Consider the following 230,686-nt stretch of genomic DNA (forward strand, 5'->3'; position numbering starts at 1 on the left):
AAAAATGTTATGGGATGATACTCATGTATACTTTTTTGCAGAAATGGAAGAGCCTCATGTATGGGGAAACTTAAAGCAAAAAGACACTATTATTTTCCATAATAATGATTTTGAAATTTTTATAGATCCAGATAATGACACACATAATTATTATGAGTTTGAGATAAATGCATTAAATACACTTTGGGATTTGTTTATAACAAAACCATATAGAGAGGGTAGTCCTGTACTTAATGATTGGGATGCCAATGGATTTAAATCCTCAGTAAAAGTTCATGGTACGATCAATAATGCTAATGATACTGATAAAGGTTGGTCTATTGAAATAGCAATTCCTTTTGATGCATTTAAAACATCATATTTTCATAAAAATGTTCCTAAGGATCAATTCTGGAGAGTGAATTTTTCAAGAGTAAATTGGAATTTTCAACTTCAGAATAATAAATATTCTCGAAAAGAGAATGATAAAGGAAAAATCGAACATGAATATAACTGGGTATGGTCACCTATGGGAGTGATTAATATGCATCGTCCAGAAGATTGGGGATATGTATATTTTTCTTCAAAAAAAGCAGGAGAAGAAGATAAGTTTAAAATACCTGAAGATGAAAAAGTAAAACAAATCTTATATCGCTTGTATAGAAAACAAAAAGAGTATCATAAAAAAAATAATCGCTGGGCAACTAAATTTTCAGAATTATCTGATGATGATTCTAAAATAGAAGGGAATAGAGTTATCCGAACAATAGAAAACCATCAAACTGGTTTTAATATTACTGTGATTAGTCCTTTTACAAAGCGCTTGTTTATTATAAGAGAAGATGGTGAAATTGTTCAAAAATTAGATTGATATGCGAATGATCAAAAATATTTCAATGTGTATTGCACTTATTCTTTTAAGCTGTGTGTCAGAAGAGAAAAAAGAAGAAACTGTTAATGAATTAGAAACTAAGGTTGATATAACACCTTTTAAATATTGGACTTGGATTACTGCTAATGCTGAAAAATCTGAAGAAGAGTATAAGACTGAATTTAAAAAGTATAAAGAAAATGGAATAGACGCAGTTCTGATTAATACCGAGACCGATGCAGAAGTGTTGAGAAAGATCACTCCATTGGCCACAAAAGAAGGATTAGAAGTTCATGCCTGGATGTTTACAATGAATAGACCTGGAGATAAAATAGCACTTCAACACCCCGAATGGTATGCAGTAAGTAGAGAAGGAAAATCGTGTTATGATACACGGCCTTATGTCGATTATTATCAGTGGTTATGTCCTACCAGAAAAGAATCCAGAGATCATGTTTTAAGTCTTGTAGAAGGTTTGGCTAAAGTAGAGGGAGTTACAAGTGTACATATAGATTATATTAGGTATCCAGATATATTTTTACCTATAGGGTTACTGCCAAAATATGATTTAGTTCAAGATGAAGAATTACCAGAATTTGACTTTTGCTATTGTGATGTGTGTATTGATACATTCCAGAAAGAGCATCATAAAAACCCTAAAGATGCTAGTAATATAGCTATAGATATTGAATGGAAACAGTTTAGACTTAATCAAGTAAAAAGAGTAGTTGATGAGGCATATGAAATTGCTCATAAATACAATAAAAAATTAACCTCAGCTGTATTTCCATATCCAGAAATGGCAGACCATATGGTAAGGCAACGTTGGGATAAATGGCATGTAGATGAAGTGTTACCCATGATATATCATAATTTTTATAATGAAGAAGTAGATTGGATTGGTTTTGCAACAAGACAAGGTGTAAAGGATCTTGAAGGAAAAGAAACTAAACTACATACTGGGATATATTTACCTCCGATGAGTGCAGAAGATGTTGCCAAAGCAATTCAATTAGCTAAAGATAATGGAGCTTCAGGAATATCATTTTTTGATGGAAATGCAATTACCGAAGAACAATTCGAAGTGATAAAAGCTTCTAAGCAATAATTTTACATAGACTAAGTATGGTCTAATTCATTGTCAGAATGAGAAAAATGGATTTTACATATATCGTTTTAATACTGCTCCTTTGGTCCTGTAAAGAAGAGGCTAAAGAAAAGATTGATTTCCCTGAAGAATCATCAGTAGTCGATTATGTAAATCCATTTATCGGTACAGACGGACCAGGGAATACGTATCCTGGTGCAACACTTCCATTTGGGATGGTACAATTGAGTCCAGATATTGGAATCCCTGGCTGGGATAGAATAGCAGGATATTATTATAAAGATGCTATTATTAGTGGTTTTTCTCACACACATCTCACTGGTACAGGAGCAGGAGATTTATATGATATCCTGGTAATGCCTACGAATAGTAGATTTTCAGAACGAATAAAAGAGAATAACTACAAACCATTTTCCAAATACAATCATAATAAAGAAGATGCATCCCCAGGGTATTACACCGTAGATTTATTAGATTATGATATCAAAGCAGAATTGACTGCAACAAATAGGGTAGGGATACATCGATATACATTTCCAGAAGATGCAGCTACTGCAATACATGTAGATCTTGAGTATGCGATAAATTGGGACGATCCTACAGATACCTATATTGAAAAAGTAAATGATTCGACCTTACAAGGATATCGTATGTCGACAGGTTGGGCAAAAGATCAGAGAATATACTTTGTAATACAGTTTTCAAAACCATTTAGGAGATATTCTGTATTTAAGGATGATAATCCCACAACCCTTCCTGTACGAGGCAAAAAAACTAGAATAGTATTGCAATATACTACTACAGAAGGAGAGCAAATAGTTCTAAAAACAGGAATCTCCACGGCAAGTTTTGAAGGAGCACAACAATCAATATCAAAAGAGACCTCCAATTTTGATTTTGATACTTATAAGAAAAAAGCAAAAGCAATTTGGGAAAACGAGTTAAATAAAATAAAGATTACGACATCTGATAAAGACAAGAAAAGTATTTTTTATACGATGATGTATCAATCTATGCTGGCACCAACATTGTTGAGCGACCCTAATGGAGATTATAAAGGTGCAAACGATACCATTGTGAATGCAAAAGGGTTTGATCGTTATGACACCTTTTCTTTATGGGACACATTTAGAGCGGCACACCCATTATATACAATTATTCAGCCAAAACGTGTGCCAGATATGATACGATCTTTATTAGCACATTATAAAGAAACAGGAATCTTGCCTGTATGGTCTATGCAAGGTAATGAAACCAATATGATGATTGGATATCATGCAGTTCCTGTGATTGTAGATGCATATTTTAAAGGATTTACATTTGATATTGAACAAGCATATAATGCATGTAAAGAAAGTGCGATGGTCAATGATAGGCAAATTGATATATACAAGGATTTAGGATATATTCCGGTTGATGAACACCATGAAAACTGGTCAGTTTCAAAGACCATGGAATATGCTTATGATGATTGGTGTATCGCAATGTTTGCAAAAGATCTTGGAAAAGAAGAGGATTATAAATATTTCATGAATCGCTCAGAAAATTGGAAAAACCTATACAATGATAAAAGATCCTGGTTACAACCAAAAAATATTGAAGGAAATTTTATAGAACCTTTTGTCCCTAAAGAATATACACCTTATTTCTGCGAGAGTAATGCTTGGCAATATTATTGGTTTGTTCCTCAGGATATAGATGGATTAATTAAAAAAACAGGTGGTGCTGTAAGATTTACCCAAAAATTGGATTCTATGTTTTCTTATTATCCAGAATCAACCGATAAACTACCAATATTTAGTACAGGAATGATAGGTCAATATGCACATGGAAATGAACCAAGTCATCATGTAGCGTATTTATATAATTATGTGAATCGTCCTTCAAAAACACAAGAGCTTACTCGTAAAATTTTGGAAGAGCAATATAAGAATGAACCCAATGGACATTGTGGAAATGAAGATTGTGGACAAATGTCATCCTGGTATATTTTTAGCGCTCTGGGATTATATCCTGTAAATCCAGCTCAAGGAGTATATCTTTTTTCTTCACCGCTTTTTGAAAGTACAGAAATAGAATTACCAGAACAAAAAGTTTTTAAAATTAAGGCCAAAAATCTTTCAGATAAAAATAAATATATAAATAGAATTATACTTAATGGAGAACCCTATGAAAAACTATTCATTAGGCATAAGACTATTATGAATGGTGGACTTTTAGAATTTGAAATGAGTGATATCCCAAATGACTCAGTATTTATGAATTTTAAATTACCTGAATTAAATAAAATATATTAATTATGATGAGAACCTTCATATATCAATACTTGATTCTGTTTTTAGTAATAACCCTATGGAGTTGTAATACCAAAAACAATATTAAGGAACAGCAAAGCAATGAGAAAAGTGAGATTGTTATAGAGGTGATAAAACCTGTTGTAATTTCTACCTGGAATCATGGAGTTCCTGCTAATGAAGAAGCTTGGAAGATATTAAGTGTAGGTGGTAAAGCCCTTGATGCTGTGGAGCAAGGCGTACGCACAGCAGAAGCAAACCCAGAAATACAAACTGTAGGCTTAGGAGGTTTTCCTGATAGAGAAGGTAATGTTACTCTAGATGCTTGTATTATGGATTATAATAGTAATTGTGGTGCTGTTTCTTTCTTACAGCATATTAAACACCCAATTTCTGTAGCTCGTAAAGTAATGGAGGAAACTCCGCATATCATGTTAACAGGAGATGGGGCATTACAATTTGCCTTAGAACAAGGATTTGAAAAAGAAGAATTACTTACGCCAGAATCAAAAAAAGCATATGAAGAATGGTTACAAAAAACCAATTATAAACCAATAATTAATATTGAGAATCACGATACAATTAGTATGCTGGCGTTGGATGAAGACGGTAATTTATCAGGAGCATGTACCACGAGTGGAGCGGCCTGGAAAATGCATGGTAGAGTGGGAGATTCTCCCATTATTGGTGCAGGATTGTTTCTTGATAATGAAGTAGGAGCAGCTGCGGCAACGGGCTTAGGAGAAGCTGTAATAAGAACAGCCGGAAGTGCCATGGTGGTTGAGTTAATGCGTCAAGGAAAATCTCCTTACGACGCTTGTAAAGAAGTTGTAGAACGAATTTATAAAGTGCATAAAAACCATGCAGATCTAGAATATTTACAAGTAGGGTTTATAGCATTAAACAAAAATGGAGAATATGGCTCTTATTGCCTACGTCCAGGGTTTAATTTTGCAATTAAAAATGCTACAGTAAATAATGAATTAAGGGATGCTGAATTTAAAATGAAATAGAATTTAGTATCCATAATATGATATAAGTCTTAATTTAAAAGTTGAACAGATGAAAAAGAAACATGTTGTATTATATTTTTTGATTTCTTTTATAATAGCGGTTTTTATAAAATGGATGATTTCAAGTCAAAAAGAAGAATACGTATTATTATCAGAGGATAAAAGTAATACTACTAATTCAAAGCAGAAAGATTCTGATAAGGAGACAAAACAAAAATTACCAGAGACAATTAGCTATAGTTTTCATGTAAAACCTATATTATCAGATAAGTGTTATGCTTGTCACGGTCCTGATGAAGGTTCTCGAGAAGCAGGACTTCGTTTTGATACAAAAGATGGTGCGTATATACCACTTGGAGAAAACAAAGATAGATTTGCAGCTAAACCAGGAGATCTTGAGAATAGTGAAATGATTAAAAGAATATATGCTGAGGATACTCATAAATTAATGCCTCCAGCTGATTCTAATTTATTGTTAAGCGAATATGAAAAAGAAATTCTAAAAAAATGGATAGAGGATGGGGCACAATGGGATTCTCACTGGTCATTTAAAATTCCTCAAAAACCATCATTACCAAAAGTCGTTAATACAAAATGGGGCAATAATGAAATAGATAGATTTATTCTTAAACGATTAGAGATAGAAGATCTTACCCCTTCTAAGATAGCTACTAAAGAAAGATTAATAAGACGAGTCTCTTTTGACCTTACAGGTTTACCTCCTACCACGGCAGAAATTGATCATTTTATAAATGATACTTCATCCAATGCATTCGAGAAAGTAATAGACAGATTACTAAATTCTAAAGCTTATGGAGAGCGCATGGCTTTAGATTGGATGGAAGTTTCCAGATATGCAGATACACATGGATATCAGGATGATTTAGAACGTGTAATGTGGCCCTGGAGAGATTGGGTAATTCATGCCTTTAATGAAAATTTACCTTATGATCAATTTGTAAAATGGCAATTAGCAGGAGATCAGATAGATAATGCAACCTTAGAACAAATTGTAGCATCAGGATTTAATAGAAATCATAAGATTACTCAAGAAGGAGGAGTGATTGATGAAGAATATCGTGTAGAGTATGTAATGGATAGGACCAATACTACCGCCAAAGCCTTTATGGGACTTACTATGGAATGTGCCCGTTGTCATGATCATAAATATGATCCTCTGTCTCAAAAAGAATTTTATGGAATGTATAGTTTTTTTAATCAGTTAAAGGAGAAGGGACAAATAGATTATGGAGAAATTCCGGAACCTTATGTTACTTTAGATCAAAAGATTATTAAAACAAAGTTACCTTTTGTTAATATTCCTGATTCAATAAGTGAAGTAAAATTAATGGTAATGAAAGATGAGAAAGGAATACGTAAAAATAGAGTATTAAATCGAGGTCTTTATGATGCACCGGGAGAAGAGGTGCCTTATACACTCCCAGAACAAGTACTGCCTTTTTCTGATCAATATTCTCAAGATAGACTTGGACTGGCAGAATGGTTTTTTGATGATAATAATCCATTAACTGCTAGAGTGATGGTTAATCGCTTATGGCAACAAATGTTTGGTACTGGTATTGTTGCGACTGCCGATGATTTTGGAAACCAGGGAGCCCTTCCAACACATCCTGAGTTATTAGATTGGTTATCTGTCACATTTAAAGAAGAAGGTTGGGATATAAAAAGTATGCTTAAAAAAATGGCATTATCAGCGACCTATCAACAAAATTCTAAAATTACACCAGAGTTATTAGAAAAAGATCCTGAAAATAAACTATTAGCTAGAGGATCAAGGTATAAGTTGCCAGCAGAAGCAATTAGAGATAATGCTTTGGCAGTAAGTGGATTGTTGGTAAAAAAGATTGGCGGACCTAGTGTAAAACCATATCAGCCTCCAGGGTTATGGGCAGAAACTACATCTGGAGTTGGTCTTACAGAATATATTGCAGATAAAGGAGAAGGATTATACAGAAGAAGCTTATATACGTTCTGGAAACGTACTGTTCCTCCTCCGTCTATGCTTACTTTTGATGCGGCTTCCAGAGACTTCTGCACCGTACAAAGGCAAAAGACAAGCACACCTCTCCAAGCATTAGTGTTAATGAACGATCCTCAGTTTATCGAAGCAGCAACAGTTATGGCTATTGGGGTACTAGAGAATGATGCATCTGATGAAAAACAAAAAATTGGAGCTCTTTTCAAAAAAATTACATCTAGAAGCCCTGATGAGGTAGAACTAGATAAATTATCAGAATATCTTAATGAACAAAGACAAGGATATGTTAAACAGGAAACAGAAAATATTGATCCTACGGTAACAAACACATTAGATGTTCCTGAAAATATTCAACCTAGAGAACTTAAAGCATATACTGCTTTGGCTAGTTTGTTATTCAATTTGGATGAAACTATCACTAAAAGTTAAAGATCATGAACGAGTTATTCAAACATTTTAATAATAATAACAGGAGACATTTTTTAAAGAAAGTAGGATTAGGAATTGGCGGAGTCGCTCTGGGTTCTCTAATTGATCCGATAGGTATGTTTAGTCAACCAAATACAGCAAAAGGGCTTAATTTGGGAACTAGTTCATTACAACTACCTCACTTTGCCCCTAAGGCTAAAAAAGTTATTTATCTTTTTCAAAGTGGAGGACCTTCACAATTAGATTTATTTGATTATAAGCCTAAATTAACAGATATGAGAGGGCAAGACTTGCCTGAATCGGTGAGAAAAGGGCAACGATTAACAGGGATGACTTCTGGGCAATCTAATTTTCCATTAGCCGATAGTAATTTTACATTTAAGCAATATGGTGAATCCAGAGCTTGGGTAAGTAGTTTAATGCCTTATGTATCCAAAGTGGTGGATGAATTGTGTTTTGTAAAATCGATGCAGACAGATGCAATAAATCATGATCCTGCGATTACATTTTTTCAGACAGGATCTCAACAATCCGGAAGACCTAGTATTGGTTCCTGGATGAGTTATGGTTTAGGAAGCCTTAATAATAATTTACCAGCTTTCTCTGTGCTATTAAGTAGAGGAACTGGTAGACCTAATGCTCAACCATTATATTCAAAACTTTGGGGAAATGGATTTTTAAGTTCTTTACATCAAGGAGTACAATTTCGTTCGGGTAAAGATCCTGTTTTGTTTTTAAAGGATCCCGAAGGAATGTCAAGAGCAGATAGAAGAAAAATGTTGGATTATTTAAACGAATTAAATCATAAACAGGAAACAGAATTCGGAGATCCCGAAATAAATAGTAGAATTTCTCAGTATGAAATGGCATACAGAATGCAGACTTCAGTTCCCGAAACTATGAATATTGATGATGAACCAGAACATGTTTTTAGAATGTATGGTCCCGATTCTCAGGTCCCTGGGACATATGCAGCGAATTGTATTTTGGCGAGAAGGTTGATAGAAAAGGATGTTCGATTTGTACAATTGTATCATATGGGTTGGGATCAACATGACAACCTTCCTACTCAAATAGAAAAGCAAGCCAAAGATGTGGATCAAGCATCGGCAGCTCTTATTATGGATCTAAAACAAAGAGGTTTACTAGAGGATACATTAGTTATCTGGGGAGGAGAGTTTGGTAGGACAAATTATAGTCAAGGTACACTAACCGATACAAATTATGGGCGGGACCATCACCCGAGAAGTTTTACAATTTTTATGGCTGGCGGAGGCGTAAAACCAGGGTTTACTTATGGAGAAACTGATGAGTTAGGATATAATGTAGTAAAAGACCCGGTACATATACACGATTTTCAGGCTACACTAATGCACTTGATGGGAATTGATCATACCAAATTTACTTTTAAACATCAGGGTAGAAGATTTCGATTAACTGATGTTCATGGTAATGTAGTAAAAGATCTTATTGCATGATAAAACCGAAAAGGGATGAATAGAAGAAAATTTCTACATAAATCAGTATGTGCTTCTGCCGGGATACTTACTTTACCGGTATATTCTGGAGCGTATACTTTTGATGATAATAAAGATTTGATTATTGGGCATAATTCTCATCGCTACAAGGTGGATTTGAACTGGGGAAATTTGAATGCAGAAAAAGTTCCGGTAAAGGACTGTCATGAAATTATTCAGGATTCTAAAGGAAGAATTGTTATGCTTACCAATCATATCAAAAATAACATTATTGTATATGATAAATCAGGAAAGTTATTAGAAACTTGGGGAACTACATATCCAGGAGGTCACGGTTTAACGCTTTCTGTTGAAAATGGAGAAGACTTTTTGTTCATTACTGACTATGAACGTCACCAGATTATTAAGACTACAATTGATGGTAAAGAGGTAATGACAATTGATTATCCAGCAGATACAGGAAAGTATAAAAGTAAAGAAGAATTTAAACCCACCGAGACTACAGTTTTAAAAAACGGAGAGTTTTATGTTGCTGATGGCTACGGAAATCAATTCATATTACATTATAATTACAAAGGAGAACTCCTAAATATATTTGGAGGAAAAGGAACAGAAAATGATCAGTTTTTAAATGCTCATGGTATTTGTCTTGATCAAAGAGATGAGGCAAATCCAATACTTTTAATTACAGCAAGAGAACAAAACAAATTAAAGAAGTTTAGTTTAGATGGTAATTACTTATCATCTATAGAAGTTCCAGGGGCTCTCATTTGCCGACCGGTAATTTATGGTAATGAAATCTATTTTGCTGTTTTAAAATCAAGAGGTGCATCACATAATGGTTCAGGATTTCTTTTGATTATGGATGATAAGAACGAAGTAATCTCTTGTCCAGGAGCAACACAACCGATATATCAAAATAATTCATTAAAAGAATTGTATCAAACCATAAAATTATTTCAACATCCTCATGATGTATGCATAGATGAAGAAGGTAATATGTATGTAGCACAATGGAATTCTGGACAAACATACCCTATAAAACTAACCAGAGTATGAAATATATAGTAGTCATAGTATGGATTATATGTGTTTGTTCTTGTAAAAAGAATAATCAAGAAAATGAATTTACAAAAACCTATGTGCAAAAAGAAGAAATACAGTTAGTCAACCCTAAGATTATTGTAAATAATGTGATTATCGACACTTCTTCATCAATTATTGCTTCATTGCCATTAGATCAAACAGTAATTCGTTATACTACAGATGGTAATGAACCAACAGAAACATCAGAAAAGTATACAGATATAATTTCAATTTCAGAACCCGGGACCTATACATTTAAAGCATTTCATCCTGAATTTAAATCCAGTGGGTCAGAACAGGTATCCTTCTTTAAAAAAGGAATTGATGTTGACATTTTTTCCTTGATTACTCCTTTAAATAAACAATACCCAGGACAAGGAGAGAGTACATTAGTGAATCATAAAAAAGGAACCTTAAACTTTAGAGATGGAGAATGGATAGGAGTTACTGAACCATTTATAGCAATAATCGATTTTAAAACTAAGATATTTTTAGATTCTGTAGATATAGGATATTTGGTGAATACAGATGCATGGATTTTTCCTATTCAAAATGTGTCTATTGCTTTTTCAGAAAATGGGGCGAATTTCACAGATATTGAATCTCAGGAAACATTAGAAAAACTAAAGACTGGTAGTACCAAATTAGATAATGTTCATATTCCAGTTGCTAAGAAATTAAAAAAACTAAAGATTAAAATTTCCAATGTGACATCAATCCCCAAATGGCATCAAGGTAAAGGTAATCCTGCCTGGTTGTTTATGGATGAATGGATTTTTAATGCCAAAATCTCTAATTAATGAATCTTATAATATCTCATATATGTTGTATGTTTCTGAGTGTAATACCACTTGTTGAAACAACTGGTACATCAGAATTTGTGTTGTTTTTAGGTCGTTTTCATCCTCTGATATTACATTTACCTATTGGTGGGTTACTATTAGTATTTTATTTTGATATCGTTGGGCGTATTCGCAAGAATTACCCCGAAACCCTTATTGAAAATGGATTAGGATTCAGTGCATTTTTTGCAATTTTGGCTTGTGTATTGGGGTATTTTTTATCCTTAGAAGGTGGTTATGATGAAAATACAACTAATATTCATATGTGGACAGGAATTGCAACTGCAATTTTGATTACTTTCTTATTCTTACTAAAGAGATCTACTCTTGAAAGCCTAAAAAAACTATTCTTCCCTTTATTCGTAAGTACTATAATTTTGATTAGTATAACTGGACATTATGGGAGTACGCTAACTCATGGAGATGATTTTATTACACAATATTCTCCTTTAAAAACAAAAAAAAACAAACCTCAGGTTATTGATAGTCTTCATTATTTTTCTGATGTGATATATCCTATTTTAGAAGCTAAATGTATACAATGTCATAATGCAACAAAGCAAAAAGGAGAATTATCCCTTATTTCTGAAGTCATGATTCTCAAAGGAGGAAAAAATGGTAAGTTGATAGAGAAAGGAAATGCTTTGAATAGCCATATAATTAAACGAATTTTATTGCCTTTAGAAGACGAAAAACATATGCCTCCAACTGGAAAAAATCAAATATCTACAGATGAATTATGGCTGTTAGAACATTGGATAAATAACGGTGCTGATTTTAATGTGAAGGCGTTGGCATATCAAGAAAATGATACATTAATTAATCTTTTAGAAAATTATGTAGAAAAGGATGTTGAAATTATAGCAGAAGCTTCTATAGCGGCATTAAACGATGTGGTGAATTCAGGGTTTTTGGTTTATAGAATTGCGATAGATAAGCCACAATTGAGTGCTAAATTTGTTAGAGACTCTATAACAACAGATGCAATAAAATCATTAAAAGGTATAGCAGAACAATTAGTAGAATTAGAGTTAAATAATACTACTTTAACAGATGATATGACTAAAGGATTAAAGGAACTTAAACGATTGGAGAAATTACGTTTGGATAACACCAAAATTTCAAATACAACTCTTAATCATTTGGTTAACCTAAAAAAACTAAAAGTTTTAAATGTACACCATACAGAAATAGATAATGAGGGAATAACAACCATTGTAGAGGAAATTGCTCCAGATGATATTTATGTATGGAATACACAAGTAGATGAAAAATATGCTAAACAGTTAATGAAAAGTAGTCCGACCATCATTCATCATGGTGTTTTTGAGGGATTTGCAGAAATTAAAGCTTTAAAATCTCCTACCCTTATTACAGAGCAAACTATTTTTTCTGATAGTTTAATGATTACATTTAATAATCCATTGCGTAAAGCAAAATTATATTATACGATAGACGGTACAGATCCGGATAGTACTTCTATCAGGTATACTGCACCTATAAAAATTACTAATTCTATAAAGTTAAAGGCTTTGTTATATCAAGACGAATGGTTACCAAGCCCAATTATGGAAGAAGACTTTTTTAAAATAAAATATAAGATTAAAGATTTTAATATGGTACATCAACCATCTGCGAAATATCCGGGAGCTCAAAAAGTTTTTGATTTTATAAAAGGAAGTTCTGTTTTTTCTGATGGAAACTGGACAGGATATGAGGGTGATAATTTGATCACTACAATTAATTTTGATGAGCCTAAGGTGATTCAAAATGTATCGGTAAGTTGTTTAAGAGATGCCGGATCATGGATTTTATTTCCCAAAAAAATAGAAGTCTATACTAAAAATGAAAATGCGACTTTTCAAAAAATCGGAGAAATGAATTATGACGCAACTAATGAGGAAGAAGCTAAAGAAATCAGTAAAAAGAATTTTAGTTTAAAAATACCACAAACTAATGCCCAATATATTAAGATAGTAGTACACAATGCAGGGAAACTTCCTGATTGGCACCAGGGAGCAGGTAAAGCCCCATGGCTTTTTGTCGATGAGATATTAATACAATAAACCAGAACTAATGAAAGTAAAAAGTACTATATATGCTATAGTTATAATGTTATTAGGATGTAATTCAGACCAGAAAAATGAAGAAGTTGTAAGCCAAAATAATATAGATAAAGAAAGTAAAACAAGCTTGATTGATTATGTAAATCCTTTAATGGGAACAGATTCTGCGTTTGATTTATCAAATGGAAATACATACCCGGCAATTGCAACACCATGGGGAATGAATTTCTGGACACCTATGACTTCAAAAATGGGTGATGGTTGGACATATAAATATGATGAAAATACAATAAGAGGAATTAAACAAACACATCAGCCCAGTCCATGGATTAACGATTATGCAGCATTTTCATTTATGGCAATTACAGGAGATCTTAAATATAAAGAAGAAGAAAGAGCTTCTTGGTTTTCTCATAAAGCAGAAATAGTGAAACCAAATCATTATAAAGTATATTTAGCAGATTATGATATAGTAGCTGAGGTTTCTCCAACAGAACGAGCTGCACATTTTAGATTTACTTTTCCAGAAGCAAAGCAATCTTATATTATGTTGGATGCTTTTTTTAAAGGATCAATGGTGAAAATTATTCCCGAAGAACGAAAAATTATTGGGTATTGTAGAAATAATAGCGGTGGAGTTCCAGATAATTTTCATAACTATTTTGTAGCACAATTTGATAAAGATTTTGAAGTAAATCATACTTGGGGAGATGAATGGAAATTACTAGAGAATTCATTAGAAAATAAAGGAAAACACGTAGGGGCTATTATTGGGTTTAAAACCAAAAAAGGAGAAAAAGTACATATAAAAGTGGCATCTTCTTTTATTAGTCCAGAACAAGCACAATTAAATCTAAATAGAGAGATTGGCACTGATACATTTGAGGAAACTAAAATCAAGGCTAAACAAGCGTGGGAAAAGGAATTGAATAGAATTAAGATCGAAGATGATAATGTAGATAACATCAAAACTTTTTATTCTTGCTTATACAGGGTACTGCTTTTTCCGAGGAAGTTTTATGAGTTTAATGAAAAAAATGAAATACTACATTATAGTCCATACAATGGAAAAGTGTTACCGGGATATATGTTTACAGATAATGGTTTCTGGGACACGTTTAGGGCGGTTTTTCCTTTCTTTAATATGATGTACTCCGAATTAAACGGTAAAATCATGAAAGGCCTTGCAAACACATATAAAGAATCTGGCTGGCTTCCAGAATGGGCAAGTCCAGGGCATAGAGATTGTATGATAGGATCTAATTCGGCACCAATTATTGCCGATGCATTCCTAAAAGGAATACCAGATATAGATACAGAAACTTTATTCGAGGCCATACTCAAAAATGCAACAACTTCAGAAGGGAGGCCTTTGTCTAATGGAAACGAAATACGGTCTGTAGGGAGAGAAGGAATTGACTACTATAACAAATTAGGGTATGTGCCATACGATGTAAAAATCAATGAAAATGCTGCACGTACATTAGAATATGCTTATGCTGATTTTACAATTGCTAAGATGGCAGAAAAATTAGGAAAAAAGGAGGTTGCAAATACATTCTATAAACGATCTCAGAATTATAAGAATTTATTTGATCCATCTACCAAATTGATGCGTGGTAAAAATGTAGATGGTAGTTTTCAAACTCCCTTTAATCCTTTAAAATGGGGAGATGCTTTTACAGAGGGAAATAGCTTACATTATACATGGTCTGTTTTTCATGATATAGAAGGTCTGATTCAGTTAATGGGAGGAAAAACAGAATTCGAAAAGCAATTAGATAGCGTATTTGAAATGCCTCCAGAGTTTGATGCATCATACTATGGATTTACAATTCATGAAATAAGAGAAATGCAAATTGTAAATATGGGGAATTATGCTCACGGTAATCAACCCATTCAGCATATGATTTATTTATACAATTATGCTAATGTTTCTTATAAGACACAGGAGAAAATTCGGGAAGTATTAACCAAATTATACTCTGCAACACCAGATGGATATTGTGGAGACGAAGATAATGGACAAACTTCTGCCTGGTATGTTTTTAGTGCATTAGGGTTTTATCCAGTTACTCCTGGAGTAGATCAATATGTAATAGGAAGCCCCTTGTTTAAAAAAGTGACAATTACCCTAGAAAATGGTAATGAATTTATAATTAGCGCCTCTAATAATTCTAAACAAAATGTATATGTTCAATCAGCTTCACTTAATAATGTAGTCTATAATAATAGCTATTTAAATTTTGATACAATTCAACAAGGAGGGGAATTAAATTTTATGATGGGGAAAGTTCCTAATAAAGATTGGGCAAATACAGATGAAGCTGTACCATATTCGTTAAGTAAAGTGAAGTAAATTTCCAAAATAATCCAAGGTCATGTAAGGTTAATGAATTCAAAAGTTTTTAATTTAATATAAAGAATGATTATTAATATTTTAAAAAAGAATTGTGCACTCAAATTATTAACAATAATTATAATTGTTTTTTCCTCTTGTCAAAAAGAAAATAAACCAAAAACTAAGATAGAACGAACTCAGGAATACTTAAAAAAAGATTTTACTCAATATGTCAATCCATTTATAGGAACATCCAATTTTGGTACCACCAATCCAGGACCTATAGCCGTTCGAGGAATGGCCAGTGTTTCTCCTTTTAATGTTTCAGGAAATCAAAACTTACCATTAGAAAAAGATAATCGTTGGTTGTCAACACCATATATCCATGAGAACACATTTTTAACGGGGTTTAGTCATGTTAATTTAAGCGGTGTAGGATGCCCAGAGTTAGGAGTGATTACTGCCATGCCTACTACAGGAGATATACAGACCGATTATCTTACATATGGATCTACATATTCTAACGAAATTTCAGAAGTAGGATACTATTCAAATATATTAGATAAATATAATATTATCGTAGAAACTACTGCTACGACAAGAGTAGGAGTGAGTATGTATTCTTTCCCTAAAGGCACTGCGAATATTTTACTCAATTTAGGATTAGGACTAACAAATGAACAAGGTGGAAGAATAAAAGTAGTTTCTCCCACTGAAATAGAAGGAACACGCTCTGTAGGATCATTTTGTTACTATAAACCAGAAGAAGCATATCCTGTTTATTTTGTAGCAAAATTTTCTGTACCAGCTGATGAGTTTGGAGTATGGGAAAAGCCAAATACATATCAAGGAGTGGAAGCCGAATGGATGAAAGAGTATAATGGAAAAACAAGAATAAAAAAAGGATTCACAAAAGAAGTAACCGGTGATAGTATAGGTGGATATATGAGATATCATTTTGATACTCCTACAAAAGTAGAAATGAAAATAGGAATATCCTATGTAAGTATAAAAAATGCTCGTGAAAATTTAGAAAAAGAAACTTTAAAAAAAGGATTTAAACAAATTAGAAAAGAAACGAGAACAGAATGGAATCAATATTTATCAAAAATCGAAGTAGAAGGAGGTAAAAAAGAAGATAAAATAAAATTCTATACGGCATTATATCATACAGGAATTCATCCAAATACGCTTAATGATATAAATGGTGAATATCCTAAAATGAGAACCCGAGAGACTTTAAATACAGAGGGGACTCGATATACTGTTTTTTCCCTTTGGGATACGTATAGAAATCTACATCAATTGATGAGTTTGGTTTATCCAAAACAACAATCTGATATGGTAAAAAGTATGTTACAGATTTATGATGAAACAGGATGGCTCCCAAAATGGGAGTTAAATGCTACCGAGACAACAACTATGGTTGGTGATCCAGCAGGGATAATCATTGCTGATACATATCTTAAAGGAATCAAAGATTTTGATATAGAAAAAGCATATGAAGCAATGTTAAAAAGTGCAGATCAATTAATTGATAATCCATTACGCCCGGGAATTAAAGATTATATCGAAAAAGGATACTTAACAACAAAAACAATACATAGTGGATCTGTTTCAACCACACAAGAATATAACATTACAGATTTTGCAATATCAAAATTAGCACAAGAGCTTGGTAAAGAGAAAGATTATCAACGTTTTTTAGATCGCTCAGTATCCTATAGAAAACTTTTTGATGAAGAATTCAATCTATTGCGTCCAAAAAATAATGATGGAAGCTGGTTGTCTCCATATAACCCAGAAACAGGAGCTAATTTTGTGAAAAATCTTGGCTTTATAGAAGGAAATGCATGGCAATATACCTTTATGGTATCCCATGATGTGGAAGGGCTAAAAGACCTTATGGGAGGAGAAAAGTTATTCGAACAACAGTTACAAAAAGTTTTTGATAACAAGCAATATGATATGGCTAACGAACCTGATATTGCTTATCCTTTTTTGTTTAACTATGTAAAAGGAAAGGAATGGAAGACCCAAAAAACCGTAAATGATCTATTAGAAACATATTATAAAAATACTCCAGATGGATTACCAGGGAATGATGATACAGGAACTATGTCTGCTTGGGCAATATTTTCAATGATGGGTATATATCCTATAACACCAGCAAAACCAATATATACATTTTGCGCACCAAAATTTGAAAAAATAACTATTCATCTAAATAAAGAATATTATAAAAATGAAACCTTAGTGATTACTTCTAATACTACTAATAAAGAAAAATTTATAGAGTCTATTAAGATAAATAATGAGAATTTAGATAGTTTTTTTATTTCACATGAACAACTTATAAATTCAAAAAATCTAAGTTTTTATCTAAAATAACGTTTGTTTCTTAATCTAGATTTAACATTAGTTATAATAAAATAGGGCTTTATCTGTTAAAAAAACAAAAAAAAACCAGTATCAAACGTTTTCGTAATAGTGTTCTTTAACTTTTCAGCATCGTCATTGGTCGAAAAACTTTCCAAAAAGTTAATGATATTATAACATTTATACTGGCTTTTATTAAAGTCTGGGAGAATGTAAATCAATTTAATGTAAACTAAAAAATCAAGTATGTATAATAAGTTACTAGTATTTCTAGTGTTTGTGTCCTTTGTTGGTTTTCAAACGATTCTAGCACAAGATTCGACGGTATCGGGTACTATTTCCGATGAAAAAGGAGGCACTCCTATACCCGGGGTGAATGTTATAGTTAAAGGCACGTCAGTAGGAGTTTTATCAGATTTTGATGGGAATTATTCTATTAAATTACCAAAATCAGATGCTATTTTGGTGTTTTCTTCTTTAGGGTTCGAAACAAAAGAAATTGCAGTGAATGGGCAAACTACAATTAATGTATCCCTATCTGTAGGAACAGAGCAGTTGGATGAGGTTGTTGTCACAGCATTAGGAATCGAACGGAATAGAAAAACACTTGGATATTCAGTCACTCAATTACAGGGAGAAGCAATTTCAGAAGTTAAAACTCCTAATGCCCTTAATGCATTACAAGGTAAAGTTGCGGGAGTTAATATAACACCTCCTTCTACAGGAGCAGCTGGATCTAGTAGAGTTGTTATTCGAGGAGCATCTAGTTTGTCCGGAGCAAATCAGCCCTTGTATGTAGTCGATGGCGTAACCATAGATAATACACAGTTAGGAGCAGCAAGTGAGTGGGGAGGAGCTGATTTTGGAGATGGTATTTCTAGCATTAATCCTGATGACATTGAATCGGTTAGTGTTTTAAAAGGAGGAGCAGCTGGAGCTCTTTATGGGTCTAGAGCTTCTGGAGGAGTCATTATAATTACTACTAAGAATGGTCGAAAACAAAAAGGACTTGGTGTAGAATATAGCAGTCAAATAACATTTGAAAAGATTAATCCTAACATAAGGGATTTTCAGGAAACGTATGGTCAAGGTTCTCAAGGAGTAGCTCCTACTACAGCGGATGAAGCTTTAGCTGCAGCTTTTTCATCATGGGGTCCAAGATTAGGAAGTGTTCCAAATTCAGTTCAATTTGATGGTGTATCACGACCATATACGAATGCTGGAGATAACTTAAAAAAGTTTTATGATACAGGATCGACATTTATAAATACCATAGCGCTATCAAATAGTAATGATAAAATTAATTATCGATTTGCAGCTACTAATTTTGATAATAAAGATATCTTACCAAATTCTGAATTAGACAGAAAGTCTTTTTCTTTTAATTTAGGATCTAATGCTTCTGAAAAACTATCAATTGATTTAAGCGCAAGATACATTATAGAAAAAGTGACCAATAGACCACGTGTGTCTGATGCTCCTGGTAATTCAAATTTCTCTGTAGGTTTATTACCTGCCAATGTAAATGTAGAAAGTTTGGCGCCAGGTTTTACCGATACCGGTGTAGAACAACGAATATCTTCAAATCCTTTTGTACAAAACCCATATTGGGCATCAGAACGATTTAGGACATTTGATCGTAGAAATAGAATATTAAGTTCAGCTACCGTAAAATATAAAATATTTGATTGGTTAGATATTACCGCGAGAGCTGGTATTGATCATGCAACAACTCGTACAACACAAATAGAAGGTTTTGGTACTGCATTTACTCCACTGGGGAGTATTGAGGAAAGAGAAAATAATATCACTCAGGTGGATGCAGATTTAATTCTTGGAATTAATAAAAATATAACAGAAGATATTTCAGTAAAAGCCTTTTTTGGAGCGAATAAAAATACACAGAGAAGTGATTTCCTTAGATTAAGAGGAGAACGTTTTGTAATTCCTTTTTTAGAAATTATCGGGAATGTTGAAAATTCTAGCCAGGAAAGAACATTAACAGAAACTGCTCTTTCGGGTGTTTATGGTTCAGTAGAAGTCGGGTATAAGGATTATGCATATCTTACAGTTACAGGACGTAACGATTGGTTTTCTACACTTTCTGCGGTAGGTAAAACGACACCAAATAACGATTTTTATCCATCATTAAGTGGTAGTTTTGTATTCTCTAACGCATTTGAATTGCCTGATTGGGTTACTCTTGGTAGAATTAGAGCTGGATATTCTGAAGTTGCAGGTGGTGCCGAAACACCATATTTATTAAGCCTGTATTATCGTATTTTTGGACAAGGTCATTTAGGACAACCACTAGGAGAAATAGCACCAGCATTGGCACCACTTCCGGGAGGAACAGTGCCAAATTCTTTAGTAACTCCTTTTAGTAAAAAAGAAATAGAATTTGGTTTAGATCTTAGTTTTCTAAATAGTAGATTAGGTCTTGATTTTGCTTATTATAATAATAGAACTGAAAAAGATATTCTTCCCGTTGATATATCTAATACTTCTGGTTTTTCTAATGTGCTGTCAAATATTGGAGAGCTTGAAAATAAAGGAATAGAACTTTTACTTAGAGGTAGACCCATACAATCTACTAATTTTAGTTGGGATGTAAGCTATAACCTCGGGTTTAATGAAAGTGAAATAATAGCTACTGATGATCAGGAAAATATTCTAACGGTAGGTAATGTACGAACGTTTAGAGCAAATATTAGTCAGATTGTAGGAGAACCATTTGGAGTGATATATGGTACTGCATATCTTAGAAATGATGCAGGTCAAATTGTTTATGATGCAGATGGGTTACCTGCAGAGAATCCTGATCGCCAGATTTTGGGAGAAGGCGTACCTCCATGGACAATGGGACTTACAAATACCTTCAGTTATAAGAATATTAATTTAAGCTTTTTGATAGATGCTAAGTTTGGAGGACAAGTATATGCAGGAACAAATGCAATTGCACTTTCAAGTGGATTAGATAAACGTACTTTGGAAGGTAGAGAAGGAGGTCTTACTGTTACAGGTGTAGATGAGGCTGGTAATCCATTTACGTTTACTCATGATAATACCACCCTACAAGCGTATTATGGTAGAATTTCAGGAATAGCAGAGGAAGTTGTAGAGGATGCTGATTTTATTAAATTACGTCAGTTAAGTTTAGGATATACCTTTCCTTCAAAATTGTTAGATAAGACATTTCTTACAGGAGCAAACATCTCTTTAGTAGGAAGAAACTTGTTTTTTATCAAGAGAGATTCTGAGAACATAGACCCAGAGGCTGGATTTAATGGAGGTAACGCGCAAGGACTAGAATATTTTGGATTGCCTTCTATCGCTAGTTACGGACTAACCGTTAATTTAAAGTTTTAAAAAAATCTAAAAGATATTTCAATAATGAAAAAAGTTATCACAGTAATTTTAATAGTCTTTTTCGGAGTGAGTTCTTGTGACAGTGGTTTTGAAGAACTTAACGAAAATCCAAATGCAGCAACAGAGCTCGAACCTGGACCAAAGTTTACGAATGCTATCTTAAGAACAGCAGGAGATCGCTTTGAGAACTGGAGGGGAAATCTAATTTATTCTTCTATGATGATTCAGCATATGGCTGCTACGGGAGGAGTTTGGGCAGGAGATAAATATTTTTATAATGCGCAATGGTCTGGAGCTTGGTTCGAAAGAGGATATAATGATCATGTAAAAATCATAGAAGATATTGTTTTTCAGTTAGAAACAGATCCAGAGAATGAGTATTCTGAAGAAATGCTTGCTATAGCTAGAATACAACGTGTCTTTATTTATCATAAATTAACTGATTTATATGGAGATGTACCTTATAGTGAAGCTGGTAAAGGTTTTATAGATGGTAATTTTAGACCAGTATATGATCCGCAAAGTGAAATCTATGCTGATATGCTTAACGAATTGGCAGAAGCTACAGCCGTTTTGGGTACGGAAACATCTCAATTTGGAGCAGCAGATATATTATTTGGAGGAGATCAGGAAAAATGGAAGCGTTTTGGAAACTCCTTAATGCTACGTTTAGGATTAAGATTAATAAAGGTTGATCCTACAGCATCCCAACAATGGGTACAAAGAGCAATAGATGGCGGAGTCATGCAATCTAATGATGATATTGCTTTTGTCGAACATACAGATGGTCCAGAAGGAATAAATAGAAATGGAAACGGACAAGTTTTTAGTGCTGATGATGATATGAGATTAAGCGATACATTCATCAATGCGTTAACAGGAGATCCAAGACTTCGTATTTATGCAGCATTACCTGATGGGGATGACGATAGAAATACTAGTGGGAGTAACGATCCAGCTATGCAAATGGGACTTCCGAATGGACTTGATGCTACCACTGTTTTAGGGATTCCTGGAGGAGATAATATTAATAATTTTTCAGAACCCAACAGAAACCTTATTACTAAAGAAGATGCGCCTTACTTTTTTCAAACCTATGCAGAAGTAGAGTTTATGCTAGCGGAAGCTGATATACGTTGGGGAATTGCTGGAGGTAATCCTGCAGCTCATTATGAAGCTGGAGTAAGAGCGGCCATGAGACAAATGGATATGTATGATATAGGAACAGAAAGTGTTACCGATATGGAGATTACAGATTTTCTAACAGCAAATCCTTTTGATGCTGCTAATGGCCTAGAACAAGTAAATACGCAATATTGGATTGTTACTTTTTTAAATGACATAGAATCTTTTGCAAATTGGAGAAGAACAGGGTTCCCGGTATTAACTCCGGTTAACTATCCTGGTAACGAAAGTAATGGTCAGATACCAAGAAGACTTCGTTATTTTGAAAGAGAACAAACAACAAATCCACAAAATTACCAAGCTGCAGTAGCAAGGCAAGGAGCCGACCAATTTACTACCAGAGTATGGTGGGATGTTGAGTGATTTCATATTAGCCAATAAATTTGACTTGATTTTATCAAAAAAAGGGAGGGAAATTAATCCCTTCTTTTTATCTTGAAAATCATGAAATGAACCCTTGAAGTAAAGTTGATATCAATTTTACTTCAAGGGTGAATTCCATCTGACAAATAGAAAACAATTAAAAGAGCAGATGAAAGTAATACATATATATTGGATTAGCTTTTTATTTTTTGTGAGTGTAAATGCTCAGGAGAATACACTTTTTACATTACTCCCTCCAAGTACGACTGGAATATCTTTTTCTAACAATGTAACCGATCTTAAGGGAAAAAATATCCTATTATATTCTAATTATTATGGAGGAGGAGGAGTAGGTATAGGAGATTTTAATAATGATGGATTACAAGATCTTTTTTTTGGAGGCAACCTTGTGGGAGATCAATTGTACCTTAATAAAGGAAATTTAACCTTTGAAAATATAACGCAAAGTGCTGGGATTTTTGATAATGGAGGATGGTCTTCAGGAGTTGCATTGGCAGATGTAAATGGAGATGGTCATTTGGATATATATGTTTGTCGTGAGCTATATGACGATGATGATGAATTAAGAAAAAATAAATTATATATCAATAATGGAGACCTTACTTTTTCTGAAGAATCAGCCAAATTTGGGGTTGATAATAGTGAACGAACCCGGCATGCTACTTTTTTTGATTATAACAATGACGGTTATGTAGACCTTTTTCTACTTAATCAACCTCCCAATCCGGGAAGCTACTCTAAGTTTTTTGGTATTGATCTTAAAAAAGATCTCAAATATGCTTCAAAACTCTATAAAAATGTAGGCAATACCCATTATGTAGATGTCAGTGAAGAAGCAGGTGTCTTAAGAACAAGTAATGCAAATAGTGTATCTACGGGAGATTTTAATAATGATGGGTATGTAGATTTGTATATAGCTAATGATTTTTACTTACCAGATTTCTTTTATATTAATAATCAAGATGGGACATTTACGAATGTAGCGAATAAGGCTCTAAACCATATGTCATATTTTAGTATGGGAGTAGACGCTGCTGATATTAATAACGATGGCCTTTTAGATATTATGGTGGCCGATATGGCCGCAGAAGATAACGTGAGATTAAAATCTAATATGAGTGGTATGAATCCAAAAGCATTTTGGAAGGTTGTTCATAATGGGGGACATTACCAATATATGTTTAATACACTTCAACTTAATAATGGCAATGGAACATATAGCGAAATTGCAGAACTGGCCAATATTTCTTCAACCGATTGGAGTTGGTCTAATTTAATTGCAGACTTTGATAATGATGGACTAAAAGATATTTATGTAACCAATGGATTGCTGAGAGATATACGTAATACTGATGCTAATGAAAAAATGGCCAATTATGTAATGAATGTTGCCAATACATTTGTAAAAGATAACCCCAATGCAGGAGATGTTAGTATTTGGGATATTCTTGATTTGAAGGAAACCGTTGAAATTTTACCTTCGGAAAAACTAAAAAATTATGCCTTCAAAAATAATGGGGATTATACCTTTTCTAAGGTTATGGATGATTGGGGGTTAGATCAAAAAACGTTTTCTAATGGATCTGCTTATGCTGATTTGGATAATGACGGAGATTTAGAAATTGTGGTAAATAACATCAATGAAAAAGCATTTATTTATAAGAATAATGCCCGAGAAAACTTTACCTGTAATTTTTTGAGATTCGAACTATTAGATAAAAAACATAGAAATACTCTAGGCGCCAAAGTTACTGTCAATTATGGAAAAGAAAAACAATTTGTTGAAACAACAGCGGTCAGAGGGATTTACTCTACTAGTGAACATATTGTACATTTTGGAGTAAATGATATTGAAAATATTGATGAGGTGATAATAGATTGGCCAAATCATCATCAAACCAGAATGACAGATATAAAAACCAATCAGACGATTACTCTTTTTATGGATGAGGCGATTTCAAAAAACACTAAAGAAAAAGAGCGTCAAACTTTTATTTTTGAAGATGTGACAAGGCTTCAGAAATTAAAGCATACGCATAAAGAAAATGCTTTTAATGATTATAAAGATCAGATTTTGTTACCCCATAAATTGTCTCAGTTCGGTCCGGCATTAGCAATAGCTGATGTTAATAATGATGGATTGTTAGATGTTTATATTGGGGCTGCAAAAGATCATGTTGCTTCATTATATATTCAGAATACTCTAGGATCATTTACAGAAGCAGATCAGAAATCTTTTAAAGAAGATTATAAATTTGAAGACGTGGATGCTATTTTTTTTGATGTAGATAATGATGGGGATAGTGATTTATACGTAGTGAGTGGAGGTAATGAGTACAAGTCATCATCAGAATATTATAAGGATCGATTATATATAAATAATGGAGAAGGAAATTTTGTAAAAAACATTAAAGTTAACTTGCCAGCAGTTAGTGGATCTTCCGTGGTTCCTTCTGATTTTGATAACGACGGGGATCTTGATGTATTTGTAGGAGGTAGATTAACTCCAAAATCATACCCAGAACCTACTTCAAGTTATATTTTAGAAAATAAGAAAGGAAAATTAGTGAATGTCACCCAACAAATAGCACCAGAATTGATAGAAATTGGAATGGTTACTGATGGTGTTTGGGATGACTTTGATACAGATGGAGATCTGGATTTGATTGTTGTGGGAGAATGGATGCCAATAACAATTTTTGAAAATGAAAAAGGCAAATTTAAAAAGTCAAATATTTCTGGCCTTGATCGTTCTTCTGGATGGTGGTTTAGTATAGGGAAAGGAGATTTTGACAATGATGGAGATACAGACTTTATAGCAGGTAATTTAGGACTAAATTATAAGTATAAAACAACCACAGATAAACCTTTTGATGTATACTATGAAGATTTTGATGATAACGGAAGTAAAGATATAGTTTTAGGATATTATAATTATGGAAAACATTATCCATTAAGAGGTTTCTCATGTTCTGCGCAACAAGTTCCCGGTCTTAAGAAAAAAATAGAAAAATATGACCTTTTTGCTTCTTTAGAGATAAATGATGTCTATGGTAATGACCACCTAAAGGAGGCTTTACATTATGAAGCGCATACTTTTGCTAGTTCTTATATAGAAAACCTCGGTGATGGTACTTTTAAAATATCGGTTTTACCAAATAGTACACAGTTTTCTAATATAAATGATATGATTATAAAAGATTTTAATACAGATGGAAATCTAGATGTTTTATTAGCTGGAAATCTATTTGTGTCAGAAATAGAAACTATGCGTAATGATGCAGGTACTGGTGTATTGCTCTATGGGAATGGAAAAGGTAGCTTTACAACACAAACAATTTTAGAAAGTGGTTTTTTTACCAATAAAGATGTTAGAAAAATGAAAATGCTAGAGGATAAAAAACAGAAACTAATTCTAGTGGCTAATAATAATGATAAGATACAGGTTTTTAAATACAATAATTAACATAATACATACTTAAAAGATTAAGATAAAAGTTTGAATACTATGGATAACCAAAAAATGAATTACAGAAAACCTTTTATTACCATTACCTTTTTATTTTTTATGTGGGGATTCATTACTGTAATGAATGATGTTTTAATTCCACATTTGAAGGCAGTATTTGAACTTTCCTATTTTCAGGCAGCATTAATTCAGTTTGCCTTTTTTGGAGCTTTTTTTGTGATTTCACTTATATATTTTATTATCTCTGTTAGTCAGGGAGATCCTATTTCCAAAATAGGATATAAGAATGGAATTATAATTGGCCTTATTCTTTGTGGTATCGGATGTTGTCTTTTTTATCCCGCAGCTAATTATCAACGATATGGAATTTTTCTTGGGGCTTTATTTGTCTTGGCTTCAGGGGTGACTATTTTACAGATAACAGCTAATCCATATGCTGCAATACTAGGAAACCCTGATACGGCATCAAGTAGGCTTAATTTGGCTCAGGGATTTAACTCTTTTGGAACAACTTTAGCACCTATTATTGGGGCTATATTATTATATAAAGTGTTTTCTAATGGTGAAATTACAGTAGATTCCTTAAAAATGCCTTACCTTATATATGGAGGACTTTTTCTAATACTAGCTGTTATTATAAAATTCGTTAAACTACCTTCTTTTGTCAATAATGAGAAAATAGAGAAAGGATTAGGAGTATTAAAATTTAGACATGTTGTTTTAGGAATGTTTGCCATCTTTTTTTATGTAGGAGGAGAAGTGTCTGTTGGGAGTTTTTTAATAAACTTTTTTGGTCTCGAATCAATTATGGGAATGGAGGAAGCAGAAGCGGGAGTATTTTTATCATATTACTGGGGAGGTGCCATGATAGGAAGGTTTTTAGGATCTGTTTCTATGGGGAGCATTACCGATAAGACAAAAAAGTATCTGTTAATGGCTGGGTTATCAATACTTTTCTTTTTTGTCTTGTATTTTATTACTGGAATAAAGGTAGAAGCAGATGAGTTTTCACTACAATTATTACCGTTTTCTAAAATATGGTTATTTATTGTGTTTTTACTTATTAACTATTTGGCCTTCATGATAGGAGGGGTTAAACCTTCAAAGGTATTGACCTTATTTGCAGGAGTTATAATACTATTACTCTTAATCATGATACTTAGTAATGGAGAAATTGCTTTTTGGAGTGCTATAGCGATTGGAGCATTTAATTCAATCTTATGGTCAAATATATTTACATTGGCAATAAAAGATTTAGGAAAATATACTAGTCAGGCATCGTCATTATTAGTTATGATGATTGTTGGTGGAGCATTAATTCCTTTGTTACAAGGAGCGGTTGCAGATATTATAGGAATTCAATTATCCTTTTTTATACCTCTGGTATGTTATATATACTTAGTGTTTTACGGGATAGTGGGATATAAAGTCAAGAATATAATATAAACATATAAAATTTTATTTTTTAAATGGTGTTAGGTGTTGATATTGGAGGTAGTCATATTTCTGTTGCAATTATAGATGAGAAAAAACCAAATCAAATACAGCAAATCTATACGATGAAAGTTGGACATAAGGACGACTTAAATCTTATATTAGAGAGTTGGATGTGTACTATAGATTTGGCAATTGATAATTTGGGAGAGGAAAAACTTAAAGGGATTGGTATAGCTATACCAGGTCCTTTTGATTATAAGAATGGTATTTTTCCCAAAAAAGGAGAAAGTAAATTTGATACCTTATGTAATGTAAATCTTAAAAGTTGTATCATAGAAAAATTGAATCTAGATCCTTCTGTTTTTGTTAGATTTTATAATGATGCAGCATGTTTTGGTATAGGAGAAGCTTGGGTAGGAGAATTAATTCCTTATCAAAAGAGTATTGCAATTACTTTGGGAACAGGTTTAGGAGCAACTTTTCTGAATAAAGGTGTTCCTTTAACTAAAGGTAAGGGGGTTCCGTTATATGGAGAGTTATATCATTTACCTTTTGGAGATGGTATTGCAGACACTCATTTTTCTACACAATGGTTTCAAAGGCGTTATAAAGAAATTACTGGTCAGGATATAGCAGGTGTAAAAGAATTGATAGCATGTAAAGAACATCTAAAAATAACAACGCAAATTTTTAAAGAATTTGCCCAGAATTTGGCGTTTTTTTTATCTTCCTGGATACAGGATTTTGATGCAGAAGGCATTGTCATAGGGGGTAACATTAGTAACGCATGGTCCTTTTTTGAAAAAGAATTGTACACTGCATTTAATGTATTGCGGATAGAGATACCAATTCATAAAAGTAAACTTCAAGAAAATGCGGCTTTAATGGGGGGCGCAAGACTAACAGATAATCATTTTTATAATATACTTTAAATCGCATATTAAGATCTAATCTTTAGTATTTTAAGCTTAATTAAAATTTCTCAACCTTTAAAAATATCCAAATAAGAATCAATATCATTAAAGTTGTCTGCTTAAACATATTAATAGATATTGATTAAGTTTATTTTGATTGGTTATAATGAGTTATTCGTCGAATTTCTTTCAAAAGAAAAGCATAGTTAAATTATCTTTATCATTAGTTAAACAGCTAACAACAAAGAATTATGGTTGCAGAAGTTCGATATAGAAATTTAGAAGATATAAGTTATAAAGAGGCAGGGATTTATGAGAATACTAGATTCGAAAAAATTCATAATGTCGTTTATGACAATTCTAATAATGCTTCTTATAAAGTTGCACATGAGATCGCTGCTTTAATACGACAAAAGGAGAAAGACGAGATGTATTGTGTTTTGGGATTAGCTACAGGTTCTTCTCCGATAAAAGTATATGAAGAATTAATCAGACTTCATAAAGAAAAAGGCTTAAGTTTTAAAAACGTAGTTACTTTTAATTTAGATGAGTATTATCCTATGGAAAAGGATAATGTACAAAGTTATTATGATTTCATGCATGAGTATTTATTTAATCATATCGATATTCCTAAGGATCATATAAATATACCTAGTGGGGATACTCATCCTGATAAAATTCTAGAAACATGTATTGCTTATGAAAATAAAATAAAGAAGTATGGAGGTTTAGATTTTCAATTACTTGGTATAGGTAGGACTGGACATATAGGTTTTAATGAACCTGGGTCGCACTATAATTCAAGAACAAGGCTTATCACTTTAGATCATCTTACAAGAACAGATGCTGCATCTTCATTTTTAGGACTTGAAAATGTCCCTAAAAGAGCAATTACGATGGGAATTGGTACTGTAAAAGAGGCAAAAAGAATTGTTTTATTAGCTTGGGGAGAGAATAAAGCAGAGATCATAAAAAAAACTATAGAAGGAGAAATTACTTCTCAAGTTCCTGCAACATACCTTCAATTACATAAGAATACAACTTTTGTTTTGGATGAAGGAGCAGCTTCTTTACTTACACAATACAAAACTCCATGGCTTGTTGGCCCATGCATGTGGACCGAGGAAACAATAAGTAATGCAATTATATGGTTATGTGAGTTAACTTCAAAATCAATTCTTAGACTCACTGATAAAGATTATAATGATAATGGTATGGAGAGTTTGTTGGCTAAAGAAGGAAATGCATATGATATAAATATTAAGATGTTTAATAAACTTCAACATACGATTACGGGATGGCCTGGAGGAAAACCAAATGCAGATGATACTTCAAGACCAGAAAGAGCAATCCCCGAAAAGAAACGAGTACTTATATTTAGTCCTCATCCTGATGACGATGTGATTTCTATGGGAGGCACTCTGGATAGATTGGTAGAACAGGGGCATGATGTGCATGTAGCGTATCAAACTTCTGGAAATATTGCAGTTTCTAATCATGAAGCACTAAAATTTGTAGAAGTGGTAACCACAATGGATTGTAATAATAACGTCTTTAATACTATAGTAGAAGCCATTCAAACACAAGAAAATTTTGAATTTAATACGCCAGAATTATTATTCTTAAAAGGAGTTATTCGACAAAAAGAATCTCTGGGAGCTACTCGATATCTTAATATTCCTGATGAGAAAGTACATTTTCTAAATATGCCATTTTATGAAACGGGAGCTATAAAAAAGAAACCATTGGGAGAAGAAGATGTAGAAATTATATCAAATTTAATCAAAGAAATAAAGCCTCATCAAATATATGCAGCCGGGGATTTAGCTGATCCTCATGGAACACATAGGGTTTGTTTGGACGCACTATTTTCTGCAATAGAAAAAATAAAGTTAAATGATTTTATGAAAGAATGTTGGGTGTGGTTATATCGAGGTGCATGGCAGGAATGGGGATTACACGAAATTGATATGGCTGTACCCATGAGTCCAGATCAAGTAATTAAAAAAAGAAAAGCTATTTTTTTTCATCAATCTCAGAAGGATAGAGTAATGTTTCAGGGAGATGATTCAAGAGAGTTTTGGGTTAGAGCAGAAGAAAGAAATCAAGATACAGCAATGAAGTATCATCAATTAGGATTGGCAGATTATGCAGCAATGGAAGCCTTTAAAAGATATCATTTTTAATAACATAAATACAATAAAATATTGTACAAAAATGATAAGAAAAAAATGTTTACAAAAGAAGCTTGTGTAGAAAGAATTTCCCAGGCACAACTGGCAGAACAGAAAGGTGCAAATAGAATAGAGTTATGTGGAGACTTAAGTGTTGGTGGGATAACCCCTTCATTAGAGATCATAATAGAAGCAAAAGAAAAAATACATATTCCTATTCATGTAATGATAAGGCCCAGAGGAGGAGATTTTGTCTATTCTGACGATGAATTTGAAGAAATGAAAAACCAAATCCTAGATTGTCATAAGAGTAAAGTAGATGGCGTTGTATTCGGAATTTTAAAAAGAGACAATACTCTTGATATTGACAGAATTACTGTATTAGCTCAAATAGCTATGCCAATGGCAATAGTATTTCATAAAGCGATTGATGAAACACCAAATATCATCAAAGCATTGTATGACCTCATAAAAATAGAAGGTATTACTGGTATATTGACTTCAGGAGGTAAAACCACAGCAAAGGAGGGGAAAGTTATTTTAAAAAAGATGGTAGCTTTAGCAAAAAACAAAGTAGAGATCATTTCTGCAGGATCCATTACAAATGACAATATTCAAAAACTACATCAATTTATTAAAGGGCCATCGTATCACGGAAAACGAATAGTTGGAAATTTAAATGAGGTTAATGATTAAAGAAAACCATAGCTGGAGAAGAAGATTGATATATAATGCCAGAAGAGCTTTCAATAATAGTGTTTATTAAACTTCTATATATTTCTTTCTTTTTACTGATAAAGAGTGATTATATTTAACATTAAATATGAATTCTTTAAGATGTAAATTGAACTTTATGATGAGATTCACGCTTTTATTAAGCATTATTCTTTTACTATGTATTTCCTGTGATCAAAAAAGACAGACAGAAGAGTCAATCAAAACCAAGGAATCAAAAGAAATAAAGGTAGAAACACCTAAAGATGGCCCTCCTGGGATGGTTTGGATTACTGGTGATCAATTTACTATGGGGGCATTAGAAAATGATTCATATGCTCGTACAGATGAAAAACCTGCACATGAGGTAAAAGTTTCCGGTTTTTGGATGGATATTAATGAAGTAACGAATTCAGAATTCAGAAAATTTATTGAGGCTACAGGTTATGTTACTACTGCCGAGAAAAAACCAGATTGGGAAGAACTAAAAAAACAAGTTCCTCCGGGGACTCCTAAACCGCATGATTCTATGTTGGTCGCTGCATCTATGGTATTTACACCTGTAGATACAGATAATTTGTTTGATTGGTCACAATGGTGGTCTTGGGTAAAAGGAGCCAATTGGCAGCACCCTCAAGGACCAGAAAGTTCGATTGAAGGAAAAGAAGATCATCCTGTAGTTCAGGTTTCCTGGGATGATGCTCAGGCATATTTAAATTGGGTAGGAAAACGATTTCCTACAGATGCAGAATGGGAATTTGCCGCTAGAGGTGGATTACAAAATAAACTTTATCCATGGGGTAATGATACTAATATTAGTGCTTTCGGAAATACTTGGCAGGGAACATTCCCGCTATATAATAGTTTAAAAGATGGATACTTTACAACTGCTCCAGTGAGGACCTATCAGCCCAATGGATATGGATTATATGATATGGCTGGTAATGTATGGGAGTGGACTTCAGACTGGTATAATGTAACATATTATAAAGAGAGCGCTGATCAAGGTGTTATCGAAGATCCAAAAGGAGCAGATAAACCTTTTGACCCAAGACAACCTTATACACCCCAGAGAATACAAAGAGGAGGATCTTTTTTGTGTAATAATAGCTATTGTAGTAGTTACAGAGCGAGTGCCAGAATGCACTCTAGTCAGGATACAAGTCAAGACCATGTAGGTTTTAGAGGTGTAATGACTCAAGAACAATGGGAAGTCCTAAAAAATAAACAATAATCAGACAAGTAGTTTGAAATGTATACCATTCTACAAATAAAAAAAATGAATTATGTCCGAAAAATACAAGAAAAGGGGATAATTTTATGAATACATACTTATTATTACGTATTAACTTTGTAAAGTAAAAATGACTAAATAATAAAGATTAAGCCCTATTTCAATAAAAAATAAGGTTGACCTTCATTATAAAAGTGTTTTAATTTTAATGATTTTATTATTTGTTTATTTAGTTTGAAATATATACTAAGGTGTAAAAAATACAATAATAACTAGTACAATATTCACCTTTATCAAATTTCAAATTAATCTAATCGTAACCTATTAAAAAAAAGATTATGAAATTTTTAAAAGGAACTAAGGTATATAGTATTTTAACAGGCAGCTGTCCCGTTTGTCAAAGCGAAAGTATGTATGTAGAACCAAATCCATATAAATTAACAAATGTATTAGCAATGAAAGAACGTTGTGGTCATTGTAGTACAAAATATAAAATAGAGCCCTCTTTCTTTTATGGGGCAATGTATGTAAGCTACCCGGTTGGGATAGCTTTTGCAGTCACTACATTTGTGTTATCATATCTTGTTTTTAATTTGGATTTAATTATTACATATTGCGTAATCGTAGTGGTTATGGTAGTTTCATTACCCATAATATTAAGAACTTCAAGAAATATATGGATTAACTTTTTTATGAGTTATAAAAAATCTAAAGCAAATTTAAAATTATAAGATTAAATACTTGAACAATTTAAATATTTGAGAAAATAAGCTACGTCGTTATGTTTAAAAACTAATTTATAATTTGTTGACCCTAATGATATTATAGTTTATTTATACTATAAAATAACAAGTTATTTCCTTTACAATTCTATTGCACAAATAAATCTTTATCTTTGTTAGATGAAAATACTAACAATCATATTCTCGATGTATTTCTTGGGGATTACATTTGTTCCTTGTCAGGATGGTGTGATTGATAGTGATTCGGATACTACAGAGTTTATTTCAGATTCAAATCAGCATGATCATCATCAACATATGGAATTATGTTCTCCTTTTTGTTCCTGTCAGTGCTGTCATACCAAAATAGATACATATCATTTACATGATTATAGAATAACATCAATAATAATATCATCAGATATATTTACTTATCATAATGATGTGAAGCAAAATGTTGTAATCCCTTTATTGCACCCTCCTCAGGTTTAATTTAGTTTTTTAATAGGATACATACGTCCTTTTTGGTCTTTAATCAAAGACATTTAACTAAATTAAATATACTTAAATGATTAATAAACTTATTGAGTTTTCAATCAATAACAAATTAGTTATTGCATTGTTTACCATTGCATTAATAGTTGCCGGAATCTATAGTATTAAAGAAGTACCTGTAGATGCTGTGCCTGATATTACCAATAATCAGGTACAGGTAATTACTCAAGCACCCAATTTGAGTACCGAAGACATTGAGCAATTTGTTACATACCCCGTAGAAATCGCTGTTGCTAATTTGCCTGGAGTAATAGAAATTCGCTCTATTTCTAGATTTGGACTTTCTGTAGTGACTATAGTTTTCAGTGATGATTTAGATACATATTTACCAAGGCAATTGGTATCAGAAAAATTAAATGAAATAAAAACTCATATTCCAGAGGGATTTGGAGAACCATTTATAGGTCCTATATCAACAGGGTTAGGAGAAATTTATCAATATACATTAGAGGTTACACCAGAATACAAAGATAAATATGATACCATGGCATTGCGTACCATACAAGATTGGATTATTCGCAGACAAATGGCAATGGTTCCTGGTGTGATTGAAGTAAATGCCTTTGGAGGTATCATAAAACAATATGAAGTTGCAATAGACCCTAATGAACTTAATGCTATTGGGATTACAATTAACGATGTATATAAAGCATTAGAAAATAATAATCAAAATACAGGAGGAGCTTATATTGAGAAAAACCATCAAGCAAATTTTATTAGAGGAGAAGGGTTAGCACGAAGTTTAGAAGATATTGAAAATATTGTAGTAGTAAACAAAGTTGGTATTCCTATTACTATAAAAGATATTGGAGTAGTACAATTAGGAAGAGCAACACGTTATGGAGCATTGACCAAAAATGGAGAAGGAGAGGCTGTTGGTGGTATGATCTTAATGTTGAAAGGAGCCAGTAGTGATGATGTTATTAAAAATGTTACTAGTAGGATAGATAAAATTCAAAAATCATTACCCGAAGGAGTTACTATTAAGCCTTTTTTAGATAGAAGTAAATTAATTACAAATACTACTTCAACTGTTAGGAATAACTTGTTAGAAGGTGCACTTATTGTCATTTTTATTTTAGTATTCTTTTTAGGAAATTGGAGAGGGGGTTTGATTGTTGCTTCTACCATTCCTCTTTCTTTACTTTTTGCTTTTATATTAATGAATGTTTTTGATGTTTGGGCAAACCTTATGAGCCTTGGCGCAATCGATTTTGGTATTATCGTAGATGGAGCTGTAATCATAGTTGAAAGCACTATTTTTCTTATTTATCAAAGAATTAAGAAGAAAGGAACTATTTCATCTGAAGATCGGGATGATATAACCTATAAGGCTTCTTCTAAAATGATGAATACTGCTTTTTTTGGGCAATTTATTATTTTAATTGTTTTCTTACCGATTTTAGCGTTAGAAGGAGTTGAAGGAAAAATGTTTATTCCAATGGCTTTAACTTTTGGTTTTGCTATGATTGGAGCCATGATACTTTGTTTAACGTATGTTCCCATGGTTACCTCATTATTTCTAAAAACTCCAGATGTTGAAAAGAAATATTGGGGAGACAAGATTGTTCTTTGGTTAGAGCGTAACTATGAAAAGGGATTGCTAAAAGCTTTAGAAAAGGGAAAAGTCATTGTTGTTTTATCAATCTTATTACTTGGTTTAGCAGTATTTACGTTTACCAAAATGGGAGGAGAATTTATTCCCCAATTAGATGAAGGAGATATAGCATTTCATGCGATCTTAAAACCCGGGAGTTCGTTGTCAGAAACAATTTCTACCACTACAAAAATTGAAAAAATCGTGAAGGAGAATTTCTCTGAAGCGAAAGATATTATTAGTAGAATAGGAGTTGCCGATGTACCCACAGATCCTATGCCAATGGATATTGCAGATGTATTTGTTATTCTGAAGCCAATTTCAGAATGGACAAATGCTACCAGTAAAGAAGAACTCATAAATAAGATGAAGGCAAAAATCGAACAGGTTCCTGGAGTTAATTATGAATTCACTCAACCAATTGAAATGCGTTTTAATGAACTCATCACTGGTGTTCGTGAAGATATCGCTATAAAATTATATGGGGATGATCTTATTGTCCTAGCGCAAAAGGCAGAAGAAATAGGAAAAATAGTAGCTTCTGTAGATGGTGTTGCAGATATGAAAGTAGAGGCGATATCGGGACAACCACAAATTACTATTCGGTATAACAGAAAGAAGATTGCTCAATACGGTTTGCAAATAAAAGAGCTCAATAAACTAATAGAAACTGCTTTTGCAGGGGGTGTAGCTGGAACTATTTTTGAGCAAGAAAAACGTTTTGACTTGGTGGTACGCCTTAAAGAAGAATTACGTCGAGACTTAAGTAATGTAAAAAATTTGTTTGTTCCCCTATCCAATGGGACACAGATTCCGTTAAAAGAAGTAGCCAGTATAAGTTACAAACCGGGGCCAATGCAAATAAGCCGAGATAATACGAATCGAAGGACTTATGTTGGTATTAATGTACGGGGTCGTGACATTAAATCTCTAGTTGAAGAAATTCAACAAAAAATTGAAGCTCAGGTTAAATTTCCAGCGGGATATTATGTTCGTTATGGTGGAGCATTTGAAAACTTCGAACGAGCAACATCCAAACTTAAAACTGTAGTTCCAATAGCTTTAGGTTTGATTTTTCTTCTCATTTTTATGGCTTTAAAATCGTTTAAACAAACGATAATGATTTATGTAGCTATTCCGTTAGCGACTATAGGAGGAGTCTTTTCTTTAATGCTTCGTGATATGCCTTTTAGTATTTCTGCAGGAGTTGGGTTTATTGTGTTATTTGGAGTAGCAGTTCTTAATGGATTGGTACTTATAAGTGGATTTAATGAACTAAAGGATGAAGGCATCACCGATATTAATAAACGAATTAGAATAGGTGCAAAAAGACGTATCCGGCCTATATTATTAACAGCACTTACAGATATGTTAGGGTTTTTGCCAATGGCACTATCCACTTCCTCTGGGGCAGAGGTACAACAACCACTTGCTACAGTAGTAATAGGAGGTCTGCTAACCTCTACATTATTAACATTGTTTATTATCCCCATTTTGTATAAATGGATAGAAAATAGAGAAGAAGATAAAATGAAATCTATAAAACCAAATAGGATTATTGCAACGGTCGTGATACTATTCTTTTTTAGTACAATACATGCACAGCAATCAAAAATTTCTATGGATGAAGCAATTACCATGGCAATAGAAAACTACCCTACATTAAAAGCTGCACAACTTTCTGTTGAAAAAGAAAAAGCTTTGAAAACTACCGCTTGGGACTTTGGAAATACACAAATTTTTACTTCGGGTGAAGAAATACGAAATAATAGTAATGATGGTGTATATACTACCTTTGGTATTGGACAAAATAATATTGATATTTTTGGAATTGCCTCAAAAACCAGATTAACAAAAGAGAATATCAAACTGGCAGAAGCTAATGTAGAATTAAGTATGCTGGACTTAAAACAAAAGGTTCAAATTGCTTGGGCAAAAAGTTATACAGCAAAACGTTTATATGAGTCCTATGCCAAAATAGATACCGTATTTTCTGGGTTAAATAAAGCAATTGACCTACGGTTTGAAACAGAGGCAATTTCTAAACTAGAATACAATGCTACTGTAAATCAAAGAAAGTTAATACAAATTCAAAAAGAGCAAGCTTATGCATCTTATCAAATGGCGTTGCATGAGCTCAATCAATGGGTTTTGGGCGATAAATTATTCGATGTCGCGGATATACCATTGAGTACCTTTGATAATGATATTCTTATTGTAGAAGAGAATTTAGAAAACCACCCTCTTTTCAAATATTGGCAGACACAGTCTAATATTGTAAAAGCGAGGCAAAAAGTAGCAGAGTCACAATTTTTACCGAAACTGTTTGCACGGTACGGATTTCAGAAAATAGATGAACAATCAGGTTTTAATAGCTATCAGTTAGGAGTACAATTTCCATTGATTTTTAATAAAATAAGAGGAAAGGCAAAGGCAGCCAAAATAAATACATCTATTATCGAAGAGCAAAAGAAAGCAAATGAAGAACAACTTAAAAGTAAATATTCGATACTACTAACAAACTTTGAACAATTGCAAAAACAATGGAACTATTATAAAAACAAAGCATTACCACTTGCTATAGAACAACGTAATGGAGCCATTTTATCCTATAAAGAAGGAGCAATGGATTATATCGCTTTCATTCAAAATATAAAAGATGCCGTTCAATTAGAAATAAATACCTGGCAAGTACTTCAATACTATTTAGAAAATAAAATACAATTAGAATATTTCTTAAACCTAAAGTCTTAAAAATGAAAAATAATAATAAATATGTTATACTAATCTTGAGTATTGTAATGTGCATGTCAGGTTGTAAGTATATATCCGAAAAAGACGAAGATTCTAATGTAAACAATAAGGCAATAGAAAATTTAGAAAAAAAAGAAAAACGTAGTCATAATGATAAACATGGAGGAGGAGTATTGTTAAACCAAGAACAGGTCGATATATTGGGTATAAAAATAGATACACTTATCAGGCGTAATATGAATGGTTATGTTCAGGTAAATGGAACACTAGGAGTCCCGCCTCAAAACGAAGCAATCGTAACCAGCGTTTTAGGAGCTAATATTAGTAATATTAAAGTGATAGAAGGGGATAAGGTAAGTAAAGGACAGGTTTTAACGTATATAAGCCATCCAGATATCATAGGAATGCAAACTGATTATTTACAAGCGTATAATAAACTTGTTTTTTTAGAACAAGATTATAATCGTCAAAAAAAGTTGTATGATGAACAAGTAGGTTCAGGACGTGATTATCAACAAGCAAAATCTATATTTTCAAGTACCAAGGGTTTGGTTAAAGGGTATGAAAGTCAATTAAGACTCTTAGGACTTTCTTCAAAAAATATTAGAGAAGGAAATATCTCACAAGTAGCCTTGATAAAAAGTCCAATAGATGGTTTTATTGAAAAAGTAAAGGTGAAATCTGGTCAATATGTAGAGCCACAAACACCTTTGTTTGAAATTGTGAATACAGATCATATTCATGCAGATTTAATGGTGTTTGAAAAAGATATTAGCAAGGTAAAGAATGGACAATTAGTAAAGATTAATATTGAAGCACTGGGTAATACTGAGATGACTGCAAAAATTTATTCTGTAGGAAAATCTTTTGAAGAAGGACCGAAAGCTTTACATGTACATGCAGAGATAGAAAATAAGAACAAAAATTTAATACAAGGAATGTATGTTACTGCACGAATCATTACCGAGAATACTTTAGAGCAAGCTTTACCAGAAGGTGCTATTATTCAGGAAAATGAAACATTTTACGTGTTTGTGGCAGAAAAGAAGGATAACAATTCTTGGAATTTTGTTCCTAAAGAAGTCATTGTAAAATCGACAAGTAATGGATTTACAATTTTTGACTTTAAAGAAAAAACAAGCAAAGGAATACGCTTAGCTCAAAGTGGATCATACTATTTAATGGCAGAGATGAAAAAAAGCGAAGCTGGACACTCACATTAAGCTAGTATAAAAAAGAAAAAGTGTTAGGCTAATATTTTATATGTAAAGATATACATTTCTGAATTTTGCTTAATATGTTAAGTTATATGATCGGTTTTTAACTGGTAGAAAAATGACAATTTCTTAAGAGGTAAAATCAAAAAACTTTAATATTTTCAAATTGTTAAATTTATAGAATATTATGACTCGAGATTTTATACATATTAATGACTTTGTTATTTTGCTTGAAGAAGGTAGTGCAACAAATATTGAAGTAGATGCATGCCGTTTTGAAGAACCACTTATTGCTGTTGCATTTTATGGCTCGGGTAATGTAGACTTAGCTGTAAACTATGGACAGGTAACTAAAAAATTCCAGCATACAAAGGGTCTGGCACTTTCTTTTTATGCTGATGAAAATGTAGCATTTGAACATACTATTTCCCCAGATAAAAACCTGGAGTGTATTGTGGTGGCTACTGCTTTAAGGAATCTCGATAAGTTACCAAATCAGGAAGGAGAGATTTTTAGAGATTTGCTTCAGGAATTGGTTCATCCAAAAGGTAATTATGTCGAAGGTCCTAACTTTTTCATGACTCCTGAAATGGAACGTATAGTAGACGCAATTTTTGCTAACCAGTATTCTGGAAAGACAAAAATGATGTTTTTTCGAAGTCAGATAACGGCGTTACTTTCCCATTTTTTTGGACAATTGGCATTAATGCATAATTCGCGTTCAAAACTCCATTACAGAGATAAACTAAATGAAGTTAGAGAAGTTTTACTGAGAGATTTAGAAAACCCACCTTCTCTTAATGAACTTTCCCAACAAATAGGGTTAAATACTACAAAACTCAAAAAAGAATTTAAAGCTGTTTTTGGGGTGCCTGTATTCAAATACCTTCAAAATGAAAGACTTTCTTCTGCTCACAAACTTATTAGTGAAAATAATGCTACTGTACAAGAAGCTGCCTGGCAGGTAGGTTATGATAGTCTTAGTTCTTTTTCCAATGCTTTCGCAAAAAAATTTGGCTATAGACCCAGTCAACTCAAGTAATGCACTTTTCGAACAAATCATATTTCCGCTCGAATAAATAAATCGAGCTGATAACATGCAATTTTGTGTCATCCTAATTAGTAAAACAAACAGTGATGACCACATTAGTAAAAATTATCCTCGGACTGACACTCTCTTTTCTGGTAGCACAGAGCTCAAAAAGAGAACAAAGACAAAACTTCGTTTACACCAAATCAACTTATAGCGCAGCAGGAGATTCTATTCAGTTAAGAGCATACAAAATCCTTACGAACAAATGTAATGTCTGTCATGTTGAGCGTAATAGAAGGCGGGTGTTCACCAAAGAAAATATGAACCCTTGGGCAGCTGTTGTATATAAGCAAACATTCATAAAAAAGCGAATGCCAAAGGGTAAGAAAATCAAACTCACAAACCAAGAGTACCAAGAATTATTAACCTGGATAACCTCCACAAAAAATCATAACAATGGAATATAAAATCAAACTCATTATATTACTACTTGGTATTTTATTTACAGGGCTTACAGCTGGATTGTGTTTTAACTGGTCAAACACTGTCACTTCTGGCATTGGGAGATTAGATGATCTTACGTTTCTACAATCCTTTCAGGCAATGAACCGTGCGATTATCAACCCGAGTTTCCTAATTGTGTTCTTTTCGCCTGTAATATTTCTTTCAGTAAATGCCTTTTTACATAAGAATGCAAATCCTACCACATTTTGGTCGTTTCTACTTGCAGCCATACTCTTTTTTGCGGGTGTAGGTCTTATTACAATATTTAAAAATGTACCACTCAATGAAATACTAGACAAGACCATACTAGAAAATCTCTCGGCTATAGAATTGGCAGAATTGAGAACCAAGTTTGAACAACCTTGGAACAGATGGCACATCCAACGAACTATCACTTCATTCATTTCATTTGCCTTACTGTTGATAGGAATCATTTTTACAAAATAAAATTAAATCACTCTGCGATTGGGTAGGATCAAAAAACGAACAATTATGAAGTTAGTTAGAACAATAATCATTGGAATAATTATTTGGAGTATTGGAGTAAGCCTTTATACACTCTCCTTTTTCATTTCTATTATAAAAGACACAGAACTACAAGCAAATATATTTCTTTCTTTAGGAGTAGTACCTGTGGTTTGGTTTGGAACAAAACTGTACTATAGAAAAGATAGTACTGTAAAAGGATATTGGATAGGATTAGCTTTCTTTTTAATTGCAACATTGTTGGATGTTATTATTACCGTACCCTTTTTAATACTACCCAACGGAGGAACGTATTATAATTTCTTCACTGCTGCGGGTTTTTGGCTCATAGGAATAGAATTTATCGCAATATCAGTATTGTATTGGTATACCAAAGTTTTATCAAGAGAAATAAAGTAATTTTTTTATAAAAAGTAAAATCAAAAAGTTTCAAGCTTTTAAAAGTATAATCTCAATTAATAATTATAAAAACAATTAAAGATGAAAACAGAAAACATTTTAGTAATCGGTGGAACAGGAAAAACAGGGAAACGTATCGTAAATCTGCTTCAAGAACAAGGACACCAAGTAAGGGTTGGGTCAAGAAATGCCTCACCATCTTTTGACTGGCATCAACCAGAAGAGTGGACAAAGGCTGTTGAAGGGATCGATAAGGTTTATATTACTTATCAACCTGACTTAGCTGTACCAGGTGCATTGCAAGCTATCGAAGAATTAGTTAAAGTATCAAAGAAAGCCCATGTCAAAAAGTTAGTGCTGCTTTCAGGAAAAGGAGAACGAGAAGCAGAACTGTGTGAACAAGTGGTTATTCATTCTGGTTTGGATTATACCATTGTACGTGCCAGTTGGTTTAATCAAAATTTTAGCGAAAACTTTTTGTTAGAACCTATTTTAGATGGTTTTGTTGCGCTTCCACAAGCAGATGTGCAAATTCCATTTGTGGATGCAGATGATATTGCGCAAGTTGCTGTAAAAGCTCTATTGGATGATGCTCATAATGGTCAGATTTATCAGCTTACAGGAGATAAGGCAATTACCTTTAAAGAGGCAATCAATGTCATTGCTCAGGTGAGTAATCGAATTATTACGTTTGTACCAATTTCGATATCAGAATACGGAGACGGAATGAGAAAAGCTAATTTATCTGAAGATTTCGTTTGGCTCATTGAATATTTGTTTAAAGAAGTTCTTGGCAACCCTAATAACTCAGAAATTACTAATGATGTTGAAAAAGTGCTTAAGAGAAAACCAATTTCTTTTAGTGAATACGTAAATAAAACAGCAGCTACAGGTATATGGAATGTAGGAGTAAAGCAAACCATATAGATTATTTTGTTTTTGGATAAATATTCAAAATATCGATCGTTTTATTTTTTACTTTGAGAATAAATATTAATAAGAAACATTAAGTATTTTTCTTCATTAAAAAAGTGTTCTAATCTAATTAGAACACTTTTTTTAAATGATATCAATATTAAGCATATAAAGCTTAAAAGAGTTCTTGAGAGCTTAGCGACATTAATTTAGAAAATCCAATAGTATTTTAAGGAAGTTTGTCAACTCTAATTAAAATCTTTTTTGTTTATAAAGTTTGAGTTTTGCCTCCAAAATCTGTTAAATAAAATTCCTAAAGTGCCTCCTAGTAACGTGAGCCGACTTTGTGAATATAATAATCCCTCTAAATAATCACTCCTTTCTTTATAGCAAAAATTAGCGGTGTAACCGTAAAGTAAAATACTGTCTTTTCTTGCTTGAAAAGAATAACCGTTTCTAATAGATTTCCAAATACTTTCAATTATGGGATTAGCGGTATTTTTATCTTTTAAGAAAGTGTTTTGAAGACCATGATGTAAACAATCTGTATTCGATTTCTTTTCCGAACAACTTAAGAAGAAGTAAATTATCAAAATGTAAAAAATAATCTTCATTATTCCATGTTTTATACACTTCTATTCAAATAAAATATTACTTATGGTTATATGGTATATAATTTGACCACTCCCAAGGTGTGTAGGTGTCAGCTAAAGCTATCTCTAATAATTCTTTATAAATGCTTTCTCCGTTATCACTATTAGTCATGATTAACATTCCTTTACCTGTCTCGGGAAATAAAATTGAATAATGTTGAAATCCATCTCCATGACCACTTTTTGTTACAGCTTTTCCGTAAGGCGTATCAAAATTTAACCAAGCTAAACCACAACTCAAGTTAATAGCGTCGTATTTATTAGTTGATGTTTTAGAATTAGGACCAAAATGTGCCAAGGTTTTTATTCTAATTTGAGGACTAAAAATTTCATTGTAAGAAGCTTTACTAAGAATTTGCTCGTTCAAGACAGCGGTTAAGAATTTTGTATAATCGTTTGCTGTTGTCTCTAAAGTACTAGCAGATCTAGGTTCGTTATCTATATCCTTACCATAGGTTTCACCTTTTATCGTATGCCCGTGAGCGAAATCTTTTTTAAATCTAGGTTGCCATTGATACGATGTGTTGTTCATTTCCAAAGGTTTAAAAATAAGTTCCTGAGCTAATTCTTCAAGAGGTTTTTTAGTGAGTTTTTCTATGACAACTTGTAGATATACTAGGCCTTCACCACTGTAGAAGTATTTCGTGCCTGGTTCAAAATTTACTCTTAATTTTCTGTCGGCTTCAAAAAACCTCCAGTTATTAAAACCCGAAGTATGTGCTAAACACATCCTTGTTGTTATTTTATGATATAAACTATCAGATTTTAAATCAGAATAGTCGTCATGCCAACGTGTTTGTGGTTCATATTCATAGATTTTCTTAGGTAAATAAGATTCAAGAGGTGTATCTAAATCAATAATCTTGTTTTCTACCAATTTCATCACAAGGACACTAAAAACGGCTTTGCTTAGAGAAGCCCCATAGATGTTAGTGGTATCCGTAAGAACTAATTGTTTAGGGACATTTTTATACCCAAAAGTGTTTTGATAAACAGGTTTTTTTTCATTAAAAATAGTAATTGCCATCCCATGAACTTCAGCATTATTCATTAGCTGATTGATTGTATTGGTCAAAGAATCTTTTGAAATTTCAGTACTATCTAGACGAGTTATTTTATTATTGTTTTTAGGAGCACAATTGATAAAAGCTAAAAGAGGAATTAAGAATAAAGTTACTTTAGCTATTCCTCTTGTCCTACCTTTCAAAAAGGGAATAGAGAAAGGGTAATAACATTTGGACTCTTTTATTGCATATATAATGTTGATTATAACTATTAATACGCAAAGTGGAATGATTAAAATGAAGATTAAAAACCCCCATTTCTCTATGGTCAATAAAGCTACAAAAGATAATACGTATAGCAATAGTACTGTAATCTGAAAATTAACAATTTTAGCACCATGTCTATCATAAAGTGTATTGTCTTCCCTTTTGTGAATCCACAAAAATAATGGAAAAAGCACATTACAAAAAGGCAGTATAAAGCCTAACAAGGGGGTCCCGTGTAATAGTAATAACCATTTTTTTTGGATGGCTTCCTCTTTTGGATTTTCAAGTTGCAAAAGGTCATCGACCTCAATTTCAAGTGCAGTTGCTAATAAGTTTATAGTTTGTAGATGTGGATTGACATCTCCTTTCTCTATACGTTGAATAGTACGGACTGTCACTTCTGTTCTGGCTGATAATTCTTGTTGGGTAAAACCTTTCAATTTTCTTTGATAGATTAGGTTTTTAGCTATTGATTGATTGTTCATTGAAATATATTTTTTGTTAGAACAAAACTATCATTATTGGTTTGTAATCAGAACGACATTTAAGTGTCATGTTTATGTCATTTACCTTTTTTTGAACTATATAGTATTAAAAATGAGCGTTAAAAGCTTTGTGAGATTATTATTTAGAAGAAAATTTTAAACTCTGTTTCAATAACCAGAATTATTCGAAAACCAATGTATTGTTATAATAAAATACATGTATTTGAATCTTAGTGAAAGGGAAGTATTTGGTGAAATAAATTTGGGAATTGGAAATGAATTTTGTTCTAACCTTTTTTTAGAAATCGTTGAATTATTTCTATTATAAAATAAAGCGTTCCAATTAGCTTAGAACGCTTTCTGAGCTCATTTTGTGAACTCATTATTATATGTAGTTTACTCTACTCATAATAAATACAATTATAAAAGAGCTTTAACTCTAATTTTTCTTGCAAATACTACTAATGATATTCCTCCAATTATAATTAACAAACTCGTGATTAATAACCCCTCCATCTCGTTATTTAAGGTAGCCATTAATAATATAAAACCACCTAAAAGGTTTAAGCCTCCAGCCACTAGGCGGCTCATTAATATTCCTTTATTTATTTTATAACTTGAAGTCATTACTGCAAAAGCAAATACAATTTCGAATAAACCATACATTAAAATAAAATAAGTTGAAACCATTAAAAAAGATTTTAATGAGTTTACTGATGTTGCTACGATTGCTCCATAAATAATGAGTCCTAGACCTTGAAGGATATGGTATTGATTTGCTATTTTAGGAAGCTTGTCGTACTTAGAAAATATAAAACTACAGATACCTGCAAAAATCATAAATGCTGGAGTTAATATTTTTGAGTTCGGTATTCCTATCTTTTCAGAAAAGAATAATATAAGTCCAGCAGCAATCATCATAAGACCGCTAAATGTTAAATACATTGTTTTGTTCATTTTTACTTTGTTTAGTTAGTGATTTTAATGTAAATCTCCTTTTTCTGCATTTACCCAACGTTGCATCATTACACGTTGTGCAGGTGTTTGTTGCATTCCCCCAGCAAGTATGTCTAAAAATCGGTCCCAAAGATTTTTCTTTTTACTAGCTTCTTTTTTTATATCCTCGTAAGCTTTCATATATTCATCTGTATATTTATGAGCTTCTTCTTTGGAATATTTAAAAGGAATGTAATTAAGGATAGTATTAGATAAGACATCTACTTCTTTTGGGGTGTACGCTTCAATCATTTTTAGTTGAATGCTGCAGGCTTGCGCTTCGTTTTCTATTCTTTTATAACAATCACTGATTTGTGACCAAATGTCGCTCCAAATTGAAATTTTATTTTCTGGTAGTGAAATTCTTCCTATACATTGTAGCTCATTAAGACTCTGTTTTATAGCAGTACTATATTGGTGGTGGTGATTCCAATTTTCAGAAAGTGCTTGAGTGCTTTTCTCTTTAATTTTTGAAATAGCAGACTCCATTATTGACTTTAACTGGTTGAGATTTTCAGTATAAGCTTTGGCTTCTAATTTCCATTTGTCTTTTGTGGTTTCAGAACCATAATTTTCAACTATTTTTGAAGCTTCATATAGATTATTCTGAAGCGAAGCACCAATTTTCCTCATAGCTGTCCAGTTTTCTGATGTTGATACTGCTAATTGTCGTATAGAAACTACGGCTTCTATAACGGGATTAAAGCTTTTATTATCCATTATTTTTTTGATTTTATGTATTACCTAAATGCAAACTCCTCATCGTAAATATCTCTTTGCTTAATACCTTCATTTTTAAGTTGTTTCATCATATTTTTCTTTAAAGTATCTGGACCACAAATGAGATATGCTTTTTTCTTAGGTTCTCTTAAGCTTAAATCATCTACTGTAATGTGACCTTTAGTTTCAGAATCCCAAAGCACAAATTCAAACAATGGGTTTTTAGAGGCAATTTCCTCAAGTTTCTTTTTATAAGGGGCTTCACTTTTATTATGTACACACCAATACAGTGTTACATTATTAGTATAATAATCATTTACAAGTGATAAAAATGGAGTAATACCTATTCCTCCCGCAATCCAAACTTGCTCTTTTTCTTTTGAATAACCGCTGGAGAATTTACCATAAGGGCCTTCTATGTTCACTTTTTCGCCAATAGTTACCTTTGAAGCTAAAGCATTCGTGTAATCTCCTAATCCTTTTATGGTTACTTTTAAATTATCATCGTGAGGATGGCTACTTAACGTAAATGGATGTTGTTCTCTTTTACTGATTGACGGAAATGTAAAGAATGCAAATTGTCCTGCTTTATACTTAAAATTATCACCTAAAGCACTCATTTCTATCTCAGTGATGTCGTTATCCAGCGATGTAATTGTTTTAATTGAATACTCTAATTTCTTGTTGAATAGGTTGAATAAAAAGGCTCTGTATACCCAGGCGGCAATTCCAATAAATGACATTCCGAAAACATATACCCTTGTTATAGGCAATTCTTTTATTAGACTATCTACCAGCATACCATGAATTACCCCCATTAAATAGAACACCCCCATTAGTTTATGAAAGTTTATCCATTTGTGATATGAAATTTTCTTTTTAAAGATTGGTGCTGCAGAAAGTATAACACCTATAATTATTAGTATAAATGCATAAAACCCTAAAGGTTTACCTGCATTAAATGTTACTAAGTCTCTTGGTACTACAATAAAATGAGCTAATAATAGAAATACGGCGATAACGCCAGACCTTCTATGTATGAGATACATTTTATCTAATCCGCCAAAAAGGTTTTCAACCCATCTAGCTCTACTGGCCATTAAAAAATTAAAGGCAAATACTGTCACTACCCAAGAGGAAAAGACTTCTCCTAAAATTCGGTGTGTATTTTTCCAAGATTCGTTAGTGAGCTCCCCAAAAAATAATGTATCAGAATGTACTTCTATAAAATTTCCATTGTAGAAATATAAATCTACAGCCCAAAAAATAAAATGAATACCGATGATGATTGGAAAATATATTTCCTGTTTTAAGATTCGCATAAATAAGTTTTCTTCAAACCTATAGCTTCTTAATGTTTTTCAATTGTATAAATTGGTCATTTAAACCTTGGTGTAAGGTAGTGGGAGTGTGACCAGTATGCTTTTTTACTTCACGAATAAAATGTGCTTGGTCAAAAAAACCTTTTTCAGGAAAAAAATCTCCCTCTCGTATTTCCAAATATGCCCTATAGCATTTTTGTATGTTGAGGTATTTCTTTAGTGAAATTCCCAAGTATCTATTTAGATATCTATTAATTTCTCTTTGTGACCAATAAATTTGATTAGCAACTTCGCTAGCCAATATATCTCCAAATGTATTATAGAGTAGTTGACTTAACCTAAGTCTGTTTCCTCTAATTTCTTTATGTGAAGCAAGACGTTTTAAAAATGTAGTTTCAAGTTGTTCAACTACACCTTCAAAAGATGTGAAGTTCATGTTTTTAATGTCTAAAAAGTCAAAATTTAATGGTACCACTGAGTTAAATGAGGATATTGCATCCTGTTTTAAAATATATTCTGGTGCAATAACCTTTAATCTAATGCCGTAAGAAGTAATACCTGACGGAATTTTAATCTCCACTTCCTTAGTCCATAATCCCGTCATTATATATCTAACAAGCCTTCCTTCTTGTAACTGAAAAATTAATTTCACATATCCATCTGGACAAATAGTTACTTCTTGTATATGATCAGTATCATTAGTACTTTCCCAATAGGATGCCACAAAGTCTTTTAATTCTTTTCTTGGGTTTAATTCAGTATACTTCCTGGTATTATTTGATGACATTTGTTAAAATTTGTGTAAACATATAGTTTGATACTATCAATTGATTGTATAAAGTGGTCATTGTTTTTTCTTTATTACATTTTTGTTTTCAGGACATTTGTCAATCTGTTTATATCTTCATTCACTTTTCTATCAATAACTTTTCATAATGTTGTGTGGTGTTAAATGATTTATAACCTAGTATTTACTTATAGCTTCGATAGCTATAACAATAGCAAATTTAGCTGTTATAACAAACGGATATCCTACCAAGTAAAATGTATGATTTTTATTGTCCTCTCAGATATCTATAATCTATTTTAAAATATGGATTCATTTTTTAATTGATTTTGAAGGCTTTAGATGGTAGTGTGAGAAATTGAAAAAGCCTATAAACATTATGTTTATAGGCTTTTAATAGAATTTAGTAAATTCTAAGCGGAGAATGAGGAACTATCGTGAATTCCATTTTATCAGGTTTTATAGAGCCTAGAGGAGGTTTATAAATTTAGTGACTCCTAATTAGCCCCTTTTTAACAGCATTTTAACCATTATCATAAGATTTGATTGAATTTATGCTGTTTTGAAGGTTAAACCCATTCAGTACATTCCTCTTCATTTCGTGAAAAGAGCTTCATTCATTAAAGTCTTGGACACAATTTCAAAGCTTTAGATTTTCTCTACACTAATCCCAACCGAAAATGAAAGGAACGCTCAGTTCAAAATATAAAACTTCGAGATAAAGTCCGCTTGCTAAGAATTTCTTATTTTTTCTTACTGTACTTTAGCTTCAAAGATGTTTTTTTATTAGTAATTCTTCTTAAAAAACGCTGTTGTTTTTTATGCTTCGAGTTTAAAGAATCTAGTATTAAAAAGTCTATAAAAGCGCTAAAAAAATAACCAATAAAAGTAACAAACTATATGCAAGAACCATTTTTGAATTAGAAATAACATCCTTCGATTGGGTTAAAATTAATGTTATGTAGACTCCAAAAAGTAAAGCAATAATTGGCAACCCTTTTTTTTAATAGATTGTAGCAGGTATGATGTTGTTGGTTTAATGTTATTATTATCTACATCTTCTTCAAGTATTTCTAGTCTATTTATATCTTCTGGATTACCAAATAATACTTTATCCTTAATCAATTTTTTGTAGTATAATTTACCTTCCTTCTTTTGATATTCATTATTGGGAAACATCCAAAAAAGCCCTTTCCTTCTTAACTTCATCTTATATTTCATGCTGATTAATTTATTAATGAGATGGAACAAAACTAGTTGTAAGATTAACATATTAATCCCTTAGATTAGAAATGAGTAAGGAATCTATGAGGTCACTAAAAAAACAAGCATTGGAATGGATGTCAAAAAGAGAATGTATTTTGCATCGGTGCGTGGGTTTTATTCTTTTTAAGAATATAAAAAATATAAATAGGGTTTACGTATAAATCCTTAATTAACAGTTGGTAACATGTGATTCGGTGCGTAAATTACGTTTCAAAAATACGCACCGATTACCGCACTTTTTATTTGATATTATATAATTTCTTTTGATTTTAAAAGAAAATTAAAAAGCTCATAAACATAGTATTTATGGGCTTTTAAAGGAATTTGAATAATTCCTAGTGGAGTCGGAGGGTCTAACTGAAAAACTTTAAACTACTGTAAATCAATGTGTTGATTTAGTATTTTGAAATACGCACACCGAATTACTCACTAGATTTAAAAATGGAAGTATGCCTTGTTCTGAAATAGATTTTATTCTTTACTAAAATTGTAGATATATTTCTTATATAGAATAGGAAATGTAAAGTAAAATATTAATAAATAACTAATACCTTATAAGATAAAAAAACAAATAATTAACTTTACTAAAAAAAAGAAATTTGTTTTTATGAGAATAACAAAAGTTGATAAAATATTGGACTTTAAGCAACTTCAAAAAATACAACTTGTTAATTTATTTACTTTTTTAGCAGTACTAAGTTCATTTTTTTTTACCCTTATTTTTTTTAATGAAAAATACTTTTTAAGTATAGTTACATTTTCTTTTTCAGCATTGTTAGCTTTAACATGGTTATGGATTAACAGAAAATATTATAATTTAACAAGAATTTGGTTATACTTTTTTTCCTACTTGTATTTGTTGTGGTTAGCATTGATTTTAGGAAGAGGTGGGGGAATTCAATTAATATTTTTGATAGTGCTTTTTAGTGGAGTTCTATTATTTGAAATAAAGGAGAAAAAGTACCTGTTTTTAAATGTTTTTTTATGCTGCCTTTGCCTTCTTATATTAGAAATTTTTGACTACCATTTTTTTGAAATAGATTTATTAGAATCAACAGTTAACTACAGTTATTATTGTAGTTTGTTATTATCAATTTTTGCGGCTACTTGTATAGCACTTCTTTATGCTATTCAATATGGAGAGCAACTTAACAGAAAAAAAGAAGCCCTAAACGATGCCAAAGAATTAGAGAAAATTATTCATTATTTTTCAAATTCTCTATACGGCAAAAATACAGTAGACGAGATACTTTGGGATATTACTAAAAATTGTGTAGGACACTTAGGGTTTGTAGATTGCGTAATATATATATTAGATGAGAGATCACAAGTGTTAAAACAAAAAGCGGCTTATGGAAATAAAAATATTAGAGCTCATGAGATATATAACCCAATAGATATACCAGTAGGAAAAGGAATTGTAGGATATGTAGCAAAGGAAGGTAAACCATTACTTGTTGAGGATACCACAAAAGATACTAGATATATAATAGACGATAACTCGAGACTTTCTGAAATAGCGGTTCCCATTATTATAAAGGATAAGCTTATAGGAGTAATTGATTCGGAACATCCAGATAAAAAATTCTATACAAAAAAACATCTTAACGCATTAAAAGTTATTTCAGTTTTGTGCGCAAATAAGATAGCAGGTACTTTAGCAGAAGAAGAAAGAGAAAAAGCATTACGGATTAAATTATTTGCCGATCAATTAAAAGAAATAGATACATTAAGAACAAAACTTTTTGCTAATATTTCTCATGAGTTACGTACACCACTTACCCTTATGAAAGGTACTATAGAAGACCAGATGGAACAAAGTCCAGCTGAGGGATGGAAATTAATGGAATCGCAAACTAATAAGTTATTAAGATTAATTAATCAATTATTAGATTTAACAAAATTAGAGTCGGGTAAATTCCAGTTAAAATTAGAATCTAAATGTATTTATAATTATATAAGAGCCCAAGTAGGTATATACACTTCGTTTGCTACTAAAGGTAGTATAGAAATAATTTCACATATTCCAGAAGGTAAACTATATGTTGAGTTTGATGAAGATGCTATGGATAATATTTTATCTAATCTAATGTCTAACGCCATAAAATATTCTAGTAAAGGAGATAAAATAGAATTTATAGTAAACTATAAAGACAATGTTTTAGAAATACAAGTAAAAGACCAAGGAATAGGTATAAATGAAGAAAGTCTTCCCAAAATTTTTGACCGGTTTTATCAAGCAAGTAATACTGTAGGAATAGGAACAGGGTTAGGATTAACATTAGCCAAGGAATTAGTAGAACTTTATGGAGGGCAAATTTATGCAGAGAGTACTATAGACAAAGGGAGCACTTTTTTTGTTAAACTTCCTTTTAAAAGAATAGCAGAAGATGAGTTAAAACCAGCTGTTGTATATGTATCTGAAAAGAAACAAAAACGACATAATTCTAATGAGACAAAAAACGATGTTAAAGATAAATACATATTGGTTGTAGAGGATAATTTAGCATTAGGAGAGATGATTGTCAATAAACTAAAACAATCTTATAAAGTAGCACATGTACTAGATGGGAAATTAGGAGTAGAAGAAGCTAAGAAAAATTTACCAGACTTAATCATAAGTGATGTAATGATGGAGGGGCTTAATGGGATAGAGTTATGCTCACAATTAAAGTCATACGATTTAACAAGTCACATTCCTATTATATTACTTACTGCAAAAACGGACACAGAAACCAAAATATTAGGTTTAAATACTGGTGCAGATGATTATTTATTAAAGCCGTTTAATACAAAAGAACTCAAAGCTAGAATTGAAAATTTATTACAACAACGTAAACTATTAAAATCACAATATAAAAAAATTATAGATTTAAGCCCTAGTGATATTACAATTACAAATAATGAAGAGATTTTTGTTAAAAAGGTTATTACCATAATAGAACAAAATCTTGATAATAATAATTTCGGAGCAACTGAACTTTGTAAAAGTTTAGGTATGAGTCGTATGCAATTACATCGAAAAATCACTTCGCTAACAGAGTATTCGACTAGTTCATTTATTCGATATATTCGACTTCAAAGAGCCAAAGATTTTCTTAAAATAGGTGAAACTGTTTCCCAAACAGCATATAAAGTAGGGTTCAATAGTTTGTCATATTTCACAACTGCTTTCAAAAAACAATTCGGTAGCTTGCCTTCAGATTTCAATTAGTTTTGAATTTTAATGCTTTGATAATTATTGGATTATGTTTAGTGTTACAATAGAGTAAAAGATTGTTACATAACTAAAAATAATCTTTTAATATGAAATGCATCTTTGTAAGAAAAGAGGCATATGGAATATTTGAACTTTATAGTTGCATTACAAATTGTATTTTTATTTAGTATTCTTTTTTTTAAAAATGATATTATATTAAATAAACTTTTAGCAGTTATTTTTTTAGTCCCTTTGCTAGTTTTTGGATTTAATATTTTGGATATACTAAATATAAATACAATCTTTTATGGGGATTTGTATTTTCTTATTAATGCAATCTCTTATCTTTTTGCCCCATTAATATTTTATTATGTGAATAGGATGTGTGGAAAGAATATAGTTATTACACATCCATTATTTGTCATAAGTATCTTCATTATTTGTGGTGATCTATTTTTCTTTTTTAAATACTTAGCGATGGACGCTATTTCAAAAGAAAGTTATGTGCTAGCTATAAAAAGAGCAGAATTTCCAATAGAAATAGTTGCCTTAAAAGGGTTGTTTATGCTAATGCAATTATTGTATTTTAGTATTGGTGTCTATCAAGTTTGTAAATTCAAAAAAAAGGTATTTAATCTATTTTCTACAAAGAGCAAGGTTAAAGTCAAATTCACACAGCGTTTTATTATTATAGTATTTGGATTTAAGGTTGTTTCAATACTCACGTATCTTTTAATGCCAGCTAGTTTTCTAGATTTGGTGATTTCCCCTTTTTTAATATTTTTCTTAGGAGTTTTTATAGTGTATAGCGCTTTTAAATATCCAGTAATTTTTGATGAAGATACTTACAAGGTATTTTTAAAAGATTTAGAACTTGTTGATAAAATACCATTAGTTTATAATGAAAGTAGTGAAGAAAAATCAAGATCAAAAGTTGTTTTACAAGCAAAAACCATTACCAGTTTTTTAACAAAGAGCGAAGCATATTTAAAACCAGAATATACAATTTACGACCTTTCTAAAGATTTAGGTTTTTCTACTACCGAAGTATCTACTGCTATTAATAAAGAATTATGTAAAAACTTCTCTCAACTAGTCAACGATTTCCGGATAGAAGCATCAAAAACCATCTTACTAGAAAAATATAACTCTTTCACTATAGAATCTATAGCAGAATTGGTAGGTTTTAAAAGTAGAGCTTCATTTTACAGAGCTTTTAAAAGTGTAATGGGTATTACACCTACACAATACCTAAAATTGGTTAAGGCAGCATGAAAATAAGTGAATTATAAAGCTGTAGTAACCAACAAAATTTGTCTCAAAAAAATAAAATTGAGACATATTGCAAGCTTATTATCTGGTTTCTAGAAGGTTGTTTGTCTAGTTTTGAAGTTGCCAATCAAGTATAAATTCTTTCTTAAATAACAACACCTATAATGTTATACATACAATAAAAAGGCAAAGTAGGTATTGTGAAAAAGCATACACTATATAAATATAGTTTATATAGTTGTCTAAGAAATATTTGGTATACCTCAATTAGAAAATAAAAATGAAAACAATTAAAAAAGCAACGAGAGTAATTATAGCCATTATACTAATAATACTAAGTAGTTGTAGTAAAGATGATGATGCCCCTCAAAATAAAGAGCCACAAGTAGCAAACCAAGAATTTACTATTGCAGAAGATGTAAAAGAAAAAGAAGTATTGGCAACCATAGTGGTAGTTAATACAGAAAACGACCCCCTTACTTTTAGCATTACCACTAATGATAATGATTTATTTACCATAACCCAAAAAGGAGAATTAACCCTAGCTATTGGCAAAACGTTAAACTATAATATAGCACAGTCACATACCATTATAATAGAAGTGTCAGACGGTACAAATACTACAGCAGCTAGCATTACTATAACAGTTACCAATGTTGATGATGTTTATGCATTAGGAACAGAAGAAAACAGCGCAGGCATAAGAATACCAATGCTTTGGAAGAATGGCGAAGCCACTGTATTACCATCTAACACTGCTAATCAAACTTTTGCAAAAGCAGTTGCCGTTGCAAATAATGGCGATGTATATGTGGCAGGCTATGAACAAAATGTATTAAATTCTTCTGCTATCCTTTGGAAAAATGGAGAAGTGATACAACTAGCAGATCCTAATAAAATATCAATTGCAAACGATATTTATATTATAAATGATGATATTTATGTGTCTGGTAATGAGGTTGTTGTTTTTTCGAATCCTAATGGAACAACATCATCTGTAAGTACTGCCACTGTTTGGGAAAACGGCGAAGCGACACATTATACAAACGTCGAAAATAGAGCAACTCAAGGAAAATCCATTTATGTATTAGGTAATGATGTGTATGTTGCAGGAACTATAAAGGGACTTGTTGGAAATTTCCCTGTATTTTGGAAAAATGGAGAACTCAATATTCTTTCAAATGGTAACGTTGCAGAAGCCACCGCAATATATGTTACAGAAGATGATGTTTATGTAACAGGTTATGAAATAAGTACTCCTTCTGTACCTATACTTTGGAAAAATGATGAAGATACTGTATTACCTCTAGGTACAAATAGTGGTGCTGAGCCACAAGATATATATGTATCAAATAATGATGTATATGTTGTTGGTTATCATGGGGATACTTCTAATTTTTGGAAAAACAATACGCTTGTAAATGGTTTAAATGATGCTGCCTTTATCTTTTTTAATACAGTACATGTTTCAGGTAACAATACGTATTTAGGTGGTGCAGAGTTCAATACAACTAAGCAAAAAAACATAGCTACTATTTGGAAAAATGAAGAAAAAATACCACTTACAGATGGTAGCAATAACGCTATCGTAAATGATGTGGTTGTAAAATAGGAGACTATAAATACATATAAAATCACTAAAAAATTTAAATAAACAATAAAGTATATGAAAACCTGTAACACCTATATACCACCATTAAGCTTTAATGAAGCACCTACATTTCAACCAGAGAAATGGGATGAGGTGCTTCATTTTTACAACACCAAACAATATAGCCAAATACTACCCACTATATTGGCATATGTAAACCCTGGTTTGGAACATAAAAAAACAAATGAAGGGTATATCATCCCGCACGGTTCGGTAACCGTTTATATAAACCAAACAGATACGACATTAAGTGTAAAATGTCCATTTTTGAATATAGAAGAGGCTAAAAAAACACCACTATTACGCCAGTTGGCAGAAATGCGTATGTATCCTTTAAACCTAACAAATCTGGTTTTAGAAAATAATGAAGTGGTGTTTTATTTTAAAAGCCCCTTGCATCTTTGTGAACCTTATAAAATATACAATGTACTAAGAGAAATATGCACTTTTGCTGATAGTTATGACGATGAGTTTATCGAAAAATTTAATGCCAAAAATTTACAAGAACCTAAAATAGAACCCTACCCAGATACAGTAAAAAATACAGCCTATCAAAATTACCAAGCTATTATAGAAGATGGTTTGGCACGTTACAATTATTATATGGCAAAACGTTACGAAAACGATGCTTGGTATGTATTCAACATTACCTTTAAAAAATTAGACTATTGCATCTCACCAAAAGGCTATTTAAAAACCCAAATAGAGAATGCTATAAACGCATTTTGCAACCGTAACATAGCATTCCACACACGTTTACACCAAGCCAAAGAAGACTTGTTAAAGTTAAAAGCATGCTCATCAGAAAAATTAGGAACCAACTTATACAAAACAGAAACGTTTATACCTACCAAATACAACGGTAAAAAAGAAAATGTTAGAAAGGATTGGGAAGGTTTATATGCAGATGTAAAAGATATGATGAGCAGTTCTAATAACGAAGGTGCTTGCCTTTGTATGTTATCTGGTTTTTACAATATGTATTACTACAATTTAGTAAATGAAGATATAAGTAAACCTCTTGTAGAAGCCTTAAAAAAAGCTAGCAACCTTAAATTTAGTGAAGCAGCGCCCATATTATTTAATGGTATGAAATCGGTAATGGAAGACACCGTAGAAGAGAACGATTATGGTATGGATCTCTCAAAAGCAATGGGGAACAAAATACAACAAGCCATGCAGTCATTTCAAAACATCATGAAATCAACAAACTAAACAACACAAAAAATGAGTATTTCAAAAAAAATACAAGATTCTATATATCGTATTAATACATCTCAAGGTACAGGTACAGGATTTTATAATACCGAGCATAACATTATTATTACCAATTACCATGTTATAGAAGGAAACACCTTGGTAAGTATAGAAGACCAAGAAAAAAATAGATACTTAGCCAATGTAATGTATATAAACTCAGGCAAAGACCTTGCTTTTTTAAAGCCAAAGGATTTACCAACTCCTATAAATACAGTAACTGCATCACAAAATAACGAAACTTTTACAGGTGATAAAGTATTGGTGCTAGGGTATCCGTATGGTATGCCATTTACAGTAACAGAGGGTATTGTATCTAACCCACATCAAATAATGAATGGGAGCAATTTTATACAAACCGATGCTGCTGTAAACCCGGGTAATAGCGGGGGGCCAATTATTAATAGTGCAGGAGATTTGGTAGGGGTAGTAACCTCTAAGTTTACTAATGCCGACAATATGGGCTTTGCCATTCCTATGGGTACACTACATGAAGAATTAAGTATTGTGCCAGAATTGCAAAGTAATACCTTAACAATGGCGTGCCATAGTTGTAATGGTTTAATTGCAGAAAAAACAAACTATTGCCCTAATTGTGGTACAGATATTAATGAGAAAATGTTTGATGATACACCACTATCAGAATTTTCGGTAAAAGTAGAACAAGCCATAGCTAAATTAGGGATATCACCTGTTCTAGCAAGATCTGGTAACGAGTATTGGACCTTTCATCAAGGTAGTGCCCTTATCAAGGTATATGTATGTGAGAGTAATTACTTATTTGCTTCTTCAGCGTTAAACGATTTGCCAAGAACAAACTTAGATAAGTTATACCAATACATTTTAACAGAAGATACAGGTGTATATCAACTATCCATTTCCCAAAATAAAATATACCTCTCTTATAGAATTCATATAAGCGATTTATATACCGAAAACGAATTAGAAATTCTTGAAAACCTTGCCAGATTAGCAAAAAAAGCAGACGAATTAGATGATGTTTTTGTAAACAATTTTGGTGCAAAAATGACACATTTAAGTAAAGTAATATAAAAGAGCATAAAGATGAATGTTAAAACAATTATAGATGAATGGTCAGTAAAAGATTTAGAAGATAATACTTCCCTTAGTATAAAAATATATGGATGCACCCAAATGGGGAATCAATCAAGACCAGGAATTCAAGTTCGTTATATGGGTAAAATGGTAAATTTTGAACCTTTAACTGTAGAACGTTGGTTGTATAAAGCTAGTAAAACCAATCAAACAGAAATGTTGTTAAGTAGACATTCTTGGACAATACATGAAGATAGGTATGTAAAGGTATCTTTACTTACAAATACACCATTAAAAGCTAAAATAGAGGTAAAAACACGTAGTTCACAACCAAAAATAAAAGAATATGAGTTGCCTTTTACTATTGAATAACAAAAATTAGTGATAATGAAACTAGTATTTATAGATAAACGAGAAATTACAGATGTATCACAACTTACAGAGATTCAAAAAAGACAATTAGAAGAAGTTGCAACTAAGTATGATAGGAATTATCTGTCAGCAGAAATTCTTGAAAACCTTGCCGGGTTAGTAAAAAAAGCAGACGAATTAGATGATGTTTTTGTAAACAATTTTAGTGTAAAAAACACACATTTAAGTAAGGCAATATAGAATCTTAAAAATAAAAGACTTTCAAGTTTAACACATTTAAAAGCCTTGGTAACCCTAAAAGCATGATTTTTTTTAAGAAAATAGACAAATGGTATGTTAAAGACCTAGAAGATAATTCAGCTATAGAAGTAAAAGCATATAGCTGCACAGAAATGGGGAATGATGCAAAACCAGGAATTCAACTTACCTATATGGGTAAAATGATAAATTTTGAACCCATAGCTGTAGAACGTTGGTTGTATAAAGCCAGTAAAACCAAACAAACAGAAATGCTGTTAAGTAGTCTTTCTTGGACAGTACATAAAGATAATAGGTATGTGAAAGTGTTTTTACTTACAGAAACACCTTTAAAAGCTAAAATAGAAGTAAAAACACGTAGTTCTCAACCAAAAAAAAGAGTACGAATTGCCTTTTACTGTTGAATAAAAACAATAAAAATGATGAAACTAGTATTTACCCAAAAACAAGAAATAACCAAGGCTTCTCAACTTACCAGTCCACAAAGGCAACAGTTAGAAAAAGCAGGAGAAAAATATGATGGCAAGTCACATGCCGTAAAAATAAGACTTCAAAAACCAGATGATTATAACGTGGAAGACCCAAGTTTTGCAGGTATGTGTTACTATTATAAAATAATGGAAGGTAATATCTATAAATACGATGCATGGATGTATAAACGAGATAGTGGTACTTTCTTTAAAGCAGGTACTACTGAAATAGTTGGCGAAATTATACAGTTTGACCCTAGTATTTATGATGAAGTTTTAAGAAATAAAATAGGTATGGCAATGGTAGAAGCTAACCTGCTACCCAAAAAAAGTTCTACATACAAAAAGTTTAAAGAAATGCTAAATGAGTAAGAAAGACATATAGTTTTAAAATAATAACTCTTCATAATTATGGCTTTAAAATTTACAGATAAACGAGAAATTACAGATGTATCACAACTTACAGAGATTCAAAAAAGACAATTAGAAGAAGTTGCAACTAAGTATGATGGAAATTACCTGTCAGCAGAAATGCGTCTAGAAAAACTGGAGCAAGAATGTTATAACAATAAAGGAGAACTTGGTTTTTCTGGTCATTGTTATCATTGGAGAGTAACCGATTTTAATGACACCTATTTGTATGATGCATGGTTGTATATGGTAGACTTTAGAACATTTTTTAATGCCAATTCAACCGAAAAAGCAGGGTTGTAAGCATTTAACTAAAGTTTTATTTATGACTCTCTAACGGTTGTAAATAAAAAAGAAATGAGTGTATTATAACTAGAACATATGCAACAAAAACAGCTTCAAATAGCAAGGTTTTCACATGATAGAAAAGGATTAGAGAAAACATAACTTATAGAATGTGATGAAGAAGGTGATCCGAGTTTTTTTAGGTAATTGTTGTTTGTGGCAAATAACAAGGAATGATAAATATTTGTATGATAATTGTTTATCCATGGTAGATTACGGTACATTTTTTCAAAGCTAATACCACAGAAATTGTCGGGCAAGTAACTCAGTTTTACCCTTGTGATTTCAGTTGTCAATTATTTAGTATAGTACAAAAACAAGCATGAGAGATGCTAAATTATTATAAGAAATGAAGCAAGACAATATAGCGAATACATTAATTAATTTATCAAATAAAGAGATAAACCTATATCAAAAAGTAAAAAAACTTTATGTAGCCCCCACCTCTTTTAATAATCAATTTATACTAAATAATATTTATATCCAGTACCAAGACATACATGCAGAGTATGTGGTATTAGCCAACAAGTCAATAGAAGCTTTAAAAAGGGCAGTGTTCTTACAATGGTATGCTGTAACAGAGCCGAGTTATTTAACAGGAATATCAAGACTTAATAAAAACGCAAAACAAAAAAGCATCATAGAATTAAAAAAACAAATAAAAACAGTACCAGAGAAAGAATTACGCTATATGTTAAACTATTATTTACTCTGGGATTATGTTTTCACTTCATTAACAAAAAGTGATGTAAATCAGGTAAGTATACCTAATATGAACACCAATAATCGCGGGCAAATGGGAATATATTGGAACTCGATTTTAAAACAAAAAATAATATAGTATTGAAATGATTTTAGATAAAAGACTTGACGAAATAGCATCAAAACTTAAACGCTTAAAAAAATATGATAAGAAATTAAAAGTTTTTGGAACAGATAGCCATAAGTATAAATCGAAAAAAGTAAGCCCCAAAAAGCTAGCAAAACTAGAAAAGAAGTTAGGAATAGAATTACCAGAAGCATTTAAGCTCTTTTTATTAAAAATAGGTACAGGTGCAGGACCAGATTATGGAATATTTAAATTTAAGAGAATGGAGCAAGAATTAGAAATTTGGAAAAAATATTTGCGCGAACAAAATCCTAATAAACCGTTCGATTTATTGAATACAGATGCAGAAGAACTTATAAAAAAGAAAATAGAAGATGAAAAAACGTATCACTATAAAAGGTTAAAAACTGCTAACGGTGTTTTACCAATTGCAACAGAAGGATGTACCTACTATTTCTATCTTGTTTTATCGGGAGAACAAAAAGGTAAAGTTTGGGGTATAGATGTTGACCATTATAATACAATGCCCGCAGGATTAACTAAAGAGTTTAGTTTTTTAGAGTGGTATGAAAACTGGTTAGATATATCATTATCAAAAAGGAAGAAAAAATGATATTCAAAGCAAACAAAATTTTTGAACAAGAAAAGAAAATAAAAACCATGAAAACAATAAAACACACACTATACACTTTTACTTTATTACTTTTAATAACCAGTTGCAGTAAAGACGATGGTCCAGCAGGACCACAAAATCCAGAACCAGAAAACCCTGTAGCACAAAACACAGCACCAGAACTAACAGACCAAAGTTTTACAGTAGCAGAAAATATAACTGATACCACGGTAATAGGTGCCATAACAGCTACCGATGCAGAAGAAGACGCACTTACCTATAGCATAGCCACTAATAGTAACGATGTATTTAGTGTAACCTCAACGGGAGAATTAAGTTTAACGACAGGTAAACTATTAGATTATGATGTTGCTCAATCTCATACTATTATTGTAGAAGTTTCAGATAATATTACTACCACTAAAGCAACTGTAACCATTAATGTAACAAATAGTATAGATGTATATGTTGTGGGGTATGAAACTAGCGGTACACAGTCGGTAGCCACACTTTGGAAAAATGGGGTAGCATCTTCCTTGTCTACCAATAAAAGTAGAGCAAATTCTATCTTTGTTTCAAATGGTAATATTTATGTAGCTGGATGGGAACATATCACAACGACTGAAGTAGCTACCCTTTGGAAAAATGGAATATCTAGCCCTTTAACCAATTTTAAATCAGAAGCAAATGATGTTCATGTCTCAGGAGATGATATATATGTAGCTGGTTATCAGAAACAAGCCACAGATAGAGCTGCTATCTTATGGAAAAATGGAATAGCCACAGCTCTTCAAGACGGCAAAATGGCGAAATCCGTTCATGTTTCTTCTACAGGCAGTGTATATGTAGCAGGGTATGGACTTAATGCGACCTTATGGACTGATTATATACCTTATGAATTAGATCCTTATTTTTCAGAAGCAAATTCAGTTAGTACTAGCGATAATGGTTTAACATACGTAGTTGGTACGGCTCTCTCTCCTCCTCCAGGAGGAGGTTTTAGTGCTACCTTATGGGTAAGTACATCCCCAAAAGTATTAAGCTTAAATAAATCATCAATAACTTCTTCTTATTATTCAAAAGGGAGTTTGTATATGATAGGTGAAGAGAAAAATATTTTAGGACAGGATTTACCCACTCTTTGGATAAATGAAGATGCTACTACATTTTCTAATGATGCTACCTTAAAGTTAAAATCCATTTTTGTTTTTAATGACGATATATATATCGTAGGAAGTAAGAATAATGAGGCTACCTTATGGATAAATGGAGAAGCTACCAAACTTGGAGGTGCAAATAGCGATGCATTATCTGTTTTTGTAAAACTATAAGAGGAAACAAACCAGGTATTAAAATAAGGAATAAAAAAACCATGAAAACAATGAAACACATATTTTATGCTTTTGCACTACTGTTTTTAGTAACCAGTTGCGGTAAAGATGATGAGGCATCGACACCACTAACTCCAGAACCAGAAAATCCTGTACCACAAAACACAGCACCAGAACTAGCAGACCAAAGTTTTACAGTAGCAGAAAATATAACGGATACCACGGTAATAGGTACTATAACAGCTACCGATACAGAAGAGGATGCACTTACCTATAGCCTAACCACAAATAGTAATGATTTATTTGTATTAACAGAAACAGGAGAGCTAAGCTTGGCAACAGGTAAATTATTAAATTATGATGTTGCTCAAACCCATACACTTACCATAGAAGTAACAGACGCTACAAACACTACCACAGCAAATATTACCATAACGATAACCAATAGCCCAGATGTGTATATAGTAGGTTCTGAGTATAATGGAACAGGTACTATGGCAACCCTATGGAAAAATGGGGTAGCCACTATCTTATCTGATATATACAGTAGGGCTTACGATATTGCCATTTCTGGAGAACAAGTATATATAGCAGGAAGTATTGAAAATTCTGGACTTCAAGAAGCTACTTTATGGAAAAATGAAACGGCTATTACGCTATCTAATGCTGGTAATAGAGCAGAAGCAAAGTCGGTATCTATTACCGAAACAGGAAATGTATATATCGCAGGGTATGAACATGTGGAGAATTACTCAGAATCTTATGTTAAAGTATGGAATGAGAATGGGCAATTAGCATTTGCCACACTACCAAGTATAAATGTTACTAGTAACAATTATATAGGGTGGTCAGGCTCTAGTTCATGCCTTTATACAACAGGCAGCGATGTTTATGTTACAGGATTTGAGAGATTCGGAAATGGTATTAATAGAGCGACCCTTTGGAGAAACGGAATACCAGAAGTAATTGAAGAAGTAAACCACCCAAACCCAAACTCAATATATCCAAACTCAGTATATGTTTCTGGTACCAATACATATGTAGCAGGATCTAAAAATGAAGGAATACCTAGCGCTACCCTCTGGAAAAATGGAGAAAAAACCAAATTATCTAATAGTAATAATATAGCAAATGCAAATTCGGTATATGTATCTGGAAATGATGTGTATGTGGTAGGCAAGGAATGGTTTGGGACACACTTCGTAGCTACGTTATGGAAAAACGATGAAGTTATAAGGCTTACAGATATAGCAGATTCTAGTACAGCTAGTGCTGTTTTTGTGTTAGAAAACGATGTGTATATAGTAGGCTCTATAGCAGGTAAAGCTACTTTATGGATAAATGGAGAAGGTAGAGCACTTTCAAACGCAACAAGTTCACACGCTTATGGGCTTTTTGTAAAACCATAAAAAACCACTTATAAATATAAAAATCATGAAAACAATAAAACACACACTATACACTTTTACTTTATTACTTTTAATAACCAGTTGCAGTAAAGACGATGGTCCAGCAGGACCACTAACTCCAGAACCAGAAAATCCTGTAGCACAAAACACAGCGCCAGAACTAGCAGACCAAAGTTTTACAGTAGCAGAAAATATAACGGATACCACGGTAATAGGTACTATAACAGCTACCGATACAGAAGAGGATGCACTTACCTATAGCCTAACCACAAATAGTAATGATTTATTTGTATTAACAGAAACAGGAGAGCTAAGCTTGGCAACAGGTAAATTATTAAATTATGATGTTGCCCAAACCCATACACTTACTGTTGAAGTAACAGACGGCACAAATACTACAACAGCAAATATTAGTATAGCCATAACCAATACTGTAGATGTATATGTAGTTGGAGGTCATTATATTGGAGGGCATATATCAGCAACTTTATGGAAAAATGGAATACCTACACCATTAAGCACCAAAAGTTCTAATGCAAATTCTATCTATGTTTCAGAAGATGGTGATGTCTATGTTACAGGTTGGGAAAATAATGGAACAAATAAAGTAGCGACCTTATGGAAGAATGGAGAGGCTAGTTATTTATCTAGTAAAAGAAGTGCAGGAAATGATGTATATGTTTCCAAAGGTAAAGTGTATGTAGCGGGATATAATTATAATAAAAACACTAAAGAAGCGACTCTTTGGACAAATGGCTCACCTGCTACTCTTGCTGGTACACCACCTGGTAGTACAGAGGCATTTTCTGTATGTGTTTATAATGATAATGTTTATGTATCAGGTAAGGATTATGCTCCAACCTTATGGGTAAATACTTTACCTAGAAAACTAGATAATAATACTGGTAGAGTTAATGAGATTTTTGTAGTATCAAAAAATAAGATAATTGCTGTAGGCGGAAGGGGTACTACAGAAGCAGGTAGTGTTGCTACATTCTGGAGAGGAAATGAATCCTGGAATACCCAAACACAACAAGAAATACAATTAGGTACATCTTATGGAGAAATAAAATCTATATCCTATTCAAAAGGTAATTTTTATATGATAGGTTATGAAAAAAACACGATAGGAGGAAATATACCAATGCTTTGGGAAAACGATATGGCAACTGTATTTTCTAATGATGTAAGTATAAAATTAAGAGCTATCTCTGTTTTTAATGATGATGTATATATAGTAGGAAAGAAAGGGAATAGTGCGACTTTATGGAAAAATAAGGAAGCTATTCCGTTAGGTTATTTAGAAGGAGAGAATCAAAATTCAACCGCTTTTGATGTTTTTGTAAAACTATAAGTTAATGGCAGTTTGTATGTATCCAACTGTATATCTATATCATAAAACAGAAAAAGGGCACCAATTATATTTAGGAGAATATACTACATATAAGGGGGTGACATTGTTAGATAACAATTTAGAAATAGAAAGTATTACAATGGTTACCACTAACAATAAAGATTATGAATATGCCATAGCAAAAGGCTACCCTAATTTTAAAACAGTACAAGAATTAGCTTTTTTTTTACAACAAACAGAAGCAGTAGATTTTTTAAAGTTTAAAGTCACATTTAAAAATTTTTGCCAATTAACTACGCACGATAATGGGGAGTGCCATTTTACATTTGGTAACAAAAAAAATCTAATACAAATTTTAGAAAAAGCCATACCAGAACAATACAAACTTAAGGTAATACATACAGTATTAGAAAACCCCAATCAATACATTACCATTAATAAAAATGGCACATTAAAGCTATTTAAAACATTTAACCAATACCTCAAAGAAAATTAGAACAATATGGGATTTTTTAATAAACTACGTAACGAACTTATAGATATTATAGAATGGTTAGACGATTCTAACAATACTATGGTACACCGTTTTGAACGTTACCAAAACGAAATAAAAAACAATGCCAAATTAGTGGTGCGAGAAGGGCAAGTGGCTGTATTTATTAACGAAGGTAAATTAGCCGATGTATTTACACCAGGTACTTACGCATTATCTACACAAAACCTGCCCATATTAGCTACCTTAAAAGGCTGGAAATATGGTTTTAACAGCCCATTTAAAGTAGAAGTATATTTTGTAAGTACCCGACAAATAACAGACCAAAAATGGGGTACAAAAAATACCATTACTCTAAGCGACCAACGTTTTGGTATTTTAGAAATTAGAGCCTTTGGGACCTATGTAATTAGAGTAAAAGATGCGCCAGTTTTTATAAAAGAAATAGTAGGTACAGATGGGCACTTTACTACAGAAGAAATCGCAGAACAATTAAGAAGTTTAATAGTTACCCGGTTTACAGACGCTATTGCCGAAGCTGAGTTACCTGTAGAAAAATATGCCGCAAATGTAAATGAAATATCAGAATATGTGCATAAAATTATTAAGCCAGAATTTGTAGAGTATGGTATTGAAGTTACTAAGTTTTTGATAGAAAATGTATCCATGCCAGAAGAGGTTAAAAAAGAAATTTTTGAACTTAGTAGATTGAACGTTGTTGATCTAGATAAGCTTACCAAAATAAAAACTGCAAAGGCATTAGAGAAAGCTGCAGAAAATGAAAGCGGTACTGCAGGAGCAGGTATGGGCATGGGCATGGGGTTTGCCATGGCAAACCAAATGGGACAAACATTTGGTAACCAGCAACAGCAAACACAAAACCAACAAAAAAATGAGCAGCAAACACCACCACCTACCCCACAAACACTAGTATTTCATACTGTAATAAATGGAGAGTCTGCAGGACCTTTTACTACAGCGGTTTTAAAACAAATGATAACACAAAACCAGTTTACAAGAGAAACACTGGTTTGGAAAGAAGGCATGAGTAATTGGGTAGCAGCATTACAAATACCAGAAATAAATGCACTTTTTGGTTCAGTACCGCCACAAATACCACCAAGTACCTAATGGAAAAGCTAGAAGATAAAACAATAGTTACCAATACAGCATTTGGATGTACAGATTGTGGTGCCGATTTAAAATACAAACCAGGAACAACCTACCTAAATTGTGAATATTGTGGTGCAGAAAACCAGATACTACATTTAGATACAAAAATTGAAGCATTTGATTTTGAGGAGTATATAGCAAAAGAAGCGCAGTTAAAAACAGCAAACAAAGCATGTTTTATAAAATGCCGTACTTGTGGCGCATCTTCTAACTTACCACCCAATATCGTATCTGCCTCCTGCCCATATTGTACAACACCTTTATTGTTAGAACAAGCGCAGGAAGAAGAAGTATTACAGCCTAATTCATTATTACCTTTTGAAATAGATAGCAAAGAAGCAAAACATAAATTTAAAGAGTGGATAGGTAGTTTATGGTTTGTACCAAATACATTTAAAAAAGCCACACTTAAATTTAAGCATTTTAATGGAGTATACATTCCGTTTTGGATTTATAATGCTTATGCCAATACACAATATATAGGGCAACAAGGAAACTATTATTACAAAACAGAATCCTATAAAGCTTTAGAAGATGGTAAAAAAGTAACCAAAACACGACAAGTAAAGAAAACAAAATGGCACTCTGTAAAAGGAATGGTTACCAATTTTTTTGAAGATAGGTTAAAGGTAGCCACCAACTCAATACCAGAAAAATATATTAACGAATTAGATTTTTGGGACTTAGATGCCTTAATGCCCTATAATAAAAATTATATAAGTGGTTTTATAACAGAAAAATACCAAATAGGTTTAGCAGAAAGTTTTGAGTTGTTACAGGCAGATTTTGAGCCAGAGATAAACAATACGATACGAAAAGACATCGGAGGGGATACTCAACGTGTTGTATCTAAACAAATAAAGTATACCAATGTTAAATTTAAGCACGTGTTACTTCCTGTGTATGTATGTGCCTATCATTATAAAGGAAAAGTGTATCAATTTTTAATAAACGGTAGTACAGGAGATGTGCAAGGTAAAAGACCATACAGCTGGTTAAAAATAACACTAGCCTCTTTTGTAGCATTAATTATAATTACAATAATATCTATTACAGTGTATCATTATACCAAATAACAAAATATGTCTGTAAAAAGTAGTTTACTATATAACACTAAAGCATATAAAGTTGTTTTAACAGCTCCCAATGCACCAAGTATAACTCTAAAAGTTGTAGATAACGAATATTACGAGTATAAAGGCCAGATAGAAACAAAAAAATACATGTGTACAGATGCAGATACAGCACTTATTTTATTAGAGCTAAAAATAGAAAAGCTACAGCATAAAGCATATACTTGTGAAAAACCGTTATACACACCAAATATTGCAATAAATTTAGAGAATACCTTTCCTTTAAATGCCGAAGAGCTATTTAATCAAGAACAATTAGATTTTGAACAAGTAGATTATACAATACTTGGAGATAAGCTATTTATAAAGTTTGAAGATTTAGATATAGTGGCACTTTATGATTGTTTAAAACCCAGTTGTGAGCAATCAAAAATACCAGAATTACAAATAGATTATAAAAAGCTAAACCGTATTTATATCGCTTTACTTCATAAGTTTTTTTATTTACCGATGGCAAAACAACTATCTGGTATTTGGCTTACCTGTGGATTTGATAGTTTACCTTATATAATCGATATTCTTCATAATGCTAATGCGCTTTCAGTGCCTATATTATTAACGATACATCCAGAATATAAAGTTTTATATGCTAACAAATCAATAGAGAAAATAAATATGATGAAACATGTTAACCTTCAAGAATTACAATGTGAGGTGAAATATATAGAAGAATTTTCGTTGTCTTTAAATTTTTTACAATCACTTTGTGTATATGATTCGTTTACAACACCTAAGGCACTAACTAAAAAATCAGAAACAATTTTAGAGGTACTACGAAAACATGAATTTGGTCAACTCACTCATTTAACAATTAATAATACAGAAGTAGAAGATGGTTATTTACAAAAACTACTAAAGCTCCCTCTTATAAGCAAGTTGTCTTATCTATGCTTATCTGGAGGTCACTCAAATTTTCCTTTCAAAATATTGAAAAATAATATTGAAAAATGGGAGCATTTGGAAACATTAATAATTAATAAACATAATGCTCCAAAAGAGATTTTAGAGGAATTCAAACTTTGGCCACAAGTCATTTTTAAAGATTAAAATAAAGTTGCTAATGAAAAATTTTGAAATAGAGAGATATAATTTAATTAAAGCAATAGAATCAGAAACAGAGAAGTTTCCATGGATTGAAACTTTGGAAAAACTAAAAAGTCTAATAACTACTGTACATCCGCTTTCAGAATTTGACGGAGAGCTTTCAAAACTAGTTTTTGAAGAGCAAAATATGTCACCAAAACTTAAAGAAAAGGTAATTGATTTTGAAAATTACTTTAGTGATAGAACCAATTTAATACAATCAAAAACATTACAACGAATAGCAAAAGATTTACAAAATAAAGGCATAAAAATAACCCATTTTGGTAAAGCATGGTCTAATCAGCCAGCCAATTGGGTGTATTTTGATACTGTATTAAATATAGAAGAAATTAAAACCACCTATAATTTAGGTGAAACGATACAACCCTATGAAAACCTAGACCCAAGAACTGGTACTGAAAAAGGTTTTATAGACACACAAACTGGTGAAGGATTAATGGGTAAATTAAATAATTAAGTTATACAATAAACAAAATGGAGAAAAGAACATTGGAAGAGTTTTTATCTGCTTATTCAGAAGGGAAAAGACATTTTATGAATTGGAATTTTGATGAAGAACTGTCTGTAAGAGGAATGGACTTGACTGATGTGTATTTTGAAAACTGTTTTCTTTTTTTAGATTTCAGAGAGTCAAAACTGATGAACTCAAAATTTATAAGATGTAACATAAAAACTGCTGACTTTAGGTTTTCCAATTTAACAAACGCAATGATTAAAAATTGTTCTGTAGAGTCAACAATTTTTGAAGGGGCAAAAACAGATACCCTTATTTTTGAGGAAAATTATTGTTATGGAAATACTGTTAACCAAAATGACTTTGAAAAAATATTCAAAAATTCTGAGGAGTTTTACACAAAAATTAAGCTAGTAAACAAATTTCTAAATGCTAAAGAAATTGGAAATATTCTTACAGGAGTAATAATATCTGGGGAGATAAATGCAAACGACTTATTGATAATAAATAACAAAATTGAAATTCCAATTCTTGAAGTTGAGATGCATAATCTTATTTCCAAACAACGAAGTTTTGCCATCACTATTTCAAGAGAATTCTATGATACTGTAACTTGGCATGAATTATATGGCACTGAATTAAAAATAAAAAACACTATTAAAAACAAGGCATATAGCAAATAAGGTATTGCCTGTTTGCAAAGTCGTCAAATCTTTCGATTTGGCTTTATAAAGAAAAGTAAAACAAGATACAAAAGCTTGGGTTAGTGGAAAATCAAAATTAATCGCTTGTACCCTGCCTTAGCACCATATATATGTAATACTATGTACAAAAGAAAAAGCACCTTACTAAAGTTAGACGAAGTTATAGAAAAACATCAACAATTAATTATAATGCATTGTGCCGATTATGGATTATCAAATGTATTAAATGATAGTCCTTTAATTATTCACACCATTAGTACTATTCAAAAAAGAAAATGGTTTAAAAAAGTAACGCTAACAGTACAGACCATAACACTCTTAACAAATCAGGCATTTTTAAATTTTATTATTGATGAAAAAGGCATAGAAAAAATGATTTCTGTCTTGTTAAGAAATCTTCATTCTATAAAAGAATACAAACCAATAACCATAGGGAATAAAACCGTAGAAGATTCAGGTTTTCATCTACAAGCGGTTTTTAATGGTTTAGGCTGGACGGATGCAAGAACAAAAATGGGTTCCTATTTTTTAGCCATTGAAAAAGGAGAATTGTACGAAATGGTAAAGAATAAAGTTAATGCTAATGCATTTAAAGGCATAGTAGAAAAAACTAACTCTTATACAAAATGAAAATGGTAATATACATATACGTAGCGTTATTGCTTGTAGGCGCATTGTTAGCATACTCTGCATATAAGCAATACAATGAAACACAAAAAATGATAACCACTGGTGGTAAAACCAAAGCCACAGTTATAGATTTTATTACCATAACCAATAGAGACGGTAGTTACGCATTTAAACCCGTTTTTGAATATATCGATAAGCTAAAAAATAAAATCGTTTTTGAAAGTGATATTGCCTCATATCCAAAAGCTTATAAGATTAACGATAAAGTAACCATTATACATACTAGAGATAATACAGAACAAAAAATAGTGTCCTTTTGGGGTTTATATCGCGGTACTATAATTCTTTTGGTATTGGCATCGCCTATGTTAATCATTGGTGGCGGTTATATGCTATATAATTATATGTAAAATGGTATGATAAAATGAAAACTAAAAAAATTAGAGGACATAGACGAATTTGGAGAAACATTGAGCAATGGAAGAAGGCTAACTTAATTCTTGATATAGAGAAGATGACAACACGAGAAACTCATGAAAGACACCATGCTAAAATTAATGTAAAACCCTTTTATGTTCATCCTAATTTTATAAACTCATCTAGTGATATTTTAATAGATGGTTATCAAAACCCACAGCCCAAAGGAAAAACTAAGAAGTACATTTTACAAGCACTTTTTGATATTTATGAAAATTGGAAAATTCAACTGGAAAGAACAGAACAACCTTATTACCTGAAAATATGGCTTTTTAAACCCAATTTTCATCAATCGCAAGTGGTCTGTGCCCTTGGAAAGTCGATAGATTTTTATGAATACCATTTTACGAACCCTAAAAAAATAAAGGAATTTAAGGCCAACTATACCGGAATGTTAAAAACTAGAATAGAAAATTTTAATTGGCAACACAAAATTAATGAGCAGTTTTTAGATAATACAGGCGTTGGGGTAATTGAAGATTTTGAAAGTGAAGAAGATTATCAAGCAGCAAAAAAGTGGTTTAAATCAAGATTAAAAAAAACGCACCGAATAGAAATTCTGGAAAAACCAATAGGAGATGTAATAGAATACTATGTTTTTAACATAGGTAATGTATGGATTGGAGAAAAACAGAAGTAATTGATAAAACCTAATCAACAAAAAACAAAGCTAATGTTAGAAAATGATATCGAAGAAAATCCAGATGTATATGTAGTAGGCACTATACATGATGGCATATCTTATAAAGCCACACTATGGAAAAATGGAGAAGCAACAACACTTTCTATAATGAATATAGTTTCGCCACTTTCAAAAAATCATAGTTCATTTGCTACAGCTGTTTTTGTAATAAATAACGATGTTTATGTGGTAGGAAATGTACAAAGTGATTCAGAGAACACTGTGGCTGCCTTATGGAAAAATGGAGTTGTTACAGCACTTACAGATGGTACATATACGGCAAAAGCAAATGCTGTTTTTGTGATTGAAAATGATGTTTATGTAGCTGGTACAGAAATGGGAGTTACAAATAAATTTATAGCAAAATTATGGAAAAATGGAAAGGCAACAATATTGGTAAATAACTCTGTAGCAACATCAGTAGTTGTATGTAATAATGATGTATATGTAGCAGGTCATATGAGTAATGGTACTAAAAGAACGGCTAAACTTTGGAAAAACAACAAAGAAGTAATTCTTTTAGAAACAGACCATACAGTAGCAAATGATGTATATGTATATGAAAATGACGTGTATGTAATAGGTACCAGGTCTAATGATACAAACATAGCGACGCTATGGAAAAATGGAATTGCTATACCGTTAGCAACAGGAGAGAATACATCATTTGCAAATGCTCTTTTTGTATTGAATGATGATGTATATGTAGTTGGTAAAGAAATAGACTCAAAAAAAAATTACATGGCTAAATTATGGAAAAACGGAGAGGCTTTTCGGTTATTTGGAGGTAACGATGCACAATCTGTCTATGTATTTAAGAATACTATATATGTTGCAGGTTGTGAAATAACACACAATGGCACATTTTCTATGGCCACTTTGTGGGAGGATAATAAGAAAATAACGTTATCGGAAAAAAGGTCTCAAGTATATGATGTTTTTGTAAAGAAAAAATATAATGATACGTTAAATATCAAATTTTAAACTATTGTGACAAAGAAAAAAGAACATAGCATCCAAAATGGTAAATATAAAATAATTATAGAACAACATGAGATGAGAATGTCCCACCTTGTTAACGGTTTTGCTATTGTAAATACAGCTACTAAATCACATGTTATAAATCTGCTGAATTCTATTTGGGATTTAGTAAGTTTTGAAGAAGAAGGAGAAAAAATCATACTACAATGTCGTAAATATCCTTACGGAATACCCTATACATTAAAAATTATTTTTTCGAAAAGAATACTTTATGTAAATGGAGTAAAACATAAAATAGAGTATCATAAAGAGTTATTGAAGTAACGAATTTTAATAAAATCTTAATCACAAATGTTTATACTACTATATATTCAAACACCAATTGTTGAAGAAGCAGAACAAATGCTTTTTATGATTATCAAAATGATGTTTTTATTAGGATTAATAGCCGCATCTATCTTTTTTTTAACAATATGGTTAGGAAGAAACCCATCAGAACGATTATCTGAGGTTTTTCACAAGATAAAAGGAACTAAAAAAGTCAATGTAATAGATGCTTTTATAGTAACTCAAAATATGCAATTTAGAGTAGATTCAAGATTTAATGGAAAGGGAACATTAAGGCATTTTCTGGAGTTTAGGATTTCAAAAAATGAAGAATGGCAAAAAATACAAGCCTATAAAGATATGTTAAAGGCACAAATCAACTTAGAACAACTAGAAAATAAAAGAGAACAATTAGATGAGGCTTTTACAGAGAGTCTTTATAAATAGTAGCAAATATGATATTAATACCACGAGCAACTAGCCATAACACTCAAAAAAGTACTTATGAGTGGAGAATTAGAAGAAGAGTTTCAGTAGCATTAACTTATATTGAAGCTTATGGTTATACCATAATGGCAAAAGTGAAAATAAAAAAGAAATATTTCTGGAATCGTTCATGGAAAACATTTACTGTATACGATATAAGTAATCCGGAAAAAGCCTTAAAAAAAGCAATAGAATTATTAGAAGACTATGGGTTTACAATAGATGCTAAAAACCTTTCTTTTGAAGACTTGATGATACAAAAAAGTTAATATTTGAATAGTATACGAAAAATAGAACTAAACCTAGGACATCCAAAAAACGGATGGCTTCCTGTTGAATTAAAATCTTTAGATTTTGAATTGAATTTTAGGACATCAAATATTCCTGAAACCCCTACAGACAAACTATGTGAATCTCTAATTTTAGCACTTAATGGGATAGCAACAGAGATATGCTGGGATTTAGAGCCTAAATGCTATTTTTTCAGATTAAAACCAAATGGGAATAAAATTCATTTTATCATTTTACGAAGTGATGGGGTAACCAAAAAACATAACTTCATTTTTGAATTTAAAGGAGATTTTAACACTGTGATTTTACCAATGTATCGAAGCTTGAAAAAGTTTAATACAATTGAAATTAATAAAACAGATTGGGAAAAAATCAATCTGGTGAAACTAAACAAGCTAACAAAATTGGTTAACCATATAAAAATGAAAAAATAATGAACTGGCTTCAAGGTGGTCCATTTTATGAACTAAGTTTTTTGATTAAGAATTCAAGGAATAAAGTAAAATTAATTAATGATTTAGTGTTGTTGTTCAATAAGATAGATGTAATAGAATTTGTTGAACCAGAAAAAATAATTAAATCAAAAATAGAAAGTTATATACAGAAGCATGAGACTATTGGATTAATTCGTAGAGTTTTTGATACTAACACAAAAATTAATGTTGCTGGAATGCGAAAGTCAAGACTGCACATTCAAGAACTGTCAGAAGAACTGGTTAAAATAAACTTTTGGTTTTATGGGAGTACATTTGATGCAGATGAATGGAATCAAGTAGGATTAAAATTAAAAGATAAACCAAAATTTAAATTATTATTTAACGTATTAAAAATAAAAATCAATCCAATTCTCGGAACCATAGCTTATGAAGAAGATTGTTCAGGATTATTTAACACTAGTCAATCACCAAAGTCTAGCGACTATTCATTAAATAAACTTAAATTAAATGAGATGAAAGAACTAGTTAGATTAAATGGATTTGAATATTGTTGGATAAATTCTGAGCAATTTGGAAATGAAAAAGAAATAACAATATATAATTTTACCTAATAGTACTATAGAAACTAATAACATTGAATGAATTAAGAAAAATAATAGACCAAATCACAGAATTTGGAATAAATCCCAAAGTGGAATTAACTAATAAAACAGATGTATTGAAAAAGTTATTGATGAGAATATATCTAGAATATTTAAATGTAGAATTTGAATTTGATAAAGCTAATTATAACGAAGAGCCTGATTTTGATTACAATAGAATAAAGCAAAATATTAAATCTAATTTTCCTGATTTCGGGTGGTATAGTAAGGTCATAGATTCAAACCAAATGGAACCAAATGTAGAAATTGTAGTTGGAGATGAGTTAGATGATTTGACAGACATTATAAAAGATTTACTTGCTGTAAAATGGAGAATGGAACATACGAGTGAAAACGATGCACTTTGGTGTTTTAAGTTTTCTATGCAAACTCATTTAGAACAACATTTGGTAGATTTATTAAAGAGACTAAAAGAAAGGAAAGAATAAAAAACATATTACAATATGTATAAGATTATTTCCTAAAACATTAACAATCTAAATATAAGAAAATATTAAAATGAAATTATTTGGTACTACTGCATACCTAACAGATGTCGCAAAATTAATTATGAAAGAAGATGTTGGTGCTTTAGAAAACCTTGTACATCAAGGATTAGATATTAATGAAAAAATGAAAATAACTGAGACCTTAATAGAAACACCAATAAATCTTGTACTTTGTGAAAACAAATATAAAGTTTTAGAATGGTTACTTTCAAAAGGAGTAGAATTGAATGATAAGGATAGCCCTTCTATTTTAATGGCAAGTTCTAATTGTGAACCTAAAACAGTAAAACTTTTAATAGAAAAAGGAGCTAATGTAAATGCAAAACATCGTATTGGTAAAACAGCAATGTCTGAAGCCCTTTATGCGAATAATTACGAAAATATATCATTGCTTCTTAAAAGTGGTTATGAAATAGATAAAGATGGACAATCATTAAGGCAAGCAGTTGCTACAAAACAAATGCAGGCTATTGGAATATTTATTACAAATGGGGTTGATGTTAACTTTTGCAAGCCAAATATGGTTTATCCAAATAATCCAACACCAGTGCATCTTGCGTCGAATTATAATGATTTAAATACTTTTAAATTCCTTGTAGAACACGGCGCAGATATAACCATTAAAGATAAATATGGGGAAAGGCCATATAATTGTGCTGTAAAAAATAAAAATAAGGAGATGATAGAGCTTATTAAATCTCTTGAGCCAGAAGGGTGGCATAATGAAAAGCAGAAACTTTTAGATTTTAAAAAATATCAAATTCCTACAGAATTAGTAGCGTTACTAAAAAATGAAAATAGACGATTAGCATTCCCAAAAAATAAAAATGTAAAGTATATTATTTTTAACTCAATATTAGAATTGAATGAAGTTAGCTGGAACCATCGAAAATTTATAGACTTATTGAATGAAGTGGATATGTATTGTAATAAAGGTTTTTTAGTATGGTACCCTCAAAAAAAGTGTTTTGCTTTTGCAGATTATGAACATGAGGAATTTAAAGAACTTTGTAGTATTAAAGAATTTTTAATGAATCCGGAGAAACAGATTGACAAAATATTTGAATAAATACATGCCATCAACAATAAATAATAATCATAAACCTACCACTAATATAAAATAAGTAAACGCTCTTATAACCAATATTGTTAACAATAATACAATAAATGCAAACTAATATTAAAATAAATATATATGATTTATTAAACCATCTTGAAAAAAGAAGAGCGATGTATTTAGGAAATGAGTATACCTTTCAATCTCTTGATGCTTTTTTAACAGGATTCAGTATATCAGCAGATAAAACTCAATACATTTCAGATATGTATAACGATTTCTCTGATTTTAACATTTGGCTTCTTGGGCATTTGCCTAAACATTTTGGACAAAGCGGCGGCTGGCACTGGCAAATATCAAATAGAAACCAGAATGACGATGAAAATGCTTTTAAAGAGTTTTTTGAATTTGTGAAAGTATTTAAATCTTCCAAGAAAAATGTTGAACAAATAAAAATTAAGCCATTTGAGTTCAAGAAAACGGAATTTAATATTGAAACAAAAACTGAAATTGAAAAACAAGAGATTATAGATTCAATTCATAAAATAACTCTGGAAAACTCTAAAACAATTTGGCTCAAGGGATACCACAAAAAAAAGTTGACTTATAACCAATGGTGTTTATCAAAAGAAGCATTTGCAGATATGTTGGATAATCTTGATAAGGGTATAAATAATACATTTTAAAAAGGAACCATAACATAATTTTTATTTAGATAAATGTTAGAAAATAATCTACCACATAATAGCATATTACTACAAATGTTTATAGGAATATTAATTCCTGTAATCCTCATATTTACATATGCTAAACTGGTAACACCTCTTTTAAAATGTTACGGTGAACGTAAAAAAAAAATCATATTATCAAAAAAAATGAAAGACATTACAATTCATCCTTTAATAGAGTTTAGAATTAAAACAGCGTTAGATAACTATAAAAATCTTATTTTTTATATAGAATACCGCAATGCTGAAAGTGAGTTATGGAAAACAGCTAATTTTTATAGAAATAAGAGCGTTGCAGAGAAAAAGTTAAGTGAACTCACCCATAAAAGAACTCTAGTTTCAGCTTTTATAAAAGACAAACCTGTAATTGCAGAAAATCTTAAAAACAAAATATATCAAAAAATAAATAGCAAAACTATGAGTAATTAACTAAAAATGAATAAAAAACCTCACTTTAGCACTAGGCGAATTGCATTAGGCAAAGACAAGTGGCTCTTGTTTTTAAGAATTTTAAAAGATGAATTGGCTGTCTTTTTAGATTGTAACATCATTGAAACATCAACCTTTTGGGAAGGAGAAAATATTACTCATGGAAGTTTTGGCTGTACTATTGATGTAATAGCAAATAGCTATCCAGAAACCAACCTTTAATACGGAGATGTTATTTGTTATTCTAAAAACTATGAAGAAAATGTTTTTATCGATGCTTTTTTTTAGCATATATAAACGGCAAAAGAATAAAAAGTGATGACAAAGAACATAAGTACTTAAAAATTAATTACGATTTTAAAAAGGGATGGAATTCCCCAGAATGGTTGTATGATGGATATGGAGAGAGGGAGTCTTATACTAACATGAGAAGATGGAAAACCAATAATAATGCATTATAGATTTAGCTAACATTATTTTTTATACATAAAAATATGTAAGATATCTCTTATTAAATTGTTTTCGTTCCAATTAGTAATAACCATTAATGTGAATAAATTAAAATTAAATATTGTTGATAAAGGAAACTCTTTAGAAGAGCCTGAATATTATTTAGATTTAATAATTGACGGAGAAATATTTTTAAAAGAAATAGATGAAGATTTTAATGTTGTTTATTTTGATGCATTAAAAAAGAGTTTGAATAAAGGTGGATTATATTTAATTTTTACCTGTTCGTGTGGAGTTGCAGATTGCGGAGGTTGGGATTATATAAAAGTTGAACATAATAGTTCTAAAATTATTTGGGACTTTAATTATGAAAAAAACTATCATTTTGAGTTTAATTTAGAGAATTATAAATCAGAAATAGAAAAGATAGAATCTCAACTAAAACAAAAAGAATTAAAATTAGAACCTAAATTTGTTGTAAAAAGCACTATCTGAAATTTTTGTATAAATGATAAAGACGGTTTATCTCTTTTTAGAATTACCTCCCTTTTTTCAAATATAATTAAAAATTGATTTAAATAGTTTAAGTCTTTATTCAGACCCATTGATTAATAAAATATTAACTTCATGGGTGTACTTAAAAATTAATACCAAATCTTTATTACAACGTTCAAAATATCCCAATTTAATATGATTACTAGTATAATAATCATCTATTGTATTTAGAAAATTAGGCAAAATATTGTAAGAGGTCCAATTTCCAAAATCATTAAGTACTTTAAAAAAATGATGTACAATACTTTTTGCTTCATCATTACAAAATGGGGTTCCTAAATAACTTTTTGAAAAATACTTTTGTTTACCTGTTAACATATCCATAAGTAGGTCTTCTACCATTTTTTTTGAAATAACTTCAATGTTGAGCATTTCATTGCCATTCCAAACATTCCCTGGTTTTTGTATGAAAACAGGATTTTCAAAACACTTTGGGAATACTATTTCAGAATACTCGTTATACCCTCTGGTTAGGTCTTGTTTTACCAATTCAAAATGAAAGCTTCCAGTTTTTAAATGCTGTAAAACATCATCAATGAATTGATTTTCATTCTCATTAATGGATAAAGTAATCCAATACGAGTTAGAGTTTACAGATTCATCAAGCGCATTTAACAATACATCGACTTCCTTTTTTAGCATAAGAACTTATTTTAATATAAAGGTTTCATTAAGTTAATTACTTTTTCAGGTTTAGGAATTCTTTTGGTAGCATCTTTAAATGGCTCTTGTAGTAATTCGAACTCATCAGATTTGCCTATTAAATGAAAGATATAACAATGTTCTTTATAAATGCGTTCCCCGCCATGTGATAAAGTATGGTCTAGTTTTCCATTGATTTTAATTTCAATAGGGACATTCAATTCAAGATTACAGAGTTTAAAGTTTTCTCTTTTAGGCTTACCTATTTCAAATAAATGATATAAAAGATGTATTTCAATTGCTGAATTATTTTTTTTGAGTTGAAAAATTTGAAACTTTCCAGTGTTGTTTTTAGTAAAACTAAAATATTGAGTGTATTGTAATGCTTTAGTTATTGTTCCATCAGATTTTTCTTTAGAGATAATCAACTCATTTTTCCATCGTTTTTTTTCTTGCAATAAAGCATCTTTTCTATTAAAATCATTAAGAACAACAATATCACAATTAAGAAGGTCTTTAGAATATGCAGTTTTTGAAATTGTAAGTTTATCATCCTTAAAAAAACCAGATTTAGAAACTGTATTTTTTCTCCAAACAGTCTGTTCTTTACGGTCATTAAATGATTTTTGTTCTTTGGTATATTGTATATAGTTGTGATATACTTGCAGAATGATCTTGGGTTTCTTGGTTGTTATGATTTTTTGATTCATTTTTTTATTACTAATGTAATTCATCATATAATTTTGGCCAATATATATTTAATAGATCATCTGCATATTCATTAAGATGTCCCTTATACCATTGACTATAATATGTCGTAAATGTTGTTTTCTGGATATTGCACAATTGTTTTACAATATATGGTTTGGTTTTTTCCTGATGTACCACCACCATTGCGATAGTAGCTGCGTTTTCAACTATACTAGTTGGAGAACTTGAAACTGGCGCTAGAAATTTCTCAATTATACTAGTATCAAGTGCTCCATCAAGTTGACAATGTGCTAGCGCAATAAGTATAGCTGCCAGTTCTTGATTGTTAATATTAGATGATTTTTTGATATGTTTTAACGTACATTGTAACCTCAATCTTAATCTTAACTCTGACCATGCATCTGGAATGAGAGCAAGTAAACGTATAGTAGCAATACGTACCTTAACATCATTATGATCAAGTGCAGATAGATAATTTTGCCACTCTGCTTGTATCAACACCACTACTTCTTTACCTTCTGGATAATTTTGTTCTATAAGATCTGTAGGGGTCCATACACCATAGCAATAGTAAAATGGGTCACAAATTATTGCCAACTCGCAGAGTAGCGATGCAATGTGTTGAACGCCAAATATTTTATGCGAGTGTTTCATTAAAAAACACAGGCAAGGGATTACTTTTGGAGTAATTTCAAAAATCGTATGTTCATCAACTGGAGACAAAATGGTGTTAGTAAGTCTCAAAAAAGCACTGCGTTGTTGTTCTCCTTCTTTATTTTTTAATGTATTGAGTAAATGAGGAACTTCTTTACTAGTAAGAGAGAATGATCCTAGATTATCCCAATCCTGATTGAGTAGTTCATCCCATTCAATTATCGAGTCATCCATTATTTCTTTTCTTGAGAAGCCCACATGATTACATCTCTGAAATCAATTTTTGCACTTGCAGTTAAATCAATGATATGATCCAGATTACCATTGGCTAATTTTAAAATTGAAAGCCTTGTCTTTTCAAGATTCGCGTCTCCATCCATAGTATGATGTAATTCAATTGAAGAAAGAATATGGATAACCGTAGCTCTCTGGTTTTTAGCAAAATCCTGAGATATGATGTCTAATACATTTGTATTCATTTTAGATACTTTTATAAGATTACTCTGTTCTTTTAAAAACCATGATTAACCCCATGTTATCTTTTGTTTCAAACTCATCTTGGTTTAGAACATGTAACATAATAGTCTCAGCAGCTTCTTTTTGATATAAGGTAAGACTACTATCTTTTACTATAAATTGATAGTGACTAGCTTCTGTACTATCCATATACATTGTATCTTTTGTAAATTCAATAACAATTTGATCATCAGGATTCATGAGTAGTGATTCTCCAAACAAAGTGTCGCGATCAATTCCTGTAATATCAGAAGCTTGCCATTTTCCTATTAAAAAACGATGATCTATTTTAGTTTTTGATTGACAACTCAATAGCAGTATCGCCAGCAGTGTGTAGGTGATGATTTTAAATATTTTCATAAGATTAATTTCAATATCGTTTTGATTTTTTATGATTTGGTTGTATTGAAGTGGTTTAAACTTTTTTGATTCTAGTGAAAAATAGTAGTTTTTTGATCAATTGAAGTGTTTTTTGCGCTTCATAGCAGCGCTACGAAGTAAGAAAAAGACAAAAATTGAGTGAAAAAGGGCATTTTTATAGCGAATTGAAAAAAGTTTAAACCACTTCATATAATTGGTATGCTATTTAGAATATCCAAAACGTTTTTTTTGGTCTTTGACCCATTCTTTTTGTTCTTCTGTATCTGGCACGGTAAGAGTTCTTGTTTTACTCAAATGCTCAAATACATATTCTGGATCAATACCATTCTTAATTAGGATTGCTCCAACAACCATAGCAGTTCTTCCGATACCCATTCTGCAATGTACAATTACCTTTTTATGATCTTTTAGTTGGTTATCAATATGAGTGATCAATGCTATAAATGGATCTATCTCTTTGGGGATACCTCTATCGGGTATAGAAAAATTGATGTATTCGATATCATATTTTTTACAAAAAAAAGCCTCTTCTGTAATTTCTAGGGTTATCTCTTCATGTTTTTCTAATAAAGAAACTATTGTATTTACTTCAACATTTTTTAATGCACGTATCTCATCTTCTAACCAGTCATTACCTTTTGGTCGCGCCATCATGCCTAGATTACCTTTTTTGAGGATGTCTGTCCAATAAATTCTCATAGTATATATGTTGGTTTATATGGTACATCTATGTACCAAAGCAATGTATAGATCCAGAAGAAGTAATGTTCTTAAAATTATAGGGTACTACCTATACCTGAAGATATGAATTTTTTAACAAATTCTAGCTTAAATATTTCATGAGCATAGATCACAGAACTTCATTTTAAATCCTATTCTCAACAAAGAAAGAACAACACAATCAAAATGCGTGCTGTCTCAAAAAAAATATGTCTCAAAAAAAAAAAGTGAGACATATCAGGGGCTAATTGCTATAGATTAACAGTGGTCATGATGTAATTTTGATCAAGTTTTAATCCTAAATCTTAATAATTAATATAATGAAAAAAGCAATGAAAGTAAAAAAAGCAATAGTAGTATTAGGAGCTGTATTAGTCCTATTTGGTTGTAGCAAAGATGACGATGCACCAGCAGCAGCACAAAATGTAGCACCACAAATAGAGAATCAAGAGTTTAGTATCTCAGAGGATGCTACAGAAGGCACTGTGATAGGTACCTTGGTCGCTACAGATAGTGATGCACTTACTTATAGTATGACAACCAATGATAATGATTTGTTTGCGTTAACCAATGCAGGAGCATTAAGCCTGGCTACTGGTAAAGCATTAAACTATAACATAGCACAATCCCATACCATTACCGTAGCAGTATCAGACGGTACAGATACAACAGCAGCTACCATTACTGTAATGGTAACCAATGTAGATGATGTTTACGCAGTAGGAACAGAACAAAACAGCACAGATATAAGAATACCAATGCTCTGGAAAAATGGCGAAGCCACGGTATTACCCTCTAACACCGCTAACAATACCTTTGTAACTGGCGTAGATGTTGCAAACAATGGCGATGTATATGTAGTGGGTTACGAACAAAAACCTACCAACACAACAGTAGCTATACTATGGAAGAATGGAGAAGCCACAGAATTATCAAACGACCCTACTAAAAGCTCAAGAGCTAACGGTGTATCTATTGCAGATAATGGCGATGTATATGTTGTGGGATATGACCAAGTACCAGTGGGGAGTAGCTTTATCTCTGCTACTACAGTTTGGAAAAACAATGAAGCTACCTATTATAAAGATAATACACCAGCCGTAGGAAATGCTATCTATGTTTCAGGTACCGATGTGTATGTCGTAGGAGCTATGGAAACATCTGTTGGAACAATCCCCGTACTCTGGGAGAATGAAGAATTCTATAATCTAGCAAATGGTAACACTGCAACCACTACAGCAATAGCTGTTTCAGGAGAAGATGTATATATAACAGGTCATCAAGAATCCCCTAACGTTCCTTTACTTTGGAAAAATGGTGAGGCTACAGTATTGCCTTTAGGTACAAATAGCGGTGGTGGTATCCCACGAGATGTTTATGTGGCAAATAATAACGGTGTAGCCGATGTGTATATAGTAGGTTCTCGAGGAAGTTTTTCTAGGTTCTGGAAAAACAATGTTCCAGAAAGTGGTTTAAATCATATTGTTGCCATACATTTTGATACTGTACATGTTTCAGGTAATAATGTGTATGTAGGTGGTACAGAGTACAATACCACCATACAAAAAAACATAGCTACTATTTGGAAAAACGAAGAAAAAATAGCACTTACAGATGGTAGCAATAATGCTATCGTAAATGATGTGGTTGTAAAATAAACTAATCCCCCAATACCCCAAAATAAAAACATACAGTGTAGTCCTTACTCTCATAATGGGTTGCACTGTATACTCAAGAAAATTTAATAAAACAAAAAAGTGATGAAACATATAAAAAAAACAATAACACTGTTAGGAGTTGTATTGGTGCTGTTTGGTTGTAGCAAAGATGATGATGCACCAGTGCAAAACGTAGCTCCCCAAATCGCAAACCAAGAGTTTAGCATCTCAGAGGATGCTATAGAAGGCACTGTGATAGGTACCTTGGTCGCTACAGATAGTGATGCACTTACCTATAGCATTACGACTAATGATAATGATTTGTTTGCGTTAACCAATGCAGGTGTATTAAGCCTAGCTACTGGTAAAGCATTAAACTATAACATAGCACAAACCCATAGCATTACAGTAGCAGTATCAGACGGTACAAATACCACAGAAGCTACAATAACCATAAAAGTTACTGATTTTATAGATGTATATGTGGCAGGTTTTCAGATAGATGGAGCTATTAATAGAGCTATGTTATGGAAAAATGGTATAGGAACAACTCTTTCAAGTAATGGTAATTATGCAAGAGCCAAAGATGTATATGTTTTAGGAGAAGATGTGTACGTAGTTGGCCATAAAAAGGAAGGAACAACTAATGTTGATATTGCAATGCTTTGGCAAAATGGCATGGCTACCAATTTAACAGAGGGGTCAAATAATGCAAGAGCAAATTCTGTATATGTTTCAGGGGAAGATGTATATGTAGTGGGCTATAAAAAAAGTAGAGCAACAATTTGGAAAAATGGAAACCCTACATCTCTTCCAAGAAGTAGTGCCCAAGTTAATTCAGCTGCTGCATTTTCTGTATATGTATCAGGAAATATGGTATATGTTGCTGGAGAGGAAGTTATTGGAGGGAAATCTCAAGCTGTACTTTGGGAAAACGATAACATAACTGTACTTACAGATGGTACTAGCCAAGAAGCGTATGCCACTTCCGTTTTTGTTTCAGGAAATGATGTATATGCATCAGGAGCGGAATATGATGGTACAAAATTTATACCTAGACTTTGGGGAAATGGAGGACTTATAGACCTTACTAATGGCATTAGTAATAGTGCTTATGCAAACTCTGTATATGCCTTAGGAGAAAATATATATGTAGCTGGTTATGATACTGGAACTGGCTCATCGATTACAGCAACACTTTGGAATAATGGAGAAGCTACAGGTCTCACGACTTCAGGTACTAATTCAATAGCAAATGATGTGTATGTCTTAGGAGAAGATATATATGTTGCAGGTGTAACAGGTGCAGACGTTACCGTTTGGAAAAATGGTGTAGTTGCAGAAGAACTTATTGATGGTGGTAAAGGGCAAGCAACAGCCATTTTTGTAAAATAAACCAAATCCCCAATACCCCAAAATAAAAACATACAGTGTAGTCCTTACTCTCATAATGGGTTGCACTGTATACTCAAGAAAATTTATAAAACAAAAAAGTGATGAAACATATAAAAAAAGCAATAACACTGTTAGGAGTTGTATTAGTACTGTTTGGTTGTAGTAAAGATGATGATGCACCAGTGCAAAACGTAGCTCCCCAAATCGCAAACCAAGAGTTTAGCATCTCAGAGAATGTTGAAGAGGGAGCTTCAATAGGGACTCTGGTAGCTACAGATGTTGATGAAGATCAACTTACCTATAGTATGACAACCAATGATAATGATTTGTTTGCAGTAACCGATGCAGGTGTATTAAGCCTGGCTACAGGTAAAACGGTGAACTACGATATTGCACAAAGCCATATCATCACAGTAGCAGTATCAGATGGTACAGATATATCATCTGCAGCCATTACTATTAATGTAATAGATGAAAAATAATGAAACATATAAAAAAAACAATAACACTGTTAGGAGTTGTATTGGTGCTGTTTGGTTGTAGTAAAGATGATGATGCACCAGTAGTAGTACCGATACCTCAAAATATAGCTCCACAAATAGATAATCAAGAATTTAGTATTTCAGAATCTGCTACAGAAGGCACCGCTATAGGGACCTTGGTAGCCGCAGATGTAAATGAAGATCAACTTACCTATACCATTACTACTAATGATAATGATCTGTTTGCCATAACCGATGCAGGATCATTAAGCCTGGCTACAGGTAAAACGGTAAATTATGATGTAGCACAAACACATAGTATCACGGTAGCCGTATCAGACGGTACAGATACCGCTTCTGCCACCATTACTATTAATGTAACTAATATTGTAGATGTATATGCAGCGGGTTATGAGAATAAAGGAGGTGACGATATCGCAACCTTTTGGAAAAATGGAGAAGCAATATCACTTACTGATGGAAGTAATGAGGCGAAAGCGAACTCTGTTTTTGTTTCAGGTGATGATGTTTATGTTGCTGGTTATGAGGTTGGTAATTCTGGTTTTGAGGTTGCAACGCTTTGGAGAAATGGTGAGACAATCAAACTTACAGATGGAAATAGTGATGCGAGGGCAAATGCCGTGTATGTTTCAGGAAATGACGTATATGTAGTAGGGTATAGATTTATCTCAAGTAGAATTTTTGCTACCCTATGGAAAAATCAAGTACAAAAGGACATTGGAGATATTGGTAGTAGTGCAAATGCTGTGTATGTTTCAGGCGATGATGTGTATATCGTAGGATATCAATATGGTGAATCAAAAAGTGTAGCTACTCTTTGGAGAAACGAAGAAGAAATAGCACTGACCGATGGAGTTAATAATGCATTCGCAAACGATGTTTATATATCGGGGACAGATGTATATATAGCCGGTATTGAAACTAATCTAACAAATGGTATAGCTACCTTATGGAAAAATGGAGCAGCAACTATGCTTACAGATGGTAATGGAAAAACAGCTACTTCTGTTTTTGTATCAGGTAACGATGTATATGTTGTAGGAAGTAATAATTTTTGGCAAAACAATGTCTTAGATAGTTTAAGTCAAATTTCTGCACAATTCAGTTCTGTTTATGTTTTCGAAAATGATGTGTATATATCTGGGACACTATATAGTCTTACCAATCAAAAATACGAAGCATCTATATGGAAAAATTCAGAACAGACTGTGCTTTCTGGAGAGGGGAATATAACAGCAGTCTTTGTAAAATAAAAAATACCAAAGTAATATAAAAAGTAATGTAAGTTCTTCATTATGGTAAAGAATGATATAGGAACACGTAAAAAGCAATAAAATTTAAGAATATGAAAGATGTAAAAAAAGCAATAGCACTATTAGGGATTTTATTGGTTCTGTTTGGTTGTAGCAAAGATGATGATGCACCAGCACAAAATATAGCTCCACAAATAGCAAATCAAGAGTTCAGTATTTCAGAATCTGTTACAGAAGGAACGGCAATAGGTGCGCTTGTAGCCACAGATGCAGAAGAACTTACTTATACAATTACCACTAATGATAATGATTTATTTGCACTAACCGAGGCAGGAGAATTAAGTTTAGCCACAGGAAAAATATTGAATTATGATGTCGCACAAACACACATCATTACGGTAGAAGTATCTGATGGTACGACCACAGTACCAGCAACTATTACCATTAATGTAATTGCAGATCAAGTATATGCAGTAGGGTTTCAAAAAAACACATCAGGTATAGATGTAGCAACCCTTTGGGAAAATGGAGTAGCTACAGCATTATCTGATGGAATACTAGATGCTTATTCAACTTCTGTTTTTGTATCAGGCGATGATGTGTATGTAACAGGTCGTATAATTAATGGAGTTAATAATAGAGCCGTCATATGGAAAAACGGAGTAGTTACTAATCTTACAGATGGGAACACTAATGCAAATGCTGCATCTGTTTTTGTATCGGGAGATGATGTATATGTAGCTGGTTTTATAACTAATGGAACAAGTACTATAGCCACCGTATGGAAAAATGAAATAGTAACTAATCTTACTGATCCAAGTGTCAATGCTGCTGCTAATGGGGTCTATGTTAGCGGTACAGATATATATGCAACGGGATTTATTAATAACGGAGCAGGTCCTGTTGCTACGGTATGGAAAAATGGAGTGCCCACTAATCTTTCTAATGCAAGTGTTGTTGCTTCAGTAGCACGTTCTGTATTTGTTTCTGAAACAGATGAGGTGTATGTTGCAGGATATACTAGAAGTAGTGGGGCAAGTAATACTGCTACAGTTTGGGAAAATGGGGAAGCAATACTACTTACAGACGGAAACGGTAGTGTAGGAGGAGCAAATTCAGTTTTTGTATCTGGAAGTGACGTGTACGTAGTAGGATTTGAGTTGGATACAGCACCAGAATCAAAAGAAGTAGCTAAACTTTGGAAAAATGGAGAAGTTACTGTTCTTACTGATGGGACTTATAATGCAAATGCGCGTTCTGTATATGTTTTAGGAACCAATGTGTATGTTGGTGGATTTGAGTCTACTTCTAATACTCAGAAAACTTTTGCAGCTATAATCTGGAAAAACGGAGTAGCAAAAACCATTACAGATGCAGACGGTCATGCAACTATAACAGACATTTTTGTAAAATAAAAAAGTAAAAAGGGGAGCACTGGCCATAGTGCAATACTTGTATAAGCATAATAATTATAGAGTTTTCTTCCCAAAAATTCTGATAATCTATTAGACTAATATTTGTCATCAGTAATAGAAAAATTGTTATTGCTTTTTGTTTTCTATTACTGATGCTTATACAAAATTATTTAAGAAATAACTAAATACAATTCAACATGAATCAGATAAAGAAAAAAATACTGTTTTTTTTTGGCATACTATTAATAGCTCTAAGTTGTAGTAAAGACGATTCCTCAGTTCCTACACCAACACCACAAGAACCACAAAATACAGCACCACAAATAGAAAACCAAGAGTTTACCGTTGCAGAAGATATAGATGAAATTACAATAATAGGAAATGTAGTCGCTACAGATGCAGATAACGATACACTCACCTATAGCATTACTACTAATGATAATGATTTATTTGAGTTATCTCCAGAAGGCGCATTAAGTTTGGTAGCCACCAAAGAAATAAACTATGATATTGCACAAGCGCATACGATAACTGTATCAGTATCAGATGGCACCACAACTACCTCTGCAACCATTACTATTAATGTAACTAATATAGTAAATGTGTATGTATCGGGATGGAAAAACTTTAAACCTAAAATCTGGAAAGATGGTGAAGATATAACACCATCTATAATGGAAAATGACAATAACCCTATTGTTGATATAGCTGTTCAAGGGAATGATATATATGCTATATCACGTAGCACACTATATAAAAACAATACAGCAACTAAAATTATACCAAGCCAAAATAATAATTCTTTTTTAAGCTCTATGCAGATAGTAGGTAACGATATATATATTACAGGACAGCAAACTATATCGGGGAAGTTAATCCCTAGAATTTGGAAAAACGGAAACCCTATTAATCTTACAAATGGTACTCCTGAAACGTATTCAAAATCAGTTTTTGTTAAGGGAACAGATATATATGCTGCAGGGTTTAATTCAAAGAGCAATAATAAAAATATAGCTGTTGTATGGAAAAATGGAGAAATGATTGAGCTTACAGATGGGGTTAATGAAGCAAGAGCTAATGCAGTATACGTAGCTAACGATATTGTATATGTTGTGGGGTATGAAAGTCCAAGTGCCGTAATGTGGAAAAACAATGTAAAAATAAACTTAGGGACTAATAATTTTTCAAATGGTAATTCTATTCATATAACAGAAGATAATGATGTATATATAGCAGGTTATGAAAATCTTCCTGGTGGCAGACGCATCCCAAAAGTATGGAAAAATACAGCAGAAATAGACTTAGCTCCAAGTGATGCAGGCGAGTTTTTTTGGGCTCAAGATATTTCTGTTTTTGAAAATGATGTATATGTAGTAGGTACAACAATGAATCCTCAAACAAATACAAGAGAAGCAACAGTATGGAAAAACGGTGAACCTACTTATCTCACATCAAATTCGTCTAGTACTTCTGCTGAAGTATATGCTGTTTTTATAAAATAACACAGTATTAAAAATTAATTTATAATTAGAAAAAATGAGAATATTACATAAAACAATACTATTAGGATTAGTTTTATTATTCATAATAAACTGTAGTAAAGATGATGCTCTAGTCCCAACACCAACATCGCAAGAACCACAAAACGTAGCACCGCAAATAGAAAATCAAGAGTTTACTATCTCAGAATCTATAACAGAAGGGACTTCTATAGGTACAATAATCGCTAAAGATACAGATGAGGATGTACTTACCTATAGCATCATTATCAATGATAACGAATTATTTGATTTATCCCCAGAAGGAGCATTAAGTTTGGCAACAACCAAAGAAATAAACTATGATATTGCACAAGCGCATACGATAACTGTATCAGTATCAGATGGCACCACAACTACCTCTGCAACCATCACTATTAATGTAACCAATGTAGCAAATGTGTATCTAGTAGGAAGTCTAAATGGTAAAGGAATAGTATTGAAAGATGGTGAAGATATAACACCATCTATACTAGAAAACGAATCAAATACAATAGTAGATTTATCTGTACAAGGAAACGATATATACGTCATAAGTACCGAAACATTATATAAAAACAATACCGCAATTAATATTATAAATAATATAAGTAATGTTAGTTTCTTAAGCGATATGCATATAATTGGGGAAGATGTATATATATGTGGGAATGAAAAAATATCAGGAACATCTATAGCTAGAGTTTGGAGAAATGGAAACCCAATAAATCTTTCTAATGGAAATAATGAGGCTTATGCATTATCAGTTTTTGTAGAAGGTACAGATGTATATGTAGCGGGATTTGCTGATAGTAGTAGTAGTATGAATAATACGGCTGTAGTATGGAAAAATGGAACAATTACCGAGCTTACAGATGGAAGTAGCTCCTCAATGGCTAATGCAGTATATGTAAGAAATGGAGATGTATATGTAGCAGGTTATGATACTACTGGAGGTGGAGGAGCACAAGTTGCACTATGGAAAAACAATACAAAAATAAATTTGAGTAATGGAAATCATTCCATTGCTAATGATATTTATGTAACAGAAGATAACGATATATATACTTGTGGTTACGAAACTATTGGGCAGGTATTACATCCAAAAGTTTGGAGAAATAATGAAGAAACGAATCTTGCATCTAGTATTGGCGGAGAAATACTTGCAGCTACTAAAGTTTCTGTTTTTGAGGATGATGTATATGTATTAGGAAGAGCAATTAATCCACAAACAAATATGAAAGAATCAACGATATGGAAAAACGGGGAAGCTACTTATATGGGAAATTTAAAAATCAGATCCCTTTTTATAAAGTAAAAAAGGTAAGCGTAGTAGTATCTAAAATTAGAAGCATGAAAATATTAAAAAAAACAATAGTATTTTTTGGAGTTTTACTAATATTAATAGGCTGTAATAAAGATGATGATAGCACTCCTACAGTGCAAAATATAGCTCCAACATTACAAAATCAAAACTTTACTGTTACAGAAGATATAGATGGAGACACAATAATAGGAACTGTAATTGTTACAGATCCAGATAACGATGCGCTTACTTATAGTATAACTGATAATGATTTATTTACGATAAACAATATAGGAGAATTACGTTTAGCTGCAGGCAAAACATTAAATTATGATGTAGCGCAGACTTATGCCATAGCAATAGAGGTATCAGACGGAGCAATAGCTAGAGAGGCAATCATAACCATAAATGTAACCGATATAACCGATGTATATACAACCATAATTGAAGATGGTAAAGGTAAAATTATTAAAAATGGAGAAGTAATATTATCTACCGAATCAACAGGACGATTTAATTCTATTTATGTATCAGGAAAAGATGTATATACAATAGGTTACAAATATGAAGAAGGAACAGGGGTTGTAGCATATGTTTGGAAAAATGGAGACCCCACGTCAATATCCTATAATGGTAATTTTGCAGACCCAAAGTATATTTCGGTTTCGGGTGACGATGTCTATGTGGTTGGTGAGGTAAGTGACCCAACAGTTAATCATCGTATTCTTACTTTATGGAAAAATGGAACTATTATAGAAACTATTGCAAATGGCAGTTTACGAGGAGGAGTAACAGGATTATATGTGTTTGGCAGCAATGTATATGTTACTTTTTGGGAAAGAGATAGTAATGGAATTGACACTGTTAAACTATGGAAAAACGGAAACATTACAACTCTTTCAAATGGTATTACGAGCACCAGTGTAAGTGGTATTTATGGATTAGAAAATAATGTGTACATCGTTTTTAACGAAAAAAACACTAGCAACCCAAATGAGATTTTTAATGAAGTTAAACTATGGCACAATGGAAACACAACAACTATAATGGGAGATTTTTTTAACCCTTTATATGCAAGAGATATATATGTTGCAGAAAACAATGATATATATATAGTAGGGACTAGAAGACAAAGTGATAATAATTATGCTGCCCTCTGGAAAAATGGTACTACAAAAGATATATTATATAATGGTACTCTCGCAACAAACATATATATATTTAAGGAAGATGTGTATGTAGGTGGGTATAATAATTATCCCAATCAAAAAGCTAGATTATGGAAAAATAAAGAAACGATAATATTACCTGTAGACGATAGTAACATCTCCTATGTAACCGATGTTTTTGTAAAGTAAAAAGAAAAAAAATATAATTATTTGTGTTTTTGTAGTATCGCCAGTAATAGGGAAATAACCTTACTCTTTTCTCATTACTGGCGGTTATTAAAAAACTATTCTCGATAGGTTCTGCTGAGTTTGCTGAAGTGCATTTTTTTTTCACTCTATTTCAAAAAAAACTACTCGAATTGACGCTTTTTTATGTTACTAATTTCTAAATGCACAATGAGTTATTTATATGAAAAAACTAAGAAAAATTGGAGAAACTTATTTTAAATAGTTGTGAAAATTTTGATGGGATTATAGAACGAATAATTATCGAAAATGACAAAGAAAGTATCACAATAAAAATGAAACAATGGCACCTAAAAGGAGAGGAAGAGACTAACTGTTTATCAATTTTAAAATTTATGGGAGTAACATTTCAAAGTCTTCCTGATATAAGTTCTTTTAATCTTATTACAGAAATCATAGTAAATAAAAAATTTCATCTTGTAGTAGCTCAATTACATAAATATTTAGATACCAATCCAACACTTATTTTGTCAAATACCAAGAACAATATTTTAGATAAAATAAAAAGAAAAAAACATATTGAATCCTATTTTTTTGAATCAAGATATTGCAAAGATTGGTTAATCATTTGCGAGAGCATGAAATTAACAGAAATAAAAACCATAAAAAATAATTAGTTGTGTTAAAACCCTAAGAGAAAACATGAAAACATTGAAAAAAGTACTCGTATGTATAGTTTCCCTATTACCTCTATTTAACTGTGGTAAAAGTGACGCTCTAGTAGAGGGTCCGATACCACAAAACGCAGCACCACAAATAGAAAACCAGGAGTTTACCACAGCAGAAAATATAGATGAAACCACCCTTATAGGAACCATAGTAATAACAGGAGCAAATACCAATGAGGTTACATACACTATTACAACTAATGATAATGATTTATTTACAATAAACGAAACAGGAGCGTTGTATTTAGCACCCAATAAACATTTAAATTACGATGTCGCCCAGTCTCACACTATTACAGTAGAAGTTTCTAGTGGAGCAAAGATAGCCTCTGCCAACATAACCATAAACGTAACCAATATAGCAGACATATATATTGCTGGTGTCAACAATGATTACAAACCAGTGGTTTGGAAAAATGGAACAATAACAGAATTACCTGTGCCAACAGATTGGAGAGCAAGAAAAGTAGATATTCATGTTTCAAAAAAGGGTGATGTATATGTAATAGGAGAAATATATTCTCAAAATCAAACAAGAATAATACTATGGAAGAATGAAGAAGCAACAACTCTTGTTTACGAATCAAAAAAAGCACGTTTTCCAAGTATATGTACCGATAATGAAAAAGTATATGCGACTTGGCGAGAGGGAATTCCTGGTAATATTGATCCTACAGCTAATATAATACTATATAAAAACGGAGATAGAGTAAATTTAACCCCTGGAACAATAACTATTGCAGATTCTAGAGATATATCAGTTTTTGAAAATGAGGTATATGTAACAGGGTACGATGATGCAATTGATGGACGTAGAGAAGCAGTTCTTTGGAAAAATACAACCAAAATACCTTTAAATAATACAACTATTACACCCACTACCGATTTATCATCAGTAGCTTTTTCAATTTTTATTTCAGATAATGGTAGTAAATATATTCCATTTACAGAAATAGAAAGGGTTGCTCCTCAAAAATTTGAACACACATTAAAACTTTGGCAAGATGGTGTAGTTACAACGTTTTCTGCCCAATCAGAAACGAATGGTGAAGTTTACCCCACCTCAATGTTTGTAGCTAATAACAATACATATATAGTAGGCTATCAATACAATAATTCTTTTGATGAAAACACTAGTTTTCTTTGGAAAATAGAAGAAGGAGAAATAGAAAGAACAATATTTACCAATGTAAAATTAAACGCGGTTTCTGTTTTTGATGATGATGTATACGTATTAGGTTCTGGAAAAAAGTTCTGGAAAAATGGAATTGAGGTATCTGTAGAAGGGCTTAGAATTGCTACGGCCTTATTTATAAAATAACATAATACTAAAAAACATGAAAAAAGTAATATCACTTATAACAATTATAATTTTATTGTTTAGTTGCAGTAAAGATGATACGCCACAAAACACTATACCACAAAACGCAGCACCACAACTAGAAAACCAAGAGTTTACGGTTGTAGAAAATATAGATGAAACTACTGCAATAGGCACCATAGCCATAACAGGAGCAAACAGCAATGAAGTTAGTTATAGTATTACAACTAACGATAATGACTTGTTTACCGTAAATGAAATGGGAGAATTGTATGTAGCACCCAACAAACAGTTAAATTACGATATAGCACAAACACACACTATTACAGTAGAAGTTTCTAGTGGAACAAAAATAGCATCTGCCAACATAACCATAAAGGTAATTAATATAGCAGATGTATATATCGCAGGTCAAAACAATGATGGTAAACCAGCTATTTGGAAAAACGGAATAATAACAGAATTACCTGTACCTGCTACAGACTGGTTCAGTTCTGGAAAAGTAGATATTCAAGTTTCAAAAAAAGGAGATGTATATGCAATAGGGAGTATATTTCAAGGCGAAAGCAGAATAGTACTTTGGAACAATGGAGAACCAACAACGCTTGCTTTTGAATCTAAAAAAGCTAGAGATCCAAGTTTATACATTAATAATGAAAAAGTATATGCAACTTGGCGAGAGTTAATTCCAGGTGGTGGTTCCCCTTACGCTAATATAATACTATATAAAAACGGAGAAAGAACAAACCTTAACCCTGGAACTATAACCATTGCAGAATCTAAGGATATATCCATTTTTGGAGACGATACTTATGTAGTAGGGTATGATGATGCAATCGATGGGCAACCGTCTAGAGAAGCAGTACTTTGGAAAAATACTACCAAACTACCTTTAAATGATACAACAGGTACACTTTCAAACAATTTATCATCTTCAGCGCATTCAATATTTATTTCAGATACTGGTAGTGCATATATACCATTTGTAGAAATAGAAAGAGTTTCTCCTCAACAATGGGAACATACATTAAAGCTTTGGAAAGATAATGTAGTTACAACATTTTCTGCCCAAGGAGAAACAAATGGGCCTGTTTATCCTACTTCAATTTTTGTTGCTAACAATATAAGTACCTATATAGTAGGTACTCAATATAACGGTACTCCTGGCTCTTATACTAGTTTTCTTTGGGAAATAAAAGAAACTGAAATAGAAAGAACAACATTTACCAATGTAGCATTAAACTCGGTTTCTGTTTTTAATGATGATGTATATGTATTAGGTTATAGTTATAGTGAAAATGAAGTGAAGTTTTGGAAAAATGGAATTAAGGTACCCATAGAAGGCCTACAAAGAGCAGAAGCTTTATTTATAAAATAATCAAAAAATAAAACATGAAAAATACAATCGTACTAATAGCAATTACACTGTTGCTTTTTAGTTGTAGTAAAGACGATACGCCACCACAAGAGGCACAAAATGAAACTCCTAAAATAGAGAGCCAAACATTTAATGTGTCTGAAAGTTTAGATGAAACAACAGTTATTGGTACCATAGTAGCAACAGATGTAAATAATGACGCACTTACTTTTACTATAGCTACCAATGATAATGGTTTATTTACTGTAAACGACACAGGAGAACTAACCTTAGCCTCAGGAAAAACGTTAGATTATGATATTGCACAAACACATACAATAAAAGTAGCGGTATCAGACGGGACAAATACAGTTTCTGCAACTATAACCATTAATGTTACAGAAGTAATAGAAAACAGTAGTCTGTCCGATGATTTTAAGGGTAATGGGCCATTATTAAATTACATTACCAATAATGAGTCCGCTTTACCAGATGTTACACGAACAGACGGAAGGTACAGAGCTAATCTTGTAAACAATCAAGATAATATAACGCTACATTTTAACAATGACCAAGGAAGATTAGATGCTAAAAAAGTAAAATTTCCATTCGAATACATAGCTCGTAATATTGGTATAGGAACGCAAGAAGACTCACAAACAGCACCTTCTAGTAACGGCAATTCATATCTTTTTTGTGGTGTTCAAGTACATACACTCAGTTTAAATCAAGCAAACTCTAGTCATGTAGTTGTTGGTCATAGAGGAAATGCCTCATTTACCATTGAAGGTAAAAACACATTGGATGGAAATTCTTCTGTAAATGATATAGGTGCCAACACAATCCCTCAAGGAAGAGCAGATATAAGAATTGTAGGTAATCAAGATAATACACTAACAGTATATTGGCAATTACCAAATACTACACAAAACCCACAGAATGATAGTTGGACTTTATACAATGCCATAGGAGAATTACCAGGAACTGCACCTAGTTATAGCAGCGAAGTCTATATAGGCTTAATTACGTATGCTTTTCACAGTACTGGAGTCCCTTTTGTAGGCACTTGTGATGCTATTCAAGGAAAAGAACTTTAAGTTTTATAAAAAAACGGATATTTTTATTTCTACTTTAATCATTCAAATGATTAAATTTTGATATAGGTTTAAGTAAGTACTTTATAACATATTGAAATAAAAATATAAATTTACTATATGGAGTATTTAAATTTTATAGTTCTATTACAAATTGTTTTTTTATTTTTTACACTTTTCTTTAAAAACAATAATTTTTTAAATAAATTATTAGCTGTAATTATTTTGGTTCCGGCTTTTAGTTTTTGTTTTAACATACTAGACATTTTAGGAATTTTATCTAATTTCTTTTACGGGATTCTATTTTTTTTAATAACTCCAATTGCTTTTCTTTTTGCTCCACTTGTGTTTTATTATGTAAACCTAATGTGTGGAAGAAAAATATCTTTAAAACATCCTTTGTTTATAACAACGGCAATGGTAATTGGCTATAACCTTTTTTTACTTTTTAATTTTTTAGAATTAGATTCTCTATCAAAGGATCATTATATAAAAGCTATTGTTAGTCAAGAATTACCATTACCAATAACGATAACAACAACTCTTTTTATAGCACTACAACAAATATATTTTACTATTGCAGCCTATAGAGTGTATAAATTTCAAAAAAAGGTATCCAATATTTTTTCTACAAGAAGTAATATTAAAATAGTTTTCACAAAACGCTTTATTGTACTAATATGGATACTAAACACAACAACGTTTATAGCCTATGCTGTTGCTTCTGTGCATCTTGTAGAGTTCGTGATAATGCCTTTGGTATTATCAATGATTATTAGTTCGATTGTATATTATGCATTTGAGCATAAGGCAATTTTTAATGAAAAAACCTATGAGATTTTTAAAAAAGATATAAAACTTATTAGTCAAACATCTTTGGTTTTTCAATCTAATATTGATAGTGACTCAAATTTAAAAACTGTTCTGCACGCCAAAGTCATTGAAGATTTTTTAAGAGAAAGTAAATCGTATTTAAAATTAGAGTATACCATTGTAGACTTATCTAAAGATTTGGGTTTTCCGCATGCAGAAGTTTCTTCTGTGATTAATAATGAATTACATAAAAATTTTTCTAAGTTGATTAATGATTTTAGGGTAGAAGAATCAAAACTTATTTTAAAGGAAAAGTTTAACAAAATAAACATAGAATCTATAGCAGAATTATCAGGCTTTAAAAGTAGAGCATCATTCTATAGAGCTTTTAAAAACAAGATGGGTATTACACCATCAGAGTATGTAAAACAGCTATTTTCTTAATGTAATAGTTGGAATTAATCTTGTAACATAGTGAAAATAAAATCAAAATCAATATTTAGAAACCCAATAAATAACAAAATTCAATTTGAAAATTGGGTAAGAAAATTAGAAAATAGTAATGGTAGAAAATATGAGAGAAAAGAAATAGAAACATCACTAGGAAGTACAATAGTATGGAGCTTGAACTCAAGTGAACCAACTTTCGAAACGTTGGTTATTTTTCCGGGAGCAAGAACAACATCGCTTATTTGGGATCTAGATAAAGGTTTAGATAATTTCAACCATAAAATTAAAATATTAATGGTAGAAACTAATGGGTTACCGAACCTTAGTGATGGAAACACACCTGATATAAAAACTTTAGATTATGGTATTTGGGCGACAGAGGTTTTAAACAAATTAGATATAGAAAAAGTATTCATAGCAGGAGCATCTTTTGGAGGCTTAATAAGTATGAAGTTAGCAATTATTGCGCCAGAAAGAATAAAAGCGGTTTTTTTACTTAATCCTGGTTGTCTGCAACCTTTTTCATTAACAATAAAAAATCTTTATTACAACCTTTTGCCTATTTTAAGAACAAATGAAAATAATGTTATTAAATTTTTGGACAAAATAGTTTTTTCTAGCCCCAATCATAAATTATCTGATTCAGTAAAAAAAATATTAATAGAATACCAAATGTTTGCATTATCAAACCATATAGACAAAGCACAAAAACCATACTATATGGGTAAGGAACTTTCCAAAACTAATGTAAGTGTTTATTTGTTAGAAGGTGATAAAGATTTCCTTTTCCCGTTTCGAAAATCTATTAATAATGCAAAAAAACATATAAAGTCATTAAAAGGAATTAAAGTGTTTAATAATGTAGGACATGGCATTGAAACTTATGCTAAGGCAATAAAATATATTGGAGAAAAAATTAAAGACTATCAAGAGACTATAAAATAAGAGAAAGTAGATAAACTAATACTTTTACTAAAGATATTATTGGGTTTTTAGTGAAAAATAAGTGATTTTATTTTATATGATAGATTAACTTTTATAGTTACAAAAAGGCATGCACACGTGGAAATATTTAATAGACATAAAAAAATATAAAAGCTTAAACTGACATTTACAATACTATTAAATTAAGCAAAATGGCTGAACATTTTTATGGTAAAAATCATACTCTACATACCTCTAATAAAGGAGGCGAAGAATTGTTAAAAGGATTAATAGGAGTCTCAAATAAACTACAAGAAACAACTAGTATAATTAAAGTAAGATTTTTTTTAGAAAATCAACTCAAACAAGGCTCAGGGTGGAAAGCATTTTCTCTCAACCCAAATATTGATTATCCCGAATTATTTGAAAACACCAATAATTTGATAACCCTAATAAATATCATCAAACACTTTGGAAATGAATTAACCAAAACTCAGCCTAAATTGGATTGTGATATAGACTGGACTAGAGATTTAAGATGTAAATGGCTTGCTAAAACATTGGAGTTGCACGAAATCATAAGACAATTACTTTTTGATAGAAAAATTTGTATTGATAAGTTGAATTATAATATTGATAATGATGACTCTAATCTATGTCAATATTATTTGATTTCAGACTATTATTATGAACTATGTAGAAGATATAAAAAGAATAAGCCTGAAAACGAGGAAGAAAACAAAATCAATGAAACCAAACTAAAATATCTAGATAAGATAATATCAATTATTGAAATAGGAATACAACAGAATGATATTTTATTAATCTATCTATTAGAAAGAGCAGAGTTATTAATTTCGATAGGAAATAAAGAAGAAGCAATATTAGATTTAAAAAAGTGTTTTATTTTAGAAGATGAGAATGGAAATAAAGCAATATTAGATCATTTAAAAGAACTTAATAAAGAAACTGATAATCAATTAGAATAAGATACTCTCAATCCTTAATATAGCATAAAGTTATTTTTAATTCTTAAAAAGCTATTAGTTTTTATAAAATATATCACTACCCTTAAAAATGAGAGTTATGATACAATTTTAAAATGACTAGATAACTCTAAAAGGTTTAACCTATAGACACATCCATATGAAACTATATTTTTATTGACATTGAGATAAACATTTACTGCTGATCTCTGAAATTTTATTCAAATTGCTAATTTTTCAGATTTGACTAAGATAGTTTGAATGTCTTCTACTAAAAAGTTTGAACTCTGTTGCTTTAAGCCCACCAAGAATTAACCAAATTCCTTCAAAACCCCATAAATAGAATGTTTATGAGCTTTTTGATTTTCTTTTAATATCAAATGGAATCATATAATATCAAATAAAAAGTGCTTCATTCGGTGCTTAAAAACTCAAGCAAAAACAAACACCTATGCAATCCACATTTTCTGTCATAGGGTGACTAAAAACAAAATCTCATTTATAGTTAAATTGTGTAAAATTGATAATTGCACAAAAAAACAATACCCAAAACTGCCAAAATTGATGAAATAAATACGACTAATTATTTATGATCTATTCTCTAAATAATTACTAAGAAAAAACTTACCGTTTTATAAATCAGAAGATAACCTAAATAAAATGTGAGTTTTCTACAGTCTATATCAACAGATTTAATAAAGCTAAATCTGGTTGGTTAATCTGATACTGCAAGAAGTTTTTCTCGCTTCAATCATTGAATCACTTCGTTTGTAGAAGTTTTGGAAAAATAAATAGCTCTAAAATTAGGGGTAGCTTACAATTAGTTCCACTTCCTATGCTTTTATACTTCACAATTGGTTTAGACTCACATCCTGAACCATCACCACTATACCTTTTTTGAGAGCAAAACACCAATATTTAGAAGTTAGACGACTGCATAATCAGGCTCCTTTCGGCTTCGCTCAAGATGAACTCCACTCGCTCTTTTTATAAGTCTTACTAATTCTAAATATTGAAAACGTATCAGCATCAAAAAAGGTAACAGTGAAGGCTCTATGGGAAGTAAATCTAAAATGAATCTTATGAAATCGTACAAAATCATCAAAAAGGAAGCAGAACCAAAGTTAAAAAATCAAAAGAAGGAAAACGCTCTGGATATAATAAGTAAATCAATTTCAAATAATTATAAATCTTAAATCTTTAGTTATGAGTACTATTAAAAATCACGTACAGTTAATTGGGCACATTGGTCAGGAACCAGTAATTACTAATCTTGAAAGTGACAAGAAAGTAGCCCGTTTTTCATTAGCCATCAACGAGTATTATAAAAATGCTCAAGGAGAAAAGCAAACAGAAACGAACTGGCATACTATTGTTGCCTGGGGAAGGGTCGCTGAAATCATTGAAAAGTTTGCTTCTAAAGGAAAAGAAGTAGGAGTGATCGGCAAACTAAAAAGCCGTAACTATGAAAACAAAGAAGGAAATCAGGTAAGAGCAGTAGAAGTGGAAGTAAGCGAAATTCTTTTGTTAGGTTCGAAAAACGAAAATTCTAATGAAGAATAAACAAAAAAGAAGAGGGCGTTCCTGTGGAAAGATGCGCCCTCTTTTTCATTATTAACTTCTTAAAGGAAATCACAATGAAGAATAAAGTTAACGAAATAAAAATTAGCTACAAGGAAAAAGTAAGAACTTTAAATTCTATAGCTATAAAAAGCTCATCCGAAGCAGCAAAATTGATTTTTGAACAATGGAATAGTGATACAATTGGTTTACATGAATCCTTTAAAGTATTATTATTAAATAACTCAAATAAAATAAAAGGCATATATCAATTATCAACTGGAGGTATAACAGGTACTGTAGTTGATATCCGTATTCTCTTTGCTATAATAATCAAAACACTTTCTGTTGGAATAATTTTGGCACATAACCATCCAAGTGGAAAACTAGAAGCAAGCACATCTGATATAGCACTTACACAGAAGATAAAAAACGCAGCTACATTTTTTGATGTAAAAGTTTTAGATCATCTCATTATCGCTCCAAGTGGAAGTTATTATAGTTTTGCAGACGAAGGTATTTTGTAATCTAAATATGCGATCATGATATATTTAAATTATAGTAACCTTGACCATGAAACACAGCAACGAATGATTTCAATTTCCAAAGAGGATGTAGAGCATAAATTTGGAAATGATCTCAGAGCGTATGCAAAGGAAAATCATATTGATTATGATATTCTTTTGCATACCGAAGCAATGAGGAATCTTTATTCATATCAATATGTTTTCAATATTTAATCACAAAAATTATAACCAAGAGACCTTTGAATGATCAAGGGGCTTTTTTCAGTTATACTAATTAGTTAATTATATAATCGGCAATGATTTCTTCTTTTCTTTATGGATAGCATTAAAATGATATTTCCATACTCTTAAAGTTTATAATTCATTTTCTAACTTCTCAAAGTGCCATTAAATTAGGTTTAATGGTATTGTGAATTTTGTCCCGCTCTGGCGGGACGAAAAGGAATAGCAAGAGGATAACACGCTGACGCGATGTTTTATTGTTTTTAATACATTAGCAGAAAGTGGGACAAACAAATCTGGTCAGAAAAGCTTAATAGTTAACGGGAATGGCTCTGACCTCAACAATAACAAAGCGTTAAAGGGGAGGGCAAAAAGGAAAATTATAACACAGTCTTTGATGTTAAGATTGATAGATATTGCTAAAGAGGATGGAGAACCAGAATTGGAAAAAGCATTTTGGAATACCTATCACTGTCAACAGAATATCGTAACAGCTGATGGAAGACTATATGGGGATTATTGTAAAAATAGATTTTGCACATTGTGCTGTAGTATTAGAAAAGCAGATATAATTAATCGGTATTTGCCAACCATACAGAAATGGGAAGATCTTCATTTTATCACTATAACAGTTAAATCTTGTAAAGAACATCAACTAGAGGCATACATAAAATCTTTAAAAGGTACATTTAAGAAAATAATTAATAAGTATAAAAACAAGACCAACGAGGAACAGGGAAAAAGTTAATTGGGATCAAGTCTTTAGAATCTAATTTTAACCCACAAAAAAGAACATATAACCCTCACTTTCATATCATAGTGGCTAATAGGGAAATGGCTGATATTATTGTTGAAGAATGGTATTCACGAAGTAAAAAAGGCTATGTGAGTCCGAAAGGGCAAAAAATTGATAGGGTTAGGAACCTTGAGAACGCATTAGTCGAAATCATTAAATACGGTAGTAAAATATTTACCGAACCTGATCTTAAGAAACGAGCTAAGGAAACCACTACCACTCAGGTCTATGCTAAAGCACTTTATAATATTTTTAAAGCTATGAAGGGTACACGTATTTTTGACAGGTTTGGATTTGATCTTCCCGAAAGAAATATAGAAAAGCCTCAAGCAAAGTTATTAAGTCATTTTGAAGAATGGGAATATAACATGAATACTACAGATTGGGAAAATGTTTATACTTCTGAGGTATTAACAGGATATAAAATACCATCTTATCTACTGGCAATTTTAGAAAACAACTTGAATATAGATCAAGAATAGCAACTTATTTGGTAACTAAATTACTTACTCATTAAATAATAAATGATGTTTAATATCTTTTAAATTAGGTTAAAGAGGTTCCTTTTTTTTGATCTTTTATATTTCATTTTCTAATAGTTACAAAAAAACACATGCATTTACAGATTTCCGTAAGGATATCATATTCTCATATTTTAGCTTTACTCCGGATTTTTAGTCCAAGGGAAACAAAAAATAAAATTTTAACAAAAAACTTTCAACAAATTTTTCTCAGTCCCGAAAAATGAAACTGGTAGGTATTAATATTGTACCAGGAAAACATAAAACATGGGGAAACCCGTAAAATTTTTATTGAAAAAACATCGTTTTTTGTGCCGCCAAATCAATATTTGGTCACAAATTCGTAGTGGGAAAATTGAATCAATTATTAAATTATTATTTATGAAAAAAGGAATATTTCTTCTTTTAATTTATTTTCTATCCATTCATTTGTATAGTCAACAAATTACTACTCCAGATTCTGGGAACTTACTTCCCGGGTCGGAATTATTTGCCACGCCAGATGTGATGGCATTTCAAAAGTATAATGCTCTTCCAGTTAATTTATACACAGGAAAAGTTAACATAAATTTACCTATTTATACGATAGATAGTGGTGACATGTCTATTCCTATTTCAGTTTCTTATAATACAGGAGGAATCAAGGTTGACGACATTGCCTCTAGTGTTGGGTTAGGATGGAATCTAAATGCCGGAGGTAATATTGTATCTGTTGTAAAAGATATTCATGACCAAACCTTTAGAAAGGGATTAATTAGTGAAATTGATCCGGATTATGGATCAATATCTTATCGATATGTTACACAAAAAGGATATTTAAGAGAGTATGATGAGATATTAGAGGAAAATTCTTCATATGATCTTTATCAAGGTTATGATAAAGAAGCAGAAGAAGATGCTTCACCTGATATTTTTATTGCAAATGCACCTGGTTTATCTTCAAAGTTTATTTTAGAAAAAAATACTACTACATATGATATTTTACCAATAGATGGATCAGGGATTACCAATAGCAGTCCAATTACATACGGAAAACTTAATGGAAATAATTTAGGTTTTCAACTTAATGAATTATCCATCACTGATTATGGAGGAAATGCTCCAACCACTAATTGGACTGATATATTTGACTTTTATGGATATAATACTTTTGAGTTAGTAAACACCAATGGAGTTAAATATCTTTTTGATAAGAAAGATTTAAGAGAGTCATTGTCAAGACAAGCTGTGTATAGCCCAATAAACATAGGTAGGGTAAATACAGGTGTTACGGCACATCATCTATCTAGTATGTTTGATCCTAAAAGTAACACAACGATTAATTTTAAATATGAAGAGTACCAAAAGGGAACGGTTCAACATGAACGCGCCATTATCGAAGATGCTTTGACAAATCATGCAAGCCCAGAAAATTGGGCTTCGCTTCGAGTCTTTGGCCATCTTCCATTAATTAAATCTTTAAATGATAATAATAATCAAATTGATGAGAACATTCTTAAGTCCTCATTGAATTTTGTTAAGTATAAAAAAGCGCATCGTTTAAATGAAATTAGTTTTGAGAACGGAAAAGTGGAATTCATATATGATCACATCCGACAAGATACCTATGATGAAAAGGCATTAACAGAAATTGTAGTAAAAGATGTCAATAATTCTGTGGTTAAAAGATTTGTATTTGATTACTCTTATTTTCTTTCAAAAGAGAATTGTTCTCAACCAGAATGTAAAAGATTAAAATTACAACGAATCAGACAAATAGGAGATAATAATACTTCGATTGATTTATATGCGTTTGATTATTATTACTCTAATCCATTACCAAAAGTTAAAGCCTTACAACAAGATTTCTTAGGATATTATAATAATAATGGAGTGACTACACCTGCTATTTCAAATTTTCAAAGAAAGCAACCTACACTTTATTACCATAAAAACAAAGGAACAAATTCTATTCTTCCATTCCCATTACAGGGTCAAACTGCTTTATCTATTCCTGGTGATTTTAGTCTACAACCTAATAATTACTCATTATCAGGAACGCTTAAGTCTGTGCAATACAAAACAGGTGGTAAAAGTGAGTTCGAGTATGAAACCCATGATTTTAATTTTCTAAATAATCAATATACTGCCGGAGGAGCAAGAATTAAAAGGCAAAGACTTACTGATGAGAATCAAAATGTAAAAGTTTTAGAATATGAATACAAACACTCAAATGGAAAATCATCAGGGTATATCAATAGTTTGCCAGTATTTGGATATCCTTATGTTTGGGATCCGTCAAAAACGACCAATAATGTATCTTTTGCAGTTTTTGATAAACCCAGAAATGCGTTAGAGTTAACAGATGGTAGTTTTATAGGGTATTCAGAAGTTATAGAAAAAGAAATAGGTAATGGTTTTACTATTCATAAATTTGTTTCGCCTGAAACAGTCTCCAATATACCTGAAACTTATGTTACCATTAATCAAGGAGACCCAAGATATAATGCATCAAATTACCAACCTGCATTGGATTTTCTAAAAAATAATAGTGCATATCCTTCCTCACACTATATTGATAATGATATTTTACGTGGCCAGCCACTATCTACAGAAATTCGTAATGAGTCCAATAGTACAGTAAAACGAATAGAATATGAATATGACAGGAAAATTTTTAATACAATAAACCTTAATTATAGAGATGTTTTAGATAATTACGGAAGGAATAATCAAAGTTTAGATTTTGGAACCTGGCATTTTTATCACTCATCAAAATTAAATATAGAAAGAAATTTAAAATCAAAAACAACAACAACTGAGTATCTGGAAAGTGGAAATAAAACCACTACAGAATATTATCAGTATGATAATGCATATCCATTTCTAAAACAACATAGAATAGTAGATAATGTAAATGAATTAAAGACAAATATATTTTACCCTTTCGACCCTGAAATAAATGGTCAGCCTAATATGGCTACTCTAATTAGCCAAAACAGACTAATAGAACCAATTAAACAAGAAATCAGACAGGATAACACATTAACCAATACAAATCTAATTAGTTATCATAATTTCAATAATACTGTTATACTACCTAATAAGGTGTCTGAAGGAAAAGGAAATTTATCCCTACAGGAAACTTCAATTATTGATAAAAGGGATAATAAAGGTAATCTCCTGCAGTACCATAAAGAGGATGATATTTCTACGACAATTATTTGGGGTTATAATAATAATTATCCGATCGCTAAAATTGAGAATGCTACTTATGATCAAGTTAATCCTTATGTAACTGATCTTAAGAATAAAGCTAATGCAGACAATGATCATACAAAAGGATACTTAGGAAAAGAAGGAGAGTTACGACAAGCTCTGGACAATTTAAGAACTACATTACCTGATGCAATGGTGACTACATATACCTATGATCCGCTCATAGGAATGACAAGCACAACTGATCCAAAGGGGTATACAACCTATTATCAGTATGATGGGTTCAATCGATTACAATTCATTTTGGATGCAGACGATAAAGTGATAAAGAAAATAAATTATAATTACGAAGGACAGCATTCTTATGGCGGTATTACTTTTAATATAACGAGTCAAGGACCAGTTGCTCCAGAAAAGCCCATCACATTTGCTACTAGTGCCCTTGGGAATCCTGGTGAGTTTTTATATACCTGGTTAGTGGATGGTATTAAAGAACAATGTGATAGTACCACATCGTTTACTAAAACTTTTGATAGTGAAGGTGATCATATCATAACGCTATTAGTATATGATATCAAAACCAAAAGATTATTAAAAAGTAAACCAACACCAGTTCTTGTACGATATCCTGAATTAAACATTCCAAATGCTACACATAATGGTACTGATCCTATTTTTATTGGAGATCCAGTCACATTTACCGGATCTTATGCAGGAGGTGGATCAGGAAGTTATAGTTACTCATGGTGGGAAGGAAGCGCAAAAGTTACCTCTTCCAGCTCATTTACAAAATCATTTACTACTCCAGGGACTAAAACGCTTAGATTTCGTTTGGCTGATTTAAAAACAGGTAAAGTTAAAGAAAAGACCATCTCAATAGTGGTTTATGCTAATATTACTGTACCTACTATAAGTTCCAGAACCCATATCGTAAAAGGAACAACGGTACAATTTACAGCCAATAATGTTTCAGGAGGAAGTGGTAAATACAAGTATGAGTGGTATGTCAACAATGTAAAGCAAAGTGGCACATTTAAAGAGTTTTCATATCGTCATACCAGTGCAGGAAGTTATACCGTAAAAGTAAAAGCGATAGATCTTAAGTATAGTAATAAATATAATTGGAGTGGTGTACGTACTGTTTACTCATATAATCCTATGAGTGTTACTGCCACACCGGGTCATGCACACCTTAATAATGCTAACCCTAGTGTTACCTTTAGAATTAATACTCCAACAGGAGGATCTGGACACTATACCAGGGGTAAATGGAAGATTTGGAAAATAACGCACCCTTCCTCAAGAGAAACTCGTAATTCGACAGCTTCTACCTTTACATATAGTACCACTACAAATGGAGAATATGAATTAAGTGTTGATTTTACGGATACCAAAACCGGTCAAAAGTATAGTGTGACTATGCCAGTAATTGTCAATAGATCCTCTGGAGGCGGTGGCGGTAATACTGGAGAACAACATTAATCCTATAAAGAATAATTAAGATGATAAATAATAAAATTATATATAGCATAGTGATGCTACTTATGGGAGTACAGATACAAGCCCAGGTAGTGTTATCCGATAAGAATTATGTACATACTACTGTTCCTCAAACGGCAGTAACCATTGCTGAAATGCACAATGTTAATTGCTCAAACATAAAGGATGTCGATAACACTATTGAGAGTGTTACTTACTATGATGGTTTAGGGAGGCCCATACAACAAAGAGCAATCAAAGCCTCTCCTGATGGTAATGACATCATAACTCATATAGAATATGATAATTACGGAAGGCAAGCCAAACAGTACCTTCCTTTTGAGGCTACAAATACAACCGGGAGTTATAAAATAATAGATATCAATACCGATATCAATGCGTATTATAAGAATACCTATCCAGATGATTTTTTAGGAATAGATATAAATCATATTGATTTTAATGCCTATTCAGAAAGTGTATTTGAGGCTTCTCCTTTAAATAGAGTGACAGAACAAGGAGCTCCGGGTAAAGCATGGAAGGCGGATTCTATAAGTGATATGGATCATACCATCAAATTTGATTGGGATACCAATGCAAGTAATGAAGTGGTATATTTTAAAGTAGGTTTTCCGGACAACTATAATACGCATATCCCTACCTTGGTAAAAGATGGACATTATGCTCCCAATCAACTATATGTGACCATTACTAAGGATGAAAACTGGACACCAACAGATGGGGATTTACATACCACAAAAGAGTATAAAGACAAACAAGGGCGTGTAGTATTAAAGAGAATTTATGCTTCGACACCTTCAGGAACATCAGAAGCACATGACACCTATTATGTCTATGATCTTTATGATAACCTCACCTATGTGATCCCACCAAAAGTAACTACAATAGATGGGGTGAGTACCACTGAACTTAAAGAACTATGTTATCAGTATACATACGATTACAAGAACCGTTTGATAGAAAAGAAGATTCCTGGTAAAGGATGGGAGTATATTGTGTATAATAAAAAGGATCAACCGATATTAACGCAAGATACAATACTAAAACAAAACAACAAATGGTTGTTTACCAAATATGATACTTTTGGGAGAGTGGCCTATACCGGAATAAGATTAAGTGGTGCTATACGATCAGTACTACAGGATACATGGGCTAATAAAGACACCTATGTGCAATATGAAACTAGTGCTACCACTCCTTTTACGTTTAGTAATACTCAGGTATATTATAGCAAAAGCAATGCATACCCTACTAGTTTTGATAAGATATATACGATCAACTACTATGATGATTATCGATTTTTGGTCAATGAAGATGCTATATTTGACAATCCTGGGACAGTATTAGGACAAACTATACGTAGTGATGTAAAAACATTGCCAACAGCAACCAAAACGCAGGTACTAGATACTAACCCGATCAAATGGATCACCACAGTAACGTATTATGATCAAAAATCAAGGCCAATTTATGTAGTAAGCAAAAATGAGTTTTTAAATACTGTAGATGTTACCGAGACTAAGTATGATTTTATTGGTAAAGTAGAAAAAACTAAAACCACACATACCAAAGGTAGTAATGCTCCTATAGTAACAGTAGACAAATTTACCTATGATCATATGGGCAGACTCCTTACGCAAACCCAACAAATCAATACCCAGGATACTGAGCAGATCGTTAGCAATACCTATGATGCGCTGGGGCAACTTACACAAAAGGATGTGGGTAGCACTTCGACTCCGCTCATTGCAGGCGATGGAACCCTGAGCGTAGTCGAAGGGTTACAAACCATAGATTATACTTATAACATCCGAGGCTGGCTAAAAACCATAAACGAAGGCACAACAGCTAATGGAGATTTGTTTGGCTTTAAGATCGATTATAATGAAGGTACAAATCCACTGTATAATGGTAATATCTCAAGAACTTCTTGGCAAACCGCTAATGACAATATAAACAGAAGCTATAATTATACGTATGATGCTCTTAACCGAATCATCACAGGAATTAGTAACGATGGAAATTATAATGTATCTAATATATCCTATGACAAAATGGGAAACATCCTATCCCTAAACCGAACAGGACATCTTAATGAAGCGGCTACTTCTTTTGGAGTAATGGACAATTTAGGATACACCTATGATACAGGAAACAAACTCCTAAAAGTTACAGACACTACAAACAAAAGCTTTGGGTTTAAAGATGGTACTAATACCAATGATGATTTTACTTATGATGACAATGGGAACATGATCATTGATCGCAACAAAGGTATCACAGGGATTACCTATAATCATCTCAACTTACCTAAAAAAGTTACTATAAATAATGCACAAGGAACAGGAAATATTAGCTATATTTACGACGCTACTGGGGTAAAATTAAAGAAAATAGCCCCAAGTGGAAGTTCTTTAATAGAAACAGAATATGCTGGAAATTACATCTATAAAAATGGCTCACTCCAGTATTTTAGCACACCCGAAGGATATGCAACGACCAATGGTAGTTCATATCGTTATGTCTACCAATTTAAAGACCATTCAGGAAATATCCGTTTAAGTTATACCAAAAGTGAAACTAATGGTGATTTAGAGATTATAGAAGAAAATAATTATTACCCTTTTGGATTAAAGCATAAAGGATATAATAGTTCGATATCTTCATTAGGAAACTCTACTGCACAATTATTAAGGTTTGGTGGAAAAGAAGAACAAAACGAGTTAGGTCTTGGCTGGATAGATATTACAGCTCGTAACTACGATCCTGCATTAGGGAGATGGATGAATATTGACCCTTTGGCAGATCAATTTACTGAATGGTCAACTTATAATTTTGTAAAAAATAGCCCAAACATGTATATCGATCCTACTGGATTAGCACCTGAAACTATTTACAAAAAAATTGGGACAAACGAAACAGTAGAAGTTAATGACGGAGTTGACAAAACAGTAGAAGTTAGTGAATCAGATTTTTACATGGCTGAATTGTTTGCAATTTTAATAAATCAAGTAGACAGTGAAGGGAATTATACTAAAGAATCTAAAGCCGTTACTGAAGAAGTTGCTGATGCCTATAATAGCTTTTTCGAAAGTAATAATAGTTTTGGAGAACTGAATACTTCTAATGCGATTTCATATCTTTTCGACCGTCCAAAATTAAAAGTATATCATACTTCTCTTGGTGCTGCACCTCCAATTTTTGAATGGGTAAGTACCGGAGGAAGTAGTAAAGGAATAGGGCTTGCTTTTAAAGCTTTTACTAAAGCTAATTATAGACATAATTTAAAAGTGCTGACCCAAGCTTTAGGAATAGGTGATGATGCGCACCATTTGTTTGTGCAGAAATATGAAACTTTTTTTAAATCAAAGAATATAAATATTCATCACCCTGAATATGTAAGATGGTGGAAATCCTCACCTCATAGAAAAGCTTCAAGTGCAATAAATAAAGAATGGGGTGATTGGATTGCTACTAAAGGTATAAATGCCACAAGAAAACAAGTTATTGAGAAAGGACACCAAATTGCTAATAAATATGGATTATAAAAAAGAAATAGAATTTTACAGAATGTATGCGGGAAATTCACCTTACGAAATTATTTTAAATTCAACATTTAAAGATGATTTCTTTATGGTAAGTGCTGGTGAATTTAACTATACAGACCCAATTGAAACAAGAATTACATTAGGAAAAAAAACATATGATATATTAACTTTTAATGATGGTGCCAATAGGGTTATTTCTGACAAGCTATTTGTATTATTGAAAAGGAATAAAATAACGGGATGGAAAACTTACCCTGTATCAATTAAAGGAGTAGATGAAAATTATCATGGGTTTCAGGTGACTGGAAGATGTGGAGAGTTAATTGAGCCTGAAAACAAAAATGAAGAAGACTCTTATAAAGGATTACATTTTGATCCTGATTCGTGGGATGGTTCTGATATTTTTTTTCCAAAAGGAACAGTATTAACATTCCTTTCCCCTAGGGTAAAAGAACTTTTGGAATCAAATAATATAACGAACATTGAAATCGATAACATAAAGGATTGTACAGGTTACTATTAATAGAAAAGCGTGTCCTCTTCAATTCACGCTAAATCTGTGACTAACAATAAGAGAATAGATAGTAAGAAATCCACAGCAATAATGTTGTGGATTTTTTTATACCCAAAACTTAAATAAACTAAAATATGAAACAAAATACTATTGCAGGGATACAGATCAGTTACTCATCTAATATTACTAAACATGAGAGAATAAAAATCAAGAACTCTAAAGGCGCTTATGACATATTAATTAAATCATGGGATAACAATACTATAGAGCTACAGGAAGAGTTTAAAATCTTACTCTTAAATAATGCAAATGAAGTATTAGGAATACAAAATCTGTCAAAGGGAGGCACTACAGGAACTTATGTAGATGTAAAATTGCTATTTGCAATTGCTCTAAAAACGTGTGCAAGCGGGGTTATTAGTAAATAGTCATCCTTCAGGCACCCTAAAGCCTAGTACTTCAGATATCAGGCTTACTAAGAAAATTAAAGAATCGCGTGAACTTCTGGATATTAATTTGCTGGATCATCTAATAATCACAAATGAAGAATTTTATAGCCTATCTGATCATTTCCAATTGATTTAATCCTTCTAAAGAAACCAACAACGAAATAGCATAAACAAGACTATTTGGTGATTTTCAAGAATAGAAATCTAATCTGAATATATCAGGCTGGGAAAACACTGAAACTAATGAGGTACTTACTAGTTATCAAATTCCATTTCATTTATCTGACTTTCTGGCCAATAATGTTAATGATTCAATAGATTGAAAAACAGTTTGTACTTTAAGTTCTATAATAATCATTAATCTGTAAAAAAAATGAAACTAAGAGTATCAGTAAAACAAATGTTGGTGGATTTACTTTCCATCCAACCACAAGTAATGAAATTATATAGGGATAATGAAAAGTATCAAACATTGATACAATTCCTATGTGCTAAAGATTATTATAATGATGAAGATTTACTTTACCCTACTTTAAAGGAAGTTGAGGTGGGTACAGGCATAGCTTCTCATAAGGTTAGAAAACAAATAAAAGAGATTTACAATAGTTTTTTCGATTTTGAAACTGAATATTCGTTTGATTTCTCTAGCATTGAAGTTTGGTTTAATGCCGAATATTATAAGCGATATGCATCCTTCAAATGTTTAAATCTTAATTACATACCCAGAGTAGGAGAAAACATTGACTTGCCGTTTTTAAGAGCCAAAGTGGGTACGAATTACTTCTATGTAAAAGAGATAAGACACTTTTTTGAAAACAATATACAAAGAGTTGAGATTTATCTTAAGCCTGGTAGTTATAATAGTTATTGGCAATATCGATTAGACAAAGCGTTAGAGCTTAAAGAAATTGGATATGGTGAAATATACAGTTTATATGAGTATCAGATAAAAGAGAGGCTTGGGTTGAGAAATTAATATAGCTATTAAAATTAAAAGTAATCATTTGTGGATTTCCGTAATTGTTTACTTAATTATTATTATAAATTTATCAAGGTGAGCAGAAATTAGCATTCAGTATAAAAAAATGATTAAAACGTCGTAATAATATTTATACCTTTGAATATACTCGATTTAGTTCATCTCAACAAATAATCAAATATTTTGAGTTTCAACTCGGACAAATTATTCAACTAGAATGACATTCAACAATATTCTTGAAAAGTATCGTAAATACGCATTTTCAGAACGGGATAAAGGTGATAAGTTTGAAAGACTTATGGCGGCTTACCTACAAACAGATCCAAAATATGCTAATCTATTCAAAAAAGTATGGTTATGGAATGAATTTCCTAGTCGGAAAGATTTAGGAGGGAATGATACGGGAATTGATATTGTTGCTCTAACTAATGAGGGTGATTATTGGGCAATACAATGTAAATGCTATGCTGAGAATACAACAATTGATAAAAAATCGGTAGATAGCTTTTTGTCCGCATCTAGTACTCAATTTAAAGGAGAGGATTTAAAAACAACAAGGTTCGCTCATCGATTATGGATAGATACAACAGGAAAACGTTGGAGTTCGAATGCGGAGAATGTGATCCTGACTCAAAATATTCCAGTAACACGATTAGGATTATTTGCTTTAGAAGAAGCACCAGTACAATGGGATAAAATAGATCAAGGTATTTCTGGTGAATCAGCTAGAACGGTTAAATACGATACAAGACCTCATCAGCAAATCGCATTAGAGAATACCCATAACCACTTTAAAGAATATAATAGGGGTAAATTGATTATGGCCTGTGGTACGGGTAAAACTTTTACTGCTCTACGCATAGCGGAACATGAAACAAATGGTAAAGGTTTAGTTCTATTTTTAGTGCCTTCAATAGCATTAATAGGTCAAACTTTAAATGAATGGACCGCACAATCTATCAACCCAATTAATGCCATTTGTATCTGTTCTCAACCTGACATTACCAAAAGAAAAAAGAAAGGTCAAGATGCCGATTTTTACAGTACATTAGATCTAGCATTACCGGCATCTACAGATATTGATAATATTATTAGGCAATTTGCCTATTACCAGCAACATGGTGATGATGGAATGACTGTTGTTTTCTCTACTTATCAATCCATAGAAGTTATTTCTAGAGCTCAAAATGGGTTACAAAATAATATTGGTGATGAATCCATTTTTGATTTAATCATTTGTGATGAAGCCCACAGAACCACAGGAGTAACACTAAGTAATGAAGATGAGTCGGCTTTTGTAAAAGTGCATGACAACGACTTCATAAGTGGTAAGAAGCGTTTATATATGACTGCTACACCACGCCTATATGATCCAAAAGCTAAGGATAAGGCCGCTCAAGAGGATATATATTTATGTTCTATGGATGACGAAGCTATTTATGGCGAAGAAATATATCGAATTGGTTTCGGTGAAGCCGTTGAAAAGAATTTATTGACTGATTACAAAGTACTTATTCTAACCTTAAGTGATAAAGATGTTCCACCTTCAGTGCAGAAAATGATTTCTGATGAAGAACAGGAGATTAATAGTGATGATGCCTCAAAGCTTATTGGATGTATTAATGCATTGGCAAAACAAATGCTAGGAGACGATGGTTCATTACGAAAGGTTGATCCAAATCCAATGAAACGTGCAGTCGCATTTTGCTCTAGGATAAATCCAACCGCGTATTCAGATGCAACCGCTTCTACAACTATTGCCAATTATTTTAATACAGTTTCTAACGAATATATTGAGTCATTACCGGAAGAAGAGCAAAAAGTGCGTATAAGTACCGAAGCCAAACATATAGATGGAACTATGTCCGCCACAGAACGGGAAGAATTATTGTCTTGATTAAAGGATGAAAGTGATGATACAAGAATCCTTACCAACGTACGTTGTCTTAGTGAAGGTGTCGATGTGCCGTCGCTGGATGCTGTAATGTTCCTGTCCGCTCGTAATTCGGAGGTTGATGTGGTACAATCCGTGGGTCGTGTGATGCGACGTGCGGAAGGCAAAAAATATGGATATATTATTATACCTGTACTAGTGCCATCAGATGTCGAAGCTGATAAAGCTTTGGATGATAATAAGCGTTACGCTGTGGTTTGGACAGTTTTAAACGCCCTACGGGCACATGATGACCGATTTAATGCTATTATTAATAAAATTGATCTTAATAAAAAGCGTCCTGATCAAATCCTAATTGGTCGTCCCGACTATTCTTTTGATGAAAATGGTAATTGGATCAATGAAAATGAAGGAGGTTATAAAACAGATAGACTAAATCAATAATTTACATTACAATTTGAAGCCTTACAAAACGTACTGTACGCGCGTTTGGTTAAAAAGGTAGGAGACAGACGTTATTGGGAGCAATGGGCTCAAAATGTTGGTGAAATTGCCACACGTTTGGTTGAACGCATTACCTATTTAATTGAAGAAAAAACAGAGCATAGAAAGGCTTTTGAAAAGTTTTTAAAGGGTTTGCAATCCAATATCAATTCCAGTATATCGGATAAGGAAGCGGTTGAGATGTTGGCTCAACACATGATAACTAAACCAGTTTTTGAAGCCTTGTTTGAAGGTTATTCATTTGTAAGCAATAATGCAGTATCCATGGCTATGGAACATATGATGGCATTGTTGGAAGAAGGTGCGCTTGAAAAGGATACCAAAGTTCTGAACAAATTCTATGAATCAGTGCGAATGCGAGCAGCAGGTATCGATAATGCTGAAGGTAAGCAACGAATCATTATTGAATTGTATGATAAATTCTTTAAAACTGCTTTTCCTAAAATGGTGGAGCAATTGGGGATTGTCTATACACCAGTTGTGGTAGTTGACTTTATTCTACATTCTGTAAATGATGTCTTACAAAAGGAGTTCGGGCAAACGATTTCAGATGAAGATGTACATGTACTCGATCCATTTACCGGAACAGGAACCTTTATTACACGTTTAATACATTCAGGACTCATTAAAAAAGAAGATTTACCACGTAAGTACGAACGTGAATTGCATGCCAATGAAATTGTGTTGTTGGCTTATTATATTGCTGATGTGAATATTGAAAATGCCTATCACGATGTTATGGGTAATGAGGGTGATTATATACCTTTTGATGGTATTTGTTTAACCGACACTTTTCAATTAGGTGAAACTAAAGATTCTGTGATTTTTTCTGAAATGTTTCCCCAAAATTCTGAACGTTTGGAAATACAGAAAAAAGGCCCTATTAGGGTGATTGTTGGTAATCCACCTTATTCCATAGGACAAAAATCTGCGAATGACAATGCTCAAAATCAAAGTTACGAAAAATTAGATGCTCGAATAGCTGAAACGTATGCTAAAGAGTCGACAGCTGGATTGAGTAAATCCTTGTATGATGCTTACATCAAAGCTTTTCGCTGGAGTACAGATAGATTAGCGGATGATGAAGGTGGAATCATAACTTTTGTTTCTAATGGAGCATGGTTAGATGGAAATAGTACAGATGGATTTAGAACTACTATAGAAAAAGAATTTGACGCTATTTATGTCTTTAATTTACGAGGAAATCAACGTACTTCTGGGGAACTATCACGAAAAGAAGGCGGTAAAATTTTTGGTTCAGGTTCTCGTACACCAATTGCTATTACTTTATTGGTTAAAAAGCCTAAAACTAAAAAGGATAAAGCCATAATTTATTACCATGATATTGGTGATTATTTAAGCCAAAAGGAGAAATTGGACATCATAGCAAAATTTAAAACAGTTTCTAATCCTGAAATGGGATGGAAAGTTATAAAACCTAATGAACACGGTGATTGGATAAATCAGCGAAGTGATGTGTTTGAGACTTTAAATCCGATTGAGCCAAAAAAGAAATTTGACTTAAAAACACATTCTTTTTTCACAACCTATGCAGTTGGCTCTAATACGAATCGAGATACTTGGTCTTATAATTTTTCTCTTAAAAAGATTGAAGAAAATATGATTCGAATGATCGAATTTTATAATGAACAAAGAAAAGATTATAATGAGGCAATTAGATTTAAGGAAATTGATGTAAAGGATTTTTTGAGTAAGGATTCTTCAAAAATTAGTTGGACTAGATCATTAAGAAATAGCATTGTTAAAAACAATGAATATGCTTTTGATAAGGACCAAATAGTTGTAAGTTCATACAGACCTTTCACAAAATTGAATTTATATTTTGCCAGAGAGTTTGTTGAGGCTATTGGATTAAATCCTATGTTTTTCCCATCTAAAAAACACGAGAATATTGTTATCTGCTTTTCCCCAAGCCAAAATGATGGAATGGCTATACTCATTACAAATAAGGTTGCAAATCTTCATTTTAATGGTGATTCCCAGTGTTTCCCGTTATATTATTTTGAAGAACGTAAAAAACAAACCCCAGGATTGTTTGACCAAGAAGGAGAAAGTGAATATGTAAAACGTGATGGGATTAGTGATTTTATTTTAGAACGTGCCCAAAAACAATACGGTAAATCGGTTACTAAAGAAGATATCTTTTACTATGCCTATGGTATTTTACATAGTCCAGATTACCGAAAAACTTTTGCCAATAATCTTAAAAAAATGCTGCCACGGTTACCATTGATTGACAGCCCTAAAGATTTCTGGAAATTTAGTAAAGCAGGACGTGCATTAGCAGATTTACATATTAATTACGAGTCTGTTGAACCTTATGAAGGAGTTGAAGTTACTGGAGCAGAAAATAAGCATTATACAGTAAATAAAATGAAGTTTCCTAAAAAGGATGAAAAACATACCATTTTGTACAATGGTAATATAGCTATCAAAAATATTCCAGAAAAAGCTTACCAATATGTTGTAAATGGTAAGTCAGCCATTGAATGGATAATGGAGCGTTATCAGGTTAAAACTGATAAGAAATCTGGCATCACCAACGACCCCAACGATTGGAGTAAAGAACATAACAACCCAAGTTACATTTTAGATTTATTATTGAGTATTATTAGTGTTAGTGTGCAAACGGTGGATATAGTGGATGGGTTACCTAAATTAGAGTTTGATTAAATGAAGTTGCTTCCAGACAATATAGAGCAAGATAAGTATTTAGGCAAGGGAAATGAATACTTATACTTCAGTTTGGTAACGATCATAATAATTCTTGTTTCCATATTCTTAGCGTCTTTCTTCGAAGAAATTGATTTAGGGGATTTAGGCTCTATTTTGAGTGGAACATTGGGTCCTGTTATAGCACTTCTTGTAGCAATATTTACATTTTTAGCGTTCTACGTGCAGTATGATGCTAATAAAAAAATTCAATTACAATTTAAAGTTCAACAATTTGAAAGTCAGTTTTATAAGATGCTAGATCTCCACAAATCTAATATTGAAGAGATGAATGTTACTTTCTTTGATCATATTACAGAAGAAAGCTTCACTAAGGATTTAAACGGTAAAATTTCTTCTGCTTATTTATTGAAGTCAACAGAGTTTTTAAGAGAAATAGAAGGGAGAAAGCTTTTTCATGGTATGATTAAAGAATTGGAAACAGTAATTGATGTTGTCCTTGATGAAACTAATATTTATATAGGAAGGGATATAAGGAGTTATCCTAATATGTATTCTTATCTTTTAGGTTATTCTTATAAACTCTTTTGGTTTGGCTTGGACTCAGAACAAGCTCGAATGCGCGGAAATCTAGCACTTGAAGAAGTAATAATTTCAAAATTATTAAGAATTCAAAAGAAATTTTATGAAAGACATAAATTAGGAATTCAAGATCGACAAGACCCCGTTCAGTTTAGGTTTTACCCATTTGAAGGTCATGAATCTCGTCTGTCCCATTATTTTAGAAACTTATTTGCAATTGTCAGATTAGTTGTAGAAAATTACGATGGTGATTATAACAGTAAGAGCTATACCATAGCAAGAAAATATCTGAAAATTTTAAGAGCACAATTATCGAATTCAGAACAGCATCTTTTATATTATAATTATCGAATAGGGTTTGGTGTTGAATGGGATCAAAATGGTATAAGAAATAATAAGTTTTTCACTAAGTATAGAATGATACATAATCTTCCTGTGGATCGCATTAAAATCCCAGAGAGTCCTAGAGTTCATTTTGCAGATTATATAAAAAGTGATGAGGTAAGCGTGAACGATCCTCTTTTCGAATGGGGAGATAATTAAATATTTCTATTATATGGATCAATTTGTTTCATTTGAAAAACTTATTAATAATTTCCCTAGGATGTTGAGGATTTTAGAAAGATCTGAGTTGCTAAACTTTTCTCATGTTTTTACTAGAAAAAATAAACTTGGTGAAGTTAGGAATATTTTGATTGAGAAGAATGTATTTAATGAAAAGTATTTGAATGGAGACAATGATTTCAAGGGGCTTTATGTGATTTATGAATTTTGCAAACCTTTGTACGTTGGAATCAGCAGAAAATGTATTCAAAGACTTAGAGATCATGTAAATGCAGAGACTCATTTTAGTTCATCATTTGCATTCAAGTTGGCAAAGAATGAAGAGTTAAAAGTAAATCCTGAATTTATTAATAAAGAAACAGGAAAGAAATATTTGAGAAAAGAGTTCGAGACTACTGGAAAAGTAGCTAAAATGTGTAGAAGGATAAATGACAATATGCAGGTTCGTATTTATCCATTTAATTATATTTCTGATGAAAAAGAGGATGAGGTTCAAAATGCTCAAATGTATTTATTTGAGGTGTATTGTTCTTTGAAATTAAATACTCCGTATAACTCTTTCAGAACACACTAAAAAGGAAAGAATTGTCAACGATATTGTCAACTAAAAAATAAAAGCCTTGTAAATCAAATGATTACAAGGCTTTTTGCGGAGAATGAGGGATTCGAACCCCCGGAGGTGTGACCCTCAACAGTTTTCAAGACTGCCGCATTCGACCACTCTGCCAATTCTCCAGTGTTTAGTCTCATCAGGTATTCCCTGAATGCGGGTGCAAATATAATAACCTTTTTTAATTCTGTAAAGATTTTTTTCAAATAATTTAATGTAATTCGTTTTAAGAAAATATTCACTTATCTATATGGGTCTAAATGAGTATCTTGTACGATATTAAATTAAATGTTTGTATGAAAAACACATTATTATTAGTTGGCTCATTTATTATCTGTTGTTGTGGGAACTCTCAGAATTCTTCGACAGATTATCCAGAGGTGGATACAGATGCTATAAATATGGAGTTAGCCGCAGTTACTTATGCAGAAACTATTACTACTAATGAATTGAAAGAGTACTTGTATACTTTTGCGGGAGATGATTTTGAAGGTCGTGATACTGGTGAACCAGGTCAGAAAAAAGCGGCAGAATATTTAAAAAAGCAATATAAAAGAATGGGAATACCTTCTCCATTAGGAGGAGATGATTACTTTCAAGAAATACCAGAAAGCTTCTTTAGAGGAGGAATTAAATCATCAGAAAATGTTCTGGCATTTATAGAAGGAACTGAAAAACCAGATGAAATTGTGGTTATCTCTGCACATTATGACCATGTAGGAGTTGATGGAAATGGTGGAGTATTTAATGGAGCTGATGATGATGGTTCTGGTACAGTAAGTATATTAGAAATAGCACAAGGGTTTATGAAAGCAAAAAAAGATGGGTTAGGACCAAAAAGATCTATTTTGTTTTTACACGTTACAGGTGAGGAAAAAGGATTGTATGGATCAAAATATTATACAGAAAACCCAGTGTTTCCATTAGCAAATACGGTTACAGATCTTAATATTGATATGATAGGAAGGATCGATAAAAATCACGAAGAAAAAGATAAGAATAATTATGTGTATTTGATTGGTAGTGATAGATTAAGTACAGAATTGCATGATATCAGTGAAAAAATGAATTCAATTCATACAAAGTTGGATTTAGATTATACTTATAATGCAGAAAATGATCCTAATCGATTCTATTTTAGAAGTGATCATTATAATTTTGCTAAGCACAATATTCCTATTATTTTTTATTTTAATGGTGTTCATGAAGATTATCACAAACAAACTGATACAGCAGATAAGATTGAATATGATCTTATGGCTAAACGTGCAAAACTAGTTTTTTATACTGCTTGGGAAGTAGCAAATAGAAAAGATAGGATTGTGGTTGATGGAATAGGTAAAGAATAAGAGTAGTGTTTATATCATTTAAAAAGAAAAAAGCCCTTTTTTAAGGGCTTTTTTTATTAGGGGTGGAAGACGGGATTCGAACCCGCGACCCTTGGTACCACAAACCAATGCTCTAACCAACTGAGCTACAACCACCATTTAATTTCGGGTGCAAAAATAAGTCATTTTTACATTTCTACAAAACAAAAAATGATATTATATTAAATCAAAAATAGAATTGACTGCTACATAGCGTTCTACGGTATAACCTTCTGCATATTCTACACCAATAATTCTTCCTAAATCATTTGCTCTATAGCGAATACTGTCCATAAAATTTTTACTTGATATAGGAGTTGAGGGTTCATTGCTATTTGGATCATAAAATTGAGATTCATAAGCAATAACACTATCCATTTTCACATCTATATAATCACTTATATCAACTACAAAATCAGGTTCAATATTTTTCCATTGAATATAATGAAACACATGTTTTGGTCGCCAAGCTTCCTGAACTTCTTTATCATCAAAAGTTTCTATCCTTCTTAGGCCCGATAAAAAGCAAGCATCACTTGTTAATTTACTTCCTTTGCCATGGTCAATATGTCTATCAGTAATTGCATTACAGAGCACAATCTCTGGCTTATACTTTCTTATTTTTTGTATAATTGCTAATTGATGTTCTTCATCATTTGTAAAAAAACCATCTCTAAAATTTAGATTCTCTCGTACAGAAACTCCTAATATCTTAGCAGCATTTTTTGCTTCCTGATCTCTAATCTCTGGAGTACCTCTTGTTCCTAATTCACCTCTGGTAAGATCTAAGATTCCGACTTTTTTTCCTAGCGCAACTTCTTTGGCTATGGTTCCCGAACAACTTAGCTCTATATCATCTGGATGAGCTCCTATTGCTAGAATGTCTAATTTCATATTTTAATGCTCTAATTCTAGAATTTTTACCTTTTCTATGGCTTGTTGGATATCTTGTGTTAAATCTTCATCTTCTTCAATACCTACACTAAGTCTCAATAGTCCATCGCTTATTCCTTGTAAAGCTCTTTCTTCTTCTGTAAGTAAAGCGTGAGAAGTAAGAGTAGGGGAGAGTATAGTGCTTTCTACTCCTGCAAGACTCATAGAACTTTTAATTAGTCTTAATTCTTTTTGAAACTTACTAGCGTTAAGCCCTTCTTTTAATTCAAAAGATAGCATACCTCCATACCCTTTCATTTGCTTTTTGGCAATTTCATAATCAGGATGAGATTTTAGCCCTGGATAATACACTGCAGAAATATCTTGATGTTTTTCTAGCCATTTGGCAAGTTTTAAAGCATTTTTGTTTTGTTGTTTTACTCGAATTCCTAACGTTTTTATACTTCTCTCTAGCATCCATACTGTAAAATCGCTCAGACTACCTCCGAAATTTTTAGCAACCTGAAAAATCTGATCCATATTTTTTTCAGAAGAAATCACCGCTCCGGCAAGAATATCACTATGACCACCAAGGTATTTGGTGGCAGAATGTAAAACAATATCTATTCCCAATTCAATTGGGTTTTGATTGACTGGCGAAGCAAAAGTATTATCGATCATTGTGATAATGTTGTTTTCTTTTGCTAAATCAGCGACGGCTTTAATATCGGTAATCGTTAATAGAGGATTAGAAGGGGTTTCTATGTAAATTACTTTAGTATTAGGTTTTATTTTTTCTTTAAAACCTTCAGACGTTTGTGTGTCTACATAAGAAAATTCTATTCCGTGTTTTTCAAATTCTTCATTAACGAGATTTGCAGTTCCTCCATATAATGTTCGTTGTAAAACTATATGATCTCCTTTTTGTAAGAACGCAAATAATGTTGTGCTTATAGCTGCCATTCCACTGCCAAAAATTAAAGCAGATTCTCCTTTTTCAAGTTTAGCTATTTTTTTGGATAATGCTTCCTGATTTGGAGTATTAAAGTATCTTGGGTAGCGTTTTATATCTACATCTTCAAAAGCATATGAAGTAGACATATATATAGGTGAAACAGCACCTTTAAATTGTTCATCTTTAATTTCTCCAAGATGAGTACATATGGTATTAAAACCCATTTTTTGTGTATCCATAGTTAATGCGATAAGTCTTACAAGTTTTTGCATCTAAATTAAGATATTCAGAAGAATTCGAATAAGATTTAACAGATTAAATCTAAATAGGATATGATTTTTGATAAGGTCTACCTAAGACTAAAACATTTTTACTTTAGAAATGTTTCTCATTATCGATTGGAAGAATTGTTGTGTGTCGTACGGTTTAATAATTACATCATTCATACCTACAGATAAAGCCTGGCCTCTTACTTCTCCTTCTTCGACGGCAGTTAATGCAATAATTGGAATGTTTGGATTAAATGTACGTATTACTTTGGTTGCCTCAAGACCATTCATTTCTGGCATATTTATATCCATTAATACAAGGTCAAATTTTTCATTTTTTATCATTTCTATGGCATCCATACCATTGCTGGCAATATTACAGGTGTATCCTTTCTTTTTTAAGATATTTTGAGTTACAATTTGATTAATCTTATTATCATCAACAATAAGAACATTAAAATTGCTTGTTCCTATACTAAGGTTTTCTCCGGATTTTAAAGAAATTTCTTGTTCTTTAACTGCTTTTTCATAGAATAAATCAAAATAAAACTCAGAACCTTTTCCTTCTTTACTAGTAATGTGGATTTCACTATTATGAAGATGAATAAGTTTCTTTACAATAGCCAGTCCAAGTCCGGTTCCTTCATATTCTTGATTTTCATTTTTTACCTGGGCAAAGTTGTCAAAAATAGTTTGTTGTTTGTTTTTAGGGATTCCTATTCCGTCATCCCTTACAATGAAACGAAGAACATGACTATCCTTTTTAGAATCCAGACATTTTACACTAACCCAAATATTTCCATCTTTAGTAAATTTAAGAGCATTACCGATCAGATTTATTAATATTTGCGAAAGCCTTACAGAGTCACCTAATAATGTAGTGGTTATCTTTTTATCAATGTCAATATGTACTGTGTTGTTATTACTTTTTTGTTTGGTATGAAGAGAATTAACAATACCTTCTATTAAAGTTCTAACATCAAAAGAAACTTTTTCTAATTTTACCTCATTAGTTTCTATCTTACTTAGCTGTAAAACATCATTGATTAGTGCCAAAAGATAATCTCCAGAAAATTTTAATGATTCTAAGTATTCATTTTTTTTCTTTTTGTCTGGGTTCTCCATAAGTAAGGAGGTAAGTCCAATAACACCATATAACGGAGTTCTAAGCTCATGGCTAACTGTAGATATAAACTGAGATTTTAAGGTTGACACCTGTTCTGCAGTCTCTTTTGCACTAATTAGTTCCTTATTTTTGTCAATAAGGTCATTGTTAAGTCTTTTCTTCTGAATATTGTTTTTATATGAACTTATTAAGAAAGCAAGAGAAATAAGAATTAATATAATACCAAGAATGATACTGATTCTCCATTTAACAACCTCTGATTCGCTTTCCTTTTTTTGATCCTGCGCTATTTTTATATTTTCTTTAATAACATCAACTTCATATTTAATATTAGCACGTTGAAGTTCTATTAGTTTTTTATAATCTTTTGCTTGAAGGATATTTTGAAACTGTTTTTTCTGAAAATGATATGCTCTTTGATAATCATCTTGTTTGCGATAAAGTTCAGATTTAGCTTCATACGCAGAAGCAAGCTCTTCATAAAATGTAGAAATCATTTCATCATTGTTTTCCTTGTTTTTGGTTTCTCCAAGGGCATATGATATAGCTTGATCTGTATATTCTTCGGATTCCTCGAACCTACGTACACTTAAAAAGTATCTTCCTAAAAGTCCACTTAATTTGGTTTTAACAAGGTTTGAAGATTTTTCATGTACCAGTTTTCTTGCAGGAGCAAGGTATTCATAAGCGCTATCAAAGTCATTTCTAGAAATATAATACTCACCAAGGTTTAATAGTGGTCTTATCATTCTAGATGTATCATTTAGTTTTATAGCGAATTCATAAGATTTTTTATAATAATCTACTCCTTTTTTTCGAGTGAGATTATGTTTTGTATAAACACGTGCAAGATTATTATAAAGATCAGTTTCTAATACTTTACTTTTTGAACTTCTAGCATAAGTAAGTGCTCTTCTGTAATTGCTTCTTGCTTTATTATCATTTTCACTTATTTCATAATTTTTTGCAATAATATTATAGATATAGCCTAAACTTTTATCATCATTATTGTATTGTGCATTTTGAAGTGCAGCTTTAGCGATTTCAAAAGATTGCTCATACTTGTATTCTTCTTGCAATTTTTCTGCTTTTTCAATATAGCTTTGAATACTATCTGAAACTATAGAAGATTGAGATTGTACAACTTGAGTAAAACCTATTAAAAATAAGATGGTTATATGTTGAATAACGTTTTTCAACTATTAATAATTCTGGTTAATATACGTGGACGAAAATACGAAAATAGATTTAACATCGTGCAATTCACCGTAAAAAAAGTGCTATTTATCCGTATTTTTTGTAGGTAAATCAATGTTGTTGTAGGAATTATTGTTTTTTTATAAGAAAACTGTTAATGATTAGAAAAAACTATCTATATATAAAGAATTAAAATTGTGCAATAATTTTAGTTGTTTAAGTAGATGTATATTTGCGCTGTCAAAAGATTAATCAATTATAAATTTTTAAAAATTAAAATATGGCATTTGTAGGTAAAAAATTCCCAAATCTAGACGTTGACGCAATGAATGATATGGGGGATACTTTTAAACTTAATGTTTTAGAAGAGGCAAAAAACAAAGGTAAAAAAGTATTACTTTTTTGGTATCCTAAGGATTTTACATTTGTTTGTCCAACCGAGTTACATGCTTTTCAAGAAGCGTTAGGAGAATTTGAAAAAAGAAATACCATAGTTATTGGTGCTTCATGTGATACTCCGGAAGTACATTTTGCATGGTTAAATACATCTAAAGATAATGGAGGTATTGAAGGAGTTACATATCCAATTCTAGCAGATTCTAATCGTAACCTTTCTAGTACATTAGGAATTCTTGATATCACTAATGAAACGTATAATGAGGAGACTGGAGTAGTTACTGTAGAAGGTGATAATGTTACTTATAGAGCAACATACTTAATAGATGAAGAAGGTACTGTTTTTCATGAAGGAATAAATCATATGCCTGTTGGTAGAAATGTAGCAGAATTCTTGAGATTGATTGATGCATATTCACATGTACAGAAAAATGGTGAAGTATGTCCAGCAAACTGGGAAGAAGGAAAAGATGCAATGAATGCAGATAGAAAAGGAGTAGCTTCTTATTTAGCTTCTCATTAAATAGTATAACCATTGTTTTGGATTTCTCCAGAGAAATCACTCTGGAGAAATTCTTTACTAAATATTAATTTAATTGATATGATTCAAGAGTTAACAGAAGATAACCTTTCTCAACTAGTGAAGGATAGTAATACCGTAATTGTTCAATATTCTGCATCTTGGTGCGGTAACTGTAGAATAATGAAGCCAAAATTTAAAAAATTAGCTTCCGAAAATGAAAACACCACTTTTGTTATTGTAGACGCAGAAAAATATCCTGAATCAAGAAAAATGGCAACTGTCGACAATCTTCCTACATTTGCTACTTTCAAAGAAGGTTCTTTCAAGAATCAGGTTCAGACAAATAAATTTGATGTTCTTAAAGAATTAGTAGATGAAGTTACCAATAATTAAACATCTTACAAGTTTTATTGAAGAAAACGATGAGGATTTTGTAGTAGAAACTATCGAAACCTTAGAAGCTTTAACAGAAGTTCCTTCTCTTAAAGATGAAGAATTAGATGTTATAGGGGAACTTATTTCAAATATGTATGGAGCTTTAGAAGTTGATAAAATGATAAAAGAAGGAAGCTCTAAGAAAGATGCTCTCAATGATTTTATGAAAAGAGTTCTTGGGTCAATAGACAAATAGAAAATAAAAAAACCTTCTAAAATCAGAAGGTTTTTTTATTTTCTAAAAACTTTATGAATATTACCATTTAATCTTATTAATTTTAAACCACTAAAAATAACAATCATTTATTATGGCTTCAATAACATTAAAAGGAAATACGATACATACCAACGGTACATTGCCAGAAGTAGGACAGAAGGCACCAGATTTTGAATTGGTAAATACCGATTTGTCCACAATAAAATTATCAGATTATAAAGGATCTAGAGTTGTACTTAATATTTTTCCATCTATAGATACAGGAATTTGTGCTGCTTCAGTTAGAGAATTTAATAAAGAAGCTAGTCATTTGTCTAACACTAAAGTGTTATGTATTTCTAGAGATTTACCGTTTGCCCAAGCTCGTTTTTGTGGAGCAGAAGGCCTGGATAATGTAATTAATCATTCTGACTTTAAGAATGGTGATTTTGGGAAAAACTACGGTGTAGAGATTATTGATGGACCAATGCAGGGATTACATTCAAGAGCTGTTATTGTTTTAGATGAAGATGCAAATGTGTTGTATACAGAGCAAGTTCCGGAAATTGTACAGGAACCTGATTATTCTGCAGCACTTAAAACGTTGTCATAAGATCTAATGAATAAAATGTTAAAGTTTATTGTCGGCAGGCTTCGAGGTTGTGGTTATGCATTTAAAGGTGCTGTTTTATTGATAAAAACTGAGCCAAGTATACAAGTACAGGTTGGTATTGCCTTACTTATGATTACATTGGGTTTTTATTTTGATATCACTTCAATTGAATGGATTTTACAAATTTTTGCTATAGGTTTAGTAATGAGTATAGAAGGCCTGAATACTGCGATCGAAGCTATAGCAGATTTCATACATCCTGATTTTCATAATAAAATTGGTTTGATTAAGGATATAGCTGCAGGAGCTGTTTTTATAGCTGCGATTACAGCTGTAATTATAGGCCTGATTATTTATATACCTTATTTTTCACATTAATTATAAGAATATACCAGAGCTACCTGAATTTTTTCCAGGTAGCTCTGGTATTATCTTGCAACTATCTAATATCAATTTGTTGAGTTTTGCATTGCTCTACACGAATGTTGCCTCTGCCTAAAATAGTATATTCATTCTGCTGATTGCCTAAGGAATTCCTTACTTTTACGAAAAAAGGGTGATCTCCTGTTTTTAAATCTTTAAAAAAACCTTTAGAATCATTAGGAATAGATAGTTCTCTATGATCACTAAAATATCCATCCTTTTGTTTTTTCTGGATACTAATTAAAACATTTTTCCCGGTCTTATTAACAAAATAGAAGTTTCCAAACCCCTGCGAACAATCGATTGTTGTGCTTTTGCTCTTGATAGAACGATAACTATCAACGTTTGTAAAGATATCCTGATCCGGAACCTTTTTTAGCGATGTGTCTGCTATGTTTTGATTGGCAGAATAATAATTATTTGGAGCTTGATAATTATTATTAGGAGTTATTGCTCTTTGATTTTGAATAGGTTGTTGAGGAGTTTGATAATTCTGAAATTGTTGTTGATTGGGTTGATATCCATAATTTTGTTGATTACTATAACTATTAGAAGGATCTATAGCATAATTGACATTACCATGCTGTGTACTTGAGTATTGCATGTTCTGATTTGATGGCACATTCTGCGCAGTATTTTGATTATTATAAGTAGTAGTCTGTGGTACCACATTAGAATTATGATAAGGAACTGTTCTTTGAAATTGTTGTGATGAAACATTATTTGTAGTACCTGAAGAAGGTTGTGGAACAGGAGTTACAGCAAGACTATTGTAGTTAGGAACATTTCCTGTTACCCCACTTGTAGCATTTCTTGCATGATACCCTTGCTTATAAGTATTTTGCTGAAAATTGTTTTGACCAGAAGATGTGTTTTTAAATTGATTTTGAGGTTGTTGTTTTTTAATGTTTCTCACATCCTGAACATTAAACTTAAAACCATACCCCTCTTTAGTTTGAACAGTTAGATTTTCATTAAAATTAAATTCTATAATTTTTCCAACAATAACAGTTCCGTTATTTAGTGTGATGATGTCATCAGATTCTTGCGACAAGACAGAAAAGGAAACGATCAGCATAATTGATAAAAGTAGCTTTTTCATGATTTTTTTAGTTTGTTTGTGATGAATTAGAATATATACTTACGAATAAAATTGAATTACATATTAGACTATTCTGATATAATTTCAGGTTAGCTAATGAAAAAGAGCTATGTCTTTGATTGGCAAGTGTATGGAATAAGAAGTATGACTCTTATACCTGTTTATAATATATTGATTTTCAAAAGATTAATTAGTTAATCCTTTATTAATTAAATGCAAAAAAATCAGATTTAAAAACAGATTAATTCTAATGGTATACTTTTCGAATAGAAAATTTTTCAGTCATTTTTACGTTCCAATATAGATATTCGTATTTTTGCGGTAAGACATCCAAAAAATGGCTAAAAGAAAGGTAAGTACAAAAAGGAAAACAGTAAAAAAACCTAAAAAATCACTGAAAGAAAAATTTACATTATCTCGACAACAAAAAGTTGTCTTGGGAAGTTTTTTGTTCTTTCTGGGGATAGGATTATTTTTTGCTTTTATTTCATTTTTCTTTAACTGGAAAATTGACCAAAGTGAAATATCCGAATTTTATAATAGAACATCGTCTCCAAAAAACTGGCTAAGTAAATTTGGAGCTACGGTAAGTCATTTCTTTATTTTTAAAGGATTTGGGGTTTCTGCTTTAATTTTACCTGTATTAACTTCGTTATCTGGAGTATATCTGTTTTTTGACCTGAATAAAAAACGACTGTTAGGATTCTGGTTTTGGGGAGTGTTAGTGATGTTATGGATATCAGTGGTCTTAGGTTTTGTAGAAAAGGATGGTGGGTTACTAGCAGGGGTTATTGGGTATGAAAGTAATGATTTTCTTAGGGATTATATTGGTTTTATAGGTACAGTTTTAGTACTAGCGTTTTTTGCTATTGTATATATAGTAGTTCGACTTAGATATACTCCAGAAAAAATATCAGATTCATTAAAAAGTACACAAAAAAATATTGTTAAGGATTATGAATCTACTTCAAAAGCAAGTACTAATGGTCAAGCTGTTTCTGATAATACTGTAAAAAATGATACTGATGATTCTGGTTCTAGTATTAAAGAAAGAATAGACGCTATTATTGCCAAATCTAAAGATTATCGCAAAAAAGATGAAGACAAGGAAAAAGAAAAAGAAGTTGCGATAAAAAAAGAGGACACAAAAGAAATTACATTAAACCCTACCGTGAATGATTTCTATGGAGATCCCAAAAATAGAGATAATGATGTTCCCGAAAAGTTAATCATAAAATCTGAAGATAATCCTGAGGATATTGCAATGGAAGTCGAAACTACGGTAGAAGAAGAAGTTGTAGAAAACCTAAGTGCTAAATTGGTTAAAGATTTTGGTGAATTTGATCCAAAATTAGAATTAGGAAATTATAAGTTCCCGGGGATTAACCTTCTAAAAGATTACACAACTAAAACTGGTGGGATTACTATAGATCAAGGAGAGCTTGAGGAAAATAAAAATCGTATTGTTGAAACGCTCAAAAACTATAAGATAGAAATAGCTCAGATTAAAGCTACCGTAGGGCCTACGGTAACACTTTATGAGATTGTACCAGAAGCAGGTATTAGAATTTCTAAAATTAAAAATCTTGAAGATGATATAGCATTATCATTGGCTGCACTGGGTATTCGTATAATAGCACCCATACCGGGTAAAGGAACTATTGGTATAGAGGTTCCCAATAAAAATTCTACTATTGTATCAATGAGATCTGCAATTGCATCTTCAAAGTTTCAAAATGCAGAGATGGAATTGCCTTTGTCTTTAGGGAAAACGATTTCAAATGAGACATTTGTGGTAGATTTAGCCAAAATGCCTCACCTTCTTATGGCAGGAGCAACGGGACAAGGTAAATCTGTTGGACTCAATGCAATTCTGACTTCATTACTATATAAAAAGCATCCTGCAGAAGTAAAATTTGTGCTTGTGGATCCTAAAAAGGTGGAACTGACTTTGTTTAATAAGATCGAACGACATTATTTGGCAAAACTACCTGATACTGAAGAAGCAATAATTACTGATAATACCAAGGTAATTAATACACTTAACTCACTTTGTATCGAGATGGATACACGTTACGACTTGTTGAAAAATGCAATGGTTCGTAATATTAAAGAATATAACGCAAAATTTAAAGCAAGAAAATTAAATCCAGAAAATGGACATCGTTTCTTACCTTATATTGTGCTTGTAGTAGATGAGTTTGCAGACCTTATTATGACTGCGGGTAAAGAAGTAGAAACACCAATCGCACGATTAGCTCAGCTAGCAAGAGCAATTGGTATACACCTTATTATTGCTACTCAAAGGCCATCTGTAAATGTCATCACGGGGATGATAAAAGCAAACTTTCCTGCCAGAATTGCATTTAGAGTTACGTCTAAAATAGATTCACGAACTATTCTGGATACAGGAGGAGCAGACCAATTAATAGGTAGAGGAGATATGTTATTCACTCAAGGAAATGATCTGATCAGGATACAATGTGCCTTTGTGGATACACCAGAAGTAGAGAGAATTACAGAATATATTGGAAGTCAAAAAGCATATCCAGATGCACACCTATTACCAGAATATATTGGAGAAGAAAGTGGCACAAGTCTTGATATAGATAAAAAAGATAGAGATAAGCTTTTTGCAGAAGCTGCAGAAGTAATTGTAACAGCACAGCAAGGATCGGCGTCTTTATTACAAAGAAAATTAAAATTAGGATATAACCGAGCAGGTAGATTGATAGATCAACTTGAAGCTGCTGGGGTTGTAGGACCTTTTGAAGGTAGTAAAGCAAGACAAGTTTTAGTCTCTGATTTGTCATCGCTTAAACAACTATTAGATAATGAATAGATCTCTGAAGAAGGGGTCATAAATAATCAACCATAAGTAATTAATAGAAGAAATGTATAAAATGATAAGAAAGATACTACTTTTACTATTTTTAGTAAGTACCATGGCTATACAAGCGCAAAGCGCAAAGGGCCTTTTGGATGAAGTTTCTAATAAGGTACAAGGATATTCTAATATTGTAATAGACTTTAAATATTCTCTTAATAATCCAACAGAAAATGTTTCTCAGGAAACCAGGGGAGATGTAACACTGCAAGGAAATAAGTACCTTCTTAAAATCATGGGGACAGAACAAATGTACGATGGTAAAAAACTCCATGTAGTTATTCCTGAGGATGAAGAAATAAATATTTCATCTCAGAATGATGAGGATGGCGCCAGTGTAACTCCTTCAAAAATGTTATCCTTTTATAAAGAAGGTTATTCATATAAAATGGATGTTGTTCAGGATATAAAGGGTAGAAAAATTCAATTTGTAAAATTAACCCCTATTGATTCTAAAAGTGATTTAAAAGAAGTATTGCTTGGTATTGATAAACAAACAAAGCATATTTACAAAATGATTCAAAAACAAAATAATGGTACTAATGTTACAATTACAGTAAATAGTTTTAAAACCAATCAACCACTTTCAAAAACATTATTTGTATTTGATGAATCAAAATATGAGAATTACTATATTAATCGATTGGATTAATTAAATATTAAACTTTAAAAAATATTTTAGAGGACGTGTATTTTTTATACCCGTTCTTTAAATTTTAATAGACCTATGGTATAGGTTGTTAAAATAGACAAAACGAGTGAAGATTCTAGATAGATACATTTTAACTACTTTTGTAAAGACATTTTTTCCGCTCTTTATCATTATAATGTTTATCCTTTTATTACAGACTATATGGTTATTTATATCAGAGTTAGCGGGTAAAGATTTGGATCTTTCGGTAATTTTAAAATTTTTGACGTTTGCAACACCAAGATTAATCCCTATGGTTTTGCCATTGACTATTTTACTGACTTCGATTATGATTTTTGGAAATTTTGCTGAAAATTATGAGTTTGCGGCAATGAAATCGTCTGGAATATCATTACAACGTGCAATGAGAACGTTATCTGTTTTTATATTTTTTGTAGGTATTGGGGCGTTTCTTTTTTCTAATACAGTAATTCCAGCTTCTGAGAAGAGGTTTATAAACCTTAGAAAGAACCTGGTTAAAATAAAACCAGCAAGGGTAATTACTGCTAATCAGTTTAATGATATTGGAGATATAAATATTAAGGTAGCCGAAAAGTACGGTGATAATGATCAGTTTCTAAGAGATGTTATTATACATAAAAAGGCTGCAAGACCGGGTAATTTTACAGTAATAAAGGCAGTAAATGGAGAATTAAAAGGTAATGTTAATTCTGACCTGATTACACTTATACTTAACGACGGTAATTATTATGATGAAATTCAGCAAAACTCTCCACAGAAAAGAGATAAATTACCTTTTGCCAAAACATACTTCAAGAAGTATGTCTTAAATTTAGATCTTTCTTCTTTAGATAATGTTGATGTAGATGCACAACAATATAGTAAAGGATATAATATGCTTAATGTTGGAGGGTTAAAAGAAGAGATAGATACGTTATCAATTCAGGTCAATAATGAAGTGAAGAATGTAAAAACCGAAATTGATAGAAGAATAGGATATGAAGGGCTAAATAAAAACCTAAGTATAGACTCGATTCCTAAAACAAGTACTGATACTTTGGAAATACGAGATTATTTCACAACCGAAAAGAAAATACAAATTTACCATATCGCAATATCTAATACAGAAGGAGTAATACGAAAGTTAGATACTTCTCATAAAAATCTAACATTTAGAAAAAGAGCTCTTAATAAATATGAAATGTCATTGCATGACAAATATTCTTTAGGGATTTCTTGTATATTATTGTTTTTTATTGGAGCTCCGTTAGGTGCTATAATTCGAAAAGGAGGATTAGGATTGCCTATCGTGATTGGGGTAGCATTATTTTTGACATATCATTTTATTGGGATTTTTGCAAAGAATAGTGCAGAAGAAGGTGGGATACCTCCATTTATTGGTTCCTGGCTTTCTACATTTATCATATTTCCTTTAAGTATATTTTTTACTTATAGGGCAACTACTGATCGCGGAGTTTTTAACTTTGATAGCTTTATTCAACCGATACGAGATTTCTTTATAAAACGATCGTCTAAATCCAAAAAATAGATTTCTTTTTAGATATCTTTGTAGGAACTATATTATAAGAGTATTACTATGTCACAAATTACTGAGACCAAAAATAAAATTAAGCTAAACACCATTCAAGAGGCGATTGAAGATATTCGACAAGGAAAGGTGATTATCGTAGTAGATGATGAGGATAGAGAAAATGAAGGAGATTTTATTGCAGCGGCAGAAAAAGTGACTCCAGAGATGATTAATTTCATGGCTACTCATGGACGAGGACTGATTTGTGCACCACTGACTATTGATCGTTGTGAAGAATTGAATCTGGATATGATGGTTCAAAATAATACAGTTTTACACGAAACGCAATTTACAGTGTCTGTAGATTTGATTGGTCATGGATGTACAACGGGAATATCAGTACATGATCGTGCAAAAACTATTCATGCCCTGGTTGATGAAAATACGAGATCTCATGATTTAGGAAGACCAGGTCATATTTTTCCTTTAAGAGCAAAAAATGGAGGAGTACTAAGACGTACCGGACATACTGAAGCAGCTGTGGATTTAGCTAGATTAGCAGGATTAAAGCCTGCTGGAATTTTAGTTGAAATCCTAAATGAAGACGGTACTATGGCTCGTCTACCTCAATTATTAGAAGTCGCTAAGAAATTTGATCTCAAATTAGTCTCTATTGAAGATCTTGTAGCATATAGAATGCAGCATGATTCACTTATCGAGAAAAAAGAAGATTTTGATATAGCTACTCGTTTTGGAAATTATAGACTTCGAGCATATAAACAGACTACAAATAATCAAATTCATATTGCTTTGACCCTTGGTACATGGAAAGAAAATGAACCTGTTCTAACAAGAGTGAATTCTACATTGTTTAATAATGATATCCTTGGAACATTAACTAATAATGCTGATAAAAGGTTAGATGCCATGTTTAAACGAATAAATTCTGAGGGTAAAGGGGCAATAATTTTTATTAATCAAGAAAGTCAATCACTTAATCTATTAGGACGTTTAAGTGCACTAAAAGAAATCCAAAACGGAAAAGAGGTAGTAAAAGCTCCTAACATTGTTATGGATAGTAAAGATTTTGGAATAGGAGCACAGATATTACATGATATTAATATTCATAAACTACGCCTAGTGTCTAATACTGTACAGCAAAAACGCGTAGGTATGATAGGATACGGTCTTGAAATTGTAGATTATGTAGAGTATTAGATTAAATACTCTATTATGATATACTTTTTACCAGAACACTTTGTATAGCTTCAACCATTTTTGAAGCTCTTTCTGTAACTTCTGCTTCAGTCCAATTTAACTTTATAAGACATGAAATAGTACGACCCATCCATGCGTCACTGGTATCAAAAGACTTGTTATTTTTTTGTAAGCCTGATTGTACTTCTTGTGAAAGTTTACTAAGAGATTTTTGTTCTAAAAGATGTTCCCATTTTTTATAGTAATGCCAGTTATTGTCAAACCAATAAAAACATGCATCAACCCCATGTTCTCCTAAGGCTTTATGAGCTTTTCTTGCATGGTCTTCTGTAGGTAAAAATATATTAAGAAAAGCATAACTTTCTACTCCAGTTTCTGGAACTCGTCTATAAGTTACTTCGGGCACTGAAGATAATGCTTCACGTAAGATAGTATAATTTTTCTTTTGTATTTCAAGGGTGTGATCTAATTTCCTTAGTTGAGCAATTCCTACAGCTGCATTTAACTCTGATAACCTGTAATTATATCCTAGAAAAGGATGAGTTTCTGCTCCTCGATCATTACCAACATGATCATGTCCATGATCTTGATATTTATGTGCTCGATCAGCAAATATCTCAGAATTAGTAATAATTCCGCCTCCTTCACCACAAGTAATTGTTTTTACATAGTCAAAAGAGAAGCAACCCAGATCACCGTAACTTCCAAGGGGTTTATTATCATAAGTTGCTCCAATAGCTTGGCACGCATCTTCTAATAGTATAAGATTGTGAGTCTTACAAATCGCCTTTAGTGCCTTAAGGTCAGCCATAGATCCACACATATGAACAGGCATGATAGCTTTAGTTTTAGAAGTTATAGAAGCTTCTACTGCTTTTGGATCTAAAGTTAATGTATCATCAATATCACATAAAACAGGTACCGCTCCAACAGATAATATAGCCTCAAAACTAGCAACAAATGTAAAGGTGGGCATTATAACTTCATCACCAGAGCCAATACCAGCACATGCTAATGCTACCGTTAACGCAGCAGTTCCACTGGATACCACCTGGGCATATTGAGTTTGCATTCTTTTTGCTAAATCCCTTTCTAGTTCTAAGGCTTTATGATGACCATTTCTCATAGGGTCAAATCCATATCGCATCAAAACCCCATTGTCCAAAACGTCTTGAACTTCTTTCTTTTCTTCAGCTCCAAATAACTCAAATCCTGGCATAGCTACAGTATTAAATTAGAAAACTCCTTTCGGCAAAAATACCGAAAAGAGTTTTGATTTTACTGTCTATATTTTAGATTTTTTTAATTATTACAAATCGTGTTGAATTGATCTGATCTAAGATGTCTATCTATTAGAGACTTAGATGTTAATAATGGTATCTGTAATAGGACGTCTTACTTTTTTGAATTCTGAAAACATATCATCTTTTGCTCTATATCCTATAGGTAGTACTAATACAGATGAAAGTCCTAATTCATTAAGTTTTAAAATCTCATTATATTTTTCTGGAATAAAACCTTCCATAGGACAAGAATCGATTTGTTCTATAGCACATACTGTAAGTAAATTTCCCATAGCCAAATATGCTTGCTTTGCAGCCCAATTGAGAATTTCTTCTGAGGGTTTGTTTTCAAAAGAATCTACTAATTGCTCTTTAAAAGGTTTTAGTATTTCATCTGGCGTATTTCTCGTAGCCTTTACATTATCAAAATGTTTTGTAATGTATTTTTTTCCAACTTCATTTTCAATACAAAAAACAAGTACATGAGAGGCATCAGCAACTTGGGCCTGATTCCAGGAATGCTCTGTTAATTGTTTTTGTAGTTTTTTATCTTTTATGATCACTAACTTCAGTGGTTGTAAGCCATAAGAAGTAGCTGTAAGGTTAAACGCTTGAGTAAGTGTATCTATTTTTTGTTGGGTTAGAATTTTGGTGCTGTCAAATTTTTTGGTAGCATATCGCCATTGCAAACTTTCTATAATATTCATCCGAAGTTTTTTTTAATATGTCACAAAGATAGTATGATAACATTTACCTTTGATAGATAAAATGATAAGAAAAAACTATATCGCAATTGTATGAATACTATAGATGAATTAATCAAAACATCTGAGACTAGAATTTTTAAAGCTGTATTTCCAAACACAACAAATCATTATGAAACTTTGTTTGGAGGAACAGCATTGCAGCTTATGGATGAAGTTTCGTTTATTTGCGCTACTCGTTTTAGTCGGAAAAAGGTGGTTACAATCTCTACCGATAAAATTGATTTTGAGAAACCGATTCCAGCGGGTACTATTATCGAACTTGTAGCAAAAGTTGTTAAAGTTGGCAGAACAAGTTGTTTGGTAAAGGTTGATATTTATAAAGAAGAAATGTATAGTTACGAACGGGAGATAGCAGTTTCTGGGCATTTTAAATTTGTAGCTATTGATAATAATAAGAAACCAATTCCGATTGTATAGAAAATAAAAAACTCACTGATTTCAGTGAGTTTTTTATTTATATTATAATACATATTAAGCTTTTGCCAATTGTTTTATTTTTATTCTGAATGCCGCAAAAAGTAAAGTCATAAAAGGACTTAACCAATTGAAAATTGCAAAGAAGAAATAATCAACAACGGGTACACCTAGAACTCCACTTTGATAAGCACCACAGGTGTTCCATGGAACTAAAACAGAAGTCACTGTACCAGAATCTTCAAGAGTACGACTTAGATTTTCGGGAGCTAGTCCTTTATCTTTAAAAGCTTTGGCATACATTCTTCCTGGAACAACAATAGCAAGATATTGATCAGATGCAGTTACATTCAATGCTAAACAACTTACAACGGTACTCGCAAAAAGTCCGAAAACAGAATCGAACAAATTTAAAAGAGCTTTACTAATTCTTGCTAGAGCTCCTATGGCATCCATAACACCACCAAAAACCATGGCACATACAATTAACCAGATAGTTCCTAACATCCCTGACATGCCTCCGGCAGAAAATAAATCATTAAGTTCTGCACTACTGGTTTCTACAGCAGTATCAACAGTCATAGCTTTCATAACACCGATATACGCAGAATTAAAAGTAAGTTCTGTACTTCCTGCAATTTGTGTTACAACCTCAGGTTGTGCAATTATTGCTGCTATTGCTCCTAGTAGAGTTCCGGCAAGTAAAGCGATCAAAGGAGGTGTTTTTTTGATAATTAATCCTATCACTAAAACAGGAACAATAAATAACCAGGGAGAAATATTAAAAGCTTCATCTATAGCTTTTAATTGTTCACCAATTTCTGGAGTACCAGAGGTATCTATAGTAAAACCAATAATTATAAAAACAAGTAGTGTTATTACTATCGTTGGAACGGTAGTGTAGGTCATGTATTTAATATGCGAAAATAATTCGCCTCCAGCCATTGCAGGAGCAAGGTTTGTAGTGTCGGATAAAGGTGACATTTTATCTCCAAAATAAGCTCCGGATATCACAGCTCCAGCTGTCATTCCTAATGAAATACCTAATGTATCACCTATTCCTATAAGGGCAATACCTACAGTAGCCGACGTAGTCCATGAACTTCCTGTTGCTATGGATATGATAGCGCAAATAATAACGCAAGCTGCAAGAAAAATAGTAGGATTAAGAATTTGTAAACCATAATAGATCATAGTTGGAATAATACCGCTAATCAACCATGTGCCTGCCAAAGACCCTACCATTAATAAAATGAGTAATGCTCCTGTTGTGGATTTTACATTCCGGGCAACTTCTTCCATCATTTGTTTATAGGATACCTTATTAAAAAAACCTACAATAGCTGCAACAGCAGCTCCAAGAAGTAAGATAAACTGATTACTACCACTAAGGGCATCATCACCAAAAGCAAAAGAAACATTATAAAATAACATTCCTACCAAAATAAATATAGGGATTAAAGCTTCCCAAATATTTAATTCCTTGTTTTCTATAATATTCTCGTTTTTGGGATCGGTAGGTGTGATGTTTTGACTTTCCATGTGTGGTATTCGAAATTTTATGGATGTAATGTTACGATATTAATAAAAGTTATGCAATGTCTGAATAGAGTTTAATTGCTATAGGAAAGAAATTATTATCGAATTTTAAAATGAAAACTTCGATTTTTAAGAGTTAAAATGCTTTTAATCGATGTTTTGTGTTTTTTATCGATTATATTGAGTTTTGTGAACTATGATTTTATCATAATATTAGTGATACATCTTACTTTTGAAGTGTGAAAGAAGGAAAGTAAGAGAAAAATTGAGTTGTTTGATTGATTTAAACTTTTTTTGCCCCTTAACCTAGTAAGCCTCATACCCCCTGAGGCTTTTTAAATAAATATACAATAGGACATACGTATCTATTTAATAATATTGATTATCCTTATTGAACTAAATGTTTTTTCGATTAATTGATTTGTTGATAAAGCCTCTTCCCCCAAGAGGCTTTTTTTATATGTAAGCTTTTCTTATTATTATCGACTTTATATAATATATTTTTATTTCGTCGGCATTTTAAAGTATTTCATCGATAGAAAAGTTGAGGCTCATCTAATTATAGAAAAACTTTAGACCATTACCTCATATCTTTGAAGTGTACGAAAGAAAAATATAAATAAAAACATTATAAAAATATTGATTGCCTCGTTGAATTGAACTAAGCGTTTTTAAATTAAATTACCCCTAACAGAAAAAAAGCCTCGAACCCCGGAGGTTTTTTTTTGTTAAAAAGATATTTAGTTTAATTTTTATGTAGAAATTAGTCAAAAAATAAATTAATGGAAACCAGTACATACAAAGGTTTTGAGTTATTCTTTCTTTTTGTTTTATTACCTACAAGTTTTTTGATAGAATATCCTAAATTGATAAAGGCAATACTAGCTATTACTGGTTTTGTTTATATTTTGCTTCTTCTTAAGCGAAAAGGGTTATTAAAGCTAAAATTCCCTAATAAGGCATATTGGAGGCCTTTCTGGAAAGAAACGGTTATAAAACTAGCTATCATTGTTGTTGTTACAGGGATGTATGTTTTTTTAATTGCTCCAGATAAGTTATTTTCTGTTTTAATTAAAAGGCCAGAGGTATGGGGTATTATTCTATTTGTGTATACGTTTTTATCGGTTTGGCCGCAAGAAATTATTTACAGAACATTTTTCTATGATCGCTATTCTGGATTAATAAGAAATAAATGGTTGTTTATTTTTATCAATGCTATTCTTTTCTCTCTAGCACATCTTTTTTTAGGTAGTTTTCTGGTTCAGGTATTAACCTTTGTAGGAGGGTTGCTGTTTGCATATACGTATCAAAAAACAAAATCAACCACTTTGGTGTCTATAGAACATGCTATCTATGGAAACTGGCTTTTTACCGTTGGTATGGGGGATATGTTAGCTTTTCCCGGAGCTCAGTAACTAAGATAAGTATTGAATCAATTGTTGTACAGTTTTTCCACGATGACCGATTTTATTTTTTTCTGATAAAGGAAGTTCTGCAAAAGTCTGATCATATCCATTCGGAAGAAAAATTGGGTCATAGCCAAAACCACCAAGCCCTTTTTTATCTTCAGTAATAGTCCCAGAGCAAATTCCTGTAAATGTTTTTAATTTCCCATTAAAAATTAAGACAATTACGGTTTTAAATCGGGCATTACGATTTTCTTCCTTATTTAGCTCTTTCAAAAGCTTATTCATATTGGCTTCTGCATCTTTATCTTCACCAGCATATCTTGCAGAGTATACACCAGGAGCATCGTCTAGTACTTCTACTTCTAAACCTGTGTCGTCAGCAAAACAATCATAGCCATAATTATCTTTAATGTATTCAGCTTTTTGTTTGGCATTACCTTCAATAGTACCCGAAGTTTCAGGGATGTCTTCTGTACACCCAATATCATTTAGACTAACAATTTCGATATGTTTTGGGACTAACGCCTGTACTTCTTTTAATTTATTTTTATTATTGGTAGCAAATACAAGTTTCATGTGCTGGTATAAAATGTCAATTAAGCTTTAGCGTCAAAATTAGATATCCATTTACTTTGTACTTTGAGTACTTGTTCTATAACATCTCTAACACATCCTTTGCCTCCTTTTTTGAAAGATACATATTTAGAAATTTCCTTTACTTCTGCAACGGCATCTTGAGGGCAAGTTGGTAATCCTACCATTTCCATAACCGGCATATCAGGAATATCATCACCCATGTATAAAACATTTTCTAGTTTGATGTTTTTTGAATTTAGGTATTCATTTAATTGTTTTGTTTTATGATGTGCGCCTAAATATATGTCTGTTATTTCCAATCCCTCAAGCCGTTTTCTTACGCCTTCATTTTTACCTCCAGAAATTATACATACGTTGAAACCTTGCTGGACTGCTGCTTTGAGTGCATATCCATCCTTAATATTCATAGTTCTAAGTAATTCTCCATCGGTATTAATGAGAACGGTTCCATCGGTTAATACTCCATCTACATCAAAAATAAAGGTGGTGATGTGTTGTAAGTATTCTTTATAACTTTTTTCCATATTTAGATTGTATTGCTTTAGTAAGCGTTTGATATATTTCTTTTTGTGTGGTATCTGTTAAGATTCCTAAATGTCTTTCAATTGTTTTTGAATCATTTCGAATAGCCGGGCCTGTTTGGGCTAAATCTGGATTCATTTTAGTTATTTTCTCAACGGTTTCATGGATTAAAGGATGTAAAACTTCAAAAGGAACTCCGTGTGTTGTACAAATATCATTTCCTATTGAAAATAAATGATTAGTAAAATTATTTACGAATACAGCCGATACATGCAATATATTACGTTGTTCAGAAGAAATACTATAAACTTTTTCTGAAAGTGTATAGGTGAGTTTTTTTAGTAGCTCGAGATCCTCTACATTTTTAGATTCTAAACAGAAAGGTACAGTGCTAAAGTCAATGTCTTTATCTTTACTAAATGTTTGTAACGGATAAAATACTCCTCCTCTGTTAGCATTATTTAAAATACTCATAGGAACACTACCTGATGTGTGAACAACCAATCTATTGGTAAAAGGCAATAGTTCAGAGATTTCTTTAATTGCATCATCACTTACAGCCAAAATGTAAACATCGGCTTCTTTAAGTGCATTGATGTTTGATGTAACTGTATCTTGTTTTTGAGAAGTATGTAAAGGTATACCTCTGCGATTATAGCATTGTACTATAGTAACCAAGTGTTGATTGCAAAAGGCACTATATAAGTGTTTAGCTACATTTCCTGCACCTAAAATTGTAACTCTAATCATTTCGCAAAAATAAGGAAGTTACCTTAAAAAGCAGAGTAATACATTTTTTCATTTCTATTTTAAAATAAAAGTAAGTGTCAAAATTAAATCATCATAAAATGAAGATGAAATAAAAGAATAAAAAAAACATCAAATGCAATATATATTTATATAAAAAGAATGAAGTTGTCTTGAAACTTAAACAAGTTTAACATTTCTGTTAAAACCTTAAAATCAAAAGCGCATTATCTTATAATATCGCCCTAAAAACATTAAATTTGCCGAGCTAAAAAAAGAAAGGTATTATGCAAGATAAGCTAGCGAATATTTTGTTCTCTACACGATTAATGGCAATTTTATTTATTGTTTTTGCTGCCTCTATGGGGGTAGGAACATTCTTAGAAGATGCACACGGTACAACAGCGGCAAGGATATGGATTTATAATACTTGGTGGTTTGAGACCATAATGGTTTTTTTTGCTATTAATTTTTGCGGAAACATTGTAAGATATAGGTTGTATAAAAAAGAGAAATGGGCTACTTTGTTATTGCATTTATCTTTCATTCTAATCATTATTGGAGCTTTTGTAACCCGGTATATTAGCTATGAAGGTGTAATGCCAATTCGAGAAGGAGAAACTACAACCACCTTTCTTTCTGAGAAAACATATTTGACCATCTTTTTGGATGGAGAAATTAATGGAGAGCCTCGTCGTCGGATTGTTTCTGAAGATTTAGAACTCGCTCAGGCAACAAACAATGATTTTACCATTGATACCGATTATAATAAACAGCCTGTGACAATTAGGTATAAGAATTATATTCAGGGTGCAGAATTGGGATTGGTAGAAAAAGAGGATGGAGATAACTATCTCAAAGTTGTAGAAGCAGGAGATGGTAATCGTCACGATCATTTTCTAAAAGAAGGCGAAATATCCAATATACATAATGTATTAGTGTCTTTTAATAAGCCTACCAAAGGAGCGATAAATATTACATATGAAAATGATGAATATTTTATAGATTCTCCATTCGATGGCTCTTTTCTTAGAATGGCAGATCAAATGCAAGGACTTGTTTTTAAAGATAGTCTTCAACCTTTAATGCTTAGATCATTATATCAAACTGCCGGAATGCAATTTGTGATTCCAGATCCTGTAATTCGTGGTGAATATGATATTGTACCTATCGAAACAAAAGAAAAGGGTCAGCAAGATGCTTTAGTTCTTGATGTTTCTTCAAATGGAGAGAGCAAAGAAGTGAAACTATTAGGGGGTAAAGGTTTTAATAATGATATGACCAAGATCTCATTAGGAGGTTTGGATATGTATTTTAAATATGGCTCTAAACAAATGGAACTTCCTTTTGCGCTAAAACTAAACGATTTTATTGCAGAAAAATATCCAGGGACACAGAATGTATACAAGTCATTTAAAAGTAAAGTTGATATTGTAGAAGGTAACTCTTCTCAACCTTATGACATTTATATGAATCATATTTTGGATCACAAAGGATATCGTTTTTTTCAAGCTTCTTTTGATCCAGACGAAAAAGGAACTGTACTTTCTGTAAATCATGATCGTTGGGGGACCTTAATTACCTATGCCGGTTATATGTTATTGTATCTGGGATTAATGTTAATCCTATTTACCAAGGGGTCTCGTTTTAAGGATCTAGAAGAAAAATTGAGTAAAGTGAAAGCAAAAAAGAAAACATTGACCATGATTTTGGTATTGATGATTTCTACATTTTCTTTTGGACAAGATTTACCAGATCATAATGCCCATTTGGAGACCTTACCAAGTAAAAAACAATTGGACTCTGTTATTCTGGCTAATATGGTACCAAAAGAGCATGCTGCTAATTTTGGTAGTATTGTAATTCAAGATGAACGTGGTCGAATGAAGCCTGTGAATACTTTTTCATCAGAACTACTACGTAAACTCAGTAAAAAAGATACTTATGAAGGGTTAAATGCAGATCAGGTATTTGTATCTATGGTGGAGAACCCTTTTATCTGGTATAGCATTCCAATTATTGAGATTAAAAGAGAAAATGATAGTATTCGTAAGATTTTAGGTGTTCCAAAAACAGAAAGAAGAGTTTCACTAATTGATCTGGTAGAGCCTGATGGATCTTATAAATTAGCTCCATATCTGGAAAAAGCAAGTAGTACGAATACGCCAAGTAGTTTTGAAAAAGATTTCTTAAAAACTCATGAGAAATTTTATTTATTGAATCAAGCCTTGGGAGGTGGTATTCTTAGAGTTTTTCCTGTACCGGGAGATGAAGGTAATAAATGGGTTTCTGTTCCCGAATTAAACGAATATAAGTTTACCGGAATGGACTCTGTGTATACCAGACAAATTATTCCTATTTATAGACAATCTCTTTTAGAAGCTCGTAAAACCGGTGACTATAGCAAGCCAGATCAGTATATAAAAAGTATAAAAAGTTTTCAAAAGAAATTTGGTAGTGAAGTTTTACCTACTGATAAAAAAATCAAAGCCGAAATTGCTTTGAATAAATATGATATTTTTAGAACTCTATATAGATATTATGGGGTAATAGGATTGTTGTTAATGATTTTTGTAATTGCCAGAATATTCAAGGATTCAAAAGTGATCAGAGGTTTGATTAACGGTTCTATAGGAATCATAATCTTACTTTTTATTTCACATACTGCAGGATTGATTATACGTTGGTATGTTTCAGGTCATGCGCCATGGAGTGATGCTTATGAGTCTATGATATATGTTGCCTGGACTACATTAGCAATAGGTTTAGCTTTTGGTAAGCGAAGTAATTTGACAATGGCGGCAACTACTTTTGTGGCAGCTATCATATTGTTTTTTGCACATGAAAGTTGGACAGATCCCGCTATTGCTAATCTGCAACCAGTTTTGGATTCTTATTGGGTATTGATACATGTATCCATAATTGTTGGGAGTTATGGCCCCTTCTTTGTTGGAGCTATATTAGGAATTCTTTCTTTGTTACTTATCATCCTAACAACAAAGTCGAACAAGAAAAAAATGGAACTTACTTTAAAAGAAATTACTATTATCAACGAGATGGCTCTTACCATTGGATTGGTTATGCTTACAATAGGTAATTTCCTTGGCGGAATGTGGGCTAATGAAAGTTGGGGGCGTTACTGGGGATGGGATCCAAAAGAAACATGGGCTTTGGTAAGTATCATGGTATATGCTTTTGTGATTCATATGAGACTTGTTCCTGGTTTGCGAAGTAGATGGTGGTTTAATTTAATGTCTGTTATTGCAGTAGCATCAATTATAATGACGTATTTTGGAGTAAATTTCTATCTTAAAGGATTACATTCATATGCTAGTGGAGATAAAGTAATCACTCCTGATTTTGTTTTCTATTCTATTGCTTTTGTGATTATTCTGGGAGGTGTTTCCTATTGGAGAAATGGCATACATTATAAGAAAAAGAAAGGGGTAGTCTAAGATTTTATATTGTATATAAAAGACTTGTGGAAGAAACGCAGCAATATTGACTTTTGGATTGAATACAGAATTAAATTATAAATTTGAAGGCTTTTGTAAATATAACCTAAACCTCTTCAGTTGATTACTTATCGGCTGTTGCTGTGCAATGTGTTTTCCTGATTATTGATTTTTAATTTCACTCTACATTATCATTATTTCCACCAACCATTGAGTTTTCGAATATAAAGTATTTGTCCAGTGTGGTAGGCAGTATGTAAAGCCATATTTGCAATTTCAATATTCCATTCTGCTATTTGTTTTTCAGATGCATTTTCAGTCACTTGTTCCCATTCTGTTTGTATACTATCTAGTTTTTTAGTTACATTTTTCCAATCCAGCTCACTATTTTTTTTAAAAGTATCTTTATTGTCATTGTTAAATTCGGGAACTTCTTCTCCTTTAAAAGCTTTTAAATTCATTTCATTCCAGAAAATTAGATGAGAAATCAATTCGCGAATCGAATGATCTTCAGTATTGTTTTTCCAATTCGATTGCTCTGGAGTAAGGCCTTCTATCGCTTTTTTTGTTGGCACAAACCATTCTTGATTTGTATGAGTATTCTTTAATTGTTGAACGAGTAACGACTTTATATTTGGGTCATTGTTATTTTCTGAGCAGCACAAAACTATTAAGGCTAATCCGATTATTGTGAAAATTCGTTTCATGGTTTTGACTATGTTGTACAATAAAATATTATTAATTTTAATCAATAACAATCTACCTTGATTTGATTTTTCTTTTCGAATATACTTAGAGGTAGATTTAAATTTTTCCTTGAAATAGTTTCTAAAACATGAAGTACTTCTTTTTGCATTCCTATAGAACCACAAATCATTATAATTCCGTTGTTTTTTAAAACGTTACTAATCAGATTTGCTTCTTTGGTAATCAAATCCTGAACATATATTTTATCTTTTTGAGTTTGCGAATATGCGGTATGAAAACTCGATAATTGCTCTTTTTTAATAAAATCGTTATAAATCTCTAAGGAAGCTCTAGTACGTCCACCCCAAAATAAGTGAGTGTTTGACATATTTTTCTCACTAGCGATCATTCCTAAAAAAGGAGCAATTCCTGTTCCATTAGCGATCATAATGACCTCTTTTCTGATATTTGGAAAATGAAATGTGGAGTTTTGTTTTATAGAGGCTTTAATAGTGTCACCTTTTTGAAGTTTACTAAAATAGTTTGAGCAAATTCCCAATTCATGTTTTTTAATACTTAAAAGAATATCTCCATTTACTTTTCCAATAGAATATAAACGTTCAATTTCATCTTCTTTTGGAGAGAAAGAAAAAAGATCACCAGATTGAAAATCAATAGTACGCTTCGTACGTAAACGAAGTAAAAATGTATCATCTTCATTGATTGGTGTTCTTTCTATGATTGTAAATACATTATTTTTTCTTTTTTTCTTTTTTTGAGGTTGTTTTATATGTAAAGATATTTTCAATGTAGAGCTCCAAATAGAAACCCAATCTTTAAAGGCTTCAAAAGATTGATTGTTTATTTTATATGGTTCTAAAACTGATGTGAATAGGGGATGAGATGCTAATGTGTGATTCACATCAAGTGCATATTTACAAAAATCAGGATATGCTAAAGAACCTAGTCCTACTACAGAAAATTGAATGCTGTTAATCGGTCGAATTGCTTTGAATTTTTGTTCGAATTTTTTTGCATTTGTAGGAGGTTCTCCTTCCCCGTATGTTGATGTAAATATAATGAGATGCCGTGCTTGTCTATAGCTGGAATAGTTGTTTAATTCAGAAATAAAGACAGTTTTTCCAATTGCAGCAAGTGCATTAGCAAAAAGAGTGGCAAAAGTGAATGTGTTGCCAGTTTCAGAACCAACCAGAATAATGTATTCTGACTCATCCTTGTTATGATTAGAGTGGCGTAATTTACTTTTTTTATGTCTTTTAATCGTCATTGTAAAACCAGAGTACATAAAAAATAGAATAGAACAACTGGCTATAAGTAATATGGTAGACCATAAAATATTTCCTTTTCCGGTGTGTAATACCATGCTCCATTGGGATGCCAAAGTAACAAATGGATATAGTTCTTCACTTATGATTGCCCCTGTAAATTGATTTACAATAAGTTCTCTGTCTGATAGTTTGATAAGAAAATAATCTTCAACAGAATCAGAAAAAGGAAACTCTATTGCTTTGACATTTTTAAGTGTTATGGTTTTGAAAATATCAAAATCTTTGATTGCAATTTTTGGAGTAGATCCACTATTCTCTATATTTACTTGATGAGATATTGTACTTTTTGGAAGTAAAGAGAATTTTTCTAAAGATAAATAAACACCAGTTACTGCAATGAGAAGTATGGGTATAAGCAGTAATCGACCTAAAATTATATGATAAAATTGAGCAAAATACTCTTTCTCAATTTTAAAAAAGAAACGCTTAATACTTCTTTGTCTTTTTAAGATTAACAAGACACCTGTAATTGCTATTATAAATAATATAAATGAGACAAACCCAACAAAAAACCTTCCGGTGCTTTTTAGAAACAAAGAACGGTGTAGATTGGTGGCAAATTTAAAAACAGTTGCCTTTTCTATAGGTTTACCTAGTTTTCCCCCGTTTGTAGGGTCGACATAAATTGTTTCACTATTTCCTTCTTTTGTAATTACAGATGCGATCATTGCATTATTGGCATCTATTTCGAAACTAATTATTTCGTCATAATGATGTTGCAGTGTATGTATTGTTTCTGCTACAGAAAGATCGTTACTTCCTTTAATATGAAAAGATTTTATAGAGTCTGAAATGGGTTCAAACGTCAAAACAATTCCCGTGACAGATGCTATGAGTAAAAAGAGAGAAGAAGATATAGCCAGTAAGAGGTGGCTATATCTCCATATTGAAATAGTCATTTAGTTGGTATGGTTGTTATTGTGGAAGCATACGTACATATCGTATAAACCCTTTGCCTTCTATTTTACTTTTTATAGTTTCTGAAGTTAATTCAAACTCAATATCATCTTTATAATATTTCTGATCTTCAACAGCGGTTTCAAAACGAATTTTATATCCGGTATTAATCTTGTCATTTTCTATTTCGATAATACTAATTGCACGTCCGCCACCAGGTATAGTTTCTCCTGTAATGGCATCAATATCTGGCCGTCTTTTTCCATAAAAACTCCACCATTCTGGAATGTCATGATACCATTCTTCATCATCTCCTTGCACATATAATGTCTTTTGGTAATTGCCCTGAGCATCTAATAATGAAATGGCAATATATGCACCCTCACCAGTATAATTAATCATTTGGATCATACATTTATACTTTGTACTTTCTGAACTAGTGCTGAATCCAAAGACTAAAAACAGTGTAAGTAAGAGTAAAGGGAAGGCTTTAAAAAGAAATTTATTTTTCATTTTATTTTAAAAAATTTAATACAATATTATTCTTCAGTAATAATTCATTTTCATTTGCAAGATCAAGTACTGATTCTTCAAAATCTGTTTTTATTGTTTTATCTGCACCAATTGATAATAAATACTTAAGGATGATATCATCTTTTGCTTGCATAGCTGCTTTGTGCAAGGGAGTGATACCTTCACCGTTTTTGGTATTCACATTTATTCCTAATCTTTCTATTCTTTTTAATAATTCTATATCATTTTTATGTAGTGCTAAGTGAAATAAAGTATTTCCATTTCCTTGTATTTCCTTAATATCAAGCCCTTTCTCAGTAAGTATTGCTAATTTTTGATCAAATTCTTCTGTTTTTTTTGCATTAAATGTTTGCATAAGATAATAACCAAGATTATTCCCCTTTTTGTCTTTCACAGAAATATCAGCTCCTTTACCAATTAAAAACTTTACAATTTCTATAGAATTTCCTGAAATAGCGTTAGTTAACGCAGATTTTCCATCTTTATCTTTTTGATTGATATTAACTCCTTGATTTATAAAGTATTCTAAAACTGTAATATCTTTACTTTTGGAAGCCAAAGCATGTAGTGGGGTTACTCCATTTTTTGTTGTAACATTGGGGGTAATTCCTAGTTTTTCTAAATATTTAAATGTAGTTAAGGAGTTTGAGCTTCTTCGAGTTCCTTGACTGGCAAAGATCATAGCATTACCATTTTCTCTATTTAGACCTTTCGTAGAGACTCCGTTTTTGATTAACATATTCATGAATTCGATATTCCCTTTTTTGGCTGCATAGTTAAAAATACCATTACCTTTATCATCGGTACTATTTAAAGCAATTCCTTTAGAAACAAAATAGTCTACAAGGGTATACTCTGTAAGAAAAGGAGCAACTAGAAGCAGAGCGTTAGCTTCATCATGATTTTTTTCTGTGATCACATTAGCACCATGTGCAATACAGAAATCATAAATCGCTGTATTAGTTTGACCAGTTACGGCTGCAAAATTTAATACAGAATATCCATGGCTATCTATAATATCTGTTTTTGCACCCTTATCCACCAAAAATTGCATCATTTCTAAATTGTTGCGATAAGCAGCCCAAAAAATATAGGTTCTTCCGTCATGAGTCAATTTGTTAACACCATTTCCTTTTTTCGTAAGTAAATGTTTTATGGTTGTATTGTCAACTTTTTCAATTAATGCCCAGGAAACAGCATCAAAAAGGTGCTGATTCAATTCAGAAGGGTTGTTACCTTCTTTAATTTTTTGTTCTATATCGGTAATGCTGGGATTTGTTTTCCAATATTCCCGATCTAAAAAAACGTTACTATTTTGAGCGTAAACAAAACCTATGCATAATAATAAGCTGATGCACATTATTTTTTTTGAATATCCCATTTTATTATTTTTTTACAAAGGATTCAATCACCTTTGCAATATCATTTTTCTGAGTGTAATCATCAGAGAATAAGTGTTTATATAATGCTTTATTATCAACTTTGGCTTCTAAAGATAAAGTTGTGTTTCGACCATAGATATCATTCCATTTGCTTCGAACTAATGCCCATTTTTCTTGATGTTTTACCCACCAATCAGCAGCAGCTTTGCATCTACTATCATCTACTTTAATATAGGTGTTATATCCTTTTTCTTTGGCCAGTACAATAGGTTCTTTTCCTTCTTCATGAATCACTTTATCATTATCTTGATCGTGAACCCATCCCTTACTGGTGATTTCATGTCTATTTCCCCTTACTGTTAAGTTATAATCACTTCTTTTGGTATATTCTCGTCTAGGTAAAGGAGCGTTGGTTGTGTTCTCCCAAAAACTTTTACCGTCTATGTGCACCCAGGTTGCAGAACCTTCGTATCTCGGACTATCATCTACCTGATATACTTTTTGAGTCCATTGTCCTTCAACAGCAGATTTGGTTTTATTTTCATATTTCCAGGTGTTATTAGTGTTGAACATGTAAAAATCTGTGTTTTCATAAATCCAATCTTGCCTCCAATGTTTTACAATATGTGGGTCAGAAGGGTTTCCAACCTGAAGTAAATGCTGAATGGAAACCTTGTCCTTTTGATCAACAATCAGTTGAGCCCACTCTAAGCCCTTATCTGTCTTTGTTTTTGATGGTTTATATAAAGAATCTTTACTATACTGAAAAGTTTCGGCAAAATTAAAGGTTACTTCAAAACAACCGCACATGCTTTTAATAGCATCAATGTCTTTTGTTTTTTTATTCTGGGCACTTAGGGTAAGAATACTAAAAATTCCAAATACGATAGAAGGTATTGTTTTCATTGTTTGATAATTTGATGTAAAAATTTTTTTCAAAATTAATTAAATTTATTTAGAATAAATAAAAATAACGAATATATTTGCGCTTTATTAAGAATGATTATAAATAACTATGTGGGTTAAAAAAATGTATCTAAGTGTGTTATGTGTTTTTGCTTTTGTAAAAGGATATACTCAGGAAACTGAAATAGATACTACAAAAGTTACTGAAATAGATGAAGTTATATTAACAGCTACTCGAACAGCAAGACAACTTTCTTCTTTGCCATTACCTGTTACTTTGGTTTCCAAGAAAAAAATTATTCAATCCGGGACTATTCGTCTTAATGAGATTCTAAATGAGCAAACCGGGATTATAACCGTTGCAGATCAAAGTGGTTTTGAAGGAGTCCAAATCCAGGGAATAGCTTCAGATTATATTCTTATTCTTATAGATGGTGTCCCTTTGGTAGGTCGTAGTGCAGGGAATTTTGATGTTAGTAGACTCACTGTAGGAAATATAAAACAAATTGAAGTCGTAAAAGGTCCATCTAGTAGTTTGTATGGCTCAGAAGCTTTGGGAGGTGTTATTAATATTATTACTTCTGCTCCAGAAACGGAAAAACTTTCTGGTAACGCTTCTTATAGAATAGGTAGTTTTACTCAGCAAGATATAAACCTGGATATCAAACAACGTATTAAAAGCTTTAGATATGGAATATTTGCCAACCGTTTCTCTAGTGAAGGGTATGATCTTAACCCTGAGACTGAAGGTCAAACTGTAAATCCTTTTGAAAACTATACTTTGAATGCAAGGATTTACAATGATTTTTCTGAAAACATATCTTTATTTGCTTCTGCGAGATACTATAATCAAAATCAGGATGCAGGATTTATAGTTAATGATACACGTTTTGAGGGAGATAGTAAAGAAGAAGAATGGAATGCACATCTTCGTTTTGATCACAACTGGAGCAAAAATTTAACTCTTGCATATGAATTGTATTATACCAATTATACTGCGGCAGAAAAGCTAGCAGATCCTATATCTGATGATGTTCTCACAGATAGTGATTTTGATCAGCGTCTTTTCAGACCTGAGGTTAGAAGTACATATACATTTAAAAATTCTAGTAAACTCACAACAGGTTTTGGTTTTCAATATGATCAATTAGATCGTACTTTTTTTGATGAGCAAGTAGATTTTAGTTCTCAATATGCATATGCTCAATATGATATAAATGTTATAAATCCCCTCAATGTTATAGTGGGTGCCAGATTTGATAACCATTCAGAATATAGTAATCAATTCAGTCCTAAACTTGCATTACGGTATAAAATAACAAATACACTTGCAGCAAAAGCTTCTATTGGGTATGGGTTTAAAGCCCCTGATTTTCGGCAATTATATTTTGATTTTACAAACTCGGCAGTTGGATATACCGTTTTAGGGTATAATGTAGCTATAGATAAATTAAGAGAGTTACAGGATCAGGGACAGATATTAGATATTGTTGTTCCAGAAAGTGATTTAGAAGACCCGTTGGAAGCAGAAAGTTCTGTAGGGTATAATATAGGATTGACGTATAAAAAACAAAATTGGAATACAGAGGTAAACTTTTTTAGAAATGATTTTAAAAACCTAATTGACACTCGAATTATAGCTCGAAAAACTAATGGGCAAAATGTGTTTAGCTATTTTAATTTTGATAAAATATACACAACAGGTTTAGAAACGAATATCTCCTATGAGTTCAATAAGAATATTAATATAAGTGCGGGATATCAATTACTTTATGCTTTTGATAAAACAAAAGAAGATGCAATAGATAATGGAGAAGTATTTGCGCGAGATCCACAAACAAATGAGACTATCGAAGTTTCAAAATCAGATTATTTTGGACTTGTCAATCGTTCAAGACATAATGCAAATTTTAAAATATTTTATGACATCCCTTCAGTAAAAGCTAATATAAATGTTAGACTACTATATCGAAGTAAATATGCATTATTTGATACGAATGGTAATGGTCTTATCGATGATTATGATACTAGTTTTGTTGATGGTTTTGTTACCACAAATGTTGCTGCGAGTAAAACATTTTACAAAAATTTTAATCTGCAAATAGGAGCTAATAATCTTTTTGATTACACAGATCCCCTTATTCCTACATTACCCGGAATTCAATTCTTTACAAAAATTAATTATCAGTTTTAAATATTTAAAAATCATAACAATGAAAAAAGTAATTCTTTTATTAACAGCAATAAGCATCGCATTTACTTCATGCAGTAGTGATGATGATAATGATACTCCTCAGGCGGTAGATTTTACTATTAGTGATTTATCCTTGAGTAAAGGCACAGTAGGGTCAGAAGTAACAATTACGGGAACAGGTTTTCCAAATTCTTCTGATGATATTACGGTTTCTTTTAATGATGTACAAGCGGTTATAACGAGTATTAATACTACTACTATTGTGTCCTCTGTTCCTGCGAACGCTACAACAGGAGAAGTTACTGTAAAATATGATACAAAAACAATAAATGCAGGAATGTTTACAATACTAGATCCTTTAGTAGAAAATAAAGTAGAAAATCTGCCAGCACCACAAACAGGAGGACAGGGAACTGGACAAGCCATTGGTGGTGTGTTTACCAAGTTTGACTTCGAGACAGGAACGGTCACTACTAGCGAAACAGACTGGGATATTGCTTTTAGAGGAACAACGATAGCTGTAAATGGAGGAGAAGTAACAGGTACTGCTGATGAACCAGCTCGTAATGGTAATGCTGGTGCTGCAATAGTAACAGGAACATTTGCTAGTGCTACTAGTGCCGAAGGTTTGACTTTTAATCAAGATGCTAGTACAACATTTGCTATACCTACCGGAAGCGATAATGGTTGGTATAATTATAATTTTATGACTAATATTATATCTCCTATCCCTGGAAAGGTACTTGTTTTTAGAACTCGTAATGGTAATTATGCGAAGATAGAAATCTTAAGCTATTACTTAAATGAAGATACTTCTCAAAGTGGTCGTAATTATACTTTTAATTATGTGTATAACCCAAATGATGGAGAAACTGTTCTAGAATAAAGTAATAGTGTTAATTATTACATCCAAAACCATGATTTTCTGATTTATCTGGTTTTAGCAAAAAAGGGAGCTTTAATAGCCCCCTTTTTTTTACACATTAAGTTTTAATAATTGAAACAACCTAATTAGATGATTAGGATGATACGGCAACAACAGGTTGTTTTTTGGTTTCAGTTTCGTTTTTGACAACAAGATCACGTGTCAGCCAACCACTTCTTTTTGCAGTGGCTATAGCGTAAGGAGTGATCCAAAATAGGGTAAAGGCATAAAAAATACTATAAGAATATGCCCAAAACGATTCTGATGTTTTATGTTTCTTAGCATAAAATAAGGCTTGTATGCTAGAAAAGATCAGTATGCTTAATAGTGAAGAACTAAGAAATAATAGAGGGTACGTACATATAAAAAACAACATTAATAATAGAGTTGGGTATGCCATCACCATTTTTAACCATTGGTTTAGTAATAATATTCTGGTACCTGTTTTTGATCCTTCTCTAAAGTTTTCAAAAGCAAATTTGCTCATAGCAATGTTTTCACGAACATTACTTCTTTCCCATCTAATAAACATTTTAGATAAGTTTTTATATCGCTCAGGAATATTGGTGTAAACGTATGCATTGCGTTGAAAGAATACTTTATATCCTTGTTTTAAAATCATATTAGTCATAGCGCGATCTTCTCCAATTTTTGACACTTCTCCCATAAAAGTCTGATTGATCCATGCTTCGCGACAATTAAAAACAGCTTCTCGACGATATGCAGACAGAGCACCCGGTGTACATAGAACAGAACCTAATCTACTTTGTGCAGAGCGTATGAACTCAAAACTAAAAGCAAAACTCACATTTAACATACGTGGAATTATGGCTTTTTCTTTATTTAGTACGAGAACATTTCCTGCTACAGCTCCACATTCCTCATTCACAACAAAAGGACTTACCATATTGCGTAAAGTGTCTTTCTTAACAATAGAATCACTGTCAACAGTAATAAAAACATCTCCCATTCCTAGATTAAATCCACGGTATAAAGCATGTCTTTTTCCTTTATTTTTTGGTTGTTGATAAATCGAAATACGGTTTCCTAAATCTTGCTTAGCCTTTTTCATCCAAGACCATGTATCATCCTGGCTTCCATCATCAATAGAAATGATCTGAACTTTTTCATGAGGATAATCACTTTGGGCAAGGCTAACTAAGGTTTTGTATACCAATTCCCCTTCATTATATGCCGGGACAATTACTGTACACAGCGGTAATTCTTTATCAGATACTGATTCAATTACTTTATAACGTAGGTATAAAAACAGTACATAAATTAGAAAACTAACTTTGACGATAAGTAGTGAGATGCCTACTATCATTAGAGGAAGTCCCCAATTAGAATTCATTCTCTCTAAATAAATTTCTTCAAAATAAGGTTGTAAGAAATAGAACAGAGACCCTGCACCAAATAATAATAGAAATGTTCCTATTAAAATGAATGATGATTTAGAGTTTGAAATCAATTTTTCAAAAGAGTTACTATTTTTTTTTGGAGGAGTTGATGTTTCGGATGGATCAAAAGTTGTTTGCTTCATTAAAATATTTTCTTAAATGACTAGTAGGAAGTAGCCAATATTGATACCACAATGAATGTATTTGATTAACAGGTGTTTATGTTTTTTGCTTAGATTTTAAGTGTGTAGATTTTACACACTTGTGTGTAATTTCCCCGAAAAAAGAGGGTAAATTTCCCGTAGCTTTTATATAAAATTTATACTCTTATTAAGCAATTATAGGTATTGTGAAAAAAAGACTTGATTTTAAAGGCTTTAAAATCAGTTTAATATATTGACTAGTAAAAGTAGAAGCTTTTGAACACTATTATTTTTTTAAAAGAAGTAACTTTTTAAATTTTGTTGTGTCTAAAAAGTATAACCAACAAAAATCACTTCCGTCAGTATATGGACAAAAAAAGACATAGATTTAAATAAAATAGAATTTATAGATTATGTTTACGAAAAAGAAGAACAACACGGGGTATCTGGTGTCAATGACACTTTATATTTTAAGACAAAAGGTGATTCTTTTATGATTAATTGTGTTTATTTGAAAAGGAGAAAATAACACTTATCATTTAATATTTATGAACAATATTATGAAAGTTGCACCAGAATAAATTAAAAACAAAATATAAAAATTCGGCTCTGTTTTTATGCGAAAATTCAGCGTCTTTTTACACGCTACGATACAATATATTAAACGTTATGTGCAAGAAGCAGTATCAAATATTATAAGTTCAACAAAAGAAATACCGAATTTGGTAATTCTAATATCATAAACTACTTATTAAACTATTACCTTACATAATGTCTAAAGTCCAAACTTTGTCTCATAAAGATGATGAGCCATTACAGTGGACAAAATTAGTAAAATATACATCCTTTTAATAGAATTATTTCGTCTGTTTCAACAATATCTTTTGAATAATTTCTTTGAGAAGGATGGAAAATAAATGTTTTACCGTCAGTACTTGAAAAATGAAGTAAACCATCAATTACTTCATATTTATAAGTTATAGTGTATTCAATTTCTGTACTAGATCCATAATACTCATAGTCAAACCACAAAACATCCTCCTGATCTCTTTTGAAATTTATATTCCATTTCATTCCATCGTAAGTTGTTTCACCTTTTTTCCACCCTTCACAATATGAAACAGTACTATCAAAATTAAAGAAAGATATAAAAAACGGATGGCCTGTAAAGCTCGAAAATTTTATATCTGAAAAGTCACTATAATAATTTTCTGTATCTGCCCAGATTGTCTCATCATATTTATTTAAAAATCGACACATCTTTGCTCCCTGACCTGGACCACAGTATATCACCGATGGATCCAGACTAGGATATTGTACTCCATATACATCTGTTACAATATCTAGCTGTTCAGGCTGTTCAGGCTCAAATTGCTCTTTGTCGCTTTCCGTACAAGAAAACAAACCAAAGAATATAAATAATAAAAGCAATTTTTTCATTTCTGATAGTTTTTATAAAAACTACAACCTTAACATAAGTATTAATAATGGTAAAACCTAAAAATATTCTTAAAAAATTAACAAAAGGTCATCAAATTAAAATAGAATCCAGCACATAACAATATATAAGATCTCATATCGACTCCTCTGTCGCAGGGACAAGGCTTATAATCATCCGTTGTAACACATTTTGATAAGAACAGATTTTTAAATTATATAAAATTGTTTAGCTCCAATAAATTTTTTAAATAAAGCTCAATCAAGATTATAGATTATTGTTTTATGTGTTTCATTCCTAACGTTTTATGGGTATCTGTCTTTATAAACAGTGTCAATATCATTCTTTTCGTGTCCCATTAATTCATGAATAATATCGGGATCTATGCCTTTGAATTTTGCTAAAGTCGCAAAAGTGTGTCTGATATGTTTTGTAGAAAATTTATGTTGTATTGGAAGAACCTCTATTTTAAGTAATTTAAAGGTTTTGCCAAGGTCTCTATTGTGATTATCTCTAAATGTTTTGTACTCAACAAAACCTTTTCTACAAGAAGAAAAAGAAGATTTTAAAAACAAAAAAGCCTTACATGTACATGTAAGGCTTTTTGTGAGCCCGATAGGATTCGAACCTATGACCGCCTCCTTAGAAGGGAGGTGCTCTATCCAGCTGAGCTACGAGCCCGTAACTCTATAAAGTCGGGGTGGCAGGATTCGAACCTGCGACCTCCGCGTCCCAAACGCGGCGCGATAACCGGGCTACGCTACACCCCGAAAATAAAAGTGCGGAGAGACCGGGACTCGAACCCGGGCGACACTTGCGCGTCGACAGATTAGCAATCTGCTCCATTACCACTCTGGCACCTCTCCTTATTCTTTTATGAACGTCGCATTATTGTTTCAAATGCGGATGCAAATGTAGCTTTTATGAATCTACAATGCAACATTTTTTTACCATATTTTTCTATTTGATTATTGCACGTTTTTAAAAAGTTGAAAATCAGTTTTTTCAGAAGAAATAAATTAGCTTACATTTTGATTTACGAGTTGAAGAATCCTTAAATACTTCTTTTATATATTTGTAAACTATTGACCTATACATTATGTTATGAATATGAACAAAAACAATATAGGAATGAATATGAAATGCTTTTTGGTATTTTTAGTATTTGTTTCTTCATATACTTTTGCCCAAAAGCCTATTCTTTTAGAAGATTTTACATTTAAAGTAGGAGAGAAGTATAAAAGAATACGAAGTCTTAATACGTATCATGTAGCTTCTGGTAATCGGCTTGCCTCTATTAAAAAGGGACGTAATTCGATGACAATACAACGATATTCTCTTGATAACCTAAAAGAAGATGTAAAGAAACGACAAGTTGTAGAAGATAAAGGTGATTTTGAAACTGTGATGGAATTGGGAGGGAAAGCAGTTGTGTTTTATTCTATTAATGACAAAGCATATGCTCAAAAAGTTTCACTTACTGGTATAGTGGTAGAAAAACCAATCCAACTTGTAAATGATAGAGAAAATATTAATAGAGATTTTGGTTTTAAGAGCACATATGGGTTTGATGCCGGAGGAAGGATAAATAAGTTTGCTTTTAAAAAGTCTGCAGATGGTAAAAACCTCTTGGTCTTATTTCGTATAGAAACAGGCTCGAATAAAGCTGATAAAATAGGAATTGCTGTATATAGTGATGCTTTAAATCTTCTTTGGAAAAGAAAAGTAACATTACCTTATCCCTCTAACAGAATCCAAAATGAAGATTTTGCTATAGGTAATGATGGGCATTTTTATATGACTGCTTCAATTTTTAATGCAGAATCAGATGATAAAGATAAATTAGAAAACACATATCATACAGAAGTTTTTAAAATCACTCAGGATGGAAGCGAGGTTATTAAAAGTAAACTTGATATTTCTGGAAAATCAATAACTGATGCGGCTATAGAAGTAGATGACTCCGGGAAAATAAAAATCTCTGGTTTCTATGCGAATAGAGGTAATAAAAATGAGATTTCGGGTGTTTTTTCTGCTACACTGACTGATAATGGGACCGTAGGGTCTGTTATAAAGTCTGACATTCCTGAGGAAAATTTACAAGCTCTAATACTTAAAAGAGAAGAAAGGATAAATGAAGGAACTCAAAAAGACAATGATATGAAAGATCTTGAAAACCTTAGAGTTAATGATGTTGTTTTTAATGCAGATGGGAGTACAGTTTTATTTGGAGAACAACGCTTTGTAGAATCTTTTACAACATCGAGTTCGTCGGGATCGAGAACTACGTATAGATATTATTATAGAGATATTTTTGCTTTCAAACTCGATTCTAATGGTAGTATGATATGGATGCATAAATTACCAAAATATCAAATGGGAACAGTGAGTAAAAGGAGTATGTCATATAAGAACTTTATGCACGGAGGAAAACATTATTTATTCTATATTGATGATTTTACTAATCTAAAACGTTCATTTGATGAAACTCCAACCCGATATTTTGATGGGAAGAAAGAGTTTATTTATCTTACATCTTATGTTATCGATGATACTACTGGAGAGACTACTAAAGAAGCTATTTTAACAGGAAGTGATATTAGAAATTCTAGATTAGATGTTTTAGAAATTACTAAAGCTGCTACTTTGCCTAATAAAGATATGATTCTTGAAGCGTATGATGGGAAAAAGAATAATTTATTAGTCAAAATATCGATAGCAAAATAATAAGTTAACTACTTTTTGGTTATACCTTCGAACAAGTGTTTTTTTCTTTTTATAATACTATATATTTAATGAAAATTATTTCCGCATTATTCCTGTTTTTCTTTATGACTACTGATGTCATTCGTATTGAAGATATACGAGATTCTTACAAAACCTGTGCTGTTTCTAAAGAGAAAGCAGATCAGTTTTATGAATTGACAGAGAAAGCACTACAAAATGACGGTGCTATTTATCAGGGATATCATGGAGCCGCCTTAGCATTAAAAGCTTCTTTTTCCTGGAACCCTTTTAATAAGTTGTCTTATTTTAATAAATCAAAGAAAGTAATCGATAAATCAATTGAATTAGAACCTGATAATATAGAACTAAGAATGATTAGGTTAAGTATACAATCTAACGCGCCCAAATTAGCAGGATACTATAAGAATATTGAAGAAGATAGGGACTTTATGTTGGCTAATATTGATAAAGTTAATAATGAAGGCTTAAAAGCGTATTTAAAAGGTTTTATTGAGCATTCTGATGTCTTTTCAAACTCTAATTAGTCGCGTGATACTTTTTTACAATGAATCATGATTTTTTTATTTATATGATCTGTGGTGAAAAATAAATAATCATCACCTCCATCTTTAATTTTTAACTTTTTTCTCAATAAAGCCACACTTTCTGGAAAGTTCCGTGTAGTTATATTAGCTTTTGTAATTCCTGATTTTGCTATTACTTTTTTCTGATAGGGATATACAATAAGAATTTCAAAACTCCTTCCGGGAAAATCGATGATTTTTTCAGAAGTATAAAGATGAGAGTGATTATGAAGCTTTTTTAATCCCAATGTATTGCCAATAATTAGAAAACCACCACTTTTTAGAATAGCGGCATTGGGTTCATAAAGATAAGATTTAGGAGCGCTTAGGTTTAATGGTTGTTTGATCTCTTCATTCTGGAAAAAAGAAAATTCTTGGTTACCAGATTTTTGAATATTAACGGTGATCATTCCAATTTCACCAGTATAACCCTTATTTAGAATCCATATCAATTCCTTAACTTCATTATCTACAGCCACAATATGAATTTCCTTAACATACTGTAATGCTTTAATTCCGGTATGAATATCTAATAGCGGCGAGGTTTTTATCATGATATTAGAACTCTTGCCAAATAAAAGTTCTAAGTTATTAGGTACATTAGGAAGACAATCTTCAAGAAAAAATACTTTTCCTTTGCTATCATGTCGTCTTGAAGGATCAATATATATCCAATCTACAGTACTCTGATTTTTAAGAATTTCTAATCCATCTCCATGTATAGTAGTAATATTATTTACCTCTAATATCTTAAAGTTATGTGTAGTGATTTTACTTAATGAAGCATTGAATTCACAGTGAATTACTTTTTTTATTTTTTTTGCGAAATAATAATCATCGACTCCAAACCCGCCGGTAAGGTCAATCAGAGTTTTTCCCGAAATGAGGTTACTTTTATATAGTGCTGTGGCTTCAGAAGATGTTTGTTCTAGGTTTAAGGTTGGGGGATAATATATTCTACTTTTGGTATGCCACAAAGGTAATTTTCTTTTGGTCTTACGATTTCCTTGAATTTGCTGTGCTAATTCTTGGATTGTAATATCTTTAAATGGACTTCCGCTTAAAATTAGTATACTTAAATCAATAGAATTATTGGATTTCTCCAGGATAAACTCTTGAACCTCTTTATGTAAAATTTTAGTATTCAATGCTTTTTACTTCTGACTGCGATTTACAAATCCTTGGTCAATGTTTTTACAATCTTATATTCTGAAAGGAATTCTTTGGCAATTACTTTTATAGCAGTATAAAATGGAACCGCAACAATAAGTCCTCCTATTCCAAAAAGCAGTCCAAAAATAAGAATGGCTAAAAAGATTTCCAGAGGATGAGATTTAACACTATTTCCAAAAATTAATGGTTGATTAAGGAAATTATCTATCAATTGAATAATGAGGTATCCTATGAGAATGTAAGTCAGTTTAGGTAAGATTATGGTTTGAAAATCTAATCCCAGATTACTGGTAATCGCCAAAATGAGTACAAATATGCCTCCGAATAAGGGACCTATGTATGGAATTAAATTAAAAATAGCTGCAATGAGTGCCACAGCAATAGCATTATTAACACCAAATATTAGTAATAATATAGTGTATAAAATAAATAGAATACTAACCTGTAGTAGTAATCCAACAAAATATCGAGAAAGTAAATCTTTGATTTTGGTAAAAGCTCTCATGAACTTGTTTTCATCTTCTTTTTTTGCAAAAACTAATAAACTATTCTCCAGAAGTTGACTATCTTTTAATAGGAAAAATGAAATAAATAAAACAGAGAACAACCCTATCAAAACAGCTCCAAAACCACTTAAAAATGAATTTATAGCATTTGGTATTATTTTAAGATCAAAAAACTGCATTAAATCAGTTTGTTTAATCAATTCTACAACATTTAATTTATCTACTTTAAGGTAATCACTTACATCTTGATTAAGTCTGTCGAGGTCTTGCCCAACTTTATTGATATCAATTTCTCCTATTAATTGCCCTTGTTCACTTATGATAGGAACGAATAGCATGAAAATACTTAAAAACAACCCTATGGTAATGAATAGTGTTACAACTACAGCCAGAGTGTTGTTAAACTTCAGTTTTCTTTTAAGAAATAATACAAATGGTCTTCCCATTAAAGAAATTACTCCCGCAAAGGCAACATAGATGAGAACGGATTGTATTTTATATAGAAACCATAGTAATCCCAAAATACCAACAATAATTGCTACTGCTCTTAAAATACCATATGCGATTGTTTTTGAATTCATCTATCTAAATTGTTTTATATCTGTTAGAATTAATCCGAATCGATGATACTATCCATCGATATCTCCAATAGCATAACTACCATTGATATTTAAAAATGCAAAATAGAAGATTTTTGGCGTTTCTTTGGTATTGAAAGTTAATTTCCAAACATACCATTTACCTTCAGATTCTTCTTGCGTAATAAACTCGGAAAACTCATAGTCATCATATTTTTGGAATTCTTGAATACGATGACATATATTTTGCACACGCTCTAGCTCTTCTTTGTTTTTAGAATTGCAAGTGTCTTTCCATTTTCTCTTACTATCCTTACCTCTATAAACAATGTATGGAGCTAATTGATCACACTTATTTTGTTCACATAATTCAAAAATAGTCAATAATGTCTTTTTTACAGTTTCTTGTTTATCTGTATCTTGACCGTGAGATTTTATAGGCAGTATTAAAACAAGTAAGATGATAACTGATATTTTTATTGAATTTGAAATCATATGAATAAGGTTAATTAATCTTTAGGTATTATTGATGCTATATAAAAATACTTCTTTTTAGGTTTAATAATGATATGATAACTTTTGTGTAATTTCATAAAGGGCAATTCCTGTTGCTGTAGCAACATTCATACTACTATTGTTACCGTACATATTGATATGAATACTCTGTTTGACCTTGGTGAGAATTTGATCAGAAACACCAAAATTTTCTTCCCCTATAATCAAGGCTATTTTTTCATTAGCTTCAATTTTATATTCTGAAACAGGGATGCTGGTATCTGTAATTTCAAGAGCTAATAATGTATATCCACTAGATGTAAATTGTTCTATTATGTTAAGAATATTTTCAACTTGATGATAAGGGATAATTTCATGAGTAGCTCTTGCTGTGCGTTGCATTCGTTTACTAACAACTGAAATATTTTCTCCACAAAAATAAATTTGTTCAATACCAAAACTATCTGCTATTCTAAAAAGGCTACCAATATTAGCAGGAGAGCTTACTTGATCGCAAATAAGAGTAACAGGAAATTGATTTTTTATAAATCCTGAAGTATGATGATGGAGTTGTTCTGACATTAATTCTCAAAAGCGTATTTAATAATATTTGCTCCCATTTTAAGAGCTTTTGTTCGAACTTCTTCTGGATCATTGTGAACTTCGGGATTTTCCCAACCATCCCCAAGATCACTCTCAAAAGTAAAAAGAAGTATTAATCGGTTTTCATGAATAATCCCTAAGGCCTGAGGCCGTTTTCCATCATGTTCATGGATTTTGGGTAGCCCTTGAGGGAAATCATATTTAGAAGAAAAAACGGGGTGTGTACTGGGTAATTCTACTAATTTTTTATCTGGAAATATTTTGACAAGCTCTTTTCGAACATAAGGCTCCATACCATAATTGTCATCAATATGTAAAAAACCACCACTCAATAAATAATTTTTAAGATTTTCGGCATCTTGTTCTGTGAAAAAGACATTACCATGACCAGTCATATGAATATAAGGATACTGAAAAATATCAACACTTTCTGGTTTTACCGTTATAGGTTTAGCATTAATTGTGGTATTTATATTTTGATTACAAAACCGAATCAGGTTAGGTAGTGCGGTGGGATTGCTATACCAATCACCACCACCTTTATATTGTAAGATGGCAATATCCTGACAGCAAACCGTTGCCGAAATCAAAAGAAAGAAAAGAGATACCGTAAGTTTCCCCATAATAATCGTCTAAAAATAAGACCTAAAAGTACTAAAATTATGGAGATGATAAAACAACTTATGATGGTATTAATACTTATTGTATCGGTAGGTGTTAATGCACAGGATATTGATAAAACACCAATTGTATTAGAATTATTTACTTCTCAAGGGTGCAGTAGTTGCCCTCCGGCAGATAAACTACTTGATGAAATAAAAAAACAATATAAGAATCAGAATGTATTTGTATTGTCGTATCATGTGGATTATTGGAATAGGTTAGGTTGGAAAGATCCATTTAGTTCTCCTTTATTCAGCGATTATCAAAGAGAATATGCTTTACAATTTAATAGTAGATCTATTTATACTCCGCAATTAGTAATTAATGGTAGTGAACATTTTACAGGCTCAAATCGTATAAAGGCTGATCAGGCTTTAAAAAAATATTCAAGTTTAAAAGCAAATACAGAAATTGTTTTAAGTGATGTGAAGAAGGAAACTGCTAGTATAACTTTGGATTATAAGGTTAATGGAGGCGTATTTGATAATATAACAGTGGCTTTAGTTGTTTCTGAACGAATAACAGATATTTCGAGAGGAGAAAATCGGAACCGTACTTTAAAGAATACGAATATTGTTGCAGGTCGTATTATAAAAAATGCAGATTCTGGAAATATATCAATTACGATCCCAGAATGGATTTCAGAAAAGGATGAACTTGCAGTTATTGCCTATACCCAAGATAAATCATTGAAGACCACAGGAGCTACTAGAATAGAAATATTGTAAAAATGTTGGATTCTAATTTGTAGGAGGAATAACAATTCCTTTGTTTATAGATTATGTTTATTATTATTCTGAGACAGATCAGAATCCATTTTTAATGAAGCCACAATAGTACTATTGTGGCTTTTTTATATAATAGTTTTAATAATTCTAGTTCATTCTGAGTATTTTAGTAAAAGGATTATTTGATGGAGAATGATTAATATAAAAGTTTTGAAAAATGGAAATACAGGATATAGATAATTTTTTGAAATATTATTCGAGAATAAAAGGACGTACTAAGGCACTATTTGAATATATACCAGAAGATAAAATTGAATGGACTATTAAGGAAGGAAAATTCACAATAGGAGATATTATTAGACATTTGGCACTCACAGAACGATTTATGTATGTAGAAAACATTCAGTTAAAGCCAAGTTTATATACAGGATGTGGAGAAGATTTTGCAAAAGGATATCAAAATACGATTAACCTTTATACTGAATTAAATATAGCATCAAATAAAATCATTTCAGAATTAGATAGAAAGTCATTACAACAAAAATGTGAGACACCAGGAGGTCATAAAATCACAATCTGGAAGTTGCTTAGAGCGATGGTGGAGCATGAAATTCACCACAGAGGGGTTCTATATACTTATCTTGCATTATTAAATGTAAAGACACCTCCAATATTTGGATTATCCTCTGAGGAGGTAATACAACATTCAAAAAAACAGTAATCTTAATAGTTGTAGAGTACACTAAATCTTATTTAAGTAAATAAGACTTCCTGTAGTAAGAGTTTTAAAGAAAAAACTTTATTAGAGTCCAATATTTTATATAGTTTTTTTTAAAAATATTTGCGTAACCGAATGATTACATATATATTTGTAACCGATCAGTTACATAATAAGATGAGAAGAGATGTTTTTCAGGCGATAGCCGATCCAGTTAGGAGAGATATTATAGAATTAGTTTCAAATGATACATTAACAGTGAATGAAGTAGCTGAGAAATTTGAAATTAGCAGGCCTGCAATTTCAAAACATATTAGAATTCTAAATGAATGTGGAATCATTGAAATTAGCCAAAAGGGTAGAGAACGATACTGCCAGATTCAACCAAAAAATTTAATTCCAGCTTTTTTATGGATAGAGCAATATAAGAGTCTATGGGAAGATAAAATTGACTCATTTGAAAATTACTTAATGAAATTACAAACTAAAAACAAAGAGAATGAATAATCAGAATGATGCAAAAAATCGTACAGTAACAATAGAACGAGTTTTTAATGTGCCAATATCTTTGGTATGGGAAGCATGGACTCAGCCAGAGCATATAGCCGTTTGGTGGAGTCCAAAAGGAATGGAAACTAAAGTGATAGAACACGATTTTAAAGTTGGTGGAAATTGGAAATATACCATGGAGATGCCAGATGGAAATGAATTTATAGCAGATGGAGTGTATTCTGTGATTCTGAAGTTTAAAGAAATACGTTCGTCTGCAAACTTCAAACCAATGACAGAAGGTGTAGAGATACAGGCATTGTTTGAAGAAAATGGGGATAAAACCAATTTCACCTTTAATATTATTCATACAACAGAGGAGTACCGCATTCAACAAGAAAAGATGGGAATCTTAAATGGCTGGGGCTCTGTTTTTGAAAGGCTTGAAGAGCATCTTAAAGTTACTTCTAACTAACCTGATATCATTTAGAAATATTAGGGTTCATATAAGTATTCAATTAACCTTTTAAAAAAATAAACATATATGAAAACAATGACTTGTAATCAATTGAATGGAGCTTGTGATATAGAATTTCATGCAGATACCTTTGATGAAATAGCCGAAATGAGTAAAAAACATGCTATGGAAATGTTCCAAAAAGGAGATGAGGCTCATCTTGCCGCTATGCATAAAATGCAGGAACTAATGAAATCACCTGACGCAATGAAAGAATGGTTCGAAAATAAAAGAAAAGAATTTGACAGCTTGCCTTAGAAATGATAGTGATAGTAAATAAACGTATTACTAATAGAATATTAATACCTAAAAAAGAGTAAGCAATAAGGGCTTACTCTTTTTTTCATTATTTTTAATCGATCACAGTAATTAACAGAAAGAGTAAAAAGAAAGTTTTTATATAGTATATCATAATGAACTATGTTTGTAATTATAATGTCATGATAGTATTTATTGGCAATTTATAAAACTCAAAAGAACTTCAGTTATTTATTAAAAGGCCAAAATGGTATTGAAAGCTATGAATTCACTTTTTTATGGTGATGACAATCGATTTAGAGCACCATGGAGGATATTACTATTTAGTATACTACTATTACTTTCTGTTTTACCTTTGATATGGGTGAAAAATTCTGTTTTGCAGTTTTTTGGAGCTGTGGTTATTTTGATTGTTGAGTTATACTTAAACGCAAAATATTTAGATAAAAGAAATTTTTCAGAGTATGGTATTGTATTTAAGAAAAATACTATTATTTATTTCCTTATAGGAATTATTATAGGAATAACTTCTGTTGCTATATTGTTAGGAATAGGTAGTTTAATTGGTGTGTTGTCTATAACAGAGTTTTCAACCCGTTTAAATATTGTAGCGTTATTGCTTTTTGGCGTTAAAATGTTTTTTGTAAGTATTTGGGAAGAAACATTTTTTAGAGGATACCTCTTTACCAATTTTAATGAAGGATTTCAAAGTAGTATTCTTTCAAAAAATCAATCTCTTATAGTTGCTCTATTATTATCCTCAGTATTATTTGGCTTGGCACATTTTAATAATGGCAATGCTTCATTTCTTTCTATTTTTTATCTTTCTATAAATGGGATTGTTTGGTGCGTTCCCTTTATAATTACAAAAAACTTAGGCTTGTCAATAGGATTACATATGTCATGGAATTTTGCTCAATCCAAGTTATTTGGTTTTACAATGAGCGGAAATAGATCTGAGGAATCTTTTATTAAAATTAAAAATATAGGTACCGATCTATGGACAGGGGGCGAGTATGGTCCTGAAGCAGGGATTTTGGGGCTTATTGGGTTTGCTCTAATGCTTGTTTTGTCATTGATGTATTTAAAGATTAATCGTATAAAAATCATATAATATTTTCTTTCCTTTCCTAAGAGATCCTGTATGTTTCTATAAAGTTATCTAAAGAATTCATTTCTCAAATAACTATTTTATTTCATTGATCGACCATGCAATAGTTAAAAAAATCGATTTAAAATAGTATGTTCAATAATAATTCATAATTTTGTAAATGACTGACCAGTCAGTCAGTATTTGATTCTAAATAACTATGAATAAAAAAGACCAAATTGTTGATGCTGCTACAAAACTCTTTTCAGAAAGAGGTTTTGAAAATACTCCAATTTCTTTAGTTTGTGAAAAAGCCAATGTTTCTAAGGGGCTTATTTTTCATCATTTTAAAACAAAAAATGATTTATTAAGAGAAATATTTTCAAAAACAACCCAACTAATAGTAGAGATTAGCAATTCTAAACAAACGCACAATACGGCTCAAGAAAAATTACTCGAATTAATAGAATCATTTTTCACACAATTAGAATTAGACAAAATGCTTATTCAATTAAACTTAAATATAATACTGCAACCTAACACAAGAATTATTTTAAATGATCTCATAAAAGAGAGGTCTTCTTTTATTTTGAATTCTGTTAAAAGTATTTTTCGTGACATTGATTCCAAAAATTCACTTGTAATGAGTTACTTATTTATTGCAGAGTTAGACGGGATTGCCCTCAATTATTTATGCATTTTTGATGAGTATCCTTTGCAACAAATCAAAATACATATTATTAATAAATACAGTAAATAATGAAATTTATAAAAACAGATGATATTGTTGTTATTGATAAGTTTAGAGAAGAACTTTATCAAAAGTTTTCTGCCCCTATTGATGCCATGTGGGAAAAGCTTTATATAGCTTCTTCTCAAACGTATTTAATAGAGGATGTTGACCAGAATATTGGATATTGTTGTATAGATGATAAAGGTAGTTTATTACAAATTTTTCTTTCTGATAAATATAATTATCTGATGTATAATGTCATTCAATCTTTGATTGAATCCAAATTGATAAGTTCAGCAAGCTTAAGCTCTATTGAACCGGTTTCATTTAATGCCTGTTTATCTCATTCAAAATCTATACAGACGAATACATTATGTTTTCAATATGTTAATAGAAAATTAAAAAACGAATCTTCATTAGATGTAAAGCTAGTTTCAGAAAGAGATACTCAAGGAATAAAAACTTTCCTTATGGATCAAATAGGATTTGAAGATGATTTTGGATACACAGAAAACCTAATTCAAAGAAAAGAATTTTATATGGTAAAAGAATCTGAAACTATAATTGCTACCGGTGAATGTAGGCTTAGTGATTCTCAGTTAAATATTGCAGATTTAGGAATAATCGTCAATAAAGATTACCAAAAAAGAGGATTGGGTACAGAGGTTTTACAACAACTGGTAAAAAAGGCTCAGGTGATGAAAAGAAAGCCTATATGTTCTACTACTCAAGACAATATAGCTTCAAGAAAAGCAATAGAAAAGGCAGGGTTTTATTGTTCCCATATCATTTTTGATATCAATTTTAAAGAGAATAAAATACAATTATAATGACATATCAAGATTTAGGATATAACGATAGACTTGAAGCATATAGAATCCAACAAAATTTGGATTCATTCGAAACTGGTAGAGTAATAGCTGAACATAAAGAAAGATATGTTGTTAAGACTTGTGAAAATGAGTTTAATGCCGAACTTATAGGCAATTTAAGATTTACTGCAGAAAATAGGTATGATTTTCCCGCAGTTGGCGATTGGGTTGCTTTTTCTGAATATGATGAAGGTAAGGCTTTGATTCACGCTATTTACCCTAGAAATTCTATTATAGAAAGACAAGCTGTTGGTAAATCAGGACAAATACAAATTATAGCAACAAATATTGATTTTGGTTTAATAGTTCAGGCTGTTGATAGAGATTTTAATCTGAATAGATTAGAAAGATATTTAACCATCTGTAACGCTTCTAATGTAGCTCCCGTTATTGTATTAAACAAAATAGATTTAATAAGTAAAACCGAGTTAGAATCTATTAAGGATAGAATTAAACAAAGAATTAGTGATATTCCGGTATTTACCGTGAGTCATCAAACAGCAGGGTATAAAGACTTAGAAAATTTTATAAAAAAAGGAAATACATATTGTTTGCTTGGATCTTCTGGAGTAGGAAAATCTACACTCCTTAATAACCTTTCTGGACAACTACAGATGAAAACAGGTGAAATAAGCTCTAGTGTAAATAAAGGAAAGCATACCACAAGCCATCGAGAGTTAATAGTGTTAAATAATGGAGGTATTTTGATAGATAATCCAGGAATGCGAGAAGTAGGAATTGCAGATACTACAAGTGGACTAGAAACTACATTTGAAACCATTTTCGAATATGCCCAAAACTGCAGGTTTAAAGATTGCACACATCTACATGAAAAAGGTTGTGCTATATTGAAAGCTGTCGAAAATGGTGAGATTGATGAAGACTCATATTCTAACTTTAAAAAAATGGAAAAAGAAAGAATGTATTTTGAATCGGATGCTAGGGATAGGAAAAAAAAGGATAAAGATTTGGGGAAGATTATTAAAAACGTTAAAAAGCAAAGAAAAAATAATAAATACTAAATAGAATGGTTTGTTTTTTTTGATCTTTTAGAAAAGTTCAAATCACTTTCAGTATTAATTTTTTTTAAACAAATATATATTGGTTTACTTCAAATATAATTTCATAGATATATGCATAGTGAAAAAGAAATACTTTTAAATAAAAAATAAAGATTTGATTATAAATAGGTGTAAGTTGATATTAAGAGATGTATATGACTTTTACACTGTTGTTATTTTTTGTTAAAAAACACTATGGAACAATTTTATCATAAAAATGGAAATTGTATAAGATTAAAAGAAAATAAATTGTTTGATATTATTATATTAATTGTATTCTGTCTTTCAGCCATTTACTTTATATATGTTGGTGAGACTTTGGATAGCATGCCTATCTGGGTTCTTTTTATTTTACCGATTAGTGTTTATATGTATAAAGTTAGTAGAAAAGCTCAGTTTAGATTAGATTCTTCAATTTTAGAAATATCATTTTTTGTTTTTTTTACTCAAAAATATGATTTAAAAAACTTTGAACAATTTCTAATAATTAAACATAGAATGAATTTTTTTAATAATGGAAAAGAAGTAAAAATGATTTTTAAAGGTGAAAATAAAAAAGAAGTATCCTTACTCAGAAAATATAACTTTAAAAATATTGAAAATTTTATCTCAGAAACTGAAAAAATCATTTTCAAACAATGTTTAGGCTAAATGTTTCCCATATAAAAAAGAAATGTTACTTAAGGACATACACTAAGAAAATGAAATATTTTTTAACCATTATGGTATTAATTACTTTTTCTTGTAAAGAAGAAAAAAAAGAATTTATACAACCTGATATCTTAATAGAAGGAGCTGAGTTTGATTTAACCCAATTAAGTTTTAAGGAAGATGTACTTAAGTTAGTGTCTAAATCATTGGATACTATTAATAATGATTATACTATTAAAAATTACGAAAATGCTTCTTATCCAACAAAAGAAGAGATAAAAAATATATCAAATCATAAAGGGATAACCTATTTAGATGAAAAAAGATACTACTTTCAATCCTTAGAATTAGATAGTATTGCTCAATTTCTTGGTCTACATACTAATAGTATAGAGATAGAAACAGATTCAAATTTAAAAATACAAACTTGTTGGGCTACTGCTAAGGTTTTTGATACGTTAATATTAAATTCAGTTTTACATAAGATGTATATTAAGTATGGAAAAACTATTTGGATGCAGGAATATGAAGACGAATTAGGCTTACAAAAGGTGGTCCATGCAAGTACAGACGAAAATGGTAAGGTAGTACATGAAATAAAATATAAAGAATATGATATTGATTATGAATCATATCTATACCAATATAAAATTAATTCATCTGATGATTACCATCAATGGAATTTAAAAGATAGAATACTTCAAATTAAGATATCTGATGGCAATGAATCAACAATAGACCTATCTTCTGGTGAAACAGAAAGTAAAAAATATTATAAAATTGAATTTTTAAATATTACTAAGAAAGAATATGATTTAGTGAAGAATACACTAATATCAACATCAACAGCAAACAATTATCCTATGAGGATAATAAAACCGTATTATATTAAAGAGCTAGATTTTTATACAAATTTTAGTAAATATTATATTGATGAATCCGAAGATGGAATAAAGGTTTATAATTTTAATAAGTAACATATAATATGGTGTTTTGAAAAAATGTTAACCTATTTCTTTTTCAAAAATTACTTCCCTTAGATAATAATCAGAATGTTAGGGCACAACTTTAAAAACAACGACTTGATTAAGCTGTGGAATAAATGAATTAAAATTATTATCAGATATAACCACAACTGTTCTGCTTCCACCTTCTAATTTGGGACCAAAAGTAAACCCTTCTAAGTTGTCTACTGTGTTATTTGTTAATTGGTTTCGAATGGTTTCAAAATTAAAAAGCAATGTTTTCGTGGCTTTAGTATACATATCTCCTTTTAAAGTTTCTGTAGCTAATGTGTTTGTTGCATTAGTTGCATCTACCTGATAAATTTTTACTGTATTTCCTCCATCAATATACCCTGATGAAAACGAACGTTCGAGCGCTAAAAACTTGTTTTCGTCATATTCAATGATTTCGACCAACCCATTAACTTCAAATGTGGTTCCAAGTGCAGCAGCTCTTGTTACAGGGTCCAACTCATATGCAAATTGTCGTTCGGCTATACCAGATGTCTTATTTATGAATGTAATACGTACAGGAGAGTCTGTATCTGTTGTAGTTGGTTCTGGTCCATCTTCAATGAGAGGTAACTCAAAAGAAACCCAATACCCTGTAGAATCAAAACTTAATGAAAGTCCTTCTAGCACACCATTATGTCTTGGTCCAGAAGAATCATCTAAAGTATTAGCCTTAAAATTATTAGGTAGCGTGAAACTTTTAATTTGATTGCCTTCTGGACTTATTTCTAATACAGCAGGGTCTACACCATTTGTAATCGAACCTTCACTACTATATACAATAGTATTAGTTTTTGAATCAAAACGTATGGATTCTGGATCAACAATACCTTGTGTTAAAGGAACTCCAGCATTGTCTTTTATTTCTATCATAGTACTAATACTAACAGAGGTAAAGGCATCTTTGTTATACGCTATGTCTGCTTCATAATAACGTATAGGTGGAGTAGACGTATCACATATGATATACCATTTTCCATTTTGATAATCAATACCAGAAAATCCACCAATAGGTATACCATCTATTTCCTGATTTGGAATAACAAATTCATCGATAAACTCCAAAGCACTTATCGTATTTTGTTCACTTACCGGAGGAGTAGGCATAGGATCATTATCTGTATTTATTTCAGACTCATTGTTATTATTAGATGAACAACTATAACAGAGTATGCCAATAAAGAAGATTTTCCTAAACATTTGTATCATAATGACTCTCATTTGCTGCTAAAGATATTGATTTTAGGATTAACTGATGTTTAAGAATTTATGCAGTTTAATTTTTCTTTTTCTTTAAAGGAAAATTTATTGTTTTCATAAAGATTATTTAAATGTTTTTCTGTAACAAAAAATAATTTTTTGAATTGCACAAGGGTTTTTAACTTATTAATTATGAGGTTTTTACCCCTTGTTGTTTGCTGTATTTTCAGTTACTTTAGAGTAGATATAAAAGATGGAGAACATGATCTCTATTCTTATTATTTATTAACCATTTAAGTATAAATCATTATGAAAAAATTAGCATGTAGTATTGCCTTGTGTTTCTTGGTAAACTTGGGCTTTTCACAATTCCAACACAGTTTTGGAACAGAAAAAACAGAAATAGGGATGTCTCTAGATCAGCTTCAAGAAGTTGAAAAGGGGTATTTAGTTGGAGGTTACACTTCTAAGAACTTCTTAGGAAGCCTAGAAGCCACTTTAGTTAAGACCGATCTTGATGGTAATCAAATCTGGTCTCGTATTTATGGAGGTAAAGATTATGAATACTTTAATTCTGTAAGACAATCAACTTTTTTTAGTCCAAATAATCCGGTTTCATACGTTGCCGCAGGGGTAACACGAAGTTTTGGATTTGGAGCAGGAGATGCATTCCTTATGGGGGTGGATACTAATGGTAGCCCAATCTTTTCTGCTGTTTATGGAGGTAAAGAGTTTGATATTGCCCGCTGTGTACAGAACGTCAGAGCTGTTACTGGGCAACCGGGGTATATAATGGTTGGAGAAACAAGGAGCTATACTCAAGCTTTTCCTGGGGCAAATGTATATGTTGCCCTCACAGATAGTTTTGGAAACCTACTTAGAGCAACTGTGATTGGAGGTAGAGGAGATCAACGGGGTATGTGGATTGAGCAAACAAAAGACGGAGGATATATCATTGCTGGTTCTACAACAGATTATCGTTGCGGGGTTATAACATCTATTTCTAATGCTCCTACGGATATTTTTGTTATTAAACTAAGACCTAACCTTACTATAGAATGGAGTAGGATTATTGGTTATCCTGATGAATTAGACCCAACAAGAGCATATAGAAATGCAGCTAATTGTGTAAAAGAAGATAAAAATGGAAATTATGTGTTAACAGGCTATACAACTAGCTTTGGATTGAATAATTCTCAAGATGCATTTTTGCTATTTCTGGATAATGGAGGTAACTTTTTAGGAATGAAAACCTATGGTACAGAAAGAACAGAATCAGGATATGGTCTGGAAATAACAACAAGCACAAGTGGAAATCAATTATATACTGTAGTAGGTCAACAAGTTACTTCGTCTCGTAAAGCAATGATGTTTCAGACAGATGGAGGAGGTAATTTGCTATGGGCACGTCAATATGGAGATACAAAACAAGAAACAGGGATGGAGATGGTAACTGATGATTTTGATAAAGGTTTTGCATTTACTGGATATACTACATCTCTCGGAGCAGGAGGAACTGAAATTTATTTGGTTGAAACAACAGATACAGGAAAAACAGGAACCTCTTGCGAGCGAGAAATAGATCTTAAAGAAGTTAAACATGAGCCTTGTATTACACGAAGTGCACAGCAAATTTTTGTTGATGATTACAAAAAAATAGATCCCGAAGCCATTAGAACAGAATATAAAGAAGATCGTTGCAAAAATCCTTTTGGGTCCAAGAACGAAGAGGAAAAAACATTGGGTACAAAATCAAATATTCCAATTTTGTTTCCTAATCCTGTAAATAATATTTTAACAATGAGCGTGGATAAAGGGTTGGTTATAAACCAGGCAAGTATATTTGACCTTCAAGGTAAAGAGATTATTCAAAATATAAACGTAAATGAGAAGGGAAAAATAATAGTCTCTACAGAAGTATTAAAACCAGGAATGTATATCATTAAATTACGAACAGAAACAGGAGAGATTCATCTAAAAAGATTTTTGAAAAAATAAATTTTGACTGTATTGATAATAATAGATGTTGGGCTACTTTGATGACTTCAATATTGAAGTAGCTCAATTTTCTTTTTGATTAAGAATTTAAAAAGGCGATACTATGAGTAGCTATAATTGCAGCAGTCTCTGTTCTTAACCTTGTTTCACCTAGCGTAACCGGAGTGTATCCAGACGTTAATGCCATTTCAATTTCCTTAGGAGAAAAATCTCCTTCGGGACCGATAAGGATAGTGGTATTTGATTGAAGTTGAAGAATATCTTTTAAGGATTGTTTTTTGGTTTCTTCGCAATGCGCAATTAGTAATTGACCATTTTTTTTCTCATGTACAAAATTGGAAAATGGAATTACAGGGTTTAGTTTAGGTAAATATAGTTGTAAAGATTGCTTCATAGCACTTAACAAAATACGTTCGAAACGCTCTGTTTTAATAATTTTCCTTTCGCTATGATCACAGATAATAGGAGTAATTTCATCAACACCAATTTCTGTAGCTTTTTCAAGAAACCATTCGTATCGGTCATTCATCTTAGTAGGAGCTACAACCATGTGTAACTTGTATTTTCTATTCTCCTGTTTTTCAAAAGAATTAATGTTAGCAATGCATTGAGAAGGGTTAGAAAATGTTATTTGAGCATGAAACAAATACCCAAAACCATTGGTAATATGTAGATAATCTCCTTCTTTTTTTCTAAGTACTTTGGCAATATGCTTGCTTTCTTCTCGAGAGAATTTTATCTCAGTACTAGATTCAGTTAACGTATTATTATAAAATAATTGCATTAGAATTTTATTCGGGCTTTAGCGACTACATCCATATCAGCAAAATCTTTATTCAGGTATTTTAAATGACCAACAATAGCGATCATTGCAGCATTATCCGTAGTATATTCAAATTTTGGCACAAATGTTTTCCATCCGTATTTATGTTCTCCATCTTTTAAAGCTTTTCTAATGCCAGAATTAGCAGATACACCACCTCCAATTGCGATCCTTTTGATACCAGTTTGCTTCGAAGCTTTTTTCAACTTATCAACAAGAATATTGATAATTGTGTATTGAAGAGAAGCGCAGATATCATTAAGATTTTCGGAAATAAAATTTGGATTTTCTTTAACCATTTTCTGAACAAAATAAAGGACAGAAGTTTTAAGGCCACTAAAGCTAAAATTAAGATCTCCAACTTTGGGTTTAGGAAAAGGAAAGGCTTTAGGATTTCCTAGTTGCGCATACTTATCAATTAATGGGCCACCGGGATAAGGGAGCCCAAATATTTTTGCACTTTTGTCAAAAGCTTCTCCAACGGCATCATCTATGGTCTCACCGATAATTTCCATGTCAAAATAATCATTAACTTTAACAATCTGTGTATGACCTCCACTTATGGTCATCGCCAAAAACGGAAATTCTGGTTTGTCAAAGTCATCTTCTTCAATAAAATGAGCAAGGATATGAGCTTGCATATGGTTAACATCAATTAACGGTATGTCTAAAGCTAAAGCCATAGATTTGGCAAAAGAGGTTCCTACAAGCAATGATCCCATTAATCCGGGGCCACGTGTAAAGGCAATTGCGTTTAGGTTTTTTTTGTCAATGTTAGCTTGCTTAATCGCTTGGTCAATTACAGGAACAATGTTTTGCTGATGTGCTCTCGAAGCCAATTCGGGTACTACACCACCATATTGTTCATGTATTTTTTGTGAAGCAACAACATTAGATAAAACTTTTCCGTTGCATAATATAGCTGCAGAGGTATCATCGCAAGAGGATTCAATACCGAGAATGTATATTTTTTGTGGTTCCATTATGAGGAAAAGGGCATAGAAATTGTTAATATTGTCAACAAAGTTAAAACAATAAAACGTATCAGGAAATTTAGGAAAATATTATTGAGGACATTTCTTGTCCTTTTATCGCTATTTGCATTTTTAGTGGTCCTATTTTCTATTCCTGCGGTTCAAACTTTTGTGGGTAAAAAGGTAACGAATAATCTGAATGAAAAATACGGTGTAGATATTGTTATTAATCGAATTGGATTAACCTATGCAGGTGCTGTAAACCTTCAGGAAATTTTGATAAAAGACCATCACCAGGATACACTTTTGTATGCTAATAGTATTAAAACTTCTATTCTTAATATTGGGGAAATTACAAAAGGTAAACCAAAATTAGGAAAAGTTGAAATTGAAGATTTGATCTTTAATATGAAAATTTATAAAGGAGAAAGTAGTGATAACCTTATGATATTTGTGAGAAAGTTTAATACCAAAAAGAAAACTTCTTCCAAAGAAAGGTTTGTCTTAACGACAGAAAATATATACTTAACTCAAGGAAAATATAAATTTACCAATGAAAATTTAAAAAAACCTAATGTTATTAATTACTATGATATTGTTCTCGATGCAGAGAGTTTGATTGTTGATGGACCTGATGTGTATGTAAATATAGACGCACTGTCATTTAACGATGAGAGAGGTTTGCATATTTCTAAGTTACAGACATGTTTCTCTATTAAGCCAGAAGAAATGCATTTTCAAGAACTTGTTATAGAGACGAATGATTCTAAGATAGAAGGAGAGATTTTATTTTCTTATGATGTTGGTGGTTTAGATGATTTTGAAAATAAAGTAAATATCAATGCAAATTTTGATAAAGCAAAAGTTTCTACAAATGACCTCATTCCTTTCTATAAAGAGTTTGGAAGAAATCAGATGTTTAGATTAAAAAATACATCTGTAAGAGGAGTGCTAAATGATTTTAGAGTGATTCATGCTGATATTTCTGGATTAGATAGATCCATAGTTAAAGGAGATATGAGAATTCAGAATGCCATTGGTGATGCATCAAAGTTTGAGTTAAATGGAGACTTTGAAGATTTAACAAGCAATTATTATGATCTGGTTAATTTATTACCTCGTGTTCTGGGAAATTCATTACCAAGACAATTGTATCAATTTGGTAGCGTAAAAGCAACAGGTAATGCAATAGTAACAAAAAAAGTTTTGGATGTAGATATGGATCTATATTCACAGTTAGGAAAGGTTAATGCTTTTGTTTTACTCGAAAAACTGGATGACTTAAAAAATGCTACATATAATGGAAATGTAATTTCAAATAATTTTAATGTTGGGCAATTGTTAGGTGTAAAACCTGTAGGGACATCTGCTTTTGATATTCATGTAGATGGAAGTGGTTTTACTTTAGAGAGTTTGAATACTAAAATTGAAGGAGATATCAGCAGGTTAGAAATTAATGGATACACCTATACAGGTTTAAAAGCTATAGGAAATCTTAGAGAACGTGTATTTGATGGTAACCTTAATGCAAATGACCCTAATATCAGATTTAGTTTTAATGGAGTAGCTGATTTATCACAAGAGATACATAACTATGATTTTAAAGCTTATGTAGATCATGTAGATCTTAATAAATTAAATTTATTTACCCGAGATAGCACTTCCGTTTTTAATGGAGATGTATATATGAATATGAAAGGTACAGGTATTAATGATGCCTTTGGTACTATTTCTTTCGAAAAAACTTTGTATACAAACGAGGACGCTAGTTATTATTTTGAAGATTTTGATATTACATCGAGTTTTGATGATAAAAATGTTCGTACTATTCAAATTAATAGTACAGATATAGTTGAAGGAACCGTAAAAGGGGTTTTTAGATTTGAAAATGTTTATGATCTGTTTAGAAATTCTATAGGAAGCTTATATACCAATTTTGAGGCTACAGAAATTACAGATGATGAATTCATGGAATTTAATTTCAAAGTGTATAACAAGATAGTTGATGTCTTTTTTCCAGAGATTCAGTTTGCTCCCAATACGATTATCAAAGGAAAAGTAGAAAGTAATGAATCTGATTTTAAACTTACGTTTAAATCCCCATCGATAAGAGCCTTTGATAACTATATGGAGGATGTCGATATTCAGGTAGATAATAAAAACCCTTTATTTAATACATACATTGCTATAGATAGTATTGATTCCAAATATTATGATGTTTCAGAGTTTAGTTTGATTAATGTGACGCTGAAGGATACTTTATTTATGCACTCAGAATTTAAGGGAGGGAAAAATAATGAAGATAACTTCAATTTAGAATTTTATCATACTATTAATGAAGATAATAATTCGGTATTAGGGTTTAGGAAATCTGATTTTACTTATAAAGGGTATACTTGGTATGCAAATAAGAGAAAAAGCAAAAGCAATAATAAAATTATTTTTGATAATGATTTTAAAAATATAGATATACGATCTATTATATTGAGTTTTGAAGATGAAGAAATTAAGGTTAATGGTATTACAAAAGGCAAAGATTATAAAGATTTAAAAGCAACTTTTGAGAATGTAGATCTCAATAAAATAACGCCTAGAATTGATGGTTTAAATTTTGCAGGCAGAGTAGATGGAGATTTATCTGTTCTTCAGGAAAATGGTAATTATTTTCCCAGTACAACCATTACTGTTAAAGATTTAGGGATAAATGAAACACCTTTAGGTGAGCTTAAACTTAATGTAGCAGGAAATGATGACCTTACAGAGTATAATATCAATACGAGATTAATAAATAATGAAAATCAAAAAACATTATCTGCTTTAGGAGGAATTAATGTTTCAAAAACTAACCCATTTATAGATGTCGATATAGAATTGGATCAATTCGATATTTCAGAATTTAGCGCTTTGGGAGGTATCGTTTTAGAAAACATAAGAGGATTTGTATCTGGTAATGCCAAAGTTTCAGGAAATTATAAAAATCCGTCAATTGATGGTATGTTATATCTGGATCAGGCTGGGCTTACCGTACCTTATCTAAATGTAGATCTTGATTTAGACAATGGGTCGAGAGTTATTTTAGAAAAACAACGGTTTAACTTCGATGCTGTTAATATTACAGATACAAAATATAAAACAAAAGGAATTCTTGGAGGATATATAGAACATCGCCGCTTTTCAAAATGGATGCTTGGTTTAGAATTATTGGCAAATGAAAGATTACTTGTCCTGGATACAGAAGAAGATGAAGAATCTTTGTATTACGGAACAGGTTTTATAAGTGGAGAAGCTACTATTAAAGGAGCTACCACTGAATTGGTTATTGATGTTAATGCTACTACAGAAGAAGGGACTGTTTTTAAAATACCGTTAAACGAGTCAGAATCAATAGGTGATAATACCTATATTCATTTTTTAAGCCCAGAAGAGAAACGTGCCAGATTAGAAGGGAAAGAAATTGTATTAGAGGATGTCAAAGGATTAGAACTTAATTTTGAATTGGATGTTAATGATAAAGCAGAGGTAGAGATAGTTGTCGATAAAGAAACAGGGAGTTCATTAAAAGGAAGAGGAGCAGGAACATTACTTATCGAAATTAATACTAATGGAAAGTTTAATATGTGGGGTGATTTTGTTGCGTATCAAGGGACATATAATTTTAGATATGGAGCATTTGTAGAAAAATTATTTACAGTTCGTGATGGAGGTACTATTAACTGGGATGGTAGTCCTACAAGAGCAGTTTTAGACCTTAGCGCTGTATATAAAACAGAAGCAAATCCAGCTATATTACTAGAAAACTCTTCTATAAATCGTAAAACACCAGTAGAGGTTGTGGTTGACCTTCAGGGAGAATTGACTCAACCTAATGTTAATTTTAACATAGAATTTCCTAACCTAAGTTCTGTGATAAAAAGTGAATTAGATTATAAATTAAGTGACCAGTCTAATAAGGAATTACAAGCACTATCATTAGTTTCATCTGGACAATTTTATAATGGTACTATTGATGCCAATGCTATTACAGGAGGTTTGGTGGCAGAACGTGCATCTAGTCTTTTTAATGGGATTTTTTCTGATGAGGATGATAAATTTCAAGTTGGTTTAAATTATGTGCAAGGTGTTCGTACATTAGATCAGGAAAATGCAGATCAATTTGGTTTAACACTTTCTACACAAATAAGTAATAGAATTTTAATTAATGGACGTGTAGGTGTCCCGATAGGAGGAGTGAATGAGTCCAATGTTGTTGGAGATGTAGAGATAGAATATTTGTTTAATGAAGATGGGTCTTTACGAGGAAAGATTTTTAATAGAGAAAATGATATTCAATTCATAGGAGCAGGAAATCAAGTGTATGAACAAGGAGTTGGATTGTCTTATTCTGTAGATTTTGATAATTTTAATGAACTTTGGAAAAAGATTTTTAAAAACAAAAAAGCTACAGATTCTATAATTAAACCTAAGGATACAGTTAAAATTGAAACTCCCAATTTTATTAACTTTACAGAAAAGAATAAATAATCAAGAGTAATGATTCTATTGCATAGATATTATTATTTTGCATGTTTAAAACATCAATGACCAACTAAACAACGATATAAATGGCCAAAGAGATTAGAACAATTGGTGTAATGACCTCTGGGGGAGATGCTCCGGGAATGAATGCTGCAATACGTGCTGTAGCTAGGGCATGTGCATATTATAATGTAAAATGTATAGGATTTTATAGAGGGTATCAAGGTATGATCGAGGGGGACTATTGTATAATGAATGCACGAAGTGTGCGTAATATTATTAGTAGAGGAGGTACTATACTTAAATCTGCAAGATCCAAGGAGTTTAGAACTCCAGAAGGTAGACAAAAGGCCGCTAATCATCTTAAGGAAGCAGGAGTGGATGCTATGGTTTTAATTGGTGGCGACGGTACTTTTAAAGGAGGAGAGATTTTTAGCAAAGAATTTGATATTCCTGTTATAGGTGTGCCCGGTACGATTGATAATGATATTGCAGGAACAAATTTTACTATTGGTTATGATACGGCGTTAAATACCGTAATAGGAGCTATAGATAAAATTAGAGATACTGCAAGTTCTCATGATAGGCTTTTTTTTATTGAAGTAATGGGAAGAGATGCAGGATTTATTGCTTTAAATACAGGAGTAGGAGCCGGGGCAGAAGAGATTTTAATTCCAGAGGAAGATTTAGGTCTTGACCGATTATTAGAATCATTGAAACGTAGTAAGCGTTCTGGGAAATCTTCTAGTATTGTTGTTGTTAGTGAAGGAGATAAAATAGGTAAAAATGTATATGAATTGGCAGATTATGTAACCGAAAACTTACCAGACTATGAAGTGAAGGTTACAGTTTTAGGACATATGCAACGAGGAGGATCTCCTACATGTTTTGATAGAACTTTAGCCAGTAGACTTTGTGTAAAAGCTGTGGAGCTGCTTTTGGATGGAGAGAAAAATGTAATGGTTGGAATATTAAATAACCAGATTGTAGCATCGAGTTTTGATAAAGGTCTAAAAGAAGTTCATGAAATTAACAAAGAATTACTTCGTATTTCAGATATTCTTTCTACCTAGAAATCCACTATAAAACTTATAAAGAGAAGTTACATATTAAAAAACACATATGACTATAGCTATAATTGCTCATGATGGGAAAAAAGCAGAAATGGTTCAATTTCTAAATGAACATCAAGAGATTCTCCATTCTAAGAACATAAAACTGATCTCTACAGGAACTACAGGAGAAAAAGCTAAAAGAGCGGGATTTGATGTAGAAGCATTGTTATCAGGTCCATTAGGAGGAGATGCTCAAATAGCTGCAGGAGTAGCAGAGAAGAAAGTGGATATGGTTATCTTTTTTAGAGATCCTCTTGCAAAACACCCACATGAACCTGATATTTTTATGTTAATGAGACTTTGTGACGTTTATGATGTTCCCCTTGCTACCAATCCAGCTACTGCAGAATTGCTTTTAAAAGGCCTTTAGATTTTATAAATTTACTTTTTGCACTCTTTCAACCGTGTCCTTCATAGAAAGAGATAGCCTGATAATACTATTTTCTGCAGCTATAAGATTGTGACTTACGTTGGGATCAAGAGATATAATATCACCCCTTTTAAGTACATAAGTAATATTATTGGCACCAAAACCTATTTCGCCTTCAAAAACCTCTACGGTTATTGGAAATTTAGTTTTATGCTCTTTCATTTCTTGCCCTTTTTTGAAAACAATTCTAATTTCTTTGGTAGCGTCGTTTTCTATTAATTTTGTAAGTATAGGTTTTTTCTCTCCGTAGGTTACGTCTTTGAGTAATGAAGTCAAATGCATATCTATATATTTTATTTATCCAATTCAAAAGTATAAACATTGTTCTTTTTGTTTTATGAGTTGAATCATAAATCAAAATATACTTAGTGTTGTAGTTTGCATGCTGTTAAATATGGTAGTATGTATTTTATATCAGTGGTAGATTCTATTGGGGATAGTCATATTTTAAATTTTAGAAGATCTGAATATCCATCTCTATTAGAGTTATTAGTCAATGAGTTATTTGATGATATTGGTGATTGCAAAGGTAAAGGCTTATGTGGCACTTGTCATATACGAATCAAGTCATCAATGAATTCTGTTCAGTTTTCTAATGAATTAGAGCAAAAAATATTAAAAGATCAATTGGAGTATCACCCAGATAGCAGATTGGCTTGTCAAATTCCTTTAGATAAGTATATTCATAAAATACAGATAGAAATAATCGGAAGGGATTAATTGTTTCACACATTTATTCAACATGATTTGAATCATAAAATCAAAGCAGTTACCAATAGTAGTTTTGTTTCTGAAATTTATAAAAACAAAAACTAGAATAATGAAAAAAATATGGATAGGATTTATCACGATTGTAGTGCTCTCTTTTGCAGCATTACTTTGGGTGGGAGTTAAGATATATCAAGAAAAACCTCCAATACCAGAAAAAGTAATGATAGAAGGTACAGATGAGGTTTTATTTACGAAAAAAAATATACAAAGAGGACAGAATGTTTGGGAATCTATAGGAGGGATGGAAGTTGGTTCTATTTGGGGACATGGTAGTTATGTAGCTCCCGATTGGTCGGCAGATTGGATTCACAAAGAAGCTGTATTTCTTTTAGATAAATGGTCTATTCCTTACGGAAAAGATTATGATAATCTTTCTTTGGAAGATAAAGGGCTATTAAAAGGAAGATTGATAAGTCAGATTAAAACAAATACATATGACTCTATAACGAATAATATCACGATCACGTTGGATAGAAAAGAAGCTATTCTTTCAAATTCGGCTCATTATAAAGATATTTTTTCAAATGGGCATGAAGAATATGCGATACCAAAAGAAATGTTGACAGATGAATCTAAGTTGGATGATCTTAATGCATTTTTGTTTTGGGCTTCATGGGCTGCATCTACGAACAGAATAGGAGATGATATTACATACACTTCTAATTGGCCTCATGAACCATTAATAGATAATACGATTACTATGGATGCTCAGATATGGTCCGGGTTTTCAATTGTTTTGCTCTTACTATTTATATCGATTATGGTTTGGTATCATATTCGTAGTAGTCATAATGAGGAGAATGGTGATCAAATTCCTGATACAAACCCATTAGCTCGAATAAAGTTGTTTCCCTCTCAAAAGGCGACTTTAAAATATTTTCTTGTGATTAGTTTTCTAATTGTATTGCAGGTAGTTCTTGGTATTATAACAGTTCATTATAGCGTAGAAGGTCAAGCATTTTTTGGATTCGAACTATCTCAATACCTTCCATATACAATAAGTAGAACATGGCATACACAGCTGGCAATTTTTTGGATAGCTGCAGCATGGTTATCAACGGGATTATTTATAGCTCCATTAGTTAGTAATAAAGAGTTAAAGTTCCAGAAGTTTGGAATAAACTTTTTATTTATAGCAATCCTGATCGTGGTATTGGGATCTATGGTAGGTGAGTGGCTTGGGGTTAAGCAATATTTAGAATTAACAACCAATTTTTTCTTTGGCCACCAAGGGTATGAATACATGGATTTAGGTAGGTTTTGGCAAATATTGTTAGCTGTAGGTCTGGTACTTTGGGTGTTTTTAGTAGGTAGACACATACTTGTAGGGATACGACGTAGAGACAACACACGTAACTTGCTAATTTTGTTTTTGATATCAGTAATCGCTATTGGTGCATTTTTCTTTTCAGGTTTAATGTATGGAGAAAATTCATCTTTATCTGTGATAAATTATTGGAGATGGTGGTTGGTTCATTTATGGGTAGAAGGTTTTTTTGAAGTTTTTGCTACAGTAGTTATAGCATTTTTGTTTACAAAGATGAAATTGATAAAAGAAAAAACCGCAGGTAGAGTAACTGTTTTATCAGCGATTATATTTCTTTCGGGTGGTATTATTGGAACATTACATCATTTATATTTTTCAGGAACTCCTGTACATGCAATTGCATTGGGAGCAACATTTAGTGCATTAGAAGTTGTACCTCTTACTTTGATTGGTTATGAAATTTGGGAAAATTGGAACTTGTTAAAAGTAAAAGAATGGGTAAAAGAATATAAATGGCCAATATATTTTTTCCTCGCTGTTTCATTCTGGAATATGTTAGGAGCAGGAGTATTTGGTTTTCTGATAAACCCTCCTATTGCATTGTATTATATTCAAGGACTAAATACTACTGCAGTGCATGCACATACTGCCTTATTTGGTGTATACGGGATGTTAGGAATGGGATTAATACTTTTTGCTTTGCGAATGATATCTAAGACAAAATGGAATGATAAAGTCTTAAAAATTTCATTTTGGTCATTAAATATAGGCCTACTTGCTATGGTAGTATTTAGTCTTTTGCCACAAGGTATTTTGCAGACATTGGCTTCAATTAAAGAAGGATATTGGTATGCAAGAAGTTCTGAGTTGTTATATTCACCATCATTTCAGGTAATAAAATGGTTACGTATTATAGGAGATATAATTTTTTCTGTAGGAATAGGGTATTTTTGTTGGTTTACTATTAAAGAAACTCTAAAATGTATGGTTCCTAGGGATAACTAATTCAAAAATCATTAATAGATGAAAAAGATATATGACCATAGTTTTGTTTTAACATTTATTTGGGTTGGTTTTTTATTAGCAATCAGCTTTATGGAGGCACCCTTAAAATTTCAAGCTCCCTCTGTTACTACTGCCATTGGGGTAGATATTGGAAAAATAGTTTTTGGAGCACTTAATAAAGTCGAAATTTTTTTCAGTTTGTTTTTTGCGTTACAAATCGTTAAGATTAAGAAGTTAGACTCGAAACTATTTTTGGCATTGCTGGTACTTTTTATAATTATAATAATTCAATCTTTTTATTTATTACCGATTCTTGATGCGTATGCAGAAATAGTGATTAATGGAGGGAAATCACCTTCAAATACAGAACATATCATATATGTTGTTTTAGAAATAAGTAAATTATTTCTCTTATTGTATATTGGTTATAAGCAAATAATATTATTCAAAAAGAAAATAAAAAATCATTCTTAGATCAGGATTAGTTGTTTTAATATCAGTTGATCGATAGTAATAAATGAAGCTGGTTAAAGAGAGGAGAGCTAAATTCTCCTCTCTTTTTTGGGTTTATATCGTCATAAAAGATGTTTTTAAACAGGTTTGTTTTCTTTTTTGATAATCAGAGAGTTATTCTGTTTTATGTAAGTCGTATTTGATAAAATACGACTTACTCCCCTTGTATTTACCTTACTCAGACTATTACATTTGAAAGATATAAAAGGATATCAAAAACGTAAATCATTTCCATACTTGCACTAAAAAAAGAATATAAGAATATCTCATCCTTTTAATATGTAGGATTTATTATGAATATTATCATTAAACAAATAGAACTTATACAACGTATGGATCAACTTATACGTTTGCAAGCTACGGGGACACCTGATTATCTGGCAACCAAACTTGGGATTTCAAAGACTAAATTATATCGTCTGATTAATATTATGAAGGAATTAAATGCTCCAATAACATATGATATCTCGGTCCAAAGTTTTATATATGCAGAGGTGGTTGGTTTTAAATTTGGATTTTATACTACAGATCAGAAATCAAATGAACTAAACCCATTTGTAGGATAATAACACTTGTTATTTTATGATTAATTGTTCAATAATACTTTCATAGAAAGCAATATTTAAATTTTATTACTTCTCAGAAACTAAAAAAACCAGAGTATAGCTATACTCTGGTTTTTTTAGTATGGATATATAAAAATATAACTATTGTACTGCAATTACAGAAATCTCTACATTGACAAATTTAGGCAAAGCGGCAACAGCTACGGTTTCTCTTGCTGGAGCAGTATCTTCATTAAAATAACTTCCGTATACTGCATTTACTTCAGCAAAATTATTCATATCATTTAAGAAAATTGTGGTTTTTATCACATTTTCAAAAGTCATGTTTACTTCATCTAATATAGCTTTTAGATTCTGCATTACCTGCTCTGCTTCTGTTTTGATATCATCTAATACCAATTCTCCTGTTTCGGGATTAATAGCAATCTGGCCAGATGTATATAATGTGTTACCAGTTAAAATAGCTTGATTATAAGGGCCTATTGGAGCTGGTGCTTTTGATGTAGTTATTATTTTTTTCATGAGAAGGGAATTTTAATACTATTTATTTCTATTCTATGTCATGAGATAAATGTAGAACTTAATAAATTTAAATTTCTTAAATCTATAGTTGCCTGTCTGGCTCTCTTCTTTTATCCCATTTAATATCACTTAATACTGATGATTTAATTCCAATAAAGAAGTTCCAAGATGTTCTTTCACTAAAAGGAATCCAATTAAAATTCATTACCCAACTTTCTAAATCCCTCTGAAATCTTAAATTGGTAAAAGTAAACCCTGGATTTTTGAGATCATATCCAGACGATGCACCTACAGACCATCGCGGTGCAAGTTCTATATCTCCTGAGAACATAATAGAATGAGACGAAATTTCATTCTGTCGGGCACTATTACTATAGTTCACATTGTAAGATAAACGTAGGTTCCAGGGGATTTTATAATTATAATCCTTTACGTCTTTATTTGTATCTCTGTTACTTTTATCTCTATCAAAAGACCTTGCTTCTCCAAAATCTGTAACCCCTCCAAAGAGGTCATCAGGTCTTCCTCCATTCCTGAAGTTTTGATTCTCAAGAGGGTCTTCGTTTACTTGTCCTTTTTCAAAATCTTTACTGGTAAAGGAGTATCCAAAATTAGCACTAGCTCTGGTTAAACGAAAAAGACTCCCACCATTATCTATATTCCATACATCAATCTTACGATTATTATTATCTAATGCATAAGGGTCGAGTTGAGCATTAAAATTGATATCTAACTTGTTTTGAATAATAGGAATATTACCTGTAATAGATAATGGACTAAGTTTTAAAGAATCTCCAGCAATATTATAGGCAGTACTTAAATTAAGGTTATTCAATAAAGTAATTTTTTTAGACTCTGTAGCTGTACTATCCTTACTTTTAACCTTCATCTCGAGATTATTACTTAAAGTGAAGCCAATACTGCTAGAAAACACATTACTTGGGGGTGAGAAAAAACCTCCTTCAAATCTAGAATATTCAAATGCCGATTCATCAATTTCGGTGTCAGGATCATCCGGTTCAGGATTCTCAAAACGTACATAAGAACCATCAAATGCAGGATTAATACTATAACTAATTGCTGGTCTCATTGTATGTCGAATCGCTTCGATTTTCTTTCCTTTTTTAAAGTTGAAGGTTCCATAGATGGTTGTTCCTATACTTGTAGAAAAATTATAAGTACGAAAAGAATCAAAACCTTTAATGGTGTCTCGTACTACTCCTCCTGCACCATTGTTTGCTTCCTGATCAAAATCTTGCTTTATCGTTTCAAAAACCCAACTTTCTTGAAATTGTGTACCTGCACTGGCACTTAAATATTTGAATAACTTAAAGTTAGTGCTTATAGGAATCGTATGACGCATTCCAGCTCTGGCTCTTTTAAACATAGCTGCAGTAAATAGGTCATCATCTGTAGTTTGAACAGTGTTTTGACCGGTAAAAGTATATTGTGCATTAATGTTATGTATAATACCTTTTTTTACACCGACCTTTGGAGCAAAAGGAAATACTCTAGATATACTACCATTAACATTTGGTAATGATAGATTAACTACACCGGTGTTTGTATTAGAATTATGGGTTGCAGCAACAGTAAAATTAACTTGCGGATCACCTTGAAAAGTTTTTGAATAAGAAACGTTTGAACTCAATTGATTATTCAGGAAATTACCAGTGTTTAATTGATTTGTGGACTGTTGGAAAAAGTCACTACTACCAAAATTCACATTAGCTGTAAATCTCGAACTAGGATTCGCTTTTGCATCTCGACTATGAGACCATTGAATATTATAAGTAGTGGTTTTTGCAAAATCAGGAAACCCTCGTTCGCTGGTAAGGTTATTTTCATACCTAAATCTTAAGTTACCTCTAAACTTATACCGTAATGCATAAGAAGACTCTACAGCAAAAGTATAGCTGCCATTGGTATAATAATCACCAAGTAAGGTAAGATCTGCATAATCACTTAATGCAAAATAATATCCCCCATTCTGAAGAAAATACCCACGGTTATTCTCTTCTCCCGGACTCGGAATAATAAATCCTGAAGTTCTATCTTCAGTTAAAGGAAAATATCCAAAAGGTAATCCCAAAGGAGTAGGGACATCTGCAATAAACATATTGACTAGTCCGGTTACAATTTTCTTCTTTGGTACAAATTTGATTCTACGAGCGTAAAAATAATACTCTGGGTCTTCAATGTTTTCAGAAGTAGTAAATTTTACATTTTTCATATAAATAACAGAATCATTTTCTCGTTTTGAGATCTCATTTTTGATCTTAAACCCATTTTGTTCTGTCTTTGAATTATATATAAGCGCTTTTTCAGTATCAAAATTAAACCTAATAGAATCTGGTTCTACAACATTTTGCGCTTGTTTAAAAATAGGAGTTTGAGTATATTCTCCTAAAGAATCTTTGATTCCGTATGCATAAACCTCATTTTTATTATTATCAACAACAATAAATCCAGCATTAATTTGCATGTCTCCATAAAGGACTTCTGCTTCGTTATAAAGATACATCTTGTTCTCCTTTCGACTCAATTGCATATAATCAGTTGATTTGTAGACAACTTTATCAGTCAAAAGTTGTGGTTCCTGATCAAGAGAATCGTTTTTAACAGTATCCTGAGCTTTCTCACCAAGTAATTCTTCTGGAGTAATTTTAATATTCTCCCCTGTCTTTCTTAAGGTATCTTCCTTTACAGGAATAGGTACCTCTTTAGTCTTGTTTGTTTCTTGTGCAGCAGTTTGACAAATACAAAACAGTGAAAAACTTAGTGAATAAAGTATATGACGTACCTTTGTTTGCAATGGTTTAAATCCTATTTTTGTATAACTATGGCTTAGTTTTTGAAGTGCCAAAATTACATATATTTTTTATGCTTAGATTGTAATTCATAAAAAAATAAAAAATTATGTCAAAAGCATGTCTTCTAAGTTATATAAACATAGAAGATATAAGTTTATTTTATTAGACACAATCTTTAGATTTTTAACTTGTTATATTAAATACTGAAACATAATGGGAATGTTTCAAAATTAGTAGTAAAATTATTTGTAATTGATGAAACGAAGTATAATACACAGTGTTTTTTTATTAATTTTTATAGTATCTGCATTTAATGCTACTATAATTTCTCAAGAAAATGACAAATTTATAGTGGTTCTGGATGCTGGACATGGAGGACATGACCCAGGTAACAGAGGAAACGGGTATAAAGAAAAAGAAATTGCTTTAAATGTCGTTTTGGCTGTTGGAGCAACTTTAGAAAAAGATGATAGATTCAAAGTTGTATATACACGTAAAACAGATGATTTTATAGAGTTACATGAACGGGGAAGTATAGCAAATAAAGCTGGTGCAGATTTATTTGTGTCTGTGCATTGTAATTCTCACCGCTCTCAAGCGTATGGAACTGAGACTTTTGTGCTTGGTTTGCATGCAAATAAAGAGAATTTTAATGTAGCCAAAAATGAAAACTCAGTTATTCTTTTAGAAGATAATTATGAAGCTAATTATGATGGTTTTGATCCCAATTCTCCAGAATCAATTATAGGGTTAACGCTAATGCAGGAAGAGTACCTGGATCAGAGCCTGACTTTAGCTAGTTTTGTGCAAAATAGGTTCAAAAAAACATTAAGTAGAAAAAGTAGAGGGGTAAAACAAGCTGGTTTTGTAGTACTACATCAAACATATATGCCTAGTGTTCTTATAGAACTTGGTTTTCTTACCAATAATAGTGAAGGAAAATATCTTAATTCTAAAAAAGGGCAAGCCGAAATGGCAAAATCTATAATAACTTCTATTGTAGATTATAAAGAAAGCCTTGATGCAATTTATAAAGTATCAGAGCCTGAAACTCCTGAAGTGACTAATACTACCGTAAAAATGGAAGGAGATCGTGTGTTTGAAGATATCACATTCAAAGTACAAATTGCAGCTGGATCAAGTGAAATAGAATTACAACCTTTTAATTTTAATGGCTTAGATCAACTATCAAAAATTAAAGCTGGAGATTTATACAAATATTATTTTGGAAGTACTTCTAATTATACTTTAATACAAGAATTAAAGGATATAGCTGTAGGTAAAGGATTCGATTCTAGTTTTATTGTTGCCTTTCGTAATAGTGAATTGATTCCTTTGACAGAAGCACTAAAAGCTAACACATCTTCGAATTAATCTAAATAAATACTGATAATTCATTAAAGAATTATCAATATTAATACATTTTTTATCCTAAATTTGTGTCCTAAAATATAATCTATTTTGAAATTTACTCGAGAAGTCAAAACAGGAATATTAGCGATTTGCGCTATAGCACTTTTAATTTTTGGTTATAGTTTCCTGAAAGGAAAAAATCTCCTGGAAGATGACAGAACGTTTTATGCCGTATATGAAAATGTAGAAGGATTAATACCATCTTCACCCGTAACTATAAATGGATTGGTAGTTGGACAAGTTGTATCTATTAAATTTGCAGATGCGAAAGGTAATCTTATCGTAGAGTTTAATGTGGATAGTGATTTTACTTTTTCTAAGAATAGCCTGGCTAAAGTATATGGTGGAGGATTAATCGGAGGAAAATCTCTGGCTATTATTCCGGTTTATGAACAAGGGTTAGATGCAAAAGATAAAGATACACTACCAGGTAAAATAGAATCAGGTTTACTCGAATTAGTGAATGATAAACTTGCTCCATTGCAAGAAAAACTTGAAGCTGCTATAACAGATGCAGATACTCTTCTTACTTCTGTTAATGGGATTCTTAATGTAGACAATAAAAATAATCTAAATTCGATTTTTAAGGATTTAAGTATAACGGTTAAAAATTTTAAAAGCGCTTCAGGTTCGTTAAATACTATTTTATCAGGTAATGAAGGTAAATTAAATAATACATTATCTAATTTGGATAAAATGTCCACTAATCTTAATAAAGTGTCAGATTCTTTAGCTCAAATTAATGTCGCTAAATTAGGAAGAGAGTTAGAAGCTGTATTAGCTAATTTTGAAAAGATTTCTAAAGATTTAAATGCAGGTAAAGGAACTGCAGGTAAATTGTTGAAAGACGACAAATTGTATAGTAATCTTGAAAAAACAAGTAAACAGTTAGAATTGTTGTTACAGGATTTACGATTAAATCCAAAACGATATGTTCACATTTCAGTTTTTGGAAAGAAAAATACCCCATACGAAACACCAACAGACTCAATACATTAAAAATGATGCACTATATACCTAATATTCTATTTGCACTTATCTTGATTGCAGGCGTAGGATATTTTACAAAAAATATTCGTAAAGTCATTCGTAATATAAGACTCGGGAAAGATGTGGACCGATCAGATAATAAGAGCGAACGATTTAAAAATATGGCAATGATTGCGCTTGGACAATCCAAAATGGTACGACGTCCTATTTCTGGGATATTGCACATTGTGGTGTATTTAGGGTTTATTATAATTAATATAGAGGTTTTAGAGATTATTATTGATGGTCTTTTTGGGACACATAGAATCTTTGCCTTTCTAGGAGGATTGTATGATTTCTTAATAGCTTCTTTTGAGATTCTGGCATTTCTTGTTTTTATTGGGGTTGTAATATTTTGGGTACGCCGAAATGTTATCAAAATAAAACGATTTTGGAATCCAGAAATGAAAGGATGGCCTAAGAATGACGGAAATCTAATTTTGTATTTCGAGATGGTTCTGATGACTCTGTTTTTGGTAATGAATGCATCAGATCTTCAATTACAGGCTTTGGGAGCCGAACATTATATAAAAGCTGGAGCGTATCCTATTAGTCAATATATATCACCACTTTTTAATGGGATGTCAGAGGCTTCATTAATTGGTATTGAAAGAGGAGCCTGGTGGTTACATATTTTGGGAATATTAGTATTTCTGAATTATTTATATTTTTCAAAGCACCTGCATATTTTACTAGCATTTCCTAATACATATTATGGAGATTTGAAACCTAAAGGAGAGTTAGATAACCTAGAAGCAGTTACTAACGAAGTGAAATTAATGATGGATCCTAGCGCTGATCCTTTTGCGGCTCCTGCAGATGATCAAATCGAAGGAGAACCAGAAAAGTTTGGTGCTTCAGATGTTGTAGATCTTAATTGGGCACAATTACTTAATGCATATACCTGTACAGAATGTGGTCGTTGTACTAGTGAATGCCCAGCAAATCAAACAGGTAAAAAATTATCTCCACGAAAAATTATGATGGATACAAGAGACCGTCTAAAGGAAGTTGGAGATAATATAGATAAGAATGGAAGTTTTGTAGATGATGGAAAACAATTACTGAATGATTACATTACCCCAGAAGAGTTATGGGCATGTACAAGTTGTAATGCATGTGTAGAAGCTTGTCCTGTAAGTATAAGTCCATTGTCAATTATTATTGATATGAGACGTTACTTAGTAATGGAGGAGAGTGCTGCCCCATCTGATTTAAATAATATGATGTCTAATATAGAAAATAACGGAGCTCCATGGCCATTTAACCAGATGGATAGACTCAATTGGAGTGACGAATAATTAAAATAATAGTAAATTAAATTTTTAACCATTTTTTTAACCGATTAAACCATAGATTAATAGAAATTATGAAGAAGGAAGAAGTAGAGAAATTATTGCATGACAAAGTAGAAGAAGGGGAACATATAAGTCCTGTCTTACCAGAAGGTATTAAGAATTATCTTATTGATATCGATGGAACTATTACCGAAGATGTACCTAATGAAGAACCAGAACGAATGGTTACATGTGAACCATTTCCTGATGCGTTAGTTACGTTAAACAAGTGGTTTGATGAAGGACATATTATTTGTTTTTTCACTTCAAGAACCGAAGATCATAGAGAAGTAACAGAAACATGGTTAAAAACCCATGGATTTAAATATCATAGCCTTTTAATGGGTAAACCAAGAGGGGGTAATTATCACTGGATCGATAATCACTTAGTAAAAGCTACAAGATATACCGGTAAATTTACCGAGTTGGTAGAAAGAGTAGTGACTATCGAAGTTTTTGACGATGGAAAACACGATTAAAATATGAGTTTTTTGGTTTTACTTTTTTAAAAGAAAGAACCTTTGGACTTTAAAAATTATAATATGAGTGAAACAATTAAGGTGCCTACGATGGCAGAATATATGGCAGAGGGTAAACAACCAGAAGTTCTATTTTGGGTCGGTTGTGCTGGTAGTTTTGATGATAGAGCCAAAAAGATAACTAAAGCTTTTGTGAAACTACTTCATAATGCAAATGTTGACTTTGCTGTATTAGGTACCGAGGAGAGTTGTACAGGAGATCCAGCAAAAAGAGCTGGGAATGAATTTTTATTTCAAATGCAAGCAGTTACTAATATTGAAGTAATGAATGCTTATGAAATTAAAAAAGTAGTGACAGCCTGTCCTCATTGTTTTAATACATTGAAAAATGAATATCCAGCACTAGGAGGAGAGTATGAAGTAATGCATCATACGCAATTTCTTAAATCCTTGTTAGATGAAGGTAGACTAAAAGTAGAAGGAGGTAAGTTTAAAGGTAAGCGAATTACATTTCATGATCCTTGCTATCTGGGTAGGGCAAATAATGTATATGAAGCGCCAAGAGATTTACTTAGAAAGCTTGAGGTTGAATTAATAGAAATGAAGCGCTGTAAGAAGAACGGATTATGTTGTGGTGCTGGTGGTGCCCAGATGTTTAAAGAGCCAGAACCAGGGAATAAAGACGTAAATATCGAGCGCACAGAAGATGCTTTAGAAACAAAACCCGATATTATTGCTGCCGGATGTCCATTTTGTAATACAATGATGACAGATGGAGTAAAAAATAAAGAGAAAGAAGAAAGTATAGAAGTGTTAGATGTAGCAGAGCTTATTGCTAACGCTCAGGATTTATAATTTTTTCTTTAGTACACAATTTTCTTAGAGTTAATATGTTTTTCATATTAACTCTTTTTTATAACAGTATATAGTAATAGTTTTTATTACTTTAGTAAAAAATAGCTAATGTTGGTAGAATTTAATGACCTTCCCGAGACATCTAGAGTATGGATTTATCAAGCAAATCGGTCATTCACTCAGGAAGAACAAAAAGAAGTCGAGAAAAAATTAAAAGAATTTCTAACACAATGGACAGCGCATGGTGCTGATCTAAAAGCGGGTTATGAAATCAAATATAAACGTTTCATAACTATTGGGTTAGATCAAGGGGTGAATGCTGCTACAGGGTGTTCTATTGATGCATCGGTTCATTTTATTTTAGAATTAGAACGTGCTTATGATGTAGATTTAATGGATAAAATGAACGTCTCTTTTAAACAAGGAGAATTTGTTGCATATAAATCTCTTACTGATTTTAAGAAAATGGCTAAAAATAGATCAGTATCACCAAATACTATCGTTTTTAATAATCTGGTTACTAATATTGCCGAATATCGTACCAATTGGGAAGTACCTGCAAAAGATAGTTGGCATAATCGTTTTTTAAATTAAAATTTTTGTGCGGCATATTGTTAAAAAGTTTATTCCTTTCATAATTTTTCTTGCCACTTTTAGTGTTTATCCTCAATTAGAAAATCCTTTGCTAGTAGAAGACTATGAGACTCAGAAACGATGGGTGGATAGTATTTATAATAGGATGACCCTTAAAGAGAAAGTTGGACAATTGTTTATGGTTAACGTGTCTTCTTCTGATTCTAAAAAAGAAACAGATAAGATAAAACAGCTTATAGAGGAGTATACTATAGGAGGAGTTATCTTTTCTAAAGGCGGCCCTGGACGACAGGCCAGACTTAACAATGAATATCAAGATATATCTAAGGTTCCTTTGTTGATTGGAATTGATGCAGAATGGGGTTTAGGAATGCGATTGGATTCTACTCAAGCTTTTCCCTGGAATATGACACTTGGCGCAATTCAGAATGATGATCTTATTGAAGAAACCGGAAGACAGATAGGAAGACATTGTAAACGACTAGGGATTCATATGAATTTTGCTCCTGTAGTAGATATTAATACTAATCCAAAAAATCCAATAATCGGTAATCGCTCTTTTGGTGAAAATAAAGAAATAGTTGCTCAGAAAGCTTTAGCGTTTATGAAAGGTATGCAACGAGAAGGCATCATGGCAAATGCAAAACATTTTCCGGGTCATGGTGATACCGATACAGATTCACATAAAACATTACCTACAATAAGTTTTGATGCTAAGAGAATTGATAGCATTGAGTTGTATCCATATAAACAACTTATTAAAGAAGGGTTGTCAGGTGCAATGGTAGCACATCTTAATATTCCCAGTTTAGAGTCCAGGTATAATTATCCTTCTTCAATCTCAAAGAAAGTTGTTTCAACATTGTTAAAAGATAGTTTAAAATTTGAAGGTTTAATTTTTACAGATGCTCTTAATATGAAAGGAGCTTCTGATTTTAAAAGCCCTGGAGAAATTGATTTGGCAGCTTTTTTAGCTGGAAACGATGTCTTATTGATGTCAGAAGATGTTCCGTTAGCGTCACAAAAAATAGTTTCTGCATATTACGCTGGAGCAATAACAGAAGAACGATTATCATATTCTGTTAGAAAGATTTTGTTAGCTAAATATAAAGCTGGCTTAAATTCGTATACACCGGTAAGTTTGGGTTTTTTGCATGAAGAATTAAATAGTGTGAAGAACAAAACACTTCATCATGAGTTAGTTGAAAATTCATTAACGATACTTAAGAATGAAAGAGCTACACTGCCTATAAAAAATCTAGATTTAAAGAAAATAGCATATGTGTCTTTGGGTGATGATTCTGGAGAACCATTTTATGAAGAATTGCAAAAATATGCAAAAGTTGATTGGGTAAAAGCAAATCAATTAGGAGAAATGATAGATCAGTTAAGTAATTACAACTATGTAATTGTTGGTTTTCACAAGTCTAATGCATCTCCCTGGGCAGCTTACAAATTTAAAGATAAAGAATTAGTGTGGTTGTATGAGATTGCTCGACTTAATACAACTGTTCTTAATGTGTTTGCAAGGCCTTATGCTATGTTAGATATGCTAACAACAACAAATTTAGAAGGTGTATTGATGGCGTATCAAAATAGTACTGTGGCTCAAGAAAAAGCAGCACAATTACTGTTTGGGGCATTAGAAGCTAAAGGAAAACTACCGGTAGGTATAGGTCCTGATTTTCCTGTGGGAACAGGACTTGAAACAAGATTGTTAAAGAGATTATCATATGGGTTGCCAGAGAGCGTTGGAATGAACTCTTATAAACTTGCCAGAATAGACTCTATAGTTGATTTTGCGCTACAAGAAAAAATGACACCAGGTGTACAACTTGTTGTTGCAAGAAAAGGTAAGGTGATATTTAATAAAAATTATGGATACCATACCTATGATAAATTTAGGAAAGTAAAAGGGTCAGATGTTTATGATGTAGCATCACTTACAAAGATATTAGCGACTCTGCCTCTTACAATAGAATTAAAAGATAAAGGAATAATTTCTTTAGATTCAAAAGTAGGAAAATTACTTCCTGCTTTTAAAGATTCTAATAAGGAGCATATCACAATTAGATCTATGCTTTCTCATTATGCTAAATTAAAAGCATGGATACCATTTTATGTGCATACTATGGATTCTGTTACTAAGAAACCTGATAAAAAATACTATAGAACTACTCGATCTAAAGAGTTTAATATACAGGTGACTAATAACCTATATTTTCGTAGCGATATGAAGGATTCTTTGATTCTAAAGATTAGAGATAGTGAGCTTAGGGATAGATTAAGGTATAAGTATAGTGATTTACCATTTTATCTATTACAGGAATATATAGAAAGTCATTATGGAAATTCACTGAATAAACTAACTCAGCAACATTTTTATAAGCCTTTGGGAGCTAGTAATACAACGTACTTGCCTTTAACAAAGTTTAAAAAGAAAAAGATTGTACCTACAGAAAATGATAGGATTTTTAGGGGAGAAGTTGTTCATGGGTATGTCCATGATCAGGGAGCAGCAATGCTTGGTGGTGTAGGAGGGCATGCCGGGTTATTCACAAACGCTAATGATGTTACAAAAATAATGCAGATGTATCTTAATAAAGGGTATTATGGAGGTAAGCAATATTTTGGAGAACAAACCTTGGAAGAATTTAATACCTGTCATTATTGTCATAAGAATGTACGTAGAGGCGTGGGCTTTGATAAACCACAATTGGGAGATGTTGGACCTACTTGTGGATGTATATCTATGTCTAGTTTTGGACATAGTGGTTTTACCGGAACATTTACATGGGCTGATCCCGAAGAAGAAATAATATATGTTTTTTTAAGTAATAGGACATATCCCAATGCAGCAAATAGAAAGTTGATATCAAACGATATTCGTTCAGAGATACAAAGGATTATCTATGAGGCTATAGATTATTGATTAGAGGGCATATAAACGAATTAGGATTTTCAAAAGTAAAAAAGATGAGTGTTAAGATTTCTGAAGAAGGCCCTGTGTTTTCTCGAATAGTTGCAGGATGCATGAATTGGGGAGAATGGGGAGCTAATTTAAATAAAGAAGAGGTTTGTAAACTAGTAGAAGACTGTTTGTCAATTGGTGTTTCTACCTTTGATCATGCTGATATTTACGGACATTATACAACAGAAGAATTATTTGGTAACGCCCTTAAAAGTAATTCATCGCTTCGCAGTAGAATGCAGTTAATCACAAAATGCGGAATAAAACTGGTTACTCCTAATCGTCCTGATAATACCATTAAATCGTATAATACAAGAAAAGAATATATTATTGATTCTGTAGAGAAATCATTAATAAACCTAAGAACAGATTATATTGATCTTCTTTTAATTCACAGACCAAGCCCTCTGATGGATCCGTTTGAGATAGTAGATGCTTTTAATACTCTTAAAGAGGATGGTAAAGTGTTACATTTTGGAGTTTCTAATTTTACAAAAGAGCAGTTTGCAATGTTAAATAAGTTTGTACCATTAGTAACTAATCAGATAGAGGTTTCTCCATTACATCTCGATCCTTTTTTGGATGGTACTCTTGATGAGTGTATGTATAAGAGAATCAGACCTATGGCTTATTCTGTATTAGCGGGAGGTAAGTTTTTTTCTAAAACACCCGAAGACCAAATAATGAGAATAAATAAAATAGTAGATAGATTGTCTAGGAAGTACAATGCAAAGCCTGACCAAATTTTAATATCATGGGTACTTAAACATCCTTCTGGTATTTTTCCTGTAATTGGTTCTACAAAGATTAACAGAATAAAGTCTGCTGTACATGCTCTAGATATTAAGATTACTGATGAGGAATGGTTTGAGATTTTTGAAGCTTCACAAGGAAAAGAAGTGGCTTAGTTGATATCTTTCACTTTACTTTTTTCTGGTTTTTCAGTATTATATTAATGTTAAAATACTTGTAATTTTTAGAGTCGAGTCTTTTTTTAGTTATATTTAAACGACCTAACTCTCAACGTAAATACAATTTTTTCTTGTTAATTGTTGAATCGTAAACCTAGTAAACCTCTCAAATTGTCACTTCCTAACCCCTAACTTAGAAACCAATGAACAAGTATAAACTAACGCTTATAGGATTGGTGTTTTCTGTTTTTATTTATGTAACATCTATTGTTTTAGAACTAGATTTGTTTGAAAAATTCGTTACTCTTTTGAAAAGTTTGGAGCAATATGAATTTGATAAGATGATAATTCCGCTGATCATATTTTTTGTGTTTATTTATTTGGATATGATTAGACGCAATAAAGAAACTTTAGTAGAAAATACTAAAGTAAATATCTATAAGGCTATGCTTAAATCCAGTCATCACATCTTGAATAATTTTATTTATCAGATGGATATTTTTAAGCTTACTGCAGAAGATACTCCAGGTTTTGACGCACAAACATTAGCGTATTATGAAGATATAGTGAGTAATACTTCGCATCAAATTAATTCTCTTAGTAATTTGACCACTATCGATGAGTTTTCTATTCGAACTTCGGTAATGAATAATACCTAATCTAAATTTTATATATAGTTAAACTATATTTTACCTCCTTTTTTAAGCCATTGGTTTTACCCTAATCTTTAAAATCATGAATAATTATAAGCTAACATTCATTGGATTTGTAGTATCTATGTTTATTTATATTGGATGTATTATTTTAGAATTAGATTTGTTTGAAAAATTTGTTGCTTTATTAGCAAGTTTAGAGCAATTTGAATTTGACGAAATAATAATCCCTATAGTTGTATTTTTTATATTTCTTTTTATTGATACTGCTCGAAAAAGTAAAAAAATAAAAATGGAAAATGCAAAACTTAATATTTATAAGGCAATGCTTTCATCAAGTCATCATATTTTAAATACTTTTATTTATCAGATGAATATATTCAAAATCACTGCAGAAGAAACTCCTGGTTTTGATAAAAAAGTCCTTGTTTTTTATGAAGAAATAATTGATAACGCTTCTCATCAAATCAATTCATTAAGTAACCTCACAAATATCGATGAATTATCAATTCGAGCATCAGTAATGGGGCAAGAGTGTCTTATATAATTGTATTTATTATTTTTCGAAAAAACTAAAAATAGATCCGCCATATTTTCTTGAATTGCTGAAGTATGGAGATTCTTCTAGAGAGGTATGTTTAGAATGTTCAATGATTAAGATACCATTTTCGTTTAGTAGATTGTTTTCGAAGACTAGTGCTGCAATTTTAGTAAATTGATCGGTAGTAAAATCATATGGGGGATCAGCAAATATAATATCCACGCTTTGTTTTACTTTTTCTAAGTAACTATAAACATCACTTTTTACAGTTTCAATATTAGAATCAAGTTCCTTAGCAATACTTTTTATGTAGCCTAAACAAGCATAATGAGAGTCCACTGCGGTTATGTTTTCTGTTCCTCTGGATATAAATTCATAACTAATATTTCCTGTTCCGGAAAAAAGATCTAAAACTGAGACCTGAGAAAAATTATAATGATTTCTTAAGATGTTAAATAGCCCTTCTTTAGCCATATCTGTAGTGGGTCGAACGGGTAATTTTTTAGGAGCAGTGAGTCTTTTGCCTTTATATTTTCCTGAAATAATTCTCATAATTAAAAATGACTTAGTAATACAAAATGTTGATGAGGCTCAACTCGCATAATATTTGAAGCAAACTTTGATTCTTGAGATCGATTTCCAAAACCAACATTACGAATATACTTATACGCGATATTATGAAAATCACTATTCTTGGTGATATCACCAAGAAATACCAATTTAAACTCTTCGGGATTGAGATTTAATTGTTCTGTAGTGTACATTAAATAATATAAAAAATCTTCTTTGGTTTCGTAATTAAATGTATTGCTTAATATTAAATGCCCTTTGTTGATTACAATTAGATCAAACACAATACTGTTCATGTTTACAAAAACGGTAATAGATTCATTGTTTTTTTCTTTTGTAAGTAATGTGTTTATAAGTATAGTATTTGTGTGTTTATATGTAAATGAGCCAAAAGTATCGAAGAAAAAATTATTTATATTAGTGTATGGTATGTATACGGTAACTAAATCATGTTGATCGAGTTCGTCGTATGTAATAAAATCACTATCAAGAACCTTGACATTAAATTTTAAGTAATCTTTTAATAGAGCCTCGTTAAATAATGGTTTTGGTACAATAGTATATAAGTCATTTTGATGAATTACCTCTATCGTAGTAAACGATTCTTTTAGATTTTCATTACGATCAAAAGTGTATTTGATTTTATCCAGGACTTGTTCTGGTGTTAATCGTATACCAAAATTCTCTTGCTCAATTGCTGTTACTTGGTTATTAGTGTCTACAGTACAAAAAGAAAGTCCATTCAAGCTTACCTGAATGGACAATTTTTTTGATGTATTATCAATAGTATTACTGATCGTTTGCACCATAAGTTCTAGGCCAGTTACCAGAAGTCATTACTTCAGTCATTGATCCTACAGAAAGGAATGCTCCATTTACTCCATCAACCGACTGTACTTCCTTTTCTTGAAATAAAAGATCTTTATCAAGATCATGCAATAAAACATCTTTAGCAACCTTTGCTTCAAACACAGGAATTCTAAGGTCGTTTTTGTTAATATACCCAGCATCTAGTTCATAATTAGCTTCTACTCCTTCAATTGGTACCTTCATCATGTTTTTATGGCTTCCTGTCTTAAATAAAGAATCCTTTACAGAAGCGTATCCTAGAGTATCGATAACTACAGTATCTCTTGGTTCGTCAATTTTAAGTATTTTATTAAATCTTATAAAACTGGAATCTCTTCTTTGAGTTAATGTAAACTTGGCAGTGTCAATAAATGAAATTAATTTAACCGGGTCTTTTGTGAATCTTCCAGTTACCGATCTATACGCTAGTTGCGCTTTACGGATATCTCTTAAATTTTCAACAGCCTTGGCATATCGTACTTCTTTTATTTTATTGAACTTTACAGGACCATTAACAGAATTGAATACCAAGTATCCTAAAAATCCTATAACTACCCACAGAACTAATTGAACAACAATTTTCATTTTATGATTTAGCTTTAAACATTAGTGTATACGCAAATCTACAATTTTTTTTCAATCGTAAAAGTTTATTGCCAAAAAATCATCCCTATCTTTGATTTATTAATTAAAGGTTTGACTAATAGTATAGATAATTTTAATGAAGGAAAATGAGTTTTATGAATTGTTAAAAGAAGAATTTCCTTTTGAACCTACACTAAAACAGGATATTGTGTTGCAACGACTATCTTATTTTGTGCTTTCTGGGTCAAAAGATTCACTTTTTCTTTTAAAAGGTTATGCTGGTACAGGGAAAACTACATTAATCGGAGCATTGGTTAAAAATTTATGGAAAGCTAAATTGAATGCAGTTTTATTGGCTCCCACTGGTCGTGCTGCCAAAGTCATTAGTAATTATTCAGGAAAACACGCCCAGACTATACACAGAAATATTTATTATCCAAAAAAAAATAAAAGCGGAGGATTAGCTTTTCAACTTAAACAAAATAAAAGCCGCAATACTATTTTTATTGTGGACGAGGCTTCAATGATTCCAGATACACCAAGTGATAGTAAATTGTTTGAAAATGGATCTTTGCTTGATGATTTGATGATGTATGTATATTCTGGATATAATTGTAAAATACTTTTTATTGGAGATACGGCACAATTACCACCTGTTAAGTTAGAGGTAAGTCCTGCATTAGACGCTAATAACTTATCCATGGGGTTTAATAAGGATGTTACTCAAATAGAATTAGACGAAGTAGTGCGGCAAGCAGAAAATAGTGGTATTTTGATGAATGCTACGCGCTTAAGAGAATCTCTTAATGATGAGTTTTATGACTATTTTCAATTTCAAATAGATGGATATCCTGATATAGTTCGATTTTTTGATGGTCATGAAATTATGGAAGCTCTAAATGATGCGTATGCCAGTTCTGGCCATGAAGAATCAGTAATTATATTGCGATCTAATAAAAGAGCCAATATTTATAACCAACAGATTCGATCCAGAATACTTTTTCAAGAAGAAGAATTGTCTCCGGGGGATTATTTGATGGTGGTTAAAAATAATTATTTTTGGTTGGATAATAAAAGTGAAGCAGGATTTATAGCAAACGGAGATATCATTAGAGTGCTTGAGATTTTCTCTATTAAAGAGCTCTATGGATTTAGATTTGCAATTGTTAATGTTGATATGGTCGATTATCCAAATCAGAAACCGTTTGAAACTGTACTCATATTAGATACGCTTACATCTGAAACCCCTTCTTTGTCTTATGAAGAATCGAATAGGTTATATCAAGAAGTTATGGGGGATTTTGAAAATGAAAAATCAAAATACAAAAAATTTATTGGTGTAAAGAATAATAGATATTTTAATGGATTACAAGTTAAGTTCTCTTATGCTATTACTTGTCATAAATCTCAAGGAGGGCAATGGGATACAGTTTTTATAGAACAACCATATCTCCCTGATGGGATTACCAAAGATTATTTACGGTGGTTATACACCGCAGTGACTAGAGCTAAAAAGAAATTATATTTGATTGGTTTTAAAGAAGATTTTTTTGTTAAGAATTAGAGCTCTTAAGTGTTTTATATACTGGGCTTTAAGATATTTTTAAGAAACTAAATGGAAAGGTGTTCTAGAAAATTGATTTAAAAAAGTTATTTTTGCAATTACAGAAAAGCACACATTTTGAACAAAAATACTCTAAAAACTATCGCAATGATACCTGCGAGATATGCTGCCACGCGTTTTCCTGGCAAATTAATGCAGGATCTTGGAGGTAAAAGTGTCATCAGGAGAACTTATGAAGCCACTATTAATTCTGGACTTTTTGATTCGGTATATGTAGTCACAGATAGTGATATTATCTATGATGAAATTATATCTCATGGTGGTGTAGCTATTATGAGTAAAAAAGAACATACTTGTGGAAGCGATAGAATAGCTGAAGCCGTTGAAAATATGGATGTTGATATTGTTGTTAATGTTCAGGGAGATGAACCTTTTACTGATCGTGAAAGCTTAGAAAAAGTACTAAGCGTATTTTATGAAGAAGATTCAGATAAAATTGATTTGGCAAGTCTTATGACCCCAATGGAAGATTGGGATGATATTATGAATCCAAATAGTGTTAAGGTTATTGTAGATGAAAATAACTATGCTTTATACTTTTCTCGTGCACCTATTCCATATCCAAGAGATAGAGAAATAAACCATACGTATCACAAGCATAAAGGGGTTTATGCGTTTAGAAAACAAGCAATCTTGGATTTTTATCATTTGTCTATGCGTTCATTAGAAGCTTCAGAAAAAATTGAATGTATTAGGTATTTAGAATATGGAAAAAATATTAAGATGGTAGAAACACAACATGAAGGTGTTGAAATTGATACTCCAGAAGATCTAGAAAGAGCTAAAAAAATAATAAATAAAGAGAATCTATTGAATCCTAAACCTGTAACGGCCACCAAAGTGATAACTTCTAATCATAGAAATTTTCCAATGGTACCAAAAGTAGTATTTGGAGAAGGATGTTTTAATCAAATTCAGGAAATTATATCACCAGAACGAAATGGAGTTGCACCTTTTATCTATTTGATTGATAGTGTTTTTGAAAATAATCCTTCTTTCATAGAAGAAAGAATACCATTATTATATACTGATGAGATAATATATATATCTACTGCAGAAGAACCTAAAACTTCTCAAGTAGATATGATAGTTTCCAAAATCAAAGATAATTATCAATATATTCCGAGTGGAATAATTGGAATAGGAGGAGGGTCTATTTTGGATCTTTCTAAGGCAGTAGCGATTATGCTTTCAAACCCTGGAAGTGCCGCTGATTATCAAGGATGGGATTTGGTTAAAAATAAAGCGGTATATCATGTAGGTATTCCTACAATTTCTGGAACAGGAGCAGAAGTTTCGCGAACTACAGTGTTAACAGGGCCAGAACGTAAACTTGGAATTAATTCTGATTTCACTCCATTTGATCAGGTAATATTAGATCCAACTTTAATTAATGGAGTTCCTAAAGATCAGTGGTTTTATACGGGAATGGATTGCTATATTCATTGTGTTGAATCTTTAGATGGGACCTATCTAAATGCATTTAGCCAAAGTTATGGAGAAAAAGCTTTGGACTTGTGTAAGGAGATTTTTCTGGAAAATAATTTGACCAAAGAGGATATAGATGCAAAATTGATGATGGCTTCATGGCACGGGGGTATGAGTATTGCTTATTCTCAAGTAGGTGTTGCTCACGCTATGAGTTATGGTTTAGCATATGTGTTAGGCACAAAACATGGGATTGGTAACTGTATTGTGTTTGATAAATTAGAAGAATATTACCCAAAAGGAGTAGCTGTATTTAAACAGATGAAGGAGTTTCACGATATTAAATTACCTCAAGGGATTTGTGCAGATGTAACAGAAGAACAATTAAATGTTATGACCAAAGTTGCATTAAGTTTGGAACCACTATGGGAAAATGCTTTAGGGTGTGATTGGAAATCTAAGATAAATGCAGATAAGTTGAAAGAAATTTATCGTTCTTTGTAATTATTCTTAACTTTTTCTTCTCATGCGACGTCTTTCTTCTTTCATATATTATAAAATTATGGGTTGGAAGTATATTGGCGACTTCAGTGCTGATACTATAAAAAAATGTATCGTTATAGTTGTACCGCATACTAGCTGGCATGATTTCTATATAGGTCTTTTGATACGACAATTAGCAGGTATTAAGATAAGTTTTTTGGGTAAAAAAGAACTTTTTAAATGGCCAATTGGTTGGTATCTTAGAAAGGTTGGAGGAATTTCTCTGGATAGGACTCCTGGACAGAATAAAGTTGAAGCTATTGCAGAGATATTCAAGAAAAAAGAGGAATTACGTTTGACTATTGCGCCAGAAGGAACAAGAAAGAAAGTTAAAGAGTGGAAAACAGGATTCTATCATATAGCGAAAGCTGCAAAAGTTCCTATTATTATGGTCGCTTTTGATTTTGGGAGAAAGCAATGTGTAATCTCTGATCCATATTACCCAGGTAGTAATATTGATGAAGATTTTAAGAATATGTATCAGTTTTTTAAAGGGGTTAAAGGAAAGGTTCCTAAATATAGTTTTGATGTTGATTAAAACTTATGAGTCTTTTGTTCTTTTATAGGTTCTTCTTTTTTTTCTTTAGCACTTCCACCTCCAAAAATAAGAGCAGTACTTGAGAAGGTAGTGCCAAATGTTTTTGCAGCATAGTATACTTGAGAGATTGCATTTTCTGCTTGTTCTGGTGTAAGTTCTTTTAAAGGATGAATATAAACCGACCATAAAATACCATTAGAGATTGCATATTTTACATCAAGAGCAGAATGAAAATTTGCTGTCATACTATCTAATAAAAGATCTTTATCCAGGTTTTTGGATTCAGTAATAGGAGATATGATTCTCATTCGATTATTTGTAGCATCGGTTACGCAAAGCATTGGGGTTTCCTTATATAAAAATTTCCAGTTACCAGAAACTCCACCAAGAGTGTCTGCGTTTTTTTCAATGATTTCCTGCAGTTTGGTGTTATCCATATGTTGACTATAGGTGAAATATGAAAAAGAAAGCAGAATAAGAACAAATAATTGCTTCATAGTATACGTTTTAATTATAGTCGTGTTACCTTACAAAACATAACAAAAAAAGAGTTTAGTACCACTAAACTCTTTTTATTTGTGTTTTTTAAGTATATTTTATTATACTTTAATCGCTTTTAATAATATTTAACGTATATATAGTTATACGTTATTCGTTAACAAGCTCCTCCATAGTATGATATACATTTTGTACATCGTCATCTTCTTCAATTTTTTCAAGAAGTTTTTCTACATCTGCAGCCTGTTCTGGCGTGATTTTCTTAGTTACCTGTGGGATACGTTCAAATCCAGAGGATAAAATTTCAATTTCTCGACTTTCTAATTCTTTTTGAATAGCACCAAAGCTGCCAAAAGGAGCGTAGATTAGTATTCCATCATCATCCTGAAACACTTCTTCGGCACCAAAATCAATAAATTCTAATTCTAGTTCTTCTGGATCAATACCTTCTCCATTGATTCTAAAATTACAGGTATGATCAAACATAAACTCAACAGACCCCGATGTGCCGAGATTCCCTTCACATTTATTAAAATATGATCTTATGTTGGCAACGGTTCTATTATTATTATCCGTAGCTGTTTCAACTAAAATAGCGATCCCGTGCGGAGCATATCCTTCAAAAAGCACTTCTTTATAATCTCCTTGGTCTTTATCAGAGGCTTTTTTAATTGCTCTTTCGATATTGTCCTTGGGCATATTTACAGACTTGGCATTCTGAATTACTGCTCTAAGTCTGGAGTTAGAAGCTGGATCTGGACCACCTTCTTTTACAGCCATTACAATATCTTTACCAATTCGAGTAAACGCTTTTGCCATTGCTGACCAACGTTTCATCTTACGTGCTTTTCTGAATTCAAAAGCTCTTCCCATATGCTAGTTTTAAAATCTAATTACAAACATAAGTAGAAACCAAGTTTTTGACAAATGTTTGTTTGATATGAGTTTAAAATTAATACTATTTTTTTACTAAAAAGGTTACATTGTTATACAGAAGTTGAGATTTATTCAGCTTCTATTATATTATCAATAGTTTTTGCGAGTTTGAAATCATTTTCAGTAATCCCTCCGGCATCATGTGTAGATAAACTTATTTGTAGTTTATTATAAACATTTGACCAGTCAGGATGATGTTGTTGTGCTTCAGCTTCAAAAGCAATACGGGTCATTACCGAAAATGCGTCTTTAAAATCATTAAATTCAAATGTAGTATGAATGGCGTTATCATGATATTCCCATCCATCAATTTCGTTTAATCTTTCTTTTATTTCAGATTCTGATAATTTTATCATTATAGGTAGTGATTAAGTTTTGTATTATAGACCTAGTTCTTCTCTTAAAACTTCGTCTTTATTGCTGTTTTTACCCCAGTAGGGTGATTTTATACTTTTAATTCTACTTGCTTTTGTAGTAAGTTCTTTTGCATTAGCCCCAAACCCACTTTTAAAAGTTTCTGTCCAGCTTTCAATATCATAAGGAAAAGATGCATTAAAAACAATACTAATGCTTCTATTAAGTTCTGGATATTCGATTGTATAGGTATTGGTAGATCCACTCTTACTTAAGGAGACTTTGGCGCTATATGCTTTAATTTCTTTGTGTTTTAGTCTTGTGAATTCAAAAGAAGGGATAATTTGAATATCTCCCTGAGGTAAACCTTCTGGATTAATTCTAATTTTGGCCCAAAGTTCGTTTTCTAAAATGGCTTTATCTAATTTGTATTCCTGATCAGCTTCATCCTGAAAATAAGAATGAGACATAATTTCAAATTGTTTTCTATTATTCAATTGCGCATATACATGACCGCACCATTCTTGCATCGAACTGGAGATTTTTATAGCGTGTTTGTCATCTGATACTGGAAAAAATGTACTTTGCATAATGGAGTATGGGTAGATACCAGTGTTAAATTTCTTAGTAGCATTAAGCTTTAATACCGGTATATTACTAGTACTTTGATTGTCAGCTTTTACTTGTTCTTTGGGTAAGAAATCTTCTGTAACATAAATAAGTACAGCGGTACCTTTTCTTATTTCCCCATAGCGAGCTTGTTCTAATTGATATGAAGTTATTTCTGCCTCTCCGGCATACCAGTATTTTTTAAATTCTTCTGATAATTGTTTAACAGGTTTTGTGTTTTCTAAGGTAGTATCGTCTACAACTTTAGAAATTGTATCTGTTTTAATATTACTACAAGCTATGATGACTAATACGCCCAGGATTGAGAATATGAATATCGACTTTTTCATGACGGTGTATTTTACTTTTTTGAACAACAAAGTACAACAAACTTAGGATTTGGCAAGTGTAGTTAACATTTCATACACAAGATGAGTAGGAAGCCCCATAACATTAAAATAACTACCTTCTATTTTGGATATTCCTATGAGCCCTATCCATTCTTGTATACCATACGCGCCGGCTTTGTCTAAGGGGCGATGTTTATTTACATAATATTCAATTTCTTCTGTAGTAAGCTTTTTAAAAGTAACTTTAGTTGTATTGTGCATTACTTTTGTTTGATGAACAGTTTTAAAGCATACAGAAGTTATAACGTCATGAGTATCGTCAGAAAGTGAAGTGATTATTGTAATTGCTTCCTTAAGATTTTTTGGTTTCCCCAGTGCTTTATTATTATGCCAAACAATAGTATCACTTGTAATAAGGATATCATTAGGTTTTAGATCTGTAAAAGCATTTGCTTTGAGTTCTGCTAAGTAATCAGAAATTTCTTCAGCCTTAAGATGATCAGGATATATTTCTTCAATTTCTTTTAATCGAATAGTGAAATTAAAATCCAAATCTTTGAAAAATTGTTGTCTTCTGGGAGATCCGGAGGCAAGAATTATATTTTTGTTTTTTAGAATATCTTTTAGCATAATTTATTTTAAAACAAATTGATAAACTAGTAGAGAGAACGCTGCTGTAATCAAAACAATTTTTAAAATCAGTTGTAATTGTTTTAGTTGTTTATCTGATTCTGTATTAAAACTCTTAATCATAAAGTATAGTAATGGAGCAATAATTGTAATGAGCACAAAAATTACAGCTCTACTATTAGAAAAGAGATAGGTATATATGTAATAAACAACAGCAATAATCGGAAGTAGGGTTAATAAGCCAACTAGTTTTGTAGTTCTGTTTTTTCCTAAAACTATTGGAAGTGTTTTAATTCCTATTTTATGATCTCTATCGATATGTAAAGAATCTTTGATAATTTCTCTTAGTAATACAAGTATAAAAGCAAATATTGAATAATCTAGGATGATTGAAAAAATTACAGTTTGGGATTCTCTGTTTTTCTCTGTTATAGCAGGAAGAAGGTCAAAGATACCAACAGCTATTAAACTTAATGCAGCCAATAAAGCAGGAATTATATTTTTTAGTACAAAAATCTCTTTTAGATAAGAAGCATAAATATAAAATATACCCGAAATTATAATAAATAATGCAGCAAATCCAGATCTTCCGATAAGGTTTGATAAATAGAAGCCGATAAGAACTCCGATAACATTAAAAATGATAAATAATCTATTGGCAGATTTTTCTGATATTGATCCGTACAATAGGTTTTTTACTTTTGAACCCTCTTGATCATATATTTCTATAATAATGTTACCTGCTGCCGCTATACTAATGGTGGCAATAACAAGTAAAGCAATCCCGAACCCATTTAAAGTAATCGCAATATTAAAAGGTTCAAAAAGCCCATATTTTATGCATAATTGAGCAAGTGCAATGATGAGTAGATTGTTAAATTTTATCAGCTTTAGATAGGATAGCATAGAAATGATTGGTTAATTAGTCCGCAAATGTAATAATTATACAATATGATTTTCTAATTTTTATACTATTAACATAGGAGCTTTAAGAGCTAGTATTATGGGGATAATAGTTTTTGTTAACGTTAATGGAGGGTTAATGAGCTCCAATTACATGGCTACAGGTAGGCTTTGTCTTAATTTTGATAACATCAATCAATCAAAAAGCAGAACAATCGTAATACATTTTTATTGAGTTTAATTTAAAAATATCTGGGTTTAAGAAGATATCATGGTAAAACAAAAAATAAACATATTAATTGTAACATCTATTCTGGCATTATTGGCTCTTTCTGGAATCCAGGGATATTTGATTTTTAATACCTATCAGTTAAAAAAGGATGTCTTTATAAAAGAAACTAAGAAATCAGTTTCGAGTTTTGATAATACCAAGGAGATGGATTCTATTTCTGAGCTATGGTATAACGAATTAACAAAAAACTTAACCGAGTATAAAAAGAATAACTTACTTAAAAATGAAACGATAAAACATTTTAAGCCTTTTACGGATTCTTTAAATGATCTTTTTAAAGAATATTATAATCAGGAAATGAAGAAGGTTAATTTGAGTTATGAGTTAAAGTATAAGAAAACTATAAAAAGTATAGTAATTCATGATGATAATGTATTGGATACTATTTTTTCTGCAGAAGATGGGGATAATTATTTTCTATTTGGAGAAGATTTTCCTGACGAAGAAGGTACCGTTATTAGTAAAGCAAGATGGTTTACAGAACATGATTATGAAGATGACAGTAAAGAAGAGGTTTTACAAACCAAATTAGATGTCGAAATTCGAACAGAAGATACTATAAACATTATTGGATGGAAAAGAATAGTATTAGGGCAGATGTCGAGTTTATTTTTGATCTCTATATTATTGTTTTTGTTTGTGGTTATACTACTTTTTTATTCTATAAAAACAGTTATCCAGCAAAAGAAAATCGCAGATGTACGTAATGACTTTATTAATAATATTACACACGAACTTAAAACACCACTAGCCACTCTTGGGATCGCTTCTAAAAGTTTAAGAAATAAAGAAACTCAAAATTCTCCGCAAATATTTGCTAATGCTTTGGATATTCTTGATCGTCAAAATACCAGGTTGCAGAAATTAATTGATCAGGTTATGAATAATACCCTGGGATCAGAAGATATTATTTTGAAAAAAGAGAATTTTTTAGATAACAAATATTTTAATGAAATCCTGGAAGATTTTAAATTATCAGTCGGTAATAAAGAAGTAGAAATCAACTCCAAAATCGAATATAGGGATGTGTTTCTAAATATAGATAGGTTTTTATTTACAACAGCTGTATTTAATATTTTGGAGAATGCGGTTAAATATGGAAAAGAAAAAGTGAAAATTACAATGCGCACAGAGCTTAAGAATAACTCTTATGAGATTTCAATCCAGGATAATGGTGTTGGAATTCCCGAAAAAGAATATACCAAAGTTTTTGAGAAGTTTTATAGGGTTGCTACAGGTAATGTTCATGATGTGAAAGGATTAGGTTTAGGTCTATTCTATACAAATCAGATCATTAAAGCACATCAGGGTAAAATTGATATCGAAAGTAAAACCGATGAAGGAACCAAGTTTATAATAACCATACCAACAATCTAATACTTATGAAACATATATTACTAGCAGAAGATGATTTTGATTTTGGAAGTATTCTAAAACAGTATTTAGAAATACATAGTTATACGGTAACCTGGGCGAAAGATGGAAAAGAGGCTTTAACAATATTTAAAGAAGGAAAATTTGATATCTGTGTTTTTGATGTGATGATGCCCAAAATTGATGGATTTACATTAGCAGAACAAGTGATTGATATCGATCCAGAAACTCCGTTCGTATTTCTTACCGCAAAAAAAATGAAAGAAGATAAAATACGAGGATTAAAATTAGGAGCAGATGACTATATCGTTAAACCGTTTGAAGCAGATATTCTTGTTTTAAAACTTCAAAACATTTTGAAACGAACAAGAAAAGTAACACAGATAAAGGAAGATGTTGTATGTATTGGGAATTATGAATTTGATATTATAAATCATCAGCTAAAACTTGGTACAACATCACAACGATTAACTGAAAAAGAAACGACCCTAATTCAATATTTATGGGAGCATAGAAATAGAATGATAAAAAGAGAAGATGTGCTTAAAGATGTTTGGGGTAATGATGATTTTTTCTCTGGCAGAAGTATGGATGTGTTTATTAGTAGATTACGCAAATACTTCAAAGAAGATAATAATATAAATATAGAAAGCGTACGCGGAGTAGGACTCACATTTAATGTAATTTAATCATCAATCAAAAAATGAACAGTATGAAAGGTATTATAAGTTTATTAGTATTTCTTTTTGTCTATATGGGTTTCTCACAAGGATCAATAGATGCGCTTGATAAAACGTTGAATTCGATCTATGAAAAAGGACATTTGCCTGGTTTCGCAGTTGCTTTGGTCACGCCAAGTGGGATAACGTTTCAAAAAGGGTATGGATATGCAAATAAGGAAACAAAAGAACCGTATACTATCGAAACAGTTCAAAACATAGGTTCAGTATCCAAAACTTTTATAGGAGTAGCATTAATGAAAGCCATTGAATTGGAGAAACTAACATTGGATATGCCTATAAATGAAATTTTACCATTTGCAGTCAATAATCCAAAATATCCAGATGTGCCAATAACAGTAAAACATTTGGCAACACATACATCAAGTATTTTGGATACAGAGAACTATAATAAAAGTTACGTTTTTGAAAACTTGAATGAGATTACCCCAGAGAAATTCGAAAAAAATGAGTATAAAGAATTGAAGGTCATTGCAAAGAATAAAAGATATGCTCTCAAGGATTTTTTGATTAATCATTTAACAAAAGATGGATTATGGTATTCAAAAAAGAACTTTTTAAAAAATAGACCAGGTGAACGATATGAGTATTCTAATAGTGGATCAGCTTTATTAGCTTATATAATTGAAGAAGCAACAGGTATTCCTTTTGTTAAGTTTACTCAAGAGTATATTCTAGATCCAATAGAGATGAGCGCATCGGGTTGGTCATACACAGCTATTGATAAGAGTAAACATGCGAAGACTTATTATCAAAGTGGAAACAAAGTACCTGAGTATAGTCTGATTACTTACCCAGATGGAGGGTTTAGAACAAGTATTACAGATTTATCAAAATATCTAAATACCATGATGAAAGGATATTATGGTGAAGAATCTTCTATTCTCAAAAAGAATTCATATGAAAAAATGATGACCCCGAAACTCACAAAAAAACAATACAACACTAAGGAACTTAAAGATAATCAAGGTCTTTTGTGGGAGAGTAAACCAAGTGGTACAATTGGGCATAATGGATCTGATCCTGGAATATTTACACTTATGTATTTTAAAAAACAAGATAGAGCAGGAGGGATTATTTTTACAAATACTGATATAGATGGTAATATAGAAGCATCAGAGTCAATTCAACAAATATGGATTCTGATTAGAAAATATCAAAAGGAAAATGAAAAATAAAGACCTCATCAGTCTTCAATAAATATTTATCAATCTTCCCCCAAATATTTGGGATTAAAATCGAATAGTATGAAAACAATAATCTTATGGATAGTAAGCTTGATTTTAAGTTTAGTATCGGCTAATGCACAAACTACCAGTAATTCGTCAAAATCTACAACAAAGGTCTCCATTAGTTATGATGGTGATACAGAAAAGAAAAGTTATTATAGATCTTTTGCTATCATAGATATGGATAATAGCTATAGAATTAAAGTCCGATTTATGAAAGATATGACAGATGAAGTAAAATCGTACTTAATTGATCAATTAGGTGAGGAAAATATGATATTCAGGGATGAAACATATTTATGGAAAAAAGAAATTGAAAATGAAGAAGTTTATGAAGTAACACTCAAAAATAATCGATTAAGAATTAGTGTGGATAAAGAGCTGATTTCTGATAAATTTCTTAAAAAATTTAAACAGATGGGGAAGGAACTGAAAACGATTACATCAAAAGAATCAAAAATTTAAATCAATCATTAATCAAAAAACGAACAGTATGAAAACACTTATTTATTTTGCAAGCTTGATATTGGCAATTTCAATAGGAAATGCTCAATCATCATCAAACTCTAAAGTTTCTATTAGTTATTCTAATGATGAACCTGGAGAAAAGAATTATAAAGTAAATATCTCTATTTCTAATACAGATGATATTTATAGTTTAAACGCTAGTTTTCCTTCCGCAAAAACCGAAAAATTAAAGAGATTTTTAAAAGATCATTTGGATACCAAAATGACAAAAAATGGTACAATGTCAACCTGGAATTATGTTACCAAAGGAGAAATGGGGTATACAATAAAACTTAAAAAAGGAAAACTTAATGTTCTATTGAATAAAGAGCATATATCTGTTGATTTGGTTGAAAATTTAATAGATATGTTTAGTGATCTAAAAGATATCGTAAAAGAATAAAAATTAATAATGAGTCTTATCTGTGATGGTAAGGCTCATTTTTTAGAATTGTAAATCCTCTGTATAGTTGCTCTACAAAAAATAAACGTATCATCTGATGAGAAAATGTCATTTTTGATAAAGACAATTTTCCATTTGCACGTTGATATACTTCCGGACTAAAACCATAAGGTCCTCCAATAACAAAAACTAATTGTTTGATTCCGCTATTCATATGTTTTTGAAGTACATCAGAAAAACCTACAGAATCATATTGTTTTCCGTTTTCATCTAATAATAATAGGATATCAGAATTTACTACAGTTCCTAAGATTAATTTCCCTTCTTTCTCTTTTTGTTGAGATTCACTAAGATTTTTAGCGTTTTTAAGATCGGGAATGATCTCCATACTAAATTTAATATAATGTCCTAACCTTTTGATATAGTTAGCGATAAGGTCTTCAAGTTGTTTGTTGTCGGTTTTTCCTATTGCAATTAACTTAATATTCATTTTGTGTTGAGTTGTAATATTTCTACGTTAAAATCAGGTGGATTATGAGAGCATTGTTAAAATTTAATAGAAATCCCTTATGCTTCTAACTTCGTACTTCCGACTTCTTTTTTTACATTAGCAAAAATAACCATTCAATATGATTAGTGAAACCCAATTCAATAAAGAAATTGATTTGATCATTTCTAATGCAATTCGCGAAGATGTTGGCGATGGAGATCATAGTTCGTTGGCCTGTATTCCAGAATCAGCAATTGGTAAAGCAAAACTTTTGATTAAAGATGAAGGGATTCTTGCAGGAGTTGATTTTGCAAAGAAAGTGTTTAATTATGTGGATCCAAATATGAAAGTAGAGGTACATATAGAAGATGGGGCCTCTGTTAAATATGGTGATATTGCTTTTTTTGTTTCAGGAAGTTCACAATCTATACTTAAGTCAGAACGATTGGTACTTAATGCGATGCAAAGAATGAGTGCAATTGCAACAAAGACAAATCATTTTGTTAAACTATTGGATGGTACCGGGACTAAAATTTTAGATACAAGAAAAACCACACCGGGAATAAGAGCATTAGAGAAGTGGGCGGTTAAGATAGGAGGAGGAGAGAATCATAGATTTGCTTTATATGATATGATTATGCTAAAAGACAATCATATTGATTTTGTAGGAGGAATTACTAAGGCGATCGAGAAGACAAAAAAATATCTTTCTACGCATAATCTGGATCTCAAAATTATAGTTGAAGCTCGTGATCTTAATGAGATTAAAGAGATTCTTAAAACTCAAGGTGTATATCGAATATTGATTGATAACTTTAATTATGAAGATACTAAAAAAGCTGTCGAATTAATAGGAGATTCATGTTTGACAGAATCTAGTGGAGGTATTAATGAAAACACAGTAAGAAAATATGCCGAGTGTGGAGTTGATTTTATTAGTAGTGGAGCTCTTACGCATTCAGTGTATAACTTAGATTTAAGCTTGAAAGCAGTATAATTTATGTCAAAAACTGTAGAAGATAAGCTTAATAAAATCCCTGTGATCAACCTTTTGGTTAAAATAGGGAAAAAGCTTATTCTTCCTGGTTTTGAAGGGTTATCCATTTATGATCTGATAGAAATTTATGCAATTGGCATCATAAAGGGTACATTCTCGGCTAGAGCTAGTGCTATTTCCTGGAGTTTTTTTCTTTCTTTATTTCCATTTTTACTATTTCTCCTTAACTTAATTCCGTACGTACCAATTGATAATTTTGAAAACAATTTTTTCGAATTTATTAATGGGGCATTGCCTGCACAATCTTCTGAATTTTTTTCAGGAATATTTCAGGATATCGCTTCTAATCCAAGAGGAGGTTTACTATCTACTGTTTTTATATTGTCTATACTTTTTATGACAAACGGAGTAAATGCTGTTTTTTCTGGTTTCGAATACTCTTATCATGTTACACTTAATAGAAATTTTGTTCGACAGTACTTGGTAGCTTTAGGAGTATCCATAATTGTGGCATCTTTATTGTTAATTACGGTAATAGGAACCTTATATTTTTCATATTTGGTAGATGATTTAAATAGAATGGGAGTTGTGGATGATACCGTTTTTTGGTTAACATTGGGGAAATATGCATTATTTGTTTTTATGATATTTGTAATTATTGCTACATTGTTTTATTTCGGAACTTCTGAGGGAAAGCAAAATAAATTCTTTTCTCCCGGAGCATTTATGACCACCTTTTTGATTGTTATAACGACCTACCTTTTTGGAATTTATATTGATAATTTTTCAAATTATAATAAACTATATGGTTCTATAGGAGCTATGTTAATCTTGATGTTGTATATATGGCTTAACGCTAATTTATTATTGTTAGGTTTCGAATTAAACGCATCATTAAATCAATTAAGAAAAAACTTTAACACTTAATAATAAACACTTAAACTAATTTCAAAATGAAAAAAATCAACGTATTATTTTTTATCTTAATTACAATTATTTCTACTTCTGTATCAGCTCAGACCAAAGTAGGAGATGTAACCCTACCAGATAATGTTAAGTTTAACGGAGAGGATTTGGTAATTAATGGAGCAGGAACTAGAGAGAAATTCATTTTTGATATTTATGTCGGCGCTTTATATCTAAAGAAAAAAAGCAGTAGTGCAAGTACGATTGCTAAAACAGATGAAACTATGGCAATTAAATTACATATAGTATCTGGTATGATGTCTAGAAGTAAAATGGCTAATGCATTACGAGACGGGTTTAAAAAGTCAACCAATGGAAAGACAGAGAAACTAAATAGTAGAATAGAAAAATTTATTGGCTTTATAAAAGAAGAGATAGAAGTAGATCAAATTTATGATATTGTTTATGAAAAAGGCAAAGGAAGTGTAATCTATAAGGATGGTAAAGAGAGAGGGCATGTAGAAGGGTTAGATTTTAAAGAAGCACTTTTTAATATTTGGTTAGGAACTAAACCTGCTGATAAAGATCTCAAGATAAAAATGCTAGGTAATTAGTAATCAATACGATATAATCGTATTTTTGTTAAAAATCACTGTAAATAAGTCAAAATGTATTGTGCGTGCATAATATTTTTATATATTTGTCCGTTGGAAAATTGGAATAATAAAAAAATATTAATTACCCCTCCCAAATTAAATACTTATTTATAATGAAGAAAATTACTTTAGTATTGGTAGCGCTTATCACGTTGTCTACTACTACGGCACAAATTAAGGTGGGTTCAGCAACTTTACCTATTGAAGAGAAATTCGGTGATGTGGATCTTAAGATAAACGGATACGGAAAGAGAGAAATGCTTTGGATTGACCTGTATGCGGGAGGTCTTTATTTAACAAATAAAACAAATGACTCTAAAGTTGTTCTTGATGCGAATGAAAATATGGCAATAAAACTAGACATTATATCTGGTTTTGTAACTCAGTCTAAAATGATTAAAGCAGTAAAAGATGGTTTCGAAAAAGCCACTTTTGGAAACACTAAAGCGTTAGACGGAAGAATTAATAAGTTCATTGGTTTTTTCTCTGAGCCTATCGTCAAAAAAGATGTTTTTGACTTGGTTTATATTAAAGATGTAGGCGTAAAAGCTTTTAAAAATGATAAAGAGCTAGGTTTGATCGAGGGTAGAGATTTTAAATATGCATTATTTAAAATATGGTTAGGAGAAGATCCGGCTAGTGAATCATTAAAGAAAGGAATGTTAGGATTATAATAGTAATAATCCGATAAAAATAGACCAAAAAAGCTATCTATAATAAGATAGCTTTTTTGGTTTTTTACAGTATTTTTATATGTAACTCATAAACACAAATATTCAAAATATGAAGATTTTTTTTAAACTACTTTTTGTAATACTGGTATTTAGTTGTGGAGTAACAACTGCTCAACAACAAATTATAGGAAAATGGAAAACAATTGATGATAATACAGGAAAGCCAAGATCTATTGTTGAAATTTATAAAAAAGGAGATAAATTATTTGGTAAAATATCCAATATACTTGATGAAGCCGAACGAGGAAACCTTTGTGTAGAATGTAAAGGAAAAGATTATAACCAACCTATAGAAGGCATGGTAATTATTAAAGGCCTGGAAAAAGATGGAAATGAATATGAAGATGGAACTATTTTGGATCCAGAAAATGGAAAAGTATATCGATGTAAAATTTGGATTGATGAAAGCGATCCAAATGTCCTTAATGTAAGAGGATATATAGCGTTTTTGTATAGGACCCAAAAATGGATTAGAGTATAATTACATTCTTTTTTTCTGCCTTTATTTGTTAATAAATTACATTTTAACATTTTTTTAGTGTTAGTTTTTAAAATATTAAGGACTAAACCTCCAGTAATCTATAAAAAAACTAACAATGAAAAAAATAATTACTCTAGCGATTGCAACCATCTTTACAGTATCTGCTATAGCACAAATTAGAATAGGAAGTGTAGTAGTTCCCGAAAAAGTAACTTTTGATGGAGAAGAATTGATATATAACGGAGGAGCTATGAGAAAAGTTTTATCTTTTAAAACTTATGCTGGAACTTTATACACAAAAAATAAATATGATAACGATAAGAAAGTATTAGATTCTGACGAAACTATGGCAATTCGTTTAAATATTGCTTCCAAAAAAGTGACTAATGAGAGAATGATTAAAGTATTTAGAAAAGGATTTGATGACGCTATGTTTGGGAATACTCAGAGTTTAGATGCGAGAATAGAAGATTTTCTTAAACTATTTAATTCAAAAATGGAAGTTAATGATTTTTATGATCTTGTTTATCTTAAAGGAAAAGGTATCAAGACATATAAAAACGGAAAAGAACTTGGATTTATTGAAGGTAGAGATTTTAAATATGCGCTATTTAAAATATGGTTAGGAAATGAGCCAGCATGTGAAATTATAAAAGGAGGAATGCTAGGAGTTAGTAAGTAAAACCAACATAAAATAATAGAAAATCCGACTTATTCTTAAGTCGGATTTTTTTATTCTCAAAATTAAACTTTGTTCTATGAGTTAAACTCGTATTTTTGTTTTATACACTTAACTATTTTGGTTCTCGTTATACTTAATAATGTCATATTTTATAAATGTAATTCTTCCTATACCTCTCGATAAAGAGTTTACTTATAGTATAAATAAAACCGAGGCTGCTTTTTTAAAGCCAGGAATGCGTGTTGCCGTTCAGTTTGGAAAAAGTAAAGTGTATGCTGCTTTGGTAACCAAAATCCATGAAACACCTCCTTTGGTATATGAAGCCAAGGAAATAGAGCATATTCTTGATGAATTTACAATTGTTACACCTCAGCAATTAAAGATCTGGGCTTGGATTTCTGAGTATTATATGTGTACAAAAGGAGAGGTAATGAGAGCAGCACTCCCTGGTGCATTTTTATTAGAAAGCGAAACTATAGTTTTTAAAAATGAACAAACGTCTTTTGATGAATCTTTGCTAAAAGATGATGAATTTTTGATTTTTGAAGCATTACAATATCAAAGTGTATTGAGGGTACAAGAGATCATGAATATCATTGGTAAAAAGAATGTTCTTCCAGTGATTAAAAGATTGTTAGAAAAAGAGGTAATTACTGTTCAGGAAGAGATTTATGAACAGTATAAACCCAAAATAGTTAGATTTGTTAGGTTGCACAAGGAGTATAATAAAGAAGCATCTCTACGTGATTTGTTAGACTCTATGACTCGTTCTCCAAAACAACGAGAAGTATTGTTGCACCTTTTTACATTACAAGCTCAAGCTAATAAGCCAATTAAGGTTAGTGAACTCATAAAAACTTCCAATAGTTCATCATCGGTTGTAAAAACTCTTATCAATAAGGGCATTTTAGAAGAATACCACCTGCAAAGGGATCGAGTTGAATACGAAACTGGAAAAAATGGAGAGTCAAAGGAGTTAAATGAATATCAGCATAAAGCTTTTCTAGAAATTGAAAACTCCTTTAAAGAGAAAGATGTGTGCTTATTTCATGGAGTTACTTCATCAGGAAAAACAGAAGTATATGTAAAACTGATAGAGAAAGTTATCCAAGAAGGAAAACAAGTTCTGTATTTGTTACCAGAAATAGCTTTGACAACACAACTCATAACTAGATTGCAGGAGTATTTTGGAGAGAAATTAACAGTGTATCATTCTAAATATTCTGTTAATGAGAGGGTAGAGGCTTGGAATAATGTAAAAGCTGGAAAATCTAAAGCACAAGTGATTATTGGAGCGAGATCGGCTATATTCTTACCTTTTGTGAATTTAGGGCTTATTGTTGTTGATGAAGAGCACGAAAATACATTTAAACAATATGATCCGGCCCCCAGGTATCATGCTAGAGACACTGCTATTGTTTTAGCAAAAATGTTTGGTGCTAAGGTAGTATTGGGATCAGCTACTCCAGCTTTAGAGACATATTATAATGCTAATCAAGGAAAATACGGTTTTGTTCAATTGACAAGAAGATTTGGTAATGTGCTAATGCCAGAAATTAACCTTGTAGATGTAAAAACAAAATACAAGAAAAAAGAAATGACAGGGCATTTTAGTGATACTTTGTTGATAAGCATAAGAGAAGTATTAGCAGAAGGTGAACAAGTAATTCTTTTTCAGAATAGAAGAGGATATTCTCCGGTTGTAGAATGTAATACTTGTGGTCATTCACCACAATGTCCGAACTGTGATGTTAGTCTAACGTTTCATAGCTATAGAAATCAATTGAGATGTCATTATTGTGGATATCATATGGCAATGCCTCAAAAATGTATAGTTTGTGAGAGTGTTGATTTGACAACCAAAGGTTTTGGAACAGAGCAAATCGAGAATGAATTACAAGAACTTTTTCCTGATCATGCTATAGGTAGAATGGATCAGGATACTACTAGAGGGAAACACGGTTATGAAAAGATTATAAATCGTTTTGAAGAGGGGGATATTGATATTATGGTGGGAACACAAATGCTTTCGAAAGGATTAGATTTTAGAAATGTAAGTTTAGTAGGTATAATGAATGCTGATAATCTGCTTAATTTTCCTGATTTTAGAGCGCATGAGCGCAGCTTTCAACTCATGCAACAAGTTGCAGGAAGAGCTGGGAGAACCAAAAAAAGAGGGAAAGTATTAATCCAGACATATAACCCATATCATCAGATACTACAACAGGTATCGGTTAATGATTATTTAGGGATGTATAAAGATCAAATTGAAGAAAGGCATCAATATAAATATCCTCCTTTTTATAAAATTATAAAAATTACAGGTAAACATAAGGACTATAATAAAGTAAACGATGCTATGGATTGGTTAGGAGTATCGTTTAGAAATGTGTTTAAATTAAATGTATTAGGTCCAGAATTCCCTCCAATATCAAGAATAAGAAATCAATATCATAAAAATATAATCATAAAAATACCACAAAAACAGTCTTTACAAAAAACTAAAGAGGTGATAAAAAAGATAAATACATCTTTTAAAAGTATAAAAGAATTCTCTGGAGTGAGAATAATAATAAACGTAGATAATTATTAACTATTTAAAGCTTCAATTAAAGAATGTTTTTTATGTCTGCTAAGTGGAATTTTTTCATCAGCGATTTCTATATTTCGACTATTATATCGCTCTACTTTATCCAAATTCACGATATAAGACTTATGAATTCTTAAAAAGCGATCACTTGGAAGTTGCGCTTCAAAAGACTTCATAGTTGCTAAAACTACAATAGGATCACCTTCTTCCATGATTAGTTTTACATAATCACCCAAAGCCTCTACATACTTCAATTGATTTAAGAAAATCTTTCGCTTTTTTAGATTACTTTTTACAAAAATATAATCATCATCCTCAACAGCAGCATTTTCACCTCCTAGGCGAGACATACTTAATGCTTTGTCAACAGCTGCATTAAAGCGATCTTTCTTAAGAGGTTTTCTTAAATAATCTACCGCATCATAGTCAAAAGCTTTAAAAGCATATTTTGTTTTTCCTGTAACAAAAATAATATGAGGTTTGTTTTCTAAGTCATCCAAAAGATCAAAACCGGTAAGGATTGGCATTTCGATATCTAAAAACAACAAATCTACTTGAGTATCAAGTAAACCATTTTTGGTTTCAATAGCATTATTCCATTCAGCCACTAATTCTAGTGAAGAATGTTCGTCTATTAGCTTTACAATAGCTAGTCTTTGGAGGCGGGAATCATCTACTACCGCACATTTTAATTGAGATTGCTCCACTTGTTTAGTGTTAATTTCTAAATACAATATTAATGAATATATCTTATTTGCACAAACAATTTTGGCTTTTTATCGATAAAAATAGTGTTTCATCGAAATAGCTTTGATACCCTATGCTACTTCGTTATATAAGGCCTAGATAGGTGTCAATTAATGAATATGGTGTGCGTTGTTTATATTGAGTAGGGTTACTAATTTCTTATAAGTGATTCAATGCCTCTTTCAATTTTTGTTTTTTCATACGACTTATTGGTATTTTCTCGTCATTTATTTCCATATAATGAGCGCTAAAACGTTCTATTTTATCAAGGTTGACTATGTATGATCTATGTGCTCTGAAAAAATGATTTGATGGTAATAATGATTCAAGAGAAGTCATAGTGCCAAGTACCACTAGAGGGCTACTGTCTTCTAAATGTATTTTGGCAAAATCTTTTAAAGCAGAAACATATAAAATATGATTTAGAAACACTTTATATTTTTTTATTCCACATTTAATAAAAACAAACGGATCATTTTCTTGGGGAAGGGGTTGAGACTTTATGGTGAATGTATCTATAACTTTTTCTATAGCAATGTTAAACCGTTCCTTTCTTATAGGTTTTTTTAAAAAATCTAAAGCATGATAATCAAATGCTTTATGTGCATATTTTGTTTTTCCTGTAACAAAAATAATATGGGGTTTATTCTCTAAATCATCTAAAAGGTCAAAACCGTTAAGGATTGGCATTTCGATATCAAGAAATAAAACGTCTATCTTAGTGTCTAATAAACCATTTTTTGCCTCAATGGCGTTGTTCCATTCTTTAGCCAATTCTAATCTAGGATGTTTTTTGATAAGTTTAATAACGGATAAGCGTTGCGTCGTTGAATCATCAACCACAGCACATTGTATTAAGGGGTGTTTCATTATTTTGGGATTTAAGACAATACAATAGTAGTAAAAAATAATCTAAATATCCATTAAATTGAGTATTTTATCGACGAATTGTGTTTTTTGTCGATAAATTGAATTTTGTTGATTTGTTGCGAATTGAAGATTTTTGCAGATGTGCTTAGGGGGTTTGAATATTCAAAAAATAGTGTTACTTTTGCAGCCAATTTTAATTTAAACTTAGATTTTTATGAATCAATACGAAACTGTTTTCATCTTGAATCCCGTTTTATCTGAAGATCAGATAAAGGAAACAGTTAAGAAATACGAAGACATTCTTGTTTCTAATGGTGCCAAGATGATATCAAAAGAGGATTGGGGGCTTAAAAAGCTTGCTTATGCAATCCAACACAAAAAAAGTGGTTTTTATCACTTATTTGAATACCAAGTACCTGGTGAAGCTATAAACGCTTTAGAAGTTGAGTATAGAAGAGATGAAAGAGTAATGCGTTACCTTACCGTACGTCTTGATAAGCATGCAATTGCTTGGGCAGAGAAGAGAAGAACTAGAAACAAACAAAAAGCTTAATTATGTCATCTATAGAACAACAAGCTAAAGGAAAGAAAGACGGAGAGATCAGGTATCTTACTCCTCTTAATATAGATACTACAAAAACTAAGAAGTATTGTCGTTTCAAAAAATCAGGTATAAAATATATTGATTATAAAGATCCTGATTTCTTAATGGCATTTGTAAATGAACAGGGTAAATTGTTACCACGTCGTCTTACAGGAACTTCATTAAAATATCAACGTAAAGTAAGTGTTGCTGTTAAAAGAGCAAGACATTTAGCATTGATGCCATACGTTGGAGATTTATTAAAATAAAATTCGTCATAACATATTATGGAACTTATATTAAAGAAAGACGTTGAGAATCTAGGATTCGCAGACGATGTAGTAGAAGTTAAGAATGGTTATGGTCGTAACTATTTAATCCCTAATGGATTTGCACTTTTAGCAACTCCTTCTGCAAAAAAAGTACTTGCTGAAACATTGAAACAACGTGCTTTTAAGGAGAAGAAAGAGATTGAAGATGCAGAGAAAGTAGGTAAGAAACTTA

210 protein-coding genes, 5 tRNA genes and 1 pseudogene (2 of these 216 only partly in view) are annotated in these 230,686 nt (G+C 31.6%); 158 read left to right on the plus strand and 58 right to left on the minus strand.

From position 1 onward, the window contains the following. The 28 genes from PQF96_RS12785 to PQF96_RS12920 all read left to right on the plus strand — a co-directional run. Positions 1-850 carry the 3' portion of a carbohydrate-binding family 9-like protein gene (locus tag PQF96_RS12785; RefSeq protein WP_271766595.1) on the plus strand. It extends 248 nt beyond the left edge of the window, so the window shows 850 of its 1,098 coding nt (coding positions 249-1,098); the start codon falls outside the window, past its left edge; its stop codon occupies positions 848-850. 1 nt (position 851) lies between these two features. Continuing rightward, positions 852-1,958: a glycoside hydrolase family 10 protein gene (locus tag PQF96_RS12790; RefSeq protein WP_271766597.1), complete on the plus strand. Its 1,107-nt coding sequence runs from the start codon at positions 852-854 to the stop codon at positions 1,956-1,958. Positions 1,959-1,996: 38 nt separating this feature from the next. Then, positions 1,997-4,255 carry a GH92 family glycosyl hydrolase gene (locus PQF96_RS12795; protein WP_408629606.1) on the plus strand — a complete coding sequence of 753 codons (2,259 nt, stop codon included), beginning with the start codon at positions 1,997-1,999 and terminating at the stop codon, positions 4,253-4,255. Between the two features lie 2 nt (positions 4,256-4,257). Beyond that, positions 4,258-5,265: an isoaspartyl peptidase/L-asparaginase family protein gene (locus tag PQF96_RS12800; RefSeq protein WP_408629607.1), complete on the plus strand. Its 1,008-nt coding sequence runs from the start codon at positions 4,258-4,260 to the stop codon at positions 5,263-5,265. Positions 5,266-5,314: 49 nt separating this feature from the next. Further along, positions 5,315-7,693, plus strand: coding sequence for a PSD1 and planctomycete cytochrome C domain-containing protein (locus PQF96_RS12805; RefSeq protein WP_271766599.1), 2,379 nt, complete (start codon positions 5,315-5,317; stop codon positions 7,691-7,693). 5 nt (positions 7,694-7,698) lie between these two features. Beyond that, positions 7,699-9,171 (plus strand): DUF1501 domain-containing protein, encoded by a 1,473-nt coding sequence (locus PQF96_RS12810; RefSeq protein ID WP_109436744.1) that lies wholly within the window; start codon positions 7,699-7,701, stop codon positions 9,169-9,171. Between the two features lie 15 nt (positions 9,172-9,186). After that, positions 9,187-10,230, plus strand: a complete 1,044-nt coding sequence (locus PQF96_RS12815; protein ID WP_271766601.1) for an NHL repeat-containing protein — start codon at positions 9,187-9,189, stop codon at positions 10,228-10,230. Next, entirely contained in the window at positions 10,227-11,057 is an 831-nt protein-coding gene (locus PQF96_RS12820; RefSeq protein ID WP_271766603.1) for a chitobiase/beta-hexosaminidase C-terminal domain-containing protein, read from the plus strand. Before PQF96_RS12815 ends, PQF96_RS12820 begins: the two co-directional genes overlap by 4 nt. Next, entirely contained in the window at positions 11,057-13,165 is a 2,109-nt protein-coding gene (locus tag PQF96_RS12825; protein WP_271766605.1) for an FN3 associated domain-containing protein, read from the plus strand. The genes PQF96_RS12820 and PQF96_RS12825 overlap by 1 nt, the downstream gene beginning before the upstream one ends. Before the next feature lie 10 nt (positions 13,166-13,175). Beyond that, positions 13,176-15,524: a GH92 family glycosyl hydrolase gene (locus PQF96_RS12830; RefSeq protein WP_271766607.1), complete on the plus strand. Its 2,349-nt coding sequence runs from the start codon at positions 13,176-13,178 to the stop codon at positions 15,522-15,524. Positions 15,525-15,590: 66 nt separating this feature from the next. Continuing rightward, the gene (locus PQF96_RS12835) at positions 15,591-17,897 is read left to right on the plus strand and encodes a GH92 family glycosyl hydrolase (protein ID WP_271766609.1); all 2,307 of its coding nucleotides are present in this window, start codon (positions 15,591-15,593) and stop codon (positions 17,895-17,897) included. Positions 17,898-18,131: 234 nt separating this feature from the next. Next, on the plus strand, positions 18,132-21,254 hold the full coding sequence (locus PQF96_RS12840; protein WP_271766611.1) for a SusC/RagA family TonB-linked outer membrane protein: 3,123 nt from the start codon (positions 18,132-18,134) through the stop codon (positions 21,252-21,254). A 24-nt stretch (positions 21,255-21,278) separates the two neighbouring features. After that, positions 21,279-22,802 carry a SusD/RagB family nutrient-binding outer membrane lipoprotein gene (locus tag PQF96_RS12845; protein WP_271766613.1) on the plus strand — a complete coding sequence of 508 codons (1,524 nt, stop codon included), beginning with the start codon at positions 21,279-21,281 and terminating at the stop codon, positions 22,800-22,802. Positions 22,803-22,971: 169 nt separating this feature from the next. Continuing rightward, positions 22,972-26,289, plus strand: coding sequence for a VCBS repeat-containing protein (locus PQF96_RS12850; RefSeq protein WP_271766615.1), 3,318 nt, complete (start codon positions 22,972-22,974; stop codon positions 26,287-26,289). 42 nt (positions 26,290-26,331) lie between these two features. Beyond that, positions 26,332-27,738 carry a sugar MFS transporter gene (locus PQF96_RS12855; protein WP_271766617.1) on the plus strand — a complete coding sequence of 469 codons (1,407 nt, stop codon included), beginning with the start codon at positions 26,332-26,334 and terminating at the stop codon, positions 27,736-27,738. 23 nt (positions 27,739-27,761) lie between these two features. Beyond that, a complete protein-coding gene (locus tag PQF96_RS12860; RefSeq protein WP_109436734.1) occupies positions 27,762-28,661 on the plus strand; it encodes an ROK family protein in 900 nt (299 codons plus the stop codon). A 233-nt stretch (positions 28,662-28,894) separates the two neighbouring features. Continuing rightward, positions 28,895-30,829 (plus strand): glucosamine-6-phosphate deaminase, encoded by a 1,935-nt coding sequence (gene nagB / locus PQF96_RS12865; protein WP_271766618.1) that lies wholly within the window; start codon positions 28,895-28,897, stop codon positions 30,827-30,829. A gap of 45 nt (positions 30,830-30,874) precedes the next feature. Further along, positions 30,875-31,513: a copper homeostasis protein CutC gene (locus tag PQF96_RS12870; RefSeq protein ID WP_271766620.1), complete on the plus strand. Its 639-nt coding sequence runs from the start codon at positions 30,875-30,877 to the stop codon at positions 31,511-31,513. Between the two features lie 157 nt (positions 31,514-31,670). Continuing rightward, positions 31,671-32,765, plus strand: coding sequence for a formylglycine-generating enzyme family protein (locus tag PQF96_RS12875; RefSeq protein ID WP_244299631.1), 1,095 nt, complete (start codon positions 31,671-31,673; stop codon positions 32,763-32,765). Positions 32,766-33,103: 338 nt separating this feature from the next. Beyond that, entirely contained in the window at positions 33,104-33,496 is a 393-nt protein-coding gene (locus tag PQF96_RS12880) for a DUF983 domain-containing protein (protein ID WP_271766621.1), read from the plus strand. Between the two features lie 171 nt (positions 33,497-33,667). Then, positions 33,668-33,979: a DUF6660 family protein gene (locus tag PQF96_RS12885; RefSeq protein WP_143917174.1), complete on the plus strand. Its 312-nt coding sequence runs from the start codon at positions 33,668-33,670 to the stop codon at positions 33,977-33,979. A 76-nt stretch (positions 33,980-34,055) separates the two neighbouring features. Beyond that, complete coding sequence (locus PQF96_RS12890) at positions 34,056-38,393, plus strand: CusA/CzcA family heavy metal efflux RND transporter (RefSeq protein WP_271766622.1); 4,338 nt, start codon at positions 34,056-34,058, stop codon at positions 38,391-38,393. A 2-nt stretch (positions 38,394-38,395) separates the two neighbouring features. Further along, complete coding sequence (locus PQF96_RS12895; protein ID WP_271766623.1) at positions 38,396-39,616, plus strand: efflux RND transporter periplasmic adaptor subunit; 1,221 nt, start codon at positions 38,396-38,398, stop codon at positions 39,614-39,616. Positions 39,617-39,797: 181 nt separating this feature from the next. Next, positions 39,798-40,652, plus strand: a complete 855-nt coding sequence (locus PQF96_RS12900) for a helix-turn-helix transcriptional regulator (RefSeq protein WP_271766624.1) — start codon at positions 39,798-39,800, stop codon at positions 40,650-40,652. Between the two features lie 95 nt (positions 40,653-40,747). Continuing rightward, positions 40,748-41,110 (plus strand): hypothetical protein, encoded by a 363-nt coding sequence (locus PQF96_RS12905; protein ID WP_271766626.1) that lies wholly within the window; start codon positions 40,748-40,750, stop codon positions 41,108-41,110. Then, the gene (locus PQF96_RS12910; RefSeq protein ID WP_271766627.1) at positions 41,100-41,594 is read left to right on the plus strand and encodes an anthrone oxygenase family protein; all 495 of its coding nucleotides are present in this window, start codon (positions 41,100-41,102) and stop codon (positions 41,592-41,594) included. The genes PQF96_RS12905 and PQF96_RS12910 overlap by 11 nt, the downstream gene beginning before the upstream one ends. A 45-nt stretch (positions 41,595-41,639) precedes the next feature. After that, the gene (locus PQF96_RS12915) at positions 41,640-42,032 is read left to right on the plus strand and encodes a DUF5367 family protein (protein WP_271766629.1); all 393 of its coding nucleotides are present in this window, start codon (positions 41,640-41,642) and stop codon (positions 42,030-42,032) included. A gap of 81 nt (positions 42,033-42,113) precedes the next feature. Continuing rightward, the gene (locus PQF96_RS12920) at positions 42,114-42,959 is read left to right on the plus strand and encodes an NAD(P)H-binding protein (RefSeq protein WP_271766631.1); all 846 of its coding nucleotides are present in this window, start codon (positions 42,114-42,116) and stop codon (positions 42,957-42,959) included. Positions 42,960-43,598: 639 nt separating this feature from the next. Here PQF96_RS12920 and PQF96_RS12925 read toward each other — a convergent pair. The 6 genes from PQF96_RS12925 to PQF96_RS12950 all read right to left on the minus strand — a co-directional run bounded on the left by PQF96_RS12925 (position 43,599) and on the right by PQF96_RS12950 (position 50,402). Next, positions 43,599-45,356 (minus strand): serine hydrolase, encoded by a 1,758-nt coding sequence (locus tag PQF96_RS12925; RefSeq protein ID WP_271766633.1) that lies wholly within the window; start codon positions 45,354-45,356, stop codon positions 43,599-43,601. A gap of 420 nt (positions 45,357-45,776) precedes the next feature. Beyond that, the gene (locus PQF96_RS12930) at positions 45,777-46,313 is read right to left on the minus strand and encodes a hypothetical protein (protein WP_271766635.1); all 537 of its coding nucleotides are present in this window, start codon (positions 46,311-46,313) and stop codon (positions 45,777-45,779) included. A 24-nt stretch (positions 46,314-46,337) separates the two neighbouring features. Further along, positions 46,338-47,072 (minus strand): hypothetical protein, encoded by a 735-nt coding sequence (locus PQF96_RS12935; RefSeq protein WP_271766636.1) that lies wholly within the window; start codon positions 47,070-47,072, stop codon positions 46,338-46,340. A 20-nt stretch (positions 47,073-47,092) separates the two neighbouring features. Then, entirely contained in the window at positions 47,093-48,394 is a 1,302-nt protein-coding gene (locus PQF96_RS12940) for a ferredoxin reductase family protein (protein ID WP_271766638.1), read from the minus strand. 19 nt (positions 48,395-48,413) lie between these two features. Then, positions 48,414-49,181, minus strand: coding sequence for a DUF6597 domain-containing transcriptional factor (locus tag PQF96_RS12945; RefSeq protein ID WP_271766640.1), 768 nt, complete (start codon positions 49,179-49,181; stop codon positions 48,414-48,416). A 957-nt stretch (positions 49,182-50,138) separates the two neighbouring features. Then, positions 50,139-50,402 (minus strand): hypothetical protein, encoded by a 264-nt coding sequence (locus tag PQF96_RS12950; protein ID WP_271766641.1) that lies wholly within the window; start codon positions 50,400-50,402, stop codon positions 50,139-50,141. Positions 50,403-51,528: 1,126 nt separating this feature from the next. On the opposite strand from PQF96_RS12950, the gene PQF96_RS12955 reads away from it, so the two are divergent. The 36 genes from PQF96_RS12955 (at position 51,529) to PQF96_RS13130 (ending at position 79,955) form a co-directional block, all read left to right on the plus strand. After that, positions 51,529-53,661, plus strand: coding sequence for an ATP-binding protein (locus PQF96_RS12955; protein ID WP_271766643.1), 2,133 nt, complete (start codon positions 51,529-51,531; stop codon positions 53,659-53,661). Between the two features lie 462 nt (positions 53,662-54,123). Next, on the plus strand, positions 54,124-54,921 hold the full coding sequence (locus PQF96_RS12960; protein ID WP_271766645.1) for a helix-turn-helix domain-containing protein: 798 nt from the start codon (positions 54,124-54,126) through the stop codon (positions 54,919-54,921). A gap of 277 nt (positions 54,922-55,198) precedes the next feature. After that, positions 55,199-56,530, plus strand: coding sequence for a hypothetical protein (locus tag PQF96_RS12965; protein WP_271766647.1), 1,332 nt, complete (start codon positions 55,199-55,201; stop codon positions 56,528-56,530). 54 nt (positions 56,531-56,584) lie between these two features. Further along, on the plus strand, positions 56,585-57,784 hold the full coding sequence (locus PQF96_RS12970) for a type III secretion system chaperone family protein (protein ID WP_271766649.1): 1,200 nt from the start codon (positions 56,585-56,587) through the stop codon (positions 57,782-57,784). Between the two features lie 12 nt (positions 57,785-57,796). Continuing rightward, positions 57,797-58,879 (plus strand): trypsin-like peptidase domain-containing protein, encoded by a 1,083-nt coding sequence (locus PQF96_RS12975; protein ID WP_271766651.1) that lies wholly within the window; start codon positions 57,797-57,799, stop codon positions 58,877-58,879. 12 nt (positions 58,880-58,891) lie between these two features. Beyond that, positions 58,892-59,254 carry a hypothetical protein gene (locus PQF96_RS12980; RefSeq protein ID WP_271766652.1) on the plus strand — a complete coding sequence of 121 codons (363 nt, stop codon included), beginning with the start codon at positions 58,892-58,894 and terminating at the stop codon, positions 59,252-59,254. A 15-nt stretch (positions 59,255-59,269) separates the two neighbouring features. Further along, positions 59,270-59,494 carry a hypothetical protein gene (locus tag PQF96_RS12985; protein ID WP_271766653.1) on the plus strand — a complete coding sequence of 75 codons (225 nt, stop codon included), beginning with the start codon at positions 59,270-59,272 and terminating at the stop codon, positions 59,492-59,494. Positions 59,495-59,556: 62 nt separating this feature from the next. Then, positions 59,557-59,916, plus strand: a complete 360-nt coding sequence (locus tag PQF96_RS12990; protein ID WP_271766655.1) for a hypothetical protein — start codon at positions 59,557-59,559, stop codon at positions 59,914-59,916. Positions 59,917-59,931: 15 nt separating this feature from the next. After that, entirely contained in the window at positions 59,932-60,354 is a 423-nt protein-coding gene (locus PQF96_RS12995; protein WP_271766657.1) for a hypothetical protein, read from the plus strand. Between the two features lie 39 nt (positions 60,355-60,393). Next, entirely contained in the window at positions 60,394-60,696 is a 303-nt protein-coding gene (locus PQF96_RS13000) for a hypothetical protein (RefSeq protein ID WP_271766658.1), read from the plus strand. 391 nt (positions 60,697-61,087) lie between these two features. Further along, positions 61,088-61,579: a hypothetical protein gene (locus PQF96_RS13005; protein WP_271766659.1), complete on the plus strand. Its 492-nt coding sequence runs from the start codon at positions 61,088-61,090 to the stop codon at positions 61,577-61,579. A gap of 7 nt (positions 61,580-61,586) precedes the next feature. Continuing rightward, positions 61,587-62,180, plus strand: coding sequence for an SMI1/KNR4 family protein (locus PQF96_RS13010; protein ID WP_271766661.1), 594 nt, complete (start codon positions 61,587-61,589; stop codon positions 62,178-62,180). Beyond that, positions 62,177-63,511 (plus strand): cadherin repeat domain-containing protein, encoded by a 1,335-nt coding sequence (locus PQF96_RS13015; protein ID WP_271766663.1) that lies wholly within the window; start codon positions 62,177-62,179, stop codon positions 63,509-63,511. The genes PQF96_RS13010 and PQF96_RS13015 overlap by 4 nt, the downstream gene beginning before the upstream one ends. A gap of 50 nt (positions 63,512-63,561) precedes the next feature. Beyond that, positions 63,562-64,920, plus strand: coding sequence for a cadherin repeat domain-containing protein (locus PQF96_RS13020; RefSeq protein WP_271766665.1), 1,359 nt, complete (start codon positions 63,562-63,564; stop codon positions 64,918-64,920). Positions 64,921-64,945: 25 nt separating this feature from the next. Continuing rightward, positions 64,946-66,274, plus strand: coding sequence for a cadherin repeat domain-containing protein (locus PQF96_RS13025; protein ID WP_271766667.1), 1,329 nt, complete (start codon positions 64,946-64,948; stop codon positions 66,272-66,274). 4 nt (positions 66,275-66,278) lie between these two features. Further along, positions 66,279-66,770 carry a hypothetical protein gene (locus tag PQF96_RS13030; RefSeq protein WP_271766669.1) on the plus strand — a complete coding sequence of 164 codons (492 nt, stop codon included), beginning with the start codon at positions 66,279-66,281 and terminating at the stop codon, positions 66,768-66,770. A gap of 6 nt (positions 66,771-66,776) precedes the next feature. After that, positions 66,777-67,898 carry an SPFH domain-containing protein gene (locus tag PQF96_RS13035; protein ID WP_271766671.1) on the plus strand — a complete coding sequence of 374 codons (1,122 nt, stop codon included), beginning with the start codon at positions 66,777-66,779 and terminating at the stop codon, positions 67,896-67,898. Continuing rightward, a complete protein-coding gene (locus PQF96_RS13040; protein ID WP_271766673.1) occupies positions 67,898-69,016 on the plus strand; it encodes a DNA helicase PriA in 1,119 nt (372 codons plus the stop codon). The genes PQF96_RS13035 and PQF96_RS13040 overlap by 1 nt, the downstream gene beginning before the upstream one ends. Positions 69,017-69,022: 6 nt before the next feature. Continuing rightward, positions 69,023-70,120, plus strand: coding sequence for a hypothetical protein (locus PQF96_RS13045; protein ID WP_271766675.1), 1,098 nt, complete (start codon positions 69,023-69,025; stop codon positions 70,118-70,120). A 13-nt stretch (positions 70,121-70,133) separates the two neighbouring features. Beyond that, positions 70,134-70,634, plus strand: coding sequence for a hypothetical protein (locus PQF96_RS13050; RefSeq protein ID WP_271766677.1), 501 nt, complete (start codon positions 70,134-70,136; stop codon positions 70,632-70,634). Between the two features lie 17 nt (positions 70,635-70,651). Beyond that, positions 70,652-71,314: a pentapeptide repeat-containing protein gene (locus PQF96_RS13055; RefSeq protein WP_271766678.1), complete on the plus strand. Its 663-nt coding sequence runs from the start codon at positions 70,652-70,654 to the stop codon at positions 71,312-71,314. Between the two features lie 141 nt (positions 71,315-71,455). Continuing rightward, positions 71,456-71,965 carry a hypothetical protein gene (locus tag PQF96_RS13060; RefSeq protein WP_271766680.1) on the plus strand — a complete coding sequence of 170 codons (510 nt, stop codon included), beginning with the start codon at positions 71,456-71,458 and terminating at the stop codon, positions 71,963-71,965. Continuing rightward, positions 71,962-72,375, plus strand: a complete 414-nt coding sequence (locus tag PQF96_RS13065; protein WP_271766682.1) for a DUF3592 domain-containing protein — start codon at positions 71,962-71,964, stop codon at positions 72,373-72,375. The genes PQF96_RS13060 and PQF96_RS13065 overlap by 4 nt, the downstream gene beginning before the upstream one ends. Positions 72,376-72,389: 14 nt before the next feature. Next, the gene (locus PQF96_RS13070; RefSeq protein ID WP_271766684.1) at positions 72,390-73,082 is read left to right on the plus strand and encodes a hypothetical protein; all 693 of its coding nucleotides are present in this window, start codon (positions 72,390-72,392) and stop codon (positions 73,080-73,082) included. Between the two features lie 33 nt (positions 73,083-73,115). Then, on the plus strand, positions 73,116-74,108 hold the full coding sequence (locus PQF96_RS13075) for a Kelch repeat-containing protein (protein WP_271766686.1): 993 nt from the start codon (positions 73,116-73,118) through the stop codon (positions 74,106-74,108). A gap of 6 nt (positions 74,109-74,114) precedes the next feature. Continuing rightward, positions 74,115-74,429, plus strand: a complete 315-nt coding sequence (locus tag PQF96_RS13080; RefSeq protein WP_271766688.1) for a hypothetical protein — start codon at positions 74,115-74,117, stop codon at positions 74,427-74,429. A 27-nt stretch (positions 74,430-74,456) separates the two neighbouring features. Continuing rightward, positions 74,457-74,879 (plus strand): hypothetical protein, encoded by a 423-nt coding sequence (locus PQF96_RS13085; RefSeq protein WP_271766690.1) that lies wholly within the window; start codon positions 74,457-74,459, stop codon positions 74,877-74,879. A gap of 8 nt (positions 74,880-74,887) precedes the next feature. After that, complete coding sequence (locus PQF96_RS13090; RefSeq protein WP_271766692.1) at positions 74,888-75,187, plus strand: hypothetical protein; 300 nt, start codon at positions 74,888-74,890, stop codon at positions 75,185-75,187. Between the two features lie 3 nt (positions 75,188-75,190). Beyond that, positions 75,191-75,643 carry a hypothetical protein gene (locus tag PQF96_RS13095; protein ID WP_271766694.1) on the plus strand — a complete coding sequence of 151 codons (453 nt, stop codon included), beginning with the start codon at positions 75,191-75,193 and terminating at the stop codon, positions 75,641-75,643. Further along, complete coding sequence (locus tag PQF96_RS13100; protein ID WP_271766696.1) at positions 75,643-76,257, plus strand: hypothetical protein; 615 nt, start codon at positions 75,643-75,645, stop codon at positions 76,255-76,257. Before PQF96_RS13095 ends, PQF96_RS13100 begins: the two co-directional genes overlap by 1 nt. 23 nt (positions 76,258-76,280) lie before the next feature. Next, positions 76,281-76,736 (plus strand): DUF5063 domain-containing protein, encoded by a 456-nt coding sequence (locus PQF96_RS13105; protein WP_271766698.1) that lies wholly within the window; start codon positions 76,281-76,283, stop codon positions 76,734-76,736. A gap of 70 nt (positions 76,737-76,806) precedes the next feature. Continuing rightward, positions 76,807-77,865, plus strand: a complete 1,059-nt coding sequence (locus tag PQF96_RS13110; protein ID WP_271766700.1) for an ankyrin repeat domain-containing protein — start codon at positions 76,807-76,809, stop codon at positions 77,863-77,865. 98 nt (positions 77,866-77,963) lie between these two features. Beyond that, positions 77,964-78,539 carry a hypothetical protein gene (locus PQF96_RS13115; RefSeq protein ID WP_271766702.1) on the plus strand — a complete coding sequence of 192 codons (576 nt, stop codon included), beginning with the start codon at positions 77,964-77,966 and terminating at the stop codon, positions 78,537-78,539. Between the two features lie 189 nt (positions 78,540-78,728). Then, positions 78,729-79,010: a hypothetical protein gene (locus tag PQF96_RS13120; protein WP_271766704.1), complete on the plus strand. Its 282-nt coding sequence runs from the start codon at positions 78,729-78,731 to the stop codon at positions 79,008-79,010. Between the two features lie 66 nt (positions 79,011-79,076). Continuing rightward, positions 79,077-79,232 carry a hypothetical protein gene (locus tag PQF96_RS13125; protein WP_271766706.1) on the plus strand — a complete coding sequence of 52 codons (156 nt, stop codon included), beginning with the start codon at positions 79,077-79,079 and terminating at the stop codon, positions 79,230-79,232. A 327-nt stretch (positions 79,233-79,559) separates the two neighbouring features. Beyond that, positions 79,560-79,955, plus strand: a complete 396-nt coding sequence (locus PQF96_RS13130; protein ID WP_271766708.1) for a hypothetical protein — start codon at positions 79,560-79,562, stop codon at positions 79,953-79,955. A gap of 96 nt (positions 79,956-80,051) precedes the next feature. On the opposite strand, the gene PQF96_RS13135 is transcribed toward PQF96_RS13130, so the two are convergent. The 6 genes from PQF96_RS13135 to PQF96_RS13160 form a co-directional block, all read right to left on the minus strand. Beyond that, positions 80,052-80,657 carry a hypothetical protein gene (locus PQF96_RS13135; RefSeq protein ID WP_271766710.1) on the minus strand — a complete coding sequence of 202 codons (606 nt, stop codon included), beginning with the start codon at positions 80,655-80,657 and terminating at the stop codon, positions 80,052-80,054. A gap of 11 nt (positions 80,658-80,668) precedes the next feature. Next, entirely contained in the window at positions 80,669-81,367 is a 699-nt protein-coding gene (locus PQF96_RS13140) for a hypothetical protein (protein WP_271766711.1), read from the minus strand. A 10-nt stretch (positions 81,368-81,377) separates the two neighbouring features. Beyond that, positions 81,378-82,256, minus strand: coding sequence for a hypothetical protein (locus tag PQF96_RS13145; RefSeq protein ID WP_271766713.1), 879 nt, complete (start codon positions 82,254-82,256; stop codon positions 81,378-81,380). Next, a complete protein-coding gene (locus PQF96_RS13150; RefSeq protein WP_271766715.1) occupies positions 82,256-82,501 on the minus strand; it encodes a hypothetical protein in 246 nt (81 codons plus the stop codon). The genes PQF96_RS13145 and PQF96_RS13150 overlap by 1 nt, the downstream gene beginning before the upstream one ends. A gap of 19 nt (positions 82,502-82,520) precedes the next feature. Then, on the minus strand, positions 82,521-82,898 hold the full coding sequence (locus tag PQF96_RS13155) for a hypothetical protein (protein WP_271766718.1): 378 nt from the start codon (positions 82,896-82,898) through the stop codon (positions 82,521-82,523). 222 nt (positions 82,899-83,120) lie between these two features. Further along, positions 83,121-83,618 carry a protein-tyrosine phosphatase family protein gene (locus PQF96_RS13160; RefSeq protein WP_271766720.1) on the minus strand — a complete coding sequence of 166 codons (498 nt, stop codon included), beginning with the start codon at positions 83,616-83,618 and terminating at the stop codon, positions 83,121-83,123. A gap of 341 nt (positions 83,619-83,959) precedes the next feature. Here PQF96_RS13160 and PQF96_RS13165 point away from each other — a divergent pair, with 341 nt between their 5' ends. From PQF96_RS13165 to PQF96_RS13310, 30 genes and pseudogenes are all read left to right on the plus strand, one after another. Beyond that, entirely contained in the window at positions 83,960-85,297 is a 1,338-nt protein-coding gene (locus tag PQF96_RS13165; protein WP_271766723.1) for a cadherin repeat domain-containing protein, read from the plus strand. 102 nt (positions 85,298-85,399) lie between these two features. After that, positions 85,400-86,692 carry a cadherin repeat domain-containing protein gene (locus PQF96_RS13170; RefSeq protein WP_271766725.1) on the plus strand — a complete coding sequence of 431 codons (1,293 nt, stop codon included), beginning with the start codon at positions 85,400-85,402 and terminating at the stop codon, positions 86,690-86,692. Between the two features lie 101 nt (positions 86,693-86,793). Next, complete coding sequence (locus tag PQF96_RS13175) at positions 86,794-87,174, plus strand: cadherin repeat domain-containing protein (protein WP_271766727.1); 381 nt, start codon at positions 86,794-86,796, stop codon at positions 87,172-87,174. Further along, the gene (locus tag PQF96_RS13180; RefSeq protein WP_271766729.1) at positions 87,174-88,448 is read left to right on the plus strand and encodes a cadherin domain-containing protein; all 1,275 of its coding nucleotides are present in this window, start codon (positions 87,174-87,176) and stop codon (positions 88,446-88,448) included. The genes PQF96_RS13175 and PQF96_RS13180 overlap by 1 nt, the downstream gene beginning before the upstream one ends. A 92-nt stretch (positions 88,449-88,540) precedes the next feature. After that, entirely contained in the window at positions 88,541-89,863 is a 1,323-nt protein-coding gene (locus PQF96_RS13185; RefSeq protein ID WP_271766731.1) for a cadherin repeat domain-containing protein, read from the plus strand. A gap of 197 nt (positions 89,864-90,060) precedes the next feature. Further along, complete coding sequence (locus PQF96_RS13190) at positions 90,061-91,365, plus strand: cadherin domain-containing protein (RefSeq protein WP_271766733.1); 1,305 nt, start codon at positions 90,061-90,063, stop codon at positions 91,363-91,365. Between the two features lie 34 nt (positions 91,366-91,399). Continuing rightward, entirely contained in the window at positions 91,400-92,698 is a 1,299-nt protein-coding gene (locus PQF96_RS13195; protein ID WP_271766735.1) for a cadherin repeat domain-containing protein, read from the plus strand. 35 nt (positions 92,699-92,733) lie between these two features. Then, positions 92,734-94,044 (plus strand): cadherin repeat domain-containing protein, encoded by a 1,311-nt coding sequence (locus PQF96_RS13200; protein WP_271766737.1) that lies wholly within the window; start codon positions 92,734-92,736, stop codon positions 94,042-94,044. A gap of 239 nt (positions 94,045-94,283) precedes the next feature. Then, positions 94,284-94,718 (plus strand): hypothetical protein, encoded by a 435-nt coding sequence (locus PQF96_RS13205; RefSeq protein WP_271766739.1) that lies wholly within the window; start codon positions 94,284-94,286, stop codon positions 94,716-94,718. A 25-nt stretch (positions 94,719-94,743) separates the two neighbouring features. Beyond that, a complete protein-coding gene (locus PQF96_RS13210) occupies positions 94,744-96,090 on the plus strand; it encodes a hypothetical protein (RefSeq protein ID WP_271766740.1) in 1,347 nt (448 codons plus the stop codon). Positions 96,091-96,106: 16 nt separating this feature from the next. After that, positions 96,107-97,468: a hypothetical protein gene (locus tag PQF96_RS13215; protein WP_271766742.1), complete on the plus strand. Its 1,362-nt coding sequence runs from the start codon at positions 96,107-96,109 to the stop codon at positions 97,466-97,468. A 14-nt stretch (positions 97,469-97,482) separates the two neighbouring features. Next, a complete protein-coding gene (locus PQF96_RS13220; protein WP_271766744.1) occupies positions 97,483-98,544 on the plus strand; it encodes a cadherin repeat domain-containing protein in 1,062 nt (353 codons plus the stop codon). A 363-nt stretch (positions 98,545-98,907) separates the two neighbouring features. Further along, positions 98,908-99,798, plus strand: coding sequence for a helix-turn-helix domain-containing protein (locus PQF96_RS13225; protein ID WP_271766746.1), 891 nt, complete (start codon positions 98,908-98,910; stop codon positions 99,796-99,798). A gap of 30 nt (positions 99,799-99,828) precedes the next feature. Next, on the plus strand, positions 99,829-100,749 hold the full coding sequence (locus tag PQF96_RS13230; RefSeq protein ID WP_271766747.1) for an alpha/beta fold hydrolase: 921 nt from the start codon (positions 99,829-99,831) through the stop codon (positions 100,747-100,749). Positions 100,750-100,940: 191 nt separating this feature from the next. Continuing rightward, entirely contained in the window at positions 100,941-101,717 is a 777-nt protein-coding gene (locus tag PQF96_RS13235; RefSeq protein ID WP_271766748.1) for a hypothetical protein, read from the plus strand. 1,203 nt (positions 101,718-102,920) lie between these two features. Beyond that, positions 102,921-103,277: a single-stranded DNA-binding protein gene (locus PQF96_RS13240; protein WP_271766750.1), complete on the plus strand. Its 357-nt coding sequence runs from the start codon at positions 102,921-102,923 to the stop codon at positions 103,275-103,277. A gap of 74 nt (positions 103,278-103,351) precedes the next feature. Then, positions 103,352-103,801: a JAB domain-containing protein gene (locus PQF96_RS13245; protein WP_271766751.1), complete on the plus strand. Its 450-nt coding sequence runs from the start codon at positions 103,352-103,354 to the stop codon at positions 103,799-103,801. Positions 103,802-103,816: 15 nt separating this feature from the next. Next, entirely contained in the window at positions 103,817-104,014 is a 198-nt protein-coding gene (locus PQF96_RS13250) for a hypothetical protein (RefSeq protein WP_271766753.1), read from the plus strand. A gap of 406 nt (positions 104,015-104,420) precedes the next feature. Further along, on the plus strand, positions 104,421-104,771 hold the full coding sequence (locus PQF96_RS13255) for a hypothetical protein (protein WP_271766755.1): 351 nt from the start codon (positions 104,421-104,423) through the stop codon (positions 104,769-104,771). 86 nt (positions 104,772-104,857) lie between these two features. Continuing rightward, complete coding sequence (locus tag PQF96_RS13260; RefSeq protein WP_271766756.1) at positions 104,858-105,301, plus strand: hypothetical protein; 444 nt, start codon at positions 104,858-104,860, stop codon at positions 105,299-105,301. Positions 105,302-105,721: 420 nt separating this feature from the next. Further along, positions 105,722-110,020: a PKD domain-containing protein gene (locus PQF96_RS13265; protein WP_271766758.1), complete on the plus strand. Its 4,299-nt coding sequence runs from the start codon at positions 105,722-105,724 to the stop codon at positions 110,018-110,020. Positions 110,021-110,040: 20 nt separating this feature from the next. Continuing rightward, positions 110,041-113,586, plus strand: coding sequence for a DUF6443 domain-containing protein (locus PQF96_RS13270; protein ID WP_271766760.1), 3,546 nt, complete (start codon positions 110,041-110,043; stop codon positions 113,584-113,586). After that, positions 113,576-114,109: a hypothetical protein gene (locus tag PQF96_RS13275; protein WP_271766762.1), complete on the plus strand. Its 534-nt coding sequence runs from the start codon at positions 113,576-113,578 to the stop codon at positions 114,107-114,109. The genes PQF96_RS13270 and PQF96_RS13275 overlap by 11 nt, the downstream gene beginning before the upstream one ends. Positions 114,110-114,234: 125 nt before the next feature. Then, positions 114,235-114,685: pseudogene (locus tag PQF96_RS13280) on the plus strand (JAB domain-containing protein). Positions 114,686-114,922: 237 nt separating this feature from the next. After that, complete coding sequence (locus tag PQF96_RS13285; RefSeq protein WP_271766764.1) at positions 114,923-115,525, plus strand: hypothetical protein; 603 nt, start codon at positions 114,923-114,925, stop codon at positions 115,523-115,525. 220 nt (positions 115,526-115,745) lie between these two features. Next, positions 115,746-117,425: a restriction endonuclease gene (locus tag PQF96_RS13290; protein ID WP_271766766.1), complete on the plus strand. Its 1,680-nt coding sequence runs from the start codon at positions 115,746-115,748 to the stop codon at positions 117,423-117,425. A gap of 27 nt (positions 117,426-117,452) precedes the next feature. Continuing rightward, positions 117,453-117,866 carry a hypothetical protein gene (locus tag PQF96_RS13295; RefSeq protein ID WP_333968027.1) on the plus strand — a complete coding sequence of 138 codons (414 nt, stop codon included), beginning with the start codon at positions 117,453-117,455 and terminating at the stop codon, positions 117,864-117,866. Between the two features lie 45 nt (positions 117,867-117,911). Then, the gene (locus PQF96_RS13300) at positions 117,912-120,620 is read left to right on the plus strand and encodes a type ISP restriction/modification enzyme (RefSeq protein ID WP_271766769.1); all 2,709 of its coding nucleotides are present in this window, start codon (positions 117,912-117,914) and stop codon (positions 120,618-120,620) included. Continuing rightward, positions 120,621-121,745 carry a putative phage abortive infection protein gene (locus PQF96_RS13305; RefSeq protein WP_271766771.1) on the plus strand — a complete coding sequence of 375 codons (1,125 nt, stop codon included), beginning with the start codon at positions 120,621-120,623 and terminating at the stop codon, positions 121,743-121,745. It abuts the gene before it with no gap. 13 nt (positions 121,746-121,758) lie between these two features. Further along, positions 121,759-122,340 (plus strand): hypothetical protein, encoded by a 582-nt coding sequence (locus tag PQF96_RS13310; protein WP_271766773.1) that lies wholly within the window; start codon positions 121,759-121,761, stop codon positions 122,338-122,340. Positions 122,341-122,416: 76 nt separating this feature from the next. Here PQF96_RS13310 and PQF96_RS13315 read toward each other — a convergent pair. Then, positions 122,417-122,501, minus strand: a tRNA-Ser gene (locus PQF96_RS13315). Positions 122,502-122,672: 171 nt separating this feature from the next. Here PQF96_RS13315 and PQF96_RS13320 point away from each other — a divergent pair. Then, positions 122,673-123,725: a M28 family metallopeptidase gene (locus PQF96_RS13320; RefSeq protein ID WP_271766775.1), complete on the plus strand. Its 1,053-nt coding sequence runs from the start codon at positions 122,673-122,675 to the stop codon at positions 123,723-123,725. A 60-nt stretch (positions 123,726-123,785) separates the two neighbouring features. Here the strand turns inward: PQF96_RS13320 and PQF96_RS13325 are convergent. The 4 genes from PQF96_RS13325 to PQF96_RS13340 all read right to left on the minus strand — a co-directional run bounded on the left by PQF96_RS13325 (position 123,786) and on the right by PQF96_RS13340 (position 128,165). After that, positions 123,786-123,861: transfer RNA gene (locus PQF96_RS13325), tRNA-His, on the minus strand. A 59-nt stretch (positions 123,862-123,920) separates the two neighbouring features. Next, the gene (gene bshB1 / locus PQF96_RS13330) at positions 123,921-124,637 is read right to left on the minus strand and encodes a bacillithiol biosynthesis deacetylase BshB1 (protein WP_271766777.1); all 717 of its coding nucleotides are present in this window, start codon (positions 124,635-124,637) and stop codon (positions 123,921-123,923) included. 3 nt (positions 124,638-124,640) lie between these two features. Continuing rightward, positions 124,641-125,843 (minus strand): trans-sulfuration enzyme family protein, encoded by a 1,203-nt coding sequence (locus PQF96_RS13335; RefSeq protein WP_244299756.1) that lies wholly within the window; start codon positions 125,841-125,843, stop codon positions 124,641-124,643. An 87-nt stretch (positions 125,844-125,930) separates the two neighbouring features. Beyond that, the gene (locus PQF96_RS13340; RefSeq protein WP_109438282.1) at positions 125,931-128,165 is read right to left on the minus strand and encodes a tetratricopeptide repeat-containing hybrid sensor histidine kinase/response regulator; all 2,235 of its coding nucleotides are present in this window, start codon (positions 128,163-128,165) and stop codon (positions 125,931-125,933) included. Between the two features lie 278 nt (positions 128,166-128,443). Here PQF96_RS13340 and PQF96_RS13345 point away from each other — a divergent pair, with 278 nt between their 5' ends. The 5 genes from PQF96_RS13345 (at position 128,444) to PQF96_RS13365 (ending at position 130,704) form a co-directional block, all read left to right on the plus strand. Further along, on the plus strand, positions 128,444-129,082 hold the full coding sequence (locus PQF96_RS13345) for a peroxiredoxin (RefSeq protein WP_109438283.1): 639 nt from the start codon (positions 128,444-128,446) through the stop codon (positions 129,080-129,082). A 78-nt stretch (positions 129,083-129,160) separates the two neighbouring features. Further along, on the plus strand, positions 129,161-129,475 hold the full coding sequence (locus PQF96_RS13350) for a thioredoxin family protein (protein WP_109438284.1): 315 nt from the start codon (positions 129,161-129,163) through the stop codon (positions 129,473-129,475). Then, the gene (locus tag PQF96_RS13355; protein ID WP_109438285.1) at positions 129,456-129,713 is read left to right on the plus strand and encodes a DUF6952 family protein; all 258 of its coding nucleotides are present in this window, start codon (positions 129,456-129,458) and stop codon (positions 129,711-129,713) included. Before PQF96_RS13350 ends, PQF96_RS13355 begins: the two co-directional genes overlap by 20 nt. Positions 129,714-129,825: 112 nt before the next feature. After that, a complete protein-coding gene (tpx, locus tag PQF96_RS13360; protein WP_109438286.1) occupies positions 129,826-130,326 on the plus strand; it encodes a thiol peroxidase in 501 nt (166 codons plus the stop codon). 6 nt (positions 130,327-130,332) lie between these two features. Further along, complete coding sequence (locus tag PQF96_RS13365) at positions 130,333-130,704, plus strand: diacylglycerol kinase (protein WP_408629608.1); 372 nt, start codon at positions 130,333-130,335, stop codon at positions 130,702-130,704. Between the two features lie 61 nt (positions 130,705-130,765). Here PQF96_RS13365 and PQF96_RS13370 read toward each other — a convergent pair whose 3' ends face one another. Then, a complete protein-coding gene (locus PQF96_RS13370) occupies positions 130,766-131,851 on the minus strand; it encodes a hypothetical protein (protein WP_271766778.1) in 1,086 nt (361 codons plus the stop codon). Between the two features lie 337 nt (positions 131,852-132,188). Here PQF96_RS13370 and PQF96_RS13375 point away from each other — a divergent pair, with 337 nt between their 5' ends. From PQF96_RS13375 to ribB, 4 genes are all read left to right on the plus strand, one after another. Next, complete coding sequence (locus tag PQF96_RS13375; RefSeq protein ID WP_143918378.1) at positions 132,189-134,693, plus strand: FtsK/SpoIIIE family DNA translocase; 2,505 nt, start codon at positions 132,189-132,191, stop codon at positions 134,691-134,693. 61 nt (positions 134,694-134,754) lie between these two features. Continuing rightward, positions 134,755-135,390 carry a LolA family protein gene (locus tag PQF96_RS13380; protein ID WP_109438289.1) on the plus strand — a complete coding sequence of 212 codons (636 nt, stop codon included), beginning with the start codon at positions 134,755-134,757 and terminating at the stop codon, positions 135,388-135,390. A 106-nt stretch (positions 135,391-135,496) separates the two neighbouring features. Next, complete coding sequence (locus PQF96_RS13385) at positions 135,497-136,939, plus strand: LptF/LptG family permease (protein WP_109438290.1); 1,443 nt, start codon at positions 135,497-135,499, stop codon at positions 136,937-136,939. A 48-nt stretch (positions 136,940-136,987) separates the two neighbouring features. Beyond that, positions 136,988-138,139 (plus strand): 3,4-dihydroxy-2-butanone-4-phosphate synthase, encoded by a 1,152-nt coding sequence (gene ribB, locus PQF96_RS13390; RefSeq protein ID WP_109438291.1) that lies wholly within the window; start codon positions 136,988-136,990, stop codon positions 138,137-138,139. A gap of 13 nt (positions 138,140-138,152) precedes the next feature. Here the strand turns inward: ribB and PQF96_RS13395 are convergent, their stop codons facing one another. Beyond that, entirely contained in the window at positions 138,153-139,358 is a 1,206-nt protein-coding gene (locus tag PQF96_RS13395) for a DegT/DnrJ/EryC1/StrS family aminotransferase (RefSeq protein WP_271766779.1), read from the minus strand. Positions 139,359-139,499: 141 nt separating this feature from the next. Further along, positions 139,500-140,129: an NAD(P)H-dependent oxidoreductase gene (locus PQF96_RS13400; RefSeq protein WP_109438293.1), complete on the minus strand. Its 630-nt coding sequence runs from the start codon at positions 140,127-140,129 to the stop codon at positions 139,500-139,502. Positions 140,130-140,219: 90 nt separating this feature from the next. Between PQF96_RS13400 and PQF96_RS13405 the strand changes: the two genes are divergently transcribed. After that, entirely contained in the window at positions 140,220-140,606 is a 387-nt protein-coding gene (locus tag PQF96_RS13405; RefSeq protein WP_109438294.1) for an acyl-CoA thioesterase, read from the plus strand. 54 nt (positions 140,607-140,660) lie between these two features. Here the strand turns inward: PQF96_RS13405 and nhaC are convergent, their stop codons facing one another. Further along, positions 140,661-142,145, minus strand: coding sequence for a Na+/H+ antiporter NhaC (gene nhaC / locus PQF96_RS13410; protein ID WP_271766781.1), 1,485 nt, complete (start codon positions 142,143-142,145; stop codon positions 140,661-140,663). A gap of 779 nt (positions 142,146-142,924) precedes the next feature. On the opposite strand from nhaC, the gene PQF96_RS13415 reads away from it, so the two are divergent. Further along, on the plus strand, positions 142,925-143,557 hold the full coding sequence (locus PQF96_RS13415; protein WP_271766783.1) for a CPBP family intramembrane glutamic endopeptidase: 633 nt from the start codon (positions 142,925-142,927) through the stop codon (positions 143,555-143,557). Here PQF96_RS13415 and PQF96_RS13420 read toward each other — a convergent pair whose 3' ends face one another. The 3 genes from PQF96_RS13420 to PQF96_RS13430 are packed head-to-tail and all read right to left on the minus strand — an operon-like array spanning position 143,558 to position 145,420. Beyond that, a complete protein-coding gene (locus PQF96_RS13420; RefSeq protein ID WP_271766784.1) occupies positions 143,558-144,127 on the minus strand; it encodes a non-canonical purine NTP diphosphatase in 570 nt (189 codons plus the stop codon). Positions 144,128-144,147: 20 nt separating this feature from the next. Next, positions 144,148-144,672, minus strand: coding sequence for a KdsC family phosphatase (locus tag PQF96_RS13425; protein WP_109438298.1), 525 nt, complete (start codon positions 144,670-144,672; stop codon positions 144,148-144,150). Next, positions 144,656-145,420, minus strand: coding sequence for a Rossmann-like and DUF2520 domain-containing protein (locus PQF96_RS13430; protein ID WP_271766787.1), 765 nt, complete (start codon positions 145,418-145,420; stop codon positions 144,656-144,658). Before PQF96_RS13430 ends, PQF96_RS13425 begins: the two co-directional genes overlap by 17 nt. A gap of 284 nt (positions 145,421-145,704) precedes the next feature. Here PQF96_RS13430 and ccsA point away from each other — a divergent pair, with 284 nt between their 5' ends. Beyond that, positions 145,705-148,872 carry a cytochrome c biogenesis protein CcsA gene (gene ccsA / locus PQF96_RS13435; RefSeq protein WP_271766788.1) on the plus strand — a complete coding sequence of 1,056 codons (3,168 nt, stop codon included), beginning with the start codon at positions 145,705-145,707 and terminating at the stop codon, positions 148,870-148,872. A gap of 194 nt (positions 148,873-149,066) precedes the next feature. On the opposite strand, the gene PQF96_RS13440 is transcribed toward ccsA, so the two are convergent. Genes PQF96_RS13440 through PQF96_RS13460 form a run of 5 tightly spaced genes read right to left on the minus strand, consistent with a single transcriptional unit; the run spans position 149,067 to position 154,627 of the window. Continuing rightward, positions 149,067-149,579 carry a DinB family protein gene (locus PQF96_RS13440; protein WP_109438301.1) on the minus strand — a complete coding sequence of 171 codons (513 nt, stop codon included), beginning with the start codon at positions 149,577-149,579 and terminating at the stop codon, positions 149,067-149,069. Positions 149,580-149,620: 41 nt separating this feature from the next. Further along, positions 149,621-151,807: a PepSY domain-containing protein gene (locus PQF96_RS13445; protein ID WP_271766790.1), complete on the minus strand. Its 2,187-nt coding sequence runs from the start codon at positions 151,805-151,807 to the stop codon at positions 149,621-149,623. A 16-nt stretch (positions 151,808-151,823) separates the two neighbouring features. After that, positions 151,824-152,318, minus strand: coding sequence for a DUF2271 domain-containing protein (locus PQF96_RS13450; RefSeq protein WP_109438303.1), 495 nt, complete (start codon positions 152,316-152,318; stop codon positions 151,824-151,826). Between the two features lies 1 nt (position 152,319). Beyond that, entirely contained in the window at positions 152,320-153,720 is a 1,401-nt protein-coding gene (locus tag PQF96_RS13455; protein ID WP_271766792.1) for an ankyrin repeat domain-containing protein, read from the minus strand. Positions 153,721-153,724: 4 nt separating this feature from the next. Next, entirely contained in the window at positions 153,725-154,627 is a 903-nt protein-coding gene (locus PQF96_RS13460; protein ID WP_271766794.1) for a DUF6607 family protein, read from the minus strand. A 124-nt stretch (positions 154,628-154,751) separates the two neighbouring features. Here PQF96_RS13460 and PQF96_RS13465 point away from each other — a divergent pair, with 124 nt between their 5' ends. Both PQF96_RS13465 and PQF96_RS13470 read left to right on the plus strand, forming a co-directional pair. After that, the gene (locus PQF96_RS13465; protein WP_271766795.1) at positions 154,752-156,821 is read left to right on the plus strand and encodes a TonB-dependent receptor plug domain-containing protein; all 2,070 of its coding nucleotides are present in this window, start codon (positions 154,752-154,754) and stop codon (positions 156,819-156,821) included. A gap of 19 nt (positions 156,822-156,840) precedes the next feature. Next, positions 156,841-157,707 (plus strand): IPT/TIG domain-containing protein, encoded by an 867-nt coding sequence (locus tag PQF96_RS13470; RefSeq protein WP_109438307.1) that lies wholly within the window; start codon positions 156,841-156,843, stop codon positions 157,705-157,707. A gap of 133 nt (positions 157,708-157,840) precedes the next feature. Here PQF96_RS13470 and PQF96_RS13475 read toward each other — a convergent pair whose 3' ends face one another. The 6 genes from PQF96_RS13475 to PQF96_RS13500 all read right to left on the minus strand — a co-directional run bounded on the left by PQF96_RS13475 (position 157,841) and on the right by PQF96_RS13500 (position 161,593). Next, entirely contained in the window at positions 157,841-159,289 is a 1,449-nt protein-coding gene (locus PQF96_RS13475; protein WP_109438308.1) for a glycosyltransferase, read from the minus strand. A gap of 828 nt (positions 159,290-160,117) precedes the next feature. Further along, complete coding sequence (locus PQF96_RS13480) at positions 160,118-160,729, minus strand: hypothetical protein (protein WP_271766798.1); 612 nt, start codon at positions 160,727-160,729, stop codon at positions 160,118-160,120. Positions 160,730-161,032: 303 nt separating this feature from the next. Beyond that, positions 161,033-161,302: a site-specific integrase gene (locus PQF96_RS13485; RefSeq protein WP_271766800.1), complete on the minus strand. Its 270-nt coding sequence runs from the start codon at positions 161,300-161,302 to the stop codon at positions 161,033-161,035. Between the two features lie 32 nt (positions 161,303-161,334). Further along, a tRNA-Arg gene (locus PQF96_RS13490) sits at positions 161,335-161,408 on the minus strand. Positions 161,409-161,422: 14 nt separating this feature from the next. After that, positions 161,423-161,497: transfer RNA gene (locus PQF96_RS13495), tRNA-Pro, on the minus strand. A gap of 12 nt (positions 161,498-161,509) precedes the next feature. Continuing rightward, positions 161,510-161,593 (minus strand) — tRNA-Ser (locus PQF96_RS13500). A gap of 238 nt (positions 161,594-161,831) precedes the next feature. Between PQF96_RS13500 and PQF96_RS13505 the strand changes: the two genes are divergently transcribed. Continuing rightward, positions 161,832-163,454: a hypothetical protein gene (locus PQF96_RS13505; protein ID WP_271766802.1), complete on the plus strand. Its 1,623-nt coding sequence runs from the start codon at positions 161,832-161,834 to the stop codon at positions 163,452-163,454. A gap of 68 nt (positions 163,455-163,522) precedes the next feature. Continuing rightward, positions 163,523-163,999 carry a hypothetical protein gene (locus PQF96_RS13510; RefSeq protein ID WP_271766803.1) on the plus strand — a complete coding sequence of 159 codons (477 nt, stop codon included), beginning with the start codon at positions 163,523-163,525 and terminating at the stop codon, positions 163,997-163,999. Here PQF96_RS13510 and PQF96_RS13515 read toward each other — a convergent pair. From PQF96_RS13515 to PQF96_RS13535, 5 genes are all read right to left on the minus strand, one after another. Beyond that, positions 163,996-165,186, minus strand: coding sequence for a class I SAM-dependent methyltransferase (locus tag PQF96_RS13515; RefSeq protein WP_271766804.1), 1,191 nt, complete (start codon positions 165,184-165,186; stop codon positions 163,996-163,998). The two genes, PQF96_RS13510 and PQF96_RS13515, sit on opposite strands and share 4 nt — an antisense overlap. 23 nt (positions 165,187-165,209) lie before the next feature. Next, on the minus strand, positions 165,210-166,298 hold the full coding sequence (locus PQF96_RS13520; protein ID WP_109438319.1) for an AI-2E family transporter: 1,089 nt from the start codon (positions 166,296-166,298) through the stop codon (positions 165,210-165,212). Positions 166,299-166,346: 48 nt separating this feature from the next. Then, positions 166,347-166,790, minus strand: coding sequence for a hypothetical protein (locus tag PQF96_RS13525; RefSeq protein ID WP_271766806.1), 444 nt, complete (start codon positions 166,788-166,790; stop codon positions 166,347-166,349). Between the two features lie 63 nt (positions 166,791-166,853). Then, a complete protein-coding gene (locus PQF96_RS13530; RefSeq protein ID WP_271766808.1) occupies positions 166,854-167,372 on the minus strand; it encodes a TrmH family RNA methyltransferase in 519 nt (172 codons plus the stop codon). Continuing rightward, positions 167,372-168,016, minus strand: coding sequence for a DUF4159 domain-containing protein (locus PQF96_RS13535; protein WP_143918195.1), 645 nt, complete (start codon positions 168,014-168,016; stop codon positions 167,372-167,374). Before PQF96_RS13535 ends, PQF96_RS13530 begins: the two co-directional genes overlap by 1 nt. 45 nt (positions 168,017-168,061) lie before the next feature. On the opposite strand from PQF96_RS13535, the gene PQF96_RS13540 reads away from it, so the two are divergent. The 11 genes from PQF96_RS13540 to PQF96_RS13590 all read left to right on the plus strand — a co-directional run bounded on the left by PQF96_RS13540 (position 168,062) and on the right by PQF96_RS13590 (position 176,150). Next, entirely contained in the window at positions 168,062-168,784 is a 723-nt protein-coding gene (locus tag PQF96_RS13540; RefSeq protein WP_271766810.1) for a DUF1223 domain-containing protein, read from the plus strand. A 217-nt stretch (positions 168,785-169,001) separates the two neighbouring features. After that, positions 169,002-169,505 (plus strand): DinB family protein, encoded by a 504-nt coding sequence (locus PQF96_RS13545; protein ID WP_271766812.1) that lies wholly within the window; start codon positions 169,002-169,004, stop codon positions 169,503-169,505. Positions 169,506-169,637: 132 nt separating this feature from the next. Continuing rightward, positions 169,638-170,009 carry an ArsR/SmtB family transcription factor gene (locus PQF96_RS13550; RefSeq protein ID WP_271766814.1) on the plus strand — a complete coding sequence of 124 codons (372 nt, stop codon included), beginning with the start codon at positions 169,638-169,640 and terminating at the stop codon, positions 170,007-170,009. Next, a complete protein-coding gene (locus PQF96_RS13555) occupies positions 170,002-170,466 on the plus strand; it encodes an SRPBCC family protein (protein WP_271766816.1) in 465 nt (154 codons plus the stop codon). The genes PQF96_RS13550 and PQF96_RS13555 overlap by 8 nt, the downstream gene beginning before the upstream one ends. Before the next feature lie 69 nt (positions 170,467-170,535). Continuing rightward, entirely contained in the window at positions 170,536-170,766 is a 231-nt protein-coding gene (locus tag PQF96_RS13560) for a DUF1059 domain-containing protein (RefSeq protein WP_109438326.1), read from the plus strand. A gap of 262 nt (positions 170,767-171,028) precedes the next feature. Next, complete coding sequence (locus PQF96_RS13565; RefSeq protein WP_271766818.1) at positions 171,029-171,880, plus strand: CPBP family intramembrane glutamic endopeptidase; 852 nt, start codon at positions 171,029-171,031, stop codon at positions 171,878-171,880. A 196-nt stretch (positions 171,881-172,076) separates the two neighbouring features. Beyond that, complete coding sequence (locus PQF96_RS13570; RefSeq protein ID WP_109438328.1) at positions 172,077-172,616, plus strand: TetR/AcrR family transcriptional regulator; 540 nt, start codon at positions 172,077-172,079, stop codon at positions 172,614-172,616. Continuing rightward, positions 172,616-173,419, plus strand: coding sequence for a GNAT family N-acetyltransferase (locus PQF96_RS13575; RefSeq protein WP_271766820.1), 804 nt, complete (start codon positions 172,616-172,618; stop codon positions 173,417-173,419). Before PQF96_RS13570 ends, PQF96_RS13575 begins: the two co-directional genes overlap by 1 nt. Beyond that, positions 173,419-174,483, plus strand: coding sequence for a ribosome small subunit-dependent GTPase A (rsgA, locus tag PQF96_RS13580; RefSeq protein ID WP_271766823.1), 1,065 nt, complete (start codon positions 173,419-173,421; stop codon positions 174,481-174,483). Before PQF96_RS13575 ends, rsgA begins: the two co-directional genes overlap by 1 nt. 234 nt (positions 174,484-174,717) lie before the next feature. After that, complete coding sequence (locus PQF96_RS13585) at positions 174,718-175,173, plus strand: hypothetical protein (protein WP_271766824.1); 456 nt, start codon at positions 174,718-174,720, stop codon at positions 175,171-175,173. 50 nt (positions 175,174-175,223) lie between these two features. After that, positions 175,224-176,150, plus strand: a complete 927-nt coding sequence (locus PQF96_RS13590; RefSeq protein ID WP_271766825.1) for a hypothetical protein — start codon at positions 175,224-175,226, stop codon at positions 176,148-176,150. A gap of 78 nt (positions 176,151-176,228) precedes the next feature. Here PQF96_RS13590 and PQF96_RS13595 read toward each other — a convergent pair whose 3' ends face one another. Next, the gene (locus PQF96_RS13595) at positions 176,229-177,389 is read right to left on the minus strand and encodes an esterase-like activity of phytase family protein (protein WP_271766827.1); all 1,161 of its coding nucleotides are present in this window, start codon (positions 177,387-177,389) and stop codon (positions 176,229-176,231) included. Positions 177,390-177,698: 309 nt separating this feature from the next. On the opposite strand from PQF96_RS13595, the gene PQF96_RS13600 reads away from it, so the two are divergent. Further along, the gene (locus tag PQF96_RS13600; protein ID WP_143917897.1) at positions 177,699-179,387 is read left to right on the plus strand and encodes a T9SS type A sorting domain-containing protein; all 1,689 of its coding nucleotides are present in this window, start codon (positions 177,699-177,701) and stop codon (positions 179,385-179,387) included. A gap of 79 nt (positions 179,388-179,466) precedes the next feature. On the opposite strand, the gene PQF96_RS13605 is transcribed toward PQF96_RS13600, so the two are convergent. Beyond that, positions 179,467-180,171, minus strand: coding sequence for a 16S rRNA (uracil(1498)-N(3))-methyltransferase (locus PQF96_RS13605; protein WP_271766829.1), 705 nt, complete (start codon positions 180,169-180,171; stop codon positions 179,467-179,469). Further along, positions 180,171-181,193 carry a tRNA (adenosine(37)-N6)-threonylcarbamoyltransferase complex transferase subunit TsaD gene (gene tsaD, locus PQF96_RS13610; RefSeq protein WP_109438392.1) on the minus strand — a complete coding sequence of 341 codons (1,023 nt, stop codon included), beginning with the start codon at positions 181,191-181,193 and terminating at the stop codon, positions 180,171-180,173. Before tsaD ends, PQF96_RS13605 begins: the two co-directional genes overlap by 1 nt. A gap of 84 nt (positions 181,194-181,277) precedes the next feature. On the opposite strand from tsaD, the gene PQF96_RS13615 reads away from it, so the two are divergent. The 3 genes from PQF96_RS13615 to PQF96_RS13625 all read left to right on the plus strand — a co-directional run bounded on the left by PQF96_RS13615 (position 181,278) and on the right by PQF96_RS13625 (position 187,184). Next, the gene (locus PQF96_RS13615; RefSeq protein WP_271766832.1) at positions 181,278-185,705 is read left to right on the plus strand and encodes a translocation/assembly module TamB domain-containing protein; all 4,428 of its coding nucleotides are present in this window, start codon (positions 181,278-181,280) and stop codon (positions 185,703-185,705) included. A gap of 80 nt (positions 185,706-185,785) precedes the next feature. After that, a complete protein-coding gene (pfkA, locus tag PQF96_RS13620; protein ID WP_109438337.1) occupies positions 185,786-186,772 on the plus strand; it encodes a 6-phosphofructokinase in 987 nt (328 codons plus the stop codon). A 49-nt stretch (positions 186,773-186,821) separates the two neighbouring features. Further along, positions 186,822-187,184 carry a methylglyoxal synthase gene (locus PQF96_RS13625; RefSeq protein ID WP_109438338.1) on the plus strand — a complete coding sequence of 121 codons (363 nt, stop codon included), beginning with the start codon at positions 186,822-186,824 and terminating at the stop codon, positions 187,182-187,184. Between the two features lie 3 nt (positions 187,185-187,187). Here the strand turns inward: PQF96_RS13625 and PQF96_RS13630 are convergent, their stop codons facing one another. Next, positions 187,188-187,526 (minus strand): cupin domain-containing protein, encoded by a 339-nt coding sequence (locus PQF96_RS13630; protein ID WP_109438339.1) that lies wholly within the window; start codon positions 187,524-187,526, stop codon positions 187,188-187,190. A 120-nt stretch (positions 187,527-187,646) separates the two neighbouring features. Between PQF96_RS13630 and PQF96_RS13635 the strand changes: the two genes are divergently transcribed. From PQF96_RS13635 to PQF96_RS13650, 4 genes are all read left to right on the plus strand, one after another. Next, entirely contained in the window at positions 187,647-187,964 is a 318-nt protein-coding gene (locus tag PQF96_RS13635) for a 2Fe-2S iron-sulfur cluster-binding protein (protein ID WP_271766834.1), read from the plus strand. Between the two features lie 100 nt (positions 187,965-188,064). Then, a complete protein-coding gene (locus tag PQF96_RS13640) occupies positions 188,065-190,287 on the plus strand; it encodes a nitric-oxide reductase large subunit (protein ID WP_271766836.1) in 2,223 nt (740 codons plus the stop codon). Positions 190,288-190,305: 18 nt separating this feature from the next. Further along, the gene (locus PQF96_RS13645) at positions 190,306-190,761 is read left to right on the plus strand and encodes a hypothetical protein (RefSeq protein ID WP_271766838.1); all 456 of its coding nucleotides are present in this window, start codon (positions 190,306-190,308) and stop codon (positions 190,759-190,761) included. A 332-nt stretch (positions 190,762-191,093) separates the two neighbouring features. Continuing rightward, complete coding sequence (locus tag PQF96_RS13650) at positions 191,094-191,366, plus strand: hypothetical protein (RefSeq protein WP_271766840.1); 273 nt, start codon at positions 191,094-191,096, stop codon at positions 191,364-191,366. A gap of 141 nt (positions 191,367-191,507) precedes the next feature. On the opposite strand, the gene PQF96_RS13655 is transcribed toward PQF96_RS13650, so the two are convergent. Continuing rightward, on the minus strand, positions 191,508-191,888 hold the full coding sequence (locus PQF96_RS13655) for a RidA family protein (RefSeq protein WP_109438344.1): 381 nt from the start codon (positions 191,886-191,888) through the stop codon (positions 191,508-191,510). 82 nt (positions 191,889-191,970) lie between these two features. Next, positions 191,971-194,754: a putative LPS assembly protein LptD gene (locus PQF96_RS13660; protein WP_271766842.1), complete on the minus strand. Its 2,784-nt coding sequence runs from the start codon at positions 194,752-194,754 to the stop codon at positions 191,971-191,973. Positions 194,755-194,956: 202 nt separating this feature from the next. Here PQF96_RS13660 and PQF96_RS13665 point away from each other — a divergent pair, with 202 nt between their 5' ends. The 10 genes from PQF96_RS13665 (at position 194,957) to PQF96_RS13710 (ending at position 205,490) form a co-directional block, all read left to right on the plus strand. Further along, on the plus strand, positions 194,957-196,075 hold the full coding sequence (locus tag PQF96_RS13665; protein ID WP_271766844.1) for an N-acetylmuramoyl-L-alanine amidase family protein: 1,119 nt from the start codon (positions 194,957-194,959) through the stop codon (positions 196,073-196,075). Between the two features lie 87 nt (positions 196,076-196,162). Further along, positions 196,163-197,113, plus strand: a complete 951-nt coding sequence (locus PQF96_RS13670; protein WP_271766845.1) for an MlaD family protein — start codon at positions 196,163-196,165, stop codon at positions 197,111-197,113. Between the two features lie 5 nt (positions 197,114-197,118). Beyond that, on the plus strand, positions 197,119-198,444 hold the full coding sequence (locus PQF96_RS13675; RefSeq protein WP_271767085.1) for a (Fe-S)-binding protein: 1,326 nt from the start codon (positions 197,119-197,121) through the stop codon (positions 198,442-198,444). A 68-nt stretch (positions 198,445-198,512) separates the two neighbouring features. Next, the gene (locus tag PQF96_RS13680) at positions 198,513-198,959 is read left to right on the plus strand and encodes an LNS2 domain-containing protein (protein WP_109438348.1); all 447 of its coding nucleotides are present in this window, start codon (positions 198,513-198,515) and stop codon (positions 198,957-198,959) included. Positions 198,960-199,022: 63 nt separating this feature from the next. Continuing rightward, on the plus strand, positions 199,023-199,814 hold the full coding sequence (locus tag PQF96_RS13685; RefSeq protein ID WP_143917890.1) for a (Fe-S)-binding protein: 792 nt from the start codon (positions 199,023-199,025) through the stop codon (positions 199,812-199,814). A 108-nt stretch (positions 199,815-199,922) separates the two neighbouring features. Next, positions 199,923-200,408: an ABC transporter ATPase gene (locus PQF96_RS13690; RefSeq protein WP_271766846.1), complete on the plus strand. Its 486-nt coding sequence runs from the start codon at positions 199,923-199,925 to the stop codon at positions 200,406-200,408. A gap of 7 nt (positions 200,409-200,415) precedes the next feature. Then, positions 200,416-203,340: a glycoside hydrolase family 3 N-terminal domain-containing protein gene (locus PQF96_RS13695; RefSeq protein ID WP_408629609.1), complete on the plus strand. Its 2,925-nt coding sequence runs from the start codon at positions 200,416-200,418 to the stop codon at positions 203,338-203,340. Between the two features lie 44 nt (positions 203,341-203,384). Continuing rightward, on the plus strand, positions 203,385-204,287 hold the full coding sequence (locus PQF96_RS13700) for an aldo/keto reductase (RefSeq protein ID WP_271766848.1): 903 nt from the start codon (positions 203,385-203,387) through the stop codon (positions 204,285-204,287). A 206-nt stretch (positions 204,288-204,493) separates the two neighbouring features. Then, the gene (locus tag PQF96_RS13705) at positions 204,494-204,949 is read left to right on the plus strand and encodes a hypothetical protein (RefSeq protein ID WP_109438351.1); all 456 of its coding nucleotides are present in this window, start codon (positions 204,494-204,496) and stop codon (positions 204,947-204,949) included. Positions 204,950-205,025: 76 nt separating this feature from the next. After that, on the plus strand, positions 205,026-205,490 hold the full coding sequence (locus tag PQF96_RS13710) for a hypothetical protein (protein WP_271766850.1): 465 nt from the start codon (positions 205,026-205,028) through the stop codon (positions 205,488-205,490). Positions 205,491-205,499: 9 nt separating this feature from the next. Here the strand turns inward: PQF96_RS13710 and PQF96_RS13715 are convergent, their stop codons facing one another. Genes PQF96_RS13715 through PQF96_RS13725 form a run of 3 tightly spaced genes read right to left on the minus strand, consistent with a single transcriptional unit; the run spans position 205,500 to position 207,488 of the window. Next, positions 205,500-206,036, minus strand: coding sequence for an RsmD family RNA methyltransferase (locus tag PQF96_RS13715; protein ID WP_271766852.1), 537 nt, complete (start codon positions 206,034-206,036; stop codon positions 205,500-205,502). A 2-nt stretch (positions 206,037-206,038) separates the two neighbouring features. Next, a complete protein-coding gene (locus PQF96_RS13720; protein ID WP_271766854.1) occupies positions 206,039-206,863 on the minus strand; it encodes a DUF3822 family protein in 825 nt (274 codons plus the stop codon). After that, positions 206,844-207,488 (minus strand): hypothetical protein, encoded by a 645-nt coding sequence (locus PQF96_RS13725; RefSeq protein ID WP_109438355.1) that lies wholly within the window; start codon positions 207,486-207,488, stop codon positions 206,844-206,846. Before PQF96_RS13725 ends, PQF96_RS13720 begins: the two co-directional genes overlap by 20 nt. A 136-nt stretch (positions 207,489-207,624) precedes the next feature. Between PQF96_RS13725 and PQF96_RS13730 the strand changes: the two genes are divergently transcribed. From PQF96_RS13730 to PQF96_RS13745, 3 genes are all read left to right on the plus strand, one after another. Beyond that, complete coding sequence (locus PQF96_RS13730; RefSeq protein ID WP_109438356.1) at positions 207,625-209,052, plus strand: ATP-dependent DNA helicase; 1,428 nt, start codon at positions 207,625-207,627, stop codon at positions 209,050-209,052. Positions 209,053-209,199: 147 nt separating this feature from the next. Further along, positions 209,200-211,044, plus strand: a complete 1,845-nt coding sequence (gene kdsB, locus PQF96_RS28650; protein ID WP_109438357.1) for a 3-deoxy-manno-octulosonate cytidylyltransferase — start codon at positions 209,200-209,202, stop codon at positions 211,042-211,044. Positions 211,045-211,102: 58 nt separating this feature from the next. After that, entirely contained in the window at positions 211,103-211,621 is a 519-nt protein-coding gene (locus PQF96_RS13745) for a 1-acyl-sn-glycerol-3-phosphate acyltransferase (protein WP_333968009.1), read from the plus strand. Here PQF96_RS13745 and PQF96_RS13750 read toward each other — a convergent pair. The 6 genes from PQF96_RS13750 to PQF96_RS13775 all read right to left on the minus strand — a co-directional run bounded on the left by PQF96_RS13750 (position 211,618) and on the right by PQF96_RS13775 (position 215,904). Next, positions 211,618-212,118 carry a hypothetical protein gene (locus tag PQF96_RS13750; protein ID WP_235011022.1) on the minus strand — a complete coding sequence of 167 codons (501 nt, stop codon included), beginning with the start codon at positions 212,116-212,118 and terminating at the stop codon, positions 211,618-211,620. The genes PQF96_RS13745 and PQF96_RS13750 overlap by 4 nt on opposite strands. A 151-nt stretch (positions 212,119-212,269) precedes the next feature. Beyond that, complete coding sequence (locus PQF96_RS13755; protein WP_143917885.1) at positions 212,270-212,992, minus strand: YebC/PmpR family DNA-binding transcriptional regulator; 723 nt, start codon at positions 212,990-212,992, stop codon at positions 212,270-212,272. Between the two features lie 131 nt (positions 212,993-213,123). After that, entirely contained in the window at positions 213,124-213,411 is a 288-nt protein-coding gene (locus PQF96_RS13760; protein ID WP_109437804.1) for a 4a-hydroxytetrahydrobiopterin dehydratase, read from the minus strand. A 24-nt stretch (positions 213,412-213,435) separates the two neighbouring features. Then, positions 213,436-214,368: a septum formation inhibitor Maf gene (locus PQF96_RS13765; protein ID WP_271766855.1), complete on the minus strand. Its 933-nt coding sequence runs from the start codon at positions 214,366-214,368 to the stop codon at positions 213,436-213,438. A gap of 42 nt (positions 214,369-214,410) precedes the next feature. Further along, the gene (locus PQF96_RS13770) at positions 214,411-214,998 is read right to left on the minus strand and encodes a Maf-like protein (protein ID WP_271766857.1); all 588 of its coding nucleotides are present in this window, start codon (positions 214,996-214,998) and stop codon (positions 214,411-214,413) included. A gap of 3 nt (positions 214,999-215,001) precedes the next feature. Next, on the minus strand, positions 215,002-215,904 hold the full coding sequence (locus tag PQF96_RS13775) for a geranylgeranylglycerol-phosphate geranylgeranyltransferase (protein WP_271766858.1): 903 nt from the start codon (positions 215,902-215,904) through the stop codon (positions 215,002-215,004). Between the two features lie 268 nt (positions 215,905-216,172). On the opposite strand from PQF96_RS13775, the gene PQF96_RS13780 reads away from it, so the two are divergent. The 5 genes from PQF96_RS13780 (at position 216,173) to PQF96_RS13800 (ending at position 220,446) form a co-directional block, all read left to right on the plus strand. After that, positions 216,173-217,570, plus strand: coding sequence for a sensor histidine kinase (locus tag PQF96_RS13780; RefSeq protein WP_271766859.1), 1,398 nt, complete (start codon positions 216,173-216,175; stop codon positions 217,568-217,570). Positions 217,571-217,575: 5 nt separating this feature from the next. After that, positions 217,576-218,256 (plus strand): response regulator transcription factor, encoded by a 681-nt coding sequence (locus PQF96_RS13785; protein ID WP_271766860.1) that lies wholly within the window; start codon positions 217,576-217,578, stop codon positions 218,254-218,256. 23 nt (positions 218,257-218,279) lie between these two features. Continuing rightward, positions 218,280-219,485, plus strand: a complete 1,206-nt coding sequence (locus PQF96_RS13790; RefSeq protein ID WP_271766862.1) for a serine hydrolase domain-containing protein — start codon at positions 218,280-218,282, stop codon at positions 219,483-219,485. Positions 219,486-219,554: 69 nt separating this feature from the next. Further along, positions 219,555-220,001, plus strand: coding sequence for a hypothetical protein (locus tag PQF96_RS13795; RefSeq protein ID WP_143917881.1), 447 nt, complete (start codon positions 219,555-219,557; stop codon positions 219,999-220,001). A gap of 28 nt (positions 220,002-220,029) precedes the next feature. Continuing rightward, the gene (locus PQF96_RS13800; protein ID WP_271766864.1) at positions 220,030-220,446 is read left to right on the plus strand and encodes a hypothetical protein; all 417 of its coding nucleotides are present in this window, start codon (positions 220,030-220,032) and stop codon (positions 220,444-220,446) included. Positions 220,447-220,462: 16 nt separating this feature from the next. On the opposite strand, the gene rlmH is transcribed toward PQF96_RS13800, so the two are convergent. Continuing rightward, the gene (rlmH, locus tag PQF96_RS13805; protein WP_109437794.1) at positions 220,463-220,936 is read right to left on the minus strand and encodes a 23S rRNA (pseudouridine(1915)-N(3))-methyltransferase RlmH; all 474 of its coding nucleotides are present in this window, start codon (positions 220,934-220,936) and stop codon (positions 220,463-220,465) included. Between the two features lie 139 nt (positions 220,937-221,075). On the opposite strand from rlmH, the gene nadC reads away from it, so the two are divergent. The 7 genes from nadC (at position 221,076) to priA (ending at position 227,985) form a co-directional block, all read left to right on the plus strand. Then, positions 221,076-221,933 carry a carboxylating nicotinate-nucleotide diphosphorylase gene (gene nadC / locus PQF96_RS13810; RefSeq protein ID WP_271766865.1) on the plus strand — a complete coding sequence of 286 codons (858 nt, stop codon included), beginning with the start codon at positions 221,076-221,078 and terminating at the stop codon, positions 221,931-221,933. Between the two features lie 3 nt (positions 221,934-221,936). Beyond that, positions 221,937-222,860 (plus strand): YihY/virulence factor BrkB family protein, encoded by a 924-nt coding sequence (locus tag PQF96_RS13815; protein ID WP_109437792.1) that lies wholly within the window; start codon positions 221,937-221,939, stop codon positions 222,858-222,860. Between the two features lie 26 nt (positions 222,861-222,886). Then, positions 222,887-223,453, plus strand: coding sequence for a chalcone isomerase family protein (locus PQF96_RS13820; protein ID WP_109437791.1), 567 nt, complete (start codon positions 222,887-222,889; stop codon positions 223,451-223,453). Between the two features lie 155 nt (positions 223,454-223,608). Continuing rightward, positions 223,609-224,169, plus strand: a complete 561-nt coding sequence (locus tag PQF96_RS13825; RefSeq protein WP_109437790.1) for a chalcone isomerase family protein — start codon at positions 223,609-223,611, stop codon at positions 224,167-224,169. Between the two features lie 109 nt (positions 224,170-224,278). Continuing rightward, the gene (locus tag PQF96_RS13830) at positions 224,279-224,710 is read left to right on the plus strand and encodes a DUF2147 domain-containing protein (protein ID WP_109437789.1); all 432 of its coding nucleotides are present in this window, start codon (positions 224,279-224,281) and stop codon (positions 224,708-224,710) included. 115 nt (positions 224,711-224,825) lie between these two features. Continuing rightward, a complete protein-coding gene (locus tag PQF96_RS13835) occupies positions 224,826-225,392 on the plus strand; it encodes a chalcone isomerase family protein (RefSeq protein WP_109437788.1) in 567 nt (188 codons plus the stop codon). A gap of 139 nt (positions 225,393-225,531) precedes the next feature. Continuing rightward, a complete protein-coding gene (gene priA / locus PQF96_RS13840; protein ID WP_271766867.1) occupies positions 225,532-227,985 on the plus strand; it encodes a replication restart helicase PriA in 2,454 nt (817 codons plus the stop codon). Here the strand turns inward: priA and PQF96_RS13845 are convergent. Next, positions 227,982-228,689, minus strand: coding sequence for a LytR/AlgR family response regulator transcription factor (locus PQF96_RS13845; RefSeq protein WP_109437880.1), 708 nt, complete (start codon positions 228,687-228,689; stop codon positions 227,982-227,984). The genes priA and PQF96_RS13845 overlap by 4 nt on opposite strands. Positions 228,690-228,888: 199 nt before the next feature. Then, a complete protein-coding gene (locus tag PQF96_RS13850; RefSeq protein ID WP_200825148.1) occupies positions 228,889-229,599 on the minus strand; it encodes a LytR/AlgR family response regulator transcription factor in 711 nt (236 codons plus the stop codon). Positions 229,600-229,813: 214 nt separating this feature from the next. Between PQF96_RS13850 and rpsF the strand changes: the two genes are divergently transcribed. The 3 genes in view from rpsF to rplI are tightly spaced (at most 18 nt apart) and all read left to right on the plus strand, a layout consistent with a single transcriptional unit that may run on beyond the window. After that, positions 229,814-230,152 carry a 30S ribosomal protein S6 gene (rpsF, locus tag PQF96_RS13855; RefSeq protein ID WP_062059209.1) on the plus strand — a complete coding sequence of 113 codons (339 nt, stop codon included), beginning with the start codon at positions 229,814-229,816 and terminating at the stop codon, positions 230,150-230,152. Then, positions 230,152-230,451 carry a 30S ribosomal protein S18 gene (rpsR, locus tag PQF96_RS13860; RefSeq protein ID WP_189457518.1) on the plus strand — a complete coding sequence of 100 codons (300 nt, stop codon included), beginning with the start codon at positions 230,152-230,154 and terminating at the stop codon, positions 230,449-230,451. The genes rpsF and rpsR overlap by 1 nt, the downstream gene beginning before the upstream one ends. 18 nt (positions 230,452-230,469) lie before the next feature. After that, positions 230,470-230,686: the 5' end (the start) of a 50S ribosomal protein L9 gene (gene rplI / locus PQF96_RS13865; protein ID WP_109437785.1), read on the plus strand. Its footprint extends 236 nt past the window's final position; only the first 217 of its 453 coding nucleotides appear in the window; the start codon lies at positions 230,470-230,472; its stop codon lies beyond the right edge, outside the window.

It is taken from the genome of Aquimarina algiphila, from assembly GCF_947494415.1.
Taxonomy (GTDB): Bacteria; Bacteroidota; Bacteroidia; order Flavobacteriales; family Flavobacteriaceae; genus Aquimarina; species Aquimarina algiphila.

What these genes read in the sequence shown, in the direction of transcription:
- PQF96_RS12790 (WP_271766597.1), top strand. Translation starts at nt 852, where the DNA reads ATGCGAATGATCAAAAATATTTCAATGTGTATTGCACTTATTCTTTTA.
- PQF96_RS12795 (WP_408629606.1), top strand. Translation starts at nt 1,997, where the DNA reads ATGAGAAAAATGGATTTTACATATATCGTTTTAATACTGCTCCTTTGG.
- PQF96_RS12800 (WP_408629607.1), top strand. Translation starts at nt 4,258, where the DNA reads ATGATGAGAACCTTCATATATCAATACTTGATTCTGTTTTTAGTAATA.
- PQF96_RS12805 (WP_271766599.1), top strand. Translation starts at nt 5,315, where the DNA reads ATGAAAAAGAAACATGTTGTATTATATTTTTTGATTTCTTTTATAATA.
- PQF96_RS12810 (WP_109436744.1), top strand. Translation starts at nt 7,699, where the DNA reads ATGAACGAGTTATTCAAACATTTTAATAATAATAACAGGAGACATTTT.
- PQF96_RS12815 (WP_271766601.1), top strand. Translation starts at nt 9,187, where the DNA reads ATGAATAGAAGAAAATTTCTACATAAATCAGTATGTGCTTCTGCCGGG.
- PQF96_RS12820 (WP_271766603.1), top strand. Translation starts at nt 10,227, where the DNA reads ATGAAATATATAGTAGTCATAGTATGGATTATATGTGTTTGTTCTTGT.
- PQF96_RS12825 (WP_271766605.1), top strand. Translation starts at nt 11,057, where the DNA reads ATGAATCTTATAATATCTCATATATGTTGTATGTTTCTGAGTGTAATA.
- PQF96_RS12830 (WP_271766607.1), top strand. Translation starts at nt 13,176, where the DNA reads ATGAAAGTAAAAAGTACTATATATGCTATAGTTATAATGTTATTAGGA.
- PQF96_RS12835 (WP_271766609.1), top strand. Translation starts at nt 15,591, where the DNA reads ATGATTATTAATATTTTAAAAAAGAATTGTGCACTCAAATTATTAACA.
- PQF96_RS12840 (WP_271766611.1), top strand. Translation starts at nt 18,132, where the DNA reads ATGTATAATAAGTTACTAGTATTTCTAGTGTTTGTGTCCTTTGTTGGT.
- PQF96_RS12845 (WP_271766613.1), top strand. Translation starts at nt 21,279, where the DNA reads ATGAAAAAAGTTATCACAGTAATTTTAATAGTCTTTTTCGGAGTGAGT.
- PQF96_RS12850 (WP_271766615.1), top strand. Translation starts at nt 22,972, where the DNA reads ATGAAAGTAATACATATATATTGGATTAGCTTTTTATTTTTTGTGAGT.
- PQF96_RS12855 (WP_271766617.1), top strand. Translation starts at nt 26,332, where the DNA reads ATGGATAACCAAAAAATGAATTACAGAAAACCTTTTATTACCATTACC.
- PQF96_RS12860 (WP_109436734.1), top strand. Translation starts at nt 27,762, where the DNA reads ATGGTGTTAGGTGTTGATATTGGAGGTAGTCATATTTCTGTTGCAATT.
- nagB (WP_271766618.1), top strand. Translation starts at nt 28,895, where the DNA reads ATGGTTGCAGAAGTTCGATATAGAAATTTAGAAGATATAAGTTATAAA.
- PQF96_RS12870 (WP_271766620.1), top strand. Translation starts at nt 30,875, where the DNA reads ATGTTTACAAAAGAAGCTTGTGTAGAAAGAATTTCCCAGGCACAACTG.
- PQF96_RS12875 (WP_244299631.1), top strand. Translation starts at nt 31,671, where the DNA reads ATGATGAGATTCACGCTTTTATTAAGCATTATTCTTTTACTATGTATT.
- PQF96_RS12880 (WP_271766621.1), top strand. Translation starts at nt 33,104, where the DNA reads ATGAAATTTTTAAAAGGAACTAAGGTATATAGTATTTTAACAGGCAGC.
- PQF96_RS12885 (WP_143917174.1), top strand. Translation starts at nt 33,668, where the DNA reads ATGAAAATACTAACAATCATATTCTCGATGTATTTCTTGGGGATTACA.
- PQF96_RS12890 (WP_271766622.1), top strand. Translation starts at nt 34,056, where the DNA reads ATGATTAATAAACTTATTGAGTTTTCAATCAATAACAAATTAGTTATT.
- PQF96_RS12895 (WP_271766623.1), top strand. Translation starts at nt 38,396, where the DNA reads ATGAAAAATAATAATAAATATGTTATACTAATCTTGAGTATTGTAATG.
- PQF96_RS12900 (WP_271766624.1), top strand. Translation starts at nt 39,798, where the DNA reads ATGACTCGAGATTTTATACATATTAATGACTTTGTTATTTTGCTTGAA.
- PQF96_RS12905 (WP_271766626.1), top strand. Translation starts at nt 40,748, where the DNA reads ATGACCACATTAGTAAAAATTATCCTCGGACTGACACTCTCTTTTCTG.
- PQF96_RS12910 (WP_271766627.1), top strand. Translation starts at nt 41,100, where the DNA reads ATGGAATATAAAATCAAACTCATTATATTACTACTTGGTATTTTATTT.
- PQF96_RS12915 (WP_271766629.1), top strand. Translation starts at nt 41,640, where the DNA reads ATGAAGTTAGTTAGAACAATAATCATTGGAATAATTATTTGGAGTATT.
- PQF96_RS12920 (WP_271766631.1), top strand. Translation starts at nt 42,114, where the DNA reads ATGAAAACAGAAAACATTTTAGTAATCGGTGGAACAGGAAAAACAGGG.
- PQF96_RS12925 (WP_271766633.1), bottom strand. Translation starts at nt 45,356, where the DNA reads ATGAACAATCAATCAATAGCTAAAAACCTAATCTATCAAAGAAAATTG.
- PQF96_RS12930 (WP_271766635.1), bottom strand. Translation starts at nt 46,313, where the DNA reads ATGAACAAAACAATGTATTTAACATTTAGCGGTCTTATGATGATTGCT.
- PQF96_RS12935 (WP_271766636.1), bottom strand. Translation starts at nt 47,072, where the DNA reads ATGGATAATAAAAGCTTTAATCCCGTTATAGAAGCCGTAGTTTCTATA.
- PQF96_RS12940 (WP_271766638.1), bottom strand. Translation starts at nt 48,394, where the DNA reads ATGCGAATCTTAAAACAGGAAATATATTTTCCAATCATCATCGGTATT.
- PQF96_RS12945 (WP_271766640.1), bottom strand. Translation starts at nt 49,181, where the DNA reads ATGTCATCAAATAATACCAGGAAGTATACTGAATTAAACCCAAGAAAA.
- PQF96_RS12950 (WP_271766641.1), bottom strand. Translation starts at nt 50,402, where the DNA reads ATGAAATATAAGATGAAGTTAAGAAGGAAAGGGCTTTTTTGGATGTTT.
- PQF96_RS12960 (WP_271766645.1), top strand. Translation starts at nt 54,124, where the DNA reads ATGGACGCTATTTCAAAAGAAAGTTATGTGCTAGCTATAAAAAGAGCA.
- PQF96_RS12965 (WP_271766647.1), top strand. Translation starts at nt 55,199, where the DNA reads ATGAAAACAATTAAAAAAGCAACGAGAGTAATTATAGCCATTATACTA.
- PQF96_RS12970 (WP_271766649.1), top strand. Translation starts at nt 56,585, where the DNA reads ATGAAAACCTGTAACACCTATATACCACCATTAAGCTTTAATGAAGCA.
- PQF96_RS12975 (WP_271766651.1), top strand. Translation starts at nt 57,797, where the DNA reads ATGAGTATTTCAAAAAAAATACAAGATTCTATATATCGTATTAATACA.
- PQF96_RS12980 (WP_271766652.1), top strand. Translation starts at nt 58,892, where the DNA reads ATGAATGTTAAAACAATTATAGATGAATGGTCAGTAAAAGATTTAGAA.
- PQF96_RS12985 (WP_271766653.1), top strand. Translation starts at nt 59,270, where the DNA reads ATGAAACTAGTATTTATAGATAAACGAGAAATTACAGATGTATCACAA.
- PQF96_RS12990 (WP_271766655.1), top strand. Translation starts at nt 59,557, where the DNA reads ATGATTTTTTTTAAGAAAATAGACAAATGGTATGTTAAAGACCTAGAA.
- PQF96_RS12995 (WP_271766657.1), top strand. Translation starts at nt 59,932, where the DNA reads ATGATGAAACTAGTATTTACCCAAAAACAAGAAATAACCAAGGCTTCT.
- PQF96_RS13000 (WP_271766658.1), top strand. Translation starts at nt 60,394, where the DNA reads ATGGCTTTAAAATTTACAGATAAACGAGAAATTACAGATGTATCACAA.
- PQF96_RS13005 (WP_271766659.1), top strand. Translation starts at nt 61,088, where the DNA reads ATGAAGCAAGACAATATAGCGAATACATTAATTAATTTATCAAATAAA.
- PQF96_RS13010 (WP_271766661.1), top strand. Translation starts at nt 61,587, where the DNA reads ATGATTTTAGATAAAAGACTTGACGAAATAGCATCAAAACTTAAACGC.
- PQF96_RS13015 (WP_271766663.1), top strand. Translation starts at nt 62,177, where the DNA reads ATGATATTCAAAGCAAACAAAATTTTTGAACAAGAAAAGAAAATAAAA.
- PQF96_RS13020 (WP_271766665.1), top strand. Translation starts at nt 63,562, where the DNA reads ATGAAACACATATTTTATGCTTTTGCACTACTGTTTTTAGTAACCAGT.
- PQF96_RS13025 (WP_271766667.1), top strand. Translation starts at nt 64,946, where the DNA reads ATGAAAACAATAAAACACACACTATACACTTTTACTTTATTACTTTTA.
- PQF96_RS13030 (WP_271766669.1), top strand. Translation starts at nt 66,279, where the DNA reads ATGGCAGTTTGTATGTATCCAACTGTATATCTATATCATAAAACAGAA.
- PQF96_RS13035 (WP_271766671.1), top strand. Translation starts at nt 66,777, where the DNA reads ATGGGATTTTTTAATAAACTACGTAACGAACTTATAGATATTATAGAA.
- PQF96_RS13040 (WP_271766673.1), top strand. Translation starts at nt 67,898, where the DNA reads ATGGAAAAGCTAGAAGATAAAACAATAGTTACCAATACAGCATTTGGA.
- PQF96_RS13045 (WP_271766675.1), top strand. Translation starts at nt 69,023, where the DNA reads ATGTCTGTAAAAAGTAGTTTACTATATAACACTAAAGCATATAAAGTT.
- PQF96_RS13050 (WP_271766677.1), top strand. Translation starts at nt 70,134, where the DNA reads ATGAAAAATTTTGAAATAGAGAGATATAATTTAATTAAAGCAATAGAA.
- PQF96_RS13055 (WP_271766678.1), top strand. Translation starts at nt 70,652, where the DNA reads ATGGAGAAAAGAACATTGGAAGAGTTTTTATCTGCTTATTCAGAAGGG.
- PQF96_RS13060 (WP_271766680.1), top strand. Translation starts at nt 71,456, where the DNA reads ATGTACAAAAGAAAAAGCACCTTACTAAAGTTAGACGAAGTTATAGAA.
- PQF96_RS13065 (WP_271766682.1), top strand. Translation starts at nt 71,962, where the DNA reads ATGAAAATGGTAATATACATATACGTAGCGTTATTGCTTGTAGGCGCA.
- PQF96_RS13070 (WP_271766684.1), top strand. Translation starts at nt 72,390, where the DNA reads ATGAAAACTAAAAAAATTAGAGGACATAGACGAATTTGGAGAAACATT.
- PQF96_RS13075 (WP_271766686.1), top strand. Translation starts at nt 73,116, where the DNA reads ATGTTAGAAAATGATATCGAAGAAAATCCAGATGTATATGTAGTAGGC.
- PQF96_RS13085 (WP_271766690.1), top strand. Translation starts at nt 74,457, where the DNA reads ATGTTTATACTACTATATATTCAAACACCAATTGTTGAAGAAGCAGAA.
- PQF96_RS13090 (WP_271766692.1), top strand. Translation starts at nt 74,888, where the DNA reads ATGATATTAATACCACGAGCAACTAGCCATAACACTCAAAAAAGTACT.
- PQF96_RS13100 (WP_271766696.1), top strand. Translation starts at nt 75,643, where the DNA reads ATGAACTGGCTTCAAGGTGGTCCATTTTATGAACTAAGTTTTTTGATT.
- PQF96_RS13110 (WP_271766700.1), top strand. Translation starts at nt 76,807, where the DNA reads ATGAAATTATTTGGTACTACTGCATACCTAACAGATGTCGCAAAATTA.
- PQF96_RS13115 (WP_271766702.1), top strand. Translation starts at nt 77,964, where the DNA reads ATGCAAACTAATATTAAAATAAATATATATGATTTATTAAACCATCTT.
- PQF96_RS13120 (WP_271766704.1), top strand. Translation starts at nt 78,729, where the DNA reads ATGAAAGACATTACAATTCATCCTTTAATAGAGTTTAGAATTAAAACA.
- PQF96_RS13135 (WP_271766710.1), bottom strand. Translation starts at nt 80,657, where the DNA reads ATGCTAAAAAAGGAAGTCGATGTATTGTTAAATGCGCTTGATGAATCT.
- PQF96_RS13140 (WP_271766711.1), bottom strand. Translation starts at nt 81,367, where the DNA reads ATGAATCAAAAAATCATAACAACCAAGAAACCCAAGATCATTCTGCAA.
- PQF96_RS13145 (WP_271766713.1), bottom strand. Translation starts at nt 82,256, where the DNA reads ATGGATGACTCGATAATTGAATGGGATGAACTACTCAATCAGGATTGG.
- PQF96_RS13150 (WP_271766715.1), bottom strand. Translation starts at nt 82,501, where the DNA reads ATGAATACAAATGTATTAGACATCATATCTCAGGATTTTGCTAAAAAC.
- PQF96_RS13155 (WP_271766718.1), bottom strand. Translation starts at nt 82,898, where the DNA reads ATGAAAATATTTAAAATCATCACCTACACACTGCTGGCGATACTGCTA.
- PQF96_RS13160 (WP_271766720.1), bottom strand. Translation starts at nt 83,618, where the DNA reads ATGAGAATTTATTGGACAGACATCCTCAAAAAAGGTAATCTAGGCATG.
- PQF96_RS13165 (WP_271766723.1), top strand. Translation starts at nt 83,960, where the DNA reads ATGAAAAAAGCAATGAAAGTAAAAAAAGCAATAGTAGTATTAGGAGCT.
- PQF96_RS13170 (WP_271766725.1), top strand. Translation starts at nt 85,400, where the DNA reads ATGAAACATATAAAAAAAACAATAACACTGTTAGGAGTTGTATTGGTG.
- PQF96_RS13175 (WP_271766727.1), top strand. Translation starts at nt 86,794, where the DNA reads ATGAAACATATAAAAAAAGCAATAACACTGTTAGGAGTTGTATTAGTA.
- PQF96_RS13180 (WP_271766729.1), top strand. Translation starts at nt 87,174, where the DNA reads ATGAAACATATAAAAAAAACAATAACACTGTTAGGAGTTGTATTGGTG.
- PQF96_RS13185 (WP_271766731.1), top strand. Translation starts at nt 88,541, where the DNA reads ATGAAAGATGTAAAAAAAGCAATAGCACTATTAGGGATTTTATTGGTT.
- PQF96_RS13190 (WP_271766733.1), top strand. Translation starts at nt 90,061, where the DNA reads ATGAATCAGATAAAGAAAAAAATACTGTTTTTTTTTGGCATACTATTA.
- PQF96_RS13195 (WP_271766735.1), top strand. Translation starts at nt 91,400, where the DNA reads ATGAGAATATTACATAAAACAATACTATTAGGATTAGTTTTATTATTC.
- PQF96_RS13200 (WP_271766737.1), top strand. Translation starts at nt 92,734, where the DNA reads ATGAAAATATTAAAAAAAACAATAGTATTTTTTGGAGTTTTACTAATA.
- PQF96_RS13210 (WP_271766740.1), top strand. Translation starts at nt 94,744, where the DNA reads ATGAAAACATTGAAAAAAGTACTCGTATGTATAGTTTCCCTATTACCT.
- PQF96_RS13215 (WP_271766742.1), top strand. Translation starts at nt 96,107, where the DNA reads ATGAAAAAAGTAATATCACTTATAACAATTATAATTTTATTGTTTAGT.
- PQF96_RS13220 (WP_271766744.1), top strand. Translation starts at nt 97,483, where the DNA reads ATGAAAAATACAATCGTACTAATAGCAATTACACTGTTGCTTTTTAGT.
- PQF96_RS13225 (WP_271766746.1), top strand. Translation starts at nt 98,908, where the DNA reads ATGTGTGGAAGAAAAATATCTTTAAAACATCCTTTGTTTATAACAACG.
- PQF96_RS13235 (WP_271766748.1), top strand. Translation starts at nt 100,941, where the DNA reads ATGGCTGAACATTTTTATGGTAAAAATCATACTCTACATACCTCTAAT.
- PQF96_RS13240 (WP_271766750.1), top strand. Translation starts at nt 102,921, where the DNA reads ATGAGTACTATTAAAAATCACGTACAGTTAATTGGGCACATTGGTCAG.
- PQF96_RS13245 (WP_271766751.1), top strand. Translation starts at nt 103,352, where the DNA reads ATGAAGAATAAAGTTAACGAAATAAAAATTAGCTACAAGGAAAAAGTA.
- PQF96_RS13250 (WP_271766753.1), top strand. Translation starts at nt 103,817, where the DNA reads ATGATATATTTAAATTATAGTAACCTTGACCATGAAACACAGCAACGA.
- PQF96_RS13255 (WP_271766755.1), top strand. Translation starts at nt 104,421, where the DNA reads ATGTTAAGATTGATAGATATTGCTAAAGAGGATGGAGAACCAGAATTG.
- PQF96_RS13260 (WP_271766756.1), top strand. Translation starts at nt 104,858, where the DNA reads ATGGCTGATATTATTGTTGAAGAATGGTATTCACGAAGTAAAAAAGGC.
- PQF96_RS13265 (WP_271766758.1), top strand. Translation starts at nt 105,722, where the DNA reads ATGAAAAAAGGAATATTTCTTCTTTTAATTTATTTTCTATCCATTCAT.
- PQF96_RS13270 (WP_271766760.1), top strand. Translation starts at nt 110,041, where the DNA reads ATGATAAATAATAAAATTATATATAGCATAGTGATGCTACTTATGGGA.
- PQF96_RS13275 (WP_271766762.1), top strand. Translation starts at nt 113,576, where the DNA reads ATGGATTATAAAAAAGAAATAGAATTTTACAGAATGTATGCGGGAAAT.
- PQF96_RS13285 (WP_271766764.1), top strand. Translation starts at nt 114,923, where the DNA reads ATGAAACTAAGAGTATCAGTAAAACAAATGTTGGTGGATTTACTTTCC.
- PQF96_RS13290 (WP_271766766.1), top strand. Translation starts at nt 115,746, where the DNA reads ATGACATTCAACAATATTCTTGAAAAGTATCGTAAATACGCATTTTCA.
- PQF96_RS13305 (WP_271766771.1), top strand. Translation starts at nt 120,621, where the DNA reads ATGAAGTTGCTTCCAGACAATATAGAGCAAGATAAGTATTTAGGCAAG.
- PQF96_RS13310 (WP_271766773.1), top strand. Translation starts at nt 121,759, where the DNA reads ATGGATCAATTTGTTTCATTTGAAAAACTTATTAATAATTTCCCTAGG.
- PQF96_RS13320 (WP_271766775.1), top strand. Translation starts at nt 122,673, where the DNA reads ATGAAAAACACATTATTATTAGTTGGCTCATTTATTATCTGTTGTTGT.
- bshB1 (WP_271766777.1), bottom strand. Translation starts at nt 124,637, where the DNA reads ATGAAATTAGACATTCTAGCAATAGGAGCTCATCCAGATGATATAGAG.
- PQF96_RS13335 (WP_244299756.1), bottom strand. Translation starts at nt 125,843, where the DNA reads ATGCAAAAACTTGTAAGACTTATCGCATTAACTATGGATACACAAAAA.
- PQF96_RS13345 (WP_109438283.1), top strand. Translation starts at nt 128,444, where the DNA reads ATGGCATTTGTAGGTAAAAAATTCCCAAATCTAGACGTTGACGCAATG.
- PQF96_RS13350 (WP_109438284.1), top strand. Translation starts at nt 129,161, where the DNA reads ATGATTCAAGAGTTAACAGAAGATAACCTTTCTCAACTAGTGAAGGAT.
- PQF96_RS13355 (WP_109438285.1), top strand. Translation starts at nt 129,456, where the DNA reads ATGAAGTTACCAATAATTAAACATCTTACAAGTTTTATTGAAGAAAAC.
- tpx (WP_109438286.1), top strand. Translation starts at nt 129,826, where the DNA reads ATGGCTTCAATAACATTAAAAGGAAATACGATACATACCAACGGTACA.
- PQF96_RS13365 (WP_408629608.1), top strand. Translation starts at nt 130,333, where the DNA reads ATGAATAAAATGTTAAAGTTTATTGTCGGCAGGCTTCGAGGTTGTGGT.
- PQF96_RS13370 (WP_271766778.1), bottom strand. Translation starts at nt 131,851, where the DNA reads ATGAAAAAGCTACTTTTATCAATTATGCTGATCGTTTCCTTTTCTGTC.
- PQF96_RS13375 (WP_143918378.1), top strand. Translation starts at nt 132,189, where the DNA reads ATGGCTAAAAGAAAGGTAAGTACAAAAAGGAAAACAGTAAAAAAACCT.
- PQF96_RS13380 (WP_109438289.1), top strand. Translation starts at nt 134,755, where the DNA reads ATGATAAGAAAGATACTACTTTTACTATTTTTAGTAAGTACCATGGCT.
- ribB (WP_109438291.1), top strand. Translation starts at nt 136,988, where the DNA reads ATGTCACAAATTACTGAGACCAAAAATAAAATTAAGCTAAACACCATT.
- PQF96_RS13395 (WP_271766779.1), bottom strand. Translation starts at nt 139,358, where the DNA reads ATGCCAGGATTTGAGTTATTTGGAGCTGAAGAAAAGAAAGAAGTTCAA.
- PQF96_RS13400 (WP_109438293.1), bottom strand. Translation starts at nt 140,129, where the DNA reads ATGAATATTATAGAAAGTTTGCAATGGCGATATGCTACCAAAAAATTT.
- PQF96_RS13405 (WP_109438294.1), top strand. Translation starts at nt 140,220, where the DNA reads ATGAATACTATAGATGAATTAATCAAAACATCTGAGACTAGAATTTTT.
- nhaC (WP_271766781.1), bottom strand. Translation starts at nt 142,145, where the DNA reads ATGGAAAGTCAAAACATCACACCTACCGATCCCAAAAACGAGAATATT.
- PQF96_RS13415 (WP_271766783.1), top strand. Translation starts at nt 142,925, where the DNA reads ATGGAAACCAGTACATACAAAGGTTTTGAGTTATTCTTTCTTTTTGTT.
- PQF96_RS13420 (WP_271766784.1), bottom strand. Translation starts at nt 144,127, where the DNA reads ATGAAACTTGTATTTGCTACCAATAATAAAAATAAATTAAAAGAAGTA.
- PQF96_RS13425 (WP_109438298.1), bottom strand. Translation starts at nt 144,672, where the DNA reads ATGGAAAAAAGTTATAAAGAATACTTACAACACATCACCACCTTTATT.
- PQF96_RS13430 (WP_271766787.1), bottom strand. Translation starts at nt 145,420, where the DNA reads ATGATTAGAGTTACAATTTTAGGTGCAGGAAATGTAGCTAAACACTTA.
- ccsA (WP_271766788.1), top strand. Translation starts at nt 145,705, where the DNA reads ATGCAAGATAAGCTAGCGAATATTTTGTTCTCTACACGATTAATGGCA.
- PQF96_RS13440 (WP_109438301.1), bottom strand. Translation starts at nt 149,579, where the DNA reads ATGAAACGAATTTTCACAATAATCGGATTAGCCTTAATAGTTTTGTGC.
- PQF96_RS13445 (WP_271766790.1), bottom strand. Translation starts at nt 151,807, where the DNA reads ATGACTATTTCAATATGGAGATATAGCCACCTCTTACTGGCTATATCT.
- PQF96_RS13450 (WP_109438303.1), bottom strand. Translation starts at nt 152,318, where the DNA reads ATGAAAAATAAATTTCTTTTTAAAGCCTTCCCTTTACTCTTACTTACA.
- PQF96_RS13455 (WP_271766792.1), bottom strand. Translation starts at nt 153,720, where the DNA reads ATGGGATATTCAAAAAAAATAATGTGCATCAGCTTATTATTATGCATA.
- PQF96_RS13460 (WP_271766794.1), bottom strand. Translation starts at nt 154,627, where the DNA reads ATGAAAACAATACCTTCTATCGTATTTGGAATTTTTAGTATTCTTACC.
- PQF96_RS13465 (WP_271766795.1), top strand. Translation starts at nt 154,752, where the DNA reads ATGTATCTAAGTGTGTTATGTGTTTTTGCTTTTGTAAAAGGATATACT.
- PQF96_RS13470 (WP_109438307.1), top strand. Translation starts at nt 156,841, where the DNA reads ATGAAAAAAGTAATTCTTTTATTAACAGCAATAAGCATCGCATTTACT.
- PQF96_RS13475 (WP_109438308.1), bottom strand. Translation starts at nt 159,289, where the DNA reads ATGAAGCAAACAACTTTTGATCCATCCGAAACATCAACTCCTCCAAAA.
- PQF96_RS13480 (WP_271766798.1), bottom strand. Translation starts at nt 160,729, where the DNA reads ATGAAAAAATTGCTTTTATTATTTATATTCTTTGGTTTGTTTTCTTGT.
- PQF96_RS13505 (WP_271766802.1), top strand. Translation starts at nt 161,832, where the DNA reads ATGAATATGAACAAAAACAATATAGGAATGAATATGAAATGCTTTTTG.
- PQF96_RS13510 (WP_271766803.1), top strand. Translation starts at nt 163,523, where the DNA reads ATGAAAATTATTTCCGCATTATTCCTGTTTTTCTTTATGACTACTGAT.
- PQF96_RS13520 (WP_109438319.1), bottom strand. Translation starts at nt 166,298, where the DNA reads ATGAATTCAAAAACAATCGCATATGGTATTTTAAGAGCAGTAGCAATT.
- PQF96_RS13525 (WP_271766806.1), bottom strand. Translation starts at nt 166,790, where the DNA reads ATGATTTCAAATTCAATAAAAATATCAGTTATCATCTTACTTGTTTTA.
- PQF96_RS13530 (WP_271766808.1), bottom strand. Translation starts at nt 167,372, where the DNA reads ATGTCAGAACAACTCCATCATCATACTTCAGGATTTATAAAAAATCAA.
- PQF96_RS13535 (WP_143918195.1), bottom strand. Translation starts at nt 168,016, where the DNA reads ATGGGGAAACTTACGGTATCTCTTTTCTTTCTTTTGATTTCGGCAACG.
- PQF96_RS13540 (WP_271766810.1), top strand. Translation starts at nt 168,062, where the DNA reads ATGATAAAACAACTTATGATGGTATTAATACTTATTGTATCGGTAGGT.
- PQF96_RS13545 (WP_271766812.1), top strand. Translation starts at nt 169,002, where the DNA reads ATGGAAATACAGGATATAGATAATTTTTTGAAATATTATTCGAGAATA.
- PQF96_RS13550 (WP_271766814.1), top strand. Translation starts at nt 169,638, where the DNA reads ATGATTACATATATATTTGTAACCGATCAGTTACATAATAAGATGAGA.
- PQF96_RS13555 (WP_271766816.1), top strand. Translation starts at nt 170,002, where the DNA reads ATGAATAATCAGAATGATGCAAAAAATCGTACAGTAACAATAGAACGA.
- PQF96_RS13560 (WP_109438326.1), top strand. Translation starts at nt 170,536, where the DNA reads ATGAAAACAATGACTTGTAATCAATTGAATGGAGCTTGTGATATAGAA.
- PQF96_RS13565 (WP_271766818.1), top strand. Translation starts at nt 171,029, where the DNA reads ATGAATTCACTTTTTTATGGTGATGACAATCGATTTAGAGCACCATGG.
- PQF96_RS13570 (WP_109438328.1), top strand. Translation starts at nt 172,077, where the DNA reads ATGAATAAAAAAGACCAAATTGTTGATGCTGCTACAAAACTCTTTTCA.
- PQF96_RS13575 (WP_271766820.1), top strand. Translation starts at nt 172,616, where the DNA reads ATGAAATTTATAAAAACAGATGATATTGTTGTTATTGATAAGTTTAGA.
- rsgA (WP_271766823.1), top strand. Translation starts at nt 173,419, where the DNA reads ATGACATATCAAGATTTAGGATATAACGATAGACTTGAAGCATATAGA.
- PQF96_RS13585 (WP_271766824.1), top strand. Translation starts at nt 174,718, where the DNA reads ATGGAACAATTTTATCATAAAAATGGAAATTGTATAAGATTAAAAGAA.
- PQF96_RS13590 (WP_271766825.1), top strand. Translation starts at nt 175,224, where the DNA reads ATGAAATATTTTTTAACCATTATGGTATTAATTACTTTTTCTTGTAAA.
- PQF96_RS13595 (WP_271766827.1), bottom strand. Translation starts at nt 177,389, where the DNA reads ATGTTTAGGAAAATCTTCTTTATTGGCATACTCTGTTATAGTTGTTCA.
- PQF96_RS13600 (WP_143917897.1), top strand. Translation starts at nt 177,699, where the DNA reads ATGAAAAAATTAGCATGTAGTATTGCCTTGTGTTTCTTGGTAAACTTG.
- PQF96_RS13605 (WP_271766829.1), bottom strand. Translation starts at nt 180,171, where the DNA reads ATGCAATTATTTTATAATAATACGTTAACTGAATCTAGTACTGAGATA.
- tsaD (WP_109438392.1), bottom strand. Translation starts at nt 181,193, where the DNA reads ATGGAACCACAAAAAATATACATTCTCGGTATTGAATCCTCTTGCGAT.
- pfkA (WP_109438337.1), top strand. Translation starts at nt 185,786, where the DNA reads ATGGCCAAAGAGATTAGAACAATTGGTGTAATGACCTCTGGGGGAGAT.
- PQF96_RS13625 (WP_109438338.1), top strand. Translation starts at nt 186,822, where the DNA reads ATGACTATAGCTATAATTGCTCATGATGGGAAAAAAGCAGAAATGGTT.
- PQF96_RS13630 (WP_109438339.1), bottom strand. Translation starts at nt 187,526, where the DNA reads ATGCATTTGACTTCATTACTCAAAGACGTAACCTACGGAGAGAAAAAA.
- PQF96_RS13635 (WP_271766834.1), top strand. Translation starts at nt 187,647, where the DNA reads ATGTATTTTATATCAGTGGTAGATTCTATTGGGGATAGTCATATTTTA.
- PQF96_RS13640 (WP_271766836.1), top strand. Translation starts at nt 188,065, where the DNA reads ATGAAAAAAATATGGATAGGATTTATCACGATTGTAGTGCTCTCTTTT.
- PQF96_RS13645 (WP_271766838.1), top strand. Translation starts at nt 190,306, where the DNA reads ATGAAAAAGATATATGACCATAGTTTTGTTTTAACATTTATTTGGGTT.
- PQF96_RS13650 (WP_271766840.1), top strand. Translation starts at nt 191,094, where the DNA reads ATGAATATTATCATTAAACAAATAGAACTTATACAACGTATGGATCAA.
- PQF96_RS13655 (WP_109438344.1), bottom strand. Translation starts at nt 191,888, where the DNA reads ATGAAAAAAATAATAACTACATCAAAAGCACCAGCTCCAATAGGCCCT.
- PQF96_RS13665 (WP_271766844.1), top strand. Translation starts at nt 194,957, where the DNA reads ATGAAACGAAGTATAATACACAGTGTTTTTTTATTAATTTTTATAGTA.
- PQF96_RS13675 (WP_271767085.1), top strand. Translation starts at nt 197,119, where the DNA reads ATGCACTATATACCTAATATTCTATTTGCACTTATCTTGATTGCAGGC.
- PQF96_RS13680 (WP_109438348.1), top strand. Translation starts at nt 198,513, where the DNA reads ATGAAGAAGGAAGAAGTAGAGAAATTATTGCATGACAAAGTAGAAGAA.
- PQF96_RS13685 (WP_143917890.1), top strand. Translation starts at nt 199,023, where the DNA reads ATGAGTGAAACAATTAAGGTGCCTACGATGGCAGAATATATGGCAGAG.
- PQF96_RS13690 (WP_271766846.1), top strand. Translation starts at nt 199,923, where the DNA reads ATGTTGGTAGAATTTAATGACCTTCCCGAGACATCTAGAGTATGGATT.
- PQF96_RS13700 (WP_271766848.1), top strand. Translation starts at nt 203,385, where the DNA reads ATGAGTGTTAAGATTTCTGAAGAAGGCCCTGTGTTTTCTCGAATAGTT.
- PQF96_RS13705 (WP_109438351.1), top strand. Translation starts at nt 204,494, where the DNA reads ATGAACAAGTATAAACTAACGCTTATAGGATTGGTGTTTTCTGTTTTT.
- PQF96_RS13710 (WP_271766850.1), top strand. Translation starts at nt 205,026, where the DNA reads ATGAATAATTATAAGCTAACATTCATTGGATTTGTAGTATCTATGTTT.
- PQF96_RS13715 (WP_271766852.1), bottom strand. Translation starts at nt 206,036, where the DNA reads ATGAGAATTATTTCAGGAAAATATAAAGGCAAAAGACTCACTGCTCCT.
- PQF96_RS13720 (WP_271766854.1), bottom strand. Translation starts at nt 206,863, where the DNA reads ATGGTGCAAACGATCAGTAATACTATTGATAATACATCAAAAAAATTG.
- PQF96_RS13725 (WP_109438355.1), bottom strand. Translation starts at nt 207,488, where the DNA reads ATGAAAATTGTTGTTCAATTAGTTCTGTGGGTAGTTATAGGATTTTTA.
- PQF96_RS13730 (WP_109438356.1), top strand. Translation starts at nt 207,625, where the DNA reads ATGAAGGAAAATGAGTTTTATGAATTGTTAAAAGAAGAATTTCCTTTT.
- kdsB (WP_109438357.1), top strand. Translation starts at nt 209,200, where the DNA reads ATGATACCTGCGAGATATGCTGCCACGCGTTTTCCTGGCAAATTAATG.
- PQF96_RS13745 (WP_333968009.1), top strand. Translation starts at nt 211,103, where the DNA reads ATGGGTTGGAAGTATATTGGCGACTTCAGTGCTGATACTATAAAAAAA.
- PQF96_RS13750 (WP_235011022.1), bottom strand. Translation starts at nt 212,118, where the DNA reads ATGAAGCAATTATTTGTTCTTATTCTGCTTTCTTTTTCATATTTCACC.
- PQF96_RS13755 (WP_143917885.1), bottom strand. Translation starts at nt 212,992, where the DNA reads ATGGGAAGAGCTTTTGAATTCAGAAAAGCACGTAAGATGAAACGTTGG.
- PQF96_RS13760 (WP_109437804.1), bottom strand. Translation starts at nt 213,411, where the DNA reads ATGATAAAATTATCAGAATCTGAAATAAAAGAAAGATTAAACGAAATT.
- PQF96_RS13765 (WP_271766855.1), bottom strand. Translation starts at nt 214,368, where the DNA reads ATGAAAAAGTCGATATTCATATTCTCAATCCTGGGCGTATTAGTCATC.
- PQF96_RS13770 (WP_271766857.1), bottom strand. Translation starts at nt 214,998, where the DNA reads ATGCTAAAAGATATTCTAAAAAACAAAAATATAATTCTTGCCTCCGGA.
- PQF96_RS13775 (WP_271766858.1), bottom strand. Translation starts at nt 215,904, where the DNA reads ATGCTATCCTATCTAAAGCTGATAAAATTTAACAATCTACTCATCATT.
- PQF96_RS13780 (WP_271766859.1), top strand. Translation starts at nt 216,173, where the DNA reads ATGGTAAAACAAAAAATAAACATATTAATTGTAACATCTATTCTGGCA.
- PQF96_RS13785 (WP_271766860.1), top strand. Translation starts at nt 217,576, where the DNA reads ATGAAACATATATTACTAGCAGAAGATGATTTTGATTTTGGAAGTATT.
- PQF96_RS13790 (WP_271766862.1), top strand. Translation starts at nt 218,280, where the DNA reads ATGAAAGGTATTATAAGTTTATTAGTATTTCTTTTTGTCTATATGGGT.
- PQF96_RS13795 (WP_143917881.1), top strand. Translation starts at nt 219,555, where the DNA reads ATGAAAACAATAATCTTATGGATAGTAAGCTTGATTTTAAGTTTAGTA.
- PQF96_RS13800 (WP_271766864.1), top strand. Translation starts at nt 220,030, where the DNA reads ATGAAAACACTTATTTATTTTGCAAGCTTGATATTGGCAATTTCAATA.
- rlmH (WP_109437794.1), bottom strand. Translation starts at nt 220,936, where the DNA reads ATGAATATTAAGTTAATTGCAATAGGAAAAACCGACAACAAACAACTT.
- nadC (WP_271766865.1), top strand. Translation starts at nt 221,076, where the DNA reads ATGATTAGTGAAACCCAATTCAATAAAGAAATTGATTTGATCATTTCT.
- PQF96_RS13815 (WP_109437792.1), top strand. Translation starts at nt 221,937, where the DNA reads ATGTCAAAAACTGTAGAAGATAAGCTTAATAAAATCCCTGTGATCAAC.
- PQF96_RS13820 (WP_109437791.1), top strand. Translation starts at nt 222,887, where the DNA reads ATGAAAAAAATCAACGTATTATTTTTTATCTTAATTACAATTATTTCT.
- PQF96_RS13825 (WP_109437790.1), top strand. Translation starts at nt 223,609, where the DNA reads ATGAAGAAAATTACTTTAGTATTGGTAGCGCTTATCACGTTGTCTACT.
- PQF96_RS13830 (WP_109437789.1), top strand. Translation starts at nt 224,279, where the DNA reads ATGAAGATTTTTTTTAAACTACTTTTTGTAATACTGGTATTTAGTTGT.
- PQF96_RS13835 (WP_109437788.1), top strand. Translation starts at nt 224,826, where the DNA reads ATGAAAAAAATAATTACTCTAGCGATTGCAACCATCTTTACAGTATCT.
- priA (WP_271766867.1), top strand. Translation starts at nt 225,532, where the DNA reads ATGTCATATTTTATAAATGTAATTCTTCCTATACCTCTCGATAAAGAG.
- PQF96_RS13850 (WP_200825148.1), bottom strand. Translation starts at nt 229,599, where the DNA reads ATGAAACACCCCTTAATACAATGTGCTGTGGTTGATGATTCAACGACG.
- rpsF (WP_062059209.1), top strand. Translation starts at nt 229,814, where the DNA reads ATGAATCAATACGAAACTGTTTTCATCTTGAATCCCGTTTTATCTGAA.